The 223,043-nt window shown below is 72.1% G+C and carries 211 protein-coding genes, 1 tRNA gene, 3 pseudogenes and 1 riboswitch (2 of these 216 running past the window's edge); of the genes and pseudogenes, 120 read left to right on the forward strand and 95 right to left on the reverse strand.

The genetic code is table 11. The features are described from left to right. Positions 1-567, forward strand: the 3' portion of a protein-coding gene (locus ACZ6K0_RS00295; protein WP_469228904.1) for a HelD family protein. It extends 1,503 nt beyond the left edge of the window; only the last 567 of its 2,070 coding nucleotides appear in the window; its start codon lies beyond the left edge, outside the window; it ends in the stop codon at positions 565-567. Positions 568-587: 20 nt separating this feature from the next. Here the strand turns inward: ACZ6K0_RS00295 and ACZ6K0_RS00300 are convergent. The 3 genes and pseudogenes from ACZ6K0_RS00300 to ACZ6K0_RS00310 all read right to left on the reverse strand — a co-directional run. Further along, positions 588-746 (reverse strand): annotated as a pseudogene (locus ACZ6K0_RS00300) (HTH domain-containing protein); the annotation flags it as partial. Positions 747-756: 10 nt separating this feature from the next. Next, positions 757-2,217 carry an MFS transporter gene (locus tag ACZ6K0_RS00305; RefSeq protein ID WP_376411070.1) on the reverse strand — a complete coding sequence of 487 codons (1,461 nt, stop codon included), beginning with the start codon at positions 2,215-2,217 and terminating at the stop codon, positions 757-759. 90 nt (positions 2,218-2,307) lie between these two features. Next, complete coding sequence (locus ACZ6K0_RS00310) at positions 2,308-2,793, reverse strand: MarR family winged helix-turn-helix transcriptional regulator (RefSeq protein ID WP_469228905.1); 486 nt, start codon at positions 2,791-2,793, stop codon at positions 2,308-2,310. Between the two features lie 109 nt (positions 2,794-2,902). On the opposite strand from ACZ6K0_RS00310, the gene ACZ6K0_RS00315 reads away from it, so the two are divergent. Next, positions 2,903-3,376, forward strand: a complete 474-nt coding sequence (locus ACZ6K0_RS00315) for an HAD domain-containing protein (RefSeq protein ID WP_469228906.1) — start codon at positions 2,903-2,905, stop codon at positions 3,374-3,376. A 26-nt stretch (positions 3,377-3,402) separates the two neighbouring features. Here ACZ6K0_RS00315 and ACZ6K0_RS00320 read toward each other — a convergent pair whose 3' ends face one another. The 3 genes from ACZ6K0_RS00320 to ACZ6K0_RS00330 all read right to left on the reverse strand — a co-directional run bounded on the left by ACZ6K0_RS00320 (position 3,403) and on the right by ACZ6K0_RS00330 (position 4,939). Further along, positions 3,403-3,990 (reverse strand): DinB family protein, encoded by a 588-nt coding sequence (locus ACZ6K0_RS00320; protein ID WP_469228908.1) that lies wholly within the window; start codon positions 3,988-3,990, stop codon positions 3,403-3,405. A gap of 58 nt (positions 3,991-4,048) precedes the next feature. Further along, positions 4,049-4,465, reverse strand: a complete 417-nt coding sequence (locus ACZ6K0_RS00325) for a VOC family protein (RefSeq protein ID WP_376411082.1) — start codon at positions 4,463-4,465, stop codon at positions 4,049-4,051. 78 nt (positions 4,466-4,543) lie between these two features. Beyond that, positions 4,544-4,939: a helix-turn-helix domain-containing protein gene (locus ACZ6K0_RS00330; RefSeq protein ID WP_376411084.1), complete on the reverse strand. Its 396-nt coding sequence runs from the start codon at positions 4,937-4,939 to the stop codon at positions 4,544-4,546. A gap of 81 nt (positions 4,940-5,020) precedes the next feature. Here ACZ6K0_RS00330 and ACZ6K0_RS00335 point away from each other — a divergent pair, with 81 nt between their 5' ends. From ACZ6K0_RS00335 to ACZ6K0_RS00345, 3 genes are all read left to right on the forward strand, one after another. Beyond that, positions 5,021-5,497, forward strand: coding sequence for a helix-turn-helix domain-containing protein (locus tag ACZ6K0_RS00335; RefSeq protein ID WP_469228911.1), 477 nt, complete (start codon positions 5,021-5,023; stop codon positions 5,495-5,497). Positions 5,498-5,525: 28 nt separating this feature from the next. Continuing rightward, on the forward strand, positions 5,526-6,113 hold the full coding sequence (locus ACZ6K0_RS00340; RefSeq protein WP_469228912.1) for a hypothetical protein: 588 nt from the start codon (positions 5,526-5,528) through the stop codon (positions 6,111-6,113). A 152-nt stretch (positions 6,114-6,265) separates the two neighbouring features. Continuing rightward, on the forward strand, positions 6,266-6,610 hold the full coding sequence (locus ACZ6K0_RS00345; protein ID WP_376411093.1) for a DUF2516 family protein: 345 nt from the start codon (positions 6,266-6,268) through the stop codon (positions 6,608-6,610). Between the two features lie 108 nt (positions 6,611-6,718). Here ACZ6K0_RS00345 and ACZ6K0_RS00350 read toward each other — a convergent pair whose 3' ends face one another. From ACZ6K0_RS00350 to ACZ6K0_RS00360, 3 genes are all read right to left on the reverse strand, one after another. Beyond that, on the reverse strand, positions 6,719-7,960 hold the full coding sequence (locus ACZ6K0_RS00350; protein WP_376411096.1) for a PP2C family protein-serine/threonine phosphatase: 1,242 nt from the start codon (positions 7,958-7,960) through the stop codon (positions 6,719-6,721). A gap of 537 nt (positions 7,961-8,497) precedes the next feature. Beyond that, positions 8,498-9,547 carry a C40 family peptidase gene (locus tag ACZ6K0_RS00355; RefSeq protein ID WP_376411099.1) on the reverse strand — a complete coding sequence of 350 codons (1,050 nt, stop codon included), beginning with the start codon at positions 9,545-9,547 and terminating at the stop codon, positions 8,498-8,500. A 280-nt stretch (positions 9,548-9,827) separates the two neighbouring features. Continuing rightward, positions 9,828-10,622, reverse strand: a complete 795-nt coding sequence (locus ACZ6K0_RS00360) for a class I SAM-dependent methyltransferase (RefSeq protein ID WP_376411102.1) — start codon at positions 10,620-10,622, stop codon at positions 9,828-9,830. A 319-nt stretch (positions 10,623-10,941) separates the two neighbouring features. On the opposite strand from ACZ6K0_RS00360, the gene mshA (ACZ6K0_RS00365) reads away from it, so the two are divergent. From mshA (ACZ6K0_RS00365) to ACZ6K0_RS00375, 3 genes are all read left to right on the forward strand, one after another. Then, a complete protein-coding gene (gene mshA / locus ACZ6K0_RS00365) occupies positions 10,942-12,309 on the forward strand; it encodes a D-inositol-3-phosphate glycosyltransferase (protein WP_376411105.1) in 1,368 nt (455 codons plus the stop codon). After that, positions 12,302-12,835 (forward strand): type III secretion system chaperone family protein, encoded by a 534-nt coding sequence (locus ACZ6K0_RS00370; protein ID WP_376411107.1) that lies wholly within the window; start codon positions 12,302-12,304, stop codon positions 12,833-12,835. The genes mshA (ACZ6K0_RS00365) and ACZ6K0_RS00370 overlap by 8 nt, the downstream gene beginning before the upstream one ends. 85 nt (positions 12,836-12,920) lie before the next feature. After that, a complete protein-coding gene (locus tag ACZ6K0_RS00375; RefSeq protein WP_469228917.1) occupies positions 12,921-14,636 on the forward strand; it encodes a glycosyl hydrolase family 28-related protein in 1,716 nt (571 codons plus the stop codon). Here ACZ6K0_RS00375 and ACZ6K0_RS00380 read toward each other — a convergent pair. Then, positions 14,623-15,657, reverse strand: a complete 1,035-nt coding sequence (locus ACZ6K0_RS00380; RefSeq protein WP_469228918.1) for an AraC family transcriptional regulator — start codon at positions 15,655-15,657, stop codon at positions 14,623-14,625. The two genes, ACZ6K0_RS00375 and ACZ6K0_RS00380, sit on opposite strands and share 14 nt — an antisense overlap. Positions 15,658-15,772: 115 nt before the next feature. Between ACZ6K0_RS00380 and ACZ6K0_RS00385 the strand changes: the two genes are divergently transcribed. Beyond that, positions 15,773-16,687 carry an MBL fold metallo-hydrolase gene (locus ACZ6K0_RS00385; protein ID WP_469228919.1) on the forward strand — a complete coding sequence of 305 codons (915 nt, stop codon included), beginning with the start codon at positions 15,773-15,775 and terminating at the stop codon, positions 16,685-16,687. Between the two features lie 28 nt (positions 16,688-16,715). On the opposite strand, the gene ACZ6K0_RS00390 is transcribed toward ACZ6K0_RS00385, so the two are convergent. Further along, a complete protein-coding gene (locus ACZ6K0_RS00390; protein ID WP_469228922.1) occupies positions 16,716-18,062 on the reverse strand; it encodes an MDR family MFS transporter in 1,347 nt (448 codons plus the stop codon). Between the two features lie 126 nt (positions 18,063-18,188). On the opposite strand from ACZ6K0_RS00390, the gene ACZ6K0_RS00395 reads away from it, so the two are divergent. Next, on the forward strand, positions 18,189-18,947 hold the full coding sequence (locus tag ACZ6K0_RS00395) for a phosphoglyceromutase (protein ID WP_376411120.1): 759 nt from the start codon (positions 18,189-18,191) through the stop codon (positions 18,945-18,947). A 95-nt stretch (positions 18,948-19,042) separates the two neighbouring features. On the opposite strand, the gene ACZ6K0_RS00400 is transcribed toward ACZ6K0_RS00395, so the two are convergent. Both ACZ6K0_RS00400 and ACZ6K0_RS00405 read right to left on the reverse strand, forming a co-directional pair. After that, on the reverse strand, positions 19,043-19,723 hold the full coding sequence (locus tag ACZ6K0_RS00400; RefSeq protein ID WP_469228923.1) for a response regulator: 681 nt from the start codon (positions 19,721-19,723) through the stop codon (positions 19,043-19,045). Then, complete coding sequence (locus ACZ6K0_RS00405; protein WP_469228925.1) at positions 19,714-20,883, reverse strand: sensor histidine kinase; 1,170 nt, start codon at positions 20,881-20,883, stop codon at positions 19,714-19,716. Before ACZ6K0_RS00405 ends, ACZ6K0_RS00400 begins: the two co-directional genes overlap by 10 nt. A 162-nt stretch (positions 20,884-21,045) precedes the next feature. Between ACZ6K0_RS00405 and ACZ6K0_RS00410 the strand changes: the two genes are divergently transcribed. The 3 genes from ACZ6K0_RS00410 to ACZ6K0_RS00420 all read left to right on the forward strand — a co-directional run bounded on the left by ACZ6K0_RS00410 (position 21,046) and on the right by ACZ6K0_RS00420 (position 23,412). Further along, on the forward strand, positions 21,046-22,317 hold the full coding sequence (locus ACZ6K0_RS00410) for a serine hydrolase domain-containing protein (RefSeq protein WP_376411129.1): 1,272 nt from the start codon (positions 21,046-21,048) through the stop codon (positions 22,315-22,317). A gap of 128 nt (positions 22,318-22,445) precedes the next feature. Then, complete coding sequence (locus ACZ6K0_RS00415; RefSeq protein ID WP_469228927.1) at positions 22,446-22,799, forward strand: hypothetical protein; 354 nt, start codon at positions 22,446-22,448, stop codon at positions 22,797-22,799. A gap of 130 nt (positions 22,800-22,929) precedes the next feature. Continuing rightward, entirely contained in the window at positions 22,930-23,412 is a 483-nt protein-coding gene (locus ACZ6K0_RS00420) for a GNAT family N-acetyltransferase (protein ID WP_376411135.1), read from the forward strand. A 92-nt stretch (positions 23,413-23,504) separates the two neighbouring features. Here ACZ6K0_RS00420 and ACZ6K0_RS00425 read toward each other — a convergent pair whose 3' ends face one another. Both ACZ6K0_RS00425 and phoU read right to left on the reverse strand, forming a co-directional pair. Beyond that, complete coding sequence (locus tag ACZ6K0_RS00425) at positions 23,505-23,657, reverse strand: hypothetical protein (protein WP_185909602.1); 153 nt, start codon at positions 23,655-23,657, stop codon at positions 23,505-23,507. Between the two features lie 118 nt (positions 23,658-23,775). After that, entirely contained in the window at positions 23,776-24,456 is a 681-nt protein-coding gene (phoU, locus tag ACZ6K0_RS00430) for a phosphate signaling complex protein PhoU (RefSeq protein ID WP_024756335.1), read from the reverse strand. 265 nt (positions 24,457-24,721) lie between these two features. Here phoU and phoR point away from each other — a divergent pair, with 265 nt between their 5' ends. Then, positions 24,722-25,951 carry a two-component system sensor histidine kinase PhoR gene (phoR, locus tag ACZ6K0_RS00435; protein WP_024756336.1) on the forward strand — a complete coding sequence of 410 codons (1,230 nt, stop codon included), beginning with the start codon at positions 24,722-24,724 and terminating at the stop codon, positions 25,949-25,951. A gap of 5 nt (positions 25,952-25,956) precedes the next feature. Continuing rightward, entirely contained in the window at positions 25,957-26,628 is a 672-nt protein-coding gene (phoP, locus tag ACZ6K0_RS00440; protein ID WP_465270246.1) for a two-component system response regulator PhoP, read from the forward strand. A gap of 72 nt (positions 26,629-26,700) precedes the next feature. On the opposite strand, the gene ACZ6K0_RS00445 is transcribed toward phoP, so the two are convergent. Further along, complete coding sequence (locus ACZ6K0_RS00445) at positions 26,701-27,336, reverse strand: DUF461 domain-containing protein (protein ID WP_469228929.1); 636 nt, start codon at positions 27,334-27,336, stop codon at positions 26,701-26,703. A 666-nt stretch (positions 27,337-28,002) separates the two neighbouring features. Here ACZ6K0_RS00445 and ACZ6K0_RS00450 point away from each other — a divergent pair. The 6 genes from ACZ6K0_RS00450 (at position 28,003) to ACZ6K0_RS00475 (ending at position 34,494) form a co-directional block, all read left to right on the forward strand. Continuing rightward, positions 28,003-28,485, forward strand: coding sequence for a CarD family transcriptional regulator (locus ACZ6K0_RS00450; protein ID WP_003953493.1), 483 nt, complete (start codon positions 28,003-28,005; stop codon positions 28,483-28,485). Between the two features lie 427 nt (positions 28,486-28,912). Further along, positions 28,913-29,662, forward strand: a complete 750-nt coding sequence (gene ispD / locus ACZ6K0_RS00455; RefSeq protein WP_376411143.1) for a 2-C-methyl-D-erythritol 4-phosphate cytidylyltransferase — start codon at positions 28,913-28,915, stop codon at positions 29,660-29,662. Then, complete coding sequence (ispF, locus tag ACZ6K0_RS00460) at positions 29,652-30,179, forward strand: 2-C-methyl-D-erythritol 2,4-cyclodiphosphate synthase (protein WP_376411145.1); 528 nt, start codon at positions 29,652-29,654, stop codon at positions 30,177-30,179. Before ispD ends, ispF begins: the two co-directional genes overlap by 11 nt. Positions 30,180-30,253: 74 nt before the next feature. Continuing rightward, positions 30,254-31,654, forward strand: coding sequence for a cysteine--tRNA ligase (gene cysS / locus ACZ6K0_RS00465; RefSeq protein ID WP_376411147.1), 1,401 nt, complete (start codon positions 30,254-30,256; stop codon positions 31,652-31,654). Positions 31,655-31,734: 80 nt separating this feature from the next. Beyond that, positions 31,735-32,691 carry a 23S rRNA (guanosine(2251)-2'-O)-methyltransferase RlmB gene (gene rlmB, locus ACZ6K0_RS00470; RefSeq protein ID WP_376411150.1) on the forward strand — a complete coding sequence of 319 codons (957 nt, stop codon included), beginning with the start codon at positions 31,735-31,737 and terminating at the stop codon, positions 32,689-32,691. 117 nt (positions 32,692-32,808) lie between these two features. Continuing rightward, a complete protein-coding gene (locus ACZ6K0_RS00475; RefSeq protein WP_469228933.1) occupies positions 32,809-34,494 on the forward strand; it encodes a DoxX family membrane protein in 1,686 nt (561 codons plus the stop codon). A 107-nt stretch (positions 34,495-34,601) separates the two neighbouring features. Here the strand turns inward: ACZ6K0_RS00475 and ACZ6K0_RS00480 are convergent, their stop codons facing one another. The 3 genes from ACZ6K0_RS00480 to ACZ6K0_RS00490 all read right to left on the reverse strand — a co-directional run bounded on the left by ACZ6K0_RS00480 (position 34,602) and on the right by ACZ6K0_RS00490 (position 37,209). Then, the gene (locus ACZ6K0_RS00480) at positions 34,602-35,318 is read right to left on the reverse strand and encodes a nucleotidyltransferase family protein (RefSeq protein ID WP_376411156.1); all 717 of its coding nucleotides are present in this window, start codon (positions 35,316-35,318) and stop codon (positions 34,602-34,604) included. Between the two features lie 154 nt (positions 35,319-35,472). Beyond that, on the reverse strand, positions 35,473-35,883 hold the full coding sequence (locus ACZ6K0_RS00485) for a hypothetical protein (protein WP_376411159.1): 411 nt from the start codon (positions 35,881-35,883) through the stop codon (positions 35,473-35,475). 228 nt (positions 35,884-36,111) lie between these two features. Further along, the gene (locus ACZ6K0_RS00490; protein WP_376411162.1) at positions 36,112-37,209 is read right to left on the reverse strand and encodes an ABC transporter ATP-binding protein; all 1,098 of its coding nucleotides are present in this window, start codon (positions 37,207-37,209) and stop codon (positions 36,112-36,114) included. Between the two features lie 182 nt (positions 37,210-37,391). Between ACZ6K0_RS00490 and ACZ6K0_RS00495 the strand changes: the two genes are divergently transcribed. After that, positions 37,392-37,465: transfer RNA gene (locus ACZ6K0_RS00495), tRNA-Thr, on the forward strand. Between the two features lie 46 nt (positions 37,466-37,511). Here the strand turns inward: ACZ6K0_RS00495 and ACZ6K0_RS00500 are convergent. Next, positions 37,512-39,146 (reverse strand): site-specific integrase, encoded by a 1,635-nt coding sequence (locus tag ACZ6K0_RS00500; RefSeq protein WP_469228936.1) that lies wholly within the window; start codon positions 39,144-39,146, stop codon positions 37,512-37,514. Beyond that, positions 39,143-39,829, reverse strand: a complete 687-nt coding sequence (locus tag ACZ6K0_RS00505; RefSeq protein ID WP_469228938.1) for a helix-turn-helix domain-containing protein — start codon at positions 39,827-39,829, stop codon at positions 39,143-39,145. The genes ACZ6K0_RS00500 and ACZ6K0_RS00505 overlap by 4 nt, the downstream gene beginning before the upstream one ends. 94 nt (positions 39,830-39,923) lie before the next feature. Between ACZ6K0_RS00505 and ACZ6K0_RS00510 the strand changes: the two genes are divergently transcribed. From ACZ6K0_RS00510 to ACZ6K0_RS00530, 5 genes are all read left to right on the forward strand, one after another. Beyond that, positions 39,924-40,154, forward strand: a complete 231-nt coding sequence (locus ACZ6K0_RS00510) for a hypothetical protein (protein ID WP_469228940.1) — start codon at positions 39,924-39,926, stop codon at positions 40,152-40,154. Positions 40,155-40,381: 227 nt separating this feature from the next. Continuing rightward, positions 40,382-41,581 carry a DUF3631 domain-containing protein gene (locus ACZ6K0_RS00515; RefSeq protein ID WP_469228949.1) on the forward strand — a complete coding sequence of 400 codons (1,200 nt, stop codon included), beginning with the start codon at positions 40,382-40,384 and terminating at the stop codon, positions 41,579-41,581. A gap of 351 nt (positions 41,582-41,932) precedes the next feature. Further along, on the forward strand, positions 41,933-42,877 hold the full coding sequence (locus ACZ6K0_RS00520) for a DUF2637 domain-containing protein (protein ID WP_469228950.1): 945 nt from the start codon (positions 41,933-41,935) through the stop codon (positions 42,875-42,877). A gap of 282 nt (positions 42,878-43,159) precedes the next feature. Next, on the forward strand, positions 43,160-43,606 hold the full coding sequence (gene mobC / locus ACZ6K0_RS00525; protein WP_469228951.1) for a plasmid mobilization relaxosome protein MobC: 447 nt from the start codon (positions 43,160-43,162) through the stop codon (positions 43,604-43,606). Beyond that, the gene (locus ACZ6K0_RS00530) at positions 43,607-45,274 is read left to right on the forward strand and encodes a relaxase/mobilization nuclease domain-containing protein (protein WP_469228953.1); all 1,668 of its coding nucleotides are present in this window, start codon (positions 43,607-43,609) and stop codon (positions 45,272-45,274) included. It abuts the gene before it with no gap. A gap of 200 nt (positions 45,275-45,474) precedes the next feature. Here ACZ6K0_RS00530 and ACZ6K0_RS00535 read toward each other — a convergent pair whose 3' ends face one another. Further along, positions 45,475-45,714, reverse strand: a complete 240-nt coding sequence (locus ACZ6K0_RS00535) for a hypothetical protein (protein WP_469228954.1) — start codon at positions 45,712-45,714, stop codon at positions 45,475-45,477. A gap of 162 nt (positions 45,715-45,876) precedes the next feature. On the opposite strand from ACZ6K0_RS00535, the gene ACZ6K0_RS00540 reads away from it, so the two are divergent. The 7 genes and pseudogenes from ACZ6K0_RS00540 to ACZ6K0_RS00570 all read left to right on the forward strand — a co-directional run bounded on the left by ACZ6K0_RS00540 (position 45,877) and on the right by ACZ6K0_RS00570 (position 51,351). Then, a complete protein-coding gene (locus tag ACZ6K0_RS00540; protein ID WP_469228956.1) occupies positions 45,877-47,106 on the forward strand; it encodes a helix-turn-helix domain-containing protein in 1,230 nt (409 codons plus the stop codon). 55 nt (positions 47,107-47,161) lie between these two features. Further along, a complete protein-coding gene (locus ACZ6K0_RS00545) occupies positions 47,162-47,608 on the forward strand; it encodes a hypothetical protein (protein WP_400055255.1) in 447 nt (148 codons plus the stop codon). Beyond that, positions 47,605-47,820: a hypothetical protein gene (locus tag ACZ6K0_RS00550; protein ID WP_469228957.1), complete on the forward strand. Its 216-nt coding sequence runs from the start codon at positions 47,605-47,607 to the stop codon at positions 47,818-47,820. The genes ACZ6K0_RS00545 and ACZ6K0_RS00550 overlap by 4 nt, the downstream gene beginning before the upstream one ends. Before the next feature lie 87 nt (positions 47,821-47,907). Then, positions 47,908-49,224, forward strand: coding sequence for a UDP-N-acetylglucosamine 1-carboxyvinyltransferase (locus ACZ6K0_RS00555; protein ID WP_469228959.1), 1,317 nt, complete (start codon positions 47,908-47,910; stop codon positions 49,222-49,224). Next, positions 49,221-50,453, forward strand: a complete 1,233-nt coding sequence (locus ACZ6K0_RS00560) for a bifunctional UDP-sugar hydrolase/5'-nucleotidase (RefSeq protein ID WP_469228961.1) — start codon at positions 49,221-49,223, stop codon at positions 50,451-50,453. Before ACZ6K0_RS00555 ends, ACZ6K0_RS00560 begins: the two co-directional genes overlap by 4 nt. After that, positions 50,450-50,665: pseudogene (locus ACZ6K0_RS00565) on the forward strand (dCTP deaminase); the annotation flags it as partial. The gene ACZ6K0_RS00560 and the pseudogene ACZ6K0_RS00565, both read left to right, overlap by 4 nt. Before the next feature lie 50 nt (positions 50,666-50,715). Beyond that, positions 50,716-51,351, forward strand: coding sequence for a hypothetical protein (locus tag ACZ6K0_RS00570; RefSeq protein WP_469228962.1), 636 nt, complete (start codon positions 50,716-50,718; stop codon positions 51,349-51,351). A gap of 161 nt (positions 51,352-51,512) precedes the next feature. On the opposite strand, the gene ACZ6K0_RS00575 is transcribed toward ACZ6K0_RS00570, so the two are convergent. Beyond that, the gene (locus ACZ6K0_RS00575) at positions 51,513-52,001 is read right to left on the reverse strand and encodes a DUF2505 family protein (RefSeq protein ID WP_469228964.1); all 489 of its coding nucleotides are present in this window, start codon (positions 51,999-52,001) and stop codon (positions 51,513-51,515) included. Between the two features lie 59 nt (positions 52,002-52,060). Here ACZ6K0_RS00575 and ACZ6K0_RS00580 point away from each other — a divergent pair, with 59 nt between their 5' ends. From ACZ6K0_RS00580 to ACZ6K0_RS00595, 4 genes are all read left to right on the forward strand, one after another. After that, the gene (locus tag ACZ6K0_RS00580; protein ID WP_469228966.1) at positions 52,061-52,396 is read left to right on the forward strand and encodes a hypothetical protein; all 336 of its coding nucleotides are present in this window, start codon (positions 52,061-52,063) and stop codon (positions 52,394-52,396) included. Positions 52,397-52,656: 260 nt separating this feature from the next. Then, a complete protein-coding gene (locus ACZ6K0_RS00585) occupies positions 52,657-53,049 on the forward strand; it encodes a hypothetical protein (protein WP_469228968.1) in 393 nt (130 codons plus the stop codon). 403 nt (positions 53,050-53,452) lie between these two features. After that, positions 53,453-54,187 (forward strand): polyprenyl diphosphate synthase, encoded by a 735-nt coding sequence (gene uppS / locus ACZ6K0_RS00590; protein WP_469228969.1) that lies wholly within the window; start codon positions 53,453-53,455, stop codon positions 54,185-54,187. Positions 54,188-54,216: 29 nt separating this feature from the next. Continuing rightward, the gene (locus ACZ6K0_RS00595) at positions 54,217-54,888 is read left to right on the forward strand and encodes a hypothetical protein (protein ID WP_469228970.1); all 672 of its coding nucleotides are present in this window, start codon (positions 54,217-54,219) and stop codon (positions 54,886-54,888) included. Between the two features lie 298 nt (positions 54,889-55,186). Here ACZ6K0_RS00595 and ACZ6K0_RS00600 read toward each other — a convergent pair whose 3' ends face one another. The 6 genes from ACZ6K0_RS00600 to ACZ6K0_RS00625 all read right to left on the reverse strand — a co-directional run bounded on the left by ACZ6K0_RS00600 (position 55,187) and on the right by ACZ6K0_RS00625 (position 59,385). After that, on the reverse strand, positions 55,187-56,080 hold the full coding sequence (locus ACZ6K0_RS00600) for a hypothetical protein (RefSeq protein WP_469228972.1): 894 nt from the start codon (positions 56,078-56,080) through the stop codon (positions 55,187-55,189). Between the two features lie 423 nt (positions 56,081-56,503). After that, positions 56,504-56,683: a DUF3052 family protein gene (locus ACZ6K0_RS00605; RefSeq protein WP_469228973.1), complete on the reverse strand. Its 180-nt coding sequence runs from the start codon at positions 56,681-56,683 to the stop codon at positions 56,504-56,506. An 18-nt stretch (positions 56,684-56,701) separates the two neighbouring features. After that, positions 56,702-57,136, reverse strand: coding sequence for a hypothetical protein (locus tag ACZ6K0_RS00610; protein ID WP_469228974.1), 435 nt, complete (start codon positions 57,134-57,136; stop codon positions 56,702-56,704). A gap of 174 nt (positions 57,137-57,310) precedes the next feature. Next, positions 57,311-57,619 (reverse strand): hypothetical protein, encoded by a 309-nt coding sequence (locus ACZ6K0_RS00615; protein ID WP_469574676.1) that lies wholly within the window; start codon positions 57,617-57,619, stop codon positions 57,311-57,313. Between the two features lie 62 nt (positions 57,620-57,681). Then, positions 57,682-58,482 carry a bestrophin-like domain gene (locus tag ACZ6K0_RS00620; RefSeq protein WP_469228976.1) on the reverse strand — a complete coding sequence of 267 codons (801 nt, stop codon included), beginning with the start codon at positions 58,480-58,482 and terminating at the stop codon, positions 57,682-57,684. Between the two features lie 228 nt (positions 58,483-58,710). Then, entirely contained in the window at positions 58,711-59,385 is a 675-nt protein-coding gene (locus tag ACZ6K0_RS00625) for a HalD/BesD family halogenase (RefSeq protein ID WP_469228977.1), read from the reverse strand. Positions 59,386-59,645: 260 nt separating this feature from the next. On the opposite strand from ACZ6K0_RS00625, the gene ACZ6K0_RS00630 reads away from it, so the two are divergent. Beyond that, complete coding sequence (locus tag ACZ6K0_RS00630; protein WP_469228978.1) at positions 59,646-60,710, forward strand: cobalamin-independent methionine synthase II family protein; 1,065 nt, start codon at positions 59,646-59,648, stop codon at positions 60,708-60,710. Positions 60,711-61,098: 388 nt separating this feature from the next. Here the strand turns inward: ACZ6K0_RS00630 and ACZ6K0_RS00635 are convergent. Continuing rightward, a pseudogene (locus tag ACZ6K0_RS00635) lies at positions 61,099-61,488 on the reverse strand (tyrosine-type recombinase/integrase); the annotation flags it as partial. A gap of 178 nt (positions 61,489-61,666) precedes the next feature. Between ACZ6K0_RS00635 and ACZ6K0_RS00640 the strand changes: the two are divergent. From ACZ6K0_RS00640 to ACZ6K0_RS00650, 3 genes are all read left to right on the forward strand, one after another. Next, on the forward strand, positions 61,667-62,131 hold the full coding sequence (locus tag ACZ6K0_RS00640; protein ID WP_376411170.1) for a hypothetical protein: 465 nt from the start codon (positions 61,667-61,669) through the stop codon (positions 62,129-62,131). Positions 62,132-62,450: 319 nt separating this feature from the next. After that, positions 62,451-63,002, forward strand: coding sequence for a GNAT family N-acetyltransferase (locus ACZ6K0_RS00645; RefSeq protein WP_469228979.1), 552 nt, complete (start codon positions 62,451-62,453; stop codon positions 63,000-63,002). Between the two features lie 193 nt (positions 63,003-63,195). Continuing rightward, positions 63,196-65,271 carry a restriction endonuclease gene (locus ACZ6K0_RS00650; RefSeq protein ID WP_469228980.1) on the forward strand — a complete coding sequence of 692 codons (2,076 nt, stop codon included), beginning with the start codon at positions 63,196-63,198 and terminating at the stop codon, positions 65,269-65,271. A 109-nt stretch (positions 65,272-65,380) separates the two neighbouring features. Here ACZ6K0_RS00650 and ACZ6K0_RS00655 read toward each other — a convergent pair whose 3' ends face one another. Continuing rightward, entirely contained in the window at positions 65,381-66,772 is a 1,392-nt protein-coding gene (locus ACZ6K0_RS00655; RefSeq protein ID WP_469228981.1) for an NAD(P)/FAD-dependent oxidoreductase, read from the reverse strand. Positions 66,773-66,945: 173 nt separating this feature from the next. Between ACZ6K0_RS00655 and ACZ6K0_RS00660 the strand changes: the two genes are divergently transcribed. From ACZ6K0_RS00660 to ACZ6K0_RS00675, 4 genes are read left to right on the forward strand one after another with little or no spacing between them, the layout of a single operon-like run. Continuing rightward, positions 66,946-67,392 carry a thioredoxin domain-containing protein gene (locus ACZ6K0_RS00660; protein WP_469228982.1) on the forward strand — a complete coding sequence of 149 codons (447 nt, stop codon included), beginning with the start codon at positions 66,946-66,948 and terminating at the stop codon, positions 67,390-67,392. Between the two features lie 9 nt (positions 67,393-67,401). Further along, entirely contained in the window at positions 67,402-68,295 is an 894-nt protein-coding gene (locus ACZ6K0_RS00665) for an aminoglycoside phosphotransferase family protein (protein ID WP_469228983.1), read from the forward strand. Between the two features lie 19 nt (positions 68,296-68,314). Then, complete coding sequence (locus ACZ6K0_RS00670; RefSeq protein WP_469228985.1) at positions 68,315-68,797, forward strand: GNAT family N-acetyltransferase; 483 nt, start codon at positions 68,315-68,317, stop codon at positions 68,795-68,797. A gap of 9 nt (positions 68,798-68,806) precedes the next feature. Beyond that, a complete protein-coding gene (locus ACZ6K0_RS00675) occupies positions 68,807-69,136 on the forward strand; it encodes a hypothetical protein (RefSeq protein WP_376411191.1) in 330 nt (109 codons plus the stop codon). 64 nt (positions 69,137-69,200) lie between these two features. Here ACZ6K0_RS00675 and ACZ6K0_RS00680 read toward each other — a convergent pair whose 3' ends face one another. The 5 genes from ACZ6K0_RS00680 to ACZ6K0_RS00700 form a co-directional block, all read right to left on the reverse strand. After that, the gene (locus ACZ6K0_RS00680) at positions 69,201-70,199 is read right to left on the reverse strand and encodes a zinc-binding dehydrogenase (protein ID WP_469228987.1); all 999 of its coding nucleotides are present in this window, start codon (positions 70,197-70,199) and stop codon (positions 69,201-69,203) included. Between the two features lie 162 nt (positions 70,200-70,361). Next, complete coding sequence (locus ACZ6K0_RS00685; protein WP_469228988.1) at positions 70,362-71,525, reverse strand: NAD(P)-binding protein; 1,164 nt, start codon at positions 71,523-71,525, stop codon at positions 70,362-70,364. A 166-nt stretch (positions 71,526-71,691) separates the two neighbouring features. Beyond that, positions 71,692-72,192, reverse strand: coding sequence for a hypothetical protein (locus ACZ6K0_RS00690; protein ID WP_376411199.1), 501 nt, complete (start codon positions 72,190-72,192; stop codon positions 71,692-71,694). Between the two features lie 13 nt (positions 72,193-72,205). Then, a complete protein-coding gene (locus ACZ6K0_RS00695; protein WP_376411202.1) occupies positions 72,206-72,868 on the reverse strand; it encodes a response regulator in 663 nt (220 codons plus the stop codon). A gap of 41 nt (positions 72,869-72,909) precedes the next feature. Beyond that, on the reverse strand, positions 72,910-74,112 hold the full coding sequence (locus tag ACZ6K0_RS00700; protein WP_469228989.1) for a sensor histidine kinase: 1,203 nt from the start codon (positions 74,110-74,112) through the stop codon (positions 72,910-72,912). 131 nt (positions 74,113-74,243) lie between these two features. Between ACZ6K0_RS00700 and ACZ6K0_RS00705 the strand changes: the two genes are divergently transcribed. Further along, the gene (locus ACZ6K0_RS00705) at positions 74,244-75,284 is read left to right on the forward strand and encodes an ATP-binding cassette domain-containing protein (RefSeq protein WP_469228991.1); all 1,041 of its coding nucleotides are present in this window, start codon (positions 74,244-74,246) and stop codon (positions 75,282-75,284) included. Next, on the forward strand, positions 75,281-76,084 hold the full coding sequence (locus ACZ6K0_RS00710) for an ABC transporter permease (RefSeq protein ID WP_469228993.1): 804 nt from the start codon (positions 75,281-75,283) through the stop codon (positions 76,082-76,084). Before ACZ6K0_RS00705 ends, ACZ6K0_RS00710 begins: the two co-directional genes overlap by 4 nt. 23 nt (positions 76,085-76,107) lie before the next feature. Here ACZ6K0_RS00710 and ACZ6K0_RS00715 read toward each other — a convergent pair whose 3' ends face one another. From ACZ6K0_RS00715 to ACZ6K0_RS00725, 3 genes are all read right to left on the reverse strand, one after another. Then, a complete protein-coding gene (locus tag ACZ6K0_RS00715; protein ID WP_469228995.1) occupies positions 76,108-77,358 on the reverse strand; it encodes an FAD-dependent monooxygenase in 1,251 nt (416 codons plus the stop codon). Between the two features lie 93 nt (positions 77,359-77,451). Continuing rightward, the gene (locus ACZ6K0_RS00720; protein WP_317597815.1) at positions 77,452-78,072 is read right to left on the reverse strand and encodes a response regulator transcription factor; all 621 of its coding nucleotides are present in this window, start codon (positions 78,070-78,072) and stop codon (positions 77,452-77,454) included. Between the two features lie 78 nt (positions 78,073-78,150). Next, positions 78,151-79,329: a sensor histidine kinase gene (locus tag ACZ6K0_RS00725; protein ID WP_469228997.1), complete on the reverse strand. Its 1,179-nt coding sequence runs from the start codon at positions 79,327-79,329 to the stop codon at positions 78,151-78,153. A gap of 295 nt (positions 79,330-79,624) precedes the next feature. Here ACZ6K0_RS00725 and ACZ6K0_RS00730 point away from each other — a divergent pair, with 295 nt between their 5' ends. After that, positions 79,625-80,164 (forward strand): GlcG/HbpS family heme-binding protein, encoded by a 540-nt coding sequence (locus tag ACZ6K0_RS00730; RefSeq protein WP_469228999.1) that lies wholly within the window; start codon positions 79,625-79,627, stop codon positions 80,162-80,164. 143 nt (positions 80,165-80,307) lie between these two features. Continuing rightward, positions 80,308-81,795 carry a M1 family metallopeptidase gene (locus tag ACZ6K0_RS00735; protein WP_469229649.1) on the forward strand — a complete coding sequence of 496 codons (1,488 nt, stop codon included), beginning with the start codon at positions 80,308-80,310 and terminating at the stop codon, positions 81,793-81,795. Between the two features lie 7 nt (positions 81,796-81,802). On the opposite strand, the gene ACZ6K0_RS00740 is transcribed toward ACZ6K0_RS00735, so the two are convergent. Next, positions 81,803-82,330 carry a GNAT family N-acetyltransferase gene (locus ACZ6K0_RS00740; protein WP_469229001.1) on the reverse strand — a complete coding sequence of 176 codons (528 nt, stop codon included), beginning with the start codon at positions 82,328-82,330 and terminating at the stop codon, positions 81,803-81,805. A gap of 95 nt (positions 82,331-82,425) precedes the next feature. Next, positions 82,426-83,001, reverse strand: a complete 576-nt coding sequence (locus ACZ6K0_RS00745) for a TerD family protein (protein WP_030321928.1) — start codon at positions 82,999-83,001, stop codon at positions 82,426-82,428. An 87-nt stretch (positions 83,002-83,088) separates the two neighbouring features. On the opposite strand from ACZ6K0_RS00745, the gene arfB reads away from it, so the two are divergent. Continuing rightward, positions 83,089-83,556, forward strand: coding sequence for an alternative ribosome rescue aminoacyl-tRNA hydrolase ArfB (gene arfB, locus ACZ6K0_RS00750; protein ID WP_376395655.1), 468 nt, complete (start codon positions 83,089-83,091; stop codon positions 83,554-83,556). A 23-nt stretch (positions 83,557-83,579) separates the two neighbouring features. On the opposite strand, the gene ACZ6K0_RS00755 is transcribed toward arfB, so the two are convergent. Next, positions 83,580-84,146, reverse strand: a complete 567-nt coding sequence (locus tag ACZ6K0_RS00755; RefSeq protein WP_376395658.1) for a flavin reductase family protein — start codon at positions 84,144-84,146, stop codon at positions 83,580-83,582. A gap of 99 nt (positions 84,147-84,245) precedes the next feature. Beyond that, positions 84,246-84,698, reverse strand: a complete 453-nt coding sequence (locus ACZ6K0_RS00760) for an Lrp/AsnC family transcriptional regulator (protein ID WP_376395661.1) — start codon at positions 84,696-84,698, stop codon at positions 84,246-84,248. A gap of 118 nt (positions 84,699-84,816) precedes the next feature. On the opposite strand from ACZ6K0_RS00760, the gene ACZ6K0_RS00765 reads away from it, so the two are divergent. From ACZ6K0_RS00765 to ACZ6K0_RS00780, 4 genes are all read left to right on the forward strand, one after another. Beyond that, positions 84,817-85,749 (forward strand): DMT family transporter, encoded by a 933-nt coding sequence (locus ACZ6K0_RS00765; protein WP_469229004.1) that lies wholly within the window; start codon positions 84,817-84,819, stop codon positions 85,747-85,749. Positions 85,750-85,816: 67 nt separating this feature from the next. Then, complete coding sequence (locus ACZ6K0_RS00770; protein ID WP_469229006.1) at positions 85,817-86,500, forward strand: DUF1707 SHOCT-like domain-containing protein; 684 nt, start codon at positions 85,817-85,819, stop codon at positions 86,498-86,500. Positions 86,501-86,728: 228 nt separating this feature from the next. Next, entirely contained in the window at positions 86,729-88,579 is a 1,851-nt protein-coding gene (locus ACZ6K0_RS00775) for a GGDEF domain-containing protein (protein WP_376395670.1), read from the forward strand. Between the two features lie 107 nt (positions 88,580-88,686). Then, positions 88,687-89,655 (forward strand): CBM35 domain-containing protein, encoded by a 969-nt coding sequence (locus tag ACZ6K0_RS00780; RefSeq protein ID WP_469229008.1) that lies wholly within the window; start codon positions 88,687-88,689, stop codon positions 89,653-89,655. A 43-nt stretch (positions 89,656-89,698) separates the two neighbouring features. On the opposite strand, the gene ACZ6K0_RS00785 is transcribed toward ACZ6K0_RS00780, so the two are convergent. The 3 genes from ACZ6K0_RS00785 to ACZ6K0_RS00795 all read right to left on the reverse strand — a co-directional run bounded on the left by ACZ6K0_RS00785 (position 89,699) and on the right by ACZ6K0_RS00795 (position 92,846). Continuing rightward, positions 89,699-90,619 carry a 1-phosphofructokinase family hexose kinase gene (locus ACZ6K0_RS00785; protein WP_469229009.1) on the reverse strand — a complete coding sequence of 307 codons (921 nt, stop codon included), beginning with the start codon at positions 90,617-90,619 and terminating at the stop codon, positions 89,699-89,701. 122 nt (positions 90,620-90,741) lie between these two features. Continuing rightward, complete coding sequence (gene nagA, locus ACZ6K0_RS00790; RefSeq protein WP_376395679.1) at positions 90,742-91,896, reverse strand: N-acetylglucosamine-6-phosphate deacetylase; 1,155 nt, start codon at positions 91,894-91,896, stop codon at positions 90,742-90,744. Further along, complete coding sequence (locus ACZ6K0_RS00795) at positions 91,896-92,846, reverse strand: ROK family protein (RefSeq protein ID WP_376395682.1); 951 nt, start codon at positions 92,844-92,846, stop codon at positions 91,896-91,898. Before ACZ6K0_RS00795 ends, nagA begins: the two co-directional genes overlap by 1 nt. A 356-nt stretch (positions 92,847-93,202) precedes the next feature. Here ACZ6K0_RS00795 and ACZ6K0_RS00800 point away from each other — a divergent pair, with 356 nt between their 5' ends. The 3 genes from ACZ6K0_RS00800 to otsB all read left to right on the forward strand — a co-directional run bounded on the left by ACZ6K0_RS00800 (position 93,203) and on the right by otsB (position 95,730). Beyond that, positions 93,203-94,486 (forward strand): extracellular solute-binding protein, encoded by a 1,284-nt coding sequence (locus ACZ6K0_RS00800; RefSeq protein ID WP_376395685.1) that lies wholly within the window; start codon positions 93,203-93,205, stop codon positions 94,484-94,486. Positions 94,487-94,498: 12 nt separating this feature from the next. Further along, positions 94,499-94,759 carry a DUF3263 domain-containing protein gene (locus tag ACZ6K0_RS00805; RefSeq protein WP_376395688.1) on the forward strand — a complete coding sequence of 87 codons (261 nt, stop codon included), beginning with the start codon at positions 94,499-94,501 and terminating at the stop codon, positions 94,757-94,759. 128 nt (positions 94,760-94,887) lie between these two features. After that, entirely contained in the window at positions 94,888-95,730 is an 843-nt protein-coding gene (otsB, locus tag ACZ6K0_RS00810; RefSeq protein ID WP_469229012.1) for a trehalose-phosphatase, read from the forward strand. Between the two features lie 7 nt (positions 95,731-95,737). Here the strand turns inward: otsB and ACZ6K0_RS00815 are convergent, their stop codons facing one another. Then, positions 95,738-96,628, reverse strand: coding sequence for an NAD(P)-dependent oxidoreductase (locus ACZ6K0_RS00815; protein WP_469229013.1), 891 nt, complete (start codon positions 96,626-96,628; stop codon positions 95,738-95,740). 98 nt (positions 96,629-96,726) lie between these two features. Between ACZ6K0_RS00815 and ACZ6K0_RS00820 the strand changes: the two genes are divergently transcribed. Further along, entirely contained in the window at positions 96,727-97,074 is a 348-nt protein-coding gene (locus ACZ6K0_RS00820; RefSeq protein WP_469229015.1) for a winged helix-turn-helix transcriptional regulator, read from the forward strand. Here the strand turns inward: ACZ6K0_RS00820 and ACZ6K0_RS00825 are convergent. The 3 genes from ACZ6K0_RS00825 to ACZ6K0_RS00835 all read right to left on the reverse strand — a co-directional run bounded on the left by ACZ6K0_RS00825 (position 97,071) and on the right by ACZ6K0_RS00835 (position 101,548). Further along, positions 97,071-98,546: an alpha,alpha-trehalose-phosphate synthase (UDP-forming) gene (locus tag ACZ6K0_RS00825; RefSeq protein WP_469229017.1), complete on the reverse strand. Its 1,476-nt coding sequence runs from the start codon at positions 98,544-98,546 to the stop codon at positions 97,071-97,073. The genes ACZ6K0_RS00820 and ACZ6K0_RS00825 overlap by 4 nt on opposite strands. 159 nt (positions 98,547-98,705) lie before the next feature. After that, positions 98,706-100,568, reverse strand: a complete 1,863-nt coding sequence (locus ACZ6K0_RS00830; RefSeq protein ID WP_469229018.1) for a DUF7927 domain-containing protein — start codon at positions 100,566-100,568, stop codon at positions 98,706-98,708. 38 nt (positions 100,569-100,606) lie between these two features. Then, positions 100,607-101,548 carry a glucosyl-3-phosphoglycerate synthase gene (locus ACZ6K0_RS00835; RefSeq protein ID WP_376395705.1) on the reverse strand — a complete coding sequence of 314 codons (942 nt, stop codon included), beginning with the start codon at positions 101,546-101,548 and terminating at the stop codon, positions 100,607-100,609. Between the two features lie 148 nt (positions 101,549-101,696). After that, positions 101,697-101,841, forward strand: a riboswitch (SAM riboswitch). Here ACZ6K0_RS00835 and thrC point away from each other — a divergent pair. The 4 genes from thrC to groL all read left to right on the forward strand — a co-directional run bounded on the left by thrC (position 101,835) and on the right by groL (position 106,075). Beyond that, positions 101,835-103,145, forward strand: coding sequence for a threonine synthase (gene thrC / locus ACZ6K0_RS00840; RefSeq protein WP_376395708.1), 1,311 nt, complete (start codon positions 101,835-101,837; stop codon positions 103,143-103,145). It overlaps the preceding riboswitch by 7 nt. Before the next feature lie 13 nt (positions 103,146-103,158). Beyond that, positions 103,159-103,434 (forward strand): MoaD/ThiS family protein, encoded by a 276-nt coding sequence (locus ACZ6K0_RS00845; RefSeq protein ID WP_360799517.1) that lies wholly within the window; start codon positions 103,159-103,161, stop codon positions 103,432-103,434. 449 nt (positions 103,435-103,883) lie between these two features. After that, a complete protein-coding gene (locus ACZ6K0_RS00850) occupies positions 103,884-104,087 on the forward strand; it encodes a cold-shock protein (RefSeq protein WP_015035246.1) in 204 nt (67 codons plus the stop codon). Positions 104,088-104,452: 365 nt separating this feature from the next. Then, the gene (gene groL, locus ACZ6K0_RS00855) at positions 104,453-106,075 is read left to right on the forward strand and encodes a chaperonin GroEL (protein ID WP_024760532.1); all 1,623 of its coding nucleotides are present in this window, start codon (positions 104,453-104,455) and stop codon (positions 106,073-106,075) included. Positions 106,076-106,192: 117 nt separating this feature from the next. Here the strand turns inward: groL and ACZ6K0_RS00860 are convergent, their stop codons facing one another. Together ACZ6K0_RS00860 and ACZ6K0_RS00865 are read right to left on the reverse strand one after the other, a co-directional pair. Beyond that, on the reverse strand, positions 106,193-107,911 hold the full coding sequence (locus ACZ6K0_RS00860) for a hypothetical protein (protein WP_469229020.1): 1,719 nt from the start codon (positions 107,909-107,911) through the stop codon (positions 106,193-106,195). Next, a complete protein-coding gene (locus tag ACZ6K0_RS00865; protein WP_376395713.1) occupies positions 107,901-109,517 on the reverse strand; it encodes a transthyretin-like family protein in 1,617 nt (538 codons plus the stop codon). Before ACZ6K0_RS00865 ends, ACZ6K0_RS00860 begins: the two co-directional genes overlap by 11 nt. A 216-nt stretch (positions 109,518-109,733) precedes the next feature. On the opposite strand from ACZ6K0_RS00865, the gene ACZ6K0_RS00870 reads away from it, so the two are divergent. Then, positions 109,734-110,204, forward strand: a complete 471-nt coding sequence (locus tag ACZ6K0_RS00870) for an SRPBCC domain-containing protein (RefSeq protein WP_469229021.1) — start codon at positions 109,734-109,736, stop codon at positions 110,202-110,204. Between the two features lie 42 nt (positions 110,205-110,246). Here ACZ6K0_RS00870 and ACZ6K0_RS00875 read toward each other — a convergent pair whose 3' ends face one another. Beyond that, complete coding sequence (locus ACZ6K0_RS00875) at positions 110,247-110,987, reverse strand: class I SAM-dependent methyltransferase (RefSeq protein WP_469229023.1); 741 nt, start codon at positions 110,985-110,987, stop codon at positions 110,247-110,249. 391 nt (positions 110,988-111,378) lie between these two features. On the opposite strand from ACZ6K0_RS00875, the gene ACZ6K0_RS00880 reads away from it, so the two are divergent. Continuing rightward, a complete protein-coding gene (locus ACZ6K0_RS00880; protein WP_469229025.1) occupies positions 111,379-114,582 on the forward strand; it encodes an FG-GAP-like repeat-containing protein in 3,204 nt (1,067 codons plus the stop codon). A 64-nt stretch (positions 114,583-114,646) separates the two neighbouring features. Here ACZ6K0_RS00880 and ACZ6K0_RS00885 read toward each other — a convergent pair whose 3' ends face one another. After that, complete coding sequence (locus tag ACZ6K0_RS00885; RefSeq protein WP_469229027.1) at positions 114,647-115,384, reverse strand: transporter substrate-binding domain-containing protein; 738 nt, start codon at positions 115,382-115,384, stop codon at positions 114,647-114,649. Positions 115,385-115,388: 4 nt separating this feature from the next. After that, positions 115,389-116,324, reverse strand: a complete 936-nt coding sequence (locus ACZ6K0_RS00890) for an aldo/keto reductase (RefSeq protein WP_469229029.1) — start codon at positions 116,322-116,324, stop codon at positions 115,389-115,391. Positions 116,325-116,570: 246 nt separating this feature from the next. On the opposite strand from ACZ6K0_RS00890, the gene ACZ6K0_RS00895 reads away from it, so the two are divergent. After that, on the forward strand, positions 116,571-118,112 hold the full coding sequence (locus tag ACZ6K0_RS00895; protein WP_469229031.1) for an alpha/beta hydrolase: 1,542 nt from the start codon (positions 116,571-116,573) through the stop codon (positions 118,110-118,112). Positions 118,113-118,188: 76 nt separating this feature from the next. Here ACZ6K0_RS00895 and ACZ6K0_RS00900 read toward each other — a convergent pair whose 3' ends face one another. From ACZ6K0_RS00900 to ACZ6K0_RS00910, 3 genes are all read right to left on the reverse strand, one after another. Next, positions 118,189-119,727, reverse strand: coding sequence for a PTS transporter subunit EIIC (locus tag ACZ6K0_RS00900; RefSeq protein ID WP_469229033.1), 1,539 nt, complete (start codon positions 119,725-119,727; stop codon positions 118,189-118,191). Between the two features lie 54 nt (positions 119,728-119,781). Continuing rightward, positions 119,782-120,738 (reverse strand): N-acetylmuramic acid 6-phosphate etherase, encoded by a 957-nt coding sequence (murQ, locus tag ACZ6K0_RS00905; RefSeq protein ID WP_376395735.1) that lies wholly within the window; start codon positions 120,736-120,738, stop codon positions 119,782-119,784. Between the two features lie 93 nt (positions 120,739-120,831). Then, positions 120,832-121,767: a MurR/RpiR family transcriptional regulator gene (locus ACZ6K0_RS00910; protein WP_376395738.1), complete on the reverse strand. Its 936-nt coding sequence runs from the start codon at positions 121,765-121,767 to the stop codon at positions 120,832-120,834. 112 nt (positions 121,768-121,879) lie between these two features. Between ACZ6K0_RS00910 and ACZ6K0_RS00915 the strand changes: the two genes are divergently transcribed. Then, a complete protein-coding gene (locus ACZ6K0_RS00915) occupies positions 121,880-122,236 on the forward strand; it encodes a hypothetical protein (RefSeq protein WP_376395741.1) in 357 nt (118 codons plus the stop codon). A 31-nt stretch (positions 122,237-122,267) separates the two neighbouring features. Continuing rightward, complete coding sequence (locus ACZ6K0_RS00920; RefSeq protein WP_376395744.1) at positions 122,268-122,537, forward strand: DUF4031 domain-containing protein; 270 nt, start codon at positions 122,268-122,270, stop codon at positions 122,535-122,537. Positions 122,538-122,572: 35 nt separating this feature from the next. Here ACZ6K0_RS00920 and ACZ6K0_RS00925 read toward each other — a convergent pair whose 3' ends face one another. After that, entirely contained in the window at positions 122,573-122,902 is a 330-nt protein-coding gene (locus ACZ6K0_RS00925) for a putative quinol monooxygenase (RefSeq protein ID WP_469229038.1), read from the reverse strand. Positions 122,903-122,931: 29 nt separating this feature from the next. Then, entirely contained in the window at positions 122,932-124,134 is a 1,203-nt protein-coding gene (locus ACZ6K0_RS00930; protein WP_376396154.1) for a Cmx/CmrA family chloramphenicol efflux MFS transporter, read from the reverse strand. Between the two features lie 428 nt (positions 124,135-124,562). Between ACZ6K0_RS00930 and ACZ6K0_RS00935 the strand changes: the two genes are divergently transcribed. The 4 genes from ACZ6K0_RS00935 to ACZ6K0_RS00950 all read left to right on the forward strand — a co-directional run bounded on the left by ACZ6K0_RS00935 (position 124,563) and on the right by ACZ6K0_RS00950 (position 140,417). Beyond that, a complete protein-coding gene (locus ACZ6K0_RS00935; RefSeq protein ID WP_469229040.1) occupies positions 124,563-131,825 on the forward strand; it encodes a polymorphic toxin type 27 domain-containing protein in 7,263 nt (2,420 codons plus the stop codon). A 47-nt stretch (positions 131,826-131,872) separates the two neighbouring features. After that, positions 131,873-132,145, forward strand: a complete 273-nt coding sequence (locus tag ACZ6K0_RS00940) for a hypothetical protein (protein ID WP_125752832.1) — start codon at positions 131,873-131,875, stop codon at positions 132,143-132,145. 444 nt (positions 132,146-132,589) lie between these two features. Further along, positions 132,590-139,990, forward strand: coding sequence for a polymorphic toxin type 27 domain-containing protein (locus ACZ6K0_RS00945; protein WP_469229042.1), 7,401 nt, complete (start codon positions 132,590-132,592; stop codon positions 139,988-139,990). Positions 139,991-140,009: 19 nt separating this feature from the next. Next, positions 140,010-140,417 (forward strand): hypothetical protein, encoded by a 408-nt coding sequence (locus tag ACZ6K0_RS00950; protein WP_376395757.1) that lies wholly within the window; start codon positions 140,010-140,012, stop codon positions 140,415-140,417. Between the two features lie 75 nt (positions 140,418-140,492). On the opposite strand, the gene ACZ6K0_RS00955 is transcribed toward ACZ6K0_RS00950, so the two are convergent. After that, complete coding sequence (locus ACZ6K0_RS00955) at positions 140,493-141,245, reverse strand: hypothetical protein (RefSeq protein ID WP_469229044.1); 753 nt, start codon at positions 141,243-141,245, stop codon at positions 140,493-140,495. Positions 141,246-141,346: 101 nt separating this feature from the next. Further along, entirely contained in the window at positions 141,347-142,021 is a 675-nt protein-coding gene (locus ACZ6K0_RS00960; RefSeq protein WP_376395763.1) for an HD domain-containing protein, read from the reverse strand. Positions 142,022-142,166: 145 nt separating this feature from the next. On the opposite strand from ACZ6K0_RS00960, the gene ACZ6K0_RS00965 reads away from it, so the two are divergent. The 16 genes from ACZ6K0_RS00965 (at position 142,167) to ACZ6K0_RS01040 (ending at position 162,762) form a co-directional block, all read left to right on the forward strand. Next, positions 142,167-143,603 carry an MFS transporter gene (locus tag ACZ6K0_RS00965; RefSeq protein ID WP_376395765.1) on the forward strand — a complete coding sequence of 479 codons (1,437 nt, stop codon included), beginning with the start codon at positions 142,167-142,169 and terminating at the stop codon, positions 143,601-143,603. A gap of 99 nt (positions 143,604-143,702) precedes the next feature. Next, entirely contained in the window at positions 143,703-144,884 is a 1,182-nt protein-coding gene (locus ACZ6K0_RS00970) for a trans-sulfuration enzyme family protein (protein ID WP_469229045.1), read from the forward strand. Positions 144,885-145,005: 121 nt separating this feature from the next. Continuing rightward, positions 145,006-145,545: a MaoC family dehydratase gene (locus ACZ6K0_RS00975; RefSeq protein WP_376395771.1), complete on the forward strand. Its 540-nt coding sequence runs from the start codon at positions 145,006-145,008 to the stop codon at positions 145,543-145,545. A gap of 75 nt (positions 145,546-145,620) precedes the next feature. Continuing rightward, positions 145,621-146,484 (forward strand): class I SAM-dependent methyltransferase, encoded by an 864-nt coding sequence (locus ACZ6K0_RS00980; RefSeq protein WP_376395774.1) that lies wholly within the window; start codon positions 145,621-145,623, stop codon positions 146,482-146,484. After that, positions 146,481-147,524, forward strand: a complete 1,044-nt coding sequence (locus ACZ6K0_RS00985) for a class I SAM-dependent methyltransferase (RefSeq protein ID WP_376395777.1) — start codon at positions 146,481-146,483, stop codon at positions 147,522-147,524. Before ACZ6K0_RS00980 ends, ACZ6K0_RS00985 begins: the two co-directional genes overlap by 4 nt. A 181-nt stretch (positions 147,525-147,705) precedes the next feature. Continuing rightward, the gene (locus tag ACZ6K0_RS00990; RefSeq protein ID WP_376395780.1) at positions 147,706-148,599 is read left to right on the forward strand and encodes a diiron oxygenase; all 894 of its coding nucleotides are present in this window, start codon (positions 147,706-147,708) and stop codon (positions 148,597-148,599) included. A 40-nt stretch (positions 148,600-148,639) separates the two neighbouring features. Next, positions 148,640-149,608, forward strand: a complete 969-nt coding sequence (locus tag ACZ6K0_RS00995; RefSeq protein WP_376395783.1) for a class-II aminoacyl-tRNA synthetase family protein — start codon at positions 148,640-148,642, stop codon at positions 149,606-149,608. A gap of 58 nt (positions 149,609-149,666) precedes the next feature. Continuing rightward, positions 149,667-150,110 carry a holo-ACP synthase gene (gene acpS, locus ACZ6K0_RS01000; protein WP_469229048.1) on the forward strand — a complete coding sequence of 148 codons (444 nt, stop codon included), beginning with the start codon at positions 149,667-149,669 and terminating at the stop codon, positions 150,108-150,110. A gap of 12 nt (positions 150,111-150,122) precedes the next feature. Then, a complete protein-coding gene (locus ACZ6K0_RS01005) occupies positions 150,123-150,374 on the forward strand; it encodes an acyl carrier protein (RefSeq protein WP_024758814.1) in 252 nt (83 codons plus the stop codon). After that, entirely contained in the window at positions 150,371-151,579 is a 1,209-nt protein-coding gene (gene metK, locus ACZ6K0_RS01010; RefSeq protein ID WP_376395790.1) for a methionine adenosyltransferase, read from the forward strand. Before ACZ6K0_RS01005 ends, metK begins: the two co-directional genes overlap by 4 nt. Before the next feature lie 3 nt (positions 151,580-151,582). After that, a complete protein-coding gene (locus ACZ6K0_RS01015; protein WP_469229050.1) occupies positions 151,583-152,566 on the forward strand; it encodes a carbohydrate kinase family protein in 984 nt (327 codons plus the stop codon). A 10-nt stretch (positions 152,567-152,576) separates the two neighbouring features. After that, a complete protein-coding gene (gene metH, locus ACZ6K0_RS01020) occupies positions 152,577-156,044 on the forward strand; it encodes a methionine synthase (RefSeq protein ID WP_469229052.1) in 3,468 nt (1,155 codons plus the stop codon). Further along, positions 156,041-156,901: a methylenetetrahydrofolate reductase [NAD(P)H] gene (metF, locus tag ACZ6K0_RS01025; RefSeq protein WP_376395799.1), complete on the forward strand. Its 861-nt coding sequence runs from the start codon at positions 156,041-156,043 to the stop codon at positions 156,899-156,901. Before metH ends, metF begins: the two co-directional genes overlap by 4 nt. Continuing rightward, complete coding sequence (gene ahcY / locus ACZ6K0_RS01030; protein WP_469229055.1) at positions 156,894-158,297, forward strand: adenosylhomocysteinase; 1,404 nt, start codon at positions 156,894-156,896, stop codon at positions 158,295-158,297. The genes metF and ahcY overlap by 8 nt, the downstream gene beginning before the upstream one ends. Positions 158,298-158,303: 6 nt before the next feature. Further along, entirely contained in the window at positions 158,304-158,981 is a 678-nt protein-coding gene (locus ACZ6K0_RS01035; RefSeq protein ID WP_469229056.1) for a maleylpyruvate isomerase family mycothiol-dependent enzyme, read from the forward strand. A gap of 73 nt (positions 158,982-159,054) precedes the next feature. After that, on the forward strand, positions 159,055-162,762 hold the full coding sequence (locus ACZ6K0_RS01040; protein WP_469229059.1) for a non-ribosomal peptide synthetase family protein: 3,708 nt from the start codon (positions 159,055-159,057) through the stop codon (positions 162,760-162,762). A 79-nt stretch (positions 162,763-162,841) separates the two neighbouring features. Here the strand turns inward: ACZ6K0_RS01040 and ACZ6K0_RS01045 are convergent, their stop codons facing one another. After that, positions 162,842-163,831, reverse strand: a complete 990-nt coding sequence (locus ACZ6K0_RS01045) for a helix-turn-helix transcriptional regulator (RefSeq protein WP_376395811.1) — start codon at positions 163,829-163,831, stop codon at positions 162,842-162,844. A gap of 112 nt (positions 163,832-163,943) precedes the next feature. On the opposite strand from ACZ6K0_RS01045, the gene ACZ6K0_RS01050 reads away from it, so the two are divergent. Next, positions 163,944-164,339: a RidA family protein gene (locus ACZ6K0_RS01050; protein ID WP_469229651.1), complete on the forward strand. Its 396-nt coding sequence runs from the start codon at positions 163,944-163,946 to the stop codon at positions 164,337-164,339. Between the two features lie 76 nt (positions 164,340-164,415). On the opposite strand, the gene ACZ6K0_RS01055 is transcribed toward ACZ6K0_RS01050, so the two are convergent. After that, positions 164,416-164,808, reverse strand: coding sequence for a VOC family protein (locus ACZ6K0_RS01055; RefSeq protein WP_469229062.1), 393 nt, complete (start codon positions 164,806-164,808; stop codon positions 164,416-164,418). A gap of 221 nt (positions 164,809-165,029) precedes the next feature. Between ACZ6K0_RS01055 and ACZ6K0_RS01060 the strand changes: the two genes are divergently transcribed. The 3 genes from ACZ6K0_RS01060 to ACZ6K0_RS01070 all read left to right on the forward strand — a co-directional run bounded on the left by ACZ6K0_RS01060 (position 165,030) and on the right by ACZ6K0_RS01070 (position 166,319). After that, positions 165,030-165,308: a hypothetical protein gene (locus tag ACZ6K0_RS01060; protein WP_376395817.1), complete on the forward strand. Its 279-nt coding sequence runs from the start codon at positions 165,030-165,032 to the stop codon at positions 165,306-165,308. A gap of 91 nt (positions 165,309-165,399) precedes the next feature. After that, positions 165,400-165,708 carry a DUF2087 domain-containing protein gene (locus ACZ6K0_RS01065; protein ID WP_376395820.1) on the forward strand — a complete coding sequence of 103 codons (309 nt, stop codon included), beginning with the start codon at positions 165,400-165,402 and terminating at the stop codon, positions 165,706-165,708. Next, positions 165,705-166,319 carry a LysE family transporter gene (locus ACZ6K0_RS01070; RefSeq protein WP_376395823.1) on the forward strand — a complete coding sequence of 205 codons (615 nt, stop codon included), beginning with the start codon at positions 165,705-165,707 and terminating at the stop codon, positions 166,317-166,319. The genes ACZ6K0_RS01065 and ACZ6K0_RS01070 overlap by 4 nt, the downstream gene beginning before the upstream one ends. 6 nt (positions 166,320-166,325) lie before the next feature. Here the strand turns inward: ACZ6K0_RS01070 and ACZ6K0_RS01075 are convergent, their stop codons facing one another. Both ACZ6K0_RS01075 and ACZ6K0_RS01080 read right to left on the reverse strand, forming a co-directional pair. Beyond that, positions 166,326-166,733, reverse strand: coding sequence for a PIN domain nuclease (locus ACZ6K0_RS01075; protein ID WP_376395826.1), 408 nt, complete (start codon positions 166,731-166,733; stop codon positions 166,326-166,328). Next, positions 166,730-166,948, reverse strand: coding sequence for a type II toxin-antitoxin system VapB family antitoxin (locus tag ACZ6K0_RS01080; RefSeq protein WP_125752889.1), 219 nt, complete (start codon positions 166,946-166,948; stop codon positions 166,730-166,732). Before ACZ6K0_RS01080 ends, ACZ6K0_RS01075 begins: the two co-directional genes overlap by 4 nt. 225 nt (positions 166,949-167,173) lie before the next feature. On the opposite strand from ACZ6K0_RS01080, the gene ACZ6K0_RS01085 reads away from it, so the two are divergent. Next, entirely contained in the window at positions 167,174-168,457 is a 1,284-nt protein-coding gene (locus ACZ6K0_RS01085) for an amino acid permease (RefSeq protein ID WP_469229653.1), read from the forward strand. On the opposite strand, the gene ACZ6K0_RS01090 is transcribed toward ACZ6K0_RS01085, so the two are convergent. The 3 genes from ACZ6K0_RS01090 to ACZ6K0_RS01100 all read right to left on the reverse strand — a co-directional run bounded on the left by ACZ6K0_RS01090 (position 168,411) and on the right by ACZ6K0_RS01100 (position 170,890). Beyond that, positions 168,411-169,091 (reverse strand): TetR/AcrR family transcriptional regulator, encoded by a 681-nt coding sequence (locus ACZ6K0_RS01090; RefSeq protein ID WP_376395833.1) that lies wholly within the window; start codon positions 169,089-169,091, stop codon positions 168,411-168,413. The two genes, ACZ6K0_RS01085 and ACZ6K0_RS01090, sit on opposite strands and share 47 nt — an antisense overlap. A gap of 91 nt (positions 169,092-169,182) precedes the next feature. Next, positions 169,183-169,680 carry a cupin domain-containing protein gene (locus tag ACZ6K0_RS01095; protein WP_469229064.1) on the reverse strand — a complete coding sequence of 166 codons (498 nt, stop codon included), beginning with the start codon at positions 169,678-169,680 and terminating at the stop codon, positions 169,183-169,185. 112 nt (positions 169,681-169,792) lie between these two features. Continuing rightward, on the reverse strand, positions 169,793-170,890 hold the full coding sequence (locus ACZ6K0_RS01100) for an MFS transporter (RefSeq protein WP_469229066.1): 1,098 nt from the start codon (positions 170,888-170,890) through the stop codon (positions 169,793-169,795). A gap of 128 nt (positions 170,891-171,018) precedes the next feature. Here ACZ6K0_RS01100 and ACZ6K0_RS01105 point away from each other — a divergent pair, with 128 nt between their 5' ends. Together ACZ6K0_RS01105 and ACZ6K0_RS01110 are read left to right on the forward strand one after the other, a co-directional pair. After that, on the forward strand, positions 171,019-171,600 hold the full coding sequence (locus ACZ6K0_RS01105; protein WP_376395842.1) for an NADPH-dependent FMN reductase: 582 nt from the start codon (positions 171,019-171,021) through the stop codon (positions 171,598-171,600). Next, positions 171,597-172,391: an MBL fold metallo-hydrolase gene (locus ACZ6K0_RS01110; protein ID WP_469229068.1), complete on the forward strand. Its 795-nt coding sequence runs from the start codon at positions 171,597-171,599 to the stop codon at positions 172,389-172,391. The genes ACZ6K0_RS01105 and ACZ6K0_RS01110 overlap by 4 nt, the downstream gene beginning before the upstream one ends. A 3-nt stretch (positions 172,392-172,394) precedes the next feature. On the opposite strand, the gene ACZ6K0_RS01115 is transcribed toward ACZ6K0_RS01110, so the two are convergent. Beyond that, positions 172,395-172,703: a hypothetical protein gene (locus tag ACZ6K0_RS01115; protein WP_469229069.1), complete on the reverse strand. Its 309-nt coding sequence runs from the start codon at positions 172,701-172,703 to the stop codon at positions 172,395-172,397. A gap of 129 nt (positions 172,704-172,832) precedes the next feature. On the opposite strand from ACZ6K0_RS01115, the gene ACZ6K0_RS01120 reads away from it, so the two are divergent. Together ACZ6K0_RS01120 and ACZ6K0_RS01125 are read left to right on the forward strand one after the other, a co-directional pair. Next, a complete protein-coding gene (locus ACZ6K0_RS01120) occupies positions 172,833-173,405 on the forward strand; it encodes a dihydrofolate reductase family protein (RefSeq protein WP_376395851.1) in 573 nt (190 codons plus the stop codon). A gap of 38 nt (positions 173,406-173,443) precedes the next feature. Next, positions 173,444-174,091 carry a dihydrofolate reductase family protein gene (locus tag ACZ6K0_RS01125; RefSeq protein ID WP_376395854.1) on the forward strand — a complete coding sequence of 216 codons (648 nt, stop codon included), beginning with the start codon at positions 173,444-173,446 and terminating at the stop codon, positions 174,089-174,091. A 45-nt stretch (positions 174,092-174,136) separates the two neighbouring features. Here ACZ6K0_RS01125 and ACZ6K0_RS01130 read toward each other — a convergent pair whose 3' ends face one another. Then, the gene (locus ACZ6K0_RS01130) at positions 174,137-175,096 is read right to left on the reverse strand and encodes a hypothetical protein (protein ID WP_469229071.1); all 960 of its coding nucleotides are present in this window, start codon (positions 175,094-175,096) and stop codon (positions 174,137-174,139) included. Positions 175,097-175,218: 122 nt separating this feature from the next. After that, a complete protein-coding gene (locus ACZ6K0_RS01135) occupies positions 175,219-175,959 on the reverse strand; it encodes a PIG-L deacetylase family protein (RefSeq protein ID WP_469229073.1) in 741 nt (246 codons plus the stop codon). Positions 175,960-176,146: 187 nt separating this feature from the next. Here ACZ6K0_RS01135 and asnB point away from each other — a divergent pair, with 187 nt between their 5' ends. The 6 genes from asnB (at position 176,147) to ACZ6K0_RS01165 (ending at position 183,385) form a co-directional block, all read left to right on the forward strand. Further along, positions 176,147-177,952, forward strand: a complete 1,806-nt coding sequence (gene asnB, locus ACZ6K0_RS01140) for an asparagine synthase (glutamine-hydrolyzing) (RefSeq protein ID WP_469229075.1) — start codon at positions 176,147-176,149, stop codon at positions 177,950-177,952. After that, positions 177,942-178,937: a 2-methylaconitate cis-trans isomerase PrpF family protein gene (locus ACZ6K0_RS01145; RefSeq protein WP_469229077.1), complete on the forward strand. Its 996-nt coding sequence runs from the start codon at positions 177,942-177,944 to the stop codon at positions 178,935-178,937. The genes asnB and ACZ6K0_RS01145 overlap by 11 nt, the downstream gene beginning before the upstream one ends. A gap of 91 nt (positions 178,938-179,028) precedes the next feature. Next, the gene (locus tag ACZ6K0_RS01150) at positions 179,029-179,775 is read left to right on the forward strand and encodes an SDR family oxidoreductase (RefSeq protein ID WP_024759898.1); all 747 of its coding nucleotides are present in this window, start codon (positions 179,029-179,031) and stop codon (positions 179,773-179,775) included. Positions 179,776-179,812: 37 nt separating this feature from the next. After that, positions 179,813-181,378 (forward strand): class I tRNA ligase family protein, encoded by a 1,566-nt coding sequence (locus ACZ6K0_RS01155; RefSeq protein WP_376395870.1) that lies wholly within the window; start codon positions 179,813-179,815, stop codon positions 181,376-181,378. 216 nt (positions 181,379-181,594) lie between these two features. Then, positions 181,595-182,917, forward strand: coding sequence for a D-inositol-3-phosphate glycosyltransferase (mshA, locus tag ACZ6K0_RS01160; protein ID WP_469229655.1), 1,323 nt, complete (start codon positions 181,595-181,597; stop codon positions 182,915-182,917). Between the two features lie 216 nt (positions 182,918-183,133). After that, complete coding sequence (locus ACZ6K0_RS01165; RefSeq protein WP_314612279.1) at positions 183,134-183,385, forward strand: hypothetical protein; 252 nt, start codon at positions 183,134-183,136, stop codon at positions 183,383-183,385. Between the two features lie 192 nt (positions 183,386-183,577). Here ACZ6K0_RS01165 and ACZ6K0_RS01170 read toward each other — a convergent pair whose 3' ends face one another. The 7 genes from ACZ6K0_RS01170 to ACZ6K0_RS01200 form a co-directional block, all read right to left on the reverse strand. Continuing rightward, positions 183,578-184,750, reverse strand: coding sequence for a helix-turn-helix transcriptional regulator (locus ACZ6K0_RS01170; protein ID WP_469229079.1), 1,173 nt, complete (start codon positions 184,748-184,750; stop codon positions 183,578-183,580). Between the two features lie 144 nt (positions 184,751-184,894). Beyond that, positions 184,895-185,911 carry a LuxR C-terminal-related transcriptional regulator gene (locus ACZ6K0_RS01175; RefSeq protein ID WP_469229080.1) on the reverse strand — a complete coding sequence of 339 codons (1,017 nt, stop codon included), beginning with the start codon at positions 185,909-185,911 and terminating at the stop codon, positions 184,895-184,897. Between the two features lie 161 nt (positions 185,912-186,072). After that, on the reverse strand, positions 186,073-186,513 hold the full coding sequence (locus tag ACZ6K0_RS01180; RefSeq protein WP_376395880.1) for a Fur family transcriptional regulator: 441 nt from the start codon (positions 186,511-186,513) through the stop codon (positions 186,073-186,075). Positions 186,514-186,819: 306 nt separating this feature from the next. Then, positions 186,820-187,713: an SAM-dependent methyltransferase gene (locus tag ACZ6K0_RS01185; protein WP_469574726.1), complete on the reverse strand. Its 894-nt coding sequence runs from the start codon at positions 187,711-187,713 to the stop codon at positions 186,820-186,822. A gap of 241 nt (positions 187,714-187,954) precedes the next feature. Then, entirely contained in the window at positions 187,955-188,323 is a 369-nt protein-coding gene (locus ACZ6K0_RS01190) for a GNAT family N-acetyltransferase (RefSeq protein ID WP_376395886.1), read from the reverse strand. 256 nt (positions 188,324-188,579) lie between these two features. Continuing rightward, a complete protein-coding gene (locus tag ACZ6K0_RS01195) occupies positions 188,580-189,491 on the reverse strand; it encodes a M56 family metallopeptidase (protein ID WP_469229083.1) in 912 nt (303 codons plus the stop codon). Continuing rightward, entirely contained in the window at positions 189,488-189,880 is a 393-nt protein-coding gene (locus ACZ6K0_RS01200) for a BlaI/MecI/CopY family transcriptional regulator (protein WP_376395892.1), read from the reverse strand. The genes ACZ6K0_RS01195 and ACZ6K0_RS01200 overlap by 4 nt, the downstream gene beginning before the upstream one ends. A gap of 82 nt (positions 189,881-189,962) precedes the next feature. Between ACZ6K0_RS01200 and ACZ6K0_RS01205 the strand changes: the two genes are divergently transcribed. Then, complete coding sequence (locus ACZ6K0_RS01205; RefSeq protein ID WP_376395895.1) at positions 189,963-190,190, forward strand: hypothetical protein; 228 nt, start codon at positions 189,963-189,965, stop codon at positions 190,188-190,190. A gap of 66 nt (positions 190,191-190,256) precedes the next feature. Here ACZ6K0_RS01205 and ACZ6K0_RS01210 read toward each other — a convergent pair whose 3' ends face one another. The 3 genes from ACZ6K0_RS01210 to ACZ6K0_RS01220 form a co-directional block, all read right to left on the reverse strand. Continuing rightward, entirely contained in the window at positions 190,257-190,538 is a 282-nt protein-coding gene (locus tag ACZ6K0_RS01210) for a metal-sensitive transcriptional regulator (RefSeq protein ID WP_376395898.1), read from the reverse strand. 37 nt (positions 190,539-190,575) lie between these two features. Then, entirely contained in the window at positions 190,576-192,843 is a 2,268-nt protein-coding gene (locus ACZ6K0_RS01215) for a heavy metal translocating P-type ATPase (protein ID WP_469229086.1), read from the reverse strand. Between the two features lie 118 nt (positions 192,844-192,961). Continuing rightward, positions 192,962-193,249, reverse strand: a complete 288-nt coding sequence (locus tag ACZ6K0_RS01220) for a cation transporter (RefSeq protein WP_376395904.1) — start codon at positions 193,247-193,249, stop codon at positions 192,962-192,964. A gap of 199 nt (positions 193,250-193,448) precedes the next feature. Here ACZ6K0_RS01220 and ACZ6K0_RS01225 point away from each other — a divergent pair, with 199 nt between their 5' ends. The 9 genes from ACZ6K0_RS01225 to ACZ6K0_RS01265 all read left to right on the forward strand — a co-directional run bounded on the left by ACZ6K0_RS01225 (position 193,449) and on the right by ACZ6K0_RS01265 (position 200,234). Further along, positions 193,449-194,471 carry a hypothetical protein gene (locus ACZ6K0_RS01225; protein ID WP_469229088.1) on the forward strand — a complete coding sequence of 341 codons (1,023 nt, stop codon included), beginning with the start codon at positions 193,449-193,451 and terminating at the stop codon, positions 194,469-194,471. 52 nt (positions 194,472-194,523) lie between these two features. After that, entirely contained in the window at positions 194,524-195,222 is a 699-nt protein-coding gene (locus ACZ6K0_RS01230) for a copper homeostasis protein CutC (protein WP_469229089.1), read from the forward strand. Between the two features lie 203 nt (positions 195,223-195,425). Continuing rightward, positions 195,426-196,337 (forward strand): aminoglycoside phosphotransferase family protein, encoded by a 912-nt coding sequence (locus tag ACZ6K0_RS01235; protein ID WP_376395912.1) that lies wholly within the window; start codon positions 195,426-195,428, stop codon positions 196,335-196,337. Positions 196,338-196,452: 115 nt separating this feature from the next. After that, a complete protein-coding gene (locus ACZ6K0_RS01240) occupies positions 196,453-196,815 on the forward strand; it encodes a DUF2089 domain-containing protein (protein ID WP_469229091.1) in 363 nt (120 codons plus the stop codon). Continuing rightward, positions 196,815-197,075, forward strand: coding sequence for a hypothetical protein (locus ACZ6K0_RS01245; protein WP_469229093.1), 261 nt, complete (start codon positions 196,815-196,817; stop codon positions 197,073-197,075). The genes ACZ6K0_RS01240 and ACZ6K0_RS01245 overlap by 1 nt, the downstream gene beginning before the upstream one ends. Positions 197,076-197,108: 33 nt before the next feature. Further along, positions 197,109-197,540 carry an SHOCT-like domain-containing protein gene (locus ACZ6K0_RS01250; RefSeq protein WP_469229095.1) on the forward strand — a complete coding sequence of 144 codons (432 nt, stop codon included), beginning with the start codon at positions 197,109-197,111 and terminating at the stop codon, positions 197,538-197,540. Positions 197,541-197,626: 86 nt separating this feature from the next. Then, positions 197,627-198,616, forward strand: a complete 990-nt coding sequence (locus tag ACZ6K0_RS01255) for an ATP-binding cassette domain-containing protein (protein WP_469229657.1) — start codon at positions 197,627-197,629, stop codon at positions 198,614-198,616. Then, positions 198,613-199,404: an ABC transporter permease gene (locus ACZ6K0_RS01260; RefSeq protein ID WP_469229096.1), complete on the forward strand. Its 792-nt coding sequence runs from the start codon at positions 198,613-198,615 to the stop codon at positions 199,402-199,404. Before ACZ6K0_RS01255 ends, ACZ6K0_RS01260 begins: the two co-directional genes overlap by 4 nt. 65 nt (positions 199,405-199,469) lie before the next feature. Next, positions 199,470-200,234, forward strand: coding sequence for a hypothetical protein (locus ACZ6K0_RS01265; protein WP_376395926.1), 765 nt, complete (start codon positions 199,470-199,472; stop codon positions 200,232-200,234). On the opposite strand, the gene ACZ6K0_RS01270 is transcribed toward ACZ6K0_RS01265, so the two are convergent. Together ACZ6K0_RS01270 and ACZ6K0_RS01275 are read right to left on the reverse strand one after the other, a co-directional pair. After that, positions 200,231-200,635 carry a VOC family protein gene (locus ACZ6K0_RS01270; RefSeq protein ID WP_469229098.1) on the reverse strand — a complete coding sequence of 135 codons (405 nt, stop codon included), beginning with the start codon at positions 200,633-200,635 and terminating at the stop codon, positions 200,231-200,233. The two genes, ACZ6K0_RS01265 and ACZ6K0_RS01270, sit on opposite strands and share 4 nt — an antisense overlap. Before the next feature lie 2 nt (positions 200,636-200,637). Beyond that, complete coding sequence (locus tag ACZ6K0_RS01275) at positions 200,638-202,629, reverse strand: HelD family protein (RefSeq protein WP_469229659.1); 1,992 nt, start codon at positions 202,627-202,629, stop codon at positions 200,638-200,640. A 385-nt stretch (positions 202,630-203,014) separates the two neighbouring features. Between ACZ6K0_RS01275 and ACZ6K0_RS01280 the strand changes: the two genes are divergently transcribed. Then, on the forward strand, positions 203,015-203,212 hold the full coding sequence (locus ACZ6K0_RS01280) for a hypothetical protein (protein WP_376395932.1): 198 nt from the start codon (positions 203,015-203,017) through the stop codon (positions 203,210-203,212). 49 nt (positions 203,213-203,261) lie between these two features. After that, the gene (locus tag ACZ6K0_RS01285) at positions 203,262-203,558 is read left to right on the forward strand and encodes a hypothetical protein (protein WP_376395935.1); all 297 of its coding nucleotides are present in this window, start codon (positions 203,262-203,264) and stop codon (positions 203,556-203,558) included. A 10-nt stretch (positions 203,559-203,568) separates the two neighbouring features. Here the strand turns inward: ACZ6K0_RS01285 and ACZ6K0_RS01290 are convergent, their stop codons facing one another. Further along, positions 203,569-205,209, reverse strand: coding sequence for a DNA repair helicase XPB (locus tag ACZ6K0_RS01290; protein WP_376395937.1), 1,641 nt, complete (start codon positions 205,207-205,209; stop codon positions 203,569-203,571). Positions 205,210-205,296: 87 nt separating this feature from the next. Then, on the reverse strand, positions 205,297-207,849 hold the full coding sequence (locus tag ACZ6K0_RS01295; RefSeq protein WP_469229101.1) for a helicase-associated domain-containing protein: 2,553 nt from the start codon (positions 207,847-207,849) through the stop codon (positions 205,297-205,299). 72 nt (positions 207,850-207,921) lie between these two features. On the opposite strand from ACZ6K0_RS01295, the gene ACZ6K0_RS01300 reads away from it, so the two are divergent. Beyond that, positions 207,922-209,073, forward strand: coding sequence for a hypothetical protein (locus tag ACZ6K0_RS01300; protein ID WP_469229102.1), 1,152 nt, complete (start codon positions 207,922-207,924; stop codon positions 209,071-209,073). An 88-nt stretch (positions 209,074-209,161) separates the two neighbouring features. Here ACZ6K0_RS01300 and ACZ6K0_RS01305 read toward each other — a convergent pair whose 3' ends face one another. The 3 genes from ACZ6K0_RS01305 to ACZ6K0_RS01315 are packed head-to-tail and all read right to left on the reverse strand — an operon-like array spanning position 209,162 to position 212,153. Continuing rightward, a complete protein-coding gene (locus ACZ6K0_RS01305; protein WP_469229103.1) occupies positions 209,162-210,061 on the reverse strand; it encodes an ABC transporter ATP-binding protein in 900 nt (299 codons plus the stop codon). Next, positions 210,058-211,152, reverse strand: a complete 1,095-nt coding sequence (locus tag ACZ6K0_RS01310) for a FecCD family ABC transporter permease (protein WP_376395950.1) — start codon at positions 211,150-211,152, stop codon at positions 210,058-210,060. Before ACZ6K0_RS01310 ends, ACZ6K0_RS01305 begins: the two co-directional genes overlap by 4 nt. Next, the gene (locus ACZ6K0_RS01315; protein ID WP_469229105.1) at positions 211,149-212,153 is read right to left on the reverse strand and encodes a FecCD family ABC transporter permease; all 1,005 of its coding nucleotides are present in this window, start codon (positions 212,151-212,153) and stop codon (positions 211,149-211,151) included. Before ACZ6K0_RS01315 ends, ACZ6K0_RS01310 begins: the two co-directional genes overlap by 4 nt. Positions 212,154-212,273: 120 nt before the next feature. Here ACZ6K0_RS01315 and ACZ6K0_RS01320 point away from each other — a divergent pair, with 120 nt between their 5' ends. Then, positions 212,274-212,975: an HAD family hydrolase gene (locus tag ACZ6K0_RS01320; RefSeq protein WP_469229107.1), complete on the forward strand. Its 702-nt coding sequence runs from the start codon at positions 212,274-212,276 to the stop codon at positions 212,973-212,975. Here the strand turns inward: ACZ6K0_RS01320 and ACZ6K0_RS01325 are convergent. Beyond that, a complete protein-coding gene (locus ACZ6K0_RS01325; protein ID WP_376395960.1) occupies positions 212,963-213,241 on the reverse strand; it encodes a hypothetical protein in 279 nt (92 codons plus the stop codon). The two genes, ACZ6K0_RS01320 and ACZ6K0_RS01325, sit on opposite strands and share 13 nt — an antisense overlap. A 183-nt stretch (positions 213,242-213,424) precedes the next feature. Here ACZ6K0_RS01325 and ACZ6K0_RS01330 point away from each other — a divergent pair, with 183 nt between their 5' ends. Next, positions 213,425-213,808 carry a cold-shock protein gene (locus tag ACZ6K0_RS01330; protein WP_376395963.1) on the forward strand — a complete coding sequence of 128 codons (384 nt, stop codon included), beginning with the start codon at positions 213,425-213,427 and terminating at the stop codon, positions 213,806-213,808. A gap of 76 nt (positions 213,809-213,884) precedes the next feature. On the opposite strand, the gene ACZ6K0_RS01335 is transcribed toward ACZ6K0_RS01330, so the two are convergent. From ACZ6K0_RS01335 to ACZ6K0_RS01350, 4 genes are all read right to left on the reverse strand, one after another. Next, positions 213,885-214,736: a 1,4-dihydroxy-6-naphthoate synthase gene (locus ACZ6K0_RS01335; RefSeq protein WP_469229109.1), complete on the reverse strand. Its 852-nt coding sequence runs from the start codon at positions 214,734-214,736 to the stop codon at positions 213,885-213,887. Further along, a complete protein-coding gene (locus ACZ6K0_RS01340) occupies positions 214,733-215,524 on the reverse strand; it encodes a futalosine hydrolase (protein WP_469229111.1) in 792 nt (263 codons plus the stop codon). Before ACZ6K0_RS01340 ends, ACZ6K0_RS01335 begins: the two co-directional genes overlap by 4 nt. 7 nt (positions 215,525-215,531) lie before the next feature. Continuing rightward, positions 215,532-216,011, reverse strand: coding sequence for a DUF2771 domain-containing protein (locus ACZ6K0_RS01345; RefSeq protein WP_359671183.1), 480 nt, complete (start codon positions 216,009-216,011; stop codon positions 215,532-215,534). Between the two features lie 250 nt (positions 216,012-216,261). Beyond that, positions 216,262-217,650, reverse strand: coding sequence for an MFS transporter (locus ACZ6K0_RS01350; protein WP_376395974.1), 1,389 nt, complete (start codon positions 217,648-217,650; stop codon positions 216,262-216,264). Between the two features lie 414 nt (positions 217,651-218,064). Between ACZ6K0_RS01350 and ACZ6K0_RS01355 the strand changes: the two genes are divergently transcribed. Further along, on the forward strand, positions 218,065-218,994 hold the full coding sequence (locus tag ACZ6K0_RS01355) for a DUF3027 domain-containing protein (protein WP_376395977.1): 930 nt from the start codon (positions 218,065-218,067) through the stop codon (positions 218,992-218,994). A 201-nt stretch (positions 218,995-219,195) separates the two neighbouring features. Further along, positions 219,196-222,405: a sacsin N-terminal ATP-binding-like domain-containing protein gene (locus tag ACZ6K0_RS01360; protein ID WP_469229661.1), complete on the forward strand. Its 3,210-nt coding sequence runs from the start codon at positions 219,196-219,198 to the stop codon at positions 222,403-222,405. Positions 222,406-222,906: 501 nt separating this feature from the next. Here the strand turns inward: ACZ6K0_RS01360 and ACZ6K0_RS01365 are convergent. Beyond that, a protein-coding gene (locus ACZ6K0_RS01365; protein ID WP_469229112.1) for a DinB family protein crosses the window boundary here: on the reverse strand, positions 222,907-223,043 show its final stretch. Its footprint extends 397 nt past the window's final position; 137 of the gene's 534 nt are visible here — the last part of the coding sequence; its start codon lies off the right edge, out of view; it ends in the stop codon at positions 222,907-222,909.

Genomic DNA, 223,043 nt, shown 5'->3' on the forward strand with positions numbered 1-223,043 from the left:
GCCCATCTGGGCAGGGCCGAGGCGCCGGTGGTGCCGCTGACCCTCGGCTACCGCGTGCCGGCGGCGATCGTGGACCTCGCGAACCGGCTCCTGCCGCACCTGGGCACGGACGTGCCGGCGGGCCGGTCGGTCCGTACGGACGGCGAGGTGACGGTCCACCGGGCCATGGGGACCACGGGGGCCACAGGGATGACGGGGGCCACGGGGGCCAAGGGGACGACGGGGGCCACGGGGGTTGATCGGGCCGTGGACCTGCCGGTCGTGATCCGTGAGGCCGTGCGCGCCGGGCTCGCGGCGGAGGGCTCGGTGGGGGTGATCACCGCCGACGCCCTCGTCGGCCGGGTGGAGGAGGCGGTGCGCGGCTGCGGGGCGGGGGAGCGGGTGACCGTGCTGCCCGCGACGGCCGTCAAGGGCCTGGAGTTCGACCATGTCGTCGTGGTCGAACCGGCCGCGATCGTGGCGGCCGAGGCCCGCGGGGCGAACCGGCTGTACGTGGTGCTCACCCGTGCCGTGTCGCGGCTGGCGCTGGTGCACGCGGAGGACCTTCCGGAGTGCCTGGCGCCGTAGCTGTAGCCGTAGCCGGTGCCCGCCTGGGAACGGAGCGGGACCCCGGCGCTCGCGAGCGCTTCGGGGTCCCGGCGGGCGGTCCGTTCGGACACGTCCGGTTCTGCGGCGAGTTCGGCGGCGGCGACGCGCGGCCTGGTCCGGAGGAAGAGCAGGGCGGCGACGAGGCGGTCGGCTCTCATGGCGCCGATGTCACCGTGCGGTGAGTACGGGCTCGGGCTTCTTCGGGGCTTCCGGCTGCTTCCGTGCGGGGCGCAGGACGGTGAAGGCGACGGCCAGGGCGGCGAGGACGAGCGCGGTGCCGACGGCGAAGGCCAGGTGGTAACCGCCGGTCAGGGCCTCGGTGGTGGGCCGGCCGGCCGCCGTGAGGGACTCGGTGCGGGAGGCGGCGAGGGTGGAGAGGACCGCGACGCCGAGGGCCATGCCGATCTGCTGGGTGGTGTTGAAGAGGCCGGAGGCCAGACCGGCGTCCTTCTCCTCGGCGCCCGACATGGCGAGCGAGGTGAGGGCGGGGAGCGCGAGGCCGAAGCCGGCGGCGAGCAGCATCACGGGCAGCAGGTCGGTGACGTAGTTCGCCTGGGCGGGGTCGCCGGGGAGGCGGGTCAGCAGGCCGAGGACGCCGACGAGCAGGAGGAGGCCGGTGAGCAGGATGGTCCGCTCGCCGAACCGGGCGATGAGGCGGGCCGAGACACCGAGGGAGACGGCGCCGATGACGGCGGCGGCGGGCAGCATCGCGAGGCCGGTCTCGGCGGCTCCGTAACCGAGGACCTTCTGCAGGTAGAGGGCGACGAGGATCTGGAAGGAGAAGAGCGCGGCGACCATCAGCATCTGGACCAGGTTGGCGCCGGAGACGCTGCGCGAGCGGAGGATCCGCAGGGGCATGAGCGGGTTGGCGGCCTTCGCCTGGCGGACGAGGAAGCCGGCCAGGAGGACGACGGCGAGGGCGCCGAAGCCGAGGGTGTGCGCCGAACCGGCGCCGTACTCCTCGATGGTGACGACGGCGTAGATCCCGGTCATCAGGCCGGAGGTGACGAGCAGCGCGCCGAGGACGTCCGCGCCGGCCTTCAGGCCGAGGCCCCGGTCGGCGGGGAGGGCCGGGAGGGCGAGGAGGAGGGCGGCGATGCCGATGGGGAGGTTGATGAAGAAGATCCAGTTCCAGGCGAGGGCGTCGGTGAGGACTCCGCCCAGGACCTGGCCGAGGGAGGCGCCGGCGGCGCCGGTGAAGCTGAACACGGCGATGGCCTTGGCGCGTTCGCGGGGTTCGGAGAAGAGGGTGACGAGGATGCCGAGGCTCACGGCGGCGGACATCGCGCTGCCGACGCCCTGGAGGAAGCGGGCGGCGATCAGGACCTCTGGGGAGGAGGCGGCGCCGGCGAGGAGGGAGGCGGCGGTGAAGAGGCCCGTGCCGAGGAGGAACATCCGCTTGCGGCCGATGAGGTCGCCGAGGCGGCCGGCGAGGAGGAGGAGCGAGCCGAACGCGATGAGGTAGGCGTTGACGACCCAGCTGAGGCCGACGGGGGTGAAGCCGAGGTCGCTCTGGATGGCGGGCATCGCGACGGTGACGATGCTGCCGTCGAGGACGGTCATCAGCATGCTCGTGGCGAGGACGCCGAGCGCGAGCTGGGGCGAGGGGGTGCGGGCGGGCGTGGGCATGGGGGTCACTCCTGTTCGGTGGAGGCAACAGGAGAGACATTAGCAGAAGGTTTTGTTGCAGACTATTTTTTACGGAACGACCTTTGGCCCTTATCCGCGCTGCCGTGCCCGACGGGCCGCCCTCGGGCCCTCGACGGGGGTCTCCAGGTGGCCGGTGACCAGGCGGTTCAGGGCGCGCAGCAGGATGGTGCGCTCGTCCTCGGGGAGGGAGGCGAGGGCCTTCTCGTGGACCCCGTCGACGATCTTCTGGCTCTCCTGGGCGACCTTCGCCCCCTCCTCGGTGACGGCGATGATCCGCGCGCGCCGGTCGGTGCTCGACGGCTGCCGCGCGGCGAGGCCGGCCTTCTCCAGGGCGTCGACGGTCACCACCATCGTGGTCTTGTCCATGTCCCCGATCTCCGCGAGCTGCGCCTGTGTGCGCTCCTCCTCCAGGGCGTGGACGAGGACGCAGTGCATGCGAGGGGTGAGCCCGATCTCGCCGAGCTCGGCGCTCATACGGGTGCGCAGGACGTGACTGGTGTGGTCGAGGAGGTAGGAGAGGTCGGGCTCGGTGCGGGTGGGCGCCATGGCTGTCATGCCTGCCAGGGTAACGAAAGTCGATCCGTCGCGGATTGTCTGGAAGTGGACGGGTTCTTGGCGGGTCCACGATGGGGCTTGGCGGGTCCACGATGGGGGTGTGACCGGCATGAAGCCACCCCTGCTCTTCCTGGACGTGGACGGGCCGCTGATCCCGTTCGGCGCGCGGGACGGGGTGTACCCGACGTATCCGCCCGTCCCGCCCCCGTCCGTGAGCCCGCTCCTCGCGCGGCTCGACCCGGCGCACGGGGCGCGGCTCGCGGCGCTCCCGTACGAGCTGGTGTGGGCGACGACCTGGGAGGAGGACGCCAACACCTGGGTCGCCCCGCGTCTCGGGCTGCCCGAGCTGCCCCTCGTACCGTGGCTCGACGGCCCCGAGGTGCCGGGTGTCCACTGGAAGCTGCCGGCGCTGGTGGCGTGGGCGGCGGGGCGGGCGTTCGCCTGGGTGGACGACGAGATCGGGGCCGGCGATCGGGCGTGGGCCGCCGCCCGGTGTCCCGGGCGGGCGCTTCTTCACCGGGTGGATCCCCGGCGCGGGCTCGGCGGCGCCGACTACGCGGCGCTCGCCGCCTGGGCGGGGTGAGGGGCGTTCGCCCTCACCCCGGGGGCTCACACGCCGGTGGTGCCGTCGATGCGTTCGCGGAGGAGGTCGGCGTGGCCGTTGTGGCGGGCGTACTCCTCGATCATGTGGATGAGGACCCAGCGCAGGGAGACGGTTCCGCGCCAGGCGTCGTGGGCCGAGACGTCGAGGTCGGGGGCCTCCGCCGTGAAGCGTTCGGCGAAGTCCACCGCCGCGCGCCACGCGTCCCAGGCCGCCGCGACGGCCGCCGCGTCGGGGGTCGCGCCGTCGAAGTCCCCGTCCGGGTCGGCGGGGGAGGAGAAGAGCGGGGCCGCGTCGGCCTGACCGGCGAGGAGCTCGCGGAACCAGTGCCGCTCGACGTCGGCGAGGTGCCGGACGAGGCCGAGGAGGGAGAGCGTGGACGGTTCGACGGCGCGGCGGGCCAGGTCGTCCGTGATGCCCGCGCACTTCAGCACCAGGGTCGCGCGCTGGTCCGCCAGGAACCCGACGAGCATCTGCCGCTCGTCCCCCGTCGCCGGCCGCGTGAAGCGGCGCGGCCCCGGGTGCGCCGTCTCTTCGAGGACGTCCGCGCGTCGCCTGGGGCCCGCCGCTTCCGGAGTGCTTATCTCAACTGCCATGTCGACCTTCCCCGTTGATCTCCCGGCATGCTGCCATGCGGGAGTCGGGAAGGGATAGTCAGTTGGTGCGGGGCTGGGAGAAGCGGAGCATGTTGCCCGCTGGGTCACGGAAGGCGCAGTCGCGGACGCCGTACGGCTGGTCGACCGGCTCCTGCAGCACCTCGCCGCCCGCCGCCCGGACGTGCTCGAAGGTGGCGTCGACGTCGTCGGTGGAGAAGATCACGCCGCGCAGCATGCCCTTGGCCAGCAGTTCCGCCATGGCCTGGCGGTCGGCGGCGGAGGCGTTGGGGTCGGCGAGCGGCGGTTCGAGGACGATCTCCACGTCCGGCTGCGCGGGCGAACCGACGGTCACCCAGCGCATCCCCTCGAAGCCGACGTCGTTGCGGACCTCCAGGCCGAGGGCGTCGCGGTAGAAGGTGAGCGCCTTGTCGTGGTCGTCGACGGCGATGAAGCACTGAGAGAGTTTGACGTTCATGGCTCCGACGCTACGACGGGGCCCTGGAATCCGCTTCTCCGATCGTGACCGCTTCGGTCGGCCCGGTGACCCTCTCCGTCAGCCGTTCCTGGACGGGCGGGTGAGGACCTTCGCCACGCACGCGGGGATCACGGCACCCGCCTCGTGCCGCCGGGCCCGGTACGCGCTCGGCGACTCGCCCACCAGCTCCGTGAAGCGCGAGCTGAACGACCCGAGCGAGGTACAGCCGACCGCGAAGCAGACCTCGGTCACGCTCAGGTCGCCCCGCCGCAGCAGCGCCTTCGCCCGCTCGACGCGCCGGGTCATCAGATAGCTGTACGGCGTCTCGCCGTAGGCGGCGCGGAAGCTGCGGGAGAAGTGCCCGGCCGACATCAGCGCGACCTTGGCCAGCGCCGGTACGTCGAGCGGCTGCGCGTAGTCGCGGTCCATCACGTCCCGCGCGCGCCGCAGCCGCACCAGGTCCTCCAGATTCACGCTTCCCAGCATCGCACGGCCCTCCGACACTCCTGCAAGCACCTGCTTGCAATAGTTAGCAAAGGCTGGCATGGTCGGGGCATGGCATCGCTCAACGTCGGCAATCTCGGTGAGTACCTCCGCGAGCAGCGGCGGACCGCGCAGTTGTCCCTGCGCCAGCTCGCCGACGCGGCCGGCGTGTCGAATCCGTATCTGAGCCAGATCGAGCGGGGGCTGCGGAAGCCCAGCGCGGAGGTGCTCCAGCAGGTCGCCAAGGCGCTGCGGATCTCCGCCGAGACGCTCTACGTGCGGGCCGGGATCCTCGACGAGAAGGAGCGGGAGGAGCTGGAGACGCGCGCTGTCGTCCTGGCCGATCCCTCGATCAACGAGCGGCAGAAGCAGGTGCTGCTCCAGATCTACGACTCGTTCCGCAAGGAGAACGCCGCCGAGAACGCCGCCGAGAACGCCGCCAAGGCCGCCGCCGAGGCTGCCGAGGCCGCCGAGGCCGCTGACGAGGCCGCTGCGGCAACCGAAGCCGCCGCGCCCGCCGCATCCGATGCCGAATCGCCTTCGAGCTAGTACACGTCACACCGGGAGGACCACCAGCATGCCCATCATCGACGAACTGCGTACCCCTCTCTTCTTCGCCGCCGGCACCGCCGACCTCGTCGCGCAGCAGGCCAAGAAGGTCCCCGGCCTGATCGAGCAGCTCGCCGCCGAGGCGCCCGCCCGGATCGAGGCCGTGCGGAAGACCGACCCGAAGGCCGTCCAGGAGAAGGTGACCGCGCAGGCCAAGGAGGCCCAGGTCACCGTGCAGTCGAAGTTCGCCGAGGTCGTCGGCGTGCTCGACACGGACCTGAAGAAGCTCGGTGAGACCGCCCAGGACCTCGCCCTGCGCGGTGTCGGCGTCGCCGCCGAGTACGCCGTGAAGGCGCGCGAGAAGTACGAGGAGGTCGCCGCCCACGGTGAGGAGGCCGTCAAGGCCTGGCGTGGCGAGGCCGCCGACGAGATCGTCGAGATCGCCGTCGTGGTCGAGCCGGAGTCGGCGTCGGACGTGGCGCCGGAGGCTTCGGAGGAGCCGGTCGCCGCATCCGGGCCCGTCGCCGAAGCCCCGGCCGAGAAGGCGTTCGCCAAGAAGCCCACCGTCCGCAAGGCGCCCGCCAAGAAGGCGACCGTTGCCGCCGAGCAGGAGTAGAAGCGCGGGAGTAGAGGAAGTAGGAGTAGAAGAGCCGGAGCAGGCGTCGGAGCAGGCGCCGGGTCGGGCACCAATACGGGTACTCGGTGCGTTGTAACGGGTACCTTGACCGCGAGGCGCTTTCTCCACATCACCACTAGGCGGTGCTCAGCATGTTGCGCGCGGGATTCGACTCCCTTCTTTCCCTGGTGCTCTTCCTGGTCTTCACCGGCTTCGCCGTCGCCGCGCTCGTCTTCGCCGCCATGGCGCGCGAGGACGCCTACCGCGCCGCCGAGAAGCAGACGAAGAAGTTCTGGCTGATCATCCTGGGCATCAACCTCGCCCTGAACCTGCTGCTGCCGATGCTGTTCCTGCAGATCGCCGGGCTGATCGCCGCCATCGTCTTCATGGTGGACGTGCGGCCCGCGCTCGCGCAGGTCTCCGGCGGAGGCCGGGGCCGCCGTGGCGGTGGCTCCAGCAGCGACGGACCGTACGGCCCCTACAACGGCGGCCGCTAGCGGGACGAGTACGGCAGCGGGAACAAGAGCAGCGAGAACAAGAGCAGCGAGAACAAGAGCAGCGAGAACAAGAACGAGTACGGCAACGACACGGCCAGGGCCTGGGGGCTAACCCCGGGCCCTGTCCCGTTCCAGCGCCAGGACGGCGACGTCGTCCGTCAGCTCGCCGCCGTTCAGCGCCCGCACCTCCGTCACCGCCGCCTCCAGGAGCTCCTCGCCCCGCAGGCCCTCGGCCAGCTGCCGGTTGATCATCTGGACCATCCCGTCCTGGCCGAGCCGCGGCGAGCCGGGGCCGGCCGAGCGGCCCTCGATCAGGCCGTCCGTGTACATGAGCAGGCTCCACGCCCCGCCCAGTTCCACCTGGCGGCGCGGCCAGCGGGCGCGCGGCAGCAGCCCCAGTGCCGGGCCGCCGTCCTCGTACGGAAGGAGCCGGGCCGCCCGCCCCTGCCGGGCGATCAGCGGTGACGGGTGGCCGGCGAGGCAGAGGCCCGCCCGGCGTCCGTCGGGCGCGATGTCGACGGTGCAGAGGGTCGCGAAGATCTCGTCGCTCTCCCGCTCGTGCTCCAGGACCTGCTGCATCGTCGAGAGCAGCTCGTCCCCGCACAGCCCCGCGAAGGTCAGCGCCCGCCAGGCGATCCGCAGCTCGACCCCGAGGGCGGCCTCGTCGGGGCCGTGCCCGCAGACGTCGCCGATCATGGCGTGGACCGTGCCGTCGGGCGTGCGCACGACGTCGTAGAAGTCGCCGCCGAGCAGCGCGCGGGAGCGGCCTGGCCGGTAGTGGGCCGCGAACCGCAGGTCGGAGCCCTCCAGGAGGGGGGTCGGGAGCAGCCCGCGCTCCAGGCGGGCGTTCTCCTGGGCCCGCAGCCGGGACTCGGCCAGCTTCACCTGGACGGCGTCGGCGCGCTTGCGTTCGACCGCGTACCGGATGGCGCGGCTGAGCAGCCGCCCGTCGAGCTCCTCGCGGAAGAGGTGGTCCTGGGCCCCGACCCGTACCGCCTCGGCCGCGAGCTCCGCGTCCGCCGAGGCCGCGAGCGCGAGGACGGCGTGGCGCGGGGCGAGGCGCAGGATGTGGCGGAGCGGGGCGAGGGGGTCGTCCCCGGCGGCCGCGCGGGGGCCGGGCAGGGAGAGGTCGACGAGGACGCAGTGGACGTCGTCGGTGAGGAGCCGCTCGGCCTCGGTGAGGTTGCGGGCGGTCCGGATGCGTACGCGGGTGCCGGCGGCGTCCGCCGCGTCGAGCAGTTCGGGCACGGCGAGGGCACCCGCCGGGTCGTCCTCGACGACCAGGAGGGTGAGATCGGTGCGATCGCGGTCGGTTCCTGTGCCTGTGCCAGTCATAACGGTGGCGTCCATAGCGGTGGCGTCGCCGGTTCCCGCGGCAGCAGAGTCGTTTCTCTGGCGGGGTACGGATACGGGCATCGGTCCGGAGCTTCCTTCCCTCCCCCCGAGGGTGCGCAGGGCGCCGGGTGGCGCCCCGCCCGTCCCGGACCCTAGCGGTAGGTCGGTGCGCAGCGGAATGGTGATCAGTCCGCGAGTGGTCGCGGGGGGCTTGGCATATGCCGCGGAAGGGGAGGTAGTTGTCGCGGGAAGGGCCGCGGGCGGTCGGGGGAGAGGCCCGGAGGCAATGAGAAAGGTCACGCCGGGCGGGGGATCTCCGTCAGGTCGGGCGGATGATTCCGGTCACAGGGAGGCGCGGAATCCCGCCACGCCGGAGGGGATGGCCGCCCCCGGCGGGCTGCTGCCTCGACGGCTCTTCCGCGCCGGCGCCCCGATGCCCGTGCTGCCGGGTACCCGGGCTGCCCGGTACCTCGGGCCGCCCGTTACCCGTGCTGCCCGGTACCCCGTGGCGCCCCTGCGCCCCGATGCCGCCCCGGCGCCCCGCGCCGCCCGTCACCCCGGTCGCACGACTCCCAGGATCTCCATCGAGCCCGCTCCCGCGATCGTCACGTTCCGGCCGGGGCGCGGCGCGTGCACGATCGCGCCCTTGCCGATGTACATCCCGATGTGGCTCGCGTCCTTGAAGTAGACGATCAGGTCGCCGGGCCGCATGTCCTTGATGTCCACGCGCGGCAGCAGCCGCCACTGCTCCTGCGAGGTGCGCGGGATCGGGAGGCCGGCCTTGCCCCAGGCGAGCTGCGTGAGGCCGGAGCAGTCGAACGAGGACGGCCCTTCCGCTCCCCACTCGTACGGCTTGCCGACCTGCGCCGTCGCGAACTCGACCGCCTTCTTGCCCTGCGAGGTCGCCCCGGTCGTGAGGTCGCCGAGGATGCCGGTGTCGAGCCAGGTCGTCTGGGCCCGGTACTGCGCCTGCTCCTCAAGGCGGCGCAGCCGCTCCCGCTCCTCCGCGGCGAGTGCGGACTCCAGCTTCTTGGCCGCGGCGATCTTGTCGTTGATCTCCTTCTTCGCCTGGGCCTGCTTGACCCGGTGGGCCTCCAGCTTGGTCCAGTTGTCGCCGGCGTCCTTCGCGTAGACGCCCAACTCGGCCTGGGCACGGGTCATCTCGCCGAGGAGGTCCGTGGTGGCCTTCGCCCCGGCCTTGAGCCGGCCCGCGGTGTCGAGGAAGAGCTGCGGGTCGTCGGTGAGGACGAGCTGCGCGCCCTCCGGGAGTCCGCCGTTGCGGTACTGGGCGCGGGCTGCGGCGCCCGCCTTGGCCTTGAGGTCCTCGACCTTCTCGCGGCCCTCGACGATCATCCGGGCGAGCCGGACGATCTCGACGGACTGCTCCTTGGTCTTCTCCTCGGCGAGGTTGTACGCGTCGGTGGCGGCGGCGGCCTGCCGGTACAGGCCGTCTATCTCCTTGCGTACCTCCTCCAGGCTCTTCTTCGGCGGGGGAGGGGGTAGCGGCGCGGCGGAGGCCTGGAGGGTCAAAGCGGGTGAGGCCAGCACCGCCAGGGCGCAGATCACGGTGATCGCGGCGGTGGTGTGGCGACGTCGGTTCACAAGCTCCCCCTCGTAAACGGCCCGCGTCTCTATCTGATTTACCGTCAGTAACTTAGCGGCGGCCTTGGCGATAGTGCCATGCGAAACCGGAAAGCAACAGGGGAAACCAGGGCCTGTCGGGCCGTTTCCCCTCAGGGGGACGAGCGATACGCGAGTGGCGTTCCCGACGTACGCGAAATTCAGCGGGAGTTGGGGAAAGGGAGGGGAAAGGGAGGGGAAGGGGAGGGGAGGGGAGGGGAGGGGAGGAGAGGGAGAGGACGGGGAGGATCCGGGCCGCGCCTCAGAGTCGCGGCGCCAGCGCCTCCCACCGCACCGTCACCTCGCCCTGCCGCCACCGCCGCGGACCGTCCGTCAGCGGCCAGTCCGCCGACAGTTCGCGTACGGAGCGGATCCAGCGCTGTCGCGCGCCCAGCGAGGCGTACGGGGCGGCCGCCGCCCACGCCCGGTCGAAGTCCCGCAGGAAGGCGTGCACCGGCTCGCCCGGCACGTTGCGGTGGATGAGCGCCTTCGGGAGCCGCTCCGCCAGGTCCGACGGCCGCTCCAGCGAGCCGAGCCGGGTCGCGAAGGTCACCGTGCGCGGCCCGGTCCGGTCGAGGGCCACCCACACGTGCCGCCGCCCGATCTCGTCGCAGGTGCCCTCGACGAGCAGTCCGCCGGGTGCGAGCCGCCCGCACAGTCGCGCCCAGACGGCCGCGACCTGTTCCTCGTCGTACTGGCGCAGCACGTTCGCCGCCCGGATCAGGGCGACCGTGCCGGGCACCGGCACCTCGAAGCCGCCGTGGACGAAGGAGAGGCCCTCGTGCTCGTACGGCTTCGCGGCCTCGACCCTGGCGGGCTCGATCTCGATGCCGTAGAGCCGGGTGCGGGGTTCGGCGGTGCGCAGCCGGGCGAGCAGTTCGACGGCGGTCCAGGGGGCGGCCCCGTATCCGAGGTCGACGGCGAGCGGCGGCTCGGGGGAGCGGCGCAGGGCGGGGCCGTGGACGGCGGCGATCCAGCGGTCCATGCGGCGCAGACGGTTGGGGTTGGTGGTCCCGCGGGTCGGTGTGCCGACGGGGCGGGTGGTGCGCGGGGCCATGACACGAGCGTACGGGGTGAGGCGAGGGGGACTGGCTGTGACCAGGTACGACCGGTCCTGGTCGTTCTCGACCGGTAATGAATTGGCAAAGCGCCCGCGCGGTCGGAAATGAAAGGGACCATTCCGCTGTTGTCGGGGCTGAAGGGCGTCACCCGCCCTTCAGCTGTCATGCCCGACGCAGCTCGCTCTACCGCGTTCAGCTGGACCGAACGCAGCTCGGCTCCACCGCGTTCAGCTTCACCGAACGCAGCTCCACCCCGTTCAACAGAGCTCCACCCCGTTCAGCCCAGCTCAGTCCCCGAGCGGAAGGACCGCCGACGTGAGCCAGTACGTGTCCCGGTTCGCCGGTACCCGGCACCGGCACCAGGCGCCGACCCGGCTCCGGCTCCCCGGCCGGAACCGCACCCCGCGCCGGGTGGCCATGCTCAGCGTCCACACGTCCCCGCTGCACCAGCCGGGCACGGGCGACGCGGGCGGCATGAACGTCTACATCGTCGAGCTGGCCAAGCGCCTCGCCGCCATCGACATCGAGGTGGAGATCTTCACCCGGGCCACCACCGGCGGCCTCCCGCCGGTCGTCGAGCTCACCCCCGGCGTCCTCGTCCGGCACGTCGACGCGGGCCCCTACGAGGGTCTGGCCAAGGAGGAGCTGCCGGCCCAGCTCTGCGCCTTCACGCACGGCGTGATGCAGGCGTGGGCGGGCCACCGCCCCGGCCACTACGACCTCGTCCACTCCCACTACTGGCTCTCCGGCCACGTCGGCTGGCTGGCCGCCGAGCGCTGGGGCGTCCCGCTCGTCCACGCGATGCACACCATGGCGAAGGTCAAGAACGCGGCGCTCGCCGAGGGCGACACGCCCGAGCCCGCGGCCCGCGTCATCGGCGAGACCCAGATCGTCTCCGCCGCCGACCGGCTGATCGCCAACACGGCCGAGGAGGCCGACGAGCTCGCCCGTTTCTACGAGGCGGACCCCGGCAAGATCGCGGTCGTCCACCCGGGCGTCAACCTCGACCACTTCCGCCCCGCCGACGGCCGCGCCGCCGCCCGCGCCCGCCTCGGGCTGCCGCAGGACGCCTTCATCCCGGTGTTCGCCGGCCGCATCCAGCCCCTCAAGGCCCCGGACATCCTGCTGCACGCCGCCGCACGGCTCCTGGACCAGGACCCGTCGCTGCGCTCGCGCATGGTCGTCCCGGTCGTCGGCGGCCCGAGCGGCAGCGGCCTGGCCAAGCCGGAGGGCCTCCAGAAGCTCGCCGCCCGGCTCGGGATCGCGGACATCGTGCGCTTCCACCCGCCGGTCGGGCAGGACCGGCTCGCGGACTGGTTCCGCGCGGCCAGCGTCCTCGTCATGCCCTCGTACAGCGAGTCCTTCGGCCTCGTCGCCATCGAGGCGCAGGCGGCCGGCACCCCGGTCGTCGCGGCGGCGGTGGGCGGTCTGCCCGTCGCCGTACGGGACGACGTGACCGGCTTCCTCGTCCAGGGGCACGACCCGGTGGACTACGCCCGCGCGCTCGGCCGCTTCGTCGCCGATCCGGCGCTGACGGACCGGATGGGCGCGGCGGCGGCCCTGCACGCCGGGTCGTTCGGCTGGGACACGGCGGCCTCCGGCACGGCCGACGTGTACACGGCCGCCATGCACGACCATCGGGTCCGCGAGAACCGCCGTCGCGTACGCTCCCACCATGGCTGAGGACGTGACCAAGGACGGCGTGACCGGGGACGTGCGGGGGATCATCGAATCCACGCTCCAGGACGCCGAACTGGAGTGGGAGTCCCCCGAGCCCGGTGCATACGTCGTCAAACTCCCGGGCACGCGCAAGCTCTTCACGACGCTCTCGCTGCGCGCCGGCCGCCACTCGCTCTCCCTGAACGCCTTCGTCATCCGGCACCCCGACGAGAACGAGCCGGGCGTCCACCGCTGGCTGCTCGAACGCAACCTCAAGCTGTACGGGGTGAGTTACGCGGTCGACGGCCTCGGCGACATCTACCTCGCCGGGAAGCTCCCGCTCGCCGCCGTCACGCCCGACGAGCTGGACCGGCTGCTCGGCTCGGTCCTGGAAGCGGCGGACGGCGACTTCAACACGCTCCTGGAGCTGGGGTTCGCGTCGGCGATCCGGCGCGAGTACGAGTGGCGGGTCTCGCGCGGCGAGTCGACCCGCAACCTCGACGCGTTCAAGAACCTGACCCAGAAGCCCACGAAGAAACCCACTCACTGACCTCTTCCGGCAAGGGCCTTCCCCTGCCATGCTCGCGCCCGGCGCACATCTGAACACCGTTCATATACGTGAAAGGTTCAGGGGCATGGCAGCACTCAGCAGAAGGCAGTTCGTCGGCAGTGCGGTGGCGGTCGTGGGGGCCGTGGGAGCCATGGGAGGTACGACGGGCTTCACACCGCCCACCCGCCTCCCCGCCCTCCCCACCTTCCCCGCCCTCCCCGCGGAACTCTGGCGGGAGTTCGAGGCCGCCCCCACCACCCACCCGCAGATCCCCTACGTGGGCCGGGCCGGCGCCCACGGCGGCGCCCGGCGCGCGCCCCGCCCGCCCGTCGTGGCGAACGCCGTCACCTACGGGGCCACCCCCGACGCCCGTCGCGGAGCGACCGATGTGTACGGCACCGACTCCGCCCCCGCGATCAACCGCGCCCTCGTCGAGGCGGGGGAGCGGGGCGGCGGCACGGTGCTGCTGCCACCCGGCACGTACCGGATCGACGACTACCTCCGGATCGGCCACAGCGGGGTCGTCCTGCGCGGCGCGGGCTCCGGCCGTACGACCCTGCTCGCGACCCGGAACCTCACCGAGCTGATCGGCCCGTACGGCTCCCGCTATGGCGGCGACAAGTCCTCCTGGTCCTGGGCCGGCGGCCTCGTCTGGCTCTCCCCGCACGCCCGGCACGCCTCCCTCGTCGCCGCGATACGGGACCGGGCCTGGCCGTTCGAGGGCTGGACCGGCAACAGGCGCGACGCATGGACCACGCTCACCACCCTCCGCCCGGCCCGCCGCGGCGACCGCTCGGTCACGGTCGAGGACCCGTCGGGCCTGGCCCGCGGGCAGCTGGTCGTCCTCCGCCTCGCCGACGACGCCGGCCACACGCTCCTGGAGCACATGGCGGGCGGCGGCCCCGGCGCGGAGGCGTACACCTGGGACGACAAGACCAAGCTCACCTCCTACGTCCCCTACGAGTGGCCCGTACGGATCACCGGGATCGCGGGCCGCCGCGTCACCCTCGAACGGCCCCTGCCGCTCGACCTCCGCCCCGAGTGGGACCCCCGACTCGTCTCCGGGGCCGAACCGCTCACCGACTCGGGGGTGGTGGGCCTGACCCTGGAGGCGGTGGAGACGCCCCAGTCCCCCCACCTCCTCGACAAGGGCTACAACGGCGTCACCTTCCAGTGCGCGTACGACTGCTGGGCGGAGGACGTGGTCGTCCGGCACGTCGACAACGGCTTCGGGCTCGTCGCCGCCTCCGCCTGCACCCTGCGCCGCACGCGCGTCGAGGGGCGCGGCTCCCACCACCCGTACTTCTGCCGGGAGGGCGCGCACGACAACCTGGTCGAGGACTTCCGCATCGCGGCCCGTACCGTCCCCGCCCCGGCGGGCACCCAGCTCCACGGCATCAACGTCGAGGGCCTGTCCAGCCACAACGTCTGGTCGCGCGGGGTCATGGAGATGGGCACCTTCGACACCCACCGGGGCATGCCCTTCGCGAACGTACGGACCGAGATCACCGTCGAGAACAACGGCCGGCACGGCGGCGACGCCTCCGCGGGACCGCTCTACGGGGCCCGGTTCGCCCACTGGAACGTCACGGTGACGAACGGCCGCGCGGGCCTCGTGAAGCTCGACACCGTCGCCCCGTACAGCGCCACGGTCGGCATCAGCGAGGTGCGGGAGTTCGACCAGACCGACGTCCCGGACTTCGCGGGCGAGCTCCACGCGCGCGTGGAGGCGTACGGGAGCCCGGGGTCGGTGCGCCCCCGGAACCTGTACGAGGCCCAGCGGGCGCTCAGCGGGCGGTAGCGACGCCCTGGCCGCTCCGGTACTGGCCCGGTGTCGTGCCGAACTCGCGGCGGAAGGCGTGCGAGAAGGCGTACGGCGTGCTGTAGCCGACGCGGCGGGCGACCGTGGCCAGCGGGTCCGGGGTGTCCCGGAGCAGGGTGGCGGCGTGCGTCAGCCGCCACCACGTCAGGTACGCCATCGGGGGCCGGCCGACGAGCGAGGCGAAGCGGCGGGCCAGGGTGGGCCGGGAGACACCGGCCTCGGCGGCCAGCAGCTCGTTGGTCCAGGGGGCGGCCGGGTCGGAGTGCAGGGCGCGCAGGGCGGCGGCGGTCACGGGGTCGCCGAGGACGGCGGGCCAGGCGCCGTCGGTGCTCTCGGCCAGCCAGGAACGGATCATGTAGACGAGCAGCAGGTCGAGCAGGCTCGGCAGGGCGATGCAGGCGCCGGGTCGCCGCTCGTCGAGCTCGCCGCCGAGGAGGTCGATGGCGGCGCGGAGTTCGGGGTGGCGGCCGACGCGGTTCGGCAGATGGACGAGCGGGGGGAGCTCGGCCAGGAGCGGATGGGTGTGGCCGCGGTCGAGCCGGTACTTGCCGCAGAGCATCTCGACCTCGCGCTCGGGCGCACGCTCGACCTCGCGCTCGGGCGCACGCTCGGCCGCGTGCTCGGGTGCGCGCTCGACCTCGCGCCCGGCTTCGCGCTCGGGCGCGCGGAAGGCGGGCAGCCGCGGTCGGGGCGGTCGGGGCGGCTTCCGGTCGGCCCACCGGGTGAACGACACCGCCCGCGCGACCGTCGCCGCGTCGGCGGGCGAGTCGGCGATGACGTGCCCCGTACCGTGCGGGAGCAGCACGGCGTCCCCCGCGCCGAGCGCGATCGGATCTCCGCCGCCGTCGGGCAGCAGCCAGCAACTGCCCTTCAGGACGACGTGGAAGCCCGCCCCGTCGTACGGGTCCAGCCGGGCGCACCAGTCGCCGCCGACCCGCACGCGGTCGGAGGAGGGCCGCCCGACGCGTACGGCCGAGATCGCGTCGCTCACCACGTCCATGCCGGGAGCCTACGACAGCCCAGGGCTCGCAAGCCTCACCCCTGAGACGTACGCGCATCCAGAGGAGCAGAAGGAGCATTGAGAGGCTCACCTGCCCCTCCCTAGGCTCGATCGCATGAACACGGAGAGCGCGCAGCGCATCGTGCTGGGAGACGTCGAGATCATCCGGGTCGTCGAGTGGCAGGGCCCGTTCGGCCCGGCCCGGGGCCTCGTCCCCGGGGCCGGGGCCGAGGTGTGGAAGGACAACGAGGAGTGGCTGGCGCCGGACCACTGGGCGCCGGAGAGCGACAGCGCGGTCATGGCACTGCAGAGCTGGGTGCTGCGGAGCGGGGGCCGGACGGTCCTGGTCGACACGGGGGTCGGCAACGGGCGCGAGCGGCCGCACTCGCCGCACTTCCACCGGCAGCAGGGCGATTTCCTGGAGCGGCTGGAGGGGGCGGGCATCCGGCCCGAGGACGTCGACGTCGTCGTCAACACCCACCTCCACGCCGACCACGTCGGCTGGAACACGCGGGACGTCCAGGGGGAATGGGTGCCGACCTTCCCGAACGCCGAGTACCTCGTCCCGGCGGCCGACGACGCCCACTACGGCCCGGCGAACGGATACGGCAACGGCCGCCAGGAGGACGACCGGCTCGTCTACGAGGACAGCGTCGCACCCGTCCACCGCGCCGGGCAGGTCCGGCTGTGGGACGGGGCCCACCGCATCGACGGGAACCTGACGCTGGAGTCGGCGCCGGGCCACACGCCCGGTTCGGGGGTGCTGCGGCTCGCGTCCGGGGGCGACAGGGCGGTCTTCGTCGGGGACCTGCTGCACAGCCCCGTACAGCTCCTCGAACCGTCCTGCGCCAGCTGCTTCTGCCTGGACCCGGCCGGGGCGGCGGTGAGCCGCCGGCGGATCCTCGAACGGGCCGCCGACGAACGGGAGCTGGTCGTGCCCGCGCACTTCGGCGGGGCCGGTGCCGCCGAAGTGCGCAGGGAGGGGGAGGGGTTCGGGCTCGTGCGGTGGGCGGCGTACGCGGCGGGGTGAGGGTCCGCCGCGCCGGCCCGGGGGGAGGTCAGGCGTTGACGGGGGCCTGCCCGGCGGCGTCCGGGACGTCGACGCGGGAGACGTCGGCGTCCGGGACGTCGGCGTCGGATCCGGCGTCGTCACTCTTCACCGGGCGCCGGATCTCGGTCTCCGCGGTGCCCTCCTCCGCGAGGGCCTTCCTCAGCCGGATGTAGTACCCGACGGCGGCGAGGACGCCGAGGGCGGCGGTCGCCGTCCAGAGGACGTCGGGGCCGGGTCCGTCGACGATCGCGCCGGCCGCGATGGGGGCGATGAACCCGGCGACGGCCCAGGACATGCCCATGACGCCCTGGTAGCGGCCGCGGGCGTGCTCGGGGGCGAGGCGGGCGGTGGCGGCGGCGTTCGTCGGGACGTGGATCATCTCGCCGACGGTCCAGACGACCACGGTCGCGGCGAAGGCCACGGAGGAGCCGGCGAGGGCGGTGGCGCCGGTGCCGAAGGCGAAGAGGAGCGCGGAGAGCGTCAGCAGGAGGGCGGGGGAGCGCTTGTCGGTCAGCTTGTTGACGAGGAGCTGGAAGCCGACGATCACGATGCCGTTGACGGCGATGACCATGCCGAAGGAGGACGGGGGCAGGCCCTGGTCGGCCATGGTCAGCGGGAGGCCGATCCAGGGGGCCGTGAAGACGATGCAGACGAGGAGGTTGAGGAGGACGAGCGTGCGGAAGGGGGCGTCGCGGAGGACGGTCAGCATGCTGACCTTCTCCTCGGCGACGGGCTCGCCCCGCTTGTCGACGGCGGCCTCGGGGCGGGTCTCGGGGAGCCGCAGGAAGACGATGACGGCGCACAGGACGGTGGCGACGGCGTCGACGACGAAGAGGGTGCGGTAGCCGAGGAAGGCCGCGGCGCCGCCGCCGATGGAGGCGATGGCGAAGCCGAGGTTGAGGGCCCAGTAGTTGAGGGCGTACGCCCGGCGCACGTCGTGGGCGGGGACCATGTCGGCGATCGTGGCGTTGATGGACGGCCGGACGGCCTGCATGGCGACGCCCATGAGGAGGACGACGGTGGCGATGGCCCAGGCGCTGGTGACGACGGCGAGGGCGGCGGCGCAGGCGGCGGCGGCCAGGTGCATCGTGACCATGGTGGGGCGACGGCCCCAGCGGTCGGTGAGCATGCCGCCGAGGGGCGAGCCGGCGACGCCGCCGAGACCGTGGAGGGCGACGACGAGCCCGGCGAACCAGGCGGAGTGCCCGAGCTCCTGCGTCAGATAGAGGGAGAGGAAAGTCAGGACGAAGGCCCCGGTCCGGTTGACCAAGGTCGACAGCCAGAGCCACCAGAAGCCCCGGGGGAACCCCGAAACCGTCGCGCGTGCTGATCGTCTGAGCGAGTCGATGGACATGTGTGGCCGGCCCCTTGCTGTATGTAAGCCCCTACCGCGGCCCTCGTAACTTACGTATCTCAGGTGCCGGACGCCAGCGAATTGACGACGCGCGTCAATCGTCGGCGGTCGATTAGGCTCGTACGCATGGCCGACGCACCGTACAAACTGATCCTCCTCCGCCACGGCGAGAGCGAGTGGAACGAGAAGAATCTGTTCACCGGATGGGTGGACGTGAACCTCACCGCGAAGGGCGAGAAGGAGGCGACGCGCGGCGGCGAGCTGCTCAAGGACGCCGGCCTGCTGCCCGACGTGCTGCACACCTCCCTCCAGAAGCGCGCCATCCGCACGGCGCAGCTCGCGCTGGAGTCCGCGGACCGCCACTGGATCCCGGTCCACCGCTCCTGGCGCCTGAACGAGCGCCACTACGGCGCCCTCCAGGGCAAGGACAAGGCCCAGACGCTCGCCGAGTTCGGCGAGGAGCAGTTCATGCTGTGGCGCCGCTCGTACGACACCCCGCCGCCGGCGCTCTCCGACGACAGCGAGTACTCGCAGGCCAACGACGCGCGCTACGCGACGATCCCGCCGGAGCTGCGCCCGCGGACGGAGTGCCTCAAGGACGTCGTCGACCGGATGCTCCCGTACTGGTACGACAGCATCGTCCCGGACCTCCTCACCGGCCGCACGGTCCTGGTCGCGGCCCACGGCAACAGCCTCCGCGCCCTGGTGAAGCACCTGGACGGCATCTCGGACGCGGACATCGCGGGCCTCAACATCCCGACGGGCATCCCCCTGTCCTACGAGCTCGACGAGAACTTCAAGCCCCTCAACCCGGGCGGCACCTACCTCGACCCGGACGCGGCGGCGGCGGCCATCGAGGCCGTGAAGAACCAGGGCAAGAAGTAGCCCACGGAGTAGTCCTCAGTCACGAAAGAGGCCCTCTACCTGCTGGTTTCAGCGGGTGGAGGGCCTCTTCCTGTGCAGGAGTCAGGAGTCAGGAGTCAGGAGCCGGGGTCGGAGCCGGGGTCGGGGCCGGTGCCGCCGTGGCGGCGGAGGTAGGCCAGGACGGCGCGGACCCGGCGGTGGCCGCTGTCGCCGGCCGACAGGCCGAGCTTGAGGAAGACGTTGCCGATGTGCTTGTGGACGGCGTTGTCGGTGACGAACAGCCGCTGGGCGATCGTGGTGTTGTCGTGGCCCTCGGCCATCAGCGCCAGGACCTCGCGTTCGCGGGGGGTGAGGGCGTCGACGGGATCGCCGTGGACGGCGAGGAGCTGGGCGATGACCTCGGGGTCCATGGCGGTGCCGCCGGCGGCCACGCGGCGCAGCGCGTCGGTGAACTCCGCGATCCGGCTCACCCGGTCCTTGAGCAGATAGCCGATGCCGCCGCGCGTGTCGGAGAGGAGGCGGCCGGCGTACTCCTGCTCGACGTACTGGGACAGGACCAGGACGGGAAGTCCGGGGTGGTCGCGGCGGGCCCGGAGGGCGGCGCGGATGCCCTCGTCGCGGAAGGTCGGGGGCAGCCGCACGTCGACGATGGTGACGTCCGGGCGGTGGGTCTCGACGGCGGCGAGGAAGGCGGGCGCGTCCTCCGTGATCGCGGCGACCTCGAAGCCCTGGGAGCCCAGCAGGAGTTCGAGTCCGGAGGACAACAGGACGTTGTCCTCGGCGATGACTACGCGCACGGCAGCTCCACGGTGACGGTGGTCGGCCCGCCCGGCGGGCTGCTGATCCCCATGGTGCCGTCCAGGGCGGCGGCGCGGCGGCGGATTCCGTCCAGGCCGCTGCCTCGGGACGCGTCCGCTCCGCCGGTCCCGTCGTCGGTGATCTCCACGGACAGCAGCGCGCCGTCCCGGGCGACGCGGACGGCGGCCTCGGTGGCCCGGCTGTGCCGGGCGACGTTCGCCAGCGCCTCGGTGACGGCGAAGTAGGCGACCGCTTCGACCGCGGCGGGGACCTCACCGAGCTCGCCGACGCCGATACGGGTCGGCACCCCGGCTCTCATGGCCAGGGTGAGGAGCGCACCGGCGAGGCCCTGGTCGGCCAGGACCGGAGGGTAGATGGTGCGGATGACGGAGCGCAGCTCGGTCATGGCCTCCTCGGCCTCGGCTCGGGTCTGCCGTACGAGCGCGGCGGCCGCGTCGGGGTCCTGGGGGAGGATCTCCCCGGCCACGGCGAGCCGCATGGCGATGGCCACCAGCCGGGCCTGGGTGCCGTCGTGCAGGTCGCGTTCGATCCGGCGGAGCTCCGCGCCGTGCGCCTGGAGGACGTCGGTGCGCGTCCGCGTGAGTTCGCCGACGCGTGCGGCCAGCCGTTCCGCGTGAGTCGGTGTCAGTACGGCCAGGCAGCACCGCGCGTGCACCCGGGCGAGCGGTGGCAGGGCGACGGTCGCCAGCGCCGCCAGGAGCAGGAACTGCGCCGGACCGATCGTCAGCGCGAGGGCCCAGCTGTCGATATGGACACCGAGCAGCGGGAGCCGTGGCGGATCCGACGCGGGAAAGGCCCGCCAGCCCACGGTGATGCCGAGGACGAGGAGCAGGTTGCCCAGGCACAGCAGGGCGAAGAGGCCCGCCGGCAGGCCGGTGGCCACCTGGGTCACGAGCCACCCGAGGTCGCGGCGCACGGAGCGCGGGCGCGGCTCCACCGGCCGGCCCAGCAGGGCCCCGGCGCGGCGGCGGTGGTGCTCGGCCCAGGGAGCCGCCAGCGACGGTACGCACAGCAGGGGCGCCGCCACGAGCGTCACCGTCGCGGTCATCAGGGTGCCGAGCAGATAGGTGCTACTGCGCCCTGCCTGGACCAAGGCCGGGACCGATCGTGTGCGGGCCTTGCCGTTTGCGCCGTGCACGGGCGGCTCGCCTTCCTCCGTCGTACTACGGGGCCGGGAGCGGCCCTCGGACGCGCCACGGTACGGGCCGGGCACCCCCTGCGGCGCTACAGCCAGCTGTAGGTTTCGCACGGCCGCCTGCGGTAGCGACCCGCAAGGGGGTCGCTTCCTAGCGTGACGTCCATGAGATCCACACCCCCGGCCTCCGCGCCGAAGCACCGCCCGTCCCAGCAGCAGCGTCACCGTCGGACCGTCCGCGGGTGGCTCGCCGTCACGGCGGCCTTACTCGCCACGGCCGGAGTGGCCGAAGCCGGCGTAGGCCACTCCGCCGCATCCCCGCCCTCGACCAGCGCCTCCGCACCCTCCGCGCCCGGCTACCGCCAGGACGACCTGCGCCGGGACACTTCCGCCCTCCGGGCGCTGGGGATCACCGGCGTCCAGGCACGCGTGACCACCGCCTCCGGCCGGGATCTGGTCTCCGCCACGGGCGTCGCCGTGGTGGGTACGAACCGTCCGGTGCCCCGCGACGGCTACTTCCGGATGGCCAGCACCGGCAAGGCGCTCATGGCCGCGGCGGTCCTCCAACTGGTCGACGAGGGCCGGCTGGCACTCGACGACACGGTGGACCACCGGCTGCCCGGAGTGATCGACGGCAACGGCAACGACGGCCGGAAGATCACCGTGCGCCAGCTCCTGCGGAACACCAGCGGTCTCCACGACGACCTTCCCGGCTTCGACACCCCGCGGGACTACTACCGGCACCGCTACGACACCTACACCCCCGAACAGATCGTCGCCCGGGCGATGAAGCACCGCCCGGACTTCCCGCCCGGCACCGGCTGGGGCTACTCCAACACCGGCTACGTCGTCCTCGGCATGATCGTCGAGAAGGTCACCGGTCGCCCGTGGCGGGAGGAGGTCGAGAGCCGGATCCTGAAGCCGCTCGGCATGCACCACACCTACCTGTCGGGCGCCACGTCCACCCTCCGCCGTCCGCACGCGAACGGCTACCAGGTCTTCGCCCCCGGCGAACGGATCGACGTCACCGAGCAGATCGTTCCCGACCTCGGCGGCTACGTCTCCACCACGGCGGACGTCAACCGCTTCTTCCGGGGACTGCTGGGCGGCGAGCTGCTGTCCGGGGCGCGCCTGGCCGAGATGCGGGACACCGTCCCGGTCGACAAGCGGATCGAGGCGATCTGGCCCGGCGGACGTTACGGCCTCGGCCTGGTCAGCCGCCCCCTGACCTGCGGCGGCACCTACTGGAGCCACGAAGGGGGCGAAGCCGGCTACATCACCCTGAACGGCGCCACCGGCGACGGCAGCCGCACCGTCACCGTCTCCATGACCACCAGCTTCCACGACTTCGACACCACGCTCCGGCAGCACAAGGCCGCCAGCCGCCTCGTCGACCGCGCGCTGTGCGACACCTCCGGCGACGGCCGGGAAAGGTGACGGACGCGGCGGTGCTGAGCCGGACGGGTGAGGGCGAAACCTTACGGCGCGGGGGTCGGGAATGGGGGGCGGGTGGCGCGGTAGGTCTGCCCGTGACACCCCTTCCGTCTCACGAAACGAGAGTCCTCGTGCGTCTCCGGCACTCCGTCGCCGCCGCTTGCGGCGCCCTTGCCCTCACCGCCACCCTGGCCACGCCCGCCCACGCCGCCACCGGCGACTTCCACTACCGGTTCGTCGGGCTGAGCGGGGAGGTGCAGACGGCCACGCTCCACGACCCGGAGAGCAGCGTGTGCGTCACGATCCCGGAGGCCGCCGACCCGGACGCCTCCGAGCCCGCCTTCGCACCGCACAACGACACGGACGAGTACGCGATCGTCTTCACCGAGCCCGACTGCAGCGGCGACTCCTGGACCCTCCGCCCGCACGGCCGCCCGGCCACGGACCGCCTCACGCTCCGCTCGGTCGTGTTCCTCTCCCGCTAGCGGGAGATCGCGCCCGACGGCCCCCTGACCGCTGCTCACCGACCGGCGGCCAGGGGGCCGTCGGGCCGCGGCCCGCAAGCCGCGATATTCGTGGGCGGGCGGCGCGCCGCATCCCTTAACGTTCCAGGTCATGAGCACGCCACAGCCCCCTGCGTCACTCCGCCTGGAGCGCGTCACCCCCGAGAACGTCGACGCCGCCCTGGAGCTGCGCGTCCACCCCCATCAGGAGCGCAACGTCGCTCCCGTCGTGAAGTCCCTCGCCGAGGCGTACGCCTTCGGGGAGACCGCCTGGCCCCGGCTGATCTTCGACGGGGACGAGCTCGTCGGCTTCCTGATGGCCTTCCTCGACATCCCGTGGAACGCGGAGAAGGACCCCGAGGACCGCCGCAGCGGGCTCTGGCGGCTCAACATCACCGCCACCGGGCAGGGCAAGGGGTACGGGCGCTTCGCCGTCGAGGCGCTGCGCGACGAGCTCCGGCGGCGCGGAGCACGACAGCTGTACGTGACCTGGCATCCGGGCGAGGACGGCCCCGGCGAGTTCTACCGCCGGCTCGGCTTCCGTACGACCGGCGAGGTCAGCGGCGGCCAGACCGTCGGCGTACTCGACATCTGAGGCACCTGAGGCACCTGAGGCATCCGAGGCATCCGAGGCCGAAGGGAGAGGGAGGGGGCGGGGCCAATGACCCCGCCCCCTCCCTCAGTCGGTCAGCCCGAGCAGCCCCCGCACTGGCACGGCCCGCCCGACTGGCAGCCGCAGCCGCAGCCCGAGCCGCAGCCGCAGGCGCCGAGGACGGGCAGGAACTCCGTCCCGCGCGGAGCCTCCTGCTGGGGATCGGTCGTCATAGGGGATTCGGCCATGGGGGTCCCTCCCTTTCGAGGCGTGCGTCGCCTCCCCCCATTGCATGCCCACTCGGACCGGCGCATCAACGGCGCATCGGCGCCCCGCGCTCCTACGCGCCCCTCAGCCGGACAGGCCCTACGCGCCCTCGACCGGAGCGTCCGCCGCCTGGAGCTCGTCCGCGTGCTCACCCGTCACCAGGTACACGACACGCTTCGCCACCGACACCGCATGGTCCGCGAACCGCTCGTAGTACCGGCCGAGCAGCGTCACGTCCACCGCCGTCTCGATGCCGTGCCGCCAGCGGTCGTCCATCAGGTGCTGGAACAGCGTCCGGTGCAGCAGGTCCATCTCGTCGTCGTCCTGCTCCAGCTGGAGCGCCAGGTCGACGTCCTTCGTGATGATGACCTCCGCCGCCTTCGCCATCAGGCGCTGGGCAAGCTGCCCCATCTCCAGGATGGTCGCGTGCAGGTCCCGCGGCACCGCCGTGTCCGGGAACCGCAGCCGCGCCAGCTTCGCCACGTGCTGCGCCAGGTCGCCCGAGCGCTCCAGGTCCGCGCTCATCCGCAGCGAGGTCACCACGATCCGCAGGTCCGTCGCCACCGGCTGCTGCCGGGCGAGCAGCGCTATCGCCCGGGCCTCCAGATCGTGCTGGAGGTCGTCGACCTTCTGGTCCGCCGCGATCACGCTCTCCGCGAGCTTCAGGTCCGCGTCGAGCATCGCCGTCGTGGCCCGCCCGATCGCCGAACCGACGAGTCGGGCCATCTCGACCAGACTCTCGCCGATCGAGTCCAGTTCCTCGTGGTACGCGTCCCGCATGGATGTCCCTCTCTACGCAAAGCTCCGGGGTCCGGGTGGGGCTTCGGACCCCCACGCTCCCACGTTCGGCCCCCTACGCGTCCGGTTCCACCCCCTCATGTGAATCGCCACTTTCCTCTAGGTGAACTCTGGGCGACACGCGCCACTGCCGCCGTCGCAGCAAATGAATCACCACCGTCTCCAGGGTGAACTCTGGGCGACGACTGTTCGAGGAGCCACTCGGACGGCTGGGAGAGTGTCCTCCGTGCCGCATAACCTTGAGGGCATGGACGTGAACGCGGCGGTCGCCGCATTGGCAGCGATCGCCGGCGTGTGCACCGGCGTGATCGCCATGTTGGCGTTCCGCTGGAGCGAGCGCGACCAGGCGCGGCCCACCCGAACCTCCCTGCACACCGACGCCGTGCTCCCGCCCGGCGTCGACACCGTGCTGTCCGTACTGCGCTCCTCCGCGGTCGTCCTCGACGAGAGCGACTCCGTGGTCAAGGCCAGTTCGGCGGCGTACGCCCTCGGCCTGGTCCGGGGCGGGAAGCTGGCCGTGGAGCCCATGCTCAACATGGCCCGCGACACCCGCCGCGACGGGGAGATACGACAGGTCGAACTGGACCTGGCCCGGCGCGGCACCGGACGCGGCGAGGCCCTCGCCGTCTCCGCCCGGGTCGCCCCGCTGGGCTCGCGGCTGGTCCTGCTCCTGGTCGAGGACCTCACGGAGGCCCGCCGGATCGAAGCGGTACGGCGGGATTTCGTCGCCAACGTGAGCCATGAGCTCAAGACGCCCACGGGCGCGCTCTCCCTGCTCTCCGAGGCGGTCATGGACGCCTCGGACGACCCCGAGGCGGTCACCCGCTTCGCCGGCCGCATGCAGATCGAGGCGACCCGCCTCACCAACCTCGTACAGGAGCTCATCGACCTCTCCCGCGTGCAGAACGACGACCCGCTGGAAGACTCCGAGCCGGTGTCCGTGGACGAGCTCGTCGTCGAGGCGATCGACCGCTCCCGGCACACCGCCTCCACCAAGCAGATCACCATGGTCTCCGGCGGCGCCGCCGACCTGCGCGTCTGGGGGAGCCGCGGCCAGCTCGCCGCCGCCCTCGGCAACCTCGTCGAGAACGCGGTCAACTACTCACCGGCCCACACCCGCGTCGGCATCGCGGCACGCAAGATCGCCGCGCCCGGCGGCGACCTCATCGAGATAGCCGTCACCGACCAGGGCATCGGCATCCCCGACAAGGACAAGGAGCGCGTCTTCGAGCGCTTCTACCGCGTCGACCCGGCCCGCTCCCGTGCCACCGGCGGTACGGGGCTCGGCCTCGCCATCGTCAAGCACGTGGCCGCCTCGCACGGCGGCGAGGTCACCGTATGGAGCACCGAGGGCCAAGGCTCCACCTTCACCCTGCGGCTGCCCGAGGCGGGCTCCGCACGGGACCGCCGGCCCGTCTCGTCTCCCACCCCAGATCTCATGACCGAACCGCTTCCCGCCCCGGAGGTCCTTCCGTGACCCGAGTGCTCGTCGTCGAGGATGAGGAATCCTTCAGCGACGCCCTGTCGTACATGCTCCGCAAGGAAGGCTTCGAGGTCGCCGTGGCGGCGACCGGGCCCGACGGCCTCGACGAGTTCGAGCGCAACGGAGCCGACCTCGTCCTCCTCGACCTGATGCTGCCGGGCCTGCCCGGTACCGAGGTGTGCCGCCAGCTGCGCGGCCGCTCGAACGTCCCGGTGATCATGGTGACCGCCAAGGACAGCGAGATCGACAAGGTCGTCGGCCTGGAAATAGGAGCCGACGACTACGTGACCAAGCCCTTCTCCTCGCGGGAGCTGGTCGCCCGCATCCGCGCGGTGCTCCGCCGCCGCGGCGAGCCGGAGGAGGTCACGCCGGCGGCCCTGGAGGCCGGCCCGGTCCGCATGGACGTCGACCGCCACGTGGTGACGGTCTCGGGCGGCAAGGTCGACCTGCCGCTGAAGGAGTTCGACCTCCTGGAGATGCTGCTGCGCAACGCGGGCCGCGTGCTGACCCGTATGCAGCTCATCGACCGGGTCTGGGGCGCCGACTACGTCGGCGACACCAAGACCCTCGACGTCCACGTGAAGCGCCTCCGCGCCAAGATCGAACCGGACCCGGGTGCCCCGCGCTACCTGGTGACGGTCCGCGGCCTGGGCTACAAGTTCGAGCCGTAAAAAGACCTGAGGTATGAGTGAAGGGGCGCCCCCACCGGGGGGCGCCCCTTCACTCATGTCCTGCTGCCGCGGTCAGTGACCGGCGGTCGTCGCCTCGCCCGAGGGCTCGGCGCCGTGCTCGCCCTCGCCCTCGCCGTGCTCGCCCTCGGCCGAGGCCGTGGCGGTCGGCGTGGCGCCCGGGGGAGCGGGGACGACCGACGGGCCGAACTCCTCGAAGTAGCTCGTCGCCGGGACGACGAAGGCGCCCAGGCCCACGTCGCCGGTCTTGCTCAGCTTGAAGACGACCTCCTGGACGTCGCCCTTCCTGGCGGCCTCGGTGCCGTTCTCGATGACGGCGGTGGCGTTGCCCGCGCCGCCGATCACGACGGAGCCGAGCGGCGGGACGGTGATCGGGCCGGCGGCGCCCGCGGCGGCCGTCAGCTTCACCGTCGCGCTCGTGCCCGGGAGGGTGATCGCGTCGAGGGTCTGCGGCGTGCTGCCGTTGTTGAAGACGGTGGCCGAGACGACGGCGGGACCCTTCACGCCCTCGTGGGGCTGGGTGATGACCAGCGCGTTCTGGATCTTGACGTCGTCCACGGTGACGGCCGCGTTGTCCGGCTTGACGCCGAGCGTCTGCGCGTCGTTGCCCGCAGCACAGGCGGACAGCGCGGTGATGGAGAACACGATGGCAGTAGCGGCGAGGGCGCCGCGTCGAAGGCTGCGGCTCACGGCGGCGGCATCTCCTAGGACGAACGGACAGGCTTGAGGACTCAGGCTTGAGGACTAAGGACGAGCTAAAGGTGTGTCAGCGCGCTTAGGTTACCGAGCCGCACTCTCCGTCCCGCACCCGACCCGCCCCTAACCGGCCGCGGCAGTTGCCGGGGTGGCGCCGGGGGCGGCGCGCGAGGTCCTTCCCGGGCCCGCCCGGAGGGGCGTCCGCCCCGCGCCGCGAGTGACCCGCTGTGGCCGGATCGCGACCCATTGACCTGTTGTTCACATAACTGCCTTGATCAATTCGGTGGCCGCCCCGCATTCCCCGCAGCCCCGCTCCGGGAAATCGCGGACCGTCGTCGACCTGATCAATTCGGGAATCACCCCGACGTGCATCCGTACGGGTGGGCGATCCTCGAACGGAGTACGCGAAGAACGGCGCCCCGAACCCGACAAACCGGGACATCGCTCCTCTCTCGACGGCCTCCAGGTACGTGTAACGTGCGCGTTTCTCTCCGTCCGCACAGCCGCTCCGACCTGCGAATACCGCCTTCCGGAAGCCCTCCGCAGCACGTCCGTGATGCTGTTGTCAAGCCCCGAGATATGCTCTGACCTGCGAAAACGCCATTCAGAAGAAGCAGTATCCGTGTTACCCTGGATAGCCACGGAAGGGGTACCTGTCACATGACGTTCAAGGTTGGCGACACCGTGGTCTATCCCCATCACGGGGCCGCGCTGATCGAGGCCATCGAAACTCGCCAGATCAAAGGCGTGGACAAGACCTACTTGGTGCTCAAGGTCGCGCAGGGCGACCTGACGGTTCGCGTACCGGCAGACAATGCGGAGTTCGTCGGAGTTCGCGACGTGGTCGGTCAGGACGGGCTGGACCGGGTCTTCGAGGTGCTGCGCGCGCCGTACGCCGAAGAGCCGACGAACTGGTCCCGTCGCTACAAGGCAAATCTCGAGAAGCTCGCCTCCGGCGATGTCATCAAGGTCGCCGAAGTAGTGCGCGACCTGTGGCGCCGGGAACGCGAGCGCGGTCTGTCCGCCGGTGAGAAGCGGATGCTGGCCAAGGCTCGGCAGATCCTGGTGAGCGAGCTGGCTCTCGCGGAGAACACGAACGAGGACAAGGCCGAGGCTCTCCTCGACGAGGTCCTCGCGTCCTGAGCGAGCGCGCTCTGAATCGCTCCGGATCCCTCCGGGCAACCGGATCTCTCCGGGCGATTCGCTATGAGCGTGCTTCCAAGTGAAGCGATGCCGCGGTGCCCGCTGGCGCGCTGTGAACCACACAGCGCTGTCGCCGGGCGCTGCGGCATGTTCGCGTACGTATGCGGAGCGTACGCGGGACCGTACGGACACGGAGTACGCGGAGGAACCGCCGCCGGAGGGAACGCCACCAGGCGAACCGCCGGATGGGCCACCGCCCCGTGCGTACCGCTGAGAAACCCGCACCCCCTGTTACGTCCGAACCCCTGTGCTCATGCGGCAACGCCTCGACCGTCGTCACGGAAAGGGCCCGGTCAAGGCGTCGCGTCCGGCACGGTGAGGCCATACCCATGTCGGCCGCGGAAACAAACCTGCCGGAGTGCAACCGATGTCAGACGAAGTGCGTCCTCCTCGTACCGCCGTGGTGATCCCGGCGGCCGGCCGGGGCGTACGCCTCGGCCCGGGCGCGCCCAAGGCGCTCCGCGCGCTGAACGGCACGCCCATGCTCATCCACGCCGTCCGCGCGATGGCCGCCTCCCGCGCGGTCTCGCTCGTCGTCGTGGTCGCACCCCCCGACGGCGCCGCCGAGGTCAAGCACCTCCTCGACGCCCACGCCCTCCCCGAGCGGACGGACTACGTCGTCGTCCCCGGCGGCGACACCCGCCAGGAGTCCGTCCACCTCGGCCTCCAGGCACTGCCCGAGGGCATCACCACCGTCCTCGTCCACGACGCGGCCCGCCCCCTGGTCCCCGTCGACACCGTGGACGCCGTCATCGAGGCCGTACGGGACGGGGCCGTCGCCGTCGTCCCCGCGCTGCCCGTCGCGGACACCGTCAAGGAGGTCGAGCCGGCCGAGAAGCCCGGCGACCCCGAGCAGGTCGTCGCCACGCCGGTCCGCGCCCGCCTCCGCGCCGTCCAGACCCCGCAGGGCTTCGACCACGACACGCTGGTCAACGCCCACGCCACCATCGCCCTCACCGGTGAGGGCGCCACCGACGACGCCGGCATGGTCGAGAGGCTCGGCGCGCCCGTCGTCGTCGTGCCCGGCCACGAGGAGGCGTTCAAGGTGACCCGTCCGCTCGACCTCGTCCTCGCCGAGGCCGTACTCGCCCGCAGGAGGGCCAACGATGGCTTCTGATCTCCCCGTGCTGCCGCGCACCGGCATCGGCACCGACGTCCACGCCTTCGAGAAGGGCCGCGAACTCTGGTGCGCGGGCCTCCTCTGGGACGCCGAAGAGAACGACGGGTACGGCCTCGCCGGCCACTCCGACGGCGACGTCGCCGCCCACGCCGCCTGCGACGCCCTCTTCTCCGCCGCCGGCGTCGGCGACCTCGGCGCCCACTTCGGCACCTCGCGCCCCGAGTGGTCCGGCGCCTCCGGCGTCACCCTCCTCGCCGAGGCCGCCCGGATCGTCCGCGCCGAGGGATACGAGATCGGCAACATCGCCGTCCAGGTCATCGGCGTCCGCCCCAAGGTCGGCAAGCGGCGCGACGAGGCCCAGAAGGCGCTGAGCGCGGCGGCCGGCGCGCCCGTCTCCGTCTCCGGCACGACCACCGACGGGCTCGGTCTGACCGGCCGCGCCGAGGGCCTCGCCGCCCTGGCGACCGCCCTCGTGTACCCCGTAACGGCTCAGGCATCGCCCCAGGGCCGGTGAAAGCCGGGGAAAATCGTGTCCCGCGACCGGGAATAGGTCGCGGGGCACTACCACACGCCCACTACCCTGGAGTGGTGACTATTCGCCTGTACGACACCAGCGCCCGGCAGATCCGTGACTTCACCCCGCTCACACCGGGCTGCGTCTCGATCTACCTCTGTGGCGCCACCGTGCAGGCCGCCCCGCACATCGGCCACATCCGGTCGGGGCTGAACTTCGACATCATGCGCCGCTGGTTCGCCTACCGCGGCTACGACGTCACGTTCATCCGCAACGTCACCGACATCGACGACAAGATCATCGCCAAGGGCGCCGACCAGGGCCGCGCCTGGTGGTCGATCGGCTACGAGAACGAGCGCGCGTTCAACGCGGGCTACGACGCCCTCGGTTGCCTGCCGCCCACCTACGAGCCCCGCGCCACCGGGCACGTCCCCGAGATGATCGAGATGATGCGCGGCCTCATCGAGCGCGGTCACGCGTACGAGGCCGACGGCAGCGTCTACTTCGACGTGCGCTCCTTCCCGGGGTACCTGGAGCTGTCCAACCAGGACATCGACGACCTGCGGCAGCCCGCCGAGGACGGCATCACCGGCAAGCGCGACCCGCGCGACTTCGCGATGTGGAAGGCGACCAAGCCGGGCGAGCCCGACTGGGACACCCCGTGGGGCCGCGGCCGCCCCGGCTGGCACCTGGAGTGCTCGGCCATGGCCCACAAGTACCTGGGCTCCGCCTTCGACATCCACGGCGGCGGCCTCGACCTGATCTTCCCGCACCACGAGAACGAGATCGCCCAGGCCAAGGCCTTCGGCGACGAGTTCGCGCACTACTGGGTGCACAACGCCTGGGTCACCATGAGCGGCGAGAAGATGTCGAAGTCGCTCGGCAACAGCGTGCTGGTGTCGGAGATGGTCAAGAACTGGCGCCCCATCGTCCTCCGCTACTACCTGGGCACCCCGCACTACCGCTCGATGATCGAGTACAGCGAGGAGTCCCTGCGCGAGGCCGAGTCGGCGTTCGCCCGTATCGAGGGCTTCGTCCAGCGCGCCACCGAGAAGGCCGGGACGACCGTCGCCCCCGCCGCCGAGGTGCCGCCGGCCTTCGCCGAGGCCATGGACGACGACCTGGGCGTGCCGCACGCGCTCGCGATCATCCACACCACCGTCCGCCAGGGCAACAGCGCCCTCGCCGCGGACGACAAGGACGAGGCCATCGCCCGCCTCGCCGAGGTCCGCGCCATGCTCGGCGTCCTCGGCCTGGACCCCCTCGACCCGCACTGGGCCGAGGAGTCCGGTGGCGGCGAAGAGCTCCACGGCGTCGTCGACACCCTCGTACGGCTCGTGCTCCAGCAGCGCGAGTCGGCCCGCGAGCGGAAGGACTGGGCGACCGCGGACGCGATCCGCGATCAGCTCGGCCAGTCCGGTCTCGCCATCGAGGACAGCCCCGACGGCCCCCGCTGGACGCTGGGCACCCGTTAGAAGACGTGCCGCTCGGGGCTCCGGGCGGCACACTTCAGTTAAAGACTTGTGTACGCAGGCATTAGAGGAAATAGGTAGTCATGGCCGGGAACAGCCAGCGCAGGAACCGTCGCACGTCGAACAAGAAGGGTGCGACGGTCGGCAGCGGTGGCCAGCGGCGCAAGGGCCTCGAAGGCAAGGGCCCGACGCCCAAGGCCACCGACCGCAAGGGCCACAAGGCGTTCCGCGTCTCCAACGCGATGGCCCGGAACGTGGCCAAGCGCAAGCCCGTCGCCCGCCGCGGCGGCAAGGGGACGTCCGAGATGGTCGTCGGCCGCAACCCGGTCTTCGAGGCGCTCCGCGACGGCGTGCCCGCCACGACCCTGTACGTGCAGCAGTTCATCGACAACGACGAGCGCGTGCGCGAGGCCCTGAACCTCGCCACCGGCCGCGGCAACATCCACATCATGGAGGCGCCGCGCCCCGAGCTCGACCGGATGACGAACAACCTGAACCACCAGGGTCTCGTCCTCCAGGTCCCGCCGTACGAGTACGCGCACCCCGAGGACCTCGCCGCGGCCGCGTTCGACGACAACGAGGACCCGCTGATCGTCGCCCTCGACGGCATCACCGACCCGCGGAACCTCGGCGCCGTCGTCCGCTCCGTCGCGGCCTTCGGTGGCCACGGCGTGGTCGTCCCCGAGCGCCGTGCCGCCGGCATGACCGCCGGTGCGTGGAAGACCTCGGCCGGCACCGCCGCCCGTACCCCGGTCGCCCGCGCCACCAACCTGACCCGCTGCCTGGAGCAGTACCAGAAGGCCGGTCTCACGGTCGTCGGCCTCGCCGCCGACGGCGACCACGAGGTCCACGAGCTGGAGGCGCTGTCCGGCCCGGTCGTCATCGTCGTCGGCTCCGAGGGCAAGGGCCTGTCCCGCCTCGTCGGCGAGACCTGCGACTACCGCGTCCGCATCCCCATGCCGGGCGGCGCGGAGTCGCTCAACGCCGGTGTCGCCGCCGGTGTCGTGCTGTACGAGGCGGCCCGCCGCCGTATGGCGTAACGCTTCCGCGCAACACTTCTTCGTACGACCCGGCCCCGGCCGCGGCGTTGATCTTGACGGGTCTCGGACATTTGCGAGCTGTCAAGGCAGTGTCCTAAACCCAGATCACTCGGTTAGATGAGTGTGGACACCAGAACGCCCCGGCCGGGGTTCGACGATCAGCCCGCGCTGAGCATGGTCAAAGTGGACTCCGATCCCGCCCAGGTGATCGTGAACCACGCCAGCTTCCGTGTGCGGCTCGCGCCGGCTCAGGCGCCGACGTTCGCCGCGAACCCGCGCGTCGCCGCGCTCTCCGGAGCCGGCGGCGGGACGGGCGGGGGCGCACCGCGCCGTCGGCCCGTCGTGTGGACCGGGAAGTCCGCGCCGGGCGCGACCGGACTCCTCCAGGCCGTCCGCGAGTCCTCCGTCTCCACGCTGGACCCGGCCGTCGGCCGCGGCGGCCGCGACGGTCGCCTCGGGCACGGCGGCCTCGACGCGGGCGCCACCCAGGCCATCCCGCGCATCGACGACACCATGCCCACCCCGGTGGTGCCCGCCGACGCCGCCGCGCCGCTGCTGCCGCCGATGCGGCGCGCCGAGGGCGCCTACGACGACGTGTACGAGCTCCGGCCCGAGACCCCGGGGCCGTACGAGGACGACTCGGCGTATGGCAGGTCGGCGTACGGCACGGCGGACGGCCGGGAGGGCCGCGACGGCCGGCGCCAGGCGCACGACCCCGTCCGGCACGCGTACTACCCGGGCCGCCGGATGAACCTCGGCGTCGTCCTCCTCCCGCTCCGCGTCTTCCTCGGCTTCATCTCCATCTACGCGGGCATGGGCAAGCTCTGCGACCCCGTCTACTTCGACGGCGGCGAGCGCGGCTCCATGGTGAAGTGGCTCAACTCGCTCCACCCGTGGGCCCTCGCCGAACCGCTCCGCGACTTCGCCCTCCAGCACCCCGTGGGCGCCGGACTCACCGTCGCGTTCCTCCAGGTCGTCGTCGGCGTCCTCACCGTCCTCGGCCTCTGGCAGCGGGCGGCGGCCGTGGTCGGCGCCCTGCTCTCCGCCGCGCTGATCCTGACCGTCAGCTGGAAGACCGTCCCGGTCTACGACTCCGCCGACATCATCTACCTGGCCGCCTGGTCCCCGCTGATCATCGCCGGCGCCCCCGTCTACTCGCTCGACGGCCGCCTCGCGGGCGAGGCCTGGCGCACCCTCGGCCCCCGCGCCGAACTGTGGGCCCTGCGCCGCCGCGTCACGCGCCGCAGCACGCTCCTCGCCTCGGTCGTCGTCGGCCTCACCCTCCTCATCGGCTCCGTCCTCGGCGGCGCGGTCCGCTCGACCGAGATGGTCACCGTCCCGGGCCCCAACGACGACCCGATCAACCACCTCCCGGGCCGGCCGCTCCCCACCGAGCCGACGCGCCGCGCCCCCTCCGGCAGCACGTCCACCGCGCCCGAGCCCACCGCGACCTCCGAGACCACGGAGGCCACCGCAGGGCGCGAGGAGACCGAGGAGGAGACCCGGCCGACGGAGACGACCCGGGAGTCCACCCGTACGCAGGAGCAGCGCCCGACGGCCACGCAGGGCAGCACCAGCACGGGCTCCTCGTCCTCGTCGTCCTCCTCCACGACCACGCGTCCGCCCACGAAGTCGAACCCGGCGCCCCCACCGACCACCAGCGACACCCCGACGAGCACGGGCGGCTCGTCGAGCGGCGGCTCCACCGGTTCCACGGGCTCGACGGGCGGCAGCAGCACCCCGACGGAGAGCGGCTCGACGACGGGCGGCGCGAGGAACCCGATCGGCGGCCTGCTGGGCTGAGCGCGCGAGCGGAAGAGAGAAGGGCGGCACCGCGGGATGCGGTAGCCGCCCTTCTCGTACGCGTACTGAGGCGTACGTGGGCGTAGGCGTGGGGGTGTCTCGGTGACTCAGGCCCGCTGGGCGGCGAGCTCCTTGGCGGCCTCGGTGAGGTCCTTGGCGGTGTCGATGGCCCGCCAGTACGCCCCCTGGGGCAGCGGGAAGCCCGCCAGGCGGCGCTCGCGGGCGAGGCGGGGGAAGGTGGTCCGCTCGTGGTCGCCGAGGTCCGGGAGGAGCTCGGTGAAGGCCGCGGAGAAGACGTACACGCCGGCGTTGATGAGGTAGGGCGACGGCGGCGACTCGATGAAGTCGGTGATGTGCCCGAAGGTGTCGGTCTCGACGGCGCCCCAGGGGATGCGGGGGCGGGCCAGTGCCAGCGTCGCGAGGGCGTCCCGCTCGGCGTGGAACGCGGCCATCTCGCGGAGCGAGAAGCGGGTCCAGATGTCGCCGTTGGTCGCGTACCAGGGCTGGTCCGGCGCGGGGAGGTGCGCGGCGGCGTACTTGAGGCCGCCACCGCGGCCCAGGGGCTCGGATTCGACGACCGTGGTCACCTTGAGGGGGAGGTCGGCGGTTTCCAGCCACTCCTGGAGGACCTCGGCGAGGTGGCCGCAGGAGACGACGGCGTCGGTCACGCCCTCGGCGGCGAGCCAGGACAGCTGATGGCCGATGATCGGGGTCCCGGTGCCCGGGATCTCGACCATCGGCTTGGGGCGGTCGTCGGTGTAGGGGCGCAGCCGCGAGCCCTGGCCGCCCGCCAGGACCACGGCCTGCGTCGGATTGGTGTGCATACGGGGAACGATAGGCGCCCGCACGCCGGACGGCCGGATACGCGAGGGAGCGCGGTGCGCGGATCGCGGCGGGGCTTGCGACGCGGGCCGCGGCGGGGGCCGTGGCTCAGCCCACGTCTCGGCTCACGTCTCAGGTCGGGGCTCAGGTCGGGGCTCAGCTCGCGCGCATGACGCCGGTCGCGTACGCGGTGTCGCAGACCGGGCGGGAGAAGGACTGGGCCCGGGAGGGGCCGTAGTGCTTGACGGCGGCGCGGCCGAGGGCGCGGGCGATGGACATGCAGTGCTCGGCGATCGACGGCCGGTTCTCGACCTCGCGCTGGAGGTGCGTGAGGGCCGTGCCGGGGTCCTTCTCCTGAAGCTCTGCGAGGAGCTGGTCGCGGAGAATATCCTGCGGGGCACGGGACTTGGCGCGGACGGAGACGTCCGTGGAGGAGGCCGTCAGCTGGGTGGCGGAGTCCTGGCCGGCCCACGGAACGGCGGATACCGCGAGCGTTCCCGAGAGCACCAGGACGACGGGCAGGACGAGGGCGAGAGAGCGGCCGATTCGGCGGGCAGAGTGCGTCACGCAGGCGAGCGTAGCGGCCGGTAGTGATATGGCGACATTTAGTCACTCTCGCGGGGGATGGTTCGAGGCGGCTTTTCGAATTCCGTGTTGACGCGGGGGGCGCGGGCGGGCCCTGAATGCCGGGGTTTTCCGGGGTAAACCCCGACTTCGACCTCCTAGGCGAACGGCCCCGCATCTGCAAGAGATGCGGGGCCGTTCAGCGAGGCTCTACGGGCCGGGCGACTGGGATCAGTCGCTGAGGCGGGCGCCCGTGGAGGTGGAGAAGACGTGCAGCTCGGCGCCGCGCGGGACGACGTGGAGCGTGGAGCCCTTGGCGGGGACGTCACGGCCGCCGACGCGGACGACCAGGTCCTTGTCCTCGCCGCCGACGCGGGTGGAGCCGTAGATGAAGCCGTCCGAACCGAGCTCCTCGACGACGTTGACCGTCACGGCCAGACCCTCGCCGCTCTCCGAGCTCTGCACGTCGAAGTGCTCGGGGCGGATGCCGACGGTCACCGTGGTGTCGCCGTTGGCGGACGCGGCGGCGATGGCGTCACGGGAGACGGGGACGACGCTGTTGCCGAACTTCACGCCGCCGTCGGTGATCGGGACCTCGATCAGGTTCATGGCGGGGGAGCCGATGAAGCCGGCGACGAAGAGGTTGGCGGGCCGGTCGTACATGTTGCGCGGGGAGTCGACCTGCTGGAGCAGACCGTCCTTCAGCACGGCGACGCGGTCGCCCATGGTGAGGGCCTCGGTCTGGTCGTGGGTGACGTAGACCGTGGTGATGCCCAGACGGCGCTGGAGGCCGGCGATCTGCGTACGGGTCGAGACACGGAGCTTCGCGTCGAGGTTCGACAGCGGCTCGTCCATGAGGAAGACCTGCGGCTCACGCACGATGGCGCGACCCATGGCGACACGCTGACGCTGACCGCCGGAGAGCGCCTTCGGCTTGCGGTCCAGGTACTCGGTGAGGTCGAGGATCTTCGCGGCCTCTTCGACCTTGGCGCGGATCTCGCTCTTGTTGACACCGGCGATCTTGAGCGCGAAGCCCATGTTGTCGGCGACGGTCATGTGCGGGTACAGCGCGTAGTTCTGGAACACCATCGCGATGTCCCGGTCCTTCGGCGGCAGGTGCGTGACGTCGCGGTCACCGATGCGGATGGAGCCGCCGTTGACGTCCTCGAGTCCGGCGAGCATGCGGAGCGAGGTCGACTTGCCACAGCCGGAGGGCCCGACGAGGACGAGGAACTCGCCGTCGGCGATCTCGATGTCGAGCTGGTCGACGGAGGGCTTGGTGGCACCGGGGTACACCCGGGTCGCCTTGTCGAAAGTGACGGAAGCCATGGTGATGTGTCCCTTCACCGGCAGGAACGTGCCGGACGATCCGAGTAAAGGAAGGATTGAGGTCTAGTCCACCTAGGTGAACCGCAAGTGACGCTACCTGGCGATGCCCGATCTGTCAGCAGTCCAGAGGCCGCAAGATTTCCGGCCGCCGCCCGGCCGGGGTTGGTTACACTGCACTCGCTGCCTCCTTAGCTCAGCTGGCCAGAGCACCGCTCTTGTAAAGCGGGGGTCGTCGGTTCGAACCCGACAGGGGGCTCTGCGCTAGGCGTCGCTGACGTGGGATTTCCTCCCCAGGCGACGCCCTACACGGCCTCGGACTCCTCGTCCGGGGCCGTTTGCGTGCGCGGTGCGTGAGCGGACGGAGTGGCAGCACCCGGCGTTTCCCCCGAGAGACCTGCACGATCCGGCACGGCGGCGTGGGGGGTGTGCGGGGTGTGCTGGGCGCGTGCGCGCGGGACGAGGCGGGCGGTGGCCTCCGCGATCGCGAGATCCGCTTCGGGGAGCAGGCTCGTGTACGTGTCCGCCGTGACGGCGATCGAGGAGTGGCCGAGCATCTCCTGGATGGCCTTCAGGTCCGCGCCGGCCGCGTGGGCGAGGGTCGCCGCACCGTGACGGAGGTCGTGGAGCCGGACCGGCGGGAGGCCGATCTCCTCGTACAGCTCGATGAAGCGACGGGTGACGTTCGCGGGGTGGAGGAGCTCGCCGTTCTCGCGGGTGAAGACGCGGCCGGTCTCCACCCAGGCGGTGTCCCACTTCTCTCGGTCCGCGTCCTGCTGGGCCCGGTGCCGGCGCAGGACCTCGACCGTGTCGGAGTCCAAGGCGATGGTCCGTGCGCCCGCGTCGGTCTTGGGATCGTCCTCGTAGACCTCCCAGCCGTCGACGACGAGCTGCTTGGCGACGGTGATGAGGCCGGCGTCGAGGTGGGTGTCGGTCCACTTCTGGCCGCAGGCTTCGCCGCGCCGAAGCCCTCGGAAGGCGACGAGGTGGAAGAGGGCGTAGAGCCGGTCGTCGGCCGCGTGGTCGAGGAAGAGACCGGTGTGCTCCGGTGTCCAGACCATGACGGGCGAGGGCCGCTCGCCCGTCCGCCGCCACTGCAGGACGCGTTCGGCGGTCCACACAAGAGCCTTGGGGCGCTTGCCCGCCTCCAGCTCGACGTGGGCGGCCGGGTTGAAGGTGACCAACTGCTGGGCGATCGCGGCGTTCAGAGCGGCACGCAGGGTGGAGCGGACGCGCTGGCGCGTGGCGGGGCCGACGATGCGGCGGTACGGATCCATCTCGTCGATGGCGGCCTTCATCGCCTTGCGGCGGGCGCGGTGTTCGCGGCCCTTCCACGGGATCCGGGACAGGTCCTCGAACGCCTTGCGGCGGGCGGCGTTGCCCTCGGCGATCTCGACATTGGCCTCGGCGATGGCCTCGAACATCTCCGAGAGGTGGGAGACGCGGAGACGATCAAGCCGCAGATGCCCGATCCGCGGCTTGAGGTGGACGCGGATGTTGCTCTCGTCACGGCTGATGGCGCTCTGCCTGCCCTTCTTGGCCGCCAGCCACATGTCCAGCCAGTCGCCGACGGTGAGCCTGCTGGTCAGGTCGATCCCGTGGCTGAGGCGACGTCGGGTCGCCTCGATGTCCGGGAGGGACGCCTTCTCGGTCGCGACGGTCTCCAGGAGCGTGGCGATCGCGGCCAGGGCCTCCGGGTCGTCGGACTCGGCGAGGCCGAGCAGGGCCCGTATGTGGTCGAGATCGGCCTGTGCGTCCTTGAGGGTCTCGTAGCCGGCGCGGCTGAAGGAGCGGCGGGTGCCGTCGTCGCGGGGCGGGAGCTCCTGTCGTATGGAGTAGGAGCCGTGCTTGCGGCTGGAGAACTTGGGGCAGTTCTTGCCGAGCGGCTTGCCGGTCTTGGGGTCGCGGCAGTAGCAGCGGCGGTGGGTGGATCCCTTCAAAGGGCGTTCTCCTCAGTGGTGTCGGGGCTGGGCTCGGGCTCTTCGATGTCTTCGAGGCCCAGCGGTAGGCGCGGTGGAACAGCGCCCTTTTCTCTGCGGATGGACTCCCGGAGCCAGAGGAGTTCGTCAGTGGCGGAGTCGGCTCGGCCGGCGTACTCGGCTCGCTTGCGTTCGGCTTCTTCGCGCTGGCTGGACGTGGTTGCCGTCCTGACCGCGAATGCCGCCAGCCTCTCCTCGTCCCGGGCGGCCTTGATGGTGAGTTCGAGGGTGGCGTGGCGATTGAACTCGGGGATCAGGCCGGCGTCGCCTTCGCCGTCCTGGCTCTCACCGGTGAAGCGCCGCATGGCCTCCCAGGTGGGCAGCAGGTGCTGGAACGGATATTCCTGGGTGTCCTCGATGTAACCGACGGGGAAGATCAGGCAGATCGGGGACGTGTACAGGGCCACGGCGAGGATCATGACGTCCACCAGCGGAAGGTTGGCGCGTCGCCCGGACTCCATGTTGGCGATGACGTTGCGCGGGATCGGGTGACCGAGTTCCGCACAGCGGTCCGCGAGTTGTTGAGCGCTCCACCCCATCTCCTTGCGTCGTCGTCGGACCTCTCCGGCCACGTTGGCCTTGACGCGGTCCGCCCACTCGGGGAAGTCGTCGTCCTCTTCATCATCGAAGTTGCGCTGTGTCATGAAGACACATTAGCTCGCCCATGATTGCTAGTGAACGCCTGGAGCCGGACGTAGTGAGCACGTTCGCCGAGGGCTGCATCGAGAGGAGCGCTGCATGCGCGATGACGTGATGGCGGGCCAGCCGCTGGGGATGAGTCGGGACGAGCTGCTGGCCCTTCCTGTTGCCATTGACCTGGAAACGGGCAACCGTGCCTTGGGTCTCGGGCGGAGCAAGGGGTACGAGCTGGCCAAGCGGGGTGAGTACCCGTGCCGGGTTCTGCGCCTGGGTAAGACGTACCGAGTGGTGACCGCGGACCTGCTCGGTCTGCTGGGTCTGGCCGCTTAGGGCGCGGCAAGATAGCAGACCGTTCTGCGCTGAGCTGACACAGAATCGCTGGACTGTGCCGGAGGGCGGTCGTACTGTTCGTGGTCGCCCGCCCGGCAACGGGCCCGAAGAACGGGCGAGCCGTCGACGCGCATGCGTCGCAAAAAGCCAGCGACATCCCCCCTTTGACCCACCACCACTGGGTGGCCTGTGCCTGCCTGCACGGCCATCAGCGAAGGAGCCGCCTCTTGGAATCCACAACGCCCGTGACCTCATCCGACCCCATCTGGCCGCCGACGGCGATCCCCGGCCAGCCGGCCGCCCCCTCGTCTGCCCCGGACCCCGAGGGCGTGGAGGTCCTGGACCTGCTCCGGGATGCGATCCGGCGCTATGTCGTGATGCCGAGCGAGGAGGCCCTGACCGCGACCACGCTGTGGGCGGCGGCGACCCACCTGCAGACGGTGTGGCAGCACGCGCCGCGCCTCGCGGTGGTCGGGCCGGCCAAGCGGTGCGGGAAGTCGCGGCTGCTTGAGGTCCTGATCGAGGCCGTCCACGAGCCGCTGATCACGGTCAACGCCTCCGCCGCCGCGATCTTCCGGTCGATCGGCGACGCCGACCCGCCCACGCTCCTCGTCGACGAGGTCGACACGATCTTCGGCAGCGCGAAGGTCGCGGAGAAGAACGAGGAGATGCGCGGCCTGCTCAACGCCGGTCACCAGCGCAACCGGCCCACCCTGCGCGTCTCCGGCCCCAACCACGAGGTGGTCAAGTTCGACACCTTCGCCATGGCCGCCCTCGCCGGCATCGGCGACCTGCCCGACACGATCATGGACCGGTCGGTCGTCATCCGGATGCGCCGCCGAGCCGAGACCGAGAAGGTCAGCTTCTGGCGCTACGGCCGCGACGACCTGGCGGTCCGCGAACTCCGGACCCGGCTGGCAGCCTGGCTCGCCTCCGTACGCGAACAGGCACTCGCCCTGGAACCGAAGATGCCGGTCGAGGACCGTGCCGCCGACACCTGGGCACCGCTGGTCAGCGTCGCCGACCTCGCGGGCGGACACTGGCCCGTCCTGGCCCGCACCGCGTGCACGGCCATGACGGACTACGAGTCCGGACGCGACGAAGACGGCGGACTGAAGATCCGCATCCTCGCCGACATCCGCCGCGCCTTCGCCACCGAAGGCGACCAGCCGGTGATCCGCACCGGCCGCCTCCTGGACATTCTCAACGCCGACCCCGAGGCGCCCTGGGCCGAGCACAGCCCAAACGGGCTCACCCCGCGCGGCCTGCAGCTCCTGCTCCAGGACTACGGCATCAAGTCGGCCAACCGCCGCTTCCCCGGCGGCAACCAGGCCAAGGGCTTCACCCGCGCCCAGTTCACCGACGCGTGGACCCGCTACTGCCCGCCCGAGGCAGCAGCCACCCTCCCGGTCGAGCCCGGCGCCTGACCCTCCCCGACTCGTCCCACTCGTCCCCGCGCAGGTCAGCGCGGGGACGAGTCACCGACCCGCAACGAGTCGACCCGACATCAACGCCCCACCCGTACCTGCCCTGACCAGCCACGGGACGAGTGGGACGAGTCCCCACCGCCCACAGCCGCCCACGCCCCGGCGGCCACGCCCTTCCCCACCCTGGAGACCGCCCCCTTGCACTTCCCTGCTCCAAGCGCCCCAGGCGCCATACGCAGCATCCGCGCCGGCATCGCGCGGCTCACCTCGGCCGCCGAGAACGAGACCCTCAAGCAGAATGACGATCCTGACGACGCTCACCGAGCACCCGCACCCGCTCGGGGGCGTCGCGTGAACCGCGCGGGACGCTTCATCCTCGTCCTCGGCCTGGTGGCCGTCGTCCTCATGGCCTTCCGGGTGTCGTGGAACGCGCTGTCCGACGTGGCCCGCGCCATAGGCGCCGACTCCACCGCCGCCCTGCTCTACCCGATCGTGGTCGACGGTCTGATGGCCCTCGCGCTGGTTGCCGCGCTCGTGCTGACCGGCGCCGACCGGACGTTCGCCCTGCGGGTCCTGGCGACCTACACGATCGCCAGCCTCCTGCTGAACTACGTGCACGGCCTCGTACCGGCCCTGCACACTGACTCGGTCCAGTGGGGCCGACTGACCGACTGGGAGTATGCGAACTGGGCCCTCGTACTGCTGGCAACCTCACTCCCAGTCGGGTCGATCTACTTCGGCTCGGACCTCGTGGCCAAGGTGCTGCACCACAACCCCGAGTCGGCCGGCTCCCCCGAAGCGGCCTCTGCCCAGTCGGCCGGCGACCAGGCCCCACGGTCGACGGCTGACCGGCCCGAATCGGCCTCCGAGCAGCTGACCGAGTCGGCCCCCACGGAGGTCACCGAGGCACGTGCCACGGGGCCGACCGAGGGAGCCGAAGCGGCCCCCGTCACCCGACCGCCTCGGCCGACCACGGTGGCGGAGCCGACCGGAGCAGCCCCGCGTCGGGCGACCGGTCGGGTCCCCGACGCCGCCAAGTCGGCCGCCGACCGCACCCGCACACCCGCCGAAGTCCTCGACAGGGCCCGACTCCTGACCGCCGGCTGGAGCGACGACCAGCTGACCGCCGAGCGTCTGCGCCGCGAACTACGGATCGGTCTGCCCCGGGCCCGCGCTTTGCGCGACCAGATTCAAGCCGAGCGCACCGGCCAGGCCCAGCCCGCCACGGGCGACGGCTCCAAGGCCGGGCCACTCGACGGACTGAACGAAGCCGCCTCCCCCGTCGGCACCGGCTGACCCTCACGGAGCCCTGCCCCGCCCTCCTGCGCATCCCGTGTCCCCGTGCGGCCGAGCACGGGGACACGGAGGCCGTACACAACCAAGCACCCAACGGAGAACTGCCCCATGCACGACACGAACCACGAACTCCCCACCATCCGGCACTCGACCACCACCCCAGCCCCGGGCGGAGCAAGGTATGGCGTTGGACCGTCCAAGGGCCGGTCCAACGCGGATGCCTCCGCCCCGGGGGTGGCGGAGGCAGGTCCCCGGCGCGAGGGCGCACCGGGGACAGGGGGTGTGCGTGCGGCCGACGAAGCCGCGTTGCATCGTGTCGCCCGCCGCCGTGCCCGCCAGGACGTCCAGCGCCGAGAGCGTGTCGACGTCCGCTACAGCGTCGACGAGAAGCAGGCGATCCTCGCCGAGGCCCGCCGCCACAACCTGGCCGGCGCGCATCTTGTCGGCGCCATCGTCATGGCCCACCTGAACGGCGACATCTCCCTGCCCGAGCAGCGCACCGCCGCCGACGACCTGATCGACGAGTACGCCGCCCTGCGTGAGCAGGTCTCCCGGATCGGCAGGAACGTGAACCAGATCGCCAAACGCCTCAACGAAGGCGGCACCACACACCCCATGGACATTGCCGTACTCGCCGAGGCCGGACGGCTCGTGACCTTGGTCCAGGAGACGGTCACGGCGGTCGACACCGCCGCCGATGTGGCCGCCACGAACCGTTGGGCGGCCTGATTGATCGCGAACATCGTCAAGCCCGGCCACAAGACCCGGGGCGTCCTGAACTACCTCTACGGGCCCGGCCGCGCCAACGAACACACCGACCCCCACCTCGTCGCCTCCTGGGACGACTTCGTGCCCGACCCCGGCCGCAACCCCGGGGCCACCCTCGCCCAGCTCGCTGACGTCCTCGACCTTCGGGTCAAGCAGGCCGGCCCGAAGGCGCCGAAGAACTACGTCTGGCACTGCTCGATCCGCGCCGCCCCCGAAGACCGCCACCTGGCCGACGACGAATGGGCCACCATCGCCCGCCGCGTCCTCGACGTCACCGGCATCGCCCCGGCCGGCGACCCCGACGCCTGCCGCTGGATCGCCGTCCGCCACGCCGACGACCACATCCACATCGTCGCCACCAAGGTCCGTGGCGACCTCCGTCCGCCGAGGAACTGGAACGATTTCCTGCGCGCCGACAAGGAACTCGTCGCCATCGAGAAGGAGTACGGGCTGCGCGAGGTGCCGCGCGGGGACCGCACCGCCGCCAAGCGCCCCACTCGCGCCGAGCAGGAGAAGGCCCAGCGCACCGGAAACGCCCGGACCTCCCGGGAACGCCTGCGCACCATCGTCCGCACCGCAGTCTCGGCGGCCACCAGCGCAGAGGAGTTCTTCGGGCTCATCGAGGGGACCAAGGCCCTCGTGGACGTCCAGTACTTCCCCTCCGGGGACGTCCGCGGCTACAAGGTCGCCCTCGACGGTGACACCAACGCCCAAGGCGAGCCCGTCTGGTTCTCCGGCTCCACCCTCGCCCCCGACCTCTCCTACCCCAAGATCGCCGAACGCCTCGCGGGGGCGGAAGCAACGCCGCCGGAACGGCCCGACGCCACAGCCTGGCGACGACTCGCCATCGCCGCCGACCGGACACCCGACCACCTCGCCCACAGCGAGGACGATGCCGGACAGGCCCACATCGCTGTCCTCGCCGAAGCCCTCGACGCACTTCCCCTGGCTGCTCCTGCCGGCCTCCGGCCGCAGCTGGTCCAGGCAGCCACCGCTTTCGAGCGCGCCGCCCGGTCCCGCATCCGAGCGCATCACCAGCAGGCCCAGGCCACCCGCCGGGTGGTGAAGGCGATCCTGCGCGTGCCGCCGCCCAACGACGGGGCCCTCCTCGCGATCGTCCTCGACGCACTCCTGCTGGCGGTCACCGCCGCCCAGCACTGGCACCGCACACGCGAGCACACTCAGCAGGCCGAAGCCGCTCGGCAGACAGCCGAGCACCTCCGCGCGGCCTACAAGGCCGCAGCCGTCGAGCCCCTGGCCGTGATCCATCACCGGGGCCAGAATCTCGCCCAGTGGCTACTGAAGCGGCAGGTCACAGCGGTGCGCCAAGCGCTGCCCGACCTGGCCGAGCAGATCCTCGCCGAACCCGGCTGGCCCGCCCTCGCCGCCACCCTCAGCGACGTCACGACAGCCGGCCATGACCCCGCCGCACGCCTCACCCAAGCCGCCCGCCACCGGGAACTCGACACCGCCACCAACCTCAGCGAAGTGCTCACCTGGCGCTTGAACCGTCTTCCCGATCCGGCAGTCAGGAAGCCTGCGCACAACAAGGCAGCAGGGCAAGTCCAGCCCGGCTCCACCACCACACCGCGAGCCACGCCGCCGGCTTCCCGGCCAAGGGGCCGGTGACGCGGAGCCCGCCTCAGGCGACGCGCCGGCCCGTTCACCGAGTGAACAACAAGGGCGTTCACTCGGTGAATGCCCCCCGCGTTCACCGAGTGAGCACCACCGGCGGCCCCGCAACCGAGGACGTTCCGAATCGGAACACCACCATTTTCCGATGCGGAACGCCCGCCTGTTCCGAATCGGAACAGGCGGGTGTCGAACGATCAACCGTTGCCGTGGTCGAGGACGTTGCCGTTGGTGCAGTGGTTGAGGGTGTTGCCGTTCCATGCGCCGCCCACCGGGACGACCGCCAGCTCCTGGAAGCAGACAGCGGCAGCGCTGAAGTTCCAGTTGTTGGCCGCGTTGACCCCCGGCCCGAAGTTGCTGTCGTTGTCCGCGTGGGCGGGGCCGGCCAGCGCCAGGCTCGTGAGGGCCAGGGCGGCTACAGAGATGATCTTCTTCATGGCGTGCCAACGGACGACCCATGTCCGTGGTCACTGCGTCACCGCAAGAATCCGCCGGACGCCTCTCACGCCACCGGCCATCTGGGTACCGTTCCGGTGACGAACTCTGTACGGGCCGGTCGGGGACAGCACCCGGGGCCCGACCGCTGGGGAGGTGTCCTGATGCTGGAGGAAGCCGAGGAGATCGGCCGGCGCGTCCGCAGGGCGAGGCTGCGGCTGGGAATGCCACAGGCCGACCTGGCGACGGCCCTGGGGAAGTCGCAGGGCTGGGTCTCGAAGATGGAGCGGGGCCTGATCGAGCTGGACCGCGTCGGGCTGCTCAACCAGATCGCCGCCGAGCTGCACGTCCACCCGAACGACCTGATCGGGCGCCCGTACAACAGCTCCCCGGACGACAACCAGTGGCAGGTCGCCGCCTCGTCGATCCTGCGCGAGCTTCGCCGCTACGACCTCGCCCCCGTCTTCGACGGGACGCCGAGGCCCGCACCGCAGCTGTGGCGCGAGGTGACGCGCCTGCACCGGCTCCGCGACACCGCCTCCAACGTGGCGATCCTGCGGGTCCTGCCGGACCTGTTCCGCGAGGCACGAGCCCTGGCCGAGGCATCGGACGGGCACGAGCGGGAGGAGGCGTACGCGATCTACGCGGTGTGCTGCAAGTTCGCCCACACCGCCGCCCACTCCCTCGGCCACCCCGAACTGGTGGCGATGGCCTGCGAACGGGCCGCGTGGTCGGCACGGCTCTCCGGGGACCCGGTGCTGCCGGCGGTCGCGGACTGGATGCGGGTCTGGGACATGTGGGCCACGGCCGACTGGGCGGACGCGCTGACGCTCTCGGACAAGGCGATCGGATCGGTGCAGCAGGCGTACGAGCACGGCGAGCCGCTGGCCGTACGGGCCTGGGGCACGCTCCAGCTCCGGGCGGCGGTCTCGGCCGCCCGCGCCAGCCGCCCGTCCGAGGCGGAGGACCGGATCGGATACGCGAAGGACGCCGCCGAGCGGATGGACGCCTACGCCGGCGCGCCCGTCTACGACCGGCACTCACTGACGTTTTCCGCCGGGAATGTGCAGATCCACGCGATCAGCGTCGCGCTGGAGATGGGCGAGCAGGGCAAGGCCCTGGAGATCAACCGCCGCACCAGCCCCGAGCTGGTGGTGGCCCTGCCCAACTCACGTCAGGGACACCACCACATGGACATCGCGCGCGCGTGGCTGTGGGACGGCAACCGGGGCAAGGCCCTCGGCGAACTGGAGACCGCCGAGCGAATCGCACCCCAGCTCGTACGGAACCACCCCATCGCCCGCTCCACGCTCCGCAGCATCGTCTACGCCGAACGCGCAGCCACGCGCGAGAAGTTGCGGCGCATGTCCGACCGCTTTCACCTGGACGGATAGGGGTCGTATTCCTCCGGCTCATATTCGGGGGCTGGGCCGTCCCTAACTTCGGAGCATGACCGGACGACGCACTCCCCATCTCCCATCGCAGGGAGCCGAGTTAGGCACGGCAGCCCCGTTCGTTCCCAGGCTCGGCGATCTCGCCGCCGACACCGCCCGCAGCGGCCGTATCGGCGTCGTGGTCACCCTCCCCGGCGAGGACTCCGCCACCACCTACCACCTGCGCCCGCCCGGCGGCGGGCCCGCCTGGTCCGCGCCGGCGGACGGCACGACGCTGCGCCCAGTGCCGGCGCAGGCGACCCACGTCACGCTGCTCCCCGGCCGCGACGCGGTCTACGACCCGCGCGCCCGCCAGGGCTCGGTGCCCGTGGAGATCCACTTCGAGGACGGCTCGACCCACGAGGGAGCCCTCGTCCTCACCTCGGCCGAGCTGGAACGGCTGTACGCGCAGACCAGCCGCCTCCTCGACGAGCACGAGAACGCTCTCGGCGAGACCTCGTGAGCAGGGTCCGTCACCGCTGCCATCACCGCACTCCCCACAAACGGGCTGACCACAGCGGCCGGGTCGCCCTGACATTCCTCGCCTTCGCCGGCTTGGCCGGGCCCGCCTGGACGCTGCGTACCCCCGCCGGCCAGCTCCTCGATGCCACGGTCCACCAAGCGGTCGTGGCCGCACCGGACATCGTCTCGGCGCCCCTCACCACCGACCGCTGAACAGCGAAGCGCGCGGTGACCAGCGTCGGCGGTCGTACCCCCTCTTGGAGCCACACCACCCCGACCACCTGCGACCAGGAGGTTCTGATGGACCTTGCCCCTGCCCGTACGAGAGACGTCGACGCCGTCACCGTCCGTCCCGGCCGCCCGCTCGCCGGCACGGTCCGGGTGGACGGCTCGAAGAACGCGGCCCTCCCGCTGCTGGCCGCCGCCGCATCCCTGGGCCGTGGTGTGCGCCTGTCCGGCGTCCCGGCCAGCGCCGACGTCCAGAGGATGCTCTGCCTGCTGGAGCAGACCGGCTACCGCGTCGCCCGCCCGGTCGCCGAACCGGGAGCCGTGATCGTGACGCCCAAGGACCACCCCGCCGAGGCGCCCGACCTGACCGACGCCGCCCGGATCCGGGCCTCGTACTACCTGGTGGCGCCGCTGCTGGCCGTCTACGGGCAGGCGGCCCTTCCCTGGCCCGGAGGCTGCCGGATTGGTGACCGTGGGATGGAACTGCACTTCACCGTGTACGAGGCGTTCGGCGACACCGTCCTGCTCGACGACGCCGGATACCGCGTCCTGGCCGCCGACCGGGCCCGCGACAAGGTCGTCCTGACGCTGCCGTTCCGCTCGCGAGGAGCGAGCATCGCCGCGATCTGCCGGGCGGTCGTGGCCGACAGCCGCCTGGAACTGGGAAACCCCAACTTGTCCCCGGAGACCACGGGCGTGCTCGCCGCCTTACGGTCCGCCGGATGGACGGCCCACGCCGACAGCGACAAGATCACGCTGGCCCCGCCGCCGGGCGTCCCGGCCGGGACCGTCGCCTGGACGGTTCCCGGTGACAAGACCGAGGCGGGCACGCTGGCCTGCGCGATCGCCGCCACCGGCGGTGAAGGTCGTGTCGAAGGCGTCACCGGATCGGATCTCAAGGTGCTGGCCGACCTGCTGGACTGGGCCGGTGTCCCGGTCTCCCTCGCCCCCGACGCGATCACCGTCCACCGGGCCCGCACCGTGAGCGGACGGCCGCTGCGGGCGGTCGCCTCGCTGACCCCGGACGGTCTGGACGCCGACTTCGAGCCCGCGCTGATGGCGCTGGCTCTCACCCTGCCAGGCACCCACCTGTTCGCCGACGACATCAACCCCGGCCGCCACGGCAACCTCCTCCCCCAGCTCGCCCGGCTCGGGGCCGTGATCGAGGAACTCTCACCCACGCAGTGCCGCCTGGTCGGCCCCCAGCGGCTGAGCGGCACCACGGTGAAGGCCACCGACATCCGCACCGGCTCCACCCTCCTGATCGCCGGCCTCGGCGCCCGGGGCACTACCACCGTGAGCGGTCTCGACCAGCTGCGTCGCGGCCACGCCGACCTGCCCGCCAAGCTCCGTACCCTCGGCGCTGACCTCACCGACGTACCGCGATGAGCAGGGTGTACGGCCAGATCGTGGCCACCACCGACCTGCACTCCGCCCTCGACCAGGCCCACAGGCTCCTGCCGCACCTGCACCACCTCAAGGAGACCTCGCTCATCGCCGACTGCGGTGACTTCTTCGAGGGCACCGGCTACTACCGGCTGGGCAAAGGCGCCATTGAGCGGGAGATTCTCACGACGCTGTACGACGTGCTCGCACCCGGAAACCACGGCTGGCCCCACTACTTCGAGCCCGGGCTGCGCGAGATGACGATCTGCGCCAACGCCGTCGACGACGCCACCGGACGACCGCTGTTCGACCGTCTCCGTGTCCTCAAGGTGCACGGCCGCCGGGTCGCTGTCACCGCGGTCATCGGCGTGAGCGCGTTCCACACCATCCCCGCCGACCAGCGGGCCGGACACCACGTCACCGACCCCGTGACCGCGCTGCGCGAGCTGATGCTGGAGCACCACCACCACGTGGACTCGTGGATCGTGTTGTCCCACTCCGGCTTCGACGAGGACCTCAAGCTCGCCGGCGCCTGCCCGTTCGTGGACGTCATCTTCGCCGGCCACTGCCACAGCGACACCTACGGGCCGGTGCACGTCGGCGACACCCTCGTGGTCAAGGGCCGTGAGCTGGCCGCCGGATACGCCACCGCCGAGCCGGTCGGGTCCGGTTGGGCCGCCCGTACCGCAGCCTTCCCCGCCCCGACGGTGGTCCCGGTCGACCTCGCCGCCCTGGACGAGGTGATCAGCTCCACCTGCCGGATGCTGGCCACTCCCCTCGGCACCCTCGACGAGCCCTACCGCAAAACCGTCCTCGACCGCCGCCGGCTCCTCCAGGACATCACCACCCGGCTGCACACCGGCCTCGGCGCCGATGCTGTCCTCCTCAACGAAACCGCCCTGCGCTCCACCCGCTTGGGCGACGTCCTGACGCTCGGAGACCTGCTGGTCATCGAGCCGTTCGACAACCAGCTCGTGCACGCCTTCCTTCCCGACCGGTACACGAAGGACCTGGACGGCCTGCTGACGCACCTGACTGGGCACGTCGGCCCGCTGGCCTTCGCCCCCCAGCCGCCGCCGCGGGGCATCCGGTCCGTCCTGACCACCGACTACCTCGCCGCCACCTACCTCGGCGGACGCACCCACCAGGCCGGCCTCCGCCTCGGCGAGGCCGTCCGCGGAACCATCGCCACGCCGCTGCCCAGGACCGAGAACAAGGACGGTGCCCGATGATCCTCACCGGCCCCGAGATCACCGCCGCCGCCCGCGACGGCCGCCTGGCCATCAGCCCGTTCGAACCCGGGCAGGTCAACCCCAACAGCTACAACGTCCGCCTCGGCCCCACCCTGCTGACCTACACGACCGCCGTCATCGACGCCCACCAGCCCAACCCGACCGCCACGGTCGAGATCGGCGAGGACGGGTACGTCCTCCAGCCCGGCGAGCACCTGGACCAGCCGACCACCGACCCGATCCTGCTGACCGAGGAGGCCGGGTGAGCCCTGACCTGCCATCCAAGGACACGACACCCGAGGGCTCGGGCTCGGGGCGCGCGGCCGTCCTGGACGCAGGACGGCAGGCCGCCGCCGCCCGGCGCCGGTCCGACAGCGAGCGGTGCCGCCAGCGGGTGCTGGACGTCATCACCGGCATGCGCAGGACCCGCCACTCCCTCTCCGACGCGGAGATCACCAGGCGCGCCGAGGTCAACCCCCAGTACCTCCAGCGCCACCGCGACCTGAAAGCCGAGGCCGAAGCCGCCCGCGCCCACCTCGCCGACGACCGTCCCCGCTCCAAAGCTGCCGCCTCAGCTCGACAGGAAGCGGCGCTGACGGTGGAGAACCGCATGCTCCTCGAACAGAACACCGCACTGCGCCGGGACCTCGACACGGCCCGCGCCGAGCTCCGAGCCGTCCGCGTGCGGGATCTCGCGGCCAGCGCGCGCGGCGAGCACGTCGCAACCCTGGACGCGAACCCCGAGGTCGAGGAACTGCGCCGGGAGCGGGACCAGGCCCTGGCGGCCGCCCGGCGCGGGGAGGCGGACTTGGTGTCGCTGCGCAACGTCGTGCAACGCCTGATGGTGGAGAACACCCGGCTGCTCGGGGGAGAAGACCAGACCACAAGACCGACATGATCGCGAAGTCGGCTGGCAGGTCAGGTTTCAGCCTGCGGCCACCGGCGAGGACGACAAGAGGCTTAAGCGTCCTCAGCGGTTATGCACCAAATACCGACGTGGGCCTGCGTCAGAGCCGAAGCCGTCTAGAACGTGTCGCCCTCCGTGGCGGAGGCGTGAGATCAGCCGAACTTGTTGGAGACCATGGCGAAAGTCTCCCATTCCTTCCGAAGTTCCTTTTCCAAGGAGCTCTCCATTAGCCCCCCGAGGCCGGGGACTTGCATCTCCAGGGTGACATCGACGATCATCTTGCACCCGCCGCCGTCGACCGACTCGATCCGAACAGTTGCTTCTTCATGCCACTTGTCGGCGAGCGTGGAAGGAATACGCCGCCACGTGCCCGTGCGGGTCGTCGACGCGAACGTGCCTTCCTCGACCTGCCGGAACCCGGCTCCGAGTACCTTCACAATCGGCCCCGGAAGACTACGCCGCGGCGTCATTGCCGCCTTCCGGACGACCTCTTCGCCGATGTTGCTCTGCTCCTTGATCGACCACTCCGGCCACCCAAGGTCCTCCAGGTAGACCCGCTCGTTGCACCTGCGGTCCAGGAAGAGCTCCCAGACCCGCTCAGGCGTGGCGCTGAAACTGTGAACCACAGTGAATTTGCCCATGCGGACACGATAGGAACAGACCGACACCCGAAGTCGCAGTGGGCAAAGAAATCACCCAAATGAGTACACGAACGTCAACCCGGCGGTGGCAACGTGCACGGCAGAAGAAGACAGGCGCCGCGGCGGCCGCGATCGAGGGGGAGAAGTCCGTCTACGTCACCTGGGACCAGCAGGCCCAGGAGTGGGTCAAGACGGTGCTGGCCGACTTCGACAGCTACCGGTTCTTCTCCGGTGCAAACGGTCACGGCAAAATCCCGAGTTTTGGGCTTGGTTGGAGACGGCCCAATCCGTCAATGCATCGACCAATTGGTCGCGTGCGATGTGACCTGCGGCAACCCAACGCGCCCGGTGCGCAGAACGGGCGGATCTTCAAGACCCTGGAGGTCGGATGGTGACACGGGCCAGGATTCCGTCCGACCGCGACCGGGCCGACGACGCGGGGCCGCGTGTCGAACCCAGGCGCTGATCACGGCCCGGTCCTCAACCACTTGGGGCACGGACTGCCCAGAGGGGCCGGTCGGGTGATTGCGGAGGTCATGATCATCCGTAGGAGTGAACGCGGCTGGGACGCGGCGCCGCAGTGGGAGTGAATGAGGTGCTCCCGGTTTTCGACCGGACCGTAACTCTGCCCAGAAAGGGCATCATTCACATGCTTATGCGTACCAAGCTGGTCCTGGCCGGCCTCGGCGTGGCCACCGTAGGCGCCACCCTCGGCGGGATCGCGATGGCGGCCGACCCCACCAGCAACACCATCGCCCCCTACGCCCAGGCCGCGGCCACCGTCGGCCGGGACGGTTCCACCACCCAGAGGACCGAGACCATCGAATCGGTCAGCAAGATCGCTACGGGCGCGTACTGCGTCGTACTGACGCCGGGCGTCAACGCCTACAAGTCCATCCCGATGGCGACCCTCAGCAGCACCGCGCACCGGGGCAGCGAAATCCGTGTCTCACGCAACGATGCCGCCTGCCCGTCCAACTCCATCCGCGTGAACACCGGCAAGGACGGCGCAGCCGCGGACCAGCCGTTCTACCTGTTCATCCCGTAACCACCCCGTGCGACGGTGTCCCGTCCGGGTTCTCCTGGACGGGACACCGTCGCATGCGTCTGGCCGGCGTGACCGCGCTCACCTCATGGTCGGCGGTCTCCGGCTCGCGCGGGGGACTGATGCCCCCGCGCAGCCCCGGTCACTGAAACGGGTACCGGCCGAGCGCGTTGACGTGGTGCCGAACGAACGGGAAGAGCGGGGCCCGTCCTGGTCACGGACCCCGGAGCCCTCGGTGCGGAGCCGGGCGACCGTCACGTCGTTGCGCGACCCGAAGGACACGCTGCGCGCGAATAGCGCCGGGTCCCGGGAGCGGCCTTCCGGTGGTCGCACAAAGCCCCGTGCCCCTCCTTGTTCGTGTCCTGTTCCCTTCTGTCTTCTCCATCACCTCTGATCGGAAGCCGCCATGACCGAACCGTCTGTACTCGCTGCCCCTGTGCGCCCGGGAGTGCCGGGGCATGTCGCTCTCGTTCTCGACGGCAACCGGCGCTGGGCTGCCCAGCGTGGTCTCAGCGTGGACGAGGGGCATCGCCGTGGGATCGGCAAGATCCCTGAAGTCCTGCAGTGGTGCGAGGAGGAAGGGGTCACCATGGTGACGCAGTGGATCCTGTCCGTCAGGAACCTGCAGCGCAGCCCCCAGGAACTCGCCGGTCTGTATCAGTCGTTCACCAGCCTGTGCGAGCATCTCGCCGAGGCACAGCGCTGGCGGGTCCGGGTCATCGGAGCCCTGGAGCTGTTGCCCACGCCCCTCGCGGAGGCGTTCGCGGACGTGCAGCGGCGCACCGAGCGGGTCGAGGGGGTTCAGGCCAATATCGCTGTCGCCTACGACGGCCGACGGGAGATCGTCAGCGCGGCCCGGTCGCTGGCGGAAAAGTACCGGGACCGAGGACCGCAGGAGCGTGCCCGGGACCTGTCCTGGTGGGAGGGAGAGCTCGCCTCCCACCTGGATACGGCAGGGCTCGCGGACCCGGACCTGGTGATCCGTACCTCGGGCGAGCAGCGTCTGTCGGGGTATCTGACCTGGCAGACAACGCAGTCGGAGCTGTACTTCTGCGAGCGGCTGTGGCCCGACTTCACCCGGGAAGACCTGGGTGAGGCGCTGCACAGTTACGCCTCGCGACAGCGACGGCTGGGACTTTAGGCCCGACGATTCCGCAAAGGAAGAAGTACATGACCGCCACACCGTCCGACGGCGCCATGCTCCCGGGCACGCACGAACACCCACACCGCCCGGACGGGCAGCCCGCTCGCCCCGAGGGGGACGAGCGTGCGGACCGCACGAGGGCGGCCCGGACCGTCACGGACGTACTCCAGCCGCGCAACGTCCTGCTCGCCGGCATGCCGGGCATCGGGCTGGCCGCCGCCGGCAACTGGAGCGGCATCCCCTGGGGGCTGCTCGGCGCCCTGTGCGCCGGGATCATTCCCGCGGCCTACATCCAGTGGGAACGCAAACGCGGCACCTGGGAAGACCGCAACATCGTCGACCGCACCAAACGGCCCCCGATCTTCCTGGTCATCCTGGCCTCCATCGGACTCGGCTCGATCATCATGATCCTCGGCCACGCCCCCACCGGCATCCTCCTCGCGATGCTCGCCCTGTGGGCGATGACCGTCGTCCTGCTGGCCGTGAACCACGTCTGGAAGATCAGCGTCGACAGCGCCGTCGCCTCCGCGATCCCCGCGATGCTCGCCGTGGTCCACTCCCCGTGGTGGCTCCTCGCCTACGGCCTGACCCTCGCCGTGTGCTGGTCCCGCGTCGCACTGACCTACCACAGCGTCGCCCAGACCGCGGCCGGTGCCGGCGTCGGCGCCACCACCGCAGCCGCATTCCTCCTGGCCTGAGGCCAGCCCCTCACCTAAGTTCGTCCTTGTTTGAAACCGAGGGGGAAGAGGCCCTGCTTCTCTCCCCGGTCGGCCGGCTGCGCGCCGGTCCGCTCACACGCCAGGGCGCGGGCGACCCGTTGGATCCCCGCGGCGCCTGCGAGGCGCACGACCAGCGGTGAGGGGTGCAGGCCGACGACATCGCCGTGGCGGCCGCGGTCGAACACGGAACAGGTCTGACCGCCGAGTGCGAGCGCAGTCGCCAGGCACCGGCCGGTGCCTGGCGACTCCGCTGCGGGGCGCGAGGATTGGCCCGGCGTCAGCCAAGAAGGCCGGCGACGGGTCCGAACAGGCCGGTGAGCGCGACGGCCCTCACCGGGTCGGGATGGGCCTGGCTGGGCTTCCACGTGGCGAGAGTCCAGGTCTGGCCGGGGCCGCCCTTACTCCTGCCAACCAGGGAGCCGCCCTCGTCGGTCCAGTACGTCCGCTCGGCCGGCACCGTCCTGCTGTCCGCGCCGTAGATGTGGGTGCCGTCGTACGCCCACCGGTAGGTGCTGCCCTCCCCGCGGCTCGCGCCGCAGCCGTACATCCTCGTCGACGTCCTGCCCGCTTCGACCTCCGGCCGGTGGATCCCCGCCTCGGCCGCCGCGTCCATGTAGGACTGCGCGGCCTCGAGCCCCTCCGGATCCTCCTCGACATGGTGCTCGGGGAACGTGACGGAGGCGCAGTAGCCGTGCCAGAGCTCCAGCTTCTGCGACAGACTCGCGCCGGCTCCCAGCTGCTCCTGCGCCTGCTCCCAGAACGCTTCGGGCGGCAGTGCGGCGAGCTTCTCCTTGAGGTCCGGGGTCATGTCGTCCAGCTTGCGCCGGAATTGGTCGGCTGCGCGCCTGCGGTCCTCGGCCGTGGGGAACCAGTTGATGTCCAGCCACACGCAGTAGTCGCCGATGTTCTGGTACTCGCCCACGGCGTGGCTGACGATCTGGTTGAACGGCTGGCGCTCGACGCCGTCGTCGATGGTGCTGAACCACCAGGCGGTCGCCGGGCTGCCGTCCGGCTCACCCAGGTCCAGAGTCGGCTCACCGGTGACGGACTGGAGGTACTTGGTACCCGCCTTCCAGGCACTGACGTCCTGCGTCCCGCCCAGCCATACGCGGACGCAGCGGCCGGTCTCGTTGTTGACGATCGTGAAGTTACCGTCGGGAAACGTTGGCATGACCGGAGTATCGGCGCCCGAGCCCCCTGGGCCAGGAGTCTTCCGTCATCTTCAGCCGAAAGAGCGATCGCGGAGTCACCACCCCAGACATGGAGGTACGAGCCCGGCGACGAGACGCCTGCCGGACCCCGCCAACCCTGGCTGGACTACCCCCAGCGCCACGGCCTCGCCGGCCACCGCGACGCGCCGTCAGGAAGGGAGGGTGGCGCACCGCCGACAGGCCCCTGTTCACCTCTGTCGGGCGTCGCTTCCTCACCGGACCAGCGAGGCGGCCTGCGGCTTCGGTGATGCATACGAGTTCCTCGCGAGCAAAGCCAGATTCCAACCGACGTAGCCGTGCTGTTGGCGGCCTTGGACCGCTCGCCGGAGGCCGGTTGAGCCACTGCCGCCCGGTAGGGGCGGACGATCCCGGGTTACCCGCCATCAGGTGACGCTGAGCAACCCGGGGTCCTGGGTGCGGGAGTGTCTACCACCGTGAGGCCGCACCCTTGGGGTGATCAGCCGACTACCGTTCCAGCCCTTGCCGGCGTTGATGGCCCTGGTCTGGGAGAGGCTGGCGTTCGTCACGGCCCCGCCGGTCTCGCTCGGCTCGACGTAGCCCACCAGCTGCGGCGGGCGGAATCAGCTCCCGCTCGGGACCATCGTGAAGTTGAGGACCATGATCTGCTCGAACCTCGGAGGAAAGTCCCTGCCCTTGAGGAAGGCCTTGGCGTCGAGGTCCACATCGTTCTGCTCGATGGTGATCACGCCCCCCTTCCCGTCCTTATGGCCGTCGCCGGTCTTGACGATCGCCTCCTTGTCCGGGCTGGAGACGGTCAGGGAGGACGTGATGTTGTTGAAGTCGTCGCCGACGTCGCCCGTTGCGGTGAGGGTCTTGCTGCGACCGCTGAACTTGGCGTCCTCGTACAGCGTCACCGTCCACCCCTTCGGGATGGTCACCGAGCTGATGAAGTCGTCGTCATCCAGCGCGCTCGTGTCGTAGACGCCGGGCGCCAGGGTCTGACTCTTGCCCTCGCAGCCGCGCTCACCGTGCACGATCACGTGATCGTTTGCCATGGTCTCTCGGTTTCCCTTCGCCAAAACAGGACGAGAGTGACGCTATGGGGCCACGGACGCCGGGACCCGCGAACGCTCCGGGCATTCACCCAACCGAGTGCGGCCAAGGCCGATGCAAGGTCAGCGATCCGTACGGCCGCAGAATCAACGGTCGTCACCCAGCGCGCCGAGCCGTCAGCCGAGCTCCAGATGGGCAAAACCGCGCAGGCCAGAAGTGGGCGATGCGTCCACCGAGCGGGTGACGCGCGAGACGTCGGACACGTGATCGGCCGGACAGTGGACAGCGCCCGTCACGTCAGTCCGTGGTTCTGATGACGGCCGGGGCGCCAGGTGGGGCTGGTGGCCGCCGTCGACATCCATGATGGGCAGCCGCTGATGCCCCAGCCACACGTCGCCCCGGCGCACCTCGCCGGTGTCGTCGGGCCCGCGATGCGCGAGCCGCCCCAGCATCTCCCGGCAGAGCGGCACATCGACCTCGCCCACCGCTGCGACGATTCCACACATCGTGCGGTCCTTTCTTCCTCAGGTCGGCGCATGGGTGTGCGTCAGACGGTGCGGCGGTTGCCCTGGTCGTCGCAGGGCAGGTCGGCGGGGGTGTGGCGGGTGAGGAAGTCGCGGGTCGCCTGGCGTTCGGCCTCGGTGATGGCGGTCGGCTGGACGTCGATGATGCCGCCGAAGGGGCGGTCGACGTCGCGGATGATGCACAGCGTCGTGGTGAGGAGCGCGGTGATGATCGCGAGGGTGATGATCTGCCCTCGGTTGTTGCGGCGGGGCAGGCAGACGCCCAGGGCCGTCACGGTGATGACCAGCGTCGCCAGCAGGAACCAGAGGATCGCGCTGGGGATGCTCGCGGTGGCCTGGGTGAGGCGTTCCTCGCGCTCCTCCGAGCGCTTGTTGTCGGCGGCCACCAGCATGCCGAAGACCGGCTTGCCCTCCACCTCGCGGAAGACCCGGCGGAAGTCGGTGGACCAGACGCTGGGGGCCGGCGAGCCGTTGCCGTCGGCCATGGCGGGCCATTCCTGGACGCGTACGGCACGGGCGTAGCAGACGGCGTCCGCCTGGATCTCGGATCGCGGTCCTTCGGGCGCGTACTCGGCGGCCTCGACGAGCTGGTCGACCGCCCGGGCCTCGCCGCGCGAGGCGACCTCGGCCTTGCCGTACGAACCGTTGGCGGTGACGAGGACGAACGCGAGCAGCAGCACGGTCAACGTCAGTAGGGGGCCGACCAGGTCCTTCACGGCCATGCCCGTGTCGTCGTCCTCGCTGAGGAGACGAGGCCGCAGCCAGCGGTTGGCGGCGAGGCCGGCGAGCAGGGCCAGTGCGGCGACGACGATCACGAGGACCACGGACGGACACCTTCCGGGTGGGGTGAGGGGGGAGCCCCCGACGTACGGGGCGCCGGAACCATGTCCCTCACCGCACACCACCCGGAACAGCGGAAACGTCTCCTCGCCCCCGAACGAGCGACATCCTTTGGGCCGGAGAGCCCCGCGCCCGGACCGCGCCCCGGGTGGCGATGCCCCCGACCCGGTCAGCTCTTCGCCGGCCTGCGTCGGCCCCGACCGAGTGGCACCTCAGTCGTAGAGGAGGGACGCGGACGAGGTGGTCGCGCCCTGTCGGCCGGGCGTGGTGTACGCGAAGTTGAGCACCGTGCGCCGCAGCCCGGGGCGCGTGAGCGGGGTGACGCGGTGGGCGGTGCGGTCGCTGCGCAGGAGGTATCCGTCGCCGGGCCGGTGGTGGACGCGCCGGGTGCCGGGGGCGTCGAGCGCGTCGAGGTCGCTCCGGTCGGGGTGGAACTCCAGCAGTCCGCCGCCGGCGCGGGACGGCGGGGCTTCCAGGAAGAGGACCAGGGCGAGGGGGTAGTCGTCGGTGTGGGCGCCGTGGGTGTCGCCCGGGCGGTGCAGCACGTTCAGGACGTGGCGCTCGACGGGGTCGTGCACGGTGACGACCGCCTCGCCGTGGAGCGAGGACAGCAGCCGCCTCAGCTGCCGGTCCTCGTACAGGCCCGTGATGGCCGGTGACGCGTCGGCGATCCGGTGTCCCCCGAGCGTGGTCATGTGCCGGGGACTGTCCGCCATGCACGGCATGCGGAAGTCGCGCCGTACCCCCTCGGCCTCCAGCCGCCGCGCCTCCGCGCTGAGCGTGGCGAGCCCCGTGGAGCTGAGAAGCCCGGGCAGGGCGACGTAACCGTCCGCGGAGAACCATCGGCGCAGGGACTGCTGGTGCGTGGGCGAGGGGAGCGACAACACGGGACGATGCATCCCTCGCGCCCGCGACGGACAAACCTGCCTGGGGGCCCCTGAACCCGCAGCACGAGAGCGGGCCGCTCCGGACGGCTCACGGCGCACTCGTACGAGGACACGCCCCGCCCCTGCCGCGCTGGGGCGGCAGCAGATCCGTCAACCCGATGCCCCCGCCACGGGCCGATCCGGTGACTCTCTGTCCCCGAAAGGACGGTGCCCCAGCGCGCTGCTTGTCCGGGGCCCCGGCCCTTCCTACGGTCCGGCTCATGAGCATCCCCACCGAACCGATCGGCAGCCTTCCCCGTCCCCGCGCCCTCCAGAACGCACTCGTCGAACACGCCCGAGGGCAGCTGAGCACCGCGGAGCTGGAGCGGCTCCAGGACGAGGCCGTCGCCGACACCATCGCCATGCTGGAGAAGCTGGGCAGCCCGGTCCTGGTCGACGGTGACCAGGCCAAGCCCGACACGATCACCTACCCCCTCCAGGGGCTCACGACCCTCGCCCCCGACGGCGTCGTCATCCCCTACGACGACGGCCACACACGGCAGCTGCCCCGCCTGACGGCCGGGCCCTTCCGCTACCAGGTCCGCGCGGACACCTACCTTCGCGCCGCCCAACGCCACACCGACCGCCCCATCAAGCAGTCCGTCGTCGCCCCCTCCACCCTCAGCCTGCTCTACCCCAGCGACTCCATCGCCGGCTACTCCCGCGAGGCGTTCCGGCGGGACATCGCCGACGAGTCCGAGGCCGAGATCCGCGCCTGCCTCGAAGCCGGCGCGCACCGGGTGCAGCTGGACTTCACCGAGGCCCGGTTGTCGTTGAAGCTCGACCCGTCCGGCGGTCTCCTCGACGACTTCATCGCCCTCAACAACGAGGTCCTCGGCCGGTTCGGTCCGCAGGAGCGGGAGCGGCTCGGCGCGCACACCTGCCCCGGCGCCGACCAGGACTCCACGCACAGTCTGGACACTGACTACGCCCAACTGCTGCCCCGACTCTTCCAGCTCCAGGTCGGCACCCTCTACCTCCAGCTCGCGAGCGAGCCCGACCCCGAGCGCACGCTGAAGATCGTCTCCGACGCACTGCCCCACGCCGTCCGCGTCTTCGTCGGCGTTACCGACCCCATCGACCCCAGGGTCGAGACGCCGGAGGAGGTACGCGACCGGGTCCTGCTCGCCGCCCGCTACATCCCCGCCGACCGGTTCGGCACCTGCGACGATGCCGGCTTCGCCCCGTACGCCGACGACACCTCCACCTCCCGTGACCTCGCCTTCGCCAAGATCGAGGCCCGCATTCGGGGCACGGAGCTCGCCTCCCAGGCCCTCGGCCTGTAACGACGCGCGCGTCAGGCGGCCCGGGCCTCACCGCGCGAGGTCCTCGGCGGGCAGGCCTTAGCCCGTTCCCGCCGTACGTGGTGCGTCCGTCGTCGACGCTCAGCCCGACTGCGGCGAAGGATCTTCCGCTGCGTGAGCGCTGCGTGAGCGGATGTTCCGGCACGGCCTGCTTCTGTCTGGATCACGTGGCACCGTGCAGGACCTCTGACCCGGTGGTGCCGGACGGTTCAGCACCGTCCGGCACCACCCACCCGACCCCCTCCAGGACTTGTAAAGCGGGGGTCGTCGGTTCGAACCCGACAGGGGGCTCCAGGTAGGACATGCGAAGACCCCCGACCGATCTTGGTTGGGGGTCTTTGGCGCCTACGGGTGACATCAACGGGGGCGGTCAGCCTCGGTCGGGCCTCGGGCGTTTCTTCAGGAGTCGGTCCATGTGGCTGATGGCCTCGCGCTGGGTGTCCTGGACGACGTGGGTGTAGACGTCCATGGTGATGCTGATCTGGCTGTGGCCGAGTATCTCCATGACGACGCGGGGCGCGATGCCCGCGGCGGTGAGGAGCGTCGCGCAGCCGTGCCGGGTGTCGTGGAGGCGGATGAGCCTGAGGTCGGCCGTCTCGCTGACGCGGACGAAGGAGCGGTGGACGTTGCGGGGCTCGACGGGTCGGCCGGTGCGGGTGGCGAAGACGTAGCCGGTGGCTGTCCACTCCGTACCGGCCGCTTCGTACGTCGCCTTCTGCCCCATCCGGTGCCGGCGCAGGGGAGCGAGGCACATGGCGGGGGCTTCGTGAGCGGGTGCCGGCCGTGAAGGGGCTGAGGCGGGGAAGGGTGGTTGGTGGGCAGAGGCTTGTTGGCCCACAAGCTCTGTCTTACGCAGAGGACTTGCTCCATCAGCATGCGCTACAGCAGCTCCTGCAAAAACGATCACAGAGCCTCTACAGCCGTGGTCTTCTACAGGGGTGGAAGCCATAATCGCCAGCGCCATCGCCGTCTTGGGCACCCTGCTTGGTTCGGGGATCACCCTGGGAGTCCAGCGGCGCATCACTGAGAGAGGCCACCAGTTCACACGGGACGAGAAGCTGCGTCAGGAACGGCTGGACGCGTACACGGCCTATGCGGCGGCTTTGATCGACTACCGGCGGTGTCTCGTGCACCTTTGGTTTTGTACGCATGAGCAGCCCCCTCCGGAAGCCGCTGAGGCTGTGCGGATCCGGGCATACGACCTCAGGTCCAAGGCTCAGGAGGCTCTGTTCCGGATGCAGATGCTCACCGACAATGAAGAGCTGAGCCGCAAGGGTGAGACCTTGCTTGCCGAGATCATGACCGTACACAAAACAGACAACCGGTCAGAGCTGGATCAGCGAAGGACGCACACGCGGGATGGTATTGCTCATCTAGTGAGGGCAGCGAAGCAACACCTCTGAGGCTAGCTGTCCGGTAGTCGGGCCGCCTCTCAAGACCGGCACTGACATGAGCGGTGAGTGTCTGACTGCGTGACAACGCCGACGAACAGCGGCGGACGACCGCGAACTTCTGCGGACCATCAGCGCAGGTGAGAGGCGTAGCAGCACAAGGGGGCGCCCTCACTCAAATTGCTTCGGGACGAACAGATCGTCGGTACAGCAGCGCGGAAGCGACAACCCCAGCAAGGGAACTTGCTACGCAGGAATCCGTCCACCTCCCCGGGTGTGTGTGGTGGTCGCGTGCTCCGGTGGGTTTGTGGGTGTGTGAGTACCATCTCGCATGGCCTATGTGATCACCGCCGCCCATCCTGACGACGCCGCGGCATTGGGGCCCTTGCACCTGCGGAACTGGCTGCAGAACTACGCCGACGCAGACGCGGGGATCGACGAGTCCTGGATCCGTGAGCACCGCGGTTCGTCCGCCACGGCGGAAGGGATCGCGCAGTGGCGTGACTTCATCGAGGCTGCCGACCAGGACCCGGCCCCGCACTTCTGTCGTGTCGTCCGGTCCGAGACGGAGATCGTCGGTTATCTCTGCGGGCACTGGGAGGAGGGTGAGTCGGTCACCCTCGGGCCCATGTACTTGCTGAACGACGCTCAGGGGCACGGACTCGGTGGCCGCATGATGACCGAGTTCCTCGCCTGGGCAGGGCCTGCCCGCATTCGGCTGGGGGTCGTCGACTGCAACGAACGTGCGATCCGGTTCTATCGACGCCACGGCTTCGAGATCTCCGGCGAGCGTTACCTCTGGCGAGGCAGGCTGCCGACCCTGCCGATGACCCGCGAAGCCTCGTCGGCCGCCGACGTCGACGTCGAAGTCGGCTTCAGCTGAGTGTGCCGCCGGCGGGGTGCTGCGTCGTCGAGTGCTCCTGTGCCGAGTCCATGTCCCTCCGCGAGGCCGATCCCGCTCCTGCCGCACAGTCCGGGCGTCGAGGCTTTGGTGTTCCTGTTTTCCCGGGTGGTCCTGTCCGGGACACTTGTGCCGTACGGGGGCGTACAGGTGGCGTTCGGGGAGGGGTGCGTGGATGGGGCGGCGTTCCGGTGGGCTGATCGGGGTCTGGGCCGAGCAGCAGCGGGTTGCGCAGAGGGAGCGGGAGGGGCAGCAGCAGGCGGTGCTGCGTCAGCGCAGGGAGGCGGAGAGCGCGCAGCGGGCGTACGAGCGGGACGTCGCCCGGATGCAGAAGGAGCAGAAGGCCGCCTATCGGCGGCATCGCGAGGATGACGCTCTGCGGCGGACCCACGAGCTGGACGCGCGGGTCGCGCAGCTTCAGGGGCTGCTCGTCTCCGGGTGCCGGGCTCCCTCCTTCGGCGTCGAGGGGTTGCGGCGGAGCGAGGACGTCGAGCCGTTCGCACCCGGGGCGTTGGGCGTGCCCGTCGCCATGCCGGACCAGCAGTACTACCAGGAGCACGGCGGGCGGGCGCGGTTCGAGCGGGACTGGTACGCGGCGCAGGCCGCCGAGGCGCGGCGCGTCGAGCAACTGGCCGCCTACCGGCGGGAGTACGACTCCTGGGCGGCGGCGCGGATCGAGGAGGTTCGGCGGCACAACGACGGCATCGCCGGGACCGCCGACGCGTTGAGCGCCGGTGAGCCGGAGACGGTCGTCGAGTTCTTCTCGGCTGTGCTTTTCGCCTCGACCTCTTGGCCCGAGGGGTTTCCTCGCGAGGTGGCCGCCGCCTACGACCGCGCCGGGCGGACGTTCGTCCTGGACTGGGACCTTCCCGAGTACGACATCGTGCCGGTCGCCAAGGGGGTCAAGTATCTGCCGGGCACGGACCAGGACAAGGAAGTGCCTCGGCCCGTTACCCAGCGGCGCGTTCTCTATCGGGACGTGCTCGCGCAGAGCGTCCTGCTTGCCGTGCGGGAGTTGTTCTCCGCCGATGTGGGCGGGGTGTTGGAGAGCGTTGCCCTCAATGGGTACGTGGGGGGTGTCGATCCTGCCACCGGGCTTGCCGGGCGGGTGTGCGTGGCCTCCGTCGTCGTGGGGCGGCGGGACTTCGACCGGTTGAACCTGGAGCTCGTCGGGGCCGTGGAGTGCCTGACCGGGGCCCTTGCCGGGCGGCTGTCCGCCAAGCCCGAGGAGCGGGTCGCCGTGGTGCCGCTGCGCGGGCCCGAGCAGGTGGGCTCGGACGTCGTCGTGCAGGGGGACGGCGAGGAGCCCGATCTGCTCGCCATGGATCCGATCGCCTTCGAGGGGCTCGTCGCCGAGCTGTTCCGGGCCCGCGGACTCCAGGCCGTCACCACGCGCCGGTCCAACGACGGCGGCGTGGACGTCGAGGCGCTGGATTCCGATCCGATCAGCGGCGGCTCGATCGTCGTGCAGGTGAAGCGGTACCGGAACACCGTCCCGCCGACCGCCGTACGCGATCTGTACGGGACCGTGCAGGACGCCGGGGCCAACAAGGGCGTCCTCGTCACGACCTCGAAGTTCGGGCCGGGCTCCTACGCCTTCGCCAACGGGAAGCCGCTGACGCTGATCTCCGGGGTCGAGCTCGTCGATCTGCTCCACCAGCACGGGCTGCGGGGGCGGTTGGGGTCGGGGGAGGTGTCGGCGCCCGCTCCTGAAGAGGGTGTGGGCGGTGCGGCGGGTGCGGGGGGTGCCACCGCCGAGGCCGACGACGACTTCAATCTGCTCGGCATGGTGTGGTCGGGGTCCGTCGCCCTTGATGTGTGCGCCTTGGTCTGCGCCGGCAACCGGGTCCTCGGCGACGAGTGGTTCGTCTTCTTCAACAACCCTGCCACGCCTGACGGTTCCGTGGCGATGGTGGCGGCCGCCCCCGGCGACCGGGCCGCCGTACGGGTCGGCTTCGACGCGCTGCCCGCTCGCGCCGACCGGCTCGTGCTGGTGGCCGCGGTGGATCCGGAGGTGAACCCCGACGCCGACCTCGGCGGGTTCGCCGACGCGGGCATCCGGCTGCGGGACGACTCCGGCGTCGAGCTCGACCGCCTTGAGGTGTCCGACGGGCGGCCCGGGGAGACCGCGCTCGTCCTCGGGTCCTTCCGGCGGCGCCCCGGCGGCAATTGGGAGTTCGTCCTCGGCGGCAAGGGGTACCGGGGCGGGCTTGAGGAGTTGGTGGGGGACTTCGGGATCGAAGTGGAGTGAGCCCACGGGGGTTGGTGGGTGGCGGGTGGTCGGTGGCGGGTGGTGGGTGTTCGGTCGTCGGTGGTCGGTCGTGGGCCCGGTGGCTGTGTCCGACGGGCCCCCTTCTCCCTCAGTGGCGGCCCGCCACCTTGTCCGCCAGCACCGCCACCCGGTCCGTCTCCGCGCTGTGGCCCGTGAGCTCGCGGCGGTCCGCGCCTCGGAAGGCCGCGTACATCGTCTGGACCGCGAGCCAGCGCAGCGGCTCCGGTTCCCACTTGCGGACCCTGTGGTTGACCCAGGGGAGGGCCGTGAGGTCGGTCGGGCCCGCCTGGCCCGAGTCCTGCTGGATCAGGTCGCGGAGGGTGCGGGCCGCAAGGTTGGCCGTGGCGACGCCCGAGCCGACGTAGCCGCCCGCCCAGCCCAGGCCCGTCGAGCGGTCGAGGGTGACGGTGGCGCACCAGTCGCGGGGGACGCCGAGGACGCCGGACCAGGCGTGGTCGATGCCGATGCCGGCGAGCTGCGGGAAGAAGCGGACCAGGATCTCGCGGAGGGCCTCGATCGTCTGGGGCTGGGTGCGGCCGTCGTTGTCGGTCTTCGAGCCGTAGCGGTACGGGACTCCCCGGCCGCCCAGCGCGATGCGGCCGTCTGCCGTGCGCTGCGCGTACATGTAGGCGTGCGCCATGTCGCCGAGGGTCTCGCGGCCCTCCCAGCCGATGGAGTCCCACTGGGCGTCCGTGAGGGGCTCGGTCGCGATCATCGAGGAGTTCATCGGCAGCCAGGTGCGGCGCTGGCCCGCGAGGGAGGCCGTGAAGCCCTCGGTGCAGCGCAGGACGTACGGGGCGCGGACCGTGCCGTACGGGGTGATCGCGTGCTTCGGCTTGATCTCCGTCACGGGGGTCGATTCGTGGATCGTGACGCCGAGCGCCTCGACGGCCGCCGCCAGGCCCTTGACCAGCTTCACCGGGTGCAGGCGGGCGCCGTGCGGCGTCCATGACGAGCCGACGGCGCCGGTGACGCGGATGCGGGCGGCCGTCTCCCGGGCTCCGTACAGCTCGCGGTCCGATTCGCCGTAGCCGAGTTCGGTGGTGTGGAACTCCTTCAGGCGGGACAGCTGGGCCGGGGTGAGCGCCACTTCGAGGACGCCTCCGCGGTGCTGGTCCGCCTCGATCTTCTCCGTCTCGCAGACGTCGAGGACCTCGTCGACGGTGGCGTTCATGGCCTGCTGGAGGCGGACGGCGGCCTCGTGGCCGTGGAGCTTGGCGTAGCGGGCGCGGCCCGCGATGCCGTTGTAGAGCCAGCCGCCGTTGCGCCCGGAGGCGCCGTAGCCGCAGAACTTGGCTTCGAGGACGGTGATGTTGAGGAACGGGACGGCCTTCTTGAGGTAGTAGGCGGTCCACAGGCCGGTGTAGCCGCCGCCGACGATGCAGACGTCGGCGGTGGTGTCGCCGGGGAGCGGCTCGCGGGGCTCGGGGGCGCCCTCCTGCCCGTACCAGAACGAGATGCCGCCGTTGACCGTACTCATGTGTCGTTCCTCAGTCCGTCTGCCGGGTGCGTGGGCGGGACGTTACCGGGGGCCTTGGGCCTGTGGATACGGGTCTTTCGGCGGCGGTTTCCGGGTGGGGCCCGGCCTAGGTTCGGGGGAGTGGATCCGGTGCGGACTCCGTGCGGATTTCGTTGCTCCGGAAGGGCTCTCCCATGGTCGTCCGCAGGACCCGCCGTGTCGTCGCCGGCGCCGTCGTCGTCGGTCTCATCGGGCTTGCGGGAGTGGGGTGTTCGGCGGGCGGTGCGCCCGTCGCGGCGACGGTGGCCGTGGCTCCCGGCGAGAACGCCGAGGTGCTCGCCGGGCTTCCCGCCGTCGTGGACGGTGCGAAGATCGTCGTGGGGAAGTCGACCGCTCCCCACACCGTCACCGTGTTCGTCGATCCCCGGTGCAGCTACTGCGCGAAGTTCGAGGCGAGCGCCGGGACGGTCCTCGCCGACGAGGCCGCTGCGGGGAACGTGCGCGTCGAGTACGTCGTCGCCTCCTTCCTGGACGCACGGACCGGCGGTACGGCCTCGGCGCGCGCCGCGAACGCGCTGCGGGCGGCCGTGGATGCCGAGGCCGGGGAATTCTCGAAGGCGCTGCGCGACGCCGGTGCCTAGCCTGGCCGTGTGATTCACGTACCCGAAGAACTCGCGCGGTCGCAGGCCAAGTACAACGGGGAAGCGGGCCGGGCGTTCGTCGCCGGGCTGCCGGGGCGGGCCGAGGAGTTCCTCGGCCGGTGGGGGCTGCGGGTCACCGGCCCCTCGATGCACGGCGTGGCCTCGCTGGTGCTGCCCGTGGAGCGGGTCGCGGACGGTACCCGCGCCGCGCTGAAGATGCAGCTCCTCGACGACGAGTCCGAGGGGGAGCCCGTCGGACTGCGGGTCTGGGACGGGGCCGGCGCGGTGCGCCTCGTCGAGCACGACGCCGCGACCGGGACGATGCTGCTGGAGTGGCTCGACGCCGCCCGGCCGCTCTCCTCGGTCGCCGACACCCGGGAGGCCCTGCGGATCGTGGCGGGGCTGCTCGCCCGGCTCGTGGCGGTCCCCGCGCCCCCGGGGCTGCGGACCCTCGGCGACATCGCCGCCGGGATGCTGGCGGACGTACCGGAAGCGGCCGCACGGCTCGGCGCGGCGGACGCGGCCGTCCTGCGGGACTGCGCGGCGGCCGTACGGGACGTGGTGGGCGAGCCCGGGGACCGGCTGCTCCACTGGGACCTGCACCTGGACAACGTGCTCGCGGCGGAGCGCGAGCCCTGGCTGGCCATCGACCCCAAGCCGCTCGCCGGAGACCCGGGGTTCGATCTGCTGCCCGTGCTCATGGACCGTTTCGATCCCCATCCCGACGAGGCCCTGTGGCGGTTCGACCTGCTGGCCGAGGTCGTCGGCGACCGGCGGCGGGCGGTGGCGTGGACGCTCGGCCGGGTCCTGCAGAACGGGCTCTGGGACGTCGAGGACGGCGAGCCGGAGCTGGCTGCCGAGCAGGTGGCGCTCGCGCGAATCCTGCTGGCCAGAAGGGCGTGACTCGGTGCAGGCTGGTCCCATGATCCGTACCGCCACGCCTGCCGATGTCCCCGTCGTCTTCGCCATGATCCGCGACCTCGCGGAGTACGAGAAGTCCCTCCACGAGGTCCGTACGACCCCGGACCAGCTCCACGAGGCCCTCTTCGGCGACCGCCCCGCCGCCTTCGCCCACATCGCGGAGACGGAGTCCGGCGAGGTCGCCGGCTTCGCGCTCTGGTTCCTCAACTTCTCGACGTGGCGCGGTGTCCACGGCATCTACCTGGAGGACCTGTACGTCTGTCCGGAGATGCGGGGCGGCGGTCACGGCAAGGCCCTGCTGGCCGAGCTCGCCCGGATCTGCGTGGACCGCGGCTACGAGCGCCTGGAGTGGTCCGTCCTGAACTGGAACAAGCCGTCGATCGACTTCTACGAGTCCCTGGGCGCCCGCCCGCAGGACGAGTGGACGGTGTACCGCCTCACGGACGGGGCGCTGGCGGAGCTCGGTGGAGCGGGAGTGTTGTAGGAAGGGGGCATGGATATCGAGCAGCGGTTTCAGCGGATCACCGACTTCATCGAGGCGCGCCTGACGCCCCTCTTCGACCCTTCGAACGGGAAGGACCACGGCTTCGGGATGGACGACACGTCCCGGGCCCTGCGCGCCCTGCGCTACACGGTGCAGGCCGCGTCGGCGGTCAAGGGGCTCGTGGAGAAGCGGGAGTCGGAGCCGGAGCTGCGGCCCGTGGTCGACCAGGCCCTTGAGCACAACTGGGACGTGCTGCGTTCCGCCGCCCGCATGTGGGAGGACCACGCCGACTTCCAGAAGGAGTTCAAGGCGCATTCCTGGGACGTCATCGGGGTCTGAGCCCGGCTGAGCCCCCTGGTCTGTCGGCGTGTGGTCTGTCGGCGTGCCGCCGCCTGCTGGTCTTCTACGGGATCAGGACCACCTTGCCCGTCGTGCCCCGGTTCTCCAGGGCGCGGTGGGCCTCCGCCGCGTCCGCCAGGGGGAAGCGGTGGACCGCCGGGCGGAGGCTGCCGTCGGTCGCGGCGGCGAGGGCGGCGAGTTCGAGGTTCCGGACGTTGCCGCCCGCCTTCTGGATCATGACGGGGCCGAGGACGGACTCCGAGGTGATGCCCCGTTCCGCGAGCTCCTCCGGCGTGAACGTCAGCGCCTCGCCGTCGTGCAGGCCCGTGCCGGACCAGCCGAACACGAGGTGCTGCCCGCCCTGCCCGAGGAGGTCCACGGCGGCGCGGCCGGTGTCGCCGCCGACCGAGTCGAAGACGACGGTCGCGGAGCGCCCGCCGAGGTGGGCGCGGACCTTCTCCGGCCAGTCCGGCTCCTTGTAGTCCACGGCGAAGTCGGCGCCGTTCGCCTCGACGAGCGCGACCTTCGCGGGGCCGCCGGCGAGGCCGACGACGGTCGCGCCGGCGTTCTTCGCGTACTGGACGAGCAGGGTGCCGATGCCGCCCGCGGCCGCCGGGACGATCGCGACCGAGTCGGGGCCGAGCTCGGTGAAGCGGAGGATGCCCAGGGTCGTGCGGCCCGTGCCGATCATCGCGACGGCCTCGGCCTCCCCGAGGTGCTCGGGCAGGGCGTGCAGGCGGGCGGCGTCCGTGACGGCGAGCTCCGCGTACCCGCCGGGGACCATGCCGAGGTGGGCGACGACCCGCTTGCCGAGCCAGGACGGGTCGGTGCCCTCGCCGAGCGCGTCGACGGTGCCGGCGACCTCGCGGCCGGGGATCGTGGGGAGTGTGGCGGGGGCGGGGAACGGGCCGGTGTGGCCGAGGCGCAGCGCGGTGTCGAGGAGGTGCACGCCGGCGGCGGCGACGCGGATGCGGACCTGGCCGGGCGCCGGTACGGGGTCGACGGTCTCCTCGTAGGTGAGGTTCTCGGCGGGGCCGAAGGCGTGGAGGCGGATGGCGTGCATGACGGTTCCCCTGTCGTCGTGTGGCGTCGGTACGTCGTCGTGGTGGCGTCGTACGTGGTCGTACGTGGTCGTACGTGGTCGTACGTGGTCGTGCGTCGCCGTGCGTCGTCGTACGGGAGCTTTCCCGCGGTGCTTTCTTCGTGACAGGAAGAGCCTCTGACCTCAAGCGCGCTTGAGGTCAAGCAGTTCCGTGCGGACGGCCAGCGACACCGCCTCGATCGCGCTCGTGAACGACACCTCCGACAGCACTCCGGGCGCCGCCACCTGGTCGCCCACCAGGTACACGCCGTCGCCCCGGTCGATCGCCGGCCGGTCGCGCCAGGTCGTGCCGGGCCGGTCCACCGCTCCCGTACGGCCCTGGGACACGGCCTCCCGCCGCCACACGGTCCGCTCGCGCCAGCCGGGGAAGCCGCGGTCGAGGAGCCGCTCGGCGTGGGCGACGCCGTCCGCCTTGGACTCGTCGGGGCCGATGGGCAGCTGGGCCTGGACCAGCTGCTGTCCGGCGGGGGCGAGGCCGGGGTCCTGCGCCGTGAACCGCTCGATCCAGCCGGGCGCGTCCAGGTCCGAGATCGCGAACGGGTCGCCCTTCCGGGTCCGCAGCGCCAGGTCCAGCAGGACCGTACGCCCGCTGTCCCAGGTCAGCGACGGGTCGCCGAGGAGCCGGGCGGCGGCGGGCAGCGCGGTGGCGACGACCACCGGTCCCTCGTCGAGCGGCAGGCTGTCGACGCGGGACGAGGTCTCGATCCGTACGCCCGTCTCCCAGGCGCGCGCGACCATCCGCTCGATCAGCTGCCCCCAGCCGCCCCGGACGTAGTGGGCCTCGGGCGGCAGGGAGCCGGCCCGGTGCAGGCGCTCCTGGACGAAGCGGGCCGAGAGCGAGCCCGGGTCGTGGTGGAAGAGCGCGACCGCGCTGTAGGCGGCGGCCTCGCGGGCGGTCCGCTCGCCCGCGAGGCCGGTGGCCCAGGTGTGGAAGTCCAGGTCGACGGGGGCCTGCGCGGCGCCGCGCAGGGTCTGGCGCAGCAGGCCGAGCGGCGGGGTGCGGCGCAGGGCGCCGTCACGGTGGAAGCGGAGGCGGAGGGCCTCGGCGGGCGGCAGCGGGGCGAGCGGGCCGAGGAGGCCGCGCTGCTTGAGCCAGGTCCAGTGGGGGCCGCCGGCGTAGAGGGCGTGCGGGCCTTCGTTGGTGCGGTACGTGCCTTCGGCGGTACGGGCCCGGCCGCCGGGCGTCCGGTGGGCCTCGTACACGGTCACCTTGGCGCCGGCCTCGGCGGCGGTGATCGCCGCGGTGAGTCCCGCGAAGCCGCCGCCGATGATCGTGAGCTTGCGCATGTCCGTCTCCCCTGTGTCCCGGTCCGGCCCGGTCCGTTCCCGGTCTCGTGTGGAGGACGGATGGCGGGGGCGCGTTTGTGACATCGGGGCGCCGAGAGGGGCCGAGGGGGCTCTGCGGGAGTTCCTGCGGGAGTCTGCGGGAGTCCTGCGGGAGTCCCGCGGGGCTCTACGGGAGGCGGGGGAAGCGGGCCTGGAGGGACCAGACGGCCGGGTTGTCGCCGAGGCCCTCGTGCATGTCGGTGAGGTCGGCGATCAGGTCGTGCAGGAAGTCGCGGGCCTCGCGGCGCAGTTCGGCGTGGTTGAAGGTGACCGGCGGCTCGTCGCCCGGCATCCAGTCGGCCTCGACGTCGACCCAGCCGAAGCGGCGCTCGAAGAGCATCCGGTCCGAGGACTCGGTGAAGTCGAGCTCCGCGTACTGCGGCTGCGCGGCGCGGCTGCCGCGCGGGTCCTGGTCGAGCTGCTCGACGATGTCGCACAGGGCCCAGGCGAAGTCGAGGACCGGGACCCATCCCCAGGCTGTGGACACCTCGCGGTCGGCCTCGGTGTCGGCGAGGTAGACGTCCCCGCAGAAGAGGTCGTGCCGCAGGGCGTGGACGTCCGCGCGGCGGTAGTCGGTCTGCGGCGGGTCGGGGAAGCGACGGGAGAGGGAGTAGCCGATGTCGAGCACGGGACCGATGGTGTCACGGCACCAGGCCCGTCTCGTACGCGAGGACGACGAGCTGCACCCGGTCACGGGCGTCCAGCTTGCTGAGGAGGCGCGCGACGTGCGCCTTGGCGGTGGCCGCGCTGATGTGGAGCCGTACCGCGATCTCGCCGTTGGACAGGCCGCGGCCGACGAGGGTGAGCACCTCCCGCTCCCGCGCCGTCACTCCGGTGAGGGGCCGGGACCGGGCGGGCGCCGGGCCCGGTTCGGGGCGGGCCGCGAACTCCTCGATCAGTCGGCGGGTGACGGCCGGGGCGATCAGGGCGTCCCCGGCGGCGACCACGCGGAGCGCCGCGAGGATGTCGTCCAGGGCCATGTCCTTGACCAGGAAGCCGCTCGCCCCGGAGCGGAGCGCGCCGTACACGTACTCGTCGTCGTCGAAGGTCGTGAGGACGAGGACCCGGGGCGCGTCGGGGCCCGCGGTGACGAGCCGGGTGGCCTCGATGCCGTCCATGCCGGGCATCCGGACGTCCATCACGACCACGTCGGGCCGGAGGTCGCGGGCGAGCCGGACGGCTTCGGTGCCGGTGCCGGCCTCGCCGACGACCGCGAGGTCGGGGCTGTCGGCCATCAGGACGCGCAGGCCCGCCCGGACCAGCGGCTGGTCGTCGACGAGGAGGACGCGGATGGGTGGGTCCACGGGGTTCACGGGGTTCACGGGGTTCGCAGGGTTCACGGGGTTCACGGGACGCGGGGGCCTTCCTGGGGAAGCGGCAGGGGCAGCGCCGCGGTCACGTGGAAACCGCCGCCCGGGCGGGGTCCCGCGGAGAAATGGCCGCCGAGGAGCGCTGCCCGCTCCCGCATGCCGACGATGCCGTACCCGGCCCCGGTGGCCGCGGTGGGGGGTTTCGCCGGGCCGTCGTCGGCGATCTCGACGAGCAGCGTGTCCTCGCTCCGGTCCACGGTCACCCGGCAGGCGGGCGTGGACGCGTGGCGGACGACGTTCGTCAGCGACTCCTGCACGATCCGGTACGCCGCCAGGTCGACCTCGGGCGGCAACGACCGCCCGGGTCCGCCGAGGTGCCGCACCTCGACCCGTACGCCCGCGTCGGCCGTGGACGCGACGAGCCGGTCCAGATCGGCGAGGCCCGGAGCGGGGTCCCGCGGGGCGGGGGTGTCCATCGTGGAGGCCCGCAGCGCGCCCAGGGTGCGGCGCAGTCCGGCGAGGGTCTCCCGGCTGGTGGTCTCGATGGTGGCGAGGGCGTTGCGGGCCTCGGCGGGCTGGGTGTCGATGACCCGGCGGCCGACACCCGCCTGGATGGCGATGACGCCGATGCTGTGCGCGATGACGTCGTGCAGCTCGCGCGCGATCCGCAGCCGCTCGGCCGTGACGGCCTCCGCCGCCGTCCGGGCGCGCAGCTCCGACGCGTGCGTGCGCCGCTCGCGTACCGAACGGCCGAGCAGCCCGGCGGTGAGGAGCGCGAGGGCGAGAGCCAGGGACGTGGTGACGAAGACGTTCTGGCCGGAGGTCGTGTACAGCGCGGTGCCGATCTGCGCGAGGAGCGCCACGAGGGCCGCCGGCACCGCGACCCGGAGCGGACGCCGGGCCGCCAGCCACCCGACGCCGACGTCGGCGGCGAGGACCGGGAGGTACACCAGCTCGGGGGCCGGGCGGGTCGTCGCCGCCGCGAACAGTCCGACGAGGAGCAGACCGAGTGCCGCCTCCGGCCTGCGCCGTGCCAGGGGCAGCAGCATGCCGATGCCGGTGGTGATGAGGACGAGACGCAGCTCCGTCGAGCGGAACGGGCCGGCCTGCACGCCGAAGAAGAGGACGAAGGGGTGGGCGGCGGCCATGCACCAGGCCAGGACCCCGGACACGCGTCCGGTGAGGGGGGAAGGGGCGGCGGGCGCGGCCGTGGTCGAGGGCGTGGCGGTGGCGGGCATGGGCCGATCGTAGGCGGGGGCGGACGGCCGGGCATCGGCCCGCGGGCGTACGCCTCCGGGCCACCCCGCCGGCCCGCTCGTGGCCGACGGGCCGATGCCGGCGGGGGTGTCCTCCCGGCAGCGTGGACCGGGTGATCGACGTACGAGAACTGACGAAACGTTATGGCCGCCCCTCTCGCCGAACCCACCGCCGACTCCTCCCTCTCCCCCTCGCTCGGCGAGGGTCGGGCGGAGACGGGTCCGCTCCCGCCGGAGGCCGGTCCGCTCCCGCCGGAAGCGTCCGCGCCGCCGTCGACGGGCTCAGCTTCCGCGTGCGGCCCGGGCGGGTGACCGGGTTCCTCGGGCCCAACGGGGCCGGGAAGTCCACGACCCTGCGGCTGATCCTGGGGCTGAACGAGCCCACCTCCGGGAGCGCGACCGTCGACGGGCGGCGGTTCCGGGACCTGCCCCGGGGGCTGCGACACGTCGGGGCGCTGCTCGACGCGCACGACGTGCACGGCGGCCGGACCGCCCGGGCGCACCTGGCCGCGCTCGCCCGCACCAACGGCATCCCGCGCCGCCGGGTCGGCGAGGTCCTCGACGAGGTGGGGCTCGCCGACGTGGCCCGGCAACGGATCGGCGGCTACTCGCTCGGCATGCGGCAGCGGCTCGGGATCGCCGCCGCCCTGCTCGGCGACCCGCCGGTCCTGCTCTTCGACGAGCCGGTCAACGGCCTGGATCCGGAGGGCGTGATGTGGGCGCGCGGACTGTTCCGGCGGCTCGCCGCCGAGGGGCGCACGGTGTTCGTCTCCAGCCATCTGATGAGCGAGATGGAGCACACCGCCGACGACCTCGTCGTCATCGGCCGCGGCCGGCTGATCGCCGCGGAGAGCCTGGCGGAGTTCGCCGCGCGCGGCTCCGGCGGCGGGGTGACCGTACGGACCGCCGACCCGGCCGCCGCACCGGGCCTCGCCGCCGCCCTGGCCCGGGAGGGGGCGACCGTACGGCCTCCGGGCGGTGCGGGCGGGGCGTTCACCGTGACCGGGTTGGGCGCGGACCGCATCGGCGCGCTCGCCCTCCGGTCCGGCGCCGTGCTCGCCGAACTGACCGCCCGCTCCTCCTCCTTGGAGGACGCGTTCATGGAACTGACCGCCGACAGCGTCGAGTTCCAGAAGAAGGGCGGGAACCGATGACCGCCCGTTTCCGGGATCTCCTCGCCGCCGAGTGGATGAAGCTGTGGTCCCTGCGCTCCACCCCCTGGGCCTTCGGCGTCGGCGCGTTCGCCGTCCTCGGCGTCAACCTCAACGCGACCTTCGCCGACTACCGGAACTACCCGCACTACGCCCAGGGCATCCGCGACCTGTTCGTGCCCATCTGGGCGATGCGGGACGCCTTCACCCTCGGCGGGGCCATGGTGTTCATGCTCGCGACCGGCTCCATCGGCGCCCTCGTGATCGTCGGCGAGTACGGCACCGGCCAGATCCGTACGACCTTCGCGGCCGTTCCCGACCGGCGGGCCGTGGTGGCGGCGAAGACGCTGGTCCTCACCGGCGTCATGCTCGTGTACGGGGCCCTCGTCGCCGCCGTCTCCTTCGCCGCGACGCAGGCCGTGCTCTCCGGCCGGGGCGTCGGCATGTCGATCGGCTACGAGGGCGCGCCGGCCGCCGTCACCGCGTCCGCCCTGCTCGCCCCGGTGTGCGCGCTCGCCGGCTTCGGCCTCGGGGCGCTCCTGCGGCACACGGCGACCACGATCGTCAGCGTCACCGGAGTCCTGCTTCTGCTGCCCGCGCTCGTCGACGACCGGAACCGCTGGTCGGCGACGTTCCTGCACGCCCTGCCGCAGGGCGCGTGGCGGCGGCTCACGGAGGTGGGCGACTCACCGGTGCCGGTGCTCTACCCGTGGACGACGGGCGGGGCGTGGACCGTGTACGCGGCCTGGTCGCTGGGCGCGGTGGCGGTGGCCCTGATCGCGGTCCACCGCCGGGACGTGTGAACCCCGCCCCCCTTGCGCGACGTTCAGCGGCGGCCGTGGACGGCGCGGGCGACGCGGGGTCCCAGCCAGCGCTTGAGGCGGCGCAGGGCTTCGAGTCGTCCGGCGGCCCGGTCGATCCGGTAGTACAGCTGCGGCGGGATGTGCGGGAGCAGCGGCGAGTGGCGCTGGCCGAGGAGCGCGAACATCTGCGCCGGTTCGAGCCGCATGTAGCGGGGGAGGTTCTCGTACCACTGGGCGCTGTACCGGGCCGCGCTCTGGGCCGAGAGGAGCTCGGCGCGGCGGCGCTTCCCGTATGTGGTGAGGGCGGCGTCGAGGCCGGCGGGGGAGCGCAGCGCCTCGGGGGCGCGCAGGGCGTCCGCGAGGGCGAGCGCGTCCTCCAGGGCCAGGGTGGTGCCCGCGCCGATCGAGTAGTGCGTGGTGTGGGCGGCGTCGCCGAGGAGGACCAGGTTGCCGCGGTGCCAGACCCGGTTGGTGAGCGTGCGGAAGGTGAGCCACTGGGCGGGGCGGGCGGCGTCGGCGGCTCCGTCGGCGGCGGCGGTCTGCGCGCGGCCGATCAGTTCGTGGCCGTCGAGGAGGTCGTGGAAGAGCTTCTCCAGGAGCCGCAGGCCGTCGGTCTCGCTGCTCGTGTCGAGGCCGAGGCCGGTCCAGGTCGCGGGGGAGCACTCGACGACGCAGGTGGAGCGCTCGCCGCTGAACCCGTAGGCGTAGCACCAGATCCAGCCGTGCTCGGTCTCCTTGAAGGCGAAGCTGAAGGAGTCGAACACCTTGGTGGTGCCGAGCCAGACGTACTGGTTGCGGCCGGCGGTCACCTCGCTGCCGAAGTGGTCCGCGTGCGCCTCGCGCAGCACGCTGTTGACCCCGTCGGCGGCGACGACCAGGTCCGCGTCGGCGAGTTCGGGGGCGTCCGGGCCGGTGACGTCGTGCTCGAAGGAGACCCGTACGCCGAGCTCCTCGGCGCGGTCGGCGAGGAGCATGAGCATCCGGCGCCGTCCGATGCCGAAGCCGGCGTCGCCGCGGTGGACGGTCCGCTCGTCGCGGACGATCGCGACGCCGTCGGTCCAGGTGACCGAGGCCTCGGCGACGGCCGCGGCGGACTCGGGATCGCCCGCGCGCAGCTTGTCGAGGAGCCCGGCCCAGTAGGTGACGCCCCAGCCGTACGTGGAGCCCTCGGGGTTCCGTTCGTACACGGCGATGTCGTGGGACGGGTCCTGCCGCTTCAGCAGGATCGAGAGGTAGAGGCCGGCGGGGCCGCCGCCGACGATGGCGAGCTTCACGTGCGCTCCCACTGAGAACTGAGACATGACACCGTGCGGTCGGACGGTAGCGCACAGTAGCAGTGGTGGTGGGGGCGCGGAGGGAAATGGGCCCTACGGCAGCAGGCGGCGTTCCTTCGCCACCGCCACGGCGCCCGCGCGCGTGTCGACGCCGAGCTTCGCGTAGATCCGGCCGAGGTGGGTCTTCACCGTCGCCTCGCTGATGAACAGGGCCCGCGCGATCTCGCGGTTGCCGAGGCCCCGCCCCAGCTGGCCGAGGATGTCCCGCTCGCGGTCGGTGAGGCTCGGCCCCGCCGCGCCCCGCATCCGGTCCATGACCCGGCTCGCGACCGGCGGCGAGAGGGCGGTGCGGCCCTGCGCGGCGGAGTGGATCGCGGCGAACAGCTCCTCGGGCCGTTCGGCCTTCAGGAGGTAGCCGGTGGCGCCCGCCTCGATGGCCCGGGTGATGTCGGCGTCGGTGTCGTACGTGGTGAGGACGAGGACGTGGACACCCGTGGGGGCGATCAGCCGGGTCGCCTCGACGCCGTCGATGCCCGGGCCGAGCTGGAGGTCCATGAGGACGACGTCGGGCTTCAGCTTCGCCGCCATGGCGACGGCCTCCTCGCCGCTGCCGGCCTCGCCGACGACCTCGATGTCGGGGGTGCTGCCGAGGAGGGCGAGCAGCCCGGCGCGGACGACGACGTGGTCGTCGCAGAGGAGGATCCGTACGGACATCACGACTCCAGGGACTGGTGGGAGGGGGAGGGGACGGGGGTGGCGGGCAGGGGGAGGGGTTCGGAGGGGCTGGAGGCCTCAGGGTGTCAGGGGTATCGCGGCCGAGAGGACCGTGCCCTCGCCCGGCGCGGACTCGACCGTCAGGGTGCCGCCGAGCTGCTGCGCCCGTACCCGCATCGCGCGCAGCCCGTGACCGCGCAGGCCCGGGTCGCGGGCGACCGCCGGGTCAAAGCCGTGGCCGTCGTCGGCGATGTCCAGGACCACCTGGTCGTCGAGGTACGTGAGGGTCAGGGCGGCGGAGTCGGCGCCCGCGTGCTCGCGGATGTTGGCGAGGGCGCCCTGCGCGATCCGCAGGAGCGCCGACTGCGTCCGGTCGGGCAGCGGCACCGCGGTGCCGTCCACCCGGAAGTCCGCCGACTCGCGGGCCGCCAGACCGCGCAGGGCCTCTTCCAGCCCGCCGCCCTCGGCGAGGTCGGCCGGGGCGAGGTCCTGGACGAAGCGGCGTGCCTCGGCGAGGTTGCGCTCGGCGATGGACTCGGCGGTACGGACGTGGCGGCGGGCGGTCGTCGGGTCGCTGTCCCAGGTGCGGTCCGCGGCCTGGAGCAGCATCTGCTGGCTGGACAGGCCCTGCGCGAGGGTGTCGTGGATCTCCATGGAGAGCCGCTGGCGCTCGGCGAGGGTGCCCTCGCGGCGCTCGATGGCGGCCAGTTCGCGCCGGGTGCGGATCAGGTCGTGGATGAGCGCCCGCTGCCGCGCGGCCTGCCGGTCGGAGTACACGAACACCCCGGTGGCGATGGCGGCGACGGCCGGCGGCGCGACGATCAGGTTCGGGTCCCAGCCGCCGTGGGCGAGCTGCACCTGCGCGAAGACGACGAACGCGGTGAGCAGGACGACCAGGCCGAGCGCGGCACGCGGCGGGAGGGTGCGCAGGCCCGTGTAGAAGAGCGGGACCGCGCACCAGGCGAAGCTGGGCGCGAGGACGACGAGGACGATCCAGACGGCGACGACCGTGCTCAGCCAGGCGATCCGGCGCGGGGCGGCGCGGGTGCCGACGACGGGGCCGAGGAGGTAGAGGGAGGCGAGGGCGCCGGAGAGGGCGACGATCCAGGGGCTGCGGTCCTCCCAGGGGTGGCGCAGCAGGAAGCGGGCGAGGGAGGCGCCGAGGAGGAGGAAGAACGCGATGTGCATGACCCGCGCGAGCCAGGGGGCGTCCGGGTCCTGCTCGGTGGGCGGCCGTGTCGCCTGCCTGCCTTCCATTCCGGACTCCTCGCCTTCCTGACGTGCCGGTCTGACCTGGGGATATCAATCCATCCTGACCCGTAGGGACCAGACCGGCATCAGCCGATCGGCTGACCCGGACGTCCTCCAGTGTGCGCGAGGAGGGCAGCCGGACCGTGGACCGGAAGGCCCCGGGTCCGGCCACAGGATGGATCTCAGAGCGAACGAAGCGAACGAAGCGAACGAACGGCCTCCTCGCCCCGAACGCTCCCCGCCCTCCTCGTTCTCCTCGTTCTCCCTGTCCTCCCCTCCTCCTCACCTCACGGAGTTCCTCATGAAGAAGATCCTCTTCGGCGCCACCGCTGCCGCTGTCGTCGCCGCCGGTACCTTCGGCGCGGTCTCCGCGAACGCCTCCGCCCCGGCCGCCGCCCCCGCCGCCGTCGTCCGTGCCGACGCCGGCGACGACAACCTCCAGCAGTCGACGCACCTGACGATCGAGGCCGCCACCAAGGCCGCCCAGGCGACCCTCGACGCCGCCGAGAAGGAGAACCAGCGCGTCTCCGTCGCCGTCGTCGACCGCAACGGCAACACCATCGTGACCCTGCGCGGCGACGGCGCCGGCCCGCAGTCCTACGAGTCCGCCGAGCGCAAGGCCTTCACCGCCGTCTCGTGGAACGCCCCGACCTCCGTCCTCGCCGGCCGCCTCGCCCAGGCCCCGAACCTGAAGGACATCCCCGGCACCCTGTTCCTCGCGGGCGGCGCCCCGGTCACCGCCAAGGGCGCGCCCATCGCGGGCATCGGTGTCGCGGGCGCCCCGTCCGGCGACCTGGACGAGAAGTTCGCCCAGGCGGGCGTGGCCGCGCTCGCCAACTGAGCTCGCGCTCGGCAGTAGCCCCCCGGCTGGTGGTGGCGCCCGGATCCCCCGCCGGGCGCCACCGCCGTTTTCCTTGTCCGGCCCATCACATCCGTCCTGCTTAGGATCGATACGTGGACGCTTACGGGGACGAGTACGTGGATGTGACCCGGTCCCGCGCGCGGACCCGGTCCCGGACGCGGACCCGGACCCGGTCCCGGACGCGGACCCGCACCGGGGCCGCCGCGGCCCTCCTCGCCCTCGCGCTCCTCGCCGGCGGCTGCACCGCGGCCGGCAGCGGGGTCCGGGGCACTCCCGGGGCCGCCGGGCTGCGCGACCCGTACTTCCCGAAGCTCGGCAACGGCGGCTACGACGTGCGGCACTACGCCCTGTCCCTCGCCTACGACCCGCGCAGCGGGCGCCTCGACGGCACCACCGAGATCACCGCCCGCGCCGGCCAGGACCTCAGCGCCTTCAACCTCGACCTGGCCGGGCTCCGCGTCTCCCGCGCCACCGTCGACGGCGCCCCCGCCGCGCACAACAGGGCGGGGAACGAGCTGACGCTCCGCCCGCGCGAGGAGATCCGCGACGGGGCGGAGTTCACGGTCACCGTCACCTATACGGGCGTGCCGGAGCCGATCACGGACGCGGACGGCTCCGTGGAGGGCTGGCTGCGCACGGACGACGGGGCGGTCGCGGTCGGCGAACCGGAGGGCTCCATGACCTGGTTCCCCGGCAACCACCACCCCGCCGACAAGGCCGCCTACGACATCACGCTCACCGTCCCGGCCGGGCTCGAAGCGCTCTCCAACGGCGTCAGGACCGAGCGGCGCACGGAGCGGGACGGCCGCGTCACCACCGTGTGGCACGCGGCCGAGCCGATGGCGAGCTATCTGGCGACGGTCGCGATCGGCCGGTACGAGACGGCGACGGAGACGGCGACCGGGACGGCGACCGGGACCGCCGCGGATTCGGCGACCGGCTCCCGTTCCCTGCCCGTCCTGACCGCCGCCGAGCCGTCGGTCGCGGCGGGCAGCGCGGCGCTGCGCGGCGAGATCCCCGAGATCCTCGCCCGGCAGGCCGGGCGTTTCGGCCCGTACCCCTTCTCGGCCGCCGGGGCGATCGTCACCGAGGACGGGACCCTCGGCTACGCCCTGGAGACCCAGACCCGGCCCGTCTTCCCCGCCGCCTCCTTCGACCGGACGACCCTCGTCCACGAGCTGGCCCACCAGTGGTTCGGGAACTCGGTCACCCCCGCCACCTGGCGGGACCTGTGGCTGAACGAGGGCTTCGCCACGTACGCCGAGTGGCTGTACTCGGAGGAGTACGAGGGCGTCCCCGCGCGGACGCACTTCGAGCGGGCCTTCGCCCAGGACGCCAACTGGGCCTTCCCGCCGGCCGCCCCGCCCGCCGCCGAGAACCTCTTCGACCCGCCCGTCTACCAGCGCGGCGCGATGGTCCTCCACAAGCTGCGCGAGACGGTCGGGGACGGGACCTTCGACGAGATCCTGCGCGGCTGGCCCGCGAAGTACCGCCACGGCAACGCCTCCACGGCCGACTTCACGGCCTACGCGGAGAGCGTGGCGGGGAAGGACCTCGACGGGCTGTGGAAGGTCTGGCTGTACGGCGAGGGCAGACCGGCAACCCCGTAGCCCGCGGCTAGTGGGTCAGGCTCTTGCGCAGGACGACGCACGGGCGGCCGTGGGCGAGGTCCGGGCGCCGGGCGGTCTCCTCGTAACCGAGGGAGGTCCAGAAGGCGAGCGCCTTCGGGTTGTTCTCCAGGACGGCGAGCCGCAGACCGGTGCGGCCCGCGGCGCGGAAGCGGTCCTCGACGTACGCGGCGAGCCGGCGACCGTGGCCGGCGCGCTGTTCGCCCGCGTGGACCATGAGCAGTCCGAGCCACGGGTCCGGGTCGGCCGGGTCGGGATGGCGGCCGAGGGTCACGGCGACGGCGACGAGCCGGCCCTCGGAGCGGGCGAGGAGGACCTCGGCGGTGGGCTCCGCGAGATCGTCGGCGAGGGCCGCCGCGACCTGCTCGGGGCGGATGTCGGAAGGGTCCGGGAAGTCGCCGCTGAGCTGCTGGAACTCCTCGTTCGACGCGTAGAGCGCGGTGAGCTCGGTGAGCAGCGCGCCGGGGAGGGCGGCGCCGTCCTCCAGGGCCTTGGGAGCGAGGGCTTCGACGATCACGCGGCAAGGGTAGAGCCCCGGCGCGCGGAACGCGCCGGGGCTCTCAAGCCGTTTCTACGGCTTTTCTTCGGTTCTTCTACGGGGTCTTCGGAGTCTTAGAGGTTGACGCCGAAGTCGCGGGCGATGCCCTCAAGGCCCGAGGCGTAGCCCTGGCCGACGGCACGGAACTTCCACTCGGCGCCGTTGCGGTAGAGCTCGCCGAAGACCATCGCGGTCTCGACGGCGGCGTCCTCGGAGAGGTCGTAGCGGGCGAGCTCGGCGCCGCCGGCCTGGTTGACGATGCGGATGTAGGCGTTCCGCACCTGGCCGAAGTTCTGCGAGCGGTTGACCGCGTCGTAGATGGAGACCGGGAAGACGATCTTGTCGACGGTCGGCGGGAGGGCCGCCAGGTTGACGTTGATCTGCTCGTCGTCGCCGCCGCCCTCGCCGGTGCGGTTGTCACCGGTGTGGACGATGGTCTGGTCCGGCGTCGACTTGTTGTTGAAGAAGACGAAGTGGGCGTCGGAGGCGACCTTGCCGGCGGCGTCCACACCGATCGCGGACGCGTCGAGGTCGAAGTCGGTGCCGGTGGTGGTGCGGACGTCCCAGCCGAGGCCCACGGTGACGGCGGCGAGGCCGGGGGCCTCCTTGGTCAGAGAGACGTTGCCGCCCTTGGACAGGCTCACAGCCATGGAAAGTCCCTTTCATCGTGGTGTCGTCGCCTGGTGAAACGCGTACCGGCCCCCAGCGGTTCCCGACGGGTTCCCGGTGAAAAGAGGATGACTCCAACGGCCCACTGCGGGGAACATGGGGGCATGGCCGGTCCCTATCCCATCCGCGGCTCCGTCTCGCTCCCCGAGGCCGAGCTCCAGTGGCGTTTCTCGCGGTCGTCGGGGCCGGGCGGGCAGCACGTGAACACCAGCGACTCGCAGGTGGAGCTCCGCTTCGACCTCGCGGCCACCACGTCGCTCCCCGAGGTGTGGAAGGCCCGCGCCCTGGAGCGCCTCGCCTCCCGCCTGGTCAACGGCGTCGTGACGGTCCGCGCATCGGAGCACCGCTCCCAGTGGCGCAACCGCGAGACGGCCGCGGTCCGGCTCGCCGCCCTCCTCGCCGAGGCGACGGCCCCGCCGCCGAAGCCCCGCAGGGCGACGAAGATCCCGCGCGGCATCAACGAACGCCGGCTGCGCGAGAAGAAGCAGCGCTCGGAGACCAAGAAGACCCGGCAGTCCCGGGGCGACTGGGGCTGAGCCCCCCAGGGCCTCCGGCCGGTTCAGCTCAGGTGGCGGTACTTCCCCTGGAAGTACGTCAGCGGGCCGCTGCCGTCCGCCGAGGGCAGGCCGACCGTCAGGACCCGGCCGACGACCAGCGTGTGGTCCCCGGTCACGACCCGGCTCTCCGTGCGGCACTCGAGGACCGACAGCGCCCCGCCGAGCAGCGGCGCGCCGCTCTCCTCGCCGCGCGTGTACGGAAGGTCGGCGAAGAGCAGCCGGTCGCTGACGCGGTTTTTCATCGCGAAGCGCCCGGCGATCTGCCGCTGGCCCTCCGAGAGGACCGACACCGCCCAGACCGGGACCTCGGCGAGCAGATCGTCCATGCGGGAGCCGTTGCGGAGGCTGACCAGGACCAGGGGCGGGTCGAGGGAGACCGACATGAAGGCGGTGGCCGTCATGCCGACGTCCTCGCCGCGCGCGCCCTCGTCGGGGTCGTGCGCCGTCACCAGGACCACGCCCGCCGCGAGGCGGGACATCGCCGCCCGGAACTCGTCGTTGCTCACCCCCTCAGCATGAGGGATGGCCAGATCGGAGACGGGGGGCGGGGCGGGAGTCTTCTGCAGCACCCTCGCACGCTAGACCGGGCCGGCCGCGGGCCGCATCGGGCCCGGGGACCAGTCCGCCACCCCCGGGGGTCCTAGGACCCCGTCCCGGACCCTCGGGCGTCACGCCGGGCCGATGACCTTCTTGCGCGTGTGCCCGTAGACCACCGACGTCCGTACGTCGGCGAGCTCCGGGCGCTTCGTCAGCTTGTCCAGGACCACCGCGTGCAGATGGTCGGTGTCGCGGACGGCGACGTGCACCAGGAAGTCGTCGTGCCCGGTGAGCACGAAGAGCGAGATCACCTCGGGCATCCCCTCCAGGAAGGCCTGGAACGACTCGATCACGGCACGCGTCGGCGGGCGGACCCGTACGGCGATCACGGCCTGGAGCCCGCGGTCGATCGACGCGAGGTCGACCTCGGCGTGAAAGCCCGTCAGGATGCCGCGCTCGCGCAGCGACCGGATGCGCTCCAGACAGGTGGAGGGGGCGATGCCGAGAGCCTGGGCCATGTCCCGGTTGGTGCGCCGACCGTCTTCCTGGAGCATCCGCACCAACGCCGAATCAAGTTCGTCCACGATCGCCTCTCTCTGTCGATTTCCGAAGGTAATTCGGATTCTAAGCGCAACCTTCGATGGTGTTGTTAGCCTCCGCCTCGATTCGCTGATGTTTGTTCGGGGAGAGGGGTGGTGGGGGATGCGTGAGCGGCGCGGGCCCGGCGTGGGGGCGGTGGGTGCCGTGGTGGCGGCGGCGCTGTTCTGGAGCAGTTCGTACGCGGTGACGAAGCGGCTCCTCGACGACGTCGGCCCGCTCGCCATCGGCGCCGTCAGGTTCACCCTGGCGGCCTTGCTCCTGGGGGTGGCGGTACGGATCGGCCGGCGCCGCCCCGCCCGGCCGGACGCGCGGCAGCGGCGGCAGCTCTATCTGAGCGGCTTCCTCGGCATCACCGTCTACTTCGTCCTGGAGAACGTCGGCGTCGACCTCTCCACGGCGTCCGACGCGTCCCTGATCGTGGCCACGTACCCGCTGATGACGATGCTCCTGGAGCGGGTCGTCCTCCGCGCCCGGATGCCGCCGCTGCGGGTCGCGGGCGTGCTGCTCGCCGCCGTCGGGGCCTTCCTGGTCGTCCGCAACGGCGCCCAGGTCGGCGGCGGCGCGCGCTGGACGGGAGACGTCCTGCTGCTGCTCGGCGGGGTGGCCTGGGCCGGATACAACGTGCTCGGCAAGCGCGCGAGCGCCGGCCAGGACGCCATGAGCGTCACGTACTACCAGACCCTGGCGGGTGCGGCCGGATTCCTCGTCGCCTCCCTCCTTGAGGCCGGCGACCGGCGAATGCCGGACGCGACCGCCTCGGCGCTGCTCGTCTATCTCGCCGTGGCGTGCTCGGTCGGCGGCTTCCTGCTCTACAACCACGGCCTGCGGCGGATGGCGTCGAGCGTCGCCGTGAACATCCTCAACCTGGTCCCGGTCTTCGGCGTCGCCGGCGCCGTCCTCGTCAACGGGGAGTCGATCCGGCCGGCCCAGGTGGTGGGCGGCGTCGTCATCGTCGCCGGGGTGGCGCTCGGCATGGTCGAGCGGGAGCGGAGAGCTTCCCGACGGGGCCTGGCCGGGACCCAAGACGCGATATAGCGTTAGTCCTTCGGGCGGGACGCCCCCTTGAAGCCGCCCCCTGACAGGACGAGACGAGGACGGAAGCATGTCGCGAGAGATCTCGTCCACCGGGCAGCACGCCGGCTCCGGCGCGGGTTCCGGCTCCGGCTCCGGTGCGGCGCCCGAGCTGCGCGCCTCCCACGCGGACCGCGACCGGACCGTGGACGTGCTGCGGGTCGCCGCGGGGGACGGCCGGCTGACCCTGGACGAGCTCGACGAGCGCCTGGAGGTCGCCCTGTCGGCGCGTACCCTCGGCGAGCTCGCGGCGCTCACCGCCGACCTGCCGCCCGGGGCGGTCCCCGGCGGTCCGGCCGCGGCGGAGATCAAGGACGTGCTGCGGATCCACCGGAAGCACAGCGCGATCACGCGCGCCGGGCGCTGGGTGGTGCCGCGTCGGCTGGAGATCGTGGCGGAGTGGTGCGAGGTGACGCTCGACTTCACCGAGGCGGTCATCACGCAGGACACCCTGCGGATCGACGTGGAGAGCCAGGGCAAGAAGCTGACGCTCGTGACGAGGCCCGGCATCGTCGTCGACGTCGACGGCCTGGCCCTCGAACACAGCAGGTTCCGGATCCGCCAGGCCCCGGCCGCCCCCGGTACGCCGGTCGCGCTGCGGGTGGAACTGGTCGGCACGAAGAGCTTCGGCCGCGTCGTCGTGCGGTCCGCGCGCCGGACCTTCGGGCAGTGGCTGCTGCGCAGGCAACTCCCGGCCCTGCCGGCCGGCGAGTGACCCGCCCCGGGTGTCACGTGTCCCCCTGCGGTGACCTGTAGGACCGGACCACCCCAGGGGGTTGTGCACGACCCGCCATGACCTGCTGTGACTTGAGTCACAGAGGGCAGTATTTGCTGACCCTGTGTACCGGGTGCGCAGCTCGCTGTGATTCAGTGGCAGGGACAGTGCAGTACGAAGCCGATGAGAACCCTGGAGTTGCTGTCGAGGTCTCGGGGAGAGCGAGCGATGGAGACCGAGTCGGAGCCGTACGTCCGTCTCTCGACCCTGCGGCAGCTGCATCAGGTCGTGGCGGACCTCAACACAGCCCGCAGCCTGGCGGACACCCTGCAGACCGTCGCCGACGGTGTGGTCGCCGGTCTCAACTACGAGCTGGCCTGCGTCAACCTCGTACGCCCCGACGGTGACCTCGTCGTCGCCGCCTTCGCCGGAAGCTCCGCCGCCGAAGCCCTGATCACCGGCCGGGTCGGCTCCCGCGCCTCCTGGGACCGCCGCCTGTCCATGGGCGCCGAATGGGGCGACCTCCGCTTCATCCCGCACACCGAGGGCTGGGTGCTCATGGAGGACGACGTCCCCCAGTGGCACACCGACGGCCCCGCACCCCGCTTCGAGGACGAGTGGCACCCCCACGACCGCCTCTACGCCCCCATGTACGCCTCCGGCTCCGGCCGTGAACTGCTCGGCGTCATATCCGTCGACCGCCCGCGCAACGGCCGGCACCCCGGCCCCTGGGGCCAGGAAGCGCTCCAGATGTACGCCTCCCAGTCGGCGATCGCGATCAGCAACGCCCGCCTCCGCTCCAACATGCAGCGGGCCCTCGTCCGGCTCGAAAGGGAGCAGCAGGCCCTGCGCGCCAGCGAGGAGTCGTTCCGGCAGGCCTTCGAGTACGCCCCCTCCGGCATGGCCATCGCCGAGATGGGCGGCGACCAGCACGGCCGGCTGCTCCGTACCAACGACGCCCTGTGCCGGCTCCTCGGCCGACCCGCCTCCGTCATGCGGCGCTACTCCTTCGCCGACCTCGTCCACCCCGAGGACATAGGGACCCTGCTCCGGACCTCCGCCGAGGGCGGCCGTGCCGAGCTGCGCCTCGGGCGGCGCGACGGCACCTACGTCTGGGTCTCCCTGCGGAACTCGGTCGTCGCCGACACCGCCGACGGCCCCCGCTTCCTCCTCACCCACGTCGAGGACATCGAGGAGCGCAAGCGCCACGAGCTCCAGCTCGCCCACCGCGCCTCGCACGACGCCCTCACCGGCCTCCCCAACAGCGCCGAGCTGCGCTCCCGGCTCTCCGCCCGCCTCTGCGAGCGCCCCACGCAGGCGGTCGGCGCGGCGGTCGCGGCCGGCTACGACGGCTACGGCGGCGGGGGCGGGCATGACGGCGGCTACGACTCCGCCCGCGACGGCGGCTACGAGACCGGGCACGACTCCGGGCACGACTCCGGCTACGGATCGGCTCCCGCCTACGAATCCGCCCCCGCCTACGAGTCCCGGCCCGCCTACGAATCGGTCCCCGCCTACGAATCCGTCCCCGCCTACGAGTCCGGGCCCGGCTACGAGTCCACCTACGAGTCGCCGTACGAGCACGAGCACGGCTTCGGCTTCGAGCCGGCGAACGGGGCCGGGCCGTACGACCACCACGTCCACATCGTCGCGCCGTCCACCGGCGAGGTCGACGACGGGACGAAGGGGCTCGCCGTCCTCTTCTGCGACCTCGACGGCTTCAAGTCGATCAACGACCGCTTCGGGCACCACACCGGCGACGCCGTCCTCATCGAGGTCGCCCGCCGGCTCACCACCGGCGTCCGTGACGGGGACACCGTGGCCCGGCTCGGCGGTGACGAGTTCGTCGTCCTCGCCGACGGCCTCGGCGCGGCCGACGCCGCCGACCTGGCCGTGCGCCTGCGGAACGCGATCATTCCGCCGATCCGGGTGGACGGCCGGGCGGTCCGTGTCGGGGCCAGTTTCGGCATCGGCTGGGCCGAGTGCGGGATGAGCGTCGAAGAGGTCCTGAACTCCGCCGACCAGCGGATGTACATCGAGAAGCGCTCCCGCGCCAAGGTCCAGCGCCGGGCCGGCTGAGGCCACCGCCGCCTGTCCGCCTGTCAAGGCCCGCCCCGGGCGCTGGTCCGTTCGGGGTAGGCTCGGCCGGTCGGCGACGGCTGGCGAGCATGGATAGGAGTGACCGGATGGCTGCCGGTAACGACGGCGCGAGCAAGCCCGAGGACGACGATCCGTTCGGCTACCTGTACGAGGACGGTCAGGCAGCGGGCGCCCAGGCGCCGCACGGCGGTGGCTACGGCTACCCCGGCCCCGGAGCCGCTCAGCCCGGCGTGCCACGGACCTCGTACAACCAGGTCAGGACGGTCGGCGAGCGCCAGTACGGTCATCCGCCGCAGGGCCAGCAGGCCTACGTGCCGCCGCAGCAGCAGGCTCTCTACGGCCAGCCGCACGCGCAGTACGCCGCCCCCGAGACCTACGGCGGCCCGCCGACCCGCCAGGGCCCGCCGCCGCCCCAGCGCGGCGGCTCCGGCGGCGGCCCCAACACCAGGGGACTGCTGATCGGCGCGGTCGCGGTCGTCGCGGTCGTCGTCGTCGGCATCGCCGCCGCCGTGATCACGAACAACGGCGACAAGGACGACAAGAACGGCCAGGCCGGTGGCGGTACGCCGTCGACCGCGCCGTCCCAGGTCTCCGAGGAGCCCAGCGGCGAGCCGAGCACGGAGCCGACCCCGGTCGAACTGCCGAAGCAGGACGCGGCGACGCTGAAGCTGGGCGGCACGGCCGGCACGGAGAAGACCGTCACGGGCGCCGAGGGCGTCGGCGGCACCTACGTCTCGGGCTTCAACCAGGTCGGCGCCTCGGTGACCTGGAAGGCGAACATGCCGACGGAGGGCGCGTACCGCCTGACCGTGCGGTACGCGATCCCCGCGGTCGACGCCAACGCCACGCTGACGGTCAACGGCAAGGCGAACTCCTCGCCGCTCGGTCTGAAGAACTTCATCCACTCCTCGGACCCGAACCTGGAGAAGAACTGGCAGACCACCTGGGCGCCGGTCACCCTCCAGAAGGGCGACAACGAGATCAAGATCTCGTGCGAGACCGGCAACCAGTGCAACGTGCTGCTCGACTGGCTGGAAGTCACTCCGGGCGAGTAGTCCCGCGGAATTCCGAGCTCCGGCCCCCTGCCCCTTCCGAGGATCAGGGGGTCTCTTGCGTCACCTTCACGCGGGGCAGCAGCTCCTCGTACGCCGACGCGTCGAACTCGCCGGCGACCGGGGAGAGGACCGTCGCCGCCGAGAGGGCGACCGCGCGGGTGAGGCGTTCGGGCCAGGGGGCGTCGTCGACCAGGCCCGAGAGGAGGCCCGCGACGGCCGAGTCGCCGGCGCCCGTGGGGTTTCCCTTGACGGCGGCGGGCGGTGCCGCGCGCCAGAGTCCCTCGGGGGTGGCGGCGAGCATGCCCTCGGGGCCGAGTGAGGAGATCACCGCGTGGGCGCCGCGGCGGCGCGCGTCGCGGGTGGCCCGGTGGGGCTCGCGGGAGCCGGTGAGCTGCGCGAGCTCGTCGGCGTTCGGCTTGACCAGGTCGGGGCGGGCGGCGATGCCCCGCCGCAGGGGTTCCCCGCTGGTGTCGAGGAGGACGGGGACGGCGGCGGCGCGGGCGAGCCGGACGAGTTCCGCGTACGCCCCCACGTGGATGCCCGGCGGCAGGCTGCCGCAGAGGGCGACCGCCCGGGCCCCGTCGAGGAGTTCGGTGAAGCGGCTGCGGAAGGCGGCCCACTCGTCGGCGGTGACGGCGGGGCCGGGTTCGTTGAGCTGGGTCGTGTCGCCGCTCGCGGTGTCGACGACGGCGACGGTACGGCGGGTGGGGCCGGCGGTCGCCACGAGCTCGTCGCGGACCGGGGTCGCGGCGAGCAGGTCGCGCAGCATGGAGCCGGTGGCGCCGCCCGCGAAGCCGGTGGCGACGGTCTCGTGGCCGAGGGCGGCGAGCACGCGGGCCACGTTGAGGCCCTTGCCGCCGGGGCGTTCGATGACCTGGGTGACCCGGTGCGTGGCGTGCGGAGTGAGGGCGGGGACCCGGTAGGTCAGGTCCAGCGCCGTGTTGAGGGTGACCGTCAGAATCACCTGTGCACCCCCGTATTCCGGTGACGTCCGTCGGCGCGTGCGCTCCGACGGGCACCGATCATGCCAAAGGAAAGGCGGTTGGCCCAGACCCGCGACCGACCGCCCCTCCGTATGACTCCTGATCAGACCGTCGTGCCCGCCGTCGGATCGACGATCCAGGCGCCCTTGCGCATGACGCCCTTGAGGTTGAACTCGGCGTCGAGGACGACGATGTCGGCGTCCTTGCCGGGCTCCAGGGAGCCGACCCGGTCGTACACGCCGAGGACGCGGGCCGGGTTGGCGGAGATGGCCTGGACGACCGACTCGACGGGGAGGCCGTCGATGGTGGCGGCGCGCTTGAAGGCGCGGTCCAGGGTGAGGGTCGAGCCGGCGATGGAGCCGCCCTCGACGAGCCGGGCGACGCTGTCCTTCACCTCGACCGCCAGCGTGCCGAGCATGTAGCGGCCGTCGCCGAAGCCGGCGGCGTCCATGGCGTCGGTGATGAAGGCGACGCGCCGCGGGCCCGCGTGGTGGAAGGCGAGCTCCAGGGCGGCGGGGTGGAGGTGGGTGCCGTCGTTGATGAGCTCGACGGTGATCCGCTCGTCCTCCAGGAGCGCGGCGATCGGGCCGGGCGCGCGGTGGCCGAGGGCGGGCATCGCGTTGTAGAGGTGCGTGGCGACGGTGGCGCCCGCGTCGATGGCGGCGACGGTCTGCTCGTACGTCGCGTCGGTGTGGCCGATCGCGGCGATCACGCCGTGCTCGGCGAGGAGGCGTACGGAGTCGAGGCCGCCGGGCAGCTCGGTGGCGAGCGTGACCATCCTGGCCTGGCCGCGGCCGGCGTCGATCAGCTTGCGGACCTCGGCCGGGTCGGGGTCGCGGAGCAGCGTCTCGTCGTGGGCGCCCTTGCGGCAGGGGGAGATGAACGGGCCCTCGAAGTGGAGTCCGGCGATCTCGCCCTGCTCGGCGAGCTCGGAGAGCAGGCCGGCCCGCTGGGTGAGGAAGTCCATCTCGCCGGTGACGAAGGAGGCGACGACTGTGGTGGTGCCGTGCAGGCGGTGGGTGTGGATGCCGGTGAGGACGTCGTCGACGGTGCCGGAGGTGAAGGACGCGCCGCCGCCGCCGTGGTTGTGGATGTCGACGAAGCCGGGGACGAGCCAGTGCCCGGTCAGGTCGAGGGTGGGGGCGCCGTCGGGGGCGCTGCCGGTGATGCGCTCGCCGTCGACGATCACGCGTCCGTTCTCGACGATTCCGGTGGGCAGCACGACGTGTGCGCCGGCGAGAACCTGGTGATCGGCCATCAGGCGGAAACCTCCGAGTCGGTGGGGTGCTGGTCGGCGAGCAGGTCCCAGGCGAGGAGGCCCGCACCCAGGCATCCGGCGGTGTCCCCGAGGGCCGCCGGGACGATGGCGGGCAGCTTCTGGAACGTGACTCGCTCCTCCACCGCGGCCCGGAGTGGTGTGAACAAGGTTTCCCCGGCCTCGGCGAGACCGCCACCGATGATGAGTGTGCGGGGGTCCAGCAGGGTGAGCGCGGTGACGAGGCCGTCGGCGAGGGCGTCGACGGCGTCCTGCCAGACCCGTACGGCCTTGGCGTCGCCGGATTCGACGGCCTTGGCGCAGTCGGCGGCGTCGGCCTCGGGGTCGCCGGAGGCGGCGGCCCAGGCCTGCGAGACGGCGGAGGCGGAGGCGTACCGCTCCAGACAGCCGCGCTGGCCGCAGCCGCAGTCGGTGCCGCCGGGGCGGACGACGATGTGGCCGATCTCGCCGGCGTAGCCGTGGGCGCCGGCCTCGATGCGGTCGCCGATGCCGATGGCGCCGGCGATGCCGGTGCCGAGGGGCACGAAGAGGAAGCGGTCGGCGCCGTTGCCCGCGCCGATGCGGCCCTCGGCGAGGCCGCCGGTGCGCACGTCGTGGCCGAGGGCGACGGGGATGCCGTCGAGGCGGCGGCTGAGGAGTTCGCGCATGGGAACGTCGCGCCAGCCGAGGTTGGCCGCGTAGACGGCGATGCCGTTCTCGGCGTCGACGATGCCGGGGACGGCGACTCCGGCGGCCGCTGCGGGCTCGCCGTACCGCTCCTGGCCGAGGGCGCGGAGGTCCTCGGCGAAGCCGAGGATGGTCTCCACCACGGCCTCGGGGCCACGGCGGCGCCCAGTGGCGCGGCGTGCCTCGTGGAGCAGGGTGCCGTCCGCCCCGACGAGGGCGGCCTTCATGCCGGTGCCGCCCACATCCAGGGCGATGACGTGTCTCACGGAGGACAGTTTGGCGCGCGAGGACCCAAAAGGTCTAGTCCACTGCCGAGGATTGTTGCGTACGGATACAAATTCGGGACCCGTCATGGGTCCATGGTCCCGGCTGTGTTGCGGAAGTGATACCCAAGTGGTGTAGACCTCATGCCCGCCCGCGGGGGAGACTTGCGGCCCTGCGGAGAGCAAACGCGCAGCTCACAGCCGTGTGAATACCGTGCAAATGCGGTGCAAACGCGGCGCAAATGCGACACGAACGTGGCACAGGCGTGGCACGGGCGTGGCATGGACGTGGCACGGACGTGACGCGGACGCGGCGCGAGTACGGCTCGAAAGCAGCTCAACGACGAGCGAGCGAAAAGGTGGATGAAGCCGTGGAGCGGCGACGATTCCTTGGACTGACCGCGGCCGCCGCCGCCCTCGGACTGACCGCGACGGTCGCCGGGTGCGGCGTCCTGGGGAGCGACTCCGGCGACGTGACCCTCAGACTGGTCGCCGCCGACTACGACCTCACCGGCGGTGACACGACGAAGAAGTACTGGACCGACCTCGTCGCCGCCTTCGAGGCGAAGCACCCCGGCATCAAGGTCGAGATCCAGATCGAGTCCTGGGACGACGTCGACCGCAAGGTCGCCGAGATGGTCAAGGCCGACGAGGCCCCCGACGTCGCGCAGATCGGCGCCTACGCCGACTACGCGGCCGCCGGCGAGCTCTACTCCGCCGACGAGGTCCTCTCCATCCCCGTCCAGGCCAACTTCCTCGCGCCGCTGGTCTCCGCCGGAGAGACCAAGCGCACCCAGTACGGGCTGCCCTTCGTCGCCTCCACCCGGCCGCTCTTCTACAACAAGGCCCTCTTCGAGGAGGCCGGCGCCAAGGCCCCCACCACCTGGGCCGAGCTGGCCGAAGCCGCCGAGAAGCTCAAGGACAAGGGCGTCCGCACCCCCTTCGCGCTGCCCCTCGGCCCCGAGGAGGCCCAGGCCGAGGCCCTGATGTGGCTCCTCAGCGGCGGCGGCGGCTGGACCGACGCCACCGACCACTACGCCGTCGACTCCGACGCGAACGTCGCCACCTTCACCTGGCTGAAGGACAACCTCGTCGCCAAGGGCCTCACGGGCCCCGTCGCCCCCGGCAAGCTCAACCGCAAGGCCGCCTTCGCCGCCTTCGCGAGCGGCGAGGTCGGCATGCTCAACGGCCACCCCTCGCTGGTCAAGGAAGCCGCGAAGAAGGGCGTCGAGGTCGGCCAGGTGCCGCTGCCCGGCATCGACGGCACGCCCAAGAGCTCCATGGGCGTCGCCGACTGGATCATGGGCTTCAAGCAGAACGGCCACCGCAAGGAGATCGGCGAGTTCCTCGACTTCGTCTTCAGCGACGAGAACGTCCTGAAGTTCGCCGGGGACAACGACCTGCTGCCGGTCACCGTCAGCGCCTCCGCCCGCATGGAGACCGACCCCGAGTACGCCAACCTGCGCGCCTTCCTCGAAGGACTCCCGGACGCCCAGCTCCCGCCCGTCGGCAAGACCTCGTGGGCCGCGGTCAGCGAGAACATCAAGCAGAACATCGGCAAGGCCGTCACCCCCTCCGGCCGGCCCTCCGAGGTCCTCGGCCGGATCGGCCGGGCGGCGACGGCGGCGGAGAACGCAGAGTAATAAGTTGTTCGTATGACCGAAGACCAGGACGCGGCGCACGACAGCGGTGGCGGGCTCGGCGAGCGCGAGCGGGCCCTCCTCGCCGTCGAGCGCCGCTCCTGGCCAGGACCCGGCGCCAAGGAGCGGGCCGTCCGCGAGGGCCTCGGGCTCTCCCCGACCCGCTACTACCAGCTGCTCAACGCCCTCCTCGACGACCCGCGCGCCCTGGAGCACGACCCGGTGACGGTGAACCGGCTGCGCCGGGTGAGGGAAGAGCGGCAGCAGAGGCGGTAGGGGCGCCGACCGCGGCGGTAGGGCGGCTGCGGCCGTAGGGGCGGCACTGGCGGCCGGGCGGTCAAGCCGGGGTGCCGGTGACTCCGGCCACGCTGACGCCGGGGCCCCGCGTCGGTAGGGTCGTGAACATGGTCAGCAGCCTTCCGCACCCGACCACACCCGCCGGCCGCGACGGTCTGGCCGCGCTCCTCGCGCGGCCCGCGCACGCCGTCGTCGCCCTCGACTTCGACGGCACCCTCGCCGAGATCGTGCCCGACCCCGAACAGGCCCGCGCCCACCCCGGCGCCGTGGCCGCCCTCGCCGCCCTCGCGCCCCAGGTCGCCTCCGTCGCCGTCGTGACCGGCCGCCCCGCCGGGGTCGCCGTCCGCTACGGCGGCTTCGCCGGAGTCCCCGGCCTCGAACACCTCGTCGTCCTCGGCCACTACGGCGCCGAACGCTGGGACGCCGTCAGCGGCACCGTCCGGGCCGCCGCCCCGCACCCGGGCGTGGCCTCCGTCCGCGCCGAACTCCCCGGCTTCCTCGACCGGGCCGGCGCCTGGCCGGGCGTCTGGATCGAGGAGAAGGGCCGGGCGGTCGCCGTCCACACCCGCCGCGCGCTCGACCCGGAGGGCGCCTTCGAGGCCCTCAAGGGCCCCCTCGGCGACCTCGCCACCCACCACGGCCTGGTCCTGGAGCCGGGCCGCATGGTCCTGGAGCTGCGGCCCCCGGGCATGGACAAGGGCGTGGCGCTCGAAGAGTACGTACGGGAGACGGGCGCCGGGTCCGTGCTCTACGCGGGCGACGACCTGGGCGACCTGCCCGCCTTCGCCGCCGTCGAGAAACTCCGCTCGGACGGCACCCCGGGCCTCCTGGTCCGCAGCGGCTCCACCGAGGTCCCGGAGCTCGCCGACCGCGCGGACCTGTCGGTGGCGGGCCCGCCGGGAGTGGTGGAGTTCCTGACGGCCCTGGCGAGGGCGGTACGGGCTTCCTGAGCCGTCCTCACTCACCGCGCGCGAGGAGGTCGACCAGCCCGGTCAGGTCCTCCTCGCCGCTGCCCAGGGCCAGACGGCGGCGCATCAGCTCGAAGTACGGGCTGAGCAGCTCCGGGCTCACGCCCTGCTCCTCGGCCGTGGTCACGAAGGTCGGCACGCCGGCCACCTGCATCGCCAGGTTGGAGACCACGTCCCGGGTGTAGTCGCCGCTCGCCAGCTTCCGGGCGGTCCCCGTGACGGACGGACCGGCCATCGCCGTGATCCAGTCCACGAGCAGCGGGGCGAAGGCGACGGGGTCGATGTCCTCCTTCCGGATCAGGGCGAAGGCGTGCGTGGCGCCGGCGACCATCCCGTACATCGCGCTGAGCAGGGCCACGTCGTGCAGGGCCGCGTGGCCCGCGTCCTCGCCGACGTACGTGGTGCCCGCGGGCACGGCGAGCGTCTCCCGGTGCTCCTCGAACAGCTCGGTGTCGCCGCTGTAGAAGACGTACCCGCCGGCCTCCGGGACGCCGATCATCGGCGGTACGGCCATGATCCCGCCGTCCAGGTAGCGGGCGCCGCGCCCCCGGGCCCACTCGGCACGGGCGCGGGCCTGGGCCGGGGTCGTGGTGGTGAGGTTGACGAGGTCCTTCCCCGCCAGGTCGGCGTCGGCGAGGGCCTCGCCGACCGAGGCGTCGTCCAGGAGGCAGACGACGACGAGGGTGCTCGCGGCGACCGCCTCCGCGGCGCCGCCGGCGGGCTTCGCCCCCTCGCCGACGAGTCCGGCCGCGCGGCCCGGGGTCCGGTTCCAGACGGTGAGCGGGTGACCGGCCGCGAGCCAGGTACGGGCCAGGGCGGTGCCCATCGCACCGAGGCCGAGCAGGGTGAGGGGGGTCTTCTCTTGGGTGTTCGCTGTCATGAGGACAAGGCTGGTCCAGGGCCCTGACCTCCTCAAGTACCCACTTGGGAGTGGGTGGTTACCCTGAGGTGAGCGAGCAGGTCAGGAGGGTGGGGAAGATGACGACGACGAACCGGCCGGCAACCGACGACGGGCACGTCTGCGGGATCGACGCCTCGATGGAGGTCATCGGCGGCAAGTGGAAGGTGCTCATCCTGTGGGCGCTCCACGAGCACCCGCGGCGCCGCTTCGGCGAGCTGCGGCGGCTGATTCCCGGCATCACCGAGAAGGTGCTCGCCTCCCACCTGCGGGAGATGGAGACCGACGGCATCGTGGACCGCGTCTCGTACGACGAGGTCCCGCCCCGCGTCGAGTACGGCCTGACCAAGGACGGCACGCGCCTCAACGACGCCCTCGAACCGCTCGCGGCCTGGGGCCGCGAGCGGCGCGAGCGGGACGCCTCTTAAGGGGTGTTCAGCTGTGCCTCCGGCGGCGTCTCCGGGCGCTCCAGGGCCTCCAGCTGCTCCAGGAACCAGCGCTGCGGCGGCAGGGCCGTCGCCGCCGCGGCGAGGCGTTTCGTGCGGTCGGCGCGTTCGGAGGCCGGCATCGACAGGGCCGTGTGCAGGGCCTCCGCGGTCTGCGAGACGTCGAAGGGGTTCACGCTGAGCGCGTCCTTGCCCAGCTCCCGGTGGGCGCCCGCGCCCGTCGACAGGACCAGGGCGCACCCCGCTTCGGAGACCACCGGTATCTCCTTCGCGACCAGGTTCATGCCGTCGCGCACCGGGTTCACCAGGGCCACGTCCGCGAGGCGGTAGGCGGCCAGGGAGCGGGTGAAGTCGTCCTCCACCGAGACCAGGACCGGCGTCCACTCCGGGGTGCCGAACTCGGTGTTGATCTCCTGTGCCAGGTCGGCCACGTCCGCTGTGTACCGGCGGTACGACTCCAGGTCCTGCCGCGAGGGGTACGCCGAGGCCAGGTGGACCACCCGGTCGCGCCACTCGGGGTGGACGGTCAGCAGCTCCCGGTAGGCGAGCAGGCCGCGCAGGATGTTCTTCGACAGCTCGGTGCGGTCGACGCGGACGATGGTCTTCCGGTCGCCGACCTCCTCGCGGAGCCGGGCCAGCCGCTCGTCCACCTCGGGGCGGTGCGCGAGCGCCCGCAGCTCGTCGGCGTCCACGCCCAGCGGGTACGCCCGCACCCGGGTGCGGCCCTTCCCGAAGCCGTGGCGGCGGTACTCCACGCCGTGCCAGGGGTCGCCGCTCGGCCGGACGCCCCGGGCGGTGCCCGTCGCGTCGTCCCGCTGGGAGCAGCAGCTGATGAAGAAGCTCGCCCATCCCCAGGTGTGGAAGCCCAGCTCGTCCGCGCCGAGCATCCCCCACAGCAGTTCCTCGACGATGTCGTCCGGCATCATCCGCAGGTACTCGGGGGAGACCCACGGGGTGTGCGTGAAGTGCCCGATCCGCAGGTCGGGGCGGAGCTCCCGGAGCATCCAGGGGACGAGCGCCAGGTGGTAGTCCTGCACCAGGACCGCCGCGCCCCGGTCCGCCTCGGCGGCGAGGGCCTCGGCGAAGGCGCGGTTGTAGGCCCGGTACGACTCCCAGAGGCGCCGGAACTCCGCGTCGAAGACGGGCTCGCGCGGGATGTCGTACAGATGGTGGTGGAGGAACCAGAGCACCGAGTTCGCGATGCCGTTGTACGCGTCGGCGTACACGTCGGGGGCGATGTCCAGCATCCGCACGCCCGGCTCGCCGACCCCGCGCCGCACCGCCTCCCGGTCGCCCTCGCCGAGGGCCGCGCACACCCACAGGCTGTCCTGGGAGGAGATGGCGCTCAGGCCCGAGACCAGGCCGCCTCCGCCCCTGCGGGCGTCGAGCGAACCGTCCTCGCCGAGCACGTACGAGACGGGTCCCCGATTGGATGCCACGAGCACAGTAGCCATGGGGCGAACCTAGCCCGTCCCGTAAACGCTCAAACGTACGTATACGAGACGGGCCGATCCGGCCACGGAGGGTCAGCGCGGGGTCAGCGGGGGATCAGAGGTGGATCGGAGGGGGTCGTGCGGGGTCAGCGCGGGTCAGTGATCGCGTCCCAGCGCGGGTCAGTGGTCGCGTCGGCCGCGCATGGCCGCCTTCGCCACCAGGCCCGTCGCCGCGAGGGCCACGCCGAGCGCGCCGAGCAGCCACAGCCGCTCACCGCTGCTGCCCGTCTCGGCCATCGAGCCGCCGTTGTCCCCGTGGGGCCCGGGGGCCGGGGGGACGGGCGTGGAGGTGCTCGCCGGGGCGGAGGTGGAGACGGGCGTGGAGGGCGACGCGGAGGGGGAGCCCGACGGGGAGGCGGGGTCCGTGGGCTCCGTCGGCGTCGGGGAGCCCGTCGGCTCCGGCGGGTCGGTCGGGTCCACCGGCGGGGAGGTCGTCGGCGTCGGGGGCGGCGTCGGCTTCTCGATCACCGGGGTCACCGCGCAGGCCGGGTCCTCGCTGCCGTCGCCGCAGTTGGAGCGCGGGGTCTCCACCTCGACGCTGTTGCGGAGCTTCCCGTCGCCGGTCGCCGGGTCCTTGATCTTCACCGAGTACGTGACGGTCGCCGTCTTCCCGGCGGGGATGTTCCCCACGTACCCGATCCTCGGCTTCGTGTACGAGACCTCGCCCAGGTCCGTCTTCACGTCGCCGTTGTAGTCGGCGTCGTCGAGGTTCCCGGTCAGGTCGTCGGCGAACTTGGCGTTCGGGTAGTCGATCGCGCTGATGTTCTTCGCGGTGATCGTGTACGTGAGGGTGTCGCCCGGCTTCACCGTGCGCGGGCTCGCCGTCTTCGTGATCTCCAGGTCGGGCACCGGCACGGAGAAGGCAAGACCCGAGGGCACGTACGTGTCGCCGCTCGTGGAGAAGGTCAGATCGGCCGAGGTCGCGCCCTGCGGGACGGCGCCCGCCGGGATGTCGAAGGCCTTGGCGTCGATGCTGAGGTTGTTGACGAGCTTCGGGGCGACGGCGCCGTCGTCCTCGCTGATGAAGAAGTTGTTGGTGTTGCCGGTGTGCGCTTCGGTGACGTTCTTGCCGTCGACGAGGAACTTGTCGCCCGGGGTGTTCCAGTCGCCCTCGTACGCGGTGACGCTCGCCCGTGCCGTGCCGGTGCTCCGGTAGAAGCCGTCGACGGTGATCGTGGTGGCGGGGGAGGTCGAGCGCTGGAGGACGTGGCCGCCGTAGACGTACACGTTCCGCCGCTCCGGGGCGCGGGCCGGGTCGGGGCCGGGGAACTTGTGGACGACGGTCAGGGACCAGCCGCCCACGCAGCCCTTGCCGTCCGGCGCCCAGATGTTGCCGACCGCCACCTGAGCGTCCGTCCCCGAGACGCCCGCGAAGGCGGCCGTCACGTCCGACTCGCCCGTGTAGTAGTGCGGGCCGTTCGTGTCGGGCGGGTCGGTGACCATGCTGTCGATCGAGACCGGGGTCGCGGGCCCCGCCCCGACCTTGATCACCGGAGCGGTCGTCGCCGGGTCCCCGGGCGAGGCCTCGACGTCGGCGCCGGAGATGTCGCAGCGCCGGAGCCGGGCCCCGCTCGGCCCCTTGTACGTGCCGTCGTTGCCGCCCCAGAACAGCCGGGCGTACGCGACCTCGGCACCCGCCGGGATCCTGACGTGGCCGGTGCTGGAGCCGTACTCGGGCGCCGCGGTGCCCGCCGCCGTGCCGGCCGTGTCGATCTTCCGCATCACGAAGGTGTTGTTGTTGTCGGAGCCCTGCCCGCTCGCCGCGACCGTGCAGCGCGTGGCCAGGTCCGCGGGGGCCGTCGGGCAGCCCATGACCGTGTTGCCGAGGGTCGTGAAGTCGCCGTAGACCGACTCGTCGTACCGCTTGCCGAAGGGCTCGACGACGTCCGCCGCGGCCGGCCCCGCCGTCGAGAGCGCGAGCGTGGCCCCGACGAGGCCGACGACCGCCGCCACACTGCCCAGGTGCTGTTGTCTGAAGCGCATAAAAGGGCAATGTAGGCAAAGCGGATCATCTGGTGGCGTTACGCCACGCGGCGGCGCGTGTACTCCGCGATGTCGAGCATCGGCGGCCGCTCCTCCGTGTCCACCGCGTAGGTCCGGGGACTGAACCCCTCCTCGCCCCGCTCGAACTGGGTCAGCCGCGGCCGCACCAGGTGCCCGCGAGAGAGCCGCAGCTGCGCCGTCCGGTAGATCGCCGCGGCCATCCGGCCCAGCGCCCGCTCGTCCTGGTGCCGGTGCTTGCGCACGCCCACGTCCACCTGGGCGAGCGCGTCCAGGCCCACCGTGTGCAGCGCGTCGACGAGCAGCCCCAGCTCCACTCCGTAACCGACCGGGAAGGGCAGCCGCTCCAGGAGCGAGCGCCGCGCCGCGTACTCGCCGCCCAGCGGCTGGACGAAGCCGGCCAGCTGCGGCCAGTGGAGGTTGAGCAGCGGCCGCGCCACCAGCTCCGTCACCCGACCGCCCTGACCGGGAGTGTCTCCGAACGGGCGGTCGTACATCGCCTTGACGAAGTCGACGTCCGGGTCGGTGAGCAGGGGGCCCACGATCCCCGTCACGAAGTCCGCGGAGAAGTCCCGCAGGTCCGCGTCGACGAAGCACACGACATCCCCGCTCGTCACCATGAGTGACCGCCACAGGACCTCGCCCTTGCCGGGGACGGCCGGTATCCGGGGGAGGATCGCGTCCCGCGCGACCACCCGCGCCCCGGCCGCCGCGGCCACCTCCGCCGTACGGTCCGTCGAGCCCGAGTCGAGGACCACCAGCTCGTCGACGAGCGGCACCGCCTCCGACATCAGCTCGCGGCGGATCACGGCGACGATGTCACCGACCGTCGCCTCCTCGTTCAGCGCCGGCAGCACGACGCTGACCTTCGTGTTCCGCTTGGCGGCGAGGATCCGCTCCATCGGCCGGTCAGCCACGGACCAGGACCGCCGGGCCAGCCAGCGCTCCACCTCTTCCAGCACGTGATCTCCATCTCGCGGTACGGACGGCCCGTCCAGGCTCCCGGGCCTTCGGTTACAGTCTTGAACAACGCGGATGCCCGATGCACGTCGGGGTGCCGCCCGCGTCGGAGCGCAGGAACGAAGTTCACCGCGCTTCACAATCGAATACCGCTCATCCAGAGGGGCAGAGGGAAACGGCCCGTTGAAGCCCCGGCAACCCTCCAGTCGGTTACTCGTCCTCCAGCGAGGTCCCCGACTCGGGAAGGTGCCAAATCCGTCTCATGACGAAAAGTTCGTCATGGGAAAGATGAGGAGAAAGGGCCTCGCCTCCATGGCTGTACAGACGGTTACCCCCGCCACTTCGGTAGACCTCGGTCCCGCGTCCGGGCTTTCCTGTCGCGAATGCGGTGAAGTGTTCGCACTCGGCCCGATCTTCGCCTGCGAACTCTGTTTCGGACCGCTCGAAGTCGCGTACGACCTCCCCACCGGTGACCCCGAGGCACTGCGCAAGCAGATCGAGGCCGGCCCCGCCAACATCTGGCGCTACGCCCCCCTGCTGCCCGTCCCCGCCGACGTCGCCGAGAAGCCGAACCTGAACCCGGGCTGGACCAAGCTCGTCCAGGCCGACAACCTCGCCCGCGAGATCGGTGTCGCCCCCGGCAAGCTCTTCGTCAAGGACGACTCGGGCAACCCGACCCACTCCTTCAAGGACCGGGTCGTCGCGCAGGCCATCGAGGCCGCCCGCGCCTTCGGCTTCACCACGCTCTCCTGCTCCTCCACCGGCAACCTGGCCGGCGCCGTCGGCGCCGCGGCCGCCCGCGCCGGCTTCCGCTCCTGCGTCTTCATCCCGCACGACCTGGAGCAGGGCAAGGTCGTCATGGCCGGCGTCTACGGCGGTGAACTCGTCGCCATCGAGGGCAACTACGACGACGTCAACCGCTTCTGCTCCGAGCTCATCGGCGACCCGCTCGGCGAGGGCTGGGGCTTCGTCAACGTCAACCTCCGCCCGTACTACGGCGAGGGCTCCAAGACGCTGGCGTACGAGATCTGCGAGCAGCTCGGCTGGGTCATCCCCGACCAGCTCGTCATCCCGATCGCGTCCGGCTCGCAGCTCACCAAGATCGACAAGGGTCTGCAGGAGCTCATCAAGCTGGGCCTCGTCGAGGACAAGCCGTACAAGATCTTCGGCGCGCAGGCCGAGGGTTGCTCCCCGGTCTCCGTCGCCTTCAAGGCCGGCCACGACGTCGTCCGCCCGCAGAAGCCGAACACGATCGCCAAGTCGCTCGCGATCGGCAACCCGGCCGACGGCCCGTACGTCCTCGACATCGCCCGCCGCACCGGCGGCGCCGTGGAGGACGTGAACGACGAGCAGGTCGTGGACGCGATCAAGCTGCTCGCCCAGACCGAGGGCATCTTCGCCGAGACCGCGGGCGGCGTGACCGTCGGCGTCACGAAGAAGCTCGTCGAGGCCGGTCTGATCGACCCGGAGCTCACCACCGTCGTGCTGAACACCGGCGACGGCCTCAAGACCCTGGACGCCGTGGCCGAGGGCTCGCAGGCGACCGCCACCATCCGCCCGAGCCTGGACGCGTTCCGCGCCGCGGGCCTGGCCCTCTGAGAGGTACGAAGACATGGCCGTGAACGTCCGCATCCCCACCATCCTCCGCACCTACACGGGCGGCCGGTCCGAGGTCCAGGCCGAGGGCGCGACCCTCGCCGAGGTCATCGCGGACCTGGAGAAGAACCACACGGGCATCGCCGCCCGCGTCCTGGACGACCAGGGCAAGCTGCGCCGCTTCGTCAACGTCTACGTGAACGACGACGACGTGCGCTTCGAGCAGGGCCTGGAGACGGCCACCCCGGCCGGCGCGGGCGTCTCGATCATCCCGGCCGTCGCCGGAGGCTGACCGTCGGGCACAGTGCCGGAGGCCGCTGACGCCTCGGCGGCCTCTCGGCTGCCGCATCGCTTGTCCCGTCTTTCTTGAATTGCCCCTTCCGCTCCATAAAGCGGAGGGGGCAATTCTGCATGGTTGAACGGGGTAGAGTTGGGGAAGTCCCCTCCGCTGCTCATGCCGGACGCATATGAGAATGCGTCCTTGCGCGTCAGGAAGCAGCCAAAGTGCGTGTGCGTTGTGTACGTTCTGCGCGTTTTGCCGGGCCCGACTTGCCCCGGAACTCCGGGGATTCTCCCTAATTCCCCTTTCCGCCGTGCCCAGAATTCTCGCTCGAATGACCTGTTGCAGAGGGCAGTTGGGCAGATACATTCAGCGGCGGTCGACGCGTTCCGGCGCAGGGTCTGACCCCGGGTCCGCGAAGTGCGGTTCCCGCGCAAGGGCCAGTAATAGGGGAGTTAGGCATGGCTCAGGGCACCGTCAAGTGGTTCAACGCGGAGAAGGGCTACGGCTTCATCGCGGTCGACGGTGGTGCGGATGTTTTCGTCCACTACAGCGCGATCCAGATGGATGGCTACCGCAGCCTCGAAGAGGGGCAGCGGGTCGAGTTCGAGATTTCGCAGGGCCAGAAGGGTCCGCAGGCGGACATGGTCAAGCTCGCCGTCTGAGCGCGGCGCGATCGGCCACCGACGCAACGCCGTCGAGGGGCCCGCATCCCTGAGGGGACGCGGGCCCCTCGCGCGTTCCCGAAGGTGCGTCAGGTCCGTGACGGGCCCGTGCCGGGGCTGCGTCGGGCCCGCGTCAGGCCCGTGCCGGGGCTGCCCGAAACACGAGAGTCGCTTGCACTCTCCTAGGGCGAGTGCTAATCATTGGCGTTAGCACTCGGAAGGTGAGAGTGCTACGAGGATCGGGCAGACGAGGCCGCCGGCCGGGTGGGGCAAGGAACCACACGGAACAAGCGGAGGCCGTCCGTCGCGGGCGTCGGCGCGGTCCTGGAGCGTTATCCACCCCATGTCCGGGAGGACCACTTCACATGGCCAAGATCATCGCGTTCGACGAGGAGGCCCGGCGCGGTCTCGAGCGCGGCATGAACCAGCTCGCTGACGCCGTCAAGGTCACCCTCGGCCCCAAGGGCCGCAACGTCGTCCTCGAGAAGAAGTGGGGCGCCCCCACGATCACCAACGATGGTGTCTCCATCGCCAAGGAGATCGAGCTCGAGGACCCGTACGAGAAGATCGGCGCCGAGCTGGTCAAGGAAGTCGCCAAGAAGACGGACGACGTCGCCGGCGACGGTACGACCACCGCCACCGTTCTCGCCCAGGCGCTCGTCCGCGAGGGCCTCCGCAACGTCGCCGCCGGTGCCAACCCCATGGCCCTCAAGCGCGGCATCGAGAAGGCCGTCGAGGCCGTCTCCGGCGCCCTCCTCGAGCAGGCGAAGGATGTCGAGACCAAGGAGCAGATCGCTTCCACGGCCTCCATCTCCGCCGCCGACACCCAGATCGGCGAGCTCATCGCCGAGGCGATGGACAAGGTCGGCAAGGAAGGCGTCATCACCGTCGAGGAGTCCCAGACCTTCGGTCTGGAGCTGGAGCTCACCGAGGGTATGCGCTTCGACAAGGGCTACATCTCGGCGTACTTCGCCACCGACATGGAGCGCATGGAGGCGTCGCTCGACGACCCCTACCTCCTGATCGTCAACTCCAAGATCTCCTCCGTGAAGGACCTGCTCCCGCTCCTGGAGAAGGTCATGCAGTCGGGCAAGCCCCTGCTGATCATCGCCGAGGACGTCGAGGGCGAGGCCCTGTCGACCCTGGTCGTCAACAAGATCCGCGGCACCTTCAAGTCCGTCGCGGTGAAGGCCCCGGGCTTCGGCGACCGTCGCAAGGCCATGCTGAACGACATCGCCATCCTCACCGGCGGCACGGTCATCTCCGAGGAGGTCGGCCTCAAGCTGGAGAACGCGGGCCTCGACCTGCTGGGCCGCGCCCGCAAGGTCGTCATCACCAAGGACGAGACCACCATCGTCGACGGTGCCGGTGACAGCGAGCAGGTCGCCGGTCGCGTGAACCAGATCCGCGCCGAGATCGAGAACAGCGACTCGGACTACGACCGCGAGAAGCTCCAGGAGCGCCTCGCGAAGCTGGCCGGCGGCGTGGCCGTCATCAAGGCCGGCGCCGCGACCGAGGTCGAGCTCAAGGAGCGCAAGCACCGCATCGAGGACGCCGTTCGCAACGCGAAGGCGGCCGTCGAGGAGGGCATCGTCGCCGGCGGCGGCGTCGCCCTGGTGCAGGCCGACGGCGTCTTCGACAAGCTCGAGCTCGAGGGTGACGAGGCCACCGGTGCCGACATCGTCCGCAAGGCGCTCGACGCTCCGCTGAAGCAGATCGCCGTCAACGCCGGCCTTGAGGGCGGCGTCGTGTCGGAGAAGGTCCGCAACCTGCCCGTCGGCCACGGCCTGAACGCCGCGACCAACGAGTACGTCGACCTCATCGCCGAGGGCATCATCGACCCGGCGAAGGTCACGCGCTCCGCGCTGCAGAACGCCGCGTCGATCGCCGCGCTGTTCCTCACCACCGAGGCCGTCATCGCCGACAAGCCGGAGAAGGCGTCCGCGCCGGCCGGCGGCGGCATGCCGGGCGGTGACATGGACTTCTGATCCTCCGGGATCGGTGGTTCATCGCTGACCGCGCGAGCTGAACGCGCGAGCTGAACGCGACCGAGGGCGGCACTCCCCATCTGGGGGGTGCCGCCCTCGGGCGTTGTCAGGAGATCGTCAGCGCACGTCGACGTAGTCGCCGCCGGCAGACGCCGGGGAGTGGAAGTGCGTGCCGTCGCCGTAGTAGCGGATGCGCCAGGTGCCGTCCCCGGTGGCCTTGGCCTTCAGAGAGACCTTGCCGCTCGCGTTCGACCGGCCCGTCGCCATCTGCTTCCAGGTCGTGCTGCCGCGCGGCTGGAACTGCAGGACGACCGGAGCGTTCCCGTACGCGCGCCAGGCCCAGTTCGCGTAGTGCTGGAGCCCGCCGGTGACCGTCACGTACCCGCCCTTGGCGACCGGCTCGGGGCCGGCGTTCAGGGAGACGATCCGGGTGTCGAGGCGGGTGAGCCGGAACGTCGGAGTGACGGACTCGGCGAACTGGTCGGTGGTGAGGTGCCGGACGCGGAAGTAGCCGCCCTTGCTCGCCGCCGAGAGCGTGAAGTCGTTGTAGTAGGCCGAGTTGACGCTCGCCCAGGCGATCGCCTTCCAGTCGCGGCCGACGAGCTGCTCCAGCCGGACGAACTGGGACGTCTCGAAGTTCGGTTCCGCCACGTACCGGGCGCGGAAGGTGCCGGAGACCGTGACCCGGCCGTCGGCGGAGAGGCGGACGGAGGTGAGGTCGGTGCGGGAGTCCAGGGGGATGGCCAGCGCGCCGTGAAGATCCGGGAAGCTCACGTACCGGTCGGGGGATTCGACGAACCAGTGGCCCGACTCCTTGCCCGCGATGGCGACGAGCCGGGCGGTGAACCGGCCGTCCGTGCCGGTCCGGACGACGGTGCTCGGGCCCGTTCCGTAGGTGGGGCCGCCGAGCCTCACGCGGACCTGGTGGCCGGCGACCGGCGCGCCCGCCGCCGCCGGGTCGGTCACCCGGCCGCTGATGGTGACGGTCTGCCCGTCGAGCGCCCGCTTCTTGTCGGCGGTGGCGGTGACGGCCACCTTGCGTGACACGTAATCGGAGACGCTGAGGTAATCCGTCACGGTGCCGTGGATCTCGGGGGTGTCGGCGGTGACCGTCGTCCGGAAGTGGATGACCGAGGTGCCGAGGTCCTCGCTGGAGATCGGGAACGGCGGCGACGTGAACCGGCCGGCCGCGTCGGTGACCGCCTGTTGCGGCGCGCTCCACGTCCCGTCCGGGCTCGGGCTGGTCCGCTCGATGGTGACCGGCCTGTCGGCCAGCGTGACCCGGTCCCCGGAGCCGGGCTGGATGCCGACGACGGTGCCCGAGGGGCGGGCATTGCGGTCGGTGTACGTGGGCTTGGTGGGGACGAGGGTGATCTCGGGGCGGAGCCGGAAGTCGAGCTGTCCGGCGTCGGTGCGGGTCACCTTGTTGCCGAGGGAGTCGGTGGCGGTGACGTCGATGGCGTACGTCCCGAGGGCCGGGATGCGCCCGCCGTCCTCGACGAGCTTCAACTTGGCGGCGTCCGCGAGCCGGAAGAGGTTGGCGGCGCTCGGGTCCCAGGGGTCGGGGACCACAGGGAGCGTCGGTATGTCGACGAGGACCGTGGAGCCCTGCCGGACCGTGGCCGAGACCTTGGTGATCTTGGCGTTCGGGGCGTCGGTCCAGGCGGTCACCTGGAAGATGCCGCGCTGGGCGTCGTCGGTGAGGGCCCGGCCGATGCCGACGAGCGTGGCGGCGTGGGCGGGCGCGGCCGCGACCGTCAGGGTCCCGGCGGCGAGCGCCGCGGCGGCCAGGCCCGCCGTCAGGGAGCGCCTGTAGGAGGAGAGGTCAGCGCGCATCGATGTACTTCGCATTCGTCTCGCTGTAGAAGTAGCTGCCCGTGGTGTTGAGGTACAGCGCCCAGGAGCCGTCGCCGTACGCGGTGGCGCGGTAGCTGAACCGGCCGTTGGCGTCGGTGGTGATGCCCTGGTTGACCCAGTACCACTGGCTCTCGCCCTTGGGCTTGTAGACCAGGGTCACCTTGGTGCCGGGGAGCGGCTTCCAGAGGCCGCCGACCTTGCGCTGGACGGTGCCGGAGACCGTCATCTTCCCGTTCACCGTGGGCTGCGTGGGGCTGACGCTGAAGGCGGAGAAGCGGGTGGGCGTGCGGGCCCGCTTCAGGGACGTACTGCCCTTGGCGACCAGCTCGTTCGTCTCCGGGTGGTAGATCCGGTAGAGGGCGCTGTCGTAGCCCTGGGTGGTGAAGGTGTAGGAGCAGCCGCTGTCGGTCATGCCGGAGCGCAGGACGCGCCAGGTGGATCCGGCGTCGAAGGAGACCTGGAGCTGCACGGGCTGCCCGTTGCGGCAGTAGGCCGACCCGAACCCGCCCCTGGCGGTGAGCGTCCCGTACTCGTCCAGGGTGATCGTGTGCGGGGAGTACGAGAACTGCTGCGGTACGGCGATGTCGCTCTTGGCGTACGGGCGGGAGTCGTCGAGGTACGGCGAGGGCCGCAGCGAGGTGTACACGAAGTCGGTGCTGTACTGGGCCCGCGCGTTGAAGGAGAAGGTGCCGGTCGCGGAGGAGGTGGCGCCGCCGAGGACGTTCGTCGGGGCGGCACCGTAGGACGGTGCCCCGGTCGAGACGACGGGGGCACCGGCGAAGGGCTTCCAGCCGGTCGGCGTGTACCGCTCCACGTGTCCGGAGACCCGCACGTCCGTACCGGCGCGCACGCGGTACTTGTTCACGTCGGCGCTGATCCGGTAGAGGAGGGTGTCGACGCCCAGGGACGGGACGTAGGCCCCGTCGTTCGGGTCGTTGACGGTGCCGGTGGTGACCACGGTCGCGGTGCCGGACACCCAGCCGTTCGGGGTCATCGTCAGGGAGAAGCTGCCGTCCGCGCCGGTCGTGGCGGTGGAGTTGACGACCCTGGTGGTGCCGTCGAGGGAGTTGAGGGTGATCGCCACCTTGGTGCCGCCGGGCGCGGCCGTGCGGGCGCCGGTGGCGGGGTTCCAGAGGGTCGTCTTCCCGGAAAGGACGGCCTGGCGCTGGTCGTAGCTGGTGGTGCTGCGGTCCCAGGACACGTCGGTGACGCCGATGTGCGGCCGGTAGCTGTAGGTGCCGCCGGTCGACTGCTGGGTGGTCTGGCCGGGCAGCCGGTAGTCGACGCGTACCGGGTAGTCCTGGAACGCGGTGTCCTGCGGGAGCGCGAAGGGCGCGTCGGTCTCCCAGTCGATGTTGTCCGTGGTGAGCGCCTCCGTGGAGGCGAGGACAGTGGCGCCAGGGGCGGTGGAGGCCAGGACGCTGACCTTGATCCAGAGCGCGTTGGCGGGCAGTTTCAGGCGGTAGCGCCCGTCGTCCAGCGTCGTGCCGGTCAGGCCCGTCGAATCCGCGTGCGCGGCCGGGGCGTGGATGACGGCGGGCACGATGACACCCGCCGAGAGAGCGAAGACGGCTGCGGCACGCACAAGGGCGTGCGGAAGCCTGCGCGATGAGCGCGGCAAAGGGACCCCCCACAGGTCTGAGAAGGCGGCGTCGCACGTGATCGGGACGGGCCGCGTGGCAGAACTTTAGCGCTCACCTGTTGAACGTGTTCACTCTGTTTACGGGAGTGGCTGTGGGGGAGCACCGGGGCGATCCTGGAAGGGATACCGCAGAAGGGACATCGTGGAAGGGCCGAGCCCATGGTCACCCTGCTGACGACACCCGCCGACCGCGAACTGGTCATCACGCGGACCTTCGACGCCCCGCCGGGCCGGCTCTGGGAGGCGTGGACGCGCCCCGAGCACGTGCGCGCGTGGTACGGCGTCTCCGGGCTGACCACGACGGTCGTCGACATCGACCTGCGGGTGGGTGGCGCCTGGCGCTGGGGCCAGACCGCCCCGGACGGCCAGGAGATCGTCTTCTCCGGCACGTACGAGGAGGTCGTCCCGGCCGAGCGGCTCGACTACACGGAGTTCTTCGAGCAGATGCCGGACGCCGGCCCGGTCCGCGTCACCCTCACGTTCGACGCGACCCCGGACGGCGGCACGGCCCTGACCAGCACCTCGCTCTGGCCGTCGAACGAGATCAGGGACCAGGCGCTGGCGGCGGGCATGGAGGCGGGGGTCAGGGAGCAGTACGACCGCCTGGCGGAGCACGTACGGACGATGTGAGGGCCCGCCTCTGCCCCTACCCCTGCCCCCGCCCCCGTCCCGTCAGCGGTGACGGAAGAGGGCCGTCCAGAGGAAGGACTCGCCGAAGTGCGGGGAGGTGGGGGCTTCGTCGCGCATGCGGCGGACGTCGATCTCCGTCAGGTCGGCGAAGAGCGTGCGCAGTTCGGTGTCGGTGTAGGCGAGGCCGCCGTCCAGCTTCCCCTGCCGGTAGAAGTCGGCGTCCGGCAGCTCGGAACCCATGCCGCCCTCCCCGGCGGCGAACGCGGTGAGCGCGAAGTGCCCGCCGGGCGCGAGGACGCGGTCGAGGAGCGCGAGGTAGCTGACGCGGCGGTGCGGGGGCAGGTGGTGGAAGCAGCCGGAGTCGTAGACGAGGTCGTACGGGCCGTCCAAGGCTGCGGTGAAGGCGTCGCCACACACGAACCGCACGCCCTTCGCGCCGGCCTCGCGGGCTCGTTCCTCCGCCCAGGCGATGGCGGTGGGCGAGAGGTCGACCGCGGTTACGTCGAAGCCCAGCGATGCGAGGTGCAGGGCGTTCCGCCCAGGCCCGCAGCCGAGGTCGAGGGCCTTGCCGCCGGCCGGGAGCAGGCCCTGCTCGACGTACGAGACGAGGTTCTCGTCCGGCTTCGGCACGAAGAACGGCACCGGCTTGTCGCGATCGGCGTAGAAGCCGTCCCACCAGTCGGCCCCGCCCTCCGTCCACCGGTCGGCACCGGGCGCGAAGAGTCCGTCGAGCAGACGCAGGACGTCCTCGACGGTGCGGATGTCACGGTTGTTCAGGTCCATGTGGATCCCCCTCCGAGTCGATCTCCAGGATAGGGGCCGGAGGGGTATAAGCCCAGGTCAGCGGTGGTGTGCGGATCCGCTGGAGGGTTGCTCCGTGACCCTGGGGGCCCCGTCGTGACCCTGCGGGGCGGGCCGGCCCCGCAGGGCCTCCTCGGGCCCTCCCCAGCCCCGGGAAGAGGCCTTCCAGGGCATCGCCCAGCCCGGTTTCCGTACGGGATTCCCGCGCGATTCAGCGTCACGGGCCGAGCCGGACCGACCGGGTTGAACGGGTTCGAAAACGCGTTTCCGTCGCCACTCGCCTCTGCTAGTGTCGGCCTGCTCGCGCGGGGAACGAGAGGCGAGATCATGAGACCCCTTCCCCGCGTCGTATGCCCTGGGGAGGGACTTCTACGTGATCAATCCGTTGGATCGACGGCCGCGCCGCCGTGCGCTCGGCCGCATCGCGCTTACCGTCGGCCTCGCGGTGACGGCCGGTGCCGGCACCACCGTGGGGGCGGTGGCCGAGACGCCCGGCAAGACCGGCGAGGCCGTCGTCGTCAGTCCGGGCGCGCGCTTCGTGCCCCGCGCCACCATCGTCCTGAACGCCGGTGAGACCGGCTTCCTGACCGCACAGGAGGGCGACGACCGGCTGCGCTGGATCGACTACGCGACGGGTCGGTCCACCGTCCTCGACCACCGTCTGCCGAAGTCGCTCTCGTACGACGTCGACGAGTACCGCTTCACCGAGTACCCGGCGGACTTCGGACACGGCTCCGACACCGTGGCCGTCCACTCGGAGACTCCGGCCCCGCACGTGACGCTCCAGCAGCGGGCCGGCGGCGGCGCGACGATCGAGGTCCCGATCCCGGAGGGCCAGACGTACGTCGCGACGTACGGCGACACCGTCGTCACCCGGACCGGCACCGAGAGTGCCGTCACCAGCCTGCACCTCCTCCACCCGGAGGCCGGCGGGGTCAGGGAGCAGAAGCTGGAGGGCCTGCCCGAGGGCTGGAACCTCTCCATCAGCGAGGGCGACGCACGGTCCGTCGCGGTCCGTGGCATCAAGTGGGAGAACAGCATGATGTCCCAGGGGTGGTGGGTCGTCGATCTCGCGAGCGGGAGCGTGAAGGCCCTGTCCACCCAGGGCGAGAGCGTCTCCTTCGACAAGGGCACCGTCTTCCACCTCGGCGCCCCGTCCGGCAGTGAGGCCCAGGTGTACCGCCGCGACGACCTGGACGCGGCCCCGACCACCCTCGACCTGCGGGACGTCGCCTCCTACGACGACGTCGTCCGGCCTCTCGGCGACGCCTTCGTCACCGTGACCCCGCCCAGCCCCGGCAACGACGGCGGGTACCGGGGCAACCATCTCGTCCTGCGCGATGCCGCGGGGAGCTGGAACTCCCTCCTGGCCGTGGCCTCCCCCTCGGTGCGTCGCACGCCCGACGGGTCGCTCCTGGTGGCCGGCGCGGAGCAGAACACCACCTACGGCGCGCTCGACTGGGGGTACTACCTCTTCAGCGAGGCCGCCGACGGCACCGTCACCCGCAAGCGCCTCGCGGACATCGAGGACATGGAGGCCAAGCCCGCCGGGATCTCCCTCGGCAGCGGCATCCTCACCACGGCCGACGACTCGAACCTCTACAACCCCGGCACCTACATCGGTGGGTACCGGAGCACCTGGCTGAAGACCTCGGGACGGCCCGAGGAGCTGCGCTCGACCGTCGACGGCCTGACGTCGGGCCGGGACGACGACTGCAGTCCCACATGGCTCGTCTACTGCGTCTCCATGTTCGCGAGCGGTGACGGACACCACGGGCGCAAGGCGGGCACCGAGCAGGACATGACCGTGCTCCACCGGAACGGCTCCGCCACCTGGGGCCCGAGGCTGACGACCGGGCTCAGCAGCCCCCAGCTCGTCGACCTGTCCGGCCGTTTCGGTGTCGTGAACCAGGCCTCGGGAGGGGCCCAGGCGATCGTCGAGTTCCGCGGTACCGACTCCGGTGCCGTGCTCCAGAAGCGGGAGCCGGTCGCGTCGGCCCTCTGGGGCAACACGCTGTGGAGCGCCACGAAGGACTCGAACACCGTCACGTCCAAGGCTCTTCCGGGGGGAACGGCGGGAGCGTCGTTCACGACGACCAACCGCTGTGAGCCCACCGACCTTCAGGCCGTGGGCCGCTGGGTGTACTGGAAGTGCCAGGACGATTCGTGGGACGTCCGCGGCGGCGGCCTGTACGACCGGTCCACCAAGCGCTTCATGAGCCTCGGTTCGGACGACGTGCTCCTCGGTGACGACTACCTCGTCTCCCGCTCGGCCGGCGCCGGCCTCACCCTGGTCGACCTGCACAACGGGATCCCCGGCAGCGGGAAGATCACCGACCTGCCGCAGCGCGTGGTGGCGACCCCCGCCCAGCTCGGTGCGAACACCACCCGCCGCGCGGGCTGGACGGTCGACCGCTTCGGCGGGCACGTCGCCTTCACCGGTGACGACCGCCTGGTGCGCGTCGTCCCGTCCGGTGTCCCGGCCTCCCGGATCGCGGTCATCGACACGGACGCGACGGCGTCCGTCAACCTCAAGTCCGGCACCTGGAAGCCGCGTTGGTGGCTGTCCAAGCCCGCCGCTTCCTGGTCCCTGGCGCTCAGGCACAAGGCGACCGGCAAGATCGTCCGCACCCTGACGGGCGGCGAGGCCCGCGGTCTGGTCGCTTCCACGTGGGACGGCAAGGACGCGACGGGCCGGACCGTCGCGAACGGGGCGTACTCCTGGACCCTGACGGCCACGGCCGCCGACGGCCAGGGCGCCGACCTCGTCCAGTCCGGGAACCTCTCCGTGACCGGCGGTGCCGCCGTGTGGCGGGACCTCGCCGGGGACGACGGGTTCGGTGACCTGCTGGTGATGGACACGACCGGGCTCGTGTCGATGTACCGGGGGACCGGGACGGGCGCGGTCTCCGCGCGGATCGCCGGTACGGGGACGAAGTTCGCGACGTCGTCGGTGTTCGTGCCGACGGGCGACCTGAACGGCGACCGGTGCGCGGACGCGTACGTCCGCGTGGGCGACCAGTTGCGGGCGTACCGGCCGGGCTGCGGGAAGGTGCTCTCCGCCTCCTCGCCGTACACGGTCGTCGGTTCGGGCTGGGGCCAGTACGACGTGCTGACCTCGCCGGGTGACGTGAACGGTGACGGGTACGCGGACCTGGTCGCACGTCAGGCCTCGACCGGTGACGTGTACTTCTACGGCGGGACGGTCGACCACCGGGTCAAGGCCCGCGTCCGGATCGGCACCAACTGGAAGCTGTACAAGAAGATCGTCGGTGCGGGGGACCTCAACGGCGACGGGCGGGGTGACCTGCTCGGTGTCGACGCCGCCGGTGTGCTGTGGCGGTACTACGGCACGGCGACCGGCGGGGTCACCGCTCGGGTGAAGGTCGGTGGCGGCTGGGGCGGTTACTCCTCGCTCGTCGGCGTCGGCGACCTGTCCGGCGACGGCCGCGCGGATCTCGTCGCCCGTGACGCGGCGGGCCGGCTGTACGCGTACAAGGGGACCGGCAACGGGCTCTACGGCACGCGCACGGTCATCGGCTCCAGCGGATGGAACGGGTTCAAGGGTCTGTACTGACCTTGGCGCAGTCGCACCGCGAAGGTCCCGGCCGTCATGGCCGGGCCCTTCTCGCGTGCGGGGCTCAGGGCGCCAGGAGGGTCGGGTCCTGGTTCGCTCGGTGGAGGGAGGCGGTGACGAAGCCGTTCGCCTTCAGTTCCTCCACGGTGTCGCGGAGGAAGGCGACGGTCTCGGGGCGGCGGTCGACGGTCGTTCCGACGGCCTGGCGGATCTCCATGAAGCGGCCTTCGATCAGTCGCACGTCGTCCTCGTGCGCGGCGGCGTACGCGGTCATCGGCTGCCGGATGCCCGCGCCCGCCTCCAGGCCCTCGGCGCGGAACACGTCGACGCCCTCCTCGCCCCGGACGACGGTCGCGTGGGTGAGGGAACGGGTGAGGAACAGGTCGTACGCCGACCCCTGCTTGACGCCGATCCGGACGCCGGGGGCGTCCACCTCCTCGACGGTCGTGAGGGCCGACCCGCGCGGCACGGCGTACACGCCCTCGATGACGACGTACGGGGAGGTGAACGCGACTTCCTTCTCGCGCGCCGGGTCCACGGCCAGGAAGCAGAGGTCGGCCCGGCCTTCCGCCATCGCCTCGAACGACTTCCGCGCCGCGTCGAAGCAGAGCAGCTCGACGGGGAGCGCCAGGCGCGCGCCGATCTCGCGCGCCAGGTCCACCGTGATGCCCGAGGGCGCGTCGGGGGTGCCCTGCGCGAGGACCGGGTTCCCCAGGTTGATCGAGGCGCGGAGGACGCCGGTGGTGGCCAGGTCGGCGGCGATGGTGGACGGGTGGGCGGGGTTCGGCGGTGTGGGCGTCATGGGGTCACCCTGCCTCAGGTGTGCGGTGGAGGGCGTTCAGGAGGGTCAGGTCCTCGGGGGTGAGGTGGAGGGCGCCGGCCTCGATGTTGGCCGTGAGGTGGGCGGGGTCGCCGGTGCCGGGGATGGCGAGCAGGTGGGGGCCCTGGTGGAGGGTCCAGGCGATGCGGACCTGGGCGGCGCTCGCGCCGTGGGCCTCGGCGACGGCGAGGACCTCGGGGCTCTCGGGGGAGGTCGCTCCGGTCTGGCGGCCCGCGCCGGCGATCGCGTAGAAGGGGACGAAGGCGATGCCCTGTTCGCCGCAGCGCCGGACGAAGTCCTCGTACTCGGGGCGGACCCCGATCCCGTACATGTTCTGCACGCAGACGACGGGCGCGATGGCCTGCGCCTCGGCGAGGTGGGCGGGGGTGATGTTGGACAAACCGAGGTGGCGGATGAGGCCGGCCTCGCGGAGTTCGGCGAGGGCGCCGAAGCGTTCGGCGATCGAATCGGTGCCGAGGACACGGAGGTTGACGACGTCGAGGTGGTCGCGGCCGAGCTGGCGCAGGTTCTCCTCGACCTGCGCGCGCAGCGCGGCGGGGGTGCGGGCGTGCTCGCTCCAGGCGCCGGAGGTGTCGCGGCCGGGGCCGACCTTGGTGGCGATGACGAGGTCGTCGGGGTACGGGCCGCCGAGGGCACTGTTGATCAGCTCGTTCCCGGAGCGGAGCGGCGAGAAGTAGAAGGCCGCCGTGTCGATGTGGTTCACACCGAGCTCGACGGCCCTGCGCAGGACGGCGATCGCCTCCGCGCGGTCCCTCGGTACGGCGTTCTCGACGAGGGCCTCGCCGCGCTGGGGCAGCCGCATCGCGCCGAACCCGACCCGGTTGACGGCGAGGTCGCCGCCGAGGAGCCAGGTGCCGGCGGCGGAGGCGTGGGGTGTCGTGGCCGTACTGGTGGTGGTCATGGCGGGGATGATCTCCCGGCTGCCGCGTCGGCGCCAGCGGGTTCTTTGCCGGGGGCTTGGGGGTTCGGGGTTCGCGGGCTCGGGTGCTCGGGGGTTCGCGGGCTCGGGTGCTCGGGAGGTGGAGGAGGGTTCCGTGTGTGCTCGTGCCTCCGGGCAACCCTGCCTGTCCGGGCGGGGGTTGGCCCCACCCCCGACTCGCGTGCCTGCCGGATGGGGCCGCGGCCGCCGATTCGCGAGGCTGTGCGCATGACAACGAACCGTGGACGCAAGACGCTCCTCCTCGCCCTCTCCGCCGCCGCCGTCGCCGGTGCCGCTCTCACCGGAGGTGCCGGGGCGGCCGCCGCCTCCGCCTCGGGGGCCGGCGGCGGCGGGCTGGCGTGGGGCGACTGCGCCCCGGCCGTGCGGCCGCTGCCCGGGCAGCGGTGCGCCACCCTCTCCGTACCCCTGGACTACGCCGACCCCGACGGCGAGCGGATCGGGCTCGCCGTCTCCCGACTGCCCAGCACGCGGCCCGAGGCGCGGCGCGGGACCCTGATGGTGATCCCCGGCGGGCCCGGCAGCTCCGGGGTGCAGCGGCTGGCGCAGAAGGGTGCCGCCCTGGCGAAGGAGATGGACGGGGCGTACGACCTCGTGGCCTTCGACCCGCGGGGCATCGGCGGCTCCGCCAAGGCGCATTGCGGGCTCGACGAGGGCGACCGGTGGATGATGACGCTGCGGTCGTGGCCGGGTGCCGACGGGGGGATCGAGGAGAACGTCGCCCGGTCCCGGCGGGTCGCCGAGGCGTGCGCCCGGAACGGGGGCGCCATGCTGCGCGGGCTGACCACCGCCAACCAGGTGCGGGACCTGGAGCAGTTGAGGAAGGCGCTCGGCGAGCGGAAGCTGTCGGCGTGGGGCGTGTCGTACGGGACGTACGTGGCGGCCGCGTACGCGGAGAAGTATCCGCACCGGACCGACCGCTGGGTTCTCGACAGCAGCAACGACCCCGACCCGAAGCGCGTCGCCCGCGGCTGGCTGGAGGGCATGGCGCAGGGCGCCGAGGACCGGTTCCCGGACTTCGCCGCCTGGGCGGCGCACCCCGACCGGGCGGACCAGGGGCTGCGGCTCGCGGAGCGGCCCGAGGACGTACGGGCGGTGGTCCTGGAGCTGGCGGGCCGGCTCGACCGGGAGCCGCACGCCTCCGTGCTGCCGGGTGCGCCGGGCGAGCCCGTGAAGGCCGGGCCGCCGCTGACGGGGGCGATGCTGCTCCAGGCGCTCCAGCTCGCCCTCTACTCCGACGGGTTCTTCCCGTCCTTCGCGCAGCTGGTGACGGAGGCGCTCGACCCGCAGGGCGAGCCGGTGCTGCCGCGTGAGCTGGCGGGCGCGATGCCGGACGACGCCGCGGCCATCACCGTGGGCGTCATCTGCAACGACGTGAACTGGCCCGCGTCCGTGCCGGCGTACGAGCGGGCCGTGGCGAAGGACCGGAAGCGGTTCCCGCTGACGGCCGGGATGCCGGCGAACATCACCCCCTGCTCCTTCTGGAAGGGCGGCGCGGTGGAGAAGCCCGTCCGCATCACCGACCGGGGGCCGTCCGAGATCCTGATGATCCAGAACCTGCGCGACCCGTCGACGCCGTACGCCAACGGGCTGCGGATGCGGGCGGCGCTCGGTGAGCGGGCGCGTCTCGTCTCGGTCGACCACGGCGGGCACGGGGTCTACCTGGGCAACGGCAACGCGTGCGGGGACGCGGCGGTGACCCGCTATCTGACCGAGGGCGTGCGGCCGTCGGAGGACGTTCTCTGCCGGTGACGAAGGAGTGAGTAGGGAGAGGGGAGGGCCCGGCGGCTTGTGCCGCCGGGCCCTCCCCTTGTGTGGTGCGTGAGCGTCAGACCTTCGCCGGTTCCGGTTCCGGTTCCGGGGTGGTCGGGGTCGTCGTGGTCGGGGGCGTGGTCGGTGTGCCTGCTGCCACCGTCACCTCCGCCTCCGCGTCCGCCGCCGTCTCCGTGTCGACGTTGAACTCCTCCAGGAGTTCCTTGCTGAAGCCCCAGAAGTAGGTGGCGACGAATCCGACGGCGTAGCCGACGAGGAGGCCGCCCGCGTAGATCGCGATCGTCTCGCCGAGGCCCTTGTTGCCGTCGAGGAGGGGGAAGAGCGCCCAGCCCGACGGGCCGATGGCGGTCGAGCCGACGGACTCGCCCAGCATGCTGAAGAGGCCGATGAAGCCGCCGCCGAACGCGCCGCCGATGCAGGCCGTGATGAACGGGCGCCCGAGGGGGAGCGAGACGCCGTAGATCAGCGGCTCGCCGACCCCGAGGAAGCCGGCGGGGAGCGCGGACTTGATCGTGCGGCGGATCGAGCCGTTGCGGGGGAGCTTGAGGTAGACGGCCATGGCCGCGCCGACCTGGCCCGCGCCCGCCATCGCGAGGATCGGCAGCAGGACGGTGTAGCCCTGCTGCTCGATGAGGGTGGTGTGGATGGGGATGAGGGCCTGGTGCAGGCCGAGCATGACGAGCGGGAGGAACAGGCCGCCGAGGAGGAGACCGGCTCCGGCGCCGGCGTGGGCGAGGAGCCAGTTGGCGAACTCGCCGATCGCGGTGGAGATCTCACCGGCGACGAACATCAGCCCGAAGATGGTGACCAGACCGGAGATGAGGACGGTCAGGGTGGGGGTGACGAGGACGTCGAGGGCCTCGGGGACCCAGCGGCGGCACCACTTCTCCACGTACACCGCGAGGATCGCCGCGCCCAGTGCGCCGAGCACGCCGCCCTGGCCGGGGGAGAGCGTCTGGCCGAAGGCCTCGATCTTGGCGACGCCGGGGAAGACGATGATCGCGGCGACCGCGCCGCCGAGGATGGCGGTGCCGCCGAACTCCTTGGCGGTGTTGTAGCCGACGAAGACCGCGATGAGCGCCATGAAGCCGCTGGCCATCGCGGCGAGGGCGGGGGTGACGCCGGGCAGCCAGCCGAGGTTGATCAGCAGGCCGTTGAGGCCGGCGATGATGCCGCAGCCGATGAGGGCGGGGATCAGCGGGACGAAGATGTTCGCGATCCGGCGCAGGAACAGCTTGAACGGGGTGGCGTTCTTCTGCTTCTGCGCGGCTTTGAGGGCGGCGCCCTGGGCGGCGAGGTCCTCGGCGCCGACAGGACCGGCGGCGGGCTGAGGGGCGGCGGCCACCAGGGCTTCGAGCTCGGGGGTGACGCGGGCGACGGTGCCGGGGCCGAGGACGATCTGGTACGTGTCGTCCTCCACCACACCCATCACGGACGGCAGGGCCTTGAGGGCCTCGTCCTGGACGAGGGAGCGGTCACGCAGGCCCAGCCGGAGGCGGGTCATGCAGTGGGCGACCGAGGAGATGTTCTCGGCGCCGCCGACGAGGGGGAGGATCGCGGCGGCGATGGCGCGGTTCTTGTCGTCATTGCTCATGGTGCGGAGGGCCTTGCTGTGCGGGGGTGGGGGAGAACCCGGGGCGCGGTCGGGTCAGGTGGTGGTCGTCGCGTGAAGCGCCGCACGCAGGTGACCCTGGGAGCCGGTGAGGCGCCGGGCGGCCGTGGGGGCGTCGATGTCGGCGAGGATCATGAGGATCGCGTTCTTCACCTCCCCGTCGGCGGCGGTGAGGGCGGCCTCGATCTGCTCGTCCGGCGCGCCGGTGGCCAGGGCGACGATCCGCCGCGAGCGGGCCTGGAGCTTCTCGTTGGAGGCGCGGACGTCGACCATCAGGTTTCCGTAGGTCTTGCCGAGGCGGATCATCGTGATGGTCGAGATCATGTTGAGGACGAGCTTCTGGGCGGTGCCGGCCTTGAGCCGGGTGGAGCCGGTGAGGAGCTCGGGGCCCGGGACGACCTCGATGCCGTGCTCGGCGGCGGCGGCGAGCGCGCTGTCCGCGTTGCAGGACAGGCCGATCGTCAGCGCGCCGAGGGTGCGGGCGTGCTCGACGGCGCCGATGGCGTACGGGGTGCGGCCGGAGGCGGAGATGCCGACCACCGTGTCGTCGGCGGTGAGCCGGAGCGCGGTCAGGTCCTCCCGCGCGAGCTCCTTGGAGTCCTCGGCGCCTTCGACGGCCTGGACCATGGCGGAGGGGCCGCCCGCGATCAGGCCGACGACCCGGGAGGGGTCGGTGTTGAAGGTGGGCGGGCACTCGCTGGCGTCGAGGACGCCGAGGCGGCCGGCGGTGCCGGCGCCCATGTAGATCAGGCGGCCGCCGCGGGCCATGCGCTCGGCGGTGGCGTCGATCGCGGCGGCGATGGCGGGGAGCTGGCGGGCGACGGCGGCGGGGACGGTCTGGTCCTCGCCGTTCATGGTCCGGGCGATCTCCAGGGTGGGGAGCCGGTCGATCTCGGCGAGCTCGGGACGGAACGCCTCGGTGGTGAGGGTGGCCAGCTGGGCGCGGAGCTCGGAGTACGTGGCGGAGGTGGTGGAAGGAGTGGAAGTGGACATGTGCGGCTCTTTCGGTGCGTGGACGTCGTCGGCGTCGTTGGCGGTCGACGTGTGACGCTCGGCGGGCGGGTGGTCGGGTGGTGGCGTGGTGGGTCAGCGGGTCCGGGGTGAGTGCCGGTGCGCGAGGGCTTCGTACGAGGCGGCGAGGGCAGGGGCCGCCGTCTCGTACGTACGCTGGGTGACGCAGGTGAACAGGCAGTCCACGACCAGGAGTTGGCTGGTGCGGGACGACATGGCCGCGGGGCGCAGTTCGCTCTCGCGGGCGGTCGAGGTGGTCAGGACGTGGTCGGCGTACTGCGTGACCGGGCCGTCCGGGCGGCCGGTGATCGCGACCGTGGTGGCGCCGTGGTCGAAGGCGACCCGCAGCGGTTCTATGACGTCGCCGGTGGAGCCGGAGTGCGTGATGGCGATGGCGACGTCGCCGGAGCGGAGCTGCACGGCGTTGGTGACGGCGAGGTGCGGGTCGCTGTGGGCGTGGGCGATCAGGCCGATGCGGAGCAGTTTCTGGCCGAGGTCCTGGGCGACGAGGCCGGAGGCGCCGACGCCGTAGATGTCGATGCGGCGGGCGGTCGCGAGGGCGGCGACGGCGGCGCCGAGCTGGACGGTGTCGAGCCCGGCGGCGGTGTCGGCGAGGGTCTGCTGCTCGTCGTAGGCGAGCTTGGCGACGACGTCGGCCACGGGGTCGTCGACGGCGATGTCGGCGGTGACGGCGGGCGCGCGGCCGGACTGCTGCTGCGCGGCGAGGCCGGCGAGGGCGAGGCGCAGGTCGCGGTAGCCGGGGTAGCCGAGGAGCCGGGCGGTGCGGACGACGGTCGCCTCGCTGGTGCCGGTGAGCTCGGCGAGGCCGGTGACCGTGAGGGCGGCGCAGCCGGCCGGGTCTCCGGCGACGGCTTCGGCGACCCGCTGCATCGAGCGGGTCATGGAGGGTGCGAGCGTCCGCACCTTGGCCGCGAGGGCGGCGGGTGCGGGAGGCGCGGCGGGCGCGGCGGGCGCGTCGCTCGTGAAACTTTCCTTCACGTCATTGGTCACACCTGAAAGATACTTTCGGCCGGGTGGGCCGACAAGACCCCATCGGTCCCGGATCGGTCCCGGATGCGGACGGGACCTTCGTCCTTTCCCCGCGCCGGGTGACAATGAGTCCATGGACGAGATCGACCCGGTGGAGCAGGCGCTGCACGCCGCTCGCGCGCTGGTACTGGCCGACCTGGTGGCCCGAGAGGTGGCCGCCGCCGAGGTCGTGTCGATGGTGGAGGACGCGGTGACCCACCGGCGCTGGTGGGTCGAGCAGTGGCCCGAGGGCGTGACGTACGTCGCGGGGCTCGTCGCCCAGGACGTCCAGGACGCCCTCCTCGAACGGTACGGACGCTGGCCGCTCTGCCCGGTCTGCTCCGCGGGCGACCCGCACGCCCTCGACGTGGAGCCGGAGCTGGGCCCGGACCCGCACTGGGTCTGCGGCAAGCAGGGCGTGGTGGTGGCCCCGGTGGGCGGCCTGACGTGACGGGGCGGAGCGGGAGCGAGGGGGCAGGGGCATGAGCCTCTACATCGACCCGCCGACCTGGCCCGGCCACGGGCGCATGTGGTCGCACCTGGTCAGCGACGTCTCCTTCGAGGAGCTCCACGCCTTCGCCGCCTCGATAGGCGCCCCGCCCCGCGCCTTCGAGCGGGACCACTACGACATTCCGTCGGAGCGGTACGCGGACGCGGTGGCGGGCGGGGCGGTCGAGGTCGGCTCCAAGGAGCTGCTGCGCCGCCTCACGGAGGCGGGCCTGCGCCGACCGAAGAGCCGCCCGGCGCCGTAACGCCCCGGGGAGCGCCCGCCCCGCCCCGTAATGCCTCAGACGGCTCGTACGAGCACGGTCTCCTCCGGCGGGCCGCTCAGGAGCTCCGGGCCTGCCGCCATCGCCGCCGCGAGGTGCGGGCTCCGCAGGTGCGCCTGGAAGGCGCCGCGGTCCGTCCACTCCTCGACGACGATCCAGGAGCCGGGCTCCAGCGGGTCCTCGTACGGCCGGTACGACAGGCATCCGGGCTCGGCGAGCGTCGGCGCGACCAGCGCGAGCGCCTGCTCCCGTACGGCCTGCTCCTTGCCGGGCGCGGCCTTGAGCCGCGCGATGAGAGTGATGGCGGTGGTGGTGTCGGTGCCGGTGGTGGTGCTGTCTGTGCTCACGGAATCCCCCCGTGGGTGAGTGCGGAACGTCAGCGGGACGATACGACCTTCTGCTCCCGCACCGCGCCCGAAGTCACCACGCGAGACGGGGACTTCTGGAGCTTCAGCGCCAGGGCCGTCGCGCCGAGGGCCACGGCCGTCATCGCCGCGCCCGCCCAGGCCGGGGAGGCGAAGCCGAGGCCCGCGTCGATGACGGTGCCGCCGAGCCAGGGGCCGCCGGTGTTGCCGAGGTTGAACGCCGCGGTGGTCGTCGCACCGGCGAGGGTGGGGGCGGCGCCGGCGACGTTGAACATGCGGGCGTTGAGGGCCGGGGCCGTGTAGAAGGCGGAGACGCCGAGGAGGAAGGCGAGGACGATCGCCGCCACCGGGCTGGACGCCAGGAACGCCAGGGCGACCAGGAAGACGGTGGAGGCGGTGATGCCGGTGAGCAGGACGCCGAAGAGGTGGGCGTCGGCCACCCGGCCGCCGATCGCCGTACCGATGACGGCGCCGATGCCGAAGAGCGCGAGGACGCCGGAGACCCAGCTCTCGTCGAGTCCGGCGACGTCCGTGAGGAGCGGGGCCAGGTAGGAGAAGGCGCAGAAGACGCCGCCGGCGGCGAGCGCGACGATCGCGACCTGGATCAGGACCTGCCGGTCGCGGTAGATGGCCACCTCCTGCTTGAGGCGGGGCTTAGTCTCGGGCAGGGGGATGCGGGGGATGCGGGTGAGGACGCCGACGAGGGCGATCACGGAGGCGGCGGCGACCGCCCAGAACGCGGAGCGCCAGCCCAGGTGCTCGCCGAGGAAGGCGCCGGCGGGGACGCCGAGGACGTTGGCGATGGAGAGGCCGCCGATCATGACCGCCATGGCGCGGGCGCGCGAGCTCACCGGGACCATGGCGATGGCGACGGCCGCGCCGACCGCCCAGAACCCGGCGCAGGCGAGGGCGCTGATGACGCGCGAGGCGAAGAGGACGGCGTAGTTGGGGGCGAGGGCGCCCGCTATCTGGCCGAGGCCGAAGACCGTGATGAGGGCGATCAGGGTCGTCTTGCGGGGCAGTCGGAGGGTGGCGACGGCGAGCAGGGGTGCGCCGACGACCATGCCGATCGCGAAGGCCGAGATGAGGAGTCCGGCGCGGGGGATGGAGACGTTCATGTCCTCCGCGATGGGCGGGAGGAGTCCCGAGAGCATGAACTCGCTCGTGCCGAGTGCGAAGACGGAGAGCCCGAGGATGTAGACGGCCAGGGGCATGCGGGTGGGGGTGGGGCTGGGGGTGTGGGTGGCGGGGTTGGCGCCTTCGGCGGAGAGGGAGGGCATGACATGCGTGAACCTGGATTTTGTGCCTGTCATTCCTGGTGTGGGGAATGTCTTGCGATGCGAGACGCGTGCCTCCGTGGTGCCGGCTTACGGTCGGTAACAACATGATCAACTAGCCGGTCGTTTTATCTTTCTTCGTGCCCGTATGGGGCTTTGGTGAGGGTTAATTGATCTTCACGTGAGGGTGCCGCGCGTGGCATCGTCGCGGAGCAAGCGGTAGCGCCGGTTCGTGGGGGGCGAGCGTGCCGGCGGCTGTTCCGGGGGAGTGTGTCCGGAGTGGTCGATCGCTGTTCTGTCATGCCCACGTCTGTCTTGCCCACGTCCGGGCGCTGCCGAACGATCGCGAGATTGCAAGGCGGGACATGTCTTTGCTCAGAGACCCCGGCAGACGCCGGCGTCGCAGACGGTCGGCCCTGACCAGGGCCGTCGGTACCACCGCCCTCCTGACGGCATCAGCCGTCCTCATGGGCATGATCCAGGCGGTCCCGGTCGCCGCCGACACCGAGCCCGAGACCGACGACCTCACCCAGTACCGCAGCACCATCGGCAGTGACCGGCGGCGTGACCGCTGCATCGCCGCCCTGGCGCTGCACGTCGGCGGTTCCCTGGCGAAGGCCAAGGCCATCGAGGGCCTGACCGGCACGGATCAGCAGCTCAGAGACGTCGCAGTGGCCAGCGAATGGTTCTACGACAGCCCCCTGGTCGCGGCCTCCAAGGCCGACAAGGAGGCGGCGTACGTCTACCGCAACATGGTCACCGAGCGCAATGACGCGCTCGCCACCGCCAACGAGAGCTACTACAGGTCCGCATCGTCCGGCGCCGGCCTGACCCGGTACGCGCCGGAGTTCGGTGCGGACGTCACGCACTTCACCACGACCACGCAGATCGAACTCGGCTATCGCGTCGGCGAGATCGACATCAGCAAGCCCAGCGCCGAGGCGCTGGAGCGCGTGAAGGTCCTCGCCGAGGAGAACAAGGGCAAGGACGCGCTCCACGACTGGGCCGCGAACTCCCTGCTCAACTACAGCAACGTCGGCAACAGCGCCCGCACCTCCAGCGACATCGCGGCCTACCTCAAGCGCGGCGGCTTCCCGACCGTGGAGCCCGCCAAGGACTCGCCCGAGTACCGGGTCGAGGTCGAGGACATGAAGCAGGCCTGGGCCGCCTGCGACTACCAGAACCCGTGGGACCCGTCCCGCAAGCTCAACCAGCCGCTCATCAGCGCGATGCTGGAGTGGGAGCTGGAGTACGCCGGTCAGGCCGGCCAGCGCGCCGTCATCGTGCGCGCGGAGGCCGACTCCTCGGCGGCGGCCCGCGAGGCCACCGACGACCTGATCGAGGCCCTCGGACAAGCCTGGCTCGCCGACCAGATCCTGAAGTGGCAGAAGTACTGGCGCGACACCATCGCCAAGTGGCCCGGCTACTTCAGCGACGAGCCGGACAAGGCCGCGTTCGACAGGTCCGACGCGGACCTCGCCCGCTACCGGGGCAACGTCGCCGCCCTCGTCGCATCGGCCAAGGCCCAGTCGGCCAAGGCCGCCACCGCCGCCCAGGCGGCCGTGACCGCGCAGCAGGCTGCCTGGGCCGTCGCCGACACGGCCCACGTGCCGCGCGGCCGGGGCCTGATGTACGCACAGCAGTCCGTGCAGGTGGCCCGTGCCTCCGCTGCCGCTGCCGCCGCCGCGACGAAGGCGACCGAGACCACCCTCGCCTCCGCCAACGCCACGGCGGCCACCAGCGCCGCGCTGCTGGCCAAGGCGCAGACGGAGTCGCGCGCGATCGACACCGAGTTCCGCCGGGTCGCCGCCGAGGAGGCCGCCGCGCAGGCGAAGGTCGCCGCGGACAGTGCCGAGGCGAACGCCACGGCCGCGACGGAGAGCGCGAACACGGCGAAGGCCGCGCGCACGACGGCCGAGCAGAAGCGCGACAAGGCGAAGACCGCCGCCGAGACGGCCGCCGCCGAGCGGGCCAAGGCGCAGGCGGAGCAGGCCACCGCGACCGCCTCCCGCACCAAGGCCGCCACCGAGCGCGCCAAGGCCAAGGCGGCCGAGGAACGCGCCGCCGCGCAGCAGACCACCGCCACGAGCGCGGGTACGGCCGCCGGGACGGCGTCCGCCGACGCGACAGCGAAGCGCAAGGTCTCCGACGAGAAGGCGAAGGCCGCGCAGGGCGCACGCGAGAAGGCGATCGCCGCACTCCAGGCGAAGCAGGCCACCGCGGCCCGCGCCGCCGCCCTTGAGGCCGCCGCCACCGCCGCCGAGGGCAGCGCCGCCGCCACCGAGACCCGGACCGCGGCCACCAGCGCCCGTACGGCCGCGAACCAGGCCGCTCAGGCCGCGACCGCCGCCCAGACCGCCGCGGACACGGCCACCACGGCCGCCGTCACCGCGCGCACCGCCGCCACCACCGCGGAGGGCGCCGCCGAGCGCGCCCAGGCCAGTGCCGACACGGCCTGGTCCGCGTACTACGCCTCCCAGGGCGAGGCTTCCACGGCGCACGCCGCCGCGGCCACCGCCCTCGACGCGTCGCAGGACGCCGCGATCCGCGCGGACAACGCGGCGACGGCTTCGGAGAACGCGACCGAGCTGGCCAAGAAGGCCCAGGAGGAGTCGGTCGCCGCCGGGACCAGCGCCACGGAGGCCGTGAAGTCGGCCGCGACCGTGGTCGGCCGTGCCTACGCGGCCGGTCAGGCAGCCCTGGCAGCACGTGACAGTGCCACGGCGGCCATCGCCGCGGCCGACGCGGCCGTCTCCGCCGGTACCCCGTACCAGGAGAAGGACAGCGCGGCGGCCTTCGCCGTACTGTCCGGGCAGTCGTCGAAGACGGCCGCCGAGCAGCAGGTCGCCGCCGCAGAGGCGAAGGCCACCGCCGCTGCCGCCGCCGCGGAGTCCGCGCAGCAGACCGCCGCGCAGGCCACGGGCGACGCGAAGCTCGCCGCCGAGGCCGCCGCCCGCGCGGCGAGCGATTCGGCGCGTGCCGTCGAGGCCGTCACCCGCGCCCAGGGAGCCGCCGCGCAGGCCACCGACGCCCAGAAGGGCGCGAAGGACGCCTCCGACGCCGCCGCGGGCCACGCCGAGCAGGCCGGGAACGACGCCGTCAGTGCCCGCACCACCGCCGGTGCGGTGAGCGGCATCGCCGCCGAGGCCGAGCGCGAGGCGACCGACGCCGAGCGGCACGCCGCCGAGGCGAACGAGAAGGCCGGCCGGTCCTCCGAGGCCGCCGAGGAGGCCGCACGCAAGGCGGCCGAGTCGGAGAAGGACGCCAAGGACGCCGAGGACAAGGCGACCGACGCGGCGGGCGACAGCTCGGCCGCCGAGGAGGCCGCGAAGAAGATCGAGCGCGAGCAGCGCGAGAAGAACGAGGCCGCGCACCAGGAGGCCCTGGAGGAGGGCACCACCCCCATCAAGGGCGGCGCCTCCAACTGGCCCGCGCTGGGTGAGCGCGAGGAGAAGATCCTCCTCGACAACTGCGGCCAGACCTGTGTCGACGACTACCGGAAGGGCCTCGCGGCCGTCTCCGTGAACGTCGTCGACTGGGCGACCGCCAACGGCGGGCAGATCCTCTTCGAGCAGCTCGACGCCGCCAAGGCCAAGGACTGCCTCGCGTCGAGTGACGTCGACGACTGCCTCTGGGCTCTCGTGGACATCCCGTCGTCCTCGGTGATCGTCGGTCGTATACCCGCGCTCGCGGTGGCGATCGAGAAGGTCTCCGACGGCATGCGGAAGATCTTCCGCGACGCCGACGACGCGCTGCGCCGGCTCAACGAGCTGACGTCCGTCATCAGCGCCGTCCGTTCCACCCCGCGTCTGGAGCGCTGCATCACCGGTGTCGCCCTGCACGCGGGCGGCGCCAGGACGAAGGCCGTGGCCATCGACGGCCTGACCGGGGGCAACGCGCAGCTGCACGCCGCCATGGGCGACCTCACGTGGATCTCCTTCACGCCGCTGGGGCAGGCCAACTCCCAGGACAAGAACGCCGCTTACGAGTACATCGACGCCATCGCGGCGCGCAAGGCCGTCCTTGAGGACGCCAACCGCCCGTACGCGATGAGTTCGTTCAGCGACGAGATCACGCTGCACGCACCTCAGTTCGGCGCCGAGATCATGGCGTTCACGTACTCCGCGCAGCCGAAGCTGTCCGCGCGTCTCGGCTGGGACGCGCACACCAACCCCAGCGCCGAGGCGATCGCCCAGGCGAAGGCCGTCACCGAGCAGAACCGTGGCAAGGACGACTGGCACGACTTCGCGGCGGACTCCCTGCTGCGCGGCGCCGGCCCGACCAACACCATGTTCTACGGGGGCACCACCTCCACCGACATCGCCACCTACCTGCGGCACGGCGGCTTCCCCGCCAAGAAGGTCACCGACGGCACGCCCGAGTTCCGCGTCGAGGTCGAGAACCTCAAGCAGGCGTGGGCGACGTGCAACCACGGCGACCCCGTGGACCCGCGCAACGCCCTCAGCGAGGTCGTCTCGCAGGCCTCGGCCGAGTGGGAGGCGGAGTACGCCGGGCAGAACACGCAGCGCGGGCTGATCATGCGCGCGGAGGCCGACGCCGCCGCGGCGACGAAGGCCGCCACCGACAACATGGTCGAGGCCATCGGCCAGGCGTGGCGCGCGGAGCAGATCCTGCTCTGGCAGAAGTACTGGCACGACCAGCTCGCACGCGACCCGAACCACATCCTGAAGCCGAAGCAGGCGCTGTTCGACCAGGCCAATACGGACCTCACCAAGGCCCGCGGCAAGGTCCAGGCGCTCGTCACCAAGGCCAAGGACCAGGCCGCTCTGGCCACCGCCGCCGCCCAGCGCGCGGTGACCGCCCAGCAGGACGCGTGGACGATCGCGGACGCCTCCGAGGTGCCGCGCGGCCGTGGCCTGATGTACGCCCAGCAGTCGGTCCAGGTCGCCCGCGCCTCCGGCGCGGCCGCCACGGCCGCCGCGAAGGCGACGGAGACGGCGCTGAACGCGGCGAACGCCACGGTCGCGACGTCCCAGACGCTGCTGGCCCTGGCGCAGACCCAGGCGCACGCGGTGAACACCGAGTTCCGTCGTATCGCCGCCCAGGAGGCCGCCGCCCAGGCGAAGGCCGCGGCGGACAGCGCGGACGAGCAGGCGGCCGAGGCCGAGGCGAAGCTGAAGATCGCCCAGGAGGCCAAGGCCACCGCGGAGAAAGAGGAGCAGGAGGCCAAGCAGGCGGCCGCCACGGCCCAGGCCAAGCGCGCCGAGGCCGAGCTGGAGCGCGCCAACGCGGCCGCCCACCGGGCCACCGCGGAGCACGAGCGGGACAAGGCCAGTGCGGCCGAGGCCCGAGCGCAGGCGGAGAAGGGCAAGGCCGCCTCCGCCCGCTCCGACGCGACGACCGCCGCCGACGGGGCCGCGCTCAAGCGGGCCGACGCGGAGGCGTCGGAGGAGCAGGCCAGGCTGGCCCGTGACCGCGCCGTCGAGGCGGAGCGCACCAAGAGGGCGGCGGACTCCAGGGCCGCGGCCCTCGAAGCTGCGGCTGCCGCCGCCGAGGGCACCGAAGCCGCCACCGAGACGCGGCAGTTGGCGACCGAGGCGCGTGCCGCCGCCAACACGGCGACCACCGCCGCGACCAACGCCCGTGCGGCGGCGAACGAGGCGACGACCGCAGCGGTCGACTCCCGTGCGGCCGCTACCCGGGCCAAGGGTGCCGCGGACCGTTCCAAGGCGGCTGCCGACGGCGTCTGGGCCGCGTACGCGACCGCGATGGGTTCGGCGGCTGCCGCCCACGCGGCCGCTGCCACGGCGATCGACGCCTCCGAGGGGGCGGCGCAGAACGCGCGGAACGCCGAGGCGGAGTCCAGGAAGGCGTCGGCCGCCGCGGCCGTCGCGAAGCAGGAGGCCGCGGCCGCGCACACCGAGGCGGTCCTGACCGCCGAGTGGGCGGCGAAGACGGCCGGTCACGCGTACGCCGTCGCCCAGGCGGCGAGCGCGGCGCGGGACACCGCGAACCAGGCCGTCAAGCCGGCCAAGGACGCCATCGCCATCGGCTCTCCGTACCAGGAGACCGACGCGTCGGCGGGCTTCGCGGTCCTCACCGGCCAGAGCGCGCTGACCCTCTCGGAGCAGCAGGCCAAGGCCGCCGAGGCCAAGGCCGTCCAGGCGGCGGCGTACTCGGCGGAGGCCCAGCGTCTCGCCGACCAGGCCGCGGCCGACGACAAGCTGGCCGCCCAGGCGGCAGCGGCGGCGGCCAAGGACGCGGAGCGAGCGGCGAAGGCCGTGAAGCGCGCCCAGGCCGCGGCGGTGGAGGCGGCCAAGGCGGCCAAGGCCGCTCAGGCCGCCGCCAAGCGGGCCGACGGCTACGCCATGCAGGCGGGTTCCGACGCCATGGCCGCGACGTCCGCCGCCAACGCGGCGATGGGCGACGCGGTCGCGGCCGACGGCGCGGCCACGGAGGCGGAGAAGGATGCCTCCAGTGCTCGTGCGGCGGCGACCTCGGCGGAGAACGACGCCGCGGCCGCCCGCTCCTCGGCCACCCAGGCCGAGAGCGACGCGGACGCGGCCGAGACCGCCGCGGCGAACGCGCACACGCTCGCGAAGGAGGCCGACGAGGCCGCCAAGCGGGCGGAGGAGGAGGAGCGCAAGCGCCTCCTGGAGCAGCGCGCCGAGCACGTCGAGGACGGCTCCCTGGTCACCGGCCAGGAGCTGACCCCGACGATCGAAGAGCTGCTCATGCAGATGTGCGGCCAGACGTGCGTCGACGAGTACAAGGCGGCCAGGGACCTGGCCGGCGGGGACATCGTCGAGTGGGTCAAGGCCAACGGCGGCGCGATCCTCCTTGAGCTGTTCGGTCTCGCCAACATCAAGGAGTGCCTGTCCACCTGGGACTTCGAGGCCTGTGTCTGGGCGCTCGTGGACGTGGCGGGGTATCTCGTCCCCGTCCTGAAGATCCCCGCGGTGGCGAAGGCGCTGTACCGGATCGGCATGGCGCTCGACAAGTTCTTCGACGCGGCGAAGTACGCCAAGAAGCTGATCGAGAAGTACCAGGGCTTCCTGAAGAAGGTCAAGAACTCTCCGGTCTGCCTGGTCAAGCCGAAGTCCCGGGCGTCCAGCACGGCGTCGTACGGCAGCGGCTCCTACAGCACCGCTCTCTACCGGACTCCGTCGTCCGGCGAGGCGTCGTCGTTCAGCACCGTCGGCAGCCGTCCCAGCGACGACTGGTGGCCGGACGACTACAAGGACGACACCCCCGTCGACCCGAAGGACTTCTTCCCCGACGACTACGTCGACCCGAAGGACGTGGCCAAGGATCTCGGCGACTGGGCGTCGATGCCGGATCTGTGCGAGCCGGTGGTGATCGGCCCGTCGTTCACGAAGAACATCAGGAGGTACCACTTCGAGGGCGGTGACAAGGTCGAGCCTGACAAGGGCATCTGGAACAACGCGCTCTCCGACGGAGACATCGTGACGGTCTTCCTGATGGCGGCGGTCAAGTGCGCCGGCAAGTGGACGGTGTCGAAGTCGGTGGCGAACAACCGCGTCTGCGTCTTCGATCCGGGACTCGGCAAGATGATCGGCAAGAAGAAGCCCGGCGGAGACGACACGGAGCTCGTCGAGGTGGTCGTGTCCGTCTACGGTGTCCCGATCACCATGTACCCGAAGTAGTCGGACCAGCGAGGAGGGAACGAGAAATGGGCCGTCTTGGGGTCCGAGTGCTCGACCTGGCGCAGGACATCCAGTCCCGGTTCGAGGACGACGAAGAGGAGAGCATGCTCCACTTCTGCATCGAGGCGCCGGAGACGGCTGTCCGCTGGGGAGTGAGTGGCTACGGCGAGACGCTCTTCAACTCCAAGCAGGCGGAGCAGCTTCTCCGGGAGTTCGATGAACTCCCGGAGGAGCGGCGAACGCCCGTCCTCCGACGACTGAGGGAGAGCACGCTGTGGGTCTACCGGAGAAGTGGATACCTCCAGTTCCTCGGTGACTGATCCGCTGCACTGATCCGCTGCACTGATCCGCCACTCGGATCCATCGCACTGATCCATCGCACGGCAGCGCCCGGCCGGGACCTTCCCGGCCGGGCGTTCGCGCGTCTGGACGCCGTCCCAAGAGGTGCTTTACGGCGGGTAACAACATGATCAAAAGGTGGCGCGCTTTGTCCGCCCGTGGGGTTTGGTGCGCCATTGGTGAAGATTATTTGATCTTCCCGCGCGGAACCGTGCGTGACATGGTCGCCGGGTAAGCGGCAGCGCCAGCTCGTGGGGGAGACGAGCGCGCCGGTAGTTGCCGTATCCAGGGGGATCCTGCCCGGTCGGCGAGCCGCCGTCTGTCATGCCCATGTTGGGATGCTGCCGAACGATCGAGAGATTGTCAGGCAGAACATGTCATTGCTCAGAGACGCCGGCAGACGCCGGCGTCGTCTACGGTCCGCCGTGGCCAGAGCCACCGGCGTGGTGGCCCTCGTCACCGCCTCGGCCGTACTGACCGGCCTCGTCCAGGCCGTGCCCGCCGCGGCCGATACCGCGCCCGAAGAGGACACCGGTTACAACCGCAACACCATCGGCCAGGACCGGCGGCTCGACCGCTGCCTGACCGGAGTGGCGCTGCACGTCGGCGGCCCCCTGATGAAGGCCAAGGCCATCGAGGGCCTGACCGGCACCGAACAGCAGCTCCGCGACACCGTCGGCGACCGCGCCTGGATCGGCTACGGCCCCCTCGGTCAGGCCGCCGACGCCGACGAGGACGCGTCCGGCGTCTACTCCGCCCTGAACAGGGATCGCACCACCGCCCTCGACGACGCCAACAAGCCCTACCGCGAGTCGGCATGGGCCAGCGACGACATGGAGTGGCACGCGCCGAGTTTCGGCGAGGACGTCACCCGCTTCGCGCTCGTCGCCCAGACGCAGCTCGCCTGGCGCCTCGGCAAGGACGAGCACAGCAAGGCCAGCCCCGAGGCCGTCGCCCGCGCCAAGGCCGTCATGGAGGAGAACCGCGGCAAGGACGACTGGCACGACTGGTTCGCGGACTCCATGCTGCGGGACAGCGAGGTCAGTTGGGACTACTTCGGTGGTACGACCTCCAGCGACATCGCGTCCTACCTGCGGCGCGGTGGCTTCGCGAAGGAGGCCCCCGCCAAGGACTCCCCGGCCTACCGCGTGGAGGTCGAGGACCTCAAGCAGGCCTGGGCCGCCTGTGACTGGCAGAACCCGGTCGACCCGCGGCGCACGCTCAACGAGCCCGTCATGAACGCGATGGTCGAGTGGGAACAGGAGTACGCCGGGCAGGCGACCCAGCGTGCCACGATCATCAAGGCCGAGGCCGAGGCCTCGTTGGCGGCCCGCGAGGCCACCGACCAGATGGTCCAGGCCATCGGCCAGGCGTGGCGCATCGACCAGATCCTGACCTGGCAGAAGTTCTGGCGCGACAGGATCGCCCAGCATCCCGGCTACTTCAGCGATGAGCCCGACCAGGCGTTCTTCGACAAGGCCACGGCCGACCTGGCGCAGGTCCGTACCGACGTCGCCGCCCTCGTCACCTCGGCGAAGGCGCAGGCGGCCAAGGCCGCCGCCGCGGCGCAGAAGGCGACGACGGCGCAGCAGGAGGCGTGGGCCGTCGCCGACACGGCCCACGTGCCGCGCGGCCGGGGTCTGATGTACGCGCAGCAGTCGGTGCAGGTCACCCGTGCCTCCGCCGCTGCCGCCACGGCCGCCGCGAAGGCGACCGAGACCGCGCTGAACGCCGCGAACGCGACGGTCGCCACCAGCGACGCGCTGCTCGCGAAGGCGCAGACGGAGTCGCGCGCGATCAACACGGAGTTCCGCCGCGTCGCCGCCGAGGAGGCCGCCGCGCAGGCGAAGGCCGCTGCGGACAGTGCCGAGGCGAACGCCACGGCCGCGACGGAGAGCGCGAACACGGCGAAGGCCGCCCGGACGACGGCCGAGCAGAAGCGTGACAAGGCGAAGACCGCCGCGACCACCGCCGCTTCCGAGCGGGCGAAGGCGCAGGCCGAGCAGGCCACCGCCGTCGCCTCCCGGGCCAAGGCCGCCACCGAGCGCGCCAAGGCCAAGGAGGCCGAGGACCGTGCCGCCGGTCAGCAGACGACGGCGAGGACCGCAGACACGGCTGCGGAAACGGCGACCACGACTGCCACGGCGAAGCGGAAGCTCGCCGACGAGAAGGCGAAGGCCGCCCAGACCGCGCGCGAGAAGGCGATCGAGGCCGTCCGGGCGAAGCAGGCCACCGCCGCCCGCGCCGCCGCCCTCGAAGCCGCCGCCACCGCCGCCGAGGGCAGCGCCGCCGCCGCCGAGACCCGCGCCGCCGCCACCACGGCCCGTACGGCCGCGAACCAGGCCGTCCAGGCCGCGACCGCCGCCCAGACCGCCGCCGACCAGGCCACCACGGCCGCCGTCGGCGCGCGCACCGCCGCGACCACGGCGGAGGGCGCCGCCGAGCGCGCCCAGGCCAACGCGACCAGCGCGTGGTCGGCGTACCGAGGCTCCCTCGACGCGGCTTCCACCGCGCACGTCGCCGCGGCCACCGCGCTCGACGCGTCGCAGGACGCCGCGATCCGCGCGGACAACGCGGCGACGGCTTCGGAGAACGCGACCGAGCTGGCCAAGAAGGCCCAGGAGGAGTCGGTCGCCGCCGGGACCAGCGCCGCTGAGGCGGTGAAGTCGGCCGGGACCGTCGTGGGCCGCGCCTACGCCGCCGGTCAGGCCGCGCTCGCCGCCCGCGACAGCGCCACGGCCGCGGTCGCCGCCGCCGGTGACGCCGTCTCGATCGGTACGCCGTACCAGGAGAAGGACAGCGCGGCCGCGTTCGCCGTGCTGATCGGTCAGTCGTCGAAGTCGATCGCCGAGCAGCAGGCGGCGGCAGCAGCGGCCAAGGCCACCGCCGCCGCTGCCGCCGCGGAGTCCGCGCAGCAGACCGCGGCGCAGGCCACGGGTGACGCGAAGCTCGCCGCCGAGGCCGCCGCCCGTGCGGCGAGCGATTCGGCGCGTGCCGTCGAGGCCGTCACCCGCGCCCAGGCCGCCGCCGTCGAGGCCACCGACGCCCAGAAGGGCGCGAAGACCGCGTCCGACGCCGCCGCGGGCCACGCCGAGCAGGCCGGTGACGACGCCGCCTCCGCCCGCCTCACCGCGGACGGCGCGAGCAACGCCGCCGCCGAGGCCGAGCGCGAGGCGACCGACGCCGAGCGGCACGCCGCCGAGGCGAACGAGAAGGCCGGCCGGTCTTCCGAGGCCGCCGAGGAGGCCGCGCGCAAGGCGGCCGAGGCGGAGAAGGAGGCCAAGGACGCCGAGACGAAGGCCGGCGACGCGGCGGGCGACAGCTCCGCCGCCGAGGAGGCCGCGAAGAAGGCCGAGCAGGAGCAGCGCGAGAAGAACGAGGCCGCGCACCAGGAGGCCCTGGACGAGGGCACCACGCCCATCAAGGGCGGCGCCTCCAACTGGCCGGTCCTCGGTGAGCGCGAGGAGCAGATCCTGCTCGACGCGTGTGGCCAGACCTGTGTCGACGACTACCGGAAGGGCCTCGCGGCCGTCTCCGTGAACGTCGTCGAGTGGGCGACCGTGAACGGCGGGCAGATCCTCTTCGAGCAGCTCGACCCGGCGAAGGTCAAGGAGTGCCTGGCCGGTTACGACGTCGAGGACTGCCTCTGGGCGCTCGTCGACATCGCCTCGTCGTCCGCGATCGTGGGCCGCATGCCCGCGCTTGCCCAGGCGATCGAGAAGGTCGCCGACGGCATGCGGACGATCTTCAACGACGCCGACAACGCCCTGCGCCGGCTCAACGACCTGGCCGCCGTCATCCGTGACGTCCGCTCCACCCCGCGCCTCAACCGGTGCCTCGCGGGAGTCGCCCTGCACGTGGGCGGCGCCAAGACGAAGGCCATGGCCATCCAGGGCCTGACCGGCGGAAACGACGGCCTGGAAGCCGTCATCGGCGAGCGCGGCTGGATCGGGTTCATGCCCCTGGGGCAGGCCAACGACCAGGACCGCGAGGCGGGTTACGCCTACCTGGACGCCTTCGCGGCCCAGAAGGCGATCCTGGAGGACGCCAACCGGCCGTACGCGATGAGCTCGTTCGACGACGGGATCACGCTGCACGCACCGGAGTTCGGCGCCGACATCAGCGCCTACACCTACGCCACGCAGGCGAAGCTGGCCGGCCGCATCGGCTGGGACGCGCACACCAACGCGAGCCCCGAGGCGATCAACAAGGCCCGGCAGATCACCGAGCAGAACCGCGGCAAGGACGACTGGCACGACTTCGCGGCCGACTTCATGCTGCGGGACTCCAACGTCGACAACACCCGCTTCTTCGGCGGCACCACCGCCGCCGACATCGCGATCTACCTGCGGCACGGCGGCTTCCCCGCCAAGAAGATCGCCGAAGGCACGCCCGAGTTCCGCGTCGAGGTCGAGAACCTCAAGCAGGCCTGGGCCACGTGCAACCACGCGGACCCGGTCGACCCGCGCAACGCCCTCAGCGAGGCCGTCTCGCAGGCCTCGGCCGAGTGGGAGACGGAGTACGCCGGGCAGGCCGCCCCGCGCGCCGTCATCATGCAGGCGGAGGCCGACGCCGCCGCCGCGACCCGCACCGCCACCGCCACCATGATCGAGGCCATCGGCCAGGCGTGGCGCGCCGACCAGATCCTGCGCTGGCAGAAGTACTGGCACGACAAGCTCGAAGCCGACCCGAACCACATCCTCAAGCCGAAGCAGGCCCTCTTCGACAAGGCGAAGACGGACCTGGCGAACGCCCGGGGCAAGGTCCAGGCGCTGGTCACCAAGGCCAAGGAGCAGGCCACCCTGGCCACCGCCGCCGCGCAGCGCGCGGTGACCGGCCAGCAGCAGGCCTGGGCCATCGCGGACGCCTCCGAGGTCCCGCGTGGTCGTGGCCTGATGTACGCCCAGCAGTCGGTCCAGGTCGCCCGTGCTTCCGGCGCGGCCGCCACGGCCGCCGCGAAGGCGACGGAGACCTCGCTGAACGCGGCGAACGCCACCGTGTCGACGTCGGAGGCGCTCCTCGCCCTGGCGCAGACCGAGGCGCACGCGGTGAACACCGAGTTCCGCCGGATCGCCGCGCAGGAGGCCGCCGCCCAGGCGAAGGCCGCCGCGGACAGCGCCGACGCCTACGCGGCCTCGGCCGCGGCGAACGCCGAGAAGGCCAAGAAGGCCAAGGAGACCGCGCTCGCGGAGGAGGAGGACGCCCGCAAGGCCGCGGCGAACGCCCAGCAGCAGCGCGCCGTCGCCGAACTGGAGCGCGCCAACGCGGCGGCCTACCGGGCCACCGCCGAGAGCGAGCGGGACAAGGCGGCCGGCCACGAGGCCGACGCCGTCGCCCAGGGCCGGATCGCGTCCGACGCCAGGGTCTCCGCCGAGGCGGCGGGATCCACGGCCTCCTCCAAGCGGGCCGTCGCCGAGCAGGCGGAGCGCGACGCGGTCGCCGCCCGCGACAACGCCCTGGAGGCCGAGCAACGGCGGGACTCGCTGAACGCGAAGGCGGCGGCCATGGAGGCCGACGCCGCCGCCGACGAGGGTACGGACGCGGCCGAGGGCTCCCGGGCCGCCGCGACCGAGGCCCGGGCCGCCGCGAACACGGCGACCACGGCGGCCACCAACGCGCGTGCGTCGGCGAACGCGGCCACGGCCGCCGCCACCAACGCCCGCGAGGCGGCCACCAAGGCGCAGGGCTCCGCGTCCCGTGCCAAGGCGGCGGCCGACAGCGCCTGGTCGTCCTACATGGTCGCGGCCGGTTCCGCCGCAGCGGCACACGCGGCCGCGGCCGACGCCATCGACGCCTCCGAGGCGGCGGCGGCCGACGCCAAGGGCGCCAAGGAGCAGTCGGAGAAGGCCTCCGCGGCGGCCAAGGTCGCCAAGACGGAGGCGGCTGCCGCGCGCAGTGAGGCGCTGCAGACCGCTGCCTGGGCGGCGACGACGGCGGGCAAGGCCCTCGCGGCCGTGCAGTCCTCGCTCGCGGCCCGTGACTCCGCGGCCGCGGTGAACAAGCCGGCGAACGAGGCGATCTCGCTCGGCGGCCCGTTCCAGGAGGTCGACAGCTCCGCCGCGTTCGCGGTGCTGACCGGCCAGCAGTCGCTGACGATCGCGCAGCAGCAGGCCGCCGCCGCGGCGGCCACGGCGAACCAGGCCGAAGGGTTCTCCGCCGAGGCGCAGGCCCTGGCCGCGCAGGCGGCCGCGGACATGAAGCTCGCGGCGCAGGCCTCCGCGGCAGCGGCGGCCGACGCCTCGCGCGCGGCCAAGGCGTACCAGCGGGCCCAGGCCTCGGCCACCCAGGCCGCGAAGGACTCCAAGGACGCCCAGGCGGCGGCGGGTCGTGCCGACGGCTACGCCATGGCGGCCGGCGAGGACGCCCTGGCGGCGTCGTCGGCGGCGATGGACGCGCAGGCCGACGCCAACGCGGCGGACGCGGCGGCGACCGAGGCGGAGAAGGACGCCGCCAACGCCCGTGCCGTGGCCACCAAGGCCGAGGAGGACGCGGCCAGCGCCCGCGCCACCGCCACCAAGGCGGAGGAGGACGCGACGGCGGCCGAGACGGCCGCGGCCGGTGCCAGGGACGCGGCGGAGGAGGCCCAGGCCGCCGCCGACCGCACGGAGCGGGGCGGCAGCAGCGAGCAGATCTCGCAGGGCGTCACCACCGGCATCAGCGACGTGTGGGCGGTCCTCGACCACATCGAGTACATCGGTGAGCCGAAGAACGTCAAGAAGGACAACTGCAACCCGATCGTGCACTTCGGGGACTGCAAGATCACGTCCGACGTCACGTACAAGTCGCACGTCGACGTGTACATGTGCATGGTGTCGTGGGAGTCGTACACGGACGCGGGCAGCTGCCCGGCCGCCGAGACCTACTACCTCGGCCCCGAGGTGACGAAGGCCGAGACGAAGACCCTCACCACCACGCTGACGATGGCCGAGTTCAACTCGGGCATCGATCCGGTCGAGATCCTGCTCGGCGACTTCATCGGCTGCGCGAAGCTGCTCACGCCGGGTGTCTCCGGCGGCAGCTGGGGCGACTGCGCCTGGGCGGCGAGCTGGTTCGTCGGCGGCGTGATCTTCCGGTCGGCGAAGGCCGGCGTGATGGCGCTGGACGCCGCCATGAAGACGGGCATCGGGTTCATCGACGCCTATCGGGCGCTCCGCACCATCGGTCTGACCGAGGCCGCCGTCCAGGGCATCATCAGCCGCCTTCTCCGGAAGCTCGGCGACGCGTGCGAGGCGGCGAACACCGGGACCTTCAAGCTCGCGGCGTTCTCCGTCGCGGCGGCCGACGACGACGTCGTCAAGGAATGCACCAAGATCCTCAGCGGTCTGGTGAAGGACGGCGATCACATCGCCCTCGGGGTGAACCCCCACTCGGACGATCTGGCCAGGGCCGTCGGCGCGGAGACGTTCAACAACAAGGCGTTCGGGGCCAACCTCCCGGCAGCCATGGGGATGGGGGAGCGCCCCATCTGGACGGTGGGTGTGGAGCGAGCGGTGGTCAACCCCAACGTGGAGCTCTCCGTGACCCTGGACGGTGTCGCCGGTGCCAAGAGCGCCGACGAGGCGCTGACCCTGCTTCTGCAGCGAGGGGACACGATCCCGAACAGTGACTGGGAGCTCATCCGGAAGTCCGGCTGGGGAACCGCATGGGAGATGGTCAAGGTCCGTGCGGCCCTCCGGATGGAGTACCGCAAGTGGGCGTCCATCAAGTGGTACATGATCAAGCTCGACGATGCCGGCAAGCCGGTGCTCGACGCGACCGGCAAGCCGGTGTTCGAGCGGGTGTTCCCGACGAAGTTGACGTACGCCAACGGAACGCCCGTGGACTAGCCAGAAGAAGATGGTGGGCATGACAGATTTCATCCGGGAGGGGCGGCTCTTCAGAGTCGTCGCGTTCCTCCCCTCGCACCGCGTGCTCTTCCTGGCCAGTGAGGCCACACTGGTGGACGGCACCACGACGAAGGTCGAGGTCTCCTTCGGGCATGTGGAACTGATGTTCCTCAAGCCCTTCTACCGGAACGGACTCCACATTCGGCGCGCGTCCGCCGCCGAGTTCGGCGTGCTCAGCGAACGGCACGGCATTCCGGCGGAGGACGCCGCCTACACCTGGATGCTGGATCCGGACGGCGAAAGCTTCGTCGTCGGCTCCCAGCCGAACTGGCGGGAGGCGGAGTACGAGCTGATGGGTGAGCGGGAGTCGTTGTACGACGGGCCCTGGCCGCCGGAGTTCCCGGCGGAATCGGGGAATGTCGGCTGACCGTCAAGAAGAAGGGGGCCGTCCCCGGTGCGGATGCACCGGGGACGGCCCCTCTCCGTTTCCGCGGCGTGCGTGTCAGCCCGTCGCGTCCGCGAGCCGCTTCAGCTGGGCCTTGATCACCGGCTCCGGGATCGCGGCCTTCTTCTGGTCCAGCATGTTCACGCCGTAGAACGCCGCGATGACGCCGCCGCTGCGGACGACCGTGTACGTCATGGGCACCTTCTGCTTGCCGATGTCGCCGGTGATCCGGTAGCCGACGGCCTCGTCGCCGAGCTTCGGCGCCGGGAGGCTCTCGACCTTGCCGTACGTGAGGCCCAGGGTCTTGAAGCCCTTGGGGCAGTCGGCGACGGCGGTGCGGAGTTCCTTCATGACCCGGGTGGCGTTGTCCTCGGAGTGCGAGGCGAGCCACATGGAGCCGACGGTCGCGTTGGTGGCCTCGCCGGGCTGGAGGGAGCGGTGCACCGTGCTCACGGCGGGGATGTGCGTGAAGCCGCCGATGAGGCTGGCGAGCGGCTGGCAGGCCTTCTTGTCGGCCTCCATGCCGCGGCCGGCCTCGACCTCCGCCTTGGCGATCTTCTTGGCGTCGAAGCCCGCGGTCTTCCCGGTGATGGCGGCCTTTTCGAGGGCCTTTCCGTCGAGCGCCCCGAGGCGCTTCGCCTCGGCGGCCTCTTTCTCCTCGGGGCTCTGCTTGCCTTTCGCGCCGGCGCTTGCGCTCGCGCTCGCCTTCGGATTCTTGCCGTCGGAATCCGACGATTCGCCACTGCACGCGGACATCGCGAGAAGGGCCGGTATGACGGCGGCAATAGGGAGGGCCCTGCGCAGTTTCATGGACTTTCCTGGCATCTCTCGCTGACGAAGAATGAGCGGAATGATCTTACCGACGGTAGAGGGGCCCGCTCATTACGTTTTGACGTCGAATCAGCCGGTGCTCAGCCCGCGTCGGAAATGTCCGTGAGTTCTTTGAGTTCCCTTTCCATGTTCTCCCGCGCCTTCTCCTCCCACACCGCCGCGCCGTACGGCGTGTGGAAGAGGCGGGGGAGGGAGAGGAGCTGGCGGAGGACGGCCGCGCGGCCCGCCCGGAAGGCGTCCTCGGGGACGAAGGCGTACTCCTCGCGGACCGCCGCCGTATACCCCCTGTAGGTATCGGGGGCGGTGGCGAGGATCGCGAGGTCCGCGTCGCAGAGGGTCTCGCCGTTCAGGTCGCCCCCGTCGGGGTCGTGGGAGGCGGTCAGACGGACGAGCCGGGCCACCTCCCGCACCTCATGCACCGTCAGGCCCGCCTCGGTCAGGGCCCGTTCGGCCAGCGCGGCCGAGCGCTCCTCGTTCTCGGAGCGGTCCGGCCGGTAGACCGCGTCGTGGAACCAGGCGGCCAGGCGGACGAGTTCCAGCTCGCCGCCCTCCCCGCCCTGGTCGGCGAGTTCGTCGATGCGGTCGAGGACCGCCCGCAGGTGGTCGACCGTGTGGTAGCGGCGCTGCGGCTCGGCCCAGCGGGCGAGCAGGTTCCGGCCGTACGGGGCGGGGTCCGGGCCCTCGTGGCCGGACCGGGCGGCGCGCAGGGTGGCGTTCCAGCGCTGGAGCAGCTCGGGGTGTTCCTCGGCGGTCATGGGGGCATTCTGCCCGGCGCCGACCTCGGAGTGGGGGAGTCCGGTCCGCCCTCACCTCACTCTTACATACCCCCCATGGGTATGCTACGGTGCTCCGCGAAGGTACCCCCCTGGGGTATGCAGCAGCGAGTGAAGGGTCAGGGCAATGTCAACCGTCAATCCCCGGCGCTGGTGGGCACTTGTCGTGCTCGCCGCCGCTCAGTTCATGGTCATCATGGACACCTCGATCATCGGGGTCGCGCTCCCCGAGATGCAGAAGGACCTGGGCTTCACGCAGGGCGAGCTCCAGTGGGTCTTCAACGCCTACGTCATCGTCTTCGGCGGCCTGCTGCTCCTCGGCGGACGCCTCTCCGACCTCGTCGGGGCCCGCAAGATCTTCGTCACCGGCTGGGCCGTCATGATCGCCGGCTCGATCCTCGCCGCGGCCGCGCAGACCGCCTGGGTCGAGATCGCGGGCCGCGCCGTCCAGGGCGTCGGCGGCGCGCTCATCGCGCCCGCCGCGATGACCCTCCTGATGATGCTCTTCATGCACGACCCGAAGGAGCTCGGCAAGGCCATGGCGCTCTACGGCGCCGCGGCTCCCGCCGGTGGCACCGCGGGCGTCTTCCTCGGCGGTGTCTTCACCGAGTGGGCCGCCTGGCAGTGGGTCTTCATCATCTACATCCCGATCGGTCTCGCGACCCTCGCCGCGACCAAGCTCCTCCCGAACGTCGCGTCCCGCCGCGGCTCCGTCGACGTCCTCGGCGCCGTCGCCGTCACCGCCGGTCTCGCGCTCGCCGTCTTCGCCGTCGTCCGCGCCCCCGAGGTCGGCTGGGGCGCCACCGCCACCATCCTCGAACTGGTCGGCGCCGCTGCCCTGTTGATCCTCTTCTTCGTCATCCAGAAGAGCATCCGTGAGCCGCTCATGCCGCTCAGCGTCTGGCGGGTCCCGCGCCTCGGCTCGGCCAACCTGGCGATGACGCTGCTCGGAGCCGCCTGGATCCCGATGTGGTACTTCCTCAACCTGTACCTCCAGCAGGTCCTGGGCTACGGCGCCTTCGCCTCCGGTGCCGCGTTGCTCCCGATGACCGTGCTCCTCATGATCTTCATGACGGCCATCACCGCCCGGCTCATGATGAAGTTCGGGGCCAAGCCGCTCATCGGCATCGGTCTGCTCGTCCTCGCGGCCGGTCTGGTCTGGCTCGCGGCCGTCCCGCCGACCGGCACCTTCCTCGTCGACGTCCTGCCGGCCTCGCTCGTCGCCGCGCTCGGCATGTCCCTCGCCTACATCCCGGCGATGATCGCCTCGATGTCCGGCGCCCCGCAGGAGCAGGCCGGTCTCGCCTCCGGCATCGTCAACACCACCTACAACGTCGGCTCCGCGCTCGGCCTCGCCGCGCTGACCGCCGTCGCCATGTCCCAGGGCGCCGACCAGCTCGGCAACCTGCCCGCCCTCACCGACGGGTTCTCGTCCGCCTTCATCGGCGCCGCGATCATCGCCGCGGTCGGCGGTGTGATCACCCTCCTCGTCATGAAGAGCGACAAGGCCGTGGCCGCCGAGGCCGCCGCGCCCGCCCCGCAGGACGAGAAGGTCTCCGCCTGATCCGCCGGGCGCGTCACATCGCGTGTCGCACCCAGGGGCCGCCCGATGTCCGTCACCGGACGTCGGGCGGCCCCTTTCCCGTATCCGGAAAGGAAAGCCGTGGAACTGAACACCCGTGCCGTGCACGTCTTCAACGAACCCTTCCCCAGCGGAAGTTGGCCGCTCTCGGTGCCCCTCGTCCAGTCCTCCGCCTTCGCCTTCGACTCCGCCGTCGAGCTCGCCGACGCGATGGCCGGACCCGACGGGCGGTACGTCTACAGCCGCCGCGGCAATCCGACCGTACGGGCCCTGGAGCAGACCCTCGCCGGTCTGGAGGGCGGCGCCGGGGCCATCGCCTTCGCCTCCGGCATGGGGGCCGTCAGCGGCGTCCTGCTCGCGCTCCTGCGGCCCGGCGACCGGGTGGTGGCCCAGCGCTGCCTGTACGGGGGCACCCACTCCGTCCTCGCCGACCTGGCCGAGCGGTACGGGATCGAGGTCGTCCGGATATCCGGCGACGACCCGGCCGAACTGGAGGCGGCGGCCGTCCACCCCGCCACCCGGCTCCTCGTCCTGGAGACCATCGCCAACCCCACCGGCCAGGTCCCCGACCTGCCGGGGCTGCTCGCCGTCGCCCGCGCGACGGGCGTGACGAGCCTCGTCGACAACTCGCTCGCCTCGCCCGTGCTGTGCCGCCCCCTGGAGCTGGGCGCCGACATCGTCGTCCACTCGACGACCAAGTACCTCTCCGGGCACTCCGACGTCCTCGGCGGCGTCGCCGTCTTCGCGGACGACGAGCTGCGGCACCGCGTGTGGCCCCGCACCGTCGAACTCGGCGCCTGCGCCGACCCGTTCGCCGCCTGGCTGACCCTGCGCGGGATACCCACCCTGCCACTGCGGATGCGCGAGCACTGCGCCAACGCCGTCTCGCTCGCCACGGCGCTCTCCGAGCGGGCCGAGGCCCGCGGCGACGTCACGGCCGTGCACTACCCGTGGCTCGCGGACCACCCCTCGCGGGAGAACGCCCGCAAGGTCCTCTCGGGCGGCGGCGGGCTGCTCTCCTTCGAGCTGGCCGGCGGCCGGCCGGCGGGCCGGGCCTTCGTCGAGCGCGTACGGGTGGCGAAGCTCGCGCTCTCCCTCGGCGGCGTGGAGACGCTCGTGACGCACCCCGCCTCCACCTCCCACCGCGAGCTGGACGCGGCGGCGCTGGACGCGGCGGGGATCGGCGCGGGCCTGGTGCGGATGTCCGTCGGCATCGAGGACGTCGAGGACCTCTGGTCCGACGTCGAACAGGCCCTCGGCTGACGGGAGTCCGTTCCTTTTCAGCCCCTCTCGGGTCCTTCTTTTGGGTTGACAAAATAAATGAATGATTCGTAGATTGGATGTCGCCAGGGAAAGACCACTCCTAGGTCAAGGGGGGCGCGCGATGCGCTACTTCGAGGACTTCCGGCCCGGCGACGTCCACGAGCTGGGCACCGTCACCGTCACGGCGGAGGAGGTGCTGGAGTTCGGCAGGCGCTTCGACCCGCAGCCCTTCCACACGGATCCCGAGCTCGCGGAGCGTTCGCAGTTCGGCGGACTGATCGCGAGCGGCTTCCACACGCAGTCGATGTTCATGCGGCGGTACGTGGACGGCCTGCTCGCCTACAGCGCCTGTATGGGCTCGCCCGGCATCGACGAGGTCCGCTATCTGCGGCCCGTCCGCCCGGGCGACGTCCTCACCGCGCGCGTCGAGATCCTCGGCTCCACCCCGTCGCCGTTCAACCGCGCCACCGGCACCGTCAAGCCGCGGTGCACGCTCGTGGCCCCCGACGGGACGGCCGTGTTCAGCATGATCCTGCACAGCATCTTCCGCCGGCGCCCCGCCGACTCCGAGGCCGACCATCTGTCGTCGATGCCCGCGGCCGAGGACCCCGTCGCCTGTGTGCGACCGGCCAAGACCTGTGTCCCGGCCATGAGCGCCTGACGAACCGTCCTTCGTCGGGCCCCTGAACACGGCCGTCCGTACACCGTTCATCAACCGAGTGAAGGGGGACCTCCTGTGGAGGCCGTATCCCGCACCGCCCAGTGGACCGCCGCCGCGCGCGCCCTGGAGACCGAGCGCGAGGACCGGCTGTTCGCCGATCCCTACGCGCGCACCGTCGCCGACCGGATCGGCTTCGAACTGCTCAAGCGCTACGACGGGGGCGGCATCGTGCCGTTCCTCGCCATCCGCACCACCTACCTCGACCGGGCCATAGTCAAGGCGGTGGAGGAGCGGGGCATCCGCCAGGTCGTCTTCCTCGCCGCCGGCATGGACACCCGCTTCTTCCGGCTGCCCTGGCCGGACGGCGTCACCGTCTACGAGCTCGACCGCCCCGCGCTCCTCGCCGCCAAGGCCGAGATGCTCGCGGACGAGCCGCAGCCCGCCGGCCGCACCCGGATCACCGTCCCGGTCGACCTCACCCAGGACTGGACCGGCCCCCTGAAGGAGGCGGGCTGGAAGAGCGAGGAGCCCGTCCTCTGGGTCGTCGAGGGCCTGCTGTTCTTCCTGCCCGAGCAGGCCGTGCGCACCCTCATCTCGACGCTCTCCGCGCACGCCGCGCCCGGCTCCGTGCTGCTCGGCGACGTCATCTCCCGGGCGGCCCTGGTCAACCCGCTGGCCCGCACCTTCCTCCAGGCCCTGAAGGACGACGGCAATCCGTGGCTCTTCGGCACCGAGGAGCCCGAGGCGCTGCTCGACGAGTGCGGCTGGGCCGTACGGGAGGTCAGGCAGCCCGGCGAAGAGGGCGCCGACTTCGAGCGCTGGCCCTACCAGGTCGCGCCGCGCGCCCTCCCCGGCGTGCCGAGGTCGTTCCTCTTCACCTGCGACCTGCCCGGTGCGACCGGCGACCTGCCCACCCACAGCGAGGAGAAGGCGGCATGAGCGCCCACGACTTCCACCAACGGGTCATCACCGACGCCGGTGCGGCCGTCCGCGGTCTGACCGTGGCCCTCGGCGAGCGCCTCGGCCTGTACAAGGCGCTGGCCGAGCAGGGCCCGCTCACCGCAGCGCGGCTGGCGGAGACGACCGGCACGAACGAGCGGTACGTCGAGGAGTGGCTGCACGCCCAGCTCTCCGCCGGGTACGTCGAGCGGCACCCGAGCTCGCTCACGTACACGCTCCCCGCCGACCACGTCGAGGTCCTCGCCGACCCGACGGCCGTCACGTACGCCGCCGGGTTCTTCACCGCCCTGAAGGCGCTGTACGCCACCGAGGACCTGCTGGTCGAGGCGTACCGCACCGGTGACGGCGTCGGCTGGGCCGAGCACGACGCGGCCCTCGACACCGGCATGGGCTCCTTCTTCCAGCCCACGTACGAGCACAAGCTCGTCCCGGACTGGCTGCCCGCCCTGCACGAGGTCACCGACAAGCTCGCCGCCGGCGGCACCGTCGCGGACGTCGGCTGCGGCGTCGGCCACACCACGCTCCTCATCGCCAAGGCGTTCCCGCAGGCCACCGTCCACGGCTTCGACTACTCCGAAGAGGCCATCTCGATCGCCCGGGAGCTCGCCGAGGAGGCCGGCCTCTCCGACCGGGTCGTCTTCGAGGTCGCCTCGGCCGACGACTACCCGGGCTCCGGCTACGACCTGGTGTGCTTCTTCAACGCCCTCCACGACATGGGCGACCCGGTCGCCGCCGCCCAGCACGTCCACAAGTCCCTGGACGCGGACGGCACCTGGATGCTCGTCGAGTCGAACGTGTCGCCGCAGGACATCGACACGCAGACCCCCGCCGCCCGCATGTTCATGGCCCTGTCGGCCGTGATGTGCCTGCCCGTCGCGGTCGCGCAGCGCGGCCCGCACGCCCTCGGCAACCACTCCGGCGAGAAGGCCTTCCGGGGCATCGCGGAGGAGGCCGGCTTCACCCGCTGGCGCCGCGCCACGGAGACCGCGGTCAACGCCGTCTACGAAGTCCGGCCCTGAAGCCCCATGGCCCCGCACCCCCCGGCGCCTGAGGGCGAGTGAGCCGAAGGGGGCCGTCGGGGGAACGCGTCCGAGCGCGCGCAGTTCCCGAGGAACGAGGGAGCGAGCACGTACGGACGCGTGAGCCCGACTCAAGGCCCCCGGAGGCGAACCGAGCCCCGAAAAGAAGAGGAGCACCACTATGGGCACTACCGCCCCCCTGCCGGTCACCGACCGGTTCATGGAAGTCCTGGAGCGGCTCAGCGAGCGCTCCGTCGAGGACTACTACAACCCGTACCAGACCTTCCAGTGGCCCGAGACGCTGGAGGAGAACCGTTTCTGGATGACGCCGGAGCTGCTCACCGTCTACGGCACCGAGCACTACGACACCCTCGGTGAGGAAACGCTTCAGCGCCTGTCGAAGTGGGAGTCCATCAACTTCTACAGCCTGAACGTGCACGGCATCCGCGAGCTCCTCATCGAGGTCGTCGGCCGCATCCACATGCCGGGCTTCGAGGTTCCCTCGGACTTCTTCCACCACTTCATCGGTGAGGAGAACGAACACATGTGGTTCTTCTCCGAGTTCTGCCGCCGCTACGGCCACAAGATCTACGGCTCCACCGCGATGCGCGCCGACGCGGCCTGGGAGCCCGAGGTCGAGAACTTCCTGGTCTTCACCCGCATCCTGTTCTTCGAGGAGCTGGTCGACCACTACAACTCCCGGATGGCGAAGGACGACTCCCTCTGCCACACCATCCGCGAGGTCAACCGCATCCACCACCAGGACGAGTCCCGCCACATCGCCTTCGGCCGTGAACTGGTCTCGCTCCTCTACAGCCGGATGTGCCAGTCGGTCGGCGCCGAACGGGTCCGGGAGGTCGAGGCGTACCTCAAGCGGTACGTCGTCTACAGCACCAACTCCCTCTACAACCCGCACGTCTACCGCGACGCCGGCATCCCGGACCCGCTGGCCCTGCGCAACTCGCTGGTCGCCGACGAGCGTCGCCGCCCGCACGAGCGCAAGGCCATCCGCAAGCCGCTCTCCTTCTTCCTGAAGACCGGGATCTTCTCCGACGACGTCCTGCCCGTCGTCTGAGCACACCCGCGAGACCTCCCACCCGAGAGGTGAAGAGATCATGACCGTGACGACCCCCGCGCAAGCCGGGGCCCCCGAGACAGTCGGGGAAACCACCGTCGGGGAAACCCCGGCCGATCCGCAGCGCGAGCCGCAGCCCGCCCGCCCGGGCACAACCCGGGGCCTGCCCTCGCTCGGCCCGGAGGGGACCCGCCTCCTGCGGCTCCTCGACGACACCTTCGAAGGCTGGGGAACGGCCGCGGGCGCCCGCCCGATGACCATGCCCCCGCTCCTGCCGGCCGCCGACCTGGCCAAGCTGGACTACTACGACAACTTCCCGCACCAGGCCGTCGTCGCCGCCCCGCTCGACCTGGAGCGCCGCGCGACCACGCCCTTCTCCGCGGACACCGGCTGCTTCCCGAGCGACGCCCTCGAACCGGCCGCGCTCGGACTGCCCTCGGCGTCCTGCTACGCCGTCTACCTCGACCACCAGGGCACCCAGGTCGCGGACGACACCCTCGTGACGATCTGCTCCTGGTGCTTCCGCAAGGAGACCCACTACGAGGGCATGCGGCGCCAACTCGGCTTCCGCATGCGGGAGATCGTCGCCATCGGCGCGCGCGAGCACGCCGAGACGCACCTCGCCGACTTCACCGCCCGCATCCAGGCCTTCGCGACGGCGCTCGACCTGCCGCTCCGCAAGGAGGCCGCCTGCGACCCGTTCTTCGACAAGGGCGGCTCCAAGGCGCTCCTCCAGCGGCTCACCCCGGTGAAGTACGAGTTCCTGTACGAGGACCTGGCGATCGCCTCGGTCAACACGCACCGGAACTTCTTCGGCGACCGGTGCGACATCACCCTGGAGTCGACCGGCGGAGCGGCCTTCACCAGCTGCGTCGCCTTCGGCCTGGAGCGATGGCTGTCCGCACTGACCCGGCGCCACGGCAGCTGGGAGTCCGCCACCCAGGCGGTGCTCGACGCGAACGCCCGCCTGCGGGCCGATGCGAGTGGCGCGGCCGGGCCGGTGATCTGACGTGCCGGCCCGTCCCGCAGCCCCGCCGGCGGGCGGCCTGGGGTGGGCGAACCTCGGCATGGACATCGTGTCCGTCAACCGTGTCCGCAGGCTCCTCGCCCAGTACGGCGAGACGTTCTTCGAGCGGATGCTCACCCCCGGCGAGCTCGCCGACTGCCGTACGTCCTCCGGGCTCGACGTCCTGAGCCTGTGCGGGCGGATCGCGGCCAAGGAAGCGGCCTTCAAGACCTTACGGGTCAGGGGCAGGTTCCTGCCCTGGCCGGACATCGTCGTACGGCGCTCCGAGGGCGGCTGGCCGCTCGTGGAGCTCCACCGGGCCGCCGCCGAGATGGCCGCCGAGTCCGGGATCACCGAGATCACCGTGTCCATCAGCCACGACGTGGACTACGCGGTGGCGGTGGCCGCCCCGATCATCACGGCCGCCCCGGTCATAGCCCCCACCCCGGTCATCGCCCCCACCCCTTCCGTATCCAGTCCAACAGCAGCAGCTGGTACCAGCTAAAGGAGATCAACCATGGCCGACGGCCTGCAGACGGTGAAGAACTGGATCCTCGACCGTCACCCCGAGCGCGACGACATCGCCTCCGACCTCGACCTGATCGAGAACCGGCTCATCGACTCGCTGTCCTTCGTCGAGTTCGTCTTCCTCCTGGAGCAGGAGAGCGGCACCTCCATCCAGATGGAGACCCTCGAAGTCGAGTCGATCCGCACCCTCGGCGCCATCGAGCAGCACTTCTTCAAGGCCCCGGCGGAGGTCCAGGCATGAGCCGCCGCCTCTTCACCTCGGAGTCCGTGACCGAGGGACACCCCGACAAGATCGCCGACCGGATCAGCGACACCATTCTCGACGCGCTGCTCACCGAGGACCCGTCCTCGCGCGTCGCGGTCGAGACCCTGATCACCACGGGTCAGGTGCACATCGCCGGCGAGGTCACCACCACGGCGTACGCGCCGATAGCGAAGCTGGTGCGCGAGGCCGTCCTCGACATCGGCTACGACTCCTCCGCGAAGGGCTTCGACGGCGCCTCCTGCGGCGTCTCGGTGTCCATCGGCGCCCAGTCGCCGGACATCGCGCAGGGCGTCGACACGGCCTACGAGTCCCGGGTCGAGGGTGCGGGCGACGAGCTCGACGCCCAGGGCGCCGGCGACCAGGGCCTGATGTTCGGCTACGCCTGCGACGACACCACCGAGCTGATGCCGCTGCCGATCGCGCTGGCCCACCGCCTGGCGCGCCGGCTGACCGAGGTCCGCAAGAACGGCACCGTGCCGTACCTGCGGCCCGACGGCAAGACGCAGGTCACCATCGAGTACGACGGGTACCGCCCGGTCCGCCTCGACACGGTGGTCGTGTCCTCGCAGCACGCCGCCGACATCTCCGTCGAGGGCCTCCTCACCCCGGACGTCCGCGAGTACGTCGTCGAGCACGTCCTCAAGGAGCTCGTCGAGGAGGGCGTCAGCCTGGAGTCCGACGGCTACCGGCTCCTGGTCAACCCGACCGGGCGCTTCGAGGTCGGCGGCCCGATGGGCGACGCCGGACTCACCGGCCGGAAGATCATCATCGACACGTACGGCGGGATGGCCCGGCACGGCGGCGGCGCCTTCTCCGGCAAGGACCCGTCGAAGGTGGACCGCTCGGCGGCGTACGCGATGCGCTGGGTCGCGAAGAACGTCGTCGCGGCCGGTCTCGCCCGCCGCTGCGAGGTGCAGGTCGCGTACGCGATCGGCAAGGCGGAGCCCGTCGGCCTCTTCGTGGAGACCTTCGGCACCGGCACCCTCCCGGACGAGCGGATCCAGGAGGCCGTCAGCGAGGTCTTCGACCTGCGGCCGGCCGCGATCATCCGCGACCTGGACCTCAAGCGGCCGATCTACGCGGAGACGGCGGCCTACGGCCACTTCGGCCGCGAGCTCCCGGAGTTCACCTGGGAGCGCACGGACCGCGTGGAGGCCCTCAAGAAGGCAGTGGAGGCGTAGTCCATGCGTATCGCTGTCACGGGATCCATCGCGACCGACCATCTGATGACCTTCCCCGGCTGGTTCAGCGAGCAGCTGCTCGCCGACCGGCTGGACCGGGTCTCCCTGTCGTTCCTCGCCGACAACCTGGAGGTCAGGCGCGGCGGAGTGGCAGCGAACATTGCCTTCGGGCTCGGTGTGCTCGGGCTGCGGCCCGCCCTCGTGGGCGCGGTCGGCGCCGACTTCGAGCCGTACCGGGTCTGGCTCAAGGACCACGGTGTGGACACCGACTCGGTGCGCGTCAGCGAGTCGCTCCACACCGCCCGTTTCGTCTGTACCACCGACCGGGCCCAGAACCAGATCGCCACCTTCTACGCGGGGGCGATGGCCGAGGCGCGCGAGATCGACCTGCGGGACGTGGTCGCGCGCACCGGCCGGCTGGAACTGGTCCTGGTCTCCCCGGACGACCCCCAGGCCATGCTCCGGCACACCCGCACCTGCCGTGACCTGGGGATTCCCTTCGCCGCCGATCCGTCGCAGCAGTTGGCGCGGCTGGACGGCGCGGAGGTGCGGGAGCTGGTGGACGGGGCGCGGTTCCTCTTCACCAACGAGTACGAGACGGCCCTGCTCCTGGAGAAGTCCGGCTGGAGCGAGGCCGAGGTGCTGAGCAGGGTCGGCACCTGGGTCACCACGCACGGCGAGGCGGGTGTCCGCATCCGCGGCGCGGACCGCGCCACGCTCGCCGTCCCGGCGGTGGAGGTCGCCGGGGTCGTCGACCCGACCGGCGTCGGCGACGCCTTCCGGGCGGGCTTCCTCGCCGGAACGCTGTGGGGCGTGCCCGAGCGGTGCGCGGCGCAGCTGGGCTGCGCGGTCGCGGCGACCGTCCTCGACTACGTGGGGACGCAGGAGTACCGGCTGCACCGGGACTCCCTCCTGGACCGGATCAGGACGACGTACGGGGTGGGCTGCACGGCCACCCTGGTCACCCATCTGAGGGGACTGTCATGAGGGGGCTGACGTGAGCACCGCGAGGAGGTCCCTGCGGGAGGAGTTCGCCACGCGGGTCGTGGTGGCCGACGGGGCGATGGGCACGATGCTCCAGGCCGCCGACCCGACGATGGACGACTTCCGGAACCTCGAAGGCTGCAACGAGATCCTCAACCTCACGCGCCCCGACATCGTCGCCTCCGTCCACGACGCCTACTTCTCGGTCGGCGTGGACTGCGTCGAGACCAACACCTTCGGGGCGAACCTCGCCGCGCTCGCCGAGTACGGCATCGAGAACCAGGTGTACGAGCTGTCCGAGGCCGGCGCCCGGATCGCCCGTACCGCCGCCGACGCGCACACGGCGGCCGACGGCCGCCCCCGCTGGGTCCTCGGCTCCATGGGCCCCGGTACGAAGCTGCCGACCCTCGGCCACGTCACGTACGAGCCGCTGCGCGACGCCTTCCAGCAGAACGCGGAGGGCCTGATCCGCGGCGGCGCGGACGCCCTCCTCATCGAGACCTCGCAGGACCTGCTCCAGACGAAGGCGGCCGTCATCGGCGCCCGCCGGGCCCTGGACTGGGTCGGCGTGGACCTGCCCGTCATCGTGCAGGTCACGGTGGAGACGACGGGCACGATGCTGCTCGGCTCGGAGATCGGCGCGGCGCTGACCGCCCTGGAGCCGCTCGGCATCGACATGATCGGCCTGAACTGCGCCACGGGCCCCGCCGAGATGGCGGAGCACCTGCGGCACCTTTCCCGGCACGCCCGCATCCCGATCTCCGTCATGCCCAACGCGGGCCTGCCCGTCCTCACCTCGGACGGCGCCCACTACCCGCTGTCCCCGGCCGAACTGGCCGACGCGCAGGAGAGGTTCGTCCGCGAGTACGGGCCGGCGCTGGTCGGCGGCTGCTGCGGGACGACCCCCGAGCACCTGCGGGAGATCGTGGAGCGGGTGCGGGGCGCGGCCGTCCTCGATCGGCGGCCGACGCCGGAGCCGGGCGCGTCCTCCCTGTACAGCCACGTGCCGTTCCGGCAGGACACCGCGTACCTGGCGATCGGCGAGCGGACCAACGCCAACGGTTCGAAGAAGTTCCGCGAGGCCATGCTCGACGGCCGCTGGGACGACTGCGTCGAGATGGCCCGCGACCAGATCCGCGAGGGCGCGCACCTGCTCGACCTGTGCGTGGACTACGTCGGCCGTGACGGCACGGCGGACATGGCGGAGCTGGCGGGCCGGTTCGCGACGGCCTCCACCCTGCCGATCGTCCTCGACTCGACCGAGATCGCGGTGCTGCGGGCCGGCCTGGAGAAGATCGGCGGCCGGGCCGTCGTCAACTCGGTGAACTACGAGGACGGCGACGGCCCCGAGTCGCGGTTCGCGCAGGTCACGGCCCTCGCGAGGGAGCACGGCGCGGCGCTGATGGCGCTGACGATCGACGAGGAGGGCCAGGCCCGGAGCGTCGAGCACAAGGTGGCCGTCGCCGAACGGCTCATCGACGACCTCACCGGGAACTGGGGGATCAGGGAGTCGGACATCCTGATCGACACCCTCACCTTCACGATCTGCACGGGCCAGGAGGAGTCCCGCAAGGACGGCGTCCACACGATCGAGGCGATCCGCGAACTGAAGCGCCGCCACCCGGACGTCCAGACCACGCTCGGCCTCTCCAACATCTCCTTCGGTCTGAACCCGGCCGCGCGGATCGTCCTCAACTCGGTCTTCCTCGACGAGTGCGTGAGGGCCGGCCTGGACTCGGCGATCGTCCACGCGTCGAAGATCCTGCCGATCGCCCGCCTGGAGAAGGAACAGGTCGAGGTCGCGCTCGACCTCATCCACGACCGCCGCAGGGAGGGCTACGACCCGCTGCAACGCTTCCTGGAGATGTTCGAGGGCGCGACGGCGAAGTCCCTCAAGGCGGGCAAGGCCGAGGAGCTCCTCGCGCTGCCGCTCGACGAGCGGCTCAAGCGCCGGATCATCGACGGCGAGAAGAACGGCCTGGAGGCGGACCTCGATCTCGCGCTCGCGGAGCGCCCGGCCCTGGAGATCGTCAACGACGTCCTCCTGGACGGCATGAAGACCGTGGGCGAGCTCTTCGGCTCCGGCCAGATGCAGCTGCCGTTCGTGCTCCAGTCCGCCGAGGTCATGAAGAGGGCCGTCGCCCATCTCGAACCGCACATGGAGAAGACGGACGCGGACGGCAAGGGCACCATCGTCCTCGCCACGGTCCGCGGGGACGTCCACGACATCGGCAAGAACCTCGTCGACATCATCCTCTCCAACAACGGCTACAACGTCGTCAACATCGGCATCAAACAGCCCGTCTCCGCGATCCTGGAAGCGGCGGAACAGCACCGGGCCGACGTCATCGGCATGTCGGGTCTCCTCGTGAAGTCCACCGTGATCATGAAGGAGAACCTCCAGGAGCTGAACGGCCGCGGCCTCGCCGCCACCTTCCCCGTGATCCTCGGCGGCGCCGCCCTCACCAGGGCGTACGTCGAACAGGACCTCCACGAGCTGTACGAGGGCGAGGTGCGGTACGCCCGCGACGCCTTCGAGGGCCTGCGCCTCATGGACGCGCTCATGGGCGTCAAGCGAGGCGTCCCCGGAGCCGTACTCCCGCCGCTCAAGCAGCGGCGCGTGCCCAAGCGGGAGACGCAGGTCGCTCCTGAGGTGCGGGAGCCCGAGCCGGCCGGCCGCTCCGACGTCGCCACCGACAACCCCGTACCCGAGCCCCCCTTCCTCGGCACCAGGGTCGTCCGGGACATCCCGCTCGCCGAGTACGCCCCCTGGCTCGACGAGACGGCCCTCTTCAAAGGCCAGTGGGGCCTCAAGGACGACGCGACCGTCGAGACGGAGGGCCGGCCCCGGCTGCGCGCGCTGCTCGACCGCGTCGAGCGCGAGGGCCTCGTCGAAGCAGCCGTCGTCCACGGCTGGTTCCCCTGTGTGTCCAAGGGCGACGACCTGATCGTCCTGGACGAGGACGGAGGCGAGCGGACCCGCTTCTCCTTCCCCCGCCAGCAGCGGGGCCGCCGCCTCTGCCTGGCCGACTTCCACCGCGCCGAGGACTCCGGCGAGGTGGACGCGGTCGCCCTCCAGGTCGTCACCGTCGGCTCCCGGATCGGCGAGGAGACGGCCAGGCTCTTCGCCGCGGACGCCTACCGCGACTACCTCGAACTCCACGGTCTCTCCGTCCAGTTGGCGGAGGCGCTCGCCGAGTACTGGCACGCGCGGGTACGGGCGGACTGGGGCATCGCGGGAACGGACCCCGCCGGCATCGCCGGCATGCTCCGCACCGAGTACCAGGGCTGCCGCTACTCCCTCGGCTACCCGGCCTGCCCCGACCTGGAGGACCGGGCGAAGATCGCCGCCCTCCTGCGCCCGGAGCGGATCGGGGTCGAGCTGTCGGAGGAGTACCAGCTGCACCCCGAGCAGTCGACGGACGCGATCGTGGTCCACCACCCGGAGGCGAGCTACTTCAACGCGGGAGGCCGCAGATGAGCGTGACCTTCTCCTTCGAGTTCTTCCCGCCGAAGAGCGAGCGCGGAGAACAGACCCTCTGGGACGCGATCCGCCGCGTGGAGGCGCTGTCCCCGGACTTCGTCTCCGTGACGTACGGCGCCGGCGGCTCGTCCCGCGACCGGACCATCGAGGTCACGAAGCGGATCGTGACGGAGACGACGCTGCGACCCGTGGCCCACCTGACGGCCGTCGGGCACTCGGTCGCCGAACTGCGGGCCATCATCGGCGCGTACGCGGACGCCGGGGTACGGGACGTGCTCGTGCTGCGCGGCGACCCGCCGGGCGATCCGCGCGGCGCCTGGACCCCGCACCCGCAGGGCTTCACGTACGCGTACGAACTCGTGGAGCTCGTACGGTCGTTGGGCGACTTCAGAATCGGGGTGGCCGCCTTCCCCGAGGGCCACCCGCGATCCGCGACCCCGGCCGCCGACCTCGCGCACTTCGTCGCCAAGTGCCGGGCCGGCGCCGACTACGCCATCACGCAGATGTTCTTCGACCCGGAGGACTACCTGCGGCTGCGGGACCGGGTCGCGGCCGCCGGCTGCGACACCCCGATCATCCCGGAGATCATGCCCGCCACCGACGTGCGCCAGATCCGGCGCTTCGCCGAGCTGAGCGACGCCGCCTTCCCCGAGGACCTGGCGCACCGCCTGGAGGCGGCGAAGGACGACCCGGCGGCCGCGTACCGCATCGGCGTCGAGCACGCGACGCGGATGGGCCTGCGGCTGCTCGACGAGGGCGCGCCGGGCCTGCACTACATCACGTTGAACAAGTCGACGGCGGCCCTGGAAATCCACCGGACCATCATGAGTACAAGGAGCGTTGTCCGTGTCTGAGTTCACTGACTTCAAGGTTGCCGACATCGGCCTCGCCGACTTCGGGCGCAAGGAGATCACCCTCGCCGAGCACGAGATGCCGGGCCTGATGTCGATCCGCCGCGAGTACGCGGCGGCGCAGCCGCTGGCCGGCGCCCGCGTCACCGGCTCCCTGCACATGACCGTGCAGACCGCCGTCCTCATCGAGACGCTGGTCGCGCTCGGCGCCGAGGTCCGCTGGGTGTCCTGCAACATCTACTCGACGCAGGACCACGCGGCCGCCGCGATCGCCGCCGCCGGGATCCCGGTCTTCGCCTGGAAGGGCGAGACCCTGGAGGAGTACTGGTGGTGCACGGAGCAGGCGCTGACCTGGCCCGGCGCCGACGGCCCCAACATGATCCTGGACGACGGCGGTGACGCCACCCTCCTCGTCCACAAGGGTGTGGAGTACCAGAAGGCCGGCGAGGTCCCGGACCCGTCGACCGCCGAGAACGACGAGCACCGGGTGATCCTGGAGCTCCTGCGGAACACCACCCTGGACTGGGGCACGATCGCCGCCGCCATCCGCGGCGTGACGGAGGAGACCACGACGGGCGTCCACCGCCTGTACGAGATGCACCGAGAGGGTGCGCTGCTCTTCCCGGCGATCAACGTGAACGACGCCGTGACGAAGTCGAAGTTCGACAACAAGTACGGCTGCCGCCACTCCCTGATCGACGGCATCAACCGTGCGACGGACGTCCTGATCGGCGGCAAGACGGCCGTGGTCTTCGGCTACGGAGACGTCGGCAAGGGCTCGGCGGAATCCCTCCGCGGCCAGGGCGCCCGCGTCATCGTCACCGAGATCGACCCGATCTGCGCGCTCCAGGCGGCGATGGACGGCTACCAGGTGGCGACGCTGGAGGACGTGGTCGAGACGGCCGACATCTTCGTCACGACCACCGGCAACAAGGACATCATCATGGCGTCCGACATCGCCCGCATGAAGCACCAGGCGATCGTCGGGAACATCGGCCACTTCGACAACGAGATCGACATGGCCGGCCTGGCGCGGATCCCCGGGATCGTGAAGGACGAGGTCAAGCCGCAGGTCCACACGTGGACGTTCGAGGACGGCAAGGTCGTCATCGTCCTGTCCGAAGGCCGCCTCCTCAACCTCGGCAACGCCACGGGCCACCCCTCCTTCGTGATGTCGAACTCCTTCGCGGACCAGACGCTGGCCCAGATCGAGCTGTTCACGAAGCCGGAGGAGTACCCGGTGGACGTGTACACGCTGCCGAAGCACCTGGACGAGAAGGTCGCCCGGCTGCACCTCGACGCCCTCGGCGTGCGGCTGACGACGCTCCGCCCCGAGCAGGCGTCGTACATCGGGGTCCCGGTGGAGGGCCCGTACAAGCCGGACCACTACCGCTACTGAGCCGGCATGTGTACGGACTGCACGGACGACACCCGTGACCCCTGGCTCCCGGACCGGCTCCTGAGAACGGAGCGGGACCTGTTGATGCCGCTGCTGCGCCGTACGCCCCCGGAGGCGTACGAACTGCGCACCGCCTGCCCCGGCTGGACGGCCCGGCAGGTCGTCGCCCACTGCGGGGCGGCCCTCGTCCGGATCGTCGAGGGCCGCCTGGAAGAGGGCGTGTTCCTGCCGGAGGCCAACGCCTGCGACGTCGCCGAACGCGAGGACTGGCCGCTCGGGCGGATCCTCGACGAACTCGAACGCGGTCTGACGGAGGCGGGCCCGGTCATCGCCGAGCGCGAGGACGGCCGCCTCGACGCGGTCGCGCTCGGCGAGTGGGTCCACGCCGGGGACGTACGGGAGGCCTTCGGCGAACCGGGGGCGTACTGCGGGGAGAGCCTGGACCTGGCCCTCCCGCTCCTCTCGGTCACGAGCCGCAAACGGGAGACGCCCCGCCTGGTGGGCGTCCTGGCGGGTCGGGAGGACCACCCGGTGGCCCTCGGCAACGAGGTCGAGGGCCGCGACCCGGCCCGCTTCCACGGCGACGCGGCGACCCTGATCCGCATCTACTCGGGCCGCCCGCTGGTCCGCACCCGCTACGAACTGACAGGCGCCACAGAACACGAACTACTCATCTACCGCTGAGGGGCGCGGGGCCGGCGAGGCGGGAGGGGCGCCCGCCCCGCTCCCATGCGTTCCCTCGCCCGAAGGGACCTCCATGCCCGGCACGCTCGACCGACTCCTCCGCGCCGAAGCCCACGCGCGCCCCGACGCCACCGCCGTGGCGTACGACAGCGACACGCTCACCTTCCGCGAGCTGGCGGAAGGCGCCACCGTCCTCGCCGCCTACCTCCGCACCCTCGGCGCCGGCCCGGACGCCCGCATCGGCGTCCACGTGGACCCGTCACTCGAACTGGTGATCGGTGCCTGGGGCGTCGTCTGCTCCGGCGCCGCCTACGTCCCGCTCTCCCCGGAGTACCCCGAAGAGCGTCTCCGCTACATGATCGAGGACAGCGGCGCCCGGATCGTTTTCACGCAGGAACGCTTCAGCACCCGCGTCGCGGAACTCGCCCCGCCCGGCACCACCGTCGTCACCCTCAAGGACGCCGTCCAGCACGCCTGGCGCACGGCGGGCGAGGAACCGCCGGCGTACGACATCCGCGACACCGACCTCGCGTACGTCATCTACACCTCCGGCTCCACCGGCAGACCCAAGGGCGTCATGATCGAGCACCGCTCGATCGTCGCCCAGATGCGCTGGATGGCGGCCGAGCACCGACTGGGCCCGCAGCACACCGTCTTACAGAAGACACCCATGAGTTTCGACGCCGCCCAGTGGGAGATCCTCGCCCCCGCCGTCGGCGCCCGCGTCGCCGTCGGCCCGCCCGGCGTCTACCGCGACCCCGAGGCCCTGATCGACACCGTCCGCGCGCACGGCGCGACGATGCTCCAGGGCGTGCCGACCCTGCTCCAGGCCCTGGTCGACACCGAACGCCTCGGCACCTGCACCACCCTCCGCCGGGTGTACTCGGGCGGCGAGATCCTCTCCCGGAACCTGGCGGCCCAGCTCCTCGCCGAACTCCCGGACGCCGAGCTGATCAACCTCTACGGCCCCACCGAGTGCACCATCAACGCCTCCTCGCACACGGTGGCACGCGAGACCCTCTCCGAAGGCCCGTCCGCGATCCCCATCGGGAGACCGGCGCACGACACGACCTTCCACATACGCGACGGCGAGCTGTGCATCGGCGGGGTCCAGGTGGCGCGGGGGTACCTGGACCGACCGGAGCTCACCGCCGAACACTTCATCACCACCGACACCGGCGAACGCCTCTACCGCACCGGCGACCTGGCCCACTGGAACGACGACGGCACCGTCCAGTTCGCGGGCCGCGCCGACAACCAGATCAAGCTGCGCGGCTTCCGCGTCGAGCTGGACGAGATCGCCCTCGCCATCGAGAACCACGACTGGGTCAAGAACGCCGCGGTCATCGTCAAGAACGAGCCCCGCACCGGCTTCCAGAACCTCGTCGCCTGCGTCGAGCTCTCCCCGAAGGAAGCGGCCCTGATGGACCAGGGCAACCACGGCGCCCACCACCAGTCCAAGGAGTCCAAGCTCCAGGTCAAGGCCCAGCTCTCCAACGCCGGCGCCCGCGACGACGCCGACCTGGCCGGCCGCCCGGCCGTCGCCCTTCCGGGCCGCACCCCGACCGCCCGCATGCGCCGCACGGTCTTCGCCCGCAAGACGTACCGCTTCTACGAGGGCGGCGAGGTCACCCGCGCCGACGTCCTGGCGGCCCTGGCCCGCCGCCCGGAGGGCATCGGCTCCCGCACGGTCGGCAGCCTCACCCTGGCCGACCTGGGGGAACTCCTCCGCTGGTTCGGCCAGTTCACGAGCGAGGAACGGCTCCTCCCGAAGTACGGCTACGCCTCGCCGGGCGCGCTGTACGCCACGCAGCTGTACGTGGAGGCGCGGGGGATCGCGGGCCTGGCACCGGGCACGTACTACTACCACCCGGTACGCCACCACCTGTACCTGACGGAACCGCTCACGGCCACCGGCGACCCGACCGGCGCCCCCGCCCTCCGCCTGACCTTCCAGGGCAAGCGCTCCGCCATCGAGCCGGTCTACAAGAACAACATCCAGGAGGTCCTGGAGATCGAGACGGGCCACATGGTGGGCCTCTTCGAGGAGATCCTCCCGGGCTACGGCCTCGACATGCGCCCCGCCGAGGACGGCGGCTTCGAGGTGGTCCCGTACGACGCGGAGGCGCCCGGGACGGACCCGGAGGTGGACGTCTACGTCCAGGCCCACCCGAACGGCATCACGGACCTCCCGCAAGCCCAATACGCCTACACCAACGGCGAGTTGACCCCCGTCTCCTCCTCCCTCATCGAGAAGAAGCACGTGATCGCCATCAACCAGGCGGTCTACGAGCGGGCCGCGCTCGGCATCACGGTGATCAGCCGCACGCAGGACACCCGGCGCGCCTACGTCGACCTCGGCCGCGCCCTCCAGCGGCTCCAACTCGGCGACCACGGCCTGGGGTTCATGTCCTCCGGCTACAGCTCGAAGTCGGGCCACCCGCTCCCGGCGGCCCGCCGCACGGACGAGATCCTCACGGCGGCGAACCTCCCGACGGGCCCCTCGTACTTCTTCGTCGGGGGCAGGGTCAGCGAGGAGCAGCGGCTCAGCGAGGGCATGTACGAGGACACGGTCCACATGAAGGGCCCGGCGGAGATGATCCGCGACGACCTCGTCCACCACCTGCCCGACTACATGATCCCGAACCGGGTCGTCGTCCTCGACCGGCTGCCCCTGTCCGCGAACGGCAAGGTCGACACGAAGGCGCTCGGCGACCTGGCCGTAGTCAACGCCGGCCTGCACGGCCGCCCGCACGTCCTGCCGAGGACGCGCACGGAGGGCAGGCTCGCGGAGATCTGGGCGGCGGCGCTCAAGTACGAGGAGGTCGAGACGGTCTCCGTCCTGGACGACTTCTTCGAGTCGGGCGGCAACTCGCTGATAGCGGTGGCCCTCATCACGAAGATCAACCGCACCTTCGGCGCCCGGCTCCCCCTCCAGATCCTCTTCGAGTCGCCGACGATCGAGAAGCTCGCCCACCGGGTGGACGGCGCCGCCGCGACCCCCGCCTCCCGGCTCGTACGGCTGCACGCGGCCGGCGCGCGGTCCCCGGTGTACTGCTGGCCGGGCCTCGGCGGCTACACGATGAACCTGCGGCACCTGGCCGAGGAGATCGGCATCGACCGCCCGTTCTACGGGGTGCAGGCCTACGGCATCAACCGGGGCGAGGAGCCGTACGCCACGATCCGCGAGATGGCGGCGGCCGACGTCGCCGCGATCCGCCGCCGCCAGCCCACGGGCCCGTACACCCTCTGGGGCTACTCCTTCGGGGCCCGGGTCGCCTTCGAGTCCGCGCACCTCCTGGAGGCGGCGGGCGAACAGGTGGAGAACCTCTTCCTCGTCGCCCCCGGCTCACCGAAGGTCCGCTCCTCGGAGACGGGCGGGGCGTCGTACGGGAACCCGGCGTTCGTGACGATCCTCTACTCGGTCTTCGCGGGCGAGATCGACCCGACGGTCGAGGCGAAGGACCGCACGTCCTTCGTCGCCCTGGTCGCGGACCGCTTCCCGTCCCTGGACCCGGACCTGATCGCCCGCATCGTCGCGATCGTCGAGGAGACCTTCGAGTTCACGTACACCTTCAAGGAACTCACGGAACGCCAAGTGCGCTGCCCCGTCACCCTCTTCAAGGCGGAAGGCGACGACTACTCCTTCCTGGAGAACACCGAGGGCTGGTCGACCCGCCCCCCGACGGTGGTGGAACTCGACGCGGACCACTACAGCCTCCTGCGCCAGCCCGACCTGAAGGAACTCGTCAAGAAGATCCGCTACCGACTGGGGGAGTAGCGGCGCGTCCCGCAGCCGGTGCCGGGGGCGATCGGGTGGGGCCGGAGGGGATCCAAGGGGTCGGTGTTCATGGGGGCCATCATTCCTCTCCCTCTCCTCCGGAATCCTCGTATCGGGCGGCCATCGCGGCGGCGCGCAGGCGCAGGGCGGTGCGCAGCGACCGCGGGGCCAGGGCTTCCGCGGCCGTGCCGAGCTGCCACAGCGCCCATTCGGCGTGCCACGCGTCCTGGAACGTCACCTTCAGCAATATGCGGCCGTCCGCGTCGGGTTCCTCCGCGCGGACGGCCAGCGCGGTGTCCAGCAGGTCCTCCCGCCGTCCCGGGTTCACGCGCACCAGCACGGTGAGGTGGTTGTCGGAGAGGAACCGCGCGGCGCGCTCGCGCCAGATCCGGTCCAGGTCGACCCGGTTCGGCCGCTCCGCCGGTTCGGGGAGCTCCTCGGCGGCCAGCACCCGCGACAGCCGGTAGGTGCGGTCCTCACCGGATCTCGTGGCCAGCAGGTAGCCCCGGTCCCGGACGGTGACCAGGCCGATCGGGTCCACCGTGCGCCACTCCGGTGTCCGGTCCGCGGCCGCCGCGTAGTGGATGCGCAGCTTGTGCCCGGCGAGTACGGCGCGCCGCACCACGACCATCGTGGTGCCCGCCACCTCCTCCTGGACCAGCCGGCGGGAGAGCAGGTCGGTCTCCGGTTCGACGAGGAACCGCTGGGCCGCGTCGCTCGCGGAGGCCCGGTGGCTTTCGGGCAGCGCGTCGACCACCTTCCGCCGGGCCGAGGCGAGCGCCGGGCCGAGGCCGAACAGCCGCTCGTCGCGCCCCGATCCGGCGGCCAGCAGGGCGAGCGCCTCGTCGTGGTTCAGCCCGGTGAGCTCGGTCCGGAACCCGGGCAGCAACGCGAATCCGCCGTGCCGGCCGCGCTCGGCGTAGACCGGGACGCCGGCCGCGGACAGCGCCTCGATGTCACGGAGCACGGTGCGGGTGGACACCTCCAGCTCACGGGCCAGCGTGTCCGCCGTCAGCCGACCGCGCTGCCGGAGCAGCAGCACCAGGGAAACCAGCCGGTCGGCGCGCATGCGGGAACCCTAACGAAATACATGACAGAGGGTGTCGTGATGCGCTGCGAGGTTCGTCCCACGACGTCGAAGCCGACGGTCGACCGATGAATCGAATGGAGCTGACGTGGCGATGGAACGCACGGCGATCAACCCGGTGACGTGGTCGGAAGCGCTGGGGTTCAACCAGGGGGAGCTCGTCTCCGGGCACACCCGGACCCTGTACGTCTCGGGGCAGACCGCGACGGGCGACGACGGCAAGCCCCGGCACGACGGCGACATGGCCGCGCAGTTGGCGCTGAGCGTCGACAACGTGGAGGCCGTGCTCGCCGGGGCGGGCATGTCTCTCGCGAACCTGGTCCGGCTCAACGTCTACACGACCGACGTCGACCAGCTCTTCCCGCACTACGGCGTGCTGGCGGCGCGGTTGGGCGCCGCGGGGGTGGCGCCGACCTCGACGATGCTCGGGGTGACGCGCCTGGCGATCCCCGGCCTGCTGGTCGAACTGGAGGGAATCGCGGTCGCGTGACGTGAGGTGACGGGACTCCTGGGGTTCCCAGGAGTCCCAGGGAGCCTCAACCCCCTCAGTGGGAGCCTCAACCCCCTCAGTCCAGGCAGAAGATGTTTCCCTCGGGGTCGGTCATCACGATGATCCCCTCGTTCACGTCGTCGGAGTCGAGCCGGTACTCCCGCTTCGCGCCCAGCTTCTCCAGCTTGGCGCACTCCACCTCCAGCACGGCCATCCGCGCGTCCCCGGTCAGACCGGGTGCCGAGCGCACATCCAGGTGGAGGCGGTTCTTCGCGGCGGTCCTTCCCTCCGGGACCGTCTGGAAGTAGAGCCGCGGCCCCTTGCCGTCCGGGTCCGTGATCGCCGCCCAGGTGTTGGGGTGGTCGCCCTGGGGAAGCTGCGGGGGGTTGTACCCCAGCGCCTCGGCCCAGAACGTCGCCTGCGCGCGAGGATCGGCGCAGTCGTAAGTCACCTGGATTTCCTTGGCCATTCCGTCTCCCGAACCCCTCGAAACCTGTGCACGTCCTCGCCCCGGTCGGCTCCCGGAACGCGCGGACATCCTCGCACCGCGCCCCGCGATCCGCCCACCGATTTCGGCGTGCGCGAGGCCGGAGCGCCGTCGCTCGTTCGGGGCCGGTCGCCGTGCGGGGCGGGGGCGCGGCTGTTCTGCTGGTCGGGACCCCGTCCCGCGCACGTAACAGGAGCAGCATCATGGCCGTCATCGTCACCGTCGAGATCCCCGGCGGTACCCAGGCGCAGTACGAGGAGACCACGAGGCTGCTCTCCGCCGAGGAGTGGTTCCCGCCGAACGGGTTCATCGCCCACGCGGCCGGGCCGGACGGGTCCGGTGGCTGGCGGGTCGTCGACTTCTGGGACTCGGAGGAGGACTTCCTCGCGTTCGTGGAGCGGGCCCGGCCGATCTTCGAAGGGAGCGGCGTCCGGACGATGCTGCCGAAGGTGCAGGAGGCCGTGAACGTCATCCTGAAGTAGCGGGTCTCCCGGGAGGGGGAGCCTCGTGAGAGAGCGGGTCTCCCGAAAATCCTTTGCGGGGCGGGGGCCGTGAGCCTCAGGCTTCGGTCCCATGACCAGTCATCCTGCCCGTCCCGTCGCGGACCTGTTCTCCGCCGACGGGCGCCTCAAGGCGATCCCGCGCAAGCCCGCCCGCCGCGAGGCGCTTCTCGCGCACCTCGCCGAGACCCTCTTCGACGCGGACCGGTCCTACCGTGAGTCCGAGGTCAACGAGGCCCTGCTCACCGTGCACGAGGACTTCTCGGCCCTGCGCCGCTACCTCGTGATCGGCGGTTTCCTCGCCCGTACGAAGGACGGCGCGGACTACCGCCGACAGCAGCGGCCCGGCTCCCCCGAAGGCGCGATCCCCGCCGCCGCGTGACGGCCGCGGTGGTGGCCGGCCTGCTGGCCGGCTACGGCATCGCGATCCCGGTCGGTGCCGTCGGCGCCCACCTGGTGGCGGTCGCGGCGCGTTCCCCGTGGCGTACGGGGGCGGGCGCGGCGCTCGGCATCGCCGCCGCGGACGGGCTGTACGCCGTGCTCGCGGTCCTCGGGGGCGCGGCCCTCGTCCCCCTGCTCACTCCCGTGGCGTCCCCGCTGCGCTGGGCGTCGGCCGTGGTCCTCGTGATCCTGGCGGCCCACTCCACCGTGACGGCCGTCCGCGCGTACCGTGCGGGCCCGAAGACCGTCGAGGCCCCGCCGCCGCCGGCGCCGCGCCGCGCGTTCTTCACCTTCCTGGGGATCACGGTCCTCAACCCCATGACGGTGGTCTACTTCACGGCCCTCGTCCTCGGCGGGCAGACGACGACGGGCGCGACGGAAGCGACGGCCTTCGTCCTCGCCGCCTTCGCGGCCTCGGCGAGCTGGCAACTCCTCCTCGCCACCGGCGGCACCCTCCTCGGCCACCTCGTCACGGGCCCCCGGGGCCGCCTGACGACGGCCCTCGCCTCGGGACTGCTGATCGCGGCGCTGGCGGTGGGCCTGGTGATGTGAGCGGGCTCAGACGTCGGGCAGCAGCCGGATCATGTCGATGCCCGGGCGCACCTTGGCGATGGCGGTGAAGTCGTCGTCCACGTGCAGCAGGGTCAGGTGGTGCTGCTCGGCGGTGAGCGCGATGAGGATGTCCATCGGAGAAGGGCCGCGATGGTGTCCGATGCGCAGGAGGTCGCGCTGCACCGCCACGACCTTCGGCCATGGGTCCTCCGGCGCGGGGACCCGGGCGAAGGTCTGACTCAGCCTGGTGGTGAACGGCTCGTGGTCGCGGTCGGCGCGCAGGCTCCGCATCAACTCCGCTTCCACCGGCGGGCAGAGGGAGACCTGGCCGTGTGCCACGCGGCTGGGCCAGGGCTCGCCGATCTGCCGGCGCAGGAGCCGCCACACGGCGGACGTGTCGGCGAGGTAGTTCACCGGCCGGACCGCTCCTGCTCTTCGAGGAAGTCGAAGTCGAGGAAGTCCTCGGCGTTGTCCTGGAGCCAGCGGAGGGCCCGGGCGCGATCGTCGGCGCTGATCGCCGCCGCTATGGTCAGCGCGCGGTTGATGGTGTCCCGTTTGGTCTTGGTGCCGAGCTGCTGCTGCGCGAAGGCGAGCATGTCGTCGTCGATGTCGACCAGGGTCTTGGACACGAGAGCCTCCTGCGGGTCGTATATCTCGACGCAGGGAGTATATATCGCAGCCGTTCCTGCGTCCCGGGTTCCGCGTCGGGGTCATCCCAGGACGTCTCAGCGGCCGGAACCGGCTTGCCCTCGGGCGGGATCAGCAGCGAAGCTCCTGCGCTGATCGTCTGAATTTCGGGGGGAATCGTGACAGGGCGGGTACTCGGCACGGGGCTGCGACAGCGGCATCTGGCCATGATCGCGTTGGGCGGGGCCATCGGGGCCGGGCTCTTCGTCGGGTCGGGGTTCGGCATCGCGGCCGCCGGGCCCGGAATCCTCGTCTCGTACGGGATCGCCGGCGTCCTGACGGTGCTGGTGATGCGCATGCTGGGGGAGATGTCGGCGGCCCGTCCGGTCACCGGCTCCTTCGCCGAGCACGCGCGGTCGGCGTTCGGGCCGTGGGCCGGGCTCCTCGCGGGGTGGATGTACTGGGCGCTGCTCGTCGTGAGCGTCGCTGCCGAGGCCGTCGGCGCGGCGCACATCGTCGAGGGCTGGGTGCCGGCCGTGCCCGGCTGGGTGTGGGTGGCCGCCTTCATGAGCGTGTTCACCGTCAGCAACCTCGCCGGCGTCCGGAACTTCGGCGAGCTGGAGTTCTGGTTCGCCGGCCTCAAGATCGCCGCGATCTGCGGTTTCCTCGTCCTCGGCGCCGTGGTCCTCGCGGGCCTGCTCCCGGGCACGCCCTCGCCCGGGGCCGCGCATCTCACCGGCGACGGCGGCTTCCTGCCGCACGGCTGGCACGGCGTCGCCGTCGGCATGGTCGCCGCCGTCTTCGCCTTCGGCGGCCTGGAGACCGTGACCATCGCCGCGGCCGAGTGCGACGACCCGGTCCGCGCGGTCCGCACCGGCGTACGGACCGTCATGTGGCGGGTCGCGGTCTGCTACCTCGGTTCGATGGCCGTGATCGTCGCCCTCGTCCCGTGGAACGACCCCGCCGTGGCCGACGGCCCGTACGCCGCCGTCATGGCCCGCATCGGCGTCCCGGGCGCCGCCGACCTCATGAAGGCGGTCGTCCTCGTCGCGCTCCTGTCCGCGATGAACGCCAACATCTACGGCTCCTCGCGCATGCTGTACGCCCTCGTCGGCCGCGGCGACGCACCCCGCGCGCTCGGCCGGCTGCGTACCGGAGTCCCTTACGCGGCCGTCCTCGCCTCCGCCGCCTTCGGCTTCGTCTCGGTCGTCCTCAGCCTGCTCTGGCCGCGCACGGTCTTCCCGTTCCTGCTCAACTCCATCGGCGCCGCGATCCTCGTCGTCTGGGCGCTGATCGCCGCCTCCCACCTGCGCCTGCGCGGCCCGTCCGTACGGGCCGTGGCCGCCCTCGCGGGGATCGGCGGCGTGCTGCTCTTCATGCTGGGCGACGCGGCGAGCCGGACCCAGATCCTGACCACGGGCGCGTGGGCGGCGGCCCTGCTGGTGGGGGCCGGGGTCAGGAGCCTCAGGCGGTCGCGTACCGGGCCAGGAACAGATCCACTCCCGAGCTGATCACCCTTGTCAGCTCGGCGTCCTCGATCGCCGCGTCGGGCGAGAAGGTCCGCACGAGCTGCGGCACGCCCACCGTCACCGCGACGAGCTGCTGCACGGCGAGCTTCGGGTCGGGCGCGTCGAGGGTGCCGCGCGCGTTCAGCTCGGTGAAGGCCTCGACGAGCGGGCCGTTGTTCATGTCGTAGCTGACCCGGTACCAGAGCTGGCCGAGCTGCGGGAAACGGTCTATCTCGCCGATCACCAGCCGCCGCAGCGACATGATGTCGGGCCGCAGCAGGATCCGCGCCCAGTCGGTGGTGAGCCGGACGAGCGCGGCCCGCAGATCGGGGGCGTCGGCGATGGTGGAGTTGGCCGGCTCCAGATCGGCGTACGTCTTCGGCAGGACGCCGCCGATGACGGCGAGGAACAGGCGCTCCTTGCTGCCGAAGTGCTTGTAGATCGTCGCCTTGGAGACGCCGGAGCCGCGGGTGATGGCGTCCATGGAGGCCGCGGAGTACCCCTCGGCGAGGAACTCGGCGAGCGCGGCGTCGATGATCGCCTGGCGCTTGCGCGAGGCCGCGTCGGCGGGGTCCGGGATGATCGGGATGCCGTACTCGTCGGTGGCGCCCTGGGCGTCCTGTGCCTCGGCTCCCATGGCGGTGTCCTTAGCTGTGGTGGAGGGGGCCGCCAGTATATGAACTGAACGGTTTGGTCTGCAAAGATCGGCGCCCGTGCGCCCGCACGCCCTACACGAAGAAGCTGTCGTGGCGCTCGCAGAACTCCGTCCGCTCGGCGTCGCTGAGCTCGGCCAGCTGCGCGATCGACTCGAAGTACTCCTCGCGGGGCGCACCGGGGGCGAACAGCATGAGCATGGAGGCCGGTTCCGGGGCCTCGTTGCGGAAGGCGTGCAGCCCGCCGACGGGGACGTAGAGGTGGTCGCCGGAGGTCGCCGTGACCCACTGCTCGCCGTCGAACACCCGCACGCTGCCGGAGAGGATGAAGAACGCCTCCGACATGGCCTTGTGGAAGTGGGTGCTCGGGCCGCCGGCCTCGGGCCCCATGTCCACGCGGTACAGGCCGTAGTCGCCGTCGGTGGAGGTCTTGGTGGACAGGTAGTGGTACGCGGTGCCGCCGGGCCCGGAGACGAAGTCGGGCTCGGTGGCGGCGGGCCGGAAACGGGCGGTGAGCTCGCCCTGCTCGCCGAAGTAGCGGGGGGCGGGGTAGGAGGGGTGGAGGAGGGACATCGGGGGAGCTCCTTGGGATGGGGTGAGGTGGAGTGGGGTGGGGTGAGGTGTGAGGTGGGTGAGGTGGGTGGAGTGCCGGTCAGGGACCGGTCAGGGGCCGGTCAGGGGCCGGTCAGCTGCCCGTCAGAGCCTCCGCCAGGGCCGGGCCCGTCGCCACTCCGATCAGGAACGCGAGGTTGAACAGCCCGATCGCGGTCCCGTGCCGCGCCTCGGGCAGCCGCCCGGTCGCCGGGCCGGTGAGCAGCCCCTGACCGCCGGCCGTGACGAGTGAGCTGGTCGCCGAACCGACCAGGACCACCGCGGCCCAGGGCGCGAAAGAGGCCAGGGCGGCCGCCGTCACGGACCCGGCCGCGAGCAGCAGCCGCGTCCGGCGCGCGCCCAGGGCGGGGGCGGCGCGGACCAGCTGCCAGGACAGGACGGCGCCCACCAGGGTGGCGACCGAGGCCGCCGCGCCCGTTTCCACGCTGCTCCACCCGGTGAGGGCGGCGACGCGGCGCGGAGCCGCGTACAGCAGGGCGAAGTTGACGGTGGCGAGCGCGAGCATGAGCCCGGCGGCGGCGCGGAAGCCGGGGTCGCGCAGGACGTCGAGGGGGAGGGAAGGGCGTCCGGCTCCGGTCCGCGGCGCCGTGGTGCGGCCCGCGAGGCGCAGCGCCGGTATGAGGGCGAGCAGGCTGAGGAGCGGGAGCGCCAGGGTCGCGCGCCAGCCGAGGGTCCCGGCGACGGCCGCGCCGACGAAAAGCCCCGACGTGCCGCCGACCGCGCTGCCGATCGCGACGAGTCCGGGCGCCCGGCCCGAGCGGTCGCGGCCGGCGATCTGGAAGGCCGCGACGTTGAGGCCGGCCGCGCCCGCCGCCTCCAGGGCCCGCCCGGCGACGGCCAGTGGCAGGTTCGGGGCGACGAGGGCGAGGACCGCGCCCAGGACGAGGAGGGCCGCGCCGGCCCGGACGGTCCCGGCGGGGCCGCGCCGCCCGCCCGCGGCGGACAGCAGGGGCGTACCGACCGCCATGCCGATCCCGTACGCGGTGAGCAGCCAGGCCGCCGTGCCCGGGGAGACGGCGAGTCCGCGGGCGGCCTCGGGCAGGGCCAGGGTCGGCCCGGACACGCCCATCGCGGCGGGCGCGGCGAGCAGGGCGAGGACGAGGCCGCCGTACCGGGCGGGGGCGGGGGTGGAGGCGGAGGGGAGGGCGGTGGCTGTCGGGGGAGAGGCCATTCCCCGAATGAACTACACCATTCAGTTCACTGTCAAGACTAAACCGTTCTGTTGACAGACTGAACCGATCGGTTTAGCTTCTTGCTCGTCGAGATGCGACGCCCACCCCACCTCCTGAAGGAGTCCCCGTGACCACCTCCACGTCCAAGATCCTCGCCATCTCCGGCTCGCTCCGCGCCGACTCGCACAACACGCAACTCCTGCGCGCCGCCCAGAAGTTCAACACCGGCCAGGACATCGAGATCTACGAGGGCCTGCGCGACATCCCGCCGTACGACCAGGACCTCGACACCCCCGAACTGCGCCCCGCCGCGGTGAACGAGCTCCGCCGCCGCGTCCTGGAGGCGGACGGACTACTCATCGCCACCCCGGAGTTCAACTACTCCATCCCCGGCGTCCTCAAGAACGCGCTCGACTGGCTGAGCACCGACTGGACCCGCACCGAGGGCCTGCCCCTGAACCGCAAGCCCACCGCGATCCTCGGCGCCGCACCCACCAACTTCGGCACCGTCCGCGCACAGCTCGCGCTGCGCCAGGTCTTCGTCTGGACGGACAGCGACGTCGTCGTGAAGCCGGAGATCCACGTGTTCCGCTCGTACGAGCGCTTCGACGCCGAGGGCAACCTCACGGACGAGACCACGATCGAGCTCCTCCAGCTCCTCCTGAGCAACCTCCAGGCGAAGGTCGACGCGGCAGAGGCCACGTCGTGACCACCACCGCGACGTACGTGGGGACGGCGACGGTCCTCCTCCGGATCGGCGACCTCACCGTCCTCACGGACCCGGCCCTCGACCCGGCCCCCGCCGACTACCCGGCGGTCCGCCCGCTGCACCGGACGGCCGGCCCCGCGCTCACCGCCGACCGGCTGCCGCCCGTCGACCTGGTCCTCCTCTCGCACGACCAGCACGCCGACAACCTCGACCGGTCGGGCCGCGAGGTCCTGGGCCGGGCGGCGAAGGTCCTCACCACTCCGGAGGCCGCCGAACGCCTCGGCGGCCGTGCGGAGGGGCTGGTGCCCTGGGAGAGCCGCGAGGTCACGGTCGGCGCGACCACGATCAGGGTCACGGCGACCCCTGCCCGACACGGCCCGGAGGGCACGGAGCAGGCCACGGGGCCGGTCACGGGCTTCGTCATCGAGTACGGGGCCGGGGTCGGGGCCGGTGGAGGGGCCGGTGGCGAAGGGCGCACCCTCTACGTCTCCGGCGACACCGTCCGCCACGAGGCCCTGGCGGAGATCGGCGAGCGCTTCGCGATCGACACCGCCTTCCTCCACCTGGGCGACGCCCACTTCCCGACCACCGGCGACCTGGCCTTCTCGATGAGCGCACACGAAGGGGCCGCCCTGGCCCGCACCCTCGGCGCCCGCACGGTGATCCCGCTCCACTACGACTCCTGGTCCCACCTCGCGGAGGACCCGGCCCGCATCACGGAAGCCTTCGCGACCCCGGACCTGAAGGGCCGTCTCCGCAGGCTCCGCCCCGGCGTGGCCGAGGCGCTCTAGGGGCTAGGGGGTGACCCGCCCCGCGCGATGCGCCGCCGACGTCAACCAGGCGGCGGTGACCAGCACCGCTCCCGCCGCGAGGACGCCCCGGCAGGAGCGGTACGAGAGCACCGACCAGGACGAGCGGGCGGAGAGCAGGGAGCCGGCGCTCGCCCAGGAGCCGACGGAGCCGACCGACAGGGCGGAGCCGACCGAACCGACGGAGAGGAAGGAGCCGACCGAGCCGATGGAGAGCGTCGAGCCGACCGATCCGACGGACAGGAACGAGTCCCGCGACCACAGGGACAGGGACGAGCTGCGCTGAATGGCCATACTCCGAGCATAGGTTCCGGCGGCGACCGATGAGTTTCTCCGCGGTCCTCGGTCATAGTTCACAGTGGGCGCGGCGCCGAGCACCGCACACGTGACACGAGACCGACTCCGAGACACCGAGGAACCGACATGCGCACCCTGATCAGCACCGCCTTCATCTCGCTCGACGGTGTCGTGGAGGGCCCGGGCGGCGAGCCCGGCTACCGGAACTCCGGCTGGACCTTCAAGGACATCGAGTTCCTGCCCGAGGCCTTCGAGATCAAGGGCCGGGAGCAGAAGGAGGCCGCCGCGATCCTGCTGGGCCGGACCAGCTACGAGGCCTTCAGCCCCGTGTGGCCCGACATGGAGGACTTCGCCGACTACAAGGCGATGCCGAAGTACGTCGTCTCCACCACGCTCACCGAGGACGACCTCGTCTCGAACTGGGGCGAGACCACGATCCTGCGCTCCCTCGACGAGGTCGCCGCGCTGAAGGAGACCGAGGGCGGCCCGATCATCGTCCACGGCAGCGCCACCCTGAACCACGCCCTCTCCGACGCCGGCCTGATCGACCGCTACCACCTGCTCGTCTTCCCGCTGCTCCTCGGTGCGGGCAAGCGGCTCTTCAGCACGACCGACAAGGACACCCAGAAGCTGAAGCTCGTCGAGCACGAGGCCTACGCCAACGGTCTGCAGAAGCAGGTCTTCGACGTCGTCCGCTGACCCGTTCACCGTTGTCGCAATCGTCAGGAGGAGAGCACGTGGTCCAGCTGCTGCGAGTACAGAACTTCATGGTGTCGAGCGACGGGTTCGGTGCCGGTGAGGGCCAGAGCCTGGAGAGGCCGTTCGGGCACGCGGATCCGGGGGAGCTGTTCGCCTGGGCCGGTGCCACGGCGAGCTGGCCCATGCGTACCGATCCCGGCGGCAGCCGCGGCATCGACGACTACTTCACACGCGACTACGCCCGGAACATCGGCGCCGAGATCATGGGTCGCAACAAGTTCAGTCCCCTGCGCGGGCCCTGGCTCGACCACGACTGGCAGGGCTGGTGGGGCGACGAACCGCCGTTCCGTACGCCGGTGTTCGTCATGACCCACCACGCGCGCCCCTCGTTCACGCTCGCCGACACCACCTTCCACTTCGTCGGCGGCGAGCCGGCCGACGTCCTCCGGCAGGCGCGGGAGGCGGCGCGGGGCAAGGACGTCCGGCTCGGCGGCGGGGCCACGACGATCCGCGAGTTCCTCGACGCCGACCTCGTCGACACCCTCCACGTGGCGGTCGCACCGGTGCGGCTCGGTTCCGGGGCACGGCTCTGGGAGTCCCCGGACGAGCTGCTCGACCGGTTCCACCACGAGACCGTCCCGAGCCCGACCGGCGGTGTGACGCACCACCTCTTCTGGCGCCGGTGAGCGGGTAGGCCGTCCTGGGTCCCGGTCCAGCCGTCCTCGGTCCCCCTAGTCCAGCTGGGACATCCGCTTCCTGTTGTCGTCGTCCGTGGACTGCTGGCTGCTGGAGATCAGCAGGATCCCGTCGGGGAGCGCGCCGTTCAGGTGGTCGCCGAAGGCCTTCGTCGCCCGGGTGAGGTCGTCCAGGACCGTGTTGAGCGACGCGGCGATCGCCGCGCCCAGGGCGCCCCTCGCCGCGGCGGTGGCGTGGTCGGCGGAGGCCTTGGCCAGGTGGCCCGCGGTCGTTCCGTAGACCGCGGTGGCGACTTCCCGGAGCCGTCCGGCCGCCCGCTCGTGCTCGGCGTGGTCGACGTGGACGCCCTCGGCGACGGCCCGGCCGGGCCCGGTGACGAGGTCCGTGCCCCAGGACCGTCCCGTCCCCGCGTCGGCCGCCCCGTCGCGCGCCGCGCCGCCGATGCCCGCGGCGAGGTCGGCGGCGACGCCCTGGAGGCCGGCCACGGCAGGGTCCTGCTGGAGCGTCTTCAGCGTGCCGGCGATGCGCTGGTGGCACGTGGCGACGAGCGTCTGCGACACGCTCTGGGCGTTCGCGACGGAGGAGGCGACGACATCCTCGGGCGCGCGGAACATCAGTGCCCCGGAGACGAGTTGGGCGACCGTGACGGCGGCGCACTCGGACGCGACCTGGACGAGCTCCGCCTTGGTCGCGGCGATGGTCGCGGCGATGTCGGCCACCGCGGCGGCCGACAGCCCCGCCACCGCCACGACGGAGCCGACGTCCTGGTTCATGACCTTGTCCCAGTGCTGCCCCAGGGCGTCCATCGCCTCGCCCCTCCCGGACGAGAGCAGCCGCTGGATGTGCTGGTTCGCGTCCCCCGCGTCGTTCCAGATCGCGTCGCCGTACAGGCGCAGGCTGTCCGAGACCGTGTAGTACGGCGCCTCGTCGGCCTCGGGTTTGGCGAGGTACCCGTTGATCAGGGCTTCGTACAGGTCCGAACCGAAGTCGGTCATGGCGTGAACTCCCCCTCGTCACGCGCGTGTTGGTGGCACGCGCCCCCACGTGTGCCGTTCACGGTCTCACGCACCCCGTGCCGCCACAAGAACTCCGCGAGGGGTACGAGGAGGGGTGCGCCTCAGTCGATGTGCACGATCTGGAACGCCTCCGCCATCCGGCCCGGCGGCAGCCCGCCCGCCGTCGCGTGCTCGCCGAGCCAGTCGCGGAGCAGGCCGGCCAGGTCGTCGAAGTGGGCGGTCTGGGAGGTGTGGATGCGCAGCGCCTGGACCTTGCGGTCGAAGACCGGGGTGACGTCCACGTACTGGTTCGGGGTGGGGCCCGTCATCAGCCACAGCTCGTGGACCGTCCACGGCTCCAGGCCCTCCTCCTTCAGGAGCTGCGCGTGCGCGAAGGGGTTGCGGGCCTCGGGGTAGATCGCGCGCAGGCAGGCGTCCCCGACCGCGCGGTGGTCGGGGTGGAGGTCGGCGACGCGCGCCCAGTTGATCTCGGGGGACGGGATGATGGCCCGCTGCGGGCGCACTTCGCGGATGACCCGGCACAGGTCGCGCCGCAGCTCGACGGAGGCCTCGACGAAGCTGTCGGGGTAGCCGAGGAAGCGGACGTCGGCGACGCCGCTGAGCTTCGCCGAGTGGACCTGCTCGGCGCGGCGCAGATCCGCCATCGCCTGCCGGGGGAGCTGTTCGTCGTAACCGCCGGCGCCGCCGTCCGTGACGATGCAGTACGTGACGCGGGTGCCGCGCTCGATCCACTGCATGACGGTGCCGCTGACGCAGAACTCGATGTCGTCCGGATGCGCGGCCACGACCAGCAGGGATGCGGGTGCGCCGCGGCCCCTCTCGAAATCCTCCATGTCCCTCATGGGGCCAGCCTGTTGGGGGTGGCGGGAGCGTCGCAAGGCCAACCCGTGGCGTGAACTGGACATGGCACTTACGCGCCATTCAAAAACTTGGTAGATTCAAATCATTGGGTGCGACCAGTGTGAGATGGACAGTGACTTCGGACGTACGACGTCGGAAGCGCGACTTCGGAATACGGAGGCGACCGCCATGTGCAGGATTCTCGGCACCATCGCCGCGGGAGCGGACCGCCCGGACCCCGCCGAGCTCGCGGCGGTCTCGGCCCGCCAGCGCCACGGCGGCCCCGACGAGCACCACGTGCTCAGCGGGCCCGGCTGGGCGCTCGGCTGCGACCGGCTCGCCGTGACCGACCCGTGCGGCGGGCAGCAGCCCTACCGGCTGCCGCACCTCCCCGGCATCCTCGCCGTGCTCAACGGTGAGATCTACAACCACGCCGAACTGCGCCGCGCGCTCGCCGCCCGCGGCCACCGCTTCCCCGACCGCTGCGACGGCACCGTGCTCCCCGCGCTCTACGCCGAGTACGGCCCCGCCTTCGCCGAGCACCTCGACGGCATGTTCGCCGTCGCGATCCTCGACCTGCGCCCCGGCGGCACCCGACTCGTCCTCGCCGTCGACGACATGGGCATGAAGCCGGTGTACTTCCACCACGACCCGTACGACGGCTCCACCCGCTTCGCCTCCGAGATCCCCGCCCTCCTCGCCTTCGAAGGGGTACGGATCTCCCCGCGCGACGACGCCCTCGACACCGTCCTCGCCACCCGCACGTCCTTCTCCACGCACACCGCCCTCGACGGCGTCAGCGTCCTGCCGCCGGGCGCCACCGCCCTCGTACGCCCGGGAACGGCACCCGTGGTGCGGCGCAGGGGCCCCAGGCCCGCCGCCGCTCCGGGCGACACCCAGGACATCCTGCGCCACGAGGTCCGGCGGCTCGCCCACGCCGAGGTGCCCGTCTGCGCGATCACCAGCGGCGGCCTCGACTCCGGCCTCGTCACGGCGCTCGCCGCCGAGCACGCCCGCGAGACGGACGCCCCGCCGCTGCACACCTTCCACCTCACCTACCGGGGCAAGTGGCCCGGCTCGGAAGCCGCGTTCGCCCGCTCGGTCGCCCGCCGGGCCCGTACGGTCCACCACGAGGTCTCCGTCGACCCCGACGAGCTCACCTCCCTCCTGACCCGCACCGTCCGCCACCTCGGCCAGCCCAACGCCGACCCCATCACCGTCTCCACGTACGCGCTCTTCCGCGCCGTCCGCCAGAACGGCTTCACCGTCGCGCTCGCCGGCGACGGCGCCGACGAACTCTTCGGCGGCTACGACCGGATGCGCGCCGCGCTCGCCGCGCCCGCCGGGGCGGACTGGGCCGGCGCCTACGCGGACGCCCTCTCGGCCGCGCCGCGGTTGCTCCGCGACCACCTCTACACCGCCAACTACCGCGCCCACATCGCCGATCAGGGGTCGGCGGCCGACCGCATCGAGCAGGAACTGCGCTCGGCGGAGGCCGTCGGCGAGGACCGGCTCACCGCGATGACCGCCTTCGAGACCCGCTGGCGGCTCCCCGCGTACCACCTGCGGCGCGTCGACCACCTCTCGATGGCCTGGGCCGTCGAAGCGCGCATGCCCTTCTGCCAGCCGTCCGTCGTCGCCCACGCCCGGGGACTGCCGACGGAGGCGCGCACGGGCAAGCGGGCGCTGTACGAAGCGGGAACCGAGCTCCTCCCCTCCGGGGTCCTCCGGCGCCCCAAACAACCCTTCACGCTCCCGCTCGCGGCGATGCTCGCCCCCGGCAGCCCGCTCCTCGACACCGTCCGCGACCTGCTCTCCCCGGCCCGGCTCGTCCTCGGCGGCAAGGTCCGCGCCGACCGGGTCCAGAAACTCCTCGCCCGCCAGCTGGAACGCCCGTCGCACCACGACGCCCTGGCCCTCTGGAGCCTCGCCGTCCACGAGCTGTGGACGGAGGTCGTCCAGGGCATGCGAATCCCGGTGGGCTGTGCGGCCTGACCCCTCGGGACCTCCACGCCCCGAACCCGCCCGGGCGCGGCGCCGGCGTAGGAGTGTCGTCGGTGTCGGTGTCGGTGTCGGTGCCGGTGCCGGTGCCGTTGTCGTCGGCGCCGTCGTCGTACGGGCCGAGGACGCTCCCGGGCCCACCCTCGTCCTGCGGCTCGACCATCTGCCCGTCGGGGCCCTCGCGCTCGGGAGCGAGTTGGCTCGGCTGCGGCACGCGCTCGCCGGGACGCCGTACGCCGGGCTCAACAAGATCGCGCTGTACGGGCCCGCCGCCACCCCAGGCCGCGACCTCGACTACCGCTTCGTCCAGGCCCTCCCCGGCGGCGCCTTCGACTTCCGGGCCGGCTGCGGGCACTCCCTCCTCGCCTGCGTCGTCGCCGACGGCCGCCCCGGCCCCGTCACCGTCCGCGCCGTGACGACCGGGGACACCGTGCTGTGCGAGCCCGAGCCCGGGCCGCATGGCGCCGACACGTACACGCTCAGTTTCCTCACGGCTCCCACCGCCCCCGGCACCCTCCCCACCGGCCGCCCCGTCGACGTCCTCCGCGGCGTGCCCGTCTCCCTCGTGCGGTACGGCAACCCGTACGTCTTCGTCGACGCCCGCCACCTCCCCCCGGACGACGCCGCCCTCCACGACCGGCTCCTCGCACTGCGCGCCGAGGCCGCCCGTGTCCTCGGGCACCCGCCCCACTCCGCCCTCCCCAAGATCGCCGCCTTCACCGCCGGCCCCGGAGGGCTCTCCGTCCGCTCCCTCACCGTCGGCGGCTGGCACCCCCGCCTCGCGCTCACCGGCGCCGCCGCCCTCGCCGCCGCCGGCGCGCTCGACGGCACCGTCGTCCCCGCCCCCACCGGCCCCGTCCGCACCCCCGGCGGTACGGTGACCGTCTCCTCCGCGCCCGACCGCGTCCGCGTCCACCACAAGCGCGCGAAGGTCCTCGGCAGGCTCGAACTGCCGTGGCGTATCCACGCAACGGCGTGAACGCGCACCCCTCCCGCCGGGCCCCCGCTGTCCTTTCTCTGCCACGCTGAAATGGACCGGCAATCGGTATCCGTGGGGAGAGCAGACGCACATGAAATTCGAGAATCTGCGTGTCGTCGTGACCGGAGCGTCCCGCTATTTCGGTCGCGCGCTCGCCGTCGGATTCGCGCATCTCGGCGCCGAGGTCTACGTCTCGGCGCGGACCGTCGAAGCCGCCGAGCGCACCCGTACCGAAGTCATGGGCTCGGCCCGTGACCGTATCCACGCCTTCGGCTGCGACCTGAGCAAGCCCGCCGAGATCCGGGAGTTCGCCGCCCGCGTCGGCGAACGCACCGACCGCGTCGACCTGTTGGTCAACAACGGCGCCCGCTGGCTCGACGGCATGGACCTGGAGGCGGCCAGCGACCGCGAGATCGTCGAGACGATCGAGTCGACGGCCGGCGGCACCGTCCTCATGGTGAAGCACTTCCTGCCGCTGCTGCGCGGCTCGCTGCGGCCCGACATCGTCAACATGGTCGCCGTCCGCGACGCCGAGGGCGCCTCCGCCGCGACCGCCGGCGCCGCCCACGAGGCCTTCTGGGCGGCGAAGAGCGCCCAGGCCGGTTTCGCCGACATCCTCTCGCGCCGGCTCCGCCCCTCCGGGGTCCGCGTCTTCTCGCTCTTCCCGCCCGACTTCTCCACCTCGGACCCGCGGTTCGCGGAATGGGACGGATCGAATCCGGACGGAATCGCACCCGACGAGAAGCTCACCACCCAGGCCCTTTTCGAATGCATCGTCTATGCCGTCGAGCAGCCGCGTGACTGCTTCATCCGCTCATTCCACTTCGAACCGCGCTGAGCCCACCGCACCACAGCGTCAAGGAGGTCCCAGTCCCATGAGCACTCCCGTCTGGATCACCGCGACCCCTCCCGCCACCCACGGCGAACTCCACATCGGCCATCTCGCCGGGCCGTACGTCGCCGCCGACGTCCTCACCCGCTACCTGCGGGCCGAGGGGGAAGCGGTCCGGTTCACCACCGGCACCGCCGACCACGCCAGCTCCGTCGAGGTCCGCGCGCTGCGCCACAACCGCAAGCCCGAGGAGGTCGCGGAGGGCTACCGTGCCGCGATCACCGCCGACTGGCTCCGCTCGGGTGTGGAGTTCGACCACATCGTGCGCCCGCGGCGCGACAAGGGCTACGGACGCTGGGTGCAGGACCTCTTCAGCAGACTGTTCGCGCAGGGGGTCATCGCCCCGCGCACCCGCCTCCTGCCCTACTGCGAGCCGTGCGACCGCTGGCTGTACGGGGCGCACGCCACCGGCAGCTGCCCGCACTGCGGCGCGGACAGCGACGGCGGCATGTGCCACGAGTGCGCCCGCCCCAACGACGGCGGCGACCTCATCTCGGCGCGCTGCGCGGTCTGCGACACCCCGGCGGTGGCCCGCCGCTGCCGCCGGCTGTACGTGCCCCTGGAGCCCTTCCGGGAGACGCTCGCCGAGTACTGGGCGACGGCGGGGCTCCCGCCCCGGCTCGCCGCCCTGTGCGAGTCGCTCGTCGAGGACGGACTGCCGGACATCGCCGTCGGCCACCCCGCCGAGTGGGGCCTGCCGGTCCCGGTCGACGGCTTCCCCGACCACCGCATCGACGGCTGCTTCGAGGCCGCCGCGATGCACCTCTTCGGCTACGACACGAAGGGCCCGCTGCCCCGCCGCGCCATCCACTTCTGCGGCTTCGGGCACTCCTTCTGCCACGCGGTGCTCCTGCCGGTGCTGCTCCTCGCGCAGGACATCAAGCTGCCGCAGGACTTCAACGTCAACGAGTCGTACGTCATCGAGGAAGGCGTCCAGGAGGGCAACGTCTGGGCGCTCGACCTCCTCACCGAGTACGGCTCCGACACCCTCCGCCGGCACGTCCTCCAGGCCCGCCCGCTGGGCCGCCGCACCGTCTTCCACCGGGAGCGGCTCGCGGCCGCCCGCCGGGAGCTGGACGAGAGCTGGAACAGCTGGCTCGCGCGGCTCTTCTCCTCCGTACGGGAGGAGTGCGGCGGACTCGCCCCGCAGGCGCTGCCCGGCGGCACGGGCTGGGAGATCCTGGAGCGGCGGCTCCACCGGGGCGTGGACGATCTGCGCGAGGCGTACGGCCCCGACGCCTTCGACCCGCGCCGGGCGGTCGCCGTCCTCGACGAGATGGTCCGCTCGGTGGCCGACTTCGGCCACGTCAACGCCCACGAGCGGTGCCGGCCCAGCACGTCCTGCCGTCATCTCCCGGCGCTCGCCGCGCAGTTGGCGGTGGCCTCGGCGCTCTCCGCGTGGGCGCGGCCGGTGATGCCGGAGGGCGCGGACCGGCTCGCGGCGGCGCTCCAGGTGCTGCCGGGCCGGCCGGTCGACTGGCACGCACTGATGGGCCCCCTCCCGGGGACCCGGCTCGCACCGCCCTCGGGCCCGGTCTTCGGGTTCTGATCCCTTCCGATTCCCTTCGACTACTAAGCAACTAAGTACTCCAGTACTCCAGTACTCCAGTACTCCAGTACTCCAGTACTCCAGTACATCGGTACGTCAGTGCGTCCGTACGTCAGTGTTCGAGTCCCCCCTGCCGCGTGACCGTGCGCGCGCGAGCGACGCGCAGGGACACGTGGCCCCACTCCACAGGAGCTCCACGTGTCCCTGCGCGTCGCCATGCTCAGCGTCCACACCTCCCCGCTCCACCAGCCCGGGACGGGGGACGCCGGCGGAATGAACGTCTACATGGTCGAACTCTCCCGCGCCCTGGCCGAACTGGGCGTGGAGGTCGACCTGTTCACCCGCTGCCGGGGCGAGGGCCTGCCCCCGCTCGTCGAGCTCGCCCCGGGGGTCCGGGTCCGCCATCTGCACGCCGGGCCGCGCGGGCCGCTGCCCAAGGAGGCCATGCCGGACCTCGTCGTGCCCTTCTCGCTGGCGCTCCTGAAGGAGGAGCGGCGCTACGACGTGGTCCACTCGCACTACTGGCTCTCCGGGCAGGCGGGCCGGATCGCCTCGGTCGGCTGGCGGATCCCGCTCGTGCACACCGCCCACACGCTGGCCCGGGTGAAGAACGCCTCGCTCGCCGAGGGCGACAGCCCCGAGCCCGAGCTCCGCGTCCGCGGCGAGCTCCAAGTCGTCGGTTCCGCCGACCGGTTGATCGCCAACACGACCGACGAGGCGGAGGCGCTGCGCACGCTGTACGGGGCGGCGGGGGAGCGCACCGAGGTCGTACGGCCCGGGGTCGACCTGCGGACCTTCCGCCCCGCCGGGGGTGCCTCCCGGGCCGAAGGCCCCGGGGGAGGCAAGGCGGCGGCCCGGGCCCGGCTCGGGCTCCCCGCCGACGCGTTCGTCCCGCTCTACGCCGGCCGCATACAGCCGCTGAAGGGCCCGGACGTGCTCGTCCGGGCGATCGCCGAACTACTGCGACAGGAGCCGGAGTTGCGCCGCCGGCTGCTGGTGCCGGTGGTGGGCGGCCACTCGGGTGCGACGCGGGAGGGGACGGCCTGGAAGCTGGCGGGGGAGCTGGGCGTCACCGATGTGCTGCGGGCCTTCCCGCCCGTACCGCAGGAGAAGCTGGCGGACTGGTACCGGGCGGCGGACGTGCTGGTGGTGCCCTCGCGCAGCGAGTCCTTCGGCCTGGTGGCCCTGGAGGCGCAGGCCTGCGGGACGCCGGTGCTCGCGGCGGCGGTCGGCGGGCTGCCGACGGCGGTGTGGGACGGGGTGACGGGGCTTCTGGTGCACGGTCACGACCCGGTGGAGTACGCGCGCCGGCTGCGGTGGCTCGCGGCGCACCCGGAGGCGGTGGAGTCGATGGGGGAGGCGGCGGTCCGCCACGCGCGCGGGATGAGCTGGCGCGCCTCCGCCGCCCGGACCGTCGAGGTGTACCGGGGGGCGTTGGCGGAGGGGCTGGGTCAGGGGTTGGGGCAGGGGCGGCGGCACGCCCCTGCCCCGGCGGCCTCTCTCTCCTGGAGGAACGAGAAGGCCGTAGCTCAAGTCTAGCACCACTTTTGGTTCGACCAAAGATATGGAAGGCTCCGGATCCGCCAATTCCGTTGCTGTGCAGGCGTATTGACGCATCCACGCCATGGCGGGTCCACGCACAGAGAATCCCTGGATCGGTTTCCGGGGCGGGGACAGAATGGAGATGTCTTCAGGGAACGCCCGGCGGCACGGGCCCCGGAAGGCGGAATTCACATTCCCACTCCTGGAGGAATCATGTCTGCTGAGCACGCCACGGGGACTCGCCGGATCGTCCGTCAGTTCGCCCTCGCCGCGGCAGCGTGTCTCGCCGTCGCCGGCGGCGCGGCCCTGGCGACGGCCCCGAGCGCGGTCTCGGCCCCGCAGCACGTGGTGGCGGACGGCGCGTCCGACGGGACCACTGCCACCCCGACCCCCACCCCCACGCCGTCCCCGTCGAACGGGAACGAGTGGGACAAGATCCCCCCGGCGCCGATATCTGCCAATTGAGTCGACGGGAATCCGAAAGAAAGGCTGCGCGGCCGCCCTGGAAAAGGGCGGCCGCGCAGCCATTTCCTTGCGCCTTGCGCCTTGCGCCTTGAGTCTTGAGTCTTGCGTCTTCAGCCTTGCGCCTTGCGCCTTGCGCCAGGCACTGTCTCTGTCACCGGCACCCCGGCGAACCGCCCGCGGGAAATCCCGCGCTCAGTCGACCCAGCCCAGCCGATAGGCGCGCACCCCGGCCTCGAACCGGCTCGTCGCCCCCATCTCCTGCATCAGCTCGGAGAGCATGCGGCTCACCGTCCGCAGCGACACCCCGAGCCCGCGCGCGATCTTCTCGTCCTTCATGCCGGAGGCGAGCATGCTCAGCGCCGCCCGCTGCTGCTCCGAAAGCCCGTCGCCGCCCTGATCCGGTGCGGACCCGTCCCCGTACGGCAGGGCGGTGTGCCAGCAGTGCTCGTACAGCGCGAGGTACGAGCGGACCAGGGCGGGACCCCTGGCCAGTACCGCGCCCGCCGCCGGCTCGGCCGGATCGACCGGCACCACCGCGAACTGCGCGTCGGCGATGATCAGCGGCATGGGGACCGCCGACGCGATCCGCACCTCCACCCCCGCCTCGACCCGGCGCCGCAGATGCTCCGCCACCTCGGGCGAGGCGCAGGCCTGGTCGCTGTACATGGCGCGGACGCGCACCCCGTTCTCGATCTGTCGCCGGTCCCGGCTCAGCACCCGCTCCCCGACCTCGCGCTTCAGCGACGTCAGGTGCATCGACGCCAGGCTGTGCTGGATGACGTCCGTGATGTCCTCAAGGACCTGCTGGATCCGGCGGTAGTCGCTGAGGAGCTCCACATCCGCGTCCGCCCGCGTGAGCGAACCGGCTCGCAGGAACGCCCCCGCCAAGGTCTCCAGGGTGTCGTACGCGCGGTCCGCCTCGTCGAGGTGCTCACGCAGCTGCTCGCGCTCCCGGTGCAGCAGCCGGAGCAGTGCGATCTCCGGGTCGATCACGGCGACCGTGTCGCCGTCGCCTTCGCTGTTCCCGTCGCCGCCGCTTGCCTGCGGCCGGCCACCGCCGTTACCGCCGGCGCCGTCACCGCCGCCGCCGGCGGCCCGGAGCTCGCCGCGGGAGCCGTGCTGGGCCGGATTGGTCGGCACGATGAGCCCGAGGTCGGACAGTTCGCACCGACATCGCTCGTACTCCTCGGGGGAGAGCCGGAGTTGGGCTCCCACCTCGCCGAGGCTGGACACTCCGCGCCTGCGCAGTTCCTGGTAGAGGTTCACCACAGCATCGGGTGAGCCTTCCGGGTGATCGGTGCCGTTCCCCGTACCCGAGTACTCGGTCCCGTTCCCCGTACCCGTACCGCCGCCGGTGGTGATCAAGGCGAAGTGACCCCCTGTTCCCTCGAGTCGCGCCGCCGTCACCCTGTCACACGGCTGGGCGGCCGTCCGTCATGCCGATCCGACCGGTCCGACCGGTCGGGGATCCATCGTGCGTCATCCGAACTCCCCGGTGGTATCCCGCCCTTAGGGCCGCTCGACTCCGTCGCCGTCCAACAGGCCGAGCCGGGCCGCCTTCACGCCCGCCTCGAAACGGCTCGCCGCCCCCAGCTCCTGCATCACCTCGGAGAGCAACCGGCTCACCGTCCGCAGCGAGACCCCCAGATTGCGCGCGATCTGCTCGTCCTTGATGCCGGAGGCGAGCATCAGCAGCGCCGCCCGCTGCTGCTCGGAGAGCCCGTCGCCGCCCTTCTCCGGCGCCTCCTCCTCGCCGTACGGGGCGGCCGCCGTCCAGCAGTACTCGTACAGGGCGAGATAGGAGCGGACGAGGCCGGGGCCGCGCGCGAGGATCGCGGCGGAGGACAGGTCGTGCGGATCGGTGGGCAGGAGCGCGAAGTTCTCGTCGGCGAGGACCATGTTCATCGGCACGACGGAGGCGAACCGTATCTCCACGCCCAGCGCGGCCCGCTCCTCCAGGTGCTGCGCCATCTCCGGCACCGAGGCGGCCCGCCGGCTGTACATGGCCCGGATCCGGACCCCGCGGTCGGCCCACAGGCGGTCCTGGGCCAGCTCGCCCGGCAGCTCCTCGCGGCGTACGGAGCCGGTGTGCATGAAGTGCGCGGCCGTCCGGACGGAGTCCCTCAGCTCGGCGAGGCTGCGGCGTACGCGGTGGGGGTCGTCGACGATCTCGACCTCGATCTCGCCGCGCGGGGTGGCCCCGGCCCGCAGAAACGGTCCGGCGAGGGCTTCGAGGGCGGTGTGCGCGCGGCTGGTCGCGGCGAGGCGTTCCTGGAGCCGGTCGCGCTCCCGGCGCAGCAGCCGCAGCAGGGCGACATCGGGGTCCACGACCGCGTTCGGGTCGAGGGAGGGGGCGGTCAGTCCTAAGGAGGCGAGTTCGTCACGACATCGCTCCCGCTCCTCGGCGGAGAGCTCCAGCCGGTCCGCGACCTGGTCGAAGGTCGTCCCCGGACGGGCGCGGAGTTCCTGGTAGACGGCGAGAGCCTGTTCGCTGCCCGTACGGGCCACGGCGGTGTTTCTGGACACGGCGCAGCAGACTCCCCTCGGATCCCCCTGGATCCTCATGAATCGCCCCGCTAGACCCTGCCATACATTCGAACGACACGCACGGAGTTGACCGCAGCTCAGGACGGTTCGCGGTGCCGGCGGGCAGGAGCGGGCGAGGGCGGAGACGGGCCGGGAACCGCTCAGGCGGCGGGGGCGCTCGCCCGGCAGTCGGGGCACAGGCCCTTGAACACGATCTCGGCGTCCTCGACCCGCCACTCCGGCAGCGCGCCCCGGGGCGGCTTCGGCGCGGCCGCGTCGACGTTCTCCACGCGGCCGCAGGTGACGCACAGCGCGTGCTGGTGCGCGGGACCGGAGATCTCGAAGACGGCGGGCAGGCCGGGGCGGTCGAACTTGCTGACCAGGCCGGTCTCCTGGAAGTGCCGGAGCATCTCGTACACGGCCTGGCTGGTCAGCGTGCCGAGCCGCTCGCGCGCGGTCGTGGTGATCGCCTCGACGTCGAGATGGCCGCCGGCGGCGAGCACCGTGAGCACCTCCAGGCGCGGGCCCGTGACCCGCAGCCCGACGTCGCGCAGGCGCTGGATCACCGCCTCGCGGCCCGTCAGCTCTTCCGCGACTGCCATCTTCTCCGCCCGCCACCTGGTCGGCTCAAACTTTTGTTGGCATCGTACCTCTTGCTCGTCAAGCGCGTCAGGCGCTCTTCGGCCGCTTGTCGGCCGTCCGTCGGCCTTCCGCCCGTGGCCCGTACGTCACGCGCCCGTGCACCACGCGCCCGTGCACCACGCGCCCGTACGCCACGCGCCCGTGCACCACGCGCCCGTGCACCACGCGCCCGTACGCCACGCGCCCGTGCACCACGCGCCCGTGCACCACGCGCCCGTGCACCACGCGCCCGTACGTCACGCGCCCGTACACCGGCGGCCCGTCCGTCAGTCGTCCGTCCTGCACACCAGCAGCACGCTCTCGGTCCGGTCGTCGATCCGGTGGCGCCGCCGGCCCTCGATGTGCAGGCCGGCCGAGTGCAGCTCCGCCGCGAGCCGCTCCGGATCCACGATCCACTTGTCGGTGGTCAGCACGACCCGCTCGGTGGAGAGCTTGCCGGTGCGGGCCGTGTAATACGTGATCCGCTCGCTCATCGACGGCAGGTCGAACACCTGCCGCGCCACCACCCACTCGTCGATCCCGTCGAAGCGCGGCACCTGGAACGCCCAGGTCCGCCGCGGCTCCGCGATGAGTCCGGGCAGCTGGTGCGCCGTGTAGTCGAGGGCGAGCGCCCCGCCCGTCTCCAGGTGGGAGGCGACCTCGCGCAGCAGCTCCGGCCGGTGCGCGGGCGGGACGGCCGTGACCATCGCGCCCGCGAGGAGCGCCAGCCGGTAACTCCCTTCGAGCCGCAGCTCGGTGAGGTCGGCCCGATGGGTGACGACGAGCCCGGCGACCTGCGGGCCGATCCGGCGGGCCCAGCCTTCGAGGCGCTCGAGGGCCGAGGCGTCCCGGTCCACGGCTTCCACGGCGAAGCCGTGCCGGGCGAACGGGACGGCGAGCCGCCCGGCGCCGGAGCCGAGGTCCAGAACGGGTCCGCCGGTGGAGCGGGCGAGGCTGAGGTACCGGACGATGTCCGCGCTGTGCGGGCCGAGCAGGGCGTCGTGCAGCCAGACGGAGTTCTCGTCGGCCGGGGAGACCGATTCGAGCCCGGGCAGGGTGTCGGACTTGATCCTGATGCCGGCCCCGGGGGCGGGCTCCCGCTCCCGGTCGTATCGGGACGGCAGGACCGGAGCGAACGCTGCGGGCACGACGGGCAGGGAAATGCCGCTCGGTGTGTGCATCGCTCCTCCAGGGGCTCGCTCGGTCCATGCCGTCCGGACGAGGTTCCCGTGCCGCCGGGACCGCGCCGCTGGACCCATCCTGACCTGGCGGGGAGCGCCGATCCACCGGATCGGGCTGCGTGAACACGCGATGGCGTGGATCTGCCACGACCGTCAGTTCGACGGTCACGGAAGCGAGTTCGACGGTCGCGACCGTCCGTGCGGCGGTCGCGCGGGCCTGCGCCGGGGAAGGCGCGGCGCGTCAGACCTTCCTGCTCCAGCGCGTGGGGCCCAGGGGCGCGAAGCCCTGGTGGGTGTAGAAGGGGAGCGCCGGGTCCGTCTCCGCCGGGAGTTCGACCCGCTGGTCGTGCGCGCCGTAGCTCCGCATCCGGTCCGTGGCGGCGGCCAGCAGGGCCGTACCCACTCCGCGGCGGCGGGATCCGTCCGCCACGGCCAGCGCGTACACCTCGCCCTCGCCCGGTACCGGCACCCCGCCCGCGGCGACGCCGACGACCGCGCCCTCGGGGTCGGTCGCGACGAGCCAGCCGAGCCAACCGGGCGCGCCGCCCGGAATTTCAATTTCCGCGCGTATGCGGGGGAGTGCGCATTGGGCCGAGATCAGCCGTCGCATCGGGACTTCGTCCAGAATTCCCGCGTAGCTGCTCCGAATGACGTCCGCGAGCAGCCTGGATATCGTCGTCGCATCGCCGGCCGCGGCCGTTCGAACGCCAGCCAGCTGCATAGGTTTCGTACCCTTCGACGTGCCGAGCCAGAGCCCCAACATACCCACAATAGCCGTGAATTAAGTTGCCCGTGACCGATGCGAAATCTACGAATTCGCTTAGTAAATAACGGTGTTCGGAGGGTCGGACGGTGAAGCGAGCAAATTAGCCGGGGAAGGAACAGCAGGCGACGATCAGCGGCATCATCACGAGCGCCGCCGACGCGATGGTGAACAGCCCGCGCAGGACGGGGTGTCCCGCGCTGTACGGGGTGAGGATGCGCCGCATCCGCAGCGCCGCCGACGGGCCGCCCGCCGCGAAGGCGGACCGCGGCGCCCTTCCGGAGGCGAGCGCGTACAGCGCCGTGGCGAGCGCGTCGCGCGTGCATCGCCGCAACGCCCGGTCGTCCGCGGTCATTTCGAGCAGCAGTGGTACGGACGTCCCGCCGTGCCGCGCGAGCGGGAGGCGCGGGTAGACGGCCGTGAAGGCCTCCGCCGCGGCGACGAGGAGGTGGTGCCGCCCCGCGATGTGCGCCCGCTCGTGCGCGAGGGCCGCCGCGAGCTGGGCGGGTGTCAGCGCGTGCACGGCCCCGGAGGAGACGACCACGCGGCGCGAGCGGCCCGGCAGGCAGTAGACGGCGGGGCGGTCGTCGTCGAGGACGGTGGCCCGCAGGTCGGGGTCGTACCGTCCGACGAGCCGCAGCACCCCGGCGTGCCGCACGCGCACCCGCCGGGCCCGCGCCAGGCGCCGTACGAAGGCGGCGGCGGGCAGCGAGACGACGGTGAGGGCGATCGCGACGGCGAGCTGCTCGCGGCCTTCGAGGGCGAACAGCCGCTCGGAGGTGGGGAGTCGGAGCGTGAGCACCATGTCGGTGAGGCGGTGGCTGCTCTCGCCGGACAGGACCAGCTGGGCGGGCAGCAGGGCGGTCGCGGCGGTGAAGACGGCGCCGCACGCGGCCCACACGGCGAGCGCGAGGCGGGGCACCTGCTGGGCCCAGCGGGCCCGGGCGACGAACCAGGGCACGAGGAAGCCGGTGAGGAGGACGAGCCCGAGCGGGACGAGGGCGTGGTGGTTCACGCGTCACCGCCCGCGCCGGGGTGGCCGGGGCCGCCGCCCCGGGTCGCACGGAGCGCCGCGTCCAGGGCGGCCATGTCCTCGTCCGAGATGACCTCGACGAACCGCAGCAGGGCGGCGGGCCGGTCCTGGCTGTCGCCGAGGGCGTCCCGCATGAGGCCGGCGGTGTACTCCTCGCGGCTGCGGACGGGCTCGTACAGCCAGGCCCGGCCCGCCTTCTCGCGGCGCAGCCAGCCCTTGCGGTGCAGGATGTCCGCCACCGTCATGACGGTCGTGTAGGCGACCCGGCGTCCCCGATTGATGTCGTCGACGATCTCGCGGACAGTGGCGGGCCGCTGCCAGGCCCACAACCGGTCCATGATCTCGGCCTCCAGCTCTCCCAGCCGGCGCACGTGGATCCCCTTCCCCCTGGGCGGCTCATCGTACGGGCCGCCTCCCTCGCTCAGGTATACCCCCCAGGGGTACGGTGGCGGGATGTCGACCTTCCTGAGCGCCTCCGTGACCGGCCCCCTGACCACCCTCACGAGCACCTTCACCACCACCCTCACGAGCGGCCTCATGAGAAACCGCCCCTGCGTGAAGCTCTGCGGTCCCGGTCTTCCCGGTTCGGCGGAGCTGGTGCTCCTCCGGCAGGTGCTCGGGCTCTGTCTCCGCCTGAGCATCACGCTGTCCGCTGAGTGCCCTTCGCGCAAGGGCGGTTGATACTGCCGCGCTCCTTCGAGGCCTGCTGAGAGGCCTGCTGGGAGGCCTGCTGGGAGGCCTGCTCCGTCAGCTCCGGATGAGCCGGGCGATGGCCTTCGAGGCCTCGCCCACCTTCACCTTCGCCTGGTCCCCGCCCTGGGCGATCGCCTCCGTGACGCAGCAGCTGAGGTGCTCGTCCAGGAGGGCCACCGCGCAGGACTGGAGGGCCGCGTTGATGGCGGAGACCTGGGTGAGGACGTCGATGCAGTACACGTCCTCGTCGACCATCCGCTGCACCCCCCTGACCTGGCCCTCGATGCGCCTGAGGCGTCTGATGATGTCTTCCTTGTGCTGTCCGTAACCGGCCACGGCGGGCTCCTCGGAGATTGGCGCGGAAGGGAGTGCGTCAGCGGTCGGCGGCCTGGAAGCCGCGCAGGCGCAGGCTGTTGCCGACGACGAAGACCGAGGAGAAGGCCATCGCGGCCCCCGCGATCATCGGGTTGAGCAGTCCGGCCGCGGCGAGCGGCAGGGCGGCGACGTTGTAGGCGAAGGCCCAGAAGAGGTTCGACCGGATCGTGCCGAGGGTCTTGCGGGAGAGCCGGATCGCGTCGGCCGCGGCCCGCAGGTCGCCCCGTACGAGGGTCAGGTCGCCGGCCTCGATGGCGGCGTCCGTGCCGGTGCCCATCGCCAGGCCCAGGTCGGCCTGGGCGAGCGCGGCGGCGTCGTTCACGCCGTCGCCGACCATGGCGACCGAACGGCCCTCCGCCTGGAGCTTCTTGACGACGTCGACCTTGTCCTGCGGCATGACCTCCGCGATGACCTCGTCGATGCCGACCTCGGCGGCGACGGCCTCGGCGACCGCCTTGTTGTCGCCGGTGAGCAGGATCGGGGTGAGCCCGAGGGCCCGCAGCCGCCGGATGGCCTCGGGGCTGGTCTCCTTGACGGCGTCGGCGACTTCGAGGACCGCGCGGGCCTCGCCGTCCCAGGCCACGGCGATCGCCGTCTTGCCGGCCTTCTCCGCGGTGTCCTTGGCGGTCTTGAGCTCCGCCGGGAGGGCCATGGCCCACTCTTCGAGGAGCTTCTCGCGGCCGACGAGGACGGCGTGGCCGTCGACGACGCCCTGGACGCCGAGACCGGGGATGTTGGCGAAGTCCTCGGGGGTGGGGAGCGTGCCGACCCTGGCGGCGGCGCCGGTGGCGACGGCCTGGGCGATCGGGTGCTCGGAGGAGTGCTCCAGGGCGCCCGCGAGCCGCAGCACGTCGGTCTCGTCCACGCCTTCCGCGGTGTGGACCTTGATGAGCGTCATGCGGCCGGTGGTGACGGTGCCGGTCTTGTCGAGGACGATCGTGTCGACCTTGCGGGTGGTCTCCAGGACCTCGGGGCCCTTGATCAGGATGCCGAGCTGGGCGCCGCGGCCGGTGCCGACCATGAGGGCGGTCGGGGTGGCCAGGCCGAGGGCGCAGGGGCAGGCGATGATCAGGACGGCGACGGCGGCGGTGAAGGCGGCGGTGAGCCCCTGGCCGGTGCCGAGCCAGAAGCCGAGCGTGCCGAGCGAGAGCGCGATGACGATCGGGACGAAGACGGCCGAGATCTTGTCGGCGAGGCGCTGGGCGGCGGCCTTGCCGTTCTGCGCGTCCTCGACGAGCTTGGCCATGCGGGCGAGCTGGGTGTCGGAGCCGACGCGGGTGGCCTCGACGACGAGCCGGCCGCCGGCGTTCAGGGTGGCGCCGGTGACGGAGTCGCCGACGGAGACCTCGACCGGCACGGACTCGCCGGTGAGCATGGAGGCGTCCACGGCGGACGAACCCTCGACGACGGTGCCGTCGGTGGCGATCTTCTCGCCCGGGCGGACCAGGAAACGGTCCCCGACCTGGAGGTCGGCGGTCGGTACGGTGACCTCCTGGCCGCCCCGCAGGACGGTGACCTCCTTGGCGCCCAGCTGCATCAGCGCCTTGAGCGCGGCGCCCGCCTTGCGCTTCGAGCGGGCCTCGAAGTACCGGCCGGCCAGGATGAAGGCGGTGACGCCCGCCGCGGCCTCCAGGTAGATGTTCCCGGCGCCGTCGGTACGGGCGATGGTGAACTCGAAGGCGTGCGTCATCCCCGGCGTACCGGCGGTCCCGAAGAACAGCGCCCACAGCGACCAGAGGAACGCGGCGATCGTGCCGACGGAGATCAGGGTGTCCATGGTGGCCGCGCCGTGCTTGGCGTTGGTCCAGGCGGCCTTGTGGAAGGGCCAGGCGGCGTAGACGACGACCGGCGCGGCGAGCGTGAGGCTCAGCCACTGCCAGTACTCGATCTGGAGCGCCGGGACCATCGCCATCGCGATGACGGGGACGGCGAGCGCGACGGCGGTGACCAGCCGCTGCTTGAGGGGCCGCAGCTCCGCGTCGGCCTTCTCCTCGTCGGAGGGCCCTTCGGGGGCGCCGGGCGTCTCGCTCTTCGGCGGCGCGGGCTCGGCGGCGGTGTAGCCGGTGGCCTCGACGGTCGCGATCAGGGCGGCGACGTCGATGTCGGCGTCGAAGGTGACCTTGGCCTTCTCGGTGGCGTAGTTGACGGTGGCCTCGACCCCGTCCATGCGGTTGAGCTTCTTCTCGATACGGGCCGCGCACGAGGCGCAGGTCATGCCGCCGATGGCGAGCTCGACCTGAGCCGTGCCAGGTGTCGTCGTTGTCATGAGTACTGCTCCTCGTGAGTACGGGGTCGGGGGCCGGGACCCGGGCGTGGTGGGCGGGTCCCGGCGGCCGAGGTGGGGCGGCCGAGGGCCCGTCCGGCCCTGATCCGCCGGGGAGGCCCTAGGCGCGGCCGGTCAGCTCGTAACCGGCGTCGTCGACGGCGGCGGCGATCGCGGCGTCGTCCGGCTCGCCGCCGGTGGTGACGGTCACCAGGCCGCCGTTGACGTCGACGTCCACGGCGATGACGCCGGCGAGCGCGCTGACGGACGTGGTGATCGCGGTCCTGCAGTGGCCGCACGTCATGCCGGAGACGGCGTAGACGGTCGCGGTGCTCTCGGCGATCGCGACCGTGGTCGTGTCGGTGGCGTTGGTCGAGCAGCTGTTGTCAGGGGTGCAGCAGGAGCCCATGGCTTCCTCCTCGGTCGGTTCCTCCGGACCGGGATACCCTCGGGGGGTATCCGGTTGTGAGTCCATGTATACCCCCCGGCGGTATCCGGCGCAAGCGGATCCCCGGCTTGACTTGATACCCCCCAGGGGTATGGTGAAGTGCATCGAACGGTTACCGCGCCACCCCCGCGCACCCACCCCACGTATCGGGAGAGCAGCCATGAACACCGGTGTGAAGATCACTGCCTATGCCGCCGCGCTCGCCGCGACCTTCGGGGCCGCGTACGGGGTCGGCAAGGGTGTCGGCCCCGTCGAGGAGCCGAAGAAGGCCGAGCACGGCGACCACGCCGCGGCCCCCTCGGAGGGCCAGGCCCCCTCGAAGAGCCCGGCCGCGGCCGACGGCCACGCCGGTCACGAGGAGGGCGCGACCGCGGAGACGCCCGCCGCTGCCGCCGCGAACCTCCCCGGCGGACTCCAGGTCTCCGACGGCGGCTACACCCTCGCCCTGGAGACGCCGACCCCCGCCACCGGCAAGAGCGTCCTGAAGTTCTCGATCAAGGACGCGGCCGGGAAGAAGGTCACAGCCTTCACCACCGAGCACGGCAAGGAACTGCACTTCATCGTCGCCTCGCGCGACCTCAACACCTTCCGCCACCTGCACCCGGTGAAGGCCGCGGACGGCACCTGGACGACCCCCGTCGACCTGCCCGCGGCCGGCGGCTACAAGGCCTTCGCCGACTTCAAGCCCGCCGCCCCCGGCGCCAAGGGCGTCACGCTCGGCGCCGACCTCGCCGTACCGGGCGCGTACGCCCCGAAGCCCCTGCCGGCCGTCGTCCCGACCGCGGCCGTCGACGGCTACCAGGTCCGCCTCGGCGGCACGCTCGACCCGGGCAAGGCCGGCGAGCTCAAGCTCACCGTCACCAAGGCCGGCAAGCCCGTCACCGACCTGGAGCCCTACCTCGGGGCGTACGGACACCTCGTCGCCCTGCGCGACGGCGACCTCGCCTACCTCCACGTGCACCCGAACGAGGGGGGTCCCGGCCCGGACGTCTCCTTCACCGCGACGGCGCCCAGCGCCGGGACGTACCGTCTGTTCCTCGACTTCCAGCACGAGGGCAAGGTCCGGACGGCGGCCTTCACGGTCACCGCGGGCGCCGCGAAGGCGACCGCGCCGGCACCCGAGGCGACCGTCCCCGCAGCCGGTGATGCCACGGACGATGCGGGAGAGCACACGCACGGCTAGTCTGGTCATTGGACTAGACCTGTAGCCGTCATTCATGGAGGAATGGGCAGCGATGAGCAACCGTGCAGTCCTTGAGGTGATCGCCCTCGACGAGGAAGACGCGGTCGCTGCCCAGGTCGGTGGTGCCGACCGGCTCGAACTCGTCACCGACATGGCGGCGGACGGGCTCACCCCGTCGAGGGCCGGCTTCGCCGCCATCCGCGCCGCCGTCGACATCCCGCTGCGCGTGATGCTCCGCCTCACCGACGGGTTCTCGGCCGGCGGCCCCGACGGCATCGACGCCCTCGTCGCCCGGGCCGCGGAGCTCCGCGAGGCCGGTGCGGACGAGTTCGTCCTCGGCTTCCTCACCCCTGACGGCGAGCCGGACCTGGTCGCCGTCGAGCGGCTGATCGCCGTCCTCGACGGCGCCCGCTGGACCTTCCACCGGGCCGTCGACCGGGCGGCCGACCGCGACGGGCTGCGCAAGCGGCTCGCCGACCTGCCGGGCCTCGACACCTACCTCACGGCGGGCTCCGCCACCGGCGTCGACGACGGCCTCGCCACCCTCAAGGCCGAGGCCGCCCGCTCGGGCGAGCTGGGCTACGAGGCCCGGATCCTCGTCGGCGGCGGCCTGCGCCTCGACCACCTCCCCGAGCTGCGCGCGGCCGGCCTCGACGCCTTCCACATCGGCGGCGCGGCCCGCCCCCAGGGCTGGGCCGCCCCCGTCTCGGCGGACGCGGTACGGGCCTGGCGCGAGGCCGTCGACGCGTAAGGACGACGCGTAAGGACGACGCGTAAGGACGCGTACGGACGCGTACGGACGCGTGAGGACGCGTACGGACATGTGAGGACGCGTACGGACGTGTAAAGGCGTCACGTGGGGCCGGGGTGTGGGGCGTGCGCGCACGTCCGGCACCCCGGCCCCGCTCGTAAACGCGTGGCCGGGGGTGCGGCCGGATCGTTAGCCTCCCCGCCATGGCAGCCACCAGCAAGATGCAACCCGACGAACTCGACATCGACACCGCGCTCGTCGAGCGTCTCGTCGCCGGACGATTCCCCGAATGGGCCGGCCTGCCGGTGCGGGCGGTGGACTCGGCCGGCACGGACAACGCGATGTTCCGGCTCGGCGACGACCTCGTCGTCCGCCTGCCCCGCGTCCCGTACGCGGCCCGGCACGTCGAGAAGGAGCAGCGCTGGCTGCCGCTCCTCGCCCTGCACCTGCCGCTGGACGTGCCCGTCCCCGTGGGGCGGGCCGAGGGCGGCGCGGAGTTCCCGCTGCCCTGGTCGGTCTACCGCTGGCTCGACGGCGCCGACGCCTTCGACGCGCCGCTCGCCGACCTCGCCCACGCCGCCGTCGAGCTGGGCCGCTTCGGCGCGGCGCTCCGCGCGGTCGACGCGACCGGCGGCCCGGCCTCCTTCCGCGGCGGCCCGGTCACCGACTGGGAGGAGGGCCACATGCCGCGCGCGCTCCGCGACCTGGGCGCCGACGGCACCGTCGACGCGGAGCTCGCGACCGCCGCGTGGGAGTCCGTCCTCGCGCTCCCGCAGTGGGACCGGGCGCCGGTCTGGGTCCACGGCGACCTGCTCCCCGGCAACCTCCTCGGCCGCGACGGCCGCCTCAGCGCCGTCATCGACTTCGGCGGCCTGGGCGTCGGCGACCCGGCCTGCGACACGATGCCCGCCTGGACCCTCCTCACCGCCGCCACCCGCCCCCTCTTCCGGGAGGCCGCGGGGGTCGACGACGCGACCTGGGCGCGCGGCCGGGGCTGGGCCCTGTGCTGGGGCCTGGTGACCGAGCACTACTACCGCGTGACGAACCCGGTCCTGGCCGCCGTCGCCCACCGGACCTGGTCGGAGGCCCTGCCGGAGTTCACGGTAGCCCGCTGACCTGCGGTTTAAAGTCGAGTCTTGAGAAAGTTAAGGTTCTGGCGTTGCGATCTTAAAAAACTCAATGTACAAATGAACCATCGCAGGCTCGTCGTCGAGGGCAAGGGAGCCGAGGATGGACTGGCAGGAACTGACTGACCTGACGCAAGGGCAGCCGTTCGTCGTCGAGCGGGTCCGTCTCACCGGCAGCGGGATCGCGATCGAGGGGCAGTTCGAGCCGCCGCAGCTGGCTCAACTCGACATCGACGACCAGGTGTTCGTCGCCGCCTTCGTCCGGTCGCACGGCTCGATCAAGGAGATGGAGCGGATCTTCGGGGTGAGCTACCCGACGATCAAGTCCCGGTTGAAGCGGATCGCCGAGCACCTCGACTTCGTCGACACCGACCCGGCGCCCACCGGCGCCGCCGGCGTCGTCGACCGCCTGCGGCGCGGAGAGATCAGTGCCCAGGAGGCACTGGCCGAGCTGGAGGGGTCCTGATGGTCCCGCAGCTGGTGACGGTGGGTTACCGCCGCTCCGACGGCCGCAGGCGCCGGCTGTACGTGCCGGTGCTGCCGGTCCTCCTGCTGCTGTCCCCCCTCCTCCTGCTCGCCGTACTCGCCGGACTGGTCGCCTGCCTCGCCACCCGGATCAGCCCGGTGGGCGCACTGCGCGGCACCGCGCGACTGCTGTGGGCGCTGCCCGGCACCCGCTTCGAGCTGGAGCAGGGCCGAACGGCCGTGCTGGTAAGCGTCAGTTGAGCCGGATCAGGCACAAGACCCAAGGAGCTTTCCATGAACGAGCAGCGCCGTCAGGTCCTGCAGATGCTGGCCGAGGGCAAGATCACCGCGGATGAGGCCGAGCGCCTGATCGAAGCCCTCGAACGAGAACAGCCCGAGCCGCCTGCGCACACCTCGACCCGCCCGAAGGCGCGGCCCAAGTACCTGCGCGTGGTCGTCGACGCCGCCGACGAAACCGGCGGCGACGGGGCGAGCCGGGTCAACATCCGGGTCCCGCTCCAGCTGCTGCGCGCCGGGGTCCGGCTCGCCAGCCTCCTCCCTCCGCAGGCGCTGGCCAAGGTCAACGAGGAGCTCAGCCGGTCGGGAGTGCCGATCGACCTCACCGAGCTCAAGCCGCAGCACCTTGAGGAACTCATCGATCACCTCGACGACATCGTCGTCGACGTGGAGGACCCCGAGGCCAACGTGAAGATCTTCTGCGAGTAGCCGCGCGACAACGCCGGCTCCGCCAACTCTCCTACCTTCCGCGTGACTTCAGCCTTCGAAGAGGAGGGCACATGCCTGCCTTTGTCATGCCCACGCCCAAGACGGGTGGCGTTCACCCGTCGCCGGCCGTCGCCGTCTCCGCCGTCGGTCTGCGCAAGTCCTTCGGCGACACGACCGTGCTCGACGGCATCGACCTGCGCATCCCGGCCGGGTCCGTCTTCGCGCTCCTCGGCCCGAACGGCGCCGGCAAGACCACCGCCGTCAAGATCCTCTCCACCCTGATCACCGCCGACGCCGGCGAACTGCACGTCGGAGGCCACGACCTGGCGGCCGACCCGCAGGCGGTCCGTGCCGCGATCGGCGTCACCGGCCAGTTCTCCGCGGTCGACGGTCTGATCACCGGCGAGGAGAACATGCTCCTGATGGCGGACCTCCATCACCTGTCGAAGCGCGAGGGGCGGCGGGTCGCCGCCGAACTCCTGGAGCGTTTCGACCTGGTGGACGCCGCGAAGAAGCCGGCCTCCACGTACTCCGGCGGCATGAAGCGCCGCCTCGACCTCGCCATGACGCTGGTCGGCAGTCCGCGGATCATCTTCCTCGACGAGCCGACGACAGGGCTCGACCCCCGCTCCCGCCACAACATGTGGGGCATCATCCGCGGCCTCGTCTCCGACGGCGTCACCGTCTTCCTCACCACCCAGTACCTGGAGGAAGCCGACGAACTCGCCGACCGCATCGCCGTGTTGAATGACGGCAAGATCGCCGCCGAAGGCACCGCCGAGGAGCTCAAGCGCCTCGTCCCCGGCGGGCACGTCCGCCTCCGCTTCACCGACCCGACCGCGTACCAGTCCGCGGCCGACGCTCTGCGCGAGGTCACTCGGGACGACGAGGCGTTGTCCCTGTCCATCCCCAGCGACGGCAGTCAGCGCGAACTGCGCTCCATTCTCGACTGGCTCGACTCCGTCGGCGTCGAGGCGGACGAACTGACCGTCCACACCCCAGACCTCGACGACGTCTTCTTCGCCCTCACCAGCGGAGGCAACGTCCCCCACCAGCCCAGGAAGGACGCCCGATGAGTGCTCTCTCCCTCGCCGTCCGCGACTCGCACACGATGCTGCGCCGCAATCTGCTGCACGCCTGGCGCTACCCGTCCGCGACGCTGAACCTGCTGCTCACGCCGATCATGATGCTGCTGCTCTTCGTCTACATCTTCGGCGACGTGATGAGCGCGGGCATCGCCGGCGGCGGCGCCGACCGCTCCGACTACATCGCCTACATCGTCCCGGGCATCCTGCTGATGACCGTCGGCAGCACCGTGATCGGGGCCGCGGTGTACGTCTCCATGGACATGACCGAGGGCCTCATCGCCCGCTTCCGCACGATGGCGGTCTACCGCGGCTCGGTGATCGTCGGGCACGTCGTCGGCAGCGTGCTCCAGTCGGTCGCCAGCGTGGTCCTCGTCGGCGCCGTCGGCGTGGCCATCGGCTTCCGGTCCACGGACGCCACGGCCCTGGAGTGGCTGGCGGCGTTCGGTCTGATCGCGCTGTTCGCCCTGGCCCTCACCTGGATCGCGGTCGGCATGGGCATGGCCAGCCCGAACCCGGAGGCGGCGAGCAACATGGCGATGCCGCTGATCCTCCTGCCGCTCATCTCCAGTGCCTTCATCCCGGCCGACACGATGCCGGGCTGGTTCCGGCCGATCGCCGAGTACCAGCCCTTCACCCCCGCCATCGAGACCCTCCGCGGCCTCCTCCTCGGCACCGAGATCGGCCACAACGGCTGGCTCGCCCTCGCCTGGTGCGTCGGCCTCACCGCCCTCGGCTACCGCTGGTCGACGGCGCAGTTCAACCGCGACCCGAAGTAACCGGAACACCGGGCAAGCCCCCGGAAGGCTGTCGTCCACCGGCCCCCGCTGTCACAATCCGGCGCATGACGGGGGCCGTGAACGTCCCGAAGAAGCACAAGGACCGGGTCCTGGTGCGGCGTTGGATGGAGCCGCGCGAGGAGGCGGTCCTGCGGGACGTCCCCGTCCTGATCCTCCAGAGGCTCAGGTTCTGGGGCGGCATCGCGGTCGCACTCGTGGTCAAGTGGCCCCTCGTCGTGAACGAGGGCAACCTCATCGTGCTCTGGTTACGGGACAGCGGCATCCGGCTGCTCCTCGTCCCGTTCCTGCTCCTCCTGACGGCGCCGCTCGTGACCGCCGCGTACTTCCTGATCGTCCGGCCGCCGACGCAGGGCCGCCTCGGCGAACGGCTGCGCGGCCCCCTCACGGCGGCCGGGGCCTTCCTCGGCCATCTCGTGCTCGCGGTCGGGAGCGTGGCGGCAGCCGTGGCCCTCTCCACGACCGTCGACGGGCAGCCCGTCCTCGTCATCGCCGGGATCCTCGTCTGCCTCTACGGGGTGGCGCGCGGCATGGCGTTCCTCTGCTTCGCGGTCCCGGCGGTCTCCCGCCACATGTTCCGCACGGTCGAGATCCACCCGGCGCTCCCGGCCCTGATCACCGTGGCACTCTCCTGGGAGCTCGCCCTCCAGGACGTCTTCCTCCCGCTGTCCCGCTGGCCGGAGGACCCGGTCCTGCTGCCCCTCGGCGGCGCCGCCGCGACCACGCTGATCGCGACGGCCGAACTCTGGCGGCTGTACGCCCGGCACGGCATGCGCTTCCGCCTCCTGACGACCAGGCCCACCAACCGCTAGGGGGCTTCTGCGGCGACGAGTTCGACCTCGAACCCGTCCGCGTTCTCCAGGTACGCCGCGTAGTGGCCCTCGCCGCCCGCGTACGGATGCCGGTCGGCGAACAGCAGCCGCCAGCCGTGCGCCGGCGCCTCGGCCGCGAGCGCGTCGACGGCGGCCCGGTCGCCCGCGTGGAACGCCAGGTGATTCAGCCCCGGACGGAGCCGGTCGTGGGCGTCCCCCGTGCGGGCCGGGGACTGCTCGACGACGAGGTAGCAGGAGCCGAGCGCCCAGCTGCGGCCGCCCTCCCAGCGCTGGAAGGGCGCGTACCCGAGGGCGCCGAGGAGCCAGCCGAAGCTCACCTCGGCGCGGGCCAGGTCACCCACCCACAGCTCGACGTGATGCAGAGAACCGGTCGCGCCCACGTTCACAGCGTGCCCAACTGCTCAGGAACCGGGGCCGAGTGAAGGATCGTCAGGCCGGACACCGCACGCGTCAGCGCCACGTACAGCCGCCGCAGGCCCGTCCGCTCGTCCGGTTCGCCGTCGACGACCGCCGCCGGCTCGTCGAGGACCACGTAGTCGTACTCCAGGCCCTTCGCGAGCGAGGCCGGGACCAGCGTCAGCCGGGACTCGGCGGTGGTCTCCTCGCCGGGGGAGAGGTACGCGAGCCCGGCCGCCGTCAGCGCCTCCGCCAGCGGGGCGATCCGCGCGTCGGCGGCGATCAGGCCGATCGAGCCCTCGTGGGCCAGGGACTCGACGCAGGCGGCGACGACGGCCGCGTCCAGCTCCTCCGGGTCCTCCGTGTGCCGGACGGCCAGCGAGCCCGGGTTCTCCCGGACCGACTCCACCGCCGCGAGCCCCGGCGACATGTGCGGAAGCAGCCGCGAGGCGTACGCGATCACCTCGCGCGGCACACGGAAACCGGCCGTCAGCTCCTCCACGACCGCCTCCGGCTTGCCCAGGTGCCCGAGCGCCTGCGCCCAACTCTCCGTCGCCCAGGGGGTCGTGCCCTGCGCGAGGTCGCCGAGGACCGTCGCCGAGCCGGTCGTGCAGCGGCGGCCCACCGCCCGGTACTGCATCGGGGACAGGTCCTGCGCCTCGTCGAGGACCACGTGCCCGAGCGAGTGCGTCCGCTCGACCAGGTCCCGGGTCTCGTCGATCAGCACCGCGTCCGCCGCCGACCACTTCGCCGACTTCACGCTCCGCGCCGGCTTCGCCCAGAGCAGCAGCTTCTGCTCGTCCTCGGTGAACAGCCCCTCGGCGTGCTCCGCCAGGAACTCCGCGTCGCCGAGCAGGCGCAGGACGAGCTTCGCGGGCTCCACCAGCGGCCAGCACTCCTTCACGACGGCCTTCACCGCCGTGTTCCGCGCGACCGCGTTCTGCACCCGGTCGTCGGGCGCCTCGCCGGCCTCCTCCATCCGCACGAGGACCGCGTGCGCGATCCGCTGCGGAAGCGCCTCACGGGCCGCCCCGTACCGGATGTCCCGGTCGAGCAACTCCCGTACCATCTCCTCGATTTCGTACGCGGGCACCCGCCACCTGCGCGAGCCGCGCACCACCATCAGGGACTCCTTCGGCATCGCGACGTGCGAACGGACCGCGCGCCGCAGCACCTCCGCCATCCGGGCGTCGCCCTTGACGACCGCCGTCGCCGCCTCGTCCGTCCCCCGCACCTCGACATGCGCGACGAGGTCGTCGACGGTCGCCTGCTGGACCTCCAACTCACCGAGTGCCGGGAGAACTTGCTCGATGTAGTGGAGGAATGACCGGTTCGGCCCGATGACCAGGGTGCCGGTGCGGGCGAGCCGTTCCCGGTGCGCGTAGAGGAGGTACGCGACACGGTGCAGGCCCACGGCCGTCTTGCCGGTGCCGGGGCCGCCCTGCACGCACACCGTCCCGGACAGGTCGGAGCGGACGATCCCGTCCTGCTCCGGCTGGATCGTCGCGACGATGTCCCGCATGGGGCCGACGCGGGGCCGCTCGATCTCCGCCTGGAGCAGCCGGCTCGTCGTCTCCAGCTCCGCCGGGTCGGAGAGGTGCTCGTCCTCGTACGCGGTGAGGTCGCCGGCCGTGTACCCGAAGCGCCGCCGCAGCCCCACGTCCTGCGGGTCCTTCTTCGACGCCTGGTAGTACGGCTGCGACACCGGCGCACGCCAGTCGATCACCATCGGGTCGCCGTCGGCGTCATGGACGTGCCGCCGCCCGATGTAGAAGCGCTGCCCCTCCTGCGTGGTGTGCAGGTAGTCGAGGCGGCCGAAGAACAGCGGGGTGTCGGCGAGGTCCGCGAGTGCCTTGATCCGGTCCTCGATCTGGCGCCCGAGCACCAGGGAGTTGACCCAGTTCGCCGTGACGTCCTTGATGTCGAGCGCCTCGACGTCCTCGCGCATCGCGCGGAGGGCGGCGCGGGAGGAGGTCAGATGGGCGCGCTCGCGCGCGAGGGGATCGAGCGCGGGGCCGGAAGCGGGGCCGGAGGCGGGCTCGGCGACGGGGCCGGAGGCGGGCTCGGCAACGGGGCCGGAAGCGGGGCCGGAGGCGGGGTCGGCAACGGGGTCGGAAACGGGCACGGTGAAGCCTCCGGGCAGGTGGATACACGGACACGACGAGGTGGCCGCCGGTTTCCGGCCGGGCGGCGGCTCTCCACAGGGGAGGCGGGGAAGCTGGCGAGTGTAACTCCGTGCGGGTGCGCGGGGCGAATCGTTTTCACCCCCGTGGACCCGTAGGGGTCGGGGTCCGACGTAAGGGGGACCCCGATTCCACCCCCAGGCCGATGTGTTCGGAATGTCCGGATTCCATCATGGAGACATGACCGCGACGACCTTCACCCTCGTGACCACCGTCCCCCGACCCCGCACCCGCCCCCTCGCCGCCGCGTTCCACGCGATACGCGCGGTACGCGCCTTCGGCGGCGCGGCGGCCGGCGTCGTCCTCCTCGGCGACTACGGCCCGCCCGGGGCCGGCGTCAGGGACCCGCGCCCTGAGTACGCACCCGGCCCCGACTGAGTACGCGAACGCCTGGTGGCCGTTCCACCGCCCCTGATGTGATCAGGACATGGAGACGACGACCAGCACCACGGACACCCCCGGCCCGACCGCCTTCACCCTGCGCGTCACAGCGGGCTTCGGCCTGCTGCTCCTCCTGGCCTGCCTGGTGGCCACCTTCATGATCACCCTCGGCGACGCCGTCGGGGGCGACGGCGTCGGCGGCGTCTTCATCGCGGCCGGCTTCTGGGCCCTGGCCGCCGGAGCCGTGGCGGGCGTGGCGGCCCTGATCGTGCCCCGCCGGGCCCTGGTCACCGCCCAGTACTGCCTGGCGATCGCGGGCCCGTTCCTCGCCCTGATGGACTGAGGAACGACCCTTACGGGGCCAGCAGCTCGTCCGCGTCGACGATCCGGTACGCGTACCCCTGCTCCGCCAGGAACCGCTGCCGGTGCGCCGCGAAGTCCTGGTCGATGGTGTCCCGCGCGACCACCGAGTAGAAGTGCGCCTGGTGCCCGTCGGCCTTCGGCCGCAGGACCCGGCCCAGGCGCTGCGCCTCCTCCTGCCGGGACCCGAAGGTGCCCGACACCTGGATCGCGACCGTCGCCTCCGGCAGGTCGATCGAGAAGTTCGCGACCTTCGACACCACGAGCACGCTGATCTCACCCGTACGGAACGCGTCGAAGAGCTTCTCCCGCTGCGCGTTCGACGTCTCGCCCTTGATGACGGGAGCGTCCAGATGCTCGCCGAGCTCGTCGAGCTGGTCGATGTACTGCCCGATGACGAGGATCTGCTGCCCCTCGAACTTCTTCACCAGGGCCTCGGTCACCTTCCGCTTCGTCGCCGTCGTCGCGCAGAAGCGGTACTTCTCCTCCGGCTCGGCCGTCGCGTACGCGAGCCGCTCGGAGTCGGTCAGATTGACCCGGACCTCGACGCAGTCGGCGGGCGCGATGTAGCCCTGCGCCTCGATCTCCTTCCACGGCGCGTCGAACCGCTTGGGCCCGATCAGCGAGAACACGTCGGACTCGCGCCCGTCCTCCCGGACCAGCGTGGCGGTCAGCCCGAGCCGCCGCCGAGCCTGCAGATCGGCGGTGAACTTGAAGACGGGCGCGGGCAGCAGATGCACCTCGTCGTAGACGACGAGGCCCCAGTCCCGGGAGTCGAAGAGCTCCAGGTGCGGGTAGATGCCCTTCCGCTTGGTCGTGAGGACCTGGTAGGTGGCGATGGTGACGGGCCGGATCTCCTTCTTCGTCCCGCTGTACTCGCCGATCTCGTCCTCGGTGAGCGAGGTCCGCTTCACGAGCTCGCTCTTCCACTGACGGGCGGAGACGGTATTGGTCACCAGAATCAGCGTCGTCGCCTTGGCCTCCGCCATGGCGCCCGCCCCGACCAGCGTCTTCCCCGCACCACAGGGCAGCACGACGACCCCGGAACCGCCGTGCCAGAAGCCGTCGACGGCCTGCCGCTGGTACGGCCGCAGGGTCCAGCCGTCCTCGGCGAGCTCGATGGGGTGGGCCTCCCCGTCGACGTACCCGGCGAGGTCCTCGGCGGGCCAGCCCAGCTTGAGCAGCGTCTGCTTGATCTGCCCGCGCTCGGAGGGGTGCACGGCGACGGTGTCCTCGTCGATCCGCGCCCCGACCAGCGGCTGCACCTTCTTCGACCGGAGGATCTCCTCCAGGACGGGCCGGTCGGTGCTGGTCAGGACGAGCCCGTGGGTGGGGTGCTTGGAGAGCGTGAGCCGCCCGTACCGGTCCATGGTCTCGGCGATGTCGACGAGCAGCGCGTGCGGCACGGGGTACCGGGAGTACTCGACGAGCGCGTCGACGACCTGCTCGGCGTCGTGCCCGGCGGCCCGCGCGTTCCACAGCCCGAGCGGCGTCAGCCGGTACGTATGGATGTGCTCGGGCGCCCGCTCCAGCTCCGCGAAGGGCGCGATGGCCCGCCGGCACACCTCGGCGAGCTCGTGGTCGACCTCCAGGAGCAGCGTCTTGTCGCTCTGGACGATGAGGGGCCCATTCACGCGCGATCAGTCCTTCCCGGGCCGCTCCGAAGGCGGCGGCCAATCCTCCAGTCTGCCTGATGCACGGTGGTCGGCGCGATGCCGGCGTCAGACCTGGTCGTCCGCCAGTTCCGCCACGCCCGTGATCCGGTGCAGGGGGTACGTGCGGACCTCGTCGGCCGTGTGGTCGTAGCCCGTCACGAAGCCGCCCTCCACGCGGACCGGGGCGATGACCCGCTGGCTCGCCGCGCCCTCCGCGTTGACGTAGCCGATCCAGACCGCCGAGCCGGTCATCGCCGCCGCCTGGACCGTGGCCAGGGTCTCCGCCGCCGACGTGCGGGGGAGGGTGCCTGCGGTCGTCGGGGTCGTGGGTTCCTTGCGGACCGCCGTGGCCGCCCGGTCGCCCGCCCGGATCGCCTTGACCGCCGCCCCGAGGAGCGTGTCGTCCGGGGACGGCGGGCCGTCGGGGACCGGGACCGGGGCCGTACGGGCCGGGGTGCGGTACGCGTCCGCGCGGGCGATCAGGACGTCGCCCTCGGCCGACTCCGCCGCCGGGGCGTACCCCATCGACCGCAGCCCGTCGAGCAGCGACACCGGGTCCGTCTGCGCCGCGAGCACCGTCGGCGCGAGGCGCCGCAGCCCCAGCGGCGCGGACCGCCGGTCGGCCAGGATCTCGCCGAGGACCGTGTCGTCGTCGCAGCGCACGTACGCGGACGCCGCCCCGACCTTGAGGTGGCCGTGGCGTCTCGCGACGTCGTCCACGAGGTACGCGAGCGGCTGCGGGACGGGCGTCGTCGAGTGCTTCGCGAGGAACTCGTGCAGGTCGGTCGCCGTCTGGCCCGAGTCGAGCGCGCGCCGCACCGAGCCGGGCGTGAACCGGTAGACCGTCGCGCCACCCTTCGATTCCACGTCCGCGAGGACGCCCAGCGCGTCGGCGAGCGGCCGCCGCAGCGGCCCCGGCGCCACGGCCGTCAGGTCGGCCTGGAGGAGGACGTGGTCGACGGCCTCCGGGAGCAGCGGCGCCAGCAGCGTCGCCGCCCGTGTCGCGGCCACCGCCGGCTCCACCCCGCCGCCCGGCTCGGCGGGCGACGCCGCCTCGGCCAGCGGCAGGTTCAGCAGCGCGCGGGCCGGGCCCGACAGGGCGCCGCGCCCGGTGAGCCCGAGCAGCTCGGCCTCCTCCAGCGTCCACCGCGCGATCCGGGACCGCAGATCGGCCGCGCCCCCCGAGACCGCGCCCGCGCCGACCGCGCCGGCCGTGCCTTCGGCGCCCCGCAGCGGGCGCTCCCAGCGCAGCCGGGCCAGGAGCGACTCGGGGTCCGCCGCCGCACCCGGCGGGAGCGTCGCGAGCAGCATCAGCACCCGGTGACGGACCTCCGGGGCCGACGAACGGTCCAGGTCCGGGCCGAGCGCCGAGAGCGTACGGCCCTTCGCGTCCTGGCCGCCGACCAGACCGGACGTACGGGTCGCGGTCAGCCACGGCGTGACGAGCCGCGCCCACCGCTCGGCCGGCGGCAGGTCCAGCCAGTCGTCGTAGGCCGGCGTCGGCGCGTACCGCTCGTCCGCCTCGCCGTCCGAGGCGAGCAGCCCCGCCGCGTACCCGAGCTCCAGCCAGAAGCAGGCGATCTGCTCCGACACGTCCAGGGCCGCCGCGATCCGCTTCAGGTCCCGCACCGCGAGTCCGCCCGCGCGCAGCACCGGCGGGCCGCCCCGGTCCCAGGCCTTCAGCAACTCCTCGACCGTCGCGAGCGCCACGTACGCCTGCCCGGCCGCGGCACTGTCCACAACCTGTGGACGGTAATCACGCCCCACCACGGGCTCCGGCGGCACCGGCTCCGGCGCCCGGTGCGCCCGCCCGCCCCGCAGATGCAGCGCCACCTCACGCGGCAGCACCATCGTCCGCGGCGACACCGGCAACAGCAGCCCCCGGTCGCGCAGCCAGCGCACGGGCGGCGCGGGGTTCGCCGTCACCTCCCCGTACGGCGGACCCCACACCAGCCGGTCCAGGACGGCCAGCGCCTCCGGCGGCGCCGTGTCGAGCAGCTTGCCCATCCGCGTCCGGTCGGTGAAGAGCCCCGTCAGCGCGGCCACCGCCGACACCGGGTCGTGCGTCGACGTCAGACCGGCCGCCGCGATGATCTCCTGCACCCGGCCCGGCGACATCCCGGACGTCGCCTCCGCGACCGTCGGGCCGAGCCCCGTCGGCGACGGGTGCTGCGCCGACGGCGCGAGCAGCTCCCGCGCGGTCCGGACGAGCCGCAGCCGCTCGTCCTCGCCCCACACGAGCGCCTGCTCGCGCAGCAGGGCGACGGCGGCGGGCAGCGCCGCCTCGATCTCCGGCTCGCCCTCGTCGCCGGCGACCAGCGCGAGGAGTACGGAGTACGGCGTCGGGTCCGGGGCCACGGCGAGCGCCTCGGCCGTCTGGAGCGAGAAGCGGTCGAGCCGCTCGATCGCCCGGATCACGGAACCGCGCGTACCGGCCCGGGTCGCCAGCTGCGTCAGGTCGTTCGGCACGGGGCCCAGGAGGTCAGGCCGGGCGCGCAGCAGCGCGGCCAGGCCGTCGTCGCCCCGCGCGCGCAGCGCTTCCGCGAGCGTGCGCGGCGCCGCGGCGGCGCCAGATGCTTCGGCCACGTGCGCCTCCCGGTCGAGCTCACCGATCCCCATCCGCACCACGTTAGCCCCTGCCCGCGCGCTAACGTCGGGGCGTACCGGGCGAACCGGCCGTGGAGGGGCACTGTGGGGATCGAGAGCGACCAGTTGGTCTACGACTATCTGAGCCGGGTCGGCGATCTGGCACACCAGCGGCAGCTGCCGGCGGACGACCGGGCGCGGCTGGTGTCGACGCTGCGGAACGAGATCGACCGGCGGCGCGCCACGTACGGCGAGGAGTCCCCGGCGGCGGTCCAGGGCATCCTCGGCGCGCTGGGCACCCCGGACGAGGTGGTGCAACGGGCGGACGACACGCCGGGCGGGACGGGTGGGGCTGGTGGGACCGATGGGGCTGGGGGCCCCGGCGGGACCGGTGGGGCTGGCGGGACTGGTGGGACCCGTGGGACCCCTGGGACCGGCGGGACCGGTAGAGCCGGTGGGCTCGGTGCGACCAGTCGGACCCGTGGGGCCGGTGGGACGCCGGTGCCGTCCCCGCGATCCGGGAAGTCCGCCAAGCTCGCGAAGCCTGCCAGGCCCGCCAAGCTCGCGAAGCCCTCCGCCAAGCCGTCCGTGACACCCTCCGCCCCGCCCTCCCCGCCCCCGCCCCGCGACAGCGGCGGCCTGGACCCGGACTGGTGGCGGACCGACGCCACCCGCGCCACCGACGTCGACGTGACCGAGGGACTTCCCGGTTTCGTCGGCGGCATCGAGCGGCCGGACCTCTTCGAGCCCCCGGCCCCCGAGGCCGACGAGGAGGCCGAGGAGTACGGGGACGAGGACGGCGCCCCCGGCCGGTGGCGCCGGATCGCCCGCGTCGTCCTGCGGCGGAAGACGGTCCTCGACCCGGAGCCGGCGGAGACCGAGGAGCCGGACGAGGCGAAGGCCGCCCCCGCCCGCCCCCGGCTCGCGAACCCCTTCGTCCTGCTCGCCGCGCTGCTCCTCCTCGGCGGTGCCGTCTTCGGCTCGCTCGTGGCGCTCGCCGTCGGCTGGCTCCTCGCGTACGCCTCCCGCCGGCTGACCCCCGGAGAGGTCAAGGGCGCCGTCCTCGTCGTCCCCGGACTCTCCGCCGCGGCCGGTGTCGTCTGGCTGTGGGGCAGGGTCGAGGGCCGCTGGGGCGAGGCCGTGGCCCCGGGCGGCCCCGCGATGAGCGCGGCGATCGCCGAGACCTGGCCCTGGGTGCTGCGGGGCGCGGCGGTCGCCTCGGCGCTCTTCCTGCTCTGGCGCTCCCGCAAGCACTGAGCCTGCCGAGTCTGCTGGGCCGACCGAGCCGAGCGCGCTGGCCGAGCCGACCGAGCCCGCTCAGCCGGCCGAGCCCGCTCAGTCGGAGCTACGCCTCCGTCTCCTCCTGCCAGGGCGCCCCCGGTACCACCAGCGGCGAGCCCGTGACCGGGTCCGGGACGACGACCGACTCCAGGCCGAAGACGTCCCGTACGAGCTCCGCCGTCACGATCTCGGCCGGCGGGCCCTCCGCGACCACCCGGCCGGCCTTCATGGCGACGAGGTGGTCGGCGTACCGGGCGGCCTGGTTGAGGTCGTGCAGGACGAGGACGACGGTCCGCTCGCGCAGCCGGTTGAGGCGGCGGACCAGGTCGAGGACCTCCACCTGGTGGGAGATGTCCAGGTAGGTGGTGGGCTCGTCGAGGAGGAGCAGGTCGGTCTCCTGCGCGAGCGCCATCGCGATCCACACCCGCTGCCGCTGGCCGCCCGAGAGCGCGTCGACGGACCGGTCGGCGAGCGCGGCCACGTCCGTACGCGCCATGGCGTCGGTCACCGCCCGCTCGTCCTCCTCCGACCACTGCTTCCACCAGGCCTGGTGCGGCTGGCGGCCCCGGGAGACGAGGTCGGCGACGGTGATCGCCTCCGGCGCGACGGGTGTCTGCGGAAGGAGCCCGATGGAGCGGGCGATCCGCTTCGTGGGGAGCTTGGCGAGCTCCTCGCCGTCGAGGAGGACGGCGCCGCCGGCCGGCTTGAGGAGCCGGCCGAGCGCGCGGAGGGTGGTGGACTTGCCGCAGGCGTTGGGGCCGACGATCACGGTCACCTTGCCGTCGGGGATCGCGAGGTCGAGCTCGTGCACGACGGTGCGGTCCTCGTAGGCGAGGGTCAGCCCGCGCGCGGTCAGCCTGCCGGTGCCGGTGCCGGTGCCGGTGCCGGTGCCTGCGCCTCCGCCTCCGCTCGAACTCGTACCCGTGCCCGTACCCGTGCCCGTACCCGTGCTCGTGCTCGTCATGCCTTGCCTTCCGTTCGGCTCCGGACGATGAGCCAGATCAGGTACGGGGCGCCGACCGCCGCCGTGAGGACACCCACGGGCAGTTCGACGGGGGAGAGGAGCCGCCTGGCGAGCAGGTCGGCGACGACCACGATCACCGCGCCCGTGAGCGCCGAGCAGAGCAGCGGGATCTGCGCGGTCCGCGTCATGCGGCGGGCGATCTGCGGGGCGAGCAGGGCCACGAAGTCGACCGGTCCCGCGACGCCCGTCGCCACGGAGGCGAGGACGACGCCGACGGCGACGAGCCCGAGGCGGACCCGGCCGAGCCGTACGCCGAGGGCGGTCGCCGTGTCGTCGTCGAGGGAGACCGTCCGCTGGGCGCGGGCGGCCCACAGCACGGCCGGCAGCATCAGGAGCAGCGTCCAGCGGATCGGCGCGGACTCGTCCCAGCCCCGCCCGTTGAGGGAGCCGGTCATCCAGATCTGGGCCTGCTGGGCGACGAGGTAGTCGCCCTTCGTCATGAAGAGGGTGGTGAGGGACCGCAGCGCGATCGCGAACCCGATCCCGATGAGGACGAACCGCGTCGCGTGCAGCCCGCCGCGCCAGGCGAACACGTACACGAGCGCGGCGGCGAGGATTCCGCCCGCGATCGAGAGGTACGGCAGCACGGTGTACGAGCCGATGCCGAAGGTCATCGCGGCGACGGTGACGGCCCCGGCGCCCTGGCTGATGCCGATGATGTCGGGGCTGGCGAGCGGGTTGCGGGCGACGGTCTGGATGAGCGCGCCGGCGATCCCGAAGGCGGCGCCGACGGCGAGGGCGACGACGAGCCGCGGCTCGCGCAGCTCCGCCACGACGAACGCCGACGGCGACGGCTCGCCGAGGAGGATCCGTACGACCTCCGAGGGGCCGACGAACCGCTCGCCGACGCAGAGGTACGCGACGGAGGCGGCGGCCAGGAGCAGCAGGAGGCCGCAGGCGACGAGGGCCGAGCGCCGATGGACGAGGAAGGACCCCCGCCCGGCGCGCACGAGCCCGTACCCGGCGGGCCGCGTACGGGACCCCGTACGGGACCGCGGACCGGCGGGCGGACGGGAGAGCGTCGTACTCACGCGGGCACCGCCTTCCGCCGCACCAGGGTGACCAGGAACGGCACCCCGATCAGCGCGGTCATCACTCCGGCGGGCACCTCGCCCGGCGGGAAGAGGATCCGTCCGGCGACGTCCGCGACGAGCAGCATCACCGGCCCGATCAGCGCGGCCATGGGCAGGACCCAGCGGTGGTCGGAGCCGACGACGGCCCGCGCGATGTGCGGTACGGCGAGGCCGACGAAGGCGACGGGCCCGGCGGCGGCGACGGCTGCGCCGGTCAGGACGGTCCCGCCGAGACCGCCGACGATCCGCACGGTCGCGACCCGCTGCCCGAGCCCCTTCGCCACGTCCTCGCCGAGCGCGAGCGCGTCGAGGCCGCGCGCCACGGACAGCACGAGGACCGCGCCGATCAGCAGGAAGGGCCAGATCTGGCCGACGATCTCGGTGTCGCGGCCGTCGAGGGAGCCGATCTGCCAGAACCGGAACTCGTCGAGCGCCGAGGCCCGGGTCGTGAGGATGCCGGTGGTGACGGAGAGCAGCAGCGCGTTGATCGCGGCCCCGCCGAGCGCGAGCTTCACGGGTGTGGCGCCGCCGCGCCCGCCGGAGGCGATCGCGTAGACGGCGACGGAGGCGAGCGCGGCGCCGCCGAAGGCGAACCACACGTACCCGCTCAGGTCGTGCACGCCGAGGAAGGCGATGGCGAGGACGACGGCCACCGACGAGCCCTGGCTGATGCCGAGGATGCCGGGGTCGGCGATCGGGTTGCGGGTGATGCCCTGGAGCGCGGTGCCGGCGAGGGCGAGCGCGACGCCAACCATCAGCCCGATGAGGGTGCGGGGGACGCGGAGCTCCCGTACGACCTCGGCGTCGTCGCCGGTGGCGCCGTGCAGCAGGGCGTCGAAGACGGTCGACGGGGCGATGGCGCGGGCGCCCACGGCGAGGCTGAGGAGGACGGCGAGCAGCAGGGCGACGACAGCCGCCGAGGTCGCGAGGACCCGTCTGGAGGGGAAAGCGGCTGGCATGCGGGACCCATCGGCGGAAGTGCGGGCTTGCGACCTTGCGAGGTTCGGTAAGGCTCGCCTCAGTGTAAGCAGCACCCAATATTCGAACGCCTGGACCCGAAGCTCGCCGACAATGGCCCCATGACGCCTCCGCAGACGCCCCAGCAGCCCGCCCCGGACCCGTCCCCGGCCTCGTCACCGGCCCCGGCCTCGTCCCCCACCCCCACCCCCACCCCGACCCCGCTCACCGTCGGCTTCGACCTCGACCTGACGCTGATCGACAGCCGCCCCGGCATCAAGGCCGCCTTCGAGGCCTTCGCGGCCGACACCGGCGCCGAGATCGACGCCGACCTCGTCGTCTCCCGCCTCGGCCCGCCCCTCGAACACGAGATGGCGCATTGGTTCCCCGAGGAGCAGGTCACGGAGATGGTGGCCCGCTACAGGGAGTTCTACCCGCTGTACGCGATCGAGCCCTCGCACCCGATGCCGGGCGCCCGGGACGCGATCCAGGCCGTGCGCGACGCGGGCGGCCGCACGATCGTCGTCACCGCCAAGAACGGCCCGCACGCCGAGCTGCACCTCGCGCACCTCGGCATCGAGCCGGACGCGGTCGTCGGCGGCCTCTGGGCCGAGGGCAAGGCGGAGGCCCTGCGCGCCCACGGCGCCCAGGTGTACGTCGGCGACCACGTCGGCGACGTCCGCGGCGCCGCCACGGCGGGCGCCGTCGCGGTGGCCGTGGCGACCGGCCCCTGCGCCCCCGAAGAGCTCCGCGCGGCGGGCGCGGACGTGGTCCTCACGGACCTGACGGACTTCCGTCCGTGGCTGGAGACCTACCGCGCCTGAGCGGCTGCGGCCGCACCCTGCCGGGCCTGCCGCCGCTGGGCCGCGATGGACCGCAGCACTCCGGCGGCGGCGACGGCGAATCCGACGCCCATGAGCATGGAGACGGTGTACGCGACGGTGGGGAACGGCTCGGTCCCCAGGAACAGCGGAGCCACCGTGACCAGCGTCGCCACCGCACCGACGGCGAAGAGCACGACACCGACCTTGACGAGGCCGTCACCCGGGGCGCTGTCGTTCACCGGCACGGCAGGGGTTTCACTACGCATCCAGTCAGGGTAGTTCCCAGGCCGGACGAACACTTCGGCGGCCGCTCCGGCAGCGTCTTGTCAGCGGCCCCCGGAGCACTAGCCTGGTGCCGGCGGGTCGGGCGACCCGCCGTTTGCCGTACCCATGACAGCCCATGACAGCCCATGTCAGCCCCAGCGACGAGTACGAGGACGAGGACAGACGTGCCTACCGGCAAGGTCAAATGGTTCAACAGCGAGAAGGGCTTCGGCTTTCTCTCCCGCGACGACGGCGGCGACGTCTTCGTGCACTCGTCGGTGCTCCCTGCCGGAGTCGACGCACTGAAGCCTGGCCAGCGGGTCGAATTCGGTGTCGTCGCCGGTCAGCGCGGCGACCAGGCGCTTTCCGTGACGATCCTCGACCCGACCCCGTCCGTCGCCGCCGCGCAGCGCCGTAAGCCCGACGAACTGGCGTCCATCGTGCAGGACCTGACGACGCTCCTGGAGAACATCACGCCGGCCCTGGAGCGCGGCCGGTACCCGGAGAAGACCCAGGGCAAGAAGATCGCGGGCCTGCTGCGCGCGGTCGCCGACCAGCTCGACGTCTGATCCGCACCGGCCACGGTTACGGCTACGGCCACAGCTCAGGCCACAGCCACGGCCACAGCCACAGCTCAGGCCACGGCTACGGGAACGCGAGCGCGTCCGGGCCGAGGGGCGGTACGAGTCCCTCGGCCGCGGCGCGGGTGAGCAGCCCGCGGACCGCCGCGTAGCCGTGCTCGCCCAGGTCGGCCGTGAACTCGTTCACGTAGAGGCCGATGTGCTGGTCGGCGACCTTCGGGTCCATCTCCTGGGCGTGCTCCAGGACGTACGGCCGTGAGGCCGTCGGGTCGTCCCAGGCCATCCGCACGGATGTGCGGGCCGACTCGGCGAGCAGCCGCAGGGTCTCCTCGCCGAGGGAGCGGCGGGCGACGATCGCGCCGAGCGGGATCGGCAGCCCGGTCGTGGCCTCCCAGTGCTCGCCCATGTCGGCGAGGCAGTGCAGGCCGTAGTCCTGGTAGGTGAAGCGGGCCTCGTGGATGACGAGCCCCGCGTCGACCTTGCCGTCGCGGACGGCGGGCATGATCTCGTGGAACGGCATGACGACGACGTTCCCGACGCCTCCCGGTACGGTCTCGGCCGCCCAGAGCCGGAAGAGGAGGTACGCGGTCGAGCGCTCGCTCGGCACGGCGACCGTCTTCCCGGCGAGGTCGGCCCCGGTCCCGGCGTCCCTCGTCAGCACGAGCGGCCCGCAGCCCCGGCCGAGGGCGCCGCCGCAGGGCAGCAGCGCGTACTCGTCGAGGATCCACGGCAGGACGGCGTACGAGACCTTCAGGACGTCATGGTCGTCGGCGTCGCCCTCCGCCCAGCCGTTGGTGACGTCGATGTCGGCGAAGGTCACGTCGAGCCGGGGGGCGTCCGGGACGCGGCCGTGGGCCCAGGCGTCGAAGACGAAGGTGTCGTTCGGGCAGGGCGAGTAAGCGATCTTCAGTTTCACTTCGCCTCCAGGGAGAAATCCAGGGAGAAAGCGGGCCCCAGCAGCGAGAACGCCCGCCGGAGGGAGTCCAGGGCCTCGCCGATGCGCCAGGCGGCGCGGTCGCGCGGGCCGACGGCGTTCGACACGGACCGGATCTCGACGACGGGCACGCCGTACGCGGCGGCGGCCTCGGCGACGCCGAAGCCCTCCATCGCCTCGGCGGCGGCCGTCGGGTGGCGGCCTGCCAGCTCGGCGGCGCGGCCGGCGGTGCCGGTGACGGTGGAGACGGTGAGGACGGGTGCGACGGTGTGCGGCCGGCCGCCGGCGCGCAGCGCGGCGGCGAGGGGGCCGGTCAGGGCGGGCGGTACGGGGTGCGCGGACCGTCCGAAGCCGAGCTCCTCGACGGCGAGGTACCCGTCCGGGGTCTCCGCGCCGAGGTCGGCGGCGACGATCGCCGCGGAGACGACGACGGTGCCGATCGGGGCGTGGGGCGCGAATCCGCCGGCGATTCCGGCGGAGACGACGAGGTCGTAGGGGGCGGCGGCGTCCGCCAGCGAGGCGTACGCCAGTGCCGTACCCGTCGCGGCGGCCACGGCCGCCGGGCCGACCCCGCCGACGAGGAGATCCACTCCGTCGGCGTGGCGGCGCAGGGTGAGGCCACCAGGGAGCGCCAGGGGCTCCCAGGCGGTGTCCCGGGCGGTGTCCCGGGCGTGCTCCGGGGCGGTGTCCGGGGCGTCAGGACCGAGGCCGGCGGCGACGGAGTCGGCCTCCGCCGCCACGGCCGTCACGATCAGGATCCGGTGGACCACCGGCGGATCAGGATTCCTTCTTCAGCTGGAAGTGCCAGATACCGGTCAGCTTCTTGCCGGTGTTCTCGACGATGGTCACCTGGGTCTTGTCGGTGGCCTCGCCGGTCTGGCTGGAGAAGAAGGCGCTGGCCGGAATGGTCCGGTACGTCTTCTTGTACGGCTCGGGCTCGGCCTGCTGGCCGCCGAGGAAGATCGTCCAGCCGTTGTCCGCGATCTCGGGGTCGACCCCGAAGCGGATCTTGTCGTCCATCGCCACGGTGATGGACTTCTCGGCCTTCTTGTTGAGGCACTGCTGGATCTGCGACTCCTTGATGGCGTCGCCGTCGTTGTAGCAGGCGGCCTCGGAGTGGATCGAGTCGGACCCGACCGTGACGGTCGCGATCGGAGTCGGCTTGTCGCAGGCGGAGAGAACGAGGAGCCCGGCGGAGACGGCCCCGAGGGCGACGGCGGCCCGGCGGCGCGAGCCGGAGAAGAACGCAACGGTCATGAGCCGAAGGCTATCGGGCCGCCGCGCCCGCGCCACGCGGGGGTACGGCGCGCCGCCGCTCCGTGACCTCGGGAGACCCCGCGGGAACCCCTCGGAAGCCCCCGCAGCGGGTCCGTACCGCGTCGGCAGGCCGCCCGCACCGAGCCCGCACCGCGCCCGTACGCAGCTCACACGGAGCTCACACCGAGCCCGCACCGCGCCCACACCGAGCCCGCACCGCGCCCGTACGGAGCCCACACCGCGCCCTTCCCTACGCCACCCGAGCCTTCGGGCGGCCCTGTGGGCCCGGCGGGCCCTGGCGGCGGCGGGCCGCCCCGAGCAGGCCGCGGACGGAGAGGAGCGCGCCCAGCGCGAGGATCCCGGCGGCCACGGCCATGCCGAGCGTGCCGTTCAGCGGCAGGGCGATGCCGATCGCCCCGCCCACCACCCACGCCATCTGCAGCGCCGTCTCCGAGCGCGCGAACGCCGACGTCCGCACCACCTCCGGCACGTCCCGCTGGATCAGCGCGTCCAGCGACAGCTTCGACAGGGCCTGCGTGAGGCCCGCGACCGCGCCCAGGACGGCGACCATCGCCCCGCCGAAGAAGATCGCCGCGCAGATCGCCGTACCGCACACCACGCTGATCATCGTGGCGATGATCACCTCGGGCCCGTGGCCCCGGTCGCGCAGGAGCGAGCCGGCGGCCGTGCCGCAGGCGTTCCCCACGCCCGCCGCCACACCCACGATCCCCAGGGAGACGGCGGCGCTCTGCCCCGACAGCGGATGCTCGCGCAGCAGGAACGCCAGGAAGAAGATCAGGAAACCCGACAGCATGCGCTGCGCCGCGTTCGCCTCCAGACCGTGCAGGACGGACGGGCCGACCGTCCGCAGACTCGGCTTCCGCTCGCCGTGAGTCAGCAGGTGCGCCCGCCGTTCACCCTTCGCCGAGTCCACCTTGGGCGGCAACCGCAGCGCCCAGAACGCGCCGAGCACGAACAGCGCACACGCCCCGTACAGCGGATACCGGGGCCCGAGCAGCTGGAGCCCCGCCCCGATGGGCGCGGCGATCCCGGTGGCGAGCAGCCCGGCGAGGGTGACCCGGGAGTTCGCCTTCACGAGCGAGAACTTCGGTGGGAGCAGGCGCGGGACGACCGCGCTGCGCACCACCCCGTACGCCTTCGAGGCGACCAGGACGCCCAGCGCCGCCGGGTACAGCTCCAGGCCGCCGGTGGTGACCGCGCCCGACATCATGATCGCGAGGACCGCGCGGGTCAGCATCGCGCCCGCCATCGCCGCGCGCCTGCCGTGCGGGATGCGGTCCAGGAGCGGGCCGATCACCGGGGCGAGCAGGACGAAGGGGGCCATGGTGACGGCGAGGTAGAGCGCCACGCGGCCGCGGGCCTCGTCGGTGGGCACCGAGAAGAAGACGGTGGAGGCGAGGGCGACGGTGATCATGACGTCCCCGGCGCCGTTCACGGCGTGCAGCTCGATCAGTTTGCCGAGCCCCGACTCGCCCGCTCCGTGGGCGTGGGTGGCCTTCCGGATGCCCTTCGCGGTCCCGGTGAAGGGCAGGTGCAAGGCGCGTCCGACCGACCGGCCCGCTCGGCGGAGCGGTCCGGCATGATCTTCGGATCGTGCGGGAGACCGTGCGGCTGCCACTCCGTCATAGTGCCCCACCAGCGCGCCGCACGAACCGTGGCGCGGCGAACGGAGGAGGTACGGAAGGGGTACGGAGTCGCTAATGAGCCAGTTCTGACGGCCCGCGATCCGCGTCTCCAGGGGGCCCGCAGCTCCCCTCGGCCGTCCGCGATCCGGGCCACTTGAGGCGGGCAGGTGGGCGGAGGCCCGCGAACGGGGTAGCGTGCGTAGCGCGTCACCGGCGGAAGTTCTCGGCCGCGCGCCTCTTCGGCATCCCGCAGAATGGATGGCGATAGGTGTGCCCGAGACACGCGAGAGCAAGTCGGGTGCGGACGTCGATGCGGCCCCCTGGTCCGCTCCGCCCGCCGCCCGTGGCTTCGCTTTCGCCCCTCGGCCGGCGCACCCGTGAGACGGCGTAGGAGAGAAGCGAGACCTGTGAGTGCTGCGACGACGCGAAGCGGTGCCCCGCGTACCCCGCGAGCCACGCGTACCCCCGACCGCCTGTGCGTCGAGGCGGTAGACCTCGCGCGGGAGGCCGCCGAGGAGGCGGCCGCGCCCGGCAAGGTGGGCGCACACGTCGAGGTCGTCGCGGAGGGCGACCGGGTCGTCACGCACTTCTTCGAGTGCGAGGAGCCCGGCTACCGCGGCTGGCGCTGGGCGGTGACGATCACCCGCGCCTCCCGCGCCAAGAACATCACGCTTGACGAAACCGTCCTGCTGCCCGGCGCCGACGCCCTCCTCGCCCCCGAGTGGGTGCCGTGGAGCGAGCGCCTCCGCCCCGGCGACATGGGCCCGGGCGACCTGCTGCCCACCGAGCAGGACGACCTGCGCCTGGAGCCCGGCTACTCGGGCGAGGACGCGCCGCCGCCGAACTCGGCGGTCTCGGAGGAGCTGGCGGACCACCTCGACGCCGAGGACGCCGAGATCGTCTCCCGTACCCCCTCGCGGGGCGCGATCGCCTCGGTCGCCGAGGAGCTCGGCATGCGCCGCGCCCGGGTCCTCTCCCGGTACGGCCTCCACGTGGCCGCGGACCGTTGGGACGAGAGCTTCGGCGCCAAGACGCCGATGGCGCAGGCCGCGCCCGCGTCCTGCGACTCCTGCGCCTTCCTGGTGCCGCTCGCCGGCTCCCTGAAGCAGGCCTTCGGCGTGTGCGCCAACGAGTTCTCCCCGGCGGACGGCCGGGTCGTCTCCCTCGCGTACGGCTGCGGCGGCCACTCCGAGGCCGCGGTCATGCCGAAGCCCCCGCGCCCGGCGCCCCCGGTCCTCGACTCGATGGCCGCGGACGTCTTCCCGCTCCGCCCGGCCAAGGACTCCGGCTCGACGACCGAGCCCGACGACTCCTCCGAGGACCTGGGCCACTCGTAACCCTCGCGGCCTCCCCGGGATGTGCTTCCGCGCGCCCCGGGGACGGCACGTGCCCCGGCGGCCGGGGTGGGGCGGAGCGCGGTACCTTTCGGGCCCCGGACCTTCGGGTCCGGCAGTGTCACCACCCGACCAGTACCCGATCACCACCCCATCAGCCCGTGATCACCACCCCATCGGCCCGTGATCACCGCGCCCCGCAGAGTGGAGTCAGACGTGAGCGTCAGCGTCCGGACGACGACCGACGGAACCGATCCCTTCGGCACCGCACGGCTGCGGCGGGGAGTGCTCGACGCCTGGGGCGCCTCGCCCGCCCGGTTCCGCGAGGACGCCAACGCCGAGGAGGACCTCGCGCTCGGCGGCTACCGCGACCGGCTCGTCGTCGAACTCGCCCAGAACGCCGCCGACGCCGCCCACCGCGCCGGCGTCACCGGCCGCCTCCGCCTCACCCTCCACCCCGCCGACGACGAGAGCCCCGCGATCCTCGCCGCCGCCAACACCGGCGCCCCGCTCGACGCCACCGGCGCCGAGTCGCTGTCCACGCTCCGCGCCTCCGCCAAGCGCGAGCAGGGCCCCGGCGCCGTCGGCCGCTTCGGCGTCGGCTTCGCCGCCGTCCTCGCCGTGACCGACGAACCCGCCGTCCTCGGCCGCCACGGCGGCGTCCGCTGGTCCCTCGCCGAAGCCCGCGAACTCGCCGCCGAGTCCGCCCGGTACAGCCCGGGCCTCGGCGACGAACTGCGCCGCAGGGACGGCCACGTACCCCTCCTGCGCCTCCCGCTGCCCGCCGAGGGCACCGCGCCCGACGGCTACGACACGGTCGTCGTCCTCCCGCTGCGCGACACCGCCGCCCGCGACCTGGCCGAACGGCTCCTCGAATCGGTCGACGACGCGCTGCTCCTCACCCTCCCCGGCCTCGCGGAGATCGTCGTCGAGACGGCCGAGGGCGTACGGACCCTCCGCAGGTCCGAGGACGACGGTTACGTCCACATCGACGACACCGCCACCGGCACCCACCGCTGGCGGACCGTCTCCCACACCGGGCCCCTCGACGCCGGACTCCTCAAGGACCGCCCGGTGGAGGAGCGCCTCCGCCCCCACTGGTCCGTCACCTGGGCCGTACCCGTGGACGCGGAGGGCGCCCCGCGCCACCCCCGTACCGAACCCGTCGTGCACGCCCCGACGCCCACCGACGAACCGCTCGGCATCCCCGCCCTCCTCATCGCCTCCCTGCCGCTGGACACCGCGCGCCGCCACCCGGCGCCCGGCCCGCTCACCGACTTCCTGGTGCAGCGCGCGGCCGACGCGTACGCCGAACTCCTCGCCGACTGGCAGCCGGTGACGACCGCGACCCTCGACCTCGTCCCCGGCCCGCTCGGCAAGGGCCCGCTCGACGGGGTGCTGCGCGAGGCGATCCTCGACCGGCTGCCGCGGGTCGCGTTCCTGGCCCCGGCCGCCCCCTCCGAGGAACTCCCGGCACTCCGCCCGATCGAGGCGGAGGTCGCGGAGGGCGCGGGCGCGGAGACGCTCGACGTCCTCGCCGAGGTCTTCCCGACCCTCCTCCCGGCCGGCCTGGAGCGGCGCCCCGAACTGCGCACCCTCGGGGTGGGCCGCGTCCCCCTGACGGAGGCGATCGACCGGCTCGCGGGCGTCGACAGGGCCCCGACGTGGTGGTGGCGGCTCTACGACTCGCTCGCCGGCGTCGACCCGGACCGCCTGACGGGCCTCCCCGTACCGCTCGCGACCGACTCCGACCCCGACTCCGACTCCGACCCCGACTCCGACCCCGACTCCGACCCTCACTCCGGCTCCGGCGAGGCGGCGGTCCGGATCCGCACGACGATCGGCCCCCGCCAGGTCCTGCTCCCGCAGGACCGGACCCCCGCCGAACTGACCCGCCTCGGCCTGAAGGTGGCGCACCCGGAAGCGGCGCACCCGCTCCTGGAGAAGCTGGGCGCCCTGCCGGCCACGCCCCGCGCGGTCCTGACGACCCCGCAGGTGAGGGCGGCGGTCGCGGCCTCCCTCGACGCGGGGGAGATCTGGGACGAGGACGCCGACACCCTCGACGCGGAGGAACTGGCGGACACGGTCCTCGCCCTCGTACGGGACGCGGAACTGGACCCGGGCGAGGAGCCCTGGCTCGGCGCGCTCGCCCTCCCTGACGAGGACGGCGAACTCTCCCCGGCGGGCGAACTGGTCCTCCCGGGCTCGCCCTTCGCGGCGGTGATGCGCGAGGACGAACTGGCCTACGTGGACGCCGACCTGGCGAGCCGCTGGGGCGAACAGCCCCTCGCGGCCTGTGGAGTCCTGGCCACCTTCGCCCTGGTCCGCGCGACGGACCTGGTCCTCGACCCGGACGAGGTCGAGCCCCGGGAGAGCGACTACCCGGAGCCGGACGACGCCGGTCTCCTCGACGCGGTCGACGTGTGGTGCGAGGACGTCCTGGACCGCCTGCCGGAATCGCCGGTGCCGCCGGTGGCGACGGAGATCGTGGCGGTACGGGACCTGGACCTGGTCGACGACGACGCCTGGCCGCAGGCCCTGGCCCTCCTGGCGCAGCCGCCCCTGCGAGACGCCCTGACCCAACCCGTCCGGATCCTCCTCCCGGACGGCACGACGGAGACGGTCCGCTCGTACACGGCATGGTGGCTCCGGGACCACCCGGTCCTGGACGGCCGCCGCCCGGCCGGCCTGCGGGCCGAGGGCTCGGACCCCCTCCTCGCCGGCCTGTACGACTCCGCCGACGCGACCGGCTTCGACGACGAGCAGGTCCTGCGGGCGCTCGGCGTCCGCACGTCGGTCGCGGCGCTCCTGGAGGAACCGGGCGGCGCGGCCGAACTCCTGACGCGCCTCGCGGACCCGGAGCGCGAGGTCACGGCCCCCCAACTGCACGCCCTCTACACGGCCCTCGCGGACCTGGACCCGGAGCAGGTCACGCTCCCGGACGAGCTGCGCGCGGTGGTGGACGGCGAACTGGTGGTGGTGGACGCGGCGGAGGCCCTGGTGGCGGACGCCCCGGACCTCCTCCCCCTCACGGGCGACACCCCGCTGCTCCCGGTGGCCCCGTCGAGGGCGGCGGACCTGGCGGAACTGCTCCAGGTCCGGCGCCTGAGCGAGACGTTCGAGGCGGAGGTGACGACGGTCGGCGAGGAACACGAGGTCCCGCCGTCGGTCCACGAACTCCTGGGCCCGGCCACCCCCGCCTCGTACATCGAACACGAGGAACTCCGCGCGGCGGGCACGGAACTGGACTGGCGGGTCACGCCGGACGGCACCCTCCACGCCTCCACCCTGGAAGGCGTAGCGGCCGGCCTGGCCTGGTCGGCAGGCCAATGGCCCCGCCGCTTCGAGGTGGCGGCCCTGCTGGAGGACCCGTCGAGGACAGCGGAACTGGCAAGGGACCGCTGGTTCGACTGACCGAGGCGCTAGGTGCGGGGGTTTCGGGCGGGCTTCTGGTGGGACCGCCCTCTTTCCGAGAGTCGCAGCTTCCGGCACCGCGTCAAGGGCGCCTTCGGCGTCGCTACGCGATGGGCTGCGCCCACCCTTGACCCGGCGCCGGAAGCTGCGCAACAACTCTCGGAGGGCGGTCCGGGGGCCGGAGTCGCCGGGGCCCGGGCATCGGCCGGGGTCGGATGAGCGGGTGGCGGGCCGGTGGGTGGGGGCTCGGTTAGTGGCCGAGGCGAGTGGTCACCTTCCGTCGGTTCGGGGTGCGCGGTCGTTGAATGGGGCAGCGGGGCAAGGCTTGGCGGCGAACACCCGTCCCTCGGCTGGGATTCAGGCCTGGCTGGTCATTCCCGGTGGGTTGGGGCAGGCGAGCCGCGCATTACTACGAGTAAGGGGCCGGGGGGCAGCCGCAAGACGGGCATTTCACCCATTGGGGTCTGGCGCGGGCTGTCGAAGTGCAGGTTTTGTCGACGACTACCGCTGGGCGGTGGTGTTGGCTCCGTCGAGTGACTCCCGGATGATGTCCGCGTGACCGGAGTGCTGGGCGGTCTCCCTGATGAGGTGGAGCAGGATCCGTCGCACGGACCAGTAGACGGTCTCCGGCGGAGACC

It is taken from the genome of Streptomyces sp. NPDC042346, assembly GCF_055581845.1.

What these genes read in the sequence shown, in the direction of transcription:
- ACZ6K0_RS00305 (WP_376411070.1), bottom strand. Translation starts at nt 2,217, where the DNA reads ATGCCCACGCCCGCCCGCACCCCCTCGCCCCAGCTCGCGCTCGGCGTC.
- ACZ6K0_RS00310 (WP_469228905.1), bottom strand. Translation starts at nt 2,793, where the DNA reads ATGACAGCCATGGCGCCCACCCGCACCGAGCCCGACCTCTCCTACCTC.
- ACZ6K0_RS00315 (WP_469228906.1), top strand. Translation starts at nt 2,903, where the DNA reads ATGAAGCCACCCCTGCTCTTCCTGGACGTGGACGGGCCGCTGATCCCG.
- ACZ6K0_RS00320 (WP_469228908.1), bottom strand. Translation starts at nt 3,990, where the DNA reads ATGGCAGTTGAGATAAGCACTCCGGAAGCGGCGGGCCCCAGGCGACGC.
- ACZ6K0_RS00325 (WP_376411082.1), bottom strand. Translation starts at nt 4,465, where the DNA reads ATGAACGTCAAACTCTCTCAGTGCTTCATCGCCGTCGACGACCACGAC.
- ACZ6K0_RS00335 (WP_469228911.1), top strand. Translation starts at nt 5,021, where the DNA reads ATGGCATCGCTCAACGTCGGCAATCTCGGTGAGTACCTCCGCGAGCAG.
- ACZ6K0_RS00340 (WP_469228912.1), top strand. Translation starts at nt 5,526, where the DNA reads ATGCCCATCATCGACGAACTGCGTACCCCTCTCTTCTTCGCCGCCGGC.
- ACZ6K0_RS00345 (WP_376411093.1), top strand. Translation starts at nt 6,266, where the DNA reads ATGTTGCGCGCGGGATTCGACTCCCTTCTTTCCCTGGTGCTCTTCCTG.
- ACZ6K0_RS00350 (WP_376411096.1), bottom strand. Translation starts at nt 7,960, where the DNA reads ATGGACGCCACCGTTATGACTGGCACAGGCACAGGAACCGACCGCGAT.
- ACZ6K0_RS00360 (WP_376411102.1), bottom strand. Translation starts at nt 10,622, where the DNA reads ATGGCCCCGCGCACCACCCGCCCCGTCGGCACACCGACCCGCGGGACC.
- ACZ6K0_RS00370 (WP_376411107.1), top strand. Translation starts at nt 12,302, where the DNA reads ATGGCTGAGGACGTGACCAAGGACGGCGTGACCGGGGACGTGCGGGGG.
- ACZ6K0_RS00375 (WP_469228917.1), top strand. Translation starts at nt 12,921, where the DNA reads ATGGCAGCACTCAGCAGAAGGCAGTTCGTCGGCAGTGCGGTGGCGGTC.
- ACZ6K0_RS00380 (WP_469228918.1), bottom strand. Translation starts at nt 15,657, where the DNA reads ATGGACGTGGTGAGCGACGCGATCTCGGCCGTACGCGTCGGGCGGCCC.
- ACZ6K0_RS00385 (WP_469228919.1), top strand. Translation starts at nt 15,773, where the DNA reads ATGAACACGGAGAGCGCGCAGCGCATCGTGCTGGGAGACGTCGAGATC.
- ACZ6K0_RS00390 (WP_469228922.1), bottom strand. Translation starts at nt 18,062, where the DNA reads ATGTCCATCGACTCGCTCAGACGATCAGCACGCGCGACGGTTTCGGGG.
- ACZ6K0_RS00395 (WP_376411120.1), top strand. Translation starts at nt 18,189, where the DNA reads ATGGCCGACGCACCGTACAAACTGATCCTCCTCCGCCACGGCGAGAGC.
- ACZ6K0_RS00410 (WP_376411129.1), top strand. Translation starts at nt 21,046, where the DNA reads ATGAGATCCACACCCCCGGCCTCCGCGCCGAAGCACCGCCCGTCCCAG.
- ACZ6K0_RS00420 (WP_376411135.1), top strand. Translation starts at nt 22,930, where the DNA reads ATGAGCACGCCACAGCCCCCTGCGTCACTCCGCCTGGAGCGCGTCACC.
- ACZ6K0_RS00425 (WP_185909602.1), bottom strand. Translation starts at nt 23,657, where the DNA reads ATGGCCGAATCCCCTATGACGACCGATCCCCAGCAGGAGGCTCCGCGC.
- phoU (WP_024756335.1), bottom strand. Translation starts at nt 24,456, where the DNA reads ATGCGGGACGCGTACCACGAGGAACTGGACTCGATCGGCGAGAGTCTG.
- phoR (WP_024756336.1), top strand. Translation starts at nt 24,722, where the DNA reads ATGGACGTGAACGCGGCGGTCGCCGCATTGGCAGCGATCGCCGGCGTG.
- ACZ6K0_RS00450 (WP_003953493.1), top strand. Translation starts at nt 28,003, where the DNA reads ATGACGTTCAAGGTTGGCGACACCGTGGTCTATCCCCATCACGGGGCC.
- ispD (WP_376411143.1), top strand. Translation starts at nt 28,913, where the DNA reads ATGTCAGACGAAGTGCGTCCTCCTCGTACCGCCGTGGTGATCCCGGCG.
- ispF (WP_376411145.1), top strand. Translation starts at nt 29,652, where the DNA reads ATGGCTTCTGATCTCCCCGTGCTGCCGCGCACCGGCATCGGCACCGAC.
- rlmB (WP_376411150.1), top strand. Translation starts at nt 31,735, where the DNA reads ATGGCCGGGAACAGCCAGCGCAGGAACCGTCGCACGTCGAACAAGAAG.
- ACZ6K0_RS00475 (WP_469228933.1), top strand. Translation starts at nt 32,809, where the DNA reads ATGAGTGTGGACACCAGAACGCCCCGGCCGGGGTTCGACGATCAGCCC.
- ACZ6K0_RS00480 (WP_376411156.1), bottom strand. Translation starts at nt 35,318, where the DNA reads ATGCACACCAATCCGACGCAGGCCGTGGTCCTGGCGGGCGGCCAGGGC.
- ACZ6K0_RS00490 (WP_376411162.1), bottom strand. Translation starts at nt 37,209, where the DNA reads ATGGCTTCCGTCACTTTCGACAAGGCGACCCGGGTGTACCCCGGTGCC.
- ACZ6K0_RS00505 (WP_469228938.1), bottom strand. Translation starts at nt 39,829, where the DNA reads ATGACACAGCGCAACTTCGATGATGAAGAGGACGACGACTTCCCCGAG.
- ACZ6K0_RS00510 (WP_469228940.1), top strand. Translation starts at nt 39,924, where the DNA reads ATGCGCGATGACGTGATGGCGGGCCAGCCGCTGGGGATGAGTCGGGAC.
- ACZ6K0_RS00535 (WP_469228954.1), bottom strand. Translation starts at nt 45,714, where the DNA reads ATGAAGAAGATCATCTCTGTAGCCGCCCTGGCCCTCACGAGCCTGGCG.
- ACZ6K0_RS00540 (WP_469228956.1), top strand. Translation starts at nt 45,877, where the DNA reads ATGCTGGAGGAAGCCGAGGAGATCGGCCGGCGCGTCCGCAGGGCGAGG.
- ACZ6K0_RS00545 (WP_400055255.1), top strand. Translation starts at nt 47,162, where the DNA reads ATGACCGGACGACGCACTCCCCATCTCCCATCGCAGGGAGCCGAGTTA.
- ACZ6K0_RS00555 (WP_469228959.1), top strand. Translation starts at nt 47,908, where the DNA reads ATGGACCTTGCCCCTGCCCGTACGAGAGACGTCGACGCCGTCACCGTC.
- ACZ6K0_RS00560 (WP_469228961.1), top strand. Translation starts at nt 49,221, where the DNA reads ATGAGCAGGGTGTACGGCCAGATCGTGGCCACCACCGACCTGCACTCC.
- ACZ6K0_RS00575 (WP_469228964.1), bottom strand. Translation starts at nt 52,001, where the DNA reads ATGGGCAAATTCACTGTGGTTCACAGTTTCAGCGCCACGCCTGAGCGG.
- ACZ6K0_RS00580 (WP_469228966.1), top strand. Translation starts at nt 52,061, where the DNA reads ATGAGTACACGAACGTCAACCCGGCGGTGGCAACGTGCACGGCAGAAG.
- ACZ6K0_RS00585 (WP_469228968.1), top strand. Translation starts at nt 52,657, where the DNA reads ATGCGTACCAAGCTGGTCCTGGCCGGCCTCGGCGTGGCCACCGTAGGC.
- uppS (WP_469228969.1), top strand. Translation starts at nt 53,453, where the DNA reads ATGACCGAACCGTCTGTACTCGCTGCCCCTGTGCGCCCGGGAGTGCCG.
- ACZ6K0_RS00595 (WP_469228970.1), top strand. Translation starts at nt 54,217, where the DNA reads ATGACCGCCACACCGTCCGACGGCGCCATGCTCCCGGGCACGCACGAA.
- ACZ6K0_RS00600 (WP_469228972.1), bottom strand. Translation starts at nt 56,080, where the DNA reads ATGCCAACGTTTCCCGACGGTAACTTCACGATCGTCAACAACGAGACC.
- ACZ6K0_RS00610 (WP_469228974.1), bottom strand. Translation starts at nt 57,136, where the DNA reads ATGGCAAACGATCACGTGATCGTGCACGGTGAGCGCGGCTGCGAGGGC.
- ACZ6K0_RS00630 (WP_469228978.1), top strand. Translation starts at nt 59,646, where the DNA reads ATGAGCATCCCCACCGAACCGATCGGCAGCCTTCCCCGTCCCCGCGCC.
- ACZ6K0_RS00645 (WP_469228979.1), top strand. Translation starts at nt 62,451, where the DNA reads ATGGCCTATGTGATCACCGCCGCCCATCCTGACGACGCCGCGGCATTG.
- ACZ6K0_RS00650 (WP_469228980.1), top strand. Translation starts at nt 63,196, where the DNA reads ATGGGGCGGCGTTCCGGTGGGCTGATCGGGGTCTGGGCCGAGCAGCAG.
- ACZ6K0_RS00655 (WP_469228981.1), bottom strand. Translation starts at nt 66,772, where the DNA reads ATGAGTACGGTCAACGGCGGCATCTCGTTCTGGTACGGGCAGGAGGGC.
- ACZ6K0_RS00660 (WP_469228982.1), top strand. Translation starts at nt 66,946, where the DNA reads ATGGTCGTCCGCAGGACCCGCCGTGTCGTCGCCGGCGCCGTCGTCGTC.
- ACZ6K0_RS00670 (WP_469228985.1), top strand. Translation starts at nt 68,315, where the DNA reads ATGATCCGTACCGCCACGCCTGCCGATGTCCCCGTCGTCTTCGCCATG.
- ACZ6K0_RS00675 (WP_376411191.1), top strand. Translation starts at nt 68,807, where the DNA reads ATGGATATCGAGCAGCGGTTTCAGCGGATCACCGACTTCATCGAGGCG.
- ACZ6K0_RS00680 (WP_469228987.1), bottom strand. Translation starts at nt 70,199, where the DNA reads ATGCACGCCATCCGCCTCCACGCCTTCGGCCCCGCCGAGAACCTCACC.
- ACZ6K0_RS00685 (WP_469228988.1), bottom strand. Translation starts at nt 71,525, where the DNA reads ATGCGCAAGCTCACGATCATCGGCGGCGGCTTCGCGGGACTCACCGCG.
- ACZ6K0_RS00700 (WP_469228989.1), bottom strand. Translation starts at nt 74,112, where the DNA reads ATGCCCGCCACCGCCACGCCCTCGACCACGGCCGCGCCCGCCGCCCCT.
- ACZ6K0_RS00710 (WP_469228993.1), top strand. Translation starts at nt 75,281, where the DNA reads ATGACCGCCCGTTTCCGGGATCTCCTCGCCGCCGAGTGGATGAAGCTG.
- ACZ6K0_RS00720 (WP_317597815.1), bottom strand. Translation starts at nt 78,072, where the DNA reads ATGTCCGTACGGATCCTCCTCTGCGACGACCACGTCGTCGTCCGCGCC.
- ACZ6K0_RS00725 (WP_469228997.1), bottom strand. Translation starts at nt 79,329, where the DNA reads ATGGAAGGCAGGCAGGCGACACGGCCGCCCACCGAGCAGGACCCGGAC.
- ACZ6K0_RS00730 (WP_469228999.1), top strand. Translation starts at nt 79,625, where the DNA reads ATGAAGAAGATCCTCTTCGGCGCCACCGCTGCCGCTGTCGTCGCCGCC.
- ACZ6K0_RS00745 (WP_030321928.1), bottom strand. Translation starts at nt 83,001, where the DNA reads ATGGCTGTGAGCCTGTCCAAGGGCGGCAACGTCTCTCTGACCAAGGAG.
- arfB (WP_376395655.1), top strand. Translation starts at nt 83,089, where the DNA reads ATGACTCCAACGGCCCACTGCGGGGAACATGGGGGCATGGCCGGTCCC.
- ACZ6K0_RS00765 (WP_469229004.1), top strand. Translation starts at nt 84,817, where the DNA reads ATGCGTGAGCGGCGCGGGCCCGGCGTGGGGGCGGTGGGTGCCGTGGTG.
- ACZ6K0_RS00770 (WP_469229006.1), top strand. Translation starts at nt 85,817, where the DNA reads ATGTCGCGAGAGATCTCGTCCACCGGGCAGCACGCCGGCTCCGGCGCG.
- ACZ6K0_RS00775 (WP_376395670.1), top strand. Translation starts at nt 86,729, where the DNA reads ATGGAGACCGAGTCGGAGCCGTACGTCCGTCTCTCGACCCTGCGGCAG.
- ACZ6K0_RS00780 (WP_469229008.1), top strand. Translation starts at nt 88,687, where the DNA reads ATGGCTGCCGGTAACGACGGCGCGAGCAAGCCCGAGGACGACGATCCG.
- nagA (WP_376395679.1), bottom strand. Translation starts at nt 91,896, where the DNA reads ATGGCCGATCACCAGGTTCTCGCCGGCGCACACGTCGTGCTGCCCACC.
- ACZ6K0_RS00805 (WP_376395688.1), top strand. Translation starts at nt 94,499, where the DNA reads ATGACCGAAGACCAGGACGCGGCGCACGACAGCGGTGGCGGGCTCGGC.
- otsB (WP_469229012.1), top strand. Translation starts at nt 94,888, where the DNA reads ATGGTCAGCAGCCTTCCGCACCCGACCACACCCGCCGGCCGCGACGGT.
- ACZ6K0_RS00815 (WP_469229013.1), bottom strand. Translation starts at nt 96,628, where the DNA reads ATGACAGCGAACACCCAAGAGAAGACCCCCCTCACCCTGCTCGGCCTC.
- ACZ6K0_RS00820 (WP_469229015.1), top strand. Translation starts at nt 96,727, where the DNA reads ATGACGACGACGAACCGGCCGGCAACCGACGACGGGCACGTCTGCGGG.
- ACZ6K0_RS00825 (WP_469229017.1), bottom strand. Translation starts at nt 98,546, where the DNA reads ATGGCTACTGTGCTCGTGGCATCCAATCGGGGACCCGTCTCGTACGTG.
- ACZ6K0_RS00830 (WP_469229018.1), bottom strand. Translation starts at nt 100,568, where the DNA reads ATGCGCTTCAGACAACAGCACCTGGGCAGTGTGGCGGCGGTCGTCGGC.
- thrC (WP_376395708.1), top strand. Translation starts at nt 101,835, where the DNA reads ATGAGGAGAAAGGGCCTCGCCTCCATGGCTGTACAGACGGTTACCCCC.
- ACZ6K0_RS00845 (WP_360799517.1), top strand. Translation starts at nt 103,159, where the DNA reads ATGGCCGTGAACGTCCGCATCCCCACCATCCTCCGCACCTACACGGGC.
- ACZ6K0_RS00850 (WP_015035246.1), top strand. Translation starts at nt 103,884, where the DNA reads ATGGCTCAGGGCACCGTCAAGTGGTTCAACGCGGAGAAGGGCTACGGC.
- groL (WP_024760532.1), top strand. Translation starts at nt 104,453, where the DNA reads ATGGCCAAGATCATCGCGTTCGACGAGGAGGCCCGGCGCGGTCTCGAG.
- ACZ6K0_RS00860 (WP_469229020.1), bottom strand. Translation starts at nt 107,911, where the DNA reads ATGCGCGCTGACCTCTCCTCCTACAGGCGCTCCCTGACGGCGGGCCTG.
- ACZ6K0_RS00870 (WP_469229021.1), top strand. Translation starts at nt 109,734, where the DNA reads ATGGTCACCCTGCTGACGACACCCGCCGACCGCGAACTGGTCATCACG.
- ACZ6K0_RS00875 (WP_469229023.1), bottom strand. Translation starts at nt 110,987, where the DNA reads ATGGACCTGAACAACCGTGACATCCGCACCGTCGAGGACGTCCTGCGT.
- ACZ6K0_RS00885 (WP_469229027.1), bottom strand. Translation starts at nt 115,384, where the DNA reads ATGACGCCCACACCGCCGAACCCCGCCCACCCGTCCACCATCGCCGCC.
- ACZ6K0_RS00890 (WP_469229029.1), bottom strand. Translation starts at nt 116,324, where the DNA reads ATGACCACCACCAGTACGGCCACGACACCCCACGCCTCCGCCGCCGGC.
- ACZ6K0_RS00895 (WP_469229031.1), top strand. Translation starts at nt 116,571, where the DNA reads ATGACAACGAACCGTGGACGCAAGACGCTCCTCCTCGCCCTCTCCGCC.
- ACZ6K0_RS00900 (WP_469229033.1), bottom strand. Translation starts at nt 119,727, where the DNA reads ATGAGCAATGACGACAAGAACCGCGCCATCGCCGCCGCGATCCTCCCC.
- murQ (WP_376395735.1), bottom strand. Translation starts at nt 120,738, where the DNA reads ATGTCCACTTCCACTCCTTCCACCACCTCCGCCACGTACTCCGAGCTC.
- ACZ6K0_RS00915 (WP_376395741.1), top strand. Translation starts at nt 121,880, where the DNA reads ATGGACGAGATCGACCCGGTGGAGCAGGCGCTGCACGCCGCTCGCGCG.
- ACZ6K0_RS00920 (WP_376395744.1), top strand. Translation starts at nt 122,268, where the DNA reads ATGAGCCTCTACATCGACCCGCCGACCTGGCCCGGCCACGGGCGCATG.
- ACZ6K0_RS00930 (WP_376396154.1), bottom strand. Translation starts at nt 124,134, where the DNA reads ATGCCCCTGGCCGTCTACATCCTCGGGCTCTCCGTCTTCGCACTCGGC.
- ACZ6K0_RS00935 (WP_469229040.1), top strand. Translation starts at nt 124,563, where the DNA reads ATGTCTTTGCTCAGAGACCCCGGCAGACGCCGGCGTCGCAGACGGTCG.
- ACZ6K0_RS00950 (WP_376395757.1), top strand. Translation starts at nt 140,010, where the DNA reads ATGACAGATTTCATCCGGGAGGGGCGGCTCTTCAGAGTCGTCGCGTTC.
- ACZ6K0_RS00955 (WP_469229044.1), bottom strand. Translation starts at nt 141,245, where the DNA reads ATGAAACTGCGCAGGGCCCTCCCTATTGCCGCCGTCATACCGGCCCTT.
- ACZ6K0_RS00960 (WP_376395763.1), bottom strand. Translation starts at nt 142,021, where the DNA reads ATGACCGCCGAGGAACACCCCGAGCTGCTCCAGCGCTGGAACGCCACC.
- ACZ6K0_RS00965 (WP_376395765.1), top strand. Translation starts at nt 142,167, where the DNA reads ATGTCAACCGTCAATCCCCGGCGCTGGTGGGCACTTGTCGTGCTCGCC.
- ACZ6K0_RS00975 (WP_376395771.1), top strand. Translation starts at nt 145,006, where the DNA reads ATGCGCTACTTCGAGGACTTCCGGCCCGGCGACGTCCACGAGCTGGGC.
- ACZ6K0_RS00985 (WP_376395777.1), top strand. Translation starts at nt 146,481, where the DNA reads ATGAGCGCCCACGACTTCCACCAACGGGTCATCACCGACGCCGGTGCG.
- ACZ6K0_RS00990 (WP_376395780.1), top strand. Translation starts at nt 147,706, where the DNA reads ATGGGCACTACCGCCCCCCTGCCGGTCACCGACCGGTTCATGGAAGTC.
- ACZ6K0_RS00995 (WP_376395783.1), top strand. Translation starts at nt 148,640, where the DNA reads ATGACCGTGACGACCCCCGCGCAAGCCGGGGCCCCCGAGACAGTCGGG.
- acpS (WP_469229048.1), top strand. Translation starts at nt 149,667, where the DNA reads ATGGACATCGTGTCCGTCAACCGTGTCCGCAGGCTCCTCGCCCAGTAC.
- ACZ6K0_RS01005 (WP_024758814.1), top strand. Translation starts at nt 150,123, where the DNA reads ATGGCCGACGGCCTGCAGACGGTGAAGAACTGGATCCTCGACCGTCAC.
- metK (WP_376395790.1), top strand. Translation starts at nt 150,371, where the DNA reads ATGAGCCGCCGCCTCTTCACCTCGGAGTCCGTGACCGAGGGACACCCC.
- ACZ6K0_RS01015 (WP_469229050.1), top strand. Translation starts at nt 151,583, where the DNA reads ATGCGTATCGCTGTCACGGGATCCATCGCGACCGACCATCTGATGACC.
- metF (WP_376395799.1), top strand. Translation starts at nt 156,041, where the DNA reads ATGAGCGTGACCTTCTCCTTCGAGTTCTTCCCGCCGAAGAGCGAGCGC.
- ACZ6K0_RS01035 (WP_469229056.1), top strand. Translation starts at nt 158,304, where the DNA reads ATGTGTACGGACTGCACGGACGACACCCGTGACCCCTGGCTCCCGGAC.
- ACZ6K0_RS01040 (WP_469229059.1), top strand. Translation starts at nt 159,055, where the DNA reads ATGCCCGGCACGCTCGACCGACTCCTCCGCGCCGAAGCCCACGCGCGC.
- ACZ6K0_RS01045 (WP_376395811.1), bottom strand. Translation starts at nt 163,831, where the DNA reads ATGCGCGCCGACCGGCTGGTTTCCCTGGTGCTGCTGCTCCGGCAGCGC.
- ACZ6K0_RS01050 (WP_469229651.1), top strand. Translation starts at nt 163,944, where the DNA reads ATGGAACGCACGGCGATCAACCCGGTGACGTGGTCGGAAGCGCTGGGG.
- ACZ6K0_RS01055 (WP_469229062.1), bottom strand. Translation starts at nt 164,808, where the DNA reads ATGGCCAAGGAAATCCAGGTGACTTACGACTGCGCCGATCCTCGCGCG.
- ACZ6K0_RS01060 (WP_376395817.1), top strand. Translation starts at nt 165,030, where the DNA reads ATGGCCGTCATCGTCACCGTCGAGATCCCCGGCGGTACCCAGGCGCAG.
- ACZ6K0_RS01065 (WP_376395820.1), top strand. Translation starts at nt 165,400, where the DNA reads ATGACCAGTCATCCTGCCCGTCCCGTCGCGGACCTGTTCTCCGCCGAC.
- ACZ6K0_RS01085 (WP_469229653.1), top strand. Translation starts at nt 167,174, where the DNA reads ATGATCGCGTTGGGCGGGGCCATCGGGGCCGGGCTCTTCGTCGGGTCG.
- ACZ6K0_RS01090 (WP_376395833.1), bottom strand. Translation starts at nt 169,091, where the DNA reads ATGGGAGCCGAGGCACAGGACGCCCAGGGCGCCACCGACGAGTACGGC.
- ACZ6K0_RS01095 (WP_469229064.1), bottom strand. Translation starts at nt 169,680, where the DNA reads ATGTCCCTCCTCCACCCCTCCTACCCCGCCCCCCGCTACTTCGGCGAG.
- ACZ6K0_RS01100 (WP_469229066.1), bottom strand. Translation starts at nt 170,890, where the DNA reads ATGGCCTCTCCCCCGACAGCCACCGCCCTCCCCTCCGCCTCCACCCCC.
- ACZ6K0_RS01115 (WP_469229069.1), bottom strand. Translation starts at nt 172,703, where the DNA reads ATGGCCATTCAGCGCAGCTCGTCCCTGTCCCTGTGGTCGCGGGACTCG.
- ACZ6K0_RS01120 (WP_376395851.1), top strand. Translation starts at nt 172,833, where the DNA reads ATGCGCACCCTGATCAGCACCGCCTTCATCTCGCTCGACGGTGTCGTG.
- ACZ6K0_RS01130 (WP_469229071.1), bottom strand. Translation starts at nt 175,096, where the DNA reads ATGACCGACTTCGGTTCGGACCTGTACGAAGCCCTGATCAACGGGTAC.
- ACZ6K0_RS01135 (WP_469229073.1), bottom strand. Translation starts at nt 175,959, where the DNA reads ATGAGGGACATGGAGGATTTCGAGAGGGGCCGCGGCGCACCCGCATCC.
- asnB (WP_469229075.1), top strand. Translation starts at nt 176,147, where the DNA reads ATGTGCAGGATTCTCGGCACCATCGCCGCGGGAGCGGACCGCCCGGAC.
- ACZ6K0_RS01150 (WP_024759898.1), top strand. Translation starts at nt 179,029, where the DNA reads ATGAAATTCGAGAATCTGCGTGTCGTCGTGACCGGAGCGTCCCGCTAT.
- ACZ6K0_RS01155 (WP_376395870.1), top strand. Translation starts at nt 179,813, where the DNA reads ATGAGCACTCCCGTCTGGATCACCGCGACCCCTCCCGCCACCCACGGC.
- mshA (WP_469229655.1), top strand. Translation starts at nt 181,595, where the DNA reads ATGCTCAGCGTCCACACCTCCCCGCTCCACCAGCCCGGGACGGGGGAC.
- ACZ6K0_RS01165 (WP_314612279.1), top strand. Translation starts at nt 183,134, where the DNA reads ATGTCTGCTGAGCACGCCACGGGGACTCGCCGGATCGTCCGTCAGTTC.
- ACZ6K0_RS01180 (WP_376395880.1), bottom strand. Translation starts at nt 186,513, where the DNA reads ATGGCAGTCGCGGAAGAGCTGACGGGCCGCGAGGCGGTGATCCAGCGC.
- ACZ6K0_RS01185 (WP_469574726.1), bottom strand. Translation starts at nt 187,713, where the DNA reads ATGCACACACCGAGCGGCATTTCCCTGCCCGTCGTGCCCGCAGCGTTC.
- ACZ6K0_RS01190 (WP_376395886.1), bottom strand. Translation starts at nt 188,323, where the DNA reads ATGCGACGGCTGATCTCGGCCCAATGCGCACTCCCCCGCATACGCGCG.
- ACZ6K0_RS01205 (WP_376395895.1), top strand. Translation starts at nt 189,963, where the DNA reads ATGTCGACCTTCCTGAGCGCCTCCGTGACCGGCCCCCTGACCACCCTC.
- ACZ6K0_RS01215 (WP_469229086.1), bottom strand. Translation starts at nt 192,843, where the DNA reads ATGACAACGACGACACCTGGCACGGCTCAGGTCGAGCTCGCCATCGGC.
- ACZ6K0_RS01220 (WP_376395904.1), bottom strand. Translation starts at nt 193,249, where the DNA reads ATGGGCTCCTGCTGCACCCCTGACAACAGCTGCTCGACCAACGCCACC.
- ACZ6K0_RS01225 (WP_469229088.1), top strand. Translation starts at nt 193,449, where the DNA reads ATGAACACCGGTGTGAAGATCACTGCCTATGCCGCCGCGCTCGCCGCG.
- ACZ6K0_RS01230 (WP_469229089.1), top strand. Translation starts at nt 194,524, where the DNA reads ATGAGCAACCGTGCAGTCCTTGAGGTGATCGCCCTCGACGAGGAAGAC.
- ACZ6K0_RS01235 (WP_376395912.1), top strand. Translation starts at nt 195,426, where the DNA reads ATGGCAGCCACCAGCAAGATGCAACCCGACGAACTCGACATCGACACC.
- ACZ6K0_RS01240 (WP_469229091.1), top strand. Translation starts at nt 196,453, where the DNA reads ATGGACTGGCAGGAACTGACTGACCTGACGCAAGGGCAGCCGTTCGTC.
- ACZ6K0_RS01245 (WP_469229093.1), top strand. Translation starts at nt 196,815, where the DNA reads ATGGTCCCGCAGCTGGTGACGGTGGGTTACCGCCGCTCCGACGGCCGC.
- ACZ6K0_RS01250 (WP_469229095.1), top strand. Translation starts at nt 197,109, where the DNA reads ATGAACGAGCAGCGCCGTCAGGTCCTGCAGATGCTGGCCGAGGGCAAG.
- ACZ6K0_RS01255 (WP_469229657.1), top strand. Translation starts at nt 197,627, where the DNA reads ATGCCCACGCCCAAGACGGGTGGCGTTCACCCGTCGCCGGCCGTCGCC.
- ACZ6K0_RS01260 (WP_469229096.1), top strand. Translation starts at nt 198,613, where the DNA reads ATGAGTGCTCTCTCCCTCGCCGTCCGCGACTCGCACACGATGCTGCGC.
- ACZ6K0_RS01265 (WP_376395926.1), top strand. Translation starts at nt 199,470, where the DNA reads ATGACGGGGGCCGTGAACGTCCCGAAGAAGCACAAGGACCGGGTCCTG.
- ACZ6K0_RS01280 (WP_376395932.1), top strand. Translation starts at nt 203,015, where the DNA reads ATGACCGCGACGACCTTCACCCTCGTGACCACCGTCCCCCGACCCCGC.
- ACZ6K0_RS01285 (WP_376395935.1), top strand. Translation starts at nt 203,262, where the DNA reads ATGGAGACGACGACCAGCACCACGGACACCCCCGGCCCGACCGCCTTC.
- ACZ6K0_RS01295 (WP_469229101.1), bottom strand. Translation starts at nt 207,849, where the DNA reads ATGGGGATCGGTGAGCTCGACCGGGAGGCGCACGTGGCCGAAGCATCT.
- ACZ6K0_RS01305 (WP_469229103.1), bottom strand. Translation starts at nt 210,061, where the DNA reads ATGACGAGCACGAGCACGGGTACGGGCACGGGTACGGGCACGGGTACG.
- ACZ6K0_RS01315 (WP_469229105.1), bottom strand. Translation starts at nt 212,153, where the DNA reads ATGCCAGCCGCTTTCCCCTCCAGACGGGTCCTCGCGACCTCGGCGGCT.
- ACZ6K0_RS01320 (WP_469229107.1), top strand. Translation starts at nt 212,274, where the DNA reads ATGACGCCTCCGCAGACGCCCCAGCAGCCCGCCCCGGACCCGTCCCCG.
- ACZ6K0_RS01325 (WP_376395960.1), bottom strand. Translation starts at nt 213,241, where the DNA reads ATGCGTAGTGAAACCCCTGCCGTGCCGGTGAACGACAGCGCCCCGGGT.
- ACZ6K0_RS01345 (WP_359671183.1), bottom strand. Translation starts at nt 216,011, where the DNA reads ATGACCGTTGCGTTCTTCTCCGGCTCGCGCCGCCGGGCCGCCGTCGCC.